The organism is Chryseobacterium nakagawai (genome assembly GCF_900637665.1).
GTDB lineage: Bacteria > Bacteroidota > Bacteroidia > Flavobacteriales > Weeksellaceae > Chryseobacterium > Chryseobacterium nakagawai.
In genome coordinates this window covers 2191273-2421958 of record NZ_LR134386.1, presented here as the reverse complement: position 1 = coordinate 2421958, position 230686 = coordinate 2191273, and the positions used below count along the sequence as shown (strand labels likewise).

203 protein-coding genes, 5 tRNA genes and 6 pseudogenes (2 of these 214 running past the window's edge) are annotated in these 230686 nt (G+C 35.4%); 70 read left to right on the top strand and 144 right to left on the bottom strand.

The genetic code is table 11. The annotated features are described in order from the left end of the window. On the bottom strand, nucleotides 1-530 hold the beginning of the coding sequence (locus tag EL260_RS11035; protein WP_123860322.1) for an efflux RND transporter permease subunit. The gene continues 2635 nt to the left of window position 1, outside the view; only the first 530 of its 3165 coding nucleotides appear in the window; it begins with the start codon at nucleotides 528-530; its stop codon lies off the left edge, out of view. Nucleotides 531-535: 5 nt separating this feature from the next. Beyond that, a complete protein-coding gene (locus EL260_RS11030) occupies nucleotides 536-1684 on the bottom strand; it encodes an efflux RND transporter periplasmic adaptor subunit (protein ID WP_123860321.1) in 1149 nt (382 codons plus the stop codon). Between the two features lie 284 nt (nucleotides 1685-1968). Between EL260_RS11030 and EL260_RS11025 the strand changes: the two genes are divergently transcribed. After that, a complete protein-coding gene (locus EL260_RS11025; protein WP_123860320.1) occupies nucleotides 1969-2724 on the top strand; it encodes a helix-turn-helix domain-containing protein in 756 nt (251 codons plus the stop codon). 25 nt (nucleotides 2725-2749) lie between these two features. Beyond that, the gene (locus tag EL260_RS11020) at nucleotides 2750-3916 is read left to right on the top strand and encodes an FAD-dependent oxidoreductase (protein ID WP_123860319.1); all 1167 of its coding nucleotides are present in this window, start codon (nucleotides 2750-2752) and stop codon (nucleotides 3914-3916) included. Between the two features lie 988 nt (nucleotides 3917-4904). On the opposite strand, the gene EL260_RS11015 is transcribed toward EL260_RS11020, so the two are convergent. Further along, the gene (locus tag EL260_RS11015; RefSeq protein ID WP_123860318.1) at nucleotides 4905-6326 is read right to left on the bottom strand and encodes a tetratricopeptide repeat protein; all 1422 of its coding nucleotides are present in this window, start codon (nucleotides 6324-6326) and stop codon (nucleotides 4905-4907) included. Between the two features lie 116 nt (nucleotides 6327-6442). After that, complete coding sequence (locus EL260_RS11010; RefSeq protein ID WP_123860317.1) at nucleotides 6443-7873, bottom strand: tetratricopeptide repeat protein; 1431 nt, start codon at nucleotides 7871-7873, stop codon at nucleotides 6443-6445. 403 nt (nucleotides 7874-8276) lie between these two features. Between EL260_RS11010 and EL260_RS11005 the strand changes: the two genes are divergently transcribed. Continuing rightward, a complete protein-coding gene (locus EL260_RS11005) occupies nucleotides 8277-8759 on the top strand; it encodes a GNAT family N-acetyltransferase (RefSeq protein ID WP_123860316.1) in 483 nt (160 codons plus the stop codon). A 39-nt stretch (nucleotides 8760-8798) separates the two neighbouring features. Here the strand turns inward: EL260_RS11005 and EL260_RS11000 are convergent. The 9 genes from EL260_RS11000 to EL260_RS10960 all read right to left on the bottom strand — a co-directional run bounded on the left by EL260_RS11000 (nucleotide 8799) and on the right by EL260_RS10960 (nucleotide 14720). Then, nucleotides 8799-8874 (bottom strand) — tRNA-Lys (locus tag EL260_RS11000). Between the two features lie 268 nt (nucleotides 8875-9142). Then, the gene (locus EL260_RS10995) at nucleotides 9143-9844 is read right to left on the bottom strand and encodes a DAPG hydrolase family protein (protein ID WP_185145905.1); all 702 of its coding nucleotides are present in this window, start codon (nucleotides 9842-9844) and stop codon (nucleotides 9143-9145) included. Between the two features lie 250 nt (nucleotides 9845-10094). Further along, nucleotides 10095-10898 carry a helix-turn-helix domain-containing protein gene (locus EL260_RS10990; RefSeq protein ID WP_123860315.1) on the bottom strand — a complete coding sequence of 268 codons (804 nt, stop codon included), beginning with the start codon at nucleotides 10896-10898 and terminating at the stop codon, nucleotides 10095-10097. A gap of 149 nt (nucleotides 10899-11047) precedes the next feature. Then, nucleotides 11048-12379, bottom strand: coding sequence for a collagen-like domain-containing protein (locus EL260_RS26145; RefSeq protein WP_123860314.1), 1332 nt, complete (start codon nucleotides 12377-12379; stop codon nucleotides 11048-11050). A gap of 19 nt (nucleotides 12380-12398) precedes the next feature. Beyond that, nucleotides 12399-12881, bottom strand: coding sequence for a T9SS type A sorting domain-containing protein (locus EL260_RS10980; protein WP_123860313.1), 483 nt, complete (start codon nucleotides 12879-12881; stop codon nucleotides 12399-12401). Nucleotides 12882-13047: 166 nt separating this feature from the next. Further along, nucleotides 13048-14115: a glycosyltransferase family 2 protein gene (locus EL260_RS10975; RefSeq protein ID WP_123860312.1), complete on the bottom strand. Its 1068-nt coding sequence runs from the start codon at nucleotides 14113-14115 to the stop codon at nucleotides 13048-13050. A 245-nt stretch (nucleotides 14116-14360) separates the two neighbouring features. Beyond that, a tRNA-Lys gene (locus tag EL260_RS10970) sits at nucleotides 14361-14436 on the bottom strand. 69 nt (nucleotides 14437-14505) lie between these two features. Beyond that, nucleotides 14506-14578 (bottom strand) — tRNA-Lys (locus EL260_RS10965). A 69-nt stretch (nucleotides 14579-14647) separates the two neighbouring features. Continuing rightward, nucleotides 14648-14720 (bottom strand) — tRNA-Lys (locus EL260_RS10960). A 396-nt stretch (nucleotides 14721-15116) separates the two neighbouring features. Between EL260_RS10960 and EL260_RS10955 the strand changes: the two genes are divergently transcribed. Further along, nucleotides 15117-16151, top strand: a complete 1035-nt coding sequence (locus EL260_RS10955; protein ID WP_123860311.1) for a S66 family peptidase — start codon at nucleotides 15117-15119, stop codon at nucleotides 16149-16151. A 141-nt stretch (nucleotides 16152-16292) separates the two neighbouring features. Here the strand turns inward: EL260_RS10955 and EL260_RS10950 are convergent, their stop codons facing one another. The 5 genes from EL260_RS10950 to EL260_RS10930 form a co-directional block, all read right to left on the bottom strand. Next, nucleotides 16293-16898: a DJ-1/PfpI family protein gene (locus EL260_RS10950; RefSeq protein WP_228445408.1), complete on the bottom strand. Its 606-nt coding sequence runs from the start codon at nucleotides 16896-16898 to the stop codon at nucleotides 16293-16295. Nucleotides 16899-17015: 117 nt separating this feature from the next. Further along, nucleotides 17016-18017: a GlxA family transcriptional regulator gene (locus tag EL260_RS10945; protein WP_123860309.1), complete on the bottom strand. Its 1002-nt coding sequence runs from the start codon at nucleotides 18015-18017 to the stop codon at nucleotides 17016-17018. Nucleotides 18018-18200: 183 nt separating this feature from the next. After that, entirely contained in the window at nucleotides 18201-19793 is a 1593-nt protein-coding gene (locus EL260_RS10940) for an efflux MFS transporter permease (protein ID WP_123860308.1), read from the bottom strand. Further along, on the bottom strand, nucleotides 19793-20851 hold the full coding sequence (locus EL260_RS10935; protein WP_123860307.1) for an HlyD family secretion protein: 1059 nt from the start codon (nucleotides 20849-20851) through the stop codon (nucleotides 19793-19795). The genes EL260_RS10940 and EL260_RS10935 overlap by 1 nt, the downstream gene beginning before the upstream one ends. Nucleotides 20852-20855: 4 nt before the next feature. Beyond that, entirely contained in the window at nucleotides 20856-22178 is a 1323-nt protein-coding gene (locus EL260_RS10930) for a TolC family protein (protein WP_123860306.1), read from the bottom strand. A 132-nt stretch (nucleotides 22179-22310) separates the two neighbouring features. On the opposite strand from EL260_RS10930, the gene EL260_RS10925 reads away from it, so the two are divergent. Then, complete coding sequence (locus EL260_RS10925; protein ID WP_123860697.1) at nucleotides 22311-23108, top strand: helix-turn-helix domain-containing protein; 798 nt, start codon at nucleotides 22311-22313, stop codon at nucleotides 23106-23108. 81 nt (nucleotides 23109-23189) lie between these two features. Here the strand turns inward: EL260_RS10925 and EL260_RS10920 are convergent, their stop codons facing one another. Beyond that, nucleotides 23190-23795 (bottom strand): hypothetical protein, encoded by a 606-nt coding sequence (locus EL260_RS10920; protein ID WP_123860305.1) that lies wholly within the window; start codon nucleotides 23793-23795, stop codon nucleotides 23190-23192. Beyond that, the gene (locus EL260_RS10915; RefSeq protein ID WP_123860304.1) at nucleotides 23776-24147 is read right to left on the bottom strand and encodes a zinc metalloprotease; all 372 of its coding nucleotides are present in this window, start codon (nucleotides 24145-24147) and stop codon (nucleotides 23776-23778) included. Before EL260_RS10915 ends, EL260_RS10920 begins: the two co-directional genes overlap by 20 nt. Before the next feature lie 420 nt (nucleotides 24148-24567). On the opposite strand from EL260_RS10915, the gene EL260_RS10910 reads away from it, so the two are divergent. The 7 genes from EL260_RS10910 (at nucleotide 24568) to EL260_RS10880 (ending at nucleotide 30177) form a co-directional block, all read left to right on the top strand. Further along, nucleotides 24568-24999 (top strand): RrF2 family transcriptional regulator, encoded by a 432-nt coding sequence (locus EL260_RS10910; protein ID WP_123860303.1) that lies wholly within the window; start codon nucleotides 24568-24570, stop codon nucleotides 24997-24999. Nucleotides 25000-25056: 57 nt separating this feature from the next. Next, the gene (locus EL260_RS10905; RefSeq protein WP_123860302.1) at nucleotides 25057-25518 is read left to right on the top strand and encodes a hypothetical protein; all 462 of its coding nucleotides are present in this window, start codon (nucleotides 25057-25059) and stop codon (nucleotides 25516-25518) included. Beyond that, nucleotides 25499-26275 carry a class I SAM-dependent methyltransferase gene (locus tag EL260_RS10900; protein ID WP_123860301.1) on the top strand — a complete coding sequence of 259 codons (777 nt, stop codon included), beginning with the start codon at nucleotides 25499-25501 and terminating at the stop codon, nucleotides 26273-26275. The genes EL260_RS10905 and EL260_RS10900 overlap by 20 nt, the downstream gene beginning before the upstream one ends. An 18-nt stretch (nucleotides 26276-26293) precedes the next feature. Further along, nucleotides 26294-26716 (top strand): c-type cytochrome, encoded by a 423-nt coding sequence (locus tag EL260_RS10895; protein ID WP_123860300.1) that lies wholly within the window; start codon nucleotides 26294-26296, stop codon nucleotides 26714-26716. A 39-nt stretch (nucleotides 26717-26755) separates the two neighbouring features. Beyond that, the gene (ric, locus tag EL260_RS10890; RefSeq protein ID WP_123860299.1) at nucleotides 26756-27481 is read left to right on the top strand and encodes an iron-sulfur cluster repair di-iron protein; all 726 of its coding nucleotides are present in this window, start codon (nucleotides 26756-26758) and stop codon (nucleotides 27479-27481) included. Nucleotides 27482-27494: 13 nt separating this feature from the next. Then, the gene (locus tag EL260_RS10885) at nucleotides 27495-29738 is read left to right on the top strand and encodes a nitric-oxide reductase large subunit (RefSeq protein WP_123860298.1); all 2244 of its coding nucleotides are present in this window, start codon (nucleotides 27495-27497) and stop codon (nucleotides 29736-29738) included. 76 nt (nucleotides 29739-29814) lie between these two features. Then, nucleotides 29815-30177: a hemerythrin domain-containing protein gene (locus tag EL260_RS10880; RefSeq protein ID WP_228445404.1), complete on the top strand. Its 363-nt coding sequence runs from the start codon at nucleotides 29815-29817 to the stop codon at nucleotides 30175-30177. Between the two features lie 289 nt (nucleotides 30178-30466). Here the strand turns inward: EL260_RS10880 and EL260_RS10875 are convergent, their stop codons facing one another. The 8 genes from EL260_RS10875 to EL260_RS10840 form a co-directional block, all read right to left on the bottom strand. After that, a complete protein-coding gene (locus EL260_RS10875; protein ID WP_123860297.1) occupies nucleotides 30467-33952 on the bottom strand; it encodes a glycosyltransferase family 117 protein in 3486 nt (1161 codons plus the stop codon). Nucleotides 33953-34058: 106 nt separating this feature from the next. Next, nucleotides 34059-34847 (bottom strand): SDR family oxidoreductase, encoded by a 789-nt coding sequence (locus tag EL260_RS10870; protein WP_123860296.1) that lies wholly within the window; start codon nucleotides 34845-34847, stop codon nucleotides 34059-34061. 91 nt (nucleotides 34848-34938) lie between these two features. Beyond that, a complete protein-coding gene (locus EL260_RS10865; RefSeq protein WP_123860295.1) occupies nucleotides 34939-35328 on the bottom strand; it encodes a RidA family protein in 390 nt (129 codons plus the stop codon). 98 nt (nucleotides 35329-35426) lie between these two features. After that, nucleotides 35427-35990 (bottom strand): Crp/Fnr family transcriptional regulator, encoded by a 564-nt coding sequence (locus EL260_RS10860; RefSeq protein ID WP_123860294.1) that lies wholly within the window; start codon nucleotides 35988-35990, stop codon nucleotides 35427-35429. Nucleotides 35991-36183: 193 nt separating this feature from the next. Beyond that, nucleotides 36184-36846 (bottom strand): hypothetical protein, encoded by a 663-nt coding sequence (locus EL260_RS10855; protein ID WP_228445402.1) that lies wholly within the window; start codon nucleotides 36844-36846, stop codon nucleotides 36184-36186. A 130-nt stretch (nucleotides 36847-36976) separates the two neighbouring features. After that, nucleotides 36977-37462: an SMI1/KNR4 family protein gene (locus EL260_RS10850; RefSeq protein ID WP_123860293.1), complete on the bottom strand. Its 486-nt coding sequence runs from the start codon at nucleotides 37460-37462 to the stop codon at nucleotides 36977-36979. Between the two features lie 12 nt (nucleotides 37463-37474). Then, on the bottom strand, nucleotides 37475-38008 hold the full coding sequence (locus EL260_RS10845) for a hypothetical protein (RefSeq protein ID WP_123860292.1): 534 nt from the start codon (nucleotides 38006-38008) through the stop codon (nucleotides 37475-37477). Between the two features lie 34 nt (nucleotides 38009-38042). Continuing rightward, on the bottom strand, nucleotides 38043-38606 hold the full coding sequence (locus EL260_RS10840) for a TlpA family protein disulfide reductase (RefSeq protein WP_228445400.1): 564 nt from the start codon (nucleotides 38604-38606) through the stop codon (nucleotides 38043-38045). 456 nt (nucleotides 38607-39062) lie between these two features. Here EL260_RS10840 and EL260_RS10835 point away from each other — a divergent pair, with 456 nt between their 5' ends. The 4 genes from EL260_RS10835 to EL260_RS10820 all read left to right on the top strand — a co-directional run bounded on the left by EL260_RS10835 (nucleotide 39063) and on the right by EL260_RS10820 (nucleotide 44458). After that, a complete protein-coding gene (locus EL260_RS10835; protein ID WP_123860290.1) occupies nucleotides 39063-41396 on the top strand; it encodes a TonB-dependent receptor in 2334 nt (777 codons plus the stop codon). 3 nt (nucleotides 41397-41399) lie between these two features. Next, nucleotides 41400-42203, top strand: coding sequence for a DUF4249 domain-containing protein (locus EL260_RS10830; RefSeq protein WP_123860289.1), 804 nt, complete (start codon nucleotides 41400-41402; stop codon nucleotides 42201-42203). A 222-nt stretch (nucleotides 42204-42425) separates the two neighbouring features. Continuing rightward, nucleotides 42426-42824 carry a VOC family protein gene (locus tag EL260_RS10825; RefSeq protein ID WP_123860288.1) on the top strand — a complete coding sequence of 133 codons (399 nt, stop codon included), beginning with the start codon at nucleotides 42426-42428 and terminating at the stop codon, nucleotides 42822-42824. Between the two features lie 128 nt (nucleotides 42825-42952). Next, a complete protein-coding gene (locus tag EL260_RS10820; RefSeq protein WP_123860287.1) occupies nucleotides 42953-44458 on the top strand; it encodes a hypothetical protein in 1506 nt (501 codons plus the stop codon). A gap of 441 nt (nucleotides 44459-44899) precedes the next feature. Here the strand turns inward: EL260_RS10820 and EL260_RS10815 are convergent, their stop codons facing one another. The 6 genes from EL260_RS10815 to EL260_RS10790 form a co-directional block, all read right to left on the bottom strand. Beyond that, nucleotides 44900-45547 carry a response regulator transcription factor gene (locus EL260_RS10815; protein ID WP_232534827.1) on the bottom strand — a complete coding sequence of 216 codons (648 nt, stop codon included), beginning with the start codon at nucleotides 45545-45547 and terminating at the stop codon, nucleotides 44900-44902. Nucleotides 45548-45552: 5 nt separating this feature from the next. Further along, on the bottom strand, nucleotides 45553-47157 hold the full coding sequence (locus EL260_RS10810) for a sensor histidine kinase (RefSeq protein ID WP_228445398.1): 1605 nt from the start codon (nucleotides 47155-47157) through the stop codon (nucleotides 45553-45555). 530 nt (nucleotides 47158-47687) lie between these two features. Beyond that, nucleotides 47688-48455 carry a LytR/AlgR family response regulator transcription factor gene (locus EL260_RS10805; protein ID WP_123860284.1) on the bottom strand — a complete coding sequence of 256 codons (768 nt, stop codon included), beginning with the start codon at nucleotides 48453-48455 and terminating at the stop codon, nucleotides 47688-47690. Further along, entirely contained in the window at nucleotides 48452-49480 is a 1029-nt protein-coding gene (locus EL260_RS10800) for a sensor histidine kinase (protein ID WP_123860283.1), read from the bottom strand. The genes EL260_RS10805 and EL260_RS10800 overlap by 4 nt, the downstream gene beginning before the upstream one ends. Before the next feature lie 58 nt (nucleotides 49481-49538). Continuing rightward, on the bottom strand, nucleotides 49539-50288 hold the full coding sequence (locus EL260_RS10795) for a hypothetical protein (protein WP_123860282.1): 750 nt from the start codon (nucleotides 50286-50288) through the stop codon (nucleotides 49539-49541). A 180-nt stretch (nucleotides 50289-50468) separates the two neighbouring features. After that, entirely contained in the window at nucleotides 50469-51050 is a 582-nt protein-coding gene (locus EL260_RS10790; RefSeq protein ID WP_123860281.1) for a hypothetical protein, read from the bottom strand. Nucleotides 51051-51354: 304 nt separating this feature from the next. Between EL260_RS10790 and EL260_RS10785 the strand changes: the two genes are divergently transcribed. Beyond that, a tRNA-Ser gene (locus EL260_RS10785) sits at nucleotides 51355-51439 on the top strand. A gap of 304 nt (nucleotides 51440-51743) precedes the next feature. Here EL260_RS10785 and EL260_RS10780 read toward each other — a convergent pair. From EL260_RS10780 to EL260_RS10730, 11 genes and pseudogenes are all read right to left on the bottom strand, one after another. Next, nucleotides 51744-52980: pseudogene (locus tag EL260_RS10780) on the bottom strand (IS3 family transposase). A 145-nt stretch (nucleotides 52981-53125) separates the two neighbouring features. Beyond that, entirely contained in the window at nucleotides 53126-53617 is a 492-nt protein-coding gene (locus EL260_RS10775; RefSeq protein WP_123860280.1) for a DMP19 family protein, read from the bottom strand. An 85-nt stretch (nucleotides 53618-53702) separates the two neighbouring features. Beyond that, nucleotides 53703-54026: a hypothetical protein gene (locus tag EL260_RS10770; RefSeq protein WP_123860279.1), complete on the bottom strand. Its 324-nt coding sequence runs from the start codon at nucleotides 54024-54026 to the stop codon at nucleotides 53703-53705. 18 nt (nucleotides 54027-54044) lie between these two features. After that, nucleotides 54045-54500, bottom strand: coding sequence for an HNH endonuclease (locus tag EL260_RS10765; protein ID WP_123860278.1), 456 nt, complete (start codon nucleotides 54498-54500; stop codon nucleotides 54045-54047). Between the two features lie 426 nt (nucleotides 54501-54926). Then, nucleotides 54927-55193, bottom strand: a complete 267-nt coding sequence (locus EL260_RS10760) for a hypothetical protein (protein ID WP_123860277.1) — start codon at nucleotides 55191-55193, stop codon at nucleotides 54927-54929. Between the two features lie 179 nt (nucleotides 55194-55372). Next, complete coding sequence (locus EL260_RS10755) at nucleotides 55373-55804, bottom strand: DUF5958 family protein (protein WP_123860276.1); 432 nt, start codon at nucleotides 55802-55804, stop codon at nucleotides 55373-55375. 10 nt (nucleotides 55805-55814) lie between these two features. Further along, entirely contained in the window at nucleotides 55815-56801 is a 987-nt protein-coding gene (locus EL260_RS10750) for an RHS repeat-associated core domain-containing protein (RefSeq protein WP_228445630.1), read from the bottom strand. Between the two features lie 870 nt (nucleotides 56802-57671). Beyond that, complete coding sequence (locus EL260_RS10745) at nucleotides 57672-58193, bottom strand: hypothetical protein (protein WP_123860274.1); 522 nt, start codon at nucleotides 58191-58193, stop codon at nucleotides 57672-57674. An 8-nt stretch (nucleotides 58194-58201) separates the two neighbouring features. Next, nucleotides 58202-61882, bottom strand: coding sequence for a DUF6443 domain-containing protein (locus EL260_RS10740; RefSeq protein WP_123860273.1), 3681 nt, complete (start codon nucleotides 61880-61882; stop codon nucleotides 58202-58204). Nucleotides 61883-61900: 18 nt separating this feature from the next. Then, the gene (locus EL260_RS10735; protein ID WP_123860272.1) at nucleotides 61901-64864 is read right to left on the bottom strand and encodes an RHS repeat domain-containing protein; all 2964 of its coding nucleotides are present in this window, start codon (nucleotides 64862-64864) and stop codon (nucleotides 61901-61903) included. A 4-nt stretch (nucleotides 64865-64868) separates the two neighbouring features. Further along, nucleotides 64869-66500: a T9SS type A sorting domain-containing protein gene (locus EL260_RS10730; RefSeq protein WP_123860271.1), complete on the bottom strand. Its 1632-nt coding sequence runs from the start codon at nucleotides 66498-66500 to the stop codon at nucleotides 64869-64871. 575 nt (nucleotides 66501-67075) lie between these two features. Between EL260_RS10730 and EL260_RS10725 the strand changes: the two genes are divergently transcribed. Continuing rightward, nucleotides 67076-67330: a helix-turn-helix domain-containing protein gene (locus EL260_RS10725; protein WP_228445396.1), complete on the top strand. Its 255-nt coding sequence runs from the start codon at nucleotides 67076-67078 to the stop codon at nucleotides 67328-67330. 313 nt (nucleotides 67331-67643) lie between these two features. Here the strand turns inward: EL260_RS10725 and EL260_RS10720 are convergent, their stop codons facing one another. The 5 genes from EL260_RS10720 to EL260_RS10710 all read right to left on the bottom strand — a co-directional run bounded on the left by EL260_RS10720 (nucleotide 67644) and on the right by EL260_RS10710 (nucleotide 70515). Next, nucleotides 67644-68771, bottom strand: a complete 1128-nt coding sequence (locus tag EL260_RS10720) for an agmatine deiminase family protein (RefSeq protein ID WP_123860270.1) — start codon at nucleotides 68769-68771, stop codon at nucleotides 67644-67646. Between the two features lie 70 nt (nucleotides 68772-68841). Further along, entirely contained in the window at nucleotides 68842-69666 is an 825-nt protein-coding gene (locus EL260_RS10715) for an AraC family transcriptional regulator (RefSeq protein WP_123860269.1), read from the bottom strand. A gap of 167 nt (nucleotides 69667-69833) precedes the next feature. Further along, entirely contained in the window at nucleotides 69834-69980 is a 147-nt protein-coding gene (locus EL260_RS25580; RefSeq protein WP_164466632.1) for a bacteriocin-like protein, read from the bottom strand. A gap of 36 nt (nucleotides 69981-70016) precedes the next feature. After that, nucleotides 70017-70160: a bacteriocin-like protein gene (locus EL260_RS25575; protein ID WP_164466631.1), complete on the bottom strand. Its 144-nt coding sequence runs from the start codon at nucleotides 70158-70160 to the stop codon at nucleotides 70017-70019. Nucleotides 70161-70296: 136 nt separating this feature from the next. Continuing rightward, nucleotides 70297-70515: a DUF4287 domain-containing protein gene (locus EL260_RS10710; protein WP_123860268.1), complete on the bottom strand. Its 219-nt coding sequence runs from the start codon at nucleotides 70513-70515 to the stop codon at nucleotides 70297-70299. A 268-nt stretch (nucleotides 70516-70783) separates the two neighbouring features. On the opposite strand from EL260_RS10710, the gene EL260_RS10705 reads away from it, so the two are divergent. The 3 genes from EL260_RS10705 (at nucleotide 70784) to EL260_RS10695 (ending at nucleotide 72426) form a co-directional block, all read left to right on the top strand. Continuing rightward, on the top strand, nucleotides 70784-71074 hold the full coding sequence (locus tag EL260_RS10705) for a DUF1272 domain-containing protein (RefSeq protein WP_123860267.1): 291 nt from the start codon (nucleotides 70784-70786) through the stop codon (nucleotides 71072-71074). Nucleotides 71075-71238: 164 nt separating this feature from the next. After that, a complete protein-coding gene (locus EL260_RS10700) occupies nucleotides 71239-71727 on the top strand; it encodes a hypothetical protein (RefSeq protein ID WP_123860266.1) in 489 nt (162 codons plus the stop codon). A gap of 126 nt (nucleotides 71728-71853) precedes the next feature. Beyond that, the gene (locus tag EL260_RS10695; RefSeq protein ID WP_123860265.1) at nucleotides 71854-72426 is read left to right on the top strand and encodes a YciE/YciF ferroxidase family protein; all 573 of its coding nucleotides are present in this window, start codon (nucleotides 71854-71856) and stop codon (nucleotides 72424-72426) included. 116 nt (nucleotides 72427-72542) lie between these two features. Here EL260_RS10695 and EL260_RS10690 read toward each other — a convergent pair whose 3' ends face one another. From EL260_RS10690 to EL260_RS10675, 4 genes and pseudogenes are all read right to left on the bottom strand, one after another. Further along, nucleotides 72543-73004 (bottom strand): MaoC family dehydratase, encoded by a 462-nt coding sequence (locus tag EL260_RS10690; protein WP_123860264.1) that lies wholly within the window; start codon nucleotides 73002-73004, stop codon nucleotides 72543-72545. Nucleotides 73005-73315: 311 nt separating this feature from the next. Then, nucleotides 73316-73510: a cold-shock protein gene (locus EL260_RS10685; protein WP_123860263.1), complete on the bottom strand. Its 195-nt coding sequence runs from the start codon at nucleotides 73508-73510 to the stop codon at nucleotides 73316-73318. A gap of 53 nt (nucleotides 73511-73563) precedes the next feature. Then, nucleotides 73564-74295, bottom strand: a pseudogene (locus EL260_RS10680) (DEAD/DEAH box helicase); the annotation flags it as partial. A gap of 550 nt (nucleotides 74296-74845) precedes the next feature. Next, the gene (locus EL260_RS10675; protein ID WP_123860262.1) at nucleotides 74846-75214 is read right to left on the bottom strand and encodes a VOC family protein; all 369 of its coding nucleotides are present in this window, start codon (nucleotides 75212-75214) and stop codon (nucleotides 74846-74848) included. 171 nt (nucleotides 75215-75385) lie between these two features. Between EL260_RS10675 and EL260_RS10670 the strand changes: the two genes are divergently transcribed. Further along, nucleotides 75386-76234, top strand: a complete 849-nt coding sequence (locus EL260_RS10670; RefSeq protein ID WP_123860261.1) for a pepsin/retropepsin-like aspartic protease family protein — start codon at nucleotides 75386-75388, stop codon at nucleotides 76232-76234. 78 nt (nucleotides 76235-76312) lie between these two features. On the opposite strand, the gene EL260_RS10665 is transcribed toward EL260_RS10670, so the two are convergent. The 5 genes from EL260_RS10665 to holA form a co-directional block, all read right to left on the bottom strand. Next, entirely contained in the window at nucleotides 76313-77989 is a 1677-nt protein-coding gene (locus tag EL260_RS10665) for an alpha/beta hydrolase (RefSeq protein ID WP_123860260.1), read from the bottom strand. A gap of 69 nt (nucleotides 77990-78058) precedes the next feature. Then, nucleotides 78059-78874: a helix-turn-helix domain-containing protein gene (locus EL260_RS10660; protein WP_123860259.1), complete on the bottom strand. Its 816-nt coding sequence runs from the start codon at nucleotides 78872-78874 to the stop codon at nucleotides 78059-78061. Nucleotides 78875-79021: 147 nt separating this feature from the next. Continuing rightward, a complete protein-coding gene (locus tag EL260_RS10655) occupies nucleotides 79022-79399 on the bottom strand; it encodes a VOC family protein (RefSeq protein WP_123860258.1) in 378 nt (125 codons plus the stop codon). Between the two features lie 368 nt (nucleotides 79400-79767). Beyond that, a complete protein-coding gene (gene trxB, locus EL260_RS10650) occupies nucleotides 79768-80709 on the bottom strand; it encodes a thioredoxin-disulfide reductase (RefSeq protein WP_123860257.1) in 942 nt (313 codons plus the stop codon). A 284-nt stretch (nucleotides 80710-80993) separates the two neighbouring features. Next, on the bottom strand, nucleotides 80994-82031 hold the full coding sequence (holA, locus tag EL260_RS10645; protein ID WP_123860256.1) for a DNA polymerase III subunit delta: 1038 nt from the start codon (nucleotides 82029-82031) through the stop codon (nucleotides 80994-80996). 7 nt (nucleotides 82032-82038) lie between these two features. On the opposite strand from holA, the gene EL260_RS10640 reads away from it, so the two are divergent. The 8 genes and pseudogenes from EL260_RS10640 to EL260_RS10605 all read left to right on the top strand — a co-directional run bounded on the left by EL260_RS10640 (nucleotide 82039) and on the right by EL260_RS10605 (nucleotide 87458). After that, nucleotides 82039-82470, top strand: coding sequence for a type I restriction enzyme HsdR N-terminal domain-containing protein (locus EL260_RS10640; protein WP_123860255.1), 432 nt, complete (start codon nucleotides 82039-82041; stop codon nucleotides 82468-82470). Between the two features lie 93 nt (nucleotides 82471-82563). After that, complete coding sequence (locus EL260_RS10635; RefSeq protein ID WP_123860254.1) at nucleotides 82564-82983, top strand: hypothetical protein; 420 nt, start codon at nucleotides 82564-82566, stop codon at nucleotides 82981-82983. Nucleotides 82984-83101: 118 nt separating this feature from the next. Further along, nucleotides 83102-83716 carry an HAD family hydrolase gene (locus EL260_RS10630; protein WP_123860253.1) on the top strand — a complete coding sequence of 205 codons (615 nt, stop codon included), beginning with the start codon at nucleotides 83102-83104 and terminating at the stop codon, nucleotides 83714-83716. A gap of 196 nt (nucleotides 83717-83912) precedes the next feature. Next, nucleotides 83913-84167: pseudogene (locus EL260_RS25960) on the top strand (thrombospondin type 3 repeat-containing protein); the annotation flags it as partial. 189 nt (nucleotides 84168-84356) lie between these two features. Beyond that, nucleotides 84357-84611 (top strand): annotated as a pseudogene (locus EL260_RS25955) (thrombospondin type 3 repeat-containing protein); the annotation flags it as partial. Nucleotides 84612-85346: 735 nt separating this feature from the next. Next, nucleotides 85347-85598 (top strand): annotated as a pseudogene (locus EL260_RS25950) (thrombospondin type 3 repeat-containing protein); the annotation flags it as partial. 743 nt (nucleotides 85599-86341) lie between these two features. Continuing rightward, nucleotides 86342-86596 (top strand): annotated as a pseudogene (locus tag EL260_RS25945) (thrombospondin type 3 repeat-containing protein); the annotation flags it as partial. Continuing rightward, entirely contained in the window at nucleotides 86586-87458 is an 873-nt protein-coding gene (locus EL260_RS10605) for a dienelactone hydrolase family protein (RefSeq protein WP_317126501.1), read from the top strand. The pseudogene EL260_RS25945 and the gene EL260_RS10605, both read left to right, overlap by 11 nt. Nucleotides 87459-87543: 85 nt before the next feature. Here EL260_RS10605 and EL260_RS10600 read toward each other — a convergent pair whose 3' ends face one another. The 9 genes from EL260_RS10600 to EL260_RS10560 form a co-directional block, all read right to left on the bottom strand. Next, nucleotides 87544-87936 carry a PEGA domain-containing protein gene (locus tag EL260_RS10600; RefSeq protein ID WP_123860247.1) on the bottom strand — a complete coding sequence of 131 codons (393 nt, stop codon included), beginning with the start codon at nucleotides 87934-87936 and terminating at the stop codon, nucleotides 87544-87546. Between the two features lie 429 nt (nucleotides 87937-88365). Then, nucleotides 88366-88725: a cupin domain-containing protein gene (locus EL260_RS10595; RefSeq protein ID WP_123860246.1), complete on the bottom strand. Its 360-nt coding sequence runs from the start codon at nucleotides 88723-88725 to the stop codon at nucleotides 88366-88368. Further along, complete coding sequence (locus tag EL260_RS10590; protein ID WP_123860245.1) at nucleotides 88722-89249, bottom strand: GNAT family N-acetyltransferase; 528 nt, start codon at nucleotides 89247-89249, stop codon at nucleotides 88722-88724. The genes EL260_RS10595 and EL260_RS10590 overlap by 4 nt, the downstream gene beginning before the upstream one ends. Nucleotides 89250-89251: 2 nt before the next feature. Beyond that, nucleotides 89252-89854: a DUF2911 domain-containing protein gene (locus EL260_RS10585; protein WP_123860244.1), complete on the bottom strand. Its 603-nt coding sequence runs from the start codon at nucleotides 89852-89854 to the stop codon at nucleotides 89252-89254. A gap of 29 nt (nucleotides 89855-89883) precedes the next feature. Further along, nucleotides 89884-90927 carry a bifunctional transcriptional activator/DNA repair enzyme AdaA gene (locus EL260_RS26140; RefSeq protein ID WP_123860243.1) on the bottom strand — a complete coding sequence of 348 codons (1044 nt, stop codon included), beginning with the start codon at nucleotides 90925-90927 and terminating at the stop codon, nucleotides 89884-89886. Between the two features lie 2 nt (nucleotides 90928-90929). Continuing rightward, on the bottom strand, nucleotides 90930-91694 hold the full coding sequence (locus EL260_RS10575) for an isocitrate lyase/PEP mutase family protein (RefSeq protein WP_123860242.1): 765 nt from the start codon (nucleotides 91692-91694) through the stop codon (nucleotides 90930-90932). A gap of 148 nt (nucleotides 91695-91842) precedes the next feature. After that, nucleotides 91843-92355: a methylated-DNA--[protein]-cysteine S-methyltransferase gene (locus EL260_RS10570; protein ID WP_123860241.1), complete on the bottom strand. Its 513-nt coding sequence runs from the start codon at nucleotides 92353-92355 to the stop codon at nucleotides 91843-91845. 42 nt (nucleotides 92356-92397) lie between these two features. Beyond that, nucleotides 92398-92946: a DinB family protein gene (locus tag EL260_RS10565; protein WP_123860240.1), complete on the bottom strand. Its 549-nt coding sequence runs from the start codon at nucleotides 92944-92946 to the stop codon at nucleotides 92398-92400. Between the two features lie 53 nt (nucleotides 92947-92999). Beyond that, entirely contained in the window at nucleotides 93000-93518 is a 519-nt protein-coding gene (locus tag EL260_RS10560) for a Crp/Fnr family transcriptional regulator (RefSeq protein WP_123860239.1), read from the bottom strand. Nucleotides 93519-93733: 215 nt separating this feature from the next. On the opposite strand from EL260_RS10560, the gene EL260_RS10555 reads away from it, so the two are divergent. Then, nucleotides 93734-94738 (top strand): hypothetical protein, encoded by a 1005-nt coding sequence (locus EL260_RS10555; protein ID WP_123860238.1) that lies wholly within the window; start codon nucleotides 93734-93736, stop codon nucleotides 94736-94738. Between the two features lie 100 nt (nucleotides 94739-94838). On the opposite strand, the gene EL260_RS10550 is transcribed toward EL260_RS10555, so the two are convergent. From EL260_RS10550 to EL260_RS10495, 12 genes are all read right to left on the bottom strand, one after another. Then, the gene (locus tag EL260_RS10550; RefSeq protein WP_123860237.1) at nucleotides 94839-95894 is read right to left on the bottom strand and encodes an alpha/beta hydrolase; all 1056 of its coding nucleotides are present in this window, start codon (nucleotides 95892-95894) and stop codon (nucleotides 94839-94841) included. After that, nucleotides 95878-97152 (bottom strand): PepSY-associated TM helix domain-containing protein, encoded by a 1275-nt coding sequence (locus tag EL260_RS10545; RefSeq protein ID WP_123860236.1) that lies wholly within the window; start codon nucleotides 97150-97152, stop codon nucleotides 95878-95880. The genes EL260_RS10550 and EL260_RS10545 overlap by 17 nt, the downstream gene beginning before the upstream one ends. Nucleotides 97153-97395: 243 nt before the next feature. Then, nucleotides 97396-99567, bottom strand: coding sequence for a TonB-dependent siderophore receptor (locus EL260_RS10540; RefSeq protein WP_123860235.1), 2172 nt, complete (start codon nucleotides 99565-99567; stop codon nucleotides 97396-97398). A gap of 213 nt (nucleotides 99568-99780) precedes the next feature. Next, nucleotides 99781-100275, bottom strand: a complete 495-nt coding sequence (locus EL260_RS10535) for a hypothetical protein (RefSeq protein ID WP_123860234.1) — start codon at nucleotides 100273-100275, stop codon at nucleotides 99781-99783. 128 nt (nucleotides 100276-100403) lie between these two features. Next, nucleotides 100404-101240, bottom strand: a complete 837-nt coding sequence (locus EL260_RS10530; RefSeq protein ID WP_123860233.1) for a hypothetical protein — start codon at nucleotides 101238-101240, stop codon at nucleotides 100404-100406. Between the two features lie 68 nt (nucleotides 101241-101308). Further along, nucleotides 101309-102103: a hypothetical protein gene (locus EL260_RS10525; protein ID WP_123860232.1), complete on the bottom strand. Its 795-nt coding sequence runs from the start codon at nucleotides 102101-102103 to the stop codon at nucleotides 101309-101311. A 148-nt stretch (nucleotides 102104-102251) separates the two neighbouring features. Further along, entirely contained in the window at nucleotides 102252-102791 is a 540-nt protein-coding gene (locus EL260_RS10520) for a hypothetical protein (protein ID WP_123860231.1), read from the bottom strand. A 564-nt stretch (nucleotides 102792-103355) separates the two neighbouring features. Then, on the bottom strand, nucleotides 103356-104195 hold the full coding sequence (locus EL260_RS10515) for a carboxylesterase family protein (protein ID WP_123860230.1): 840 nt from the start codon (nucleotides 104193-104195) through the stop codon (nucleotides 103356-103358). 177 nt (nucleotides 104196-104372) lie between these two features. Next, entirely contained in the window at nucleotides 104373-107555 is a 3183-nt protein-coding gene (carB, locus tag EL260_RS10510; RefSeq protein WP_123860229.1) for a carbamoyl-phosphate synthase large subunit, read from the bottom strand. Between the two features lie 59 nt (nucleotides 107556-107614). Beyond that, nucleotides 107615-107968: a four helix bundle protein gene (locus EL260_RS10505; RefSeq protein ID WP_123860228.1), complete on the bottom strand. Its 354-nt coding sequence runs from the start codon at nucleotides 107966-107968 to the stop codon at nucleotides 107615-107617. 37 nt (nucleotides 107969-108005) lie between these two features. Then, on the bottom strand, nucleotides 108006-109082 hold the full coding sequence (locus EL260_RS10500) for a carbamoyl phosphate synthase small subunit (protein ID WP_123860227.1): 1077 nt from the start codon (nucleotides 109080-109082) through the stop codon (nucleotides 108006-108008). Nucleotides 109083-109174: 92 nt separating this feature from the next. Beyond that, nucleotides 109175-110065, bottom strand: a complete 891-nt coding sequence (locus EL260_RS10495; protein WP_123860226.1) for an aspartate carbamoyltransferase catalytic subunit — start codon at nucleotides 110063-110065, stop codon at nucleotides 109175-109177. Nucleotides 110066-110304: 239 nt separating this feature from the next. Between EL260_RS10495 and EL260_RS10490 the strand changes: the two genes are divergently transcribed. After that, nucleotides 110305-110766, top strand: coding sequence for an Lrp/AsnC family transcriptional regulator (locus tag EL260_RS10490; RefSeq protein WP_123860225.1), 462 nt, complete (start codon nucleotides 110305-110307; stop codon nucleotides 110764-110766). A 205-nt stretch (nucleotides 110767-110971) separates the two neighbouring features. Here EL260_RS10490 and argH read toward each other — a convergent pair whose 3' ends face one another. From argH to EL260_RS10450, 8 genes are all read right to left on the bottom strand, one after another. Continuing rightward, a complete protein-coding gene (gene argH, locus EL260_RS10485; protein WP_123860224.1) occupies nucleotides 110972-112276 on the bottom strand; it encodes an argininosuccinate lyase in 1305 nt (434 codons plus the stop codon). Nucleotides 112277-112572: 296 nt separating this feature from the next. Next, on the bottom strand, nucleotides 112573-113655 hold the full coding sequence (locus tag EL260_RS10480) for a M20 family metallo-hydrolase (RefSeq protein ID WP_123860223.1): 1083 nt from the start codon (nucleotides 113653-113655) through the stop codon (nucleotides 112573-112575). Next, nucleotides 113630-114424, bottom strand: coding sequence for an acetylglutamate kinase (gene argB, locus EL260_RS10475; RefSeq protein WP_123860222.1), 795 nt, complete (start codon nucleotides 114422-114424; stop codon nucleotides 113630-113632). Before argB ends, EL260_RS10480 begins: the two co-directional genes overlap by 26 nt. Nucleotides 114425-114500: 76 nt before the next feature. After that, on the bottom strand, nucleotides 114501-115454 hold the full coding sequence (locus tag EL260_RS10470; protein ID WP_123860221.1) for an N-acetylornithine carbamoyltransferase: 954 nt from the start codon (nucleotides 115452-115454) through the stop codon (nucleotides 114501-114503). Between the two features lie 155 nt (nucleotides 115455-115609). Next, a complete protein-coding gene (locus EL260_RS10465; RefSeq protein WP_123860220.1) occupies nucleotides 115610-116749 on the bottom strand; it encodes an aspartate aminotransferase family protein in 1140 nt (379 codons plus the stop codon). 274 nt (nucleotides 116750-117023) lie between these two features. Next, on the bottom strand, nucleotides 117024-117989 hold the full coding sequence (gene argC / locus EL260_RS10460; RefSeq protein WP_123860219.1) for an N-acetyl-gamma-glutamyl-phosphate reductase: 966 nt from the start codon (nucleotides 117987-117989) through the stop codon (nucleotides 117024-117026). Between the two features lie 54 nt (nucleotides 117990-118043). Beyond that, nucleotides 118044-119240: an argininosuccinate synthase gene (locus EL260_RS10455; RefSeq protein ID WP_123860694.1), complete on the bottom strand. Its 1197-nt coding sequence runs from the start codon at nucleotides 119238-119240 to the stop codon at nucleotides 118044-118046. Next, nucleotides 119212-119850, bottom strand: a complete 639-nt coding sequence (locus EL260_RS10450; RefSeq protein ID WP_167469958.1) for a GNAT family N-acetyltransferase — start codon at nucleotides 119848-119850, stop codon at nucleotides 119212-119214. The genes EL260_RS10455 and EL260_RS10450 overlap by 29 nt, the downstream gene beginning before the upstream one ends. Before the next feature lie 160 nt (nucleotides 119851-120010). On the opposite strand from EL260_RS10450, the gene EL260_RS10445 reads away from it, so the two are divergent. The 12 genes from EL260_RS10445 (at nucleotide 120011) to nhaA (ending at nucleotide 135438) form a co-directional block, all read left to right on the top strand. Further along, nucleotides 120011-120427: an IS1/IS1595 family N-terminal zinc-binding domain-containing protein gene (locus tag EL260_RS10445; protein ID WP_123860218.1), complete on the top strand. Its 417-nt coding sequence runs from the start codon at nucleotides 120011-120013 to the stop codon at nucleotides 120425-120427. A 160-nt stretch (nucleotides 120428-120587) separates the two neighbouring features. Beyond that, on the top strand, nucleotides 120588-121967 hold the full coding sequence (locus tag EL260_RS10440) for a porin (protein WP_123860217.1): 1380 nt from the start codon (nucleotides 120588-120590) through the stop codon (nucleotides 121965-121967). A 102-nt stretch (nucleotides 121968-122069) separates the two neighbouring features. Further along, nucleotides 122070-123650 (top strand): MFS transporter, encoded by a 1581-nt coding sequence (locus EL260_RS10435; protein ID WP_123860216.1) that lies wholly within the window; start codon nucleotides 122070-122072, stop codon nucleotides 123648-123650. A gap of 43 nt (nucleotides 123651-123693) precedes the next feature. After that, nucleotides 123694-123921, top strand: coding sequence for a DUF6814 family protein (locus EL260_RS10430; protein ID WP_123860215.1), 228 nt, complete (start codon nucleotides 123694-123696; stop codon nucleotides 123919-123921). A gap of 66 nt (nucleotides 123922-123987) precedes the next feature. After that, nucleotides 123988-124182, top strand: a complete 195-nt coding sequence (locus EL260_RS10425; protein ID WP_123860214.1) for a hypothetical protein — start codon at nucleotides 123988-123990, stop codon at nucleotides 124180-124182. Further along, nucleotides 124175-126877 (top strand): ATP-binding protein, encoded by a 2703-nt coding sequence (locus EL260_RS10420; RefSeq protein WP_123860213.1) that lies wholly within the window; start codon nucleotides 124175-124177, stop codon nucleotides 126875-126877. Before EL260_RS10425 ends, EL260_RS10420 begins: the two co-directional genes overlap by 8 nt. Nucleotides 126878-126886: 9 nt before the next feature. Further along, complete coding sequence (locus tag EL260_RS10415) at nucleotides 126887-127246, top strand: response regulator transcription factor (protein WP_123860212.1); 360 nt, start codon at nucleotides 126887-126889, stop codon at nucleotides 127244-127246. A 67-nt stretch (nucleotides 127247-127313) separates the two neighbouring features. Continuing rightward, nucleotides 127314-129200 (top strand): AMP-binding protein, encoded by a 1887-nt coding sequence (locus tag EL260_RS10410; protein ID WP_123860211.1) that lies wholly within the window; start codon nucleotides 127314-127316, stop codon nucleotides 129198-129200. A 57-nt stretch (nucleotides 129201-129257) separates the two neighbouring features. Beyond that, nucleotides 129258-131165 carry an acetate--CoA ligase gene (gene acs / locus EL260_RS10405; protein WP_123860210.1) on the top strand — a complete coding sequence of 636 codons (1908 nt, stop codon included), beginning with the start codon at nucleotides 129258-129260 and terminating at the stop codon, nucleotides 131163-131165. Between the two features lie 406 nt (nucleotides 131166-131571). After that, nucleotides 131572-131937, top strand: a complete 366-nt coding sequence (locus EL260_RS10400; protein WP_123860209.1) for a hypothetical protein — start codon at nucleotides 131572-131574, stop codon at nucleotides 131935-131937. A gap of 109 nt (nucleotides 131938-132046) precedes the next feature. Then, entirely contained in the window at nucleotides 132047-134257 is a 2211-nt protein-coding gene (locus EL260_RS10395; RefSeq protein WP_123860208.1) for a RelA/SpoT family protein, read from the top strand. Between the two features lie 2 nt (nucleotides 134258-134259). After that, entirely contained in the window at nucleotides 134260-135438 is a 1179-nt protein-coding gene (nhaA, locus tag EL260_RS10390) for a Na+/H+ antiporter NhaA (RefSeq protein ID WP_123860207.1), read from the top strand. Here the strand turns inward: nhaA and EL260_RS10385 are convergent. Beyond that, a complete protein-coding gene (locus tag EL260_RS10385; protein ID WP_123860206.1) occupies nucleotides 135435-136448 on the bottom strand; it encodes a YihY/virulence factor BrkB family protein in 1014 nt (337 codons plus the stop codon). The genes nhaA and EL260_RS10385 overlap by 4 nt on opposite strands. A 511-nt stretch (nucleotides 136449-136959) precedes the next feature. Between EL260_RS10385 and EL260_RS10380 the strand changes: the two genes are divergently transcribed. Further along, nucleotides 136960-137433 carry a 23S rRNA (pseudouridine(1915)-N(3))-methyltransferase RlmH gene (locus EL260_RS10380; protein ID WP_123860205.1) on the top strand — a complete coding sequence of 158 codons (474 nt, stop codon included), beginning with the start codon at nucleotides 136960-136962 and terminating at the stop codon, nucleotides 137431-137433. Between the two features lie 37 nt (nucleotides 137434-137470). On the opposite strand, the gene EL260_RS10375 is transcribed toward EL260_RS10380, so the two are convergent. The 4 genes from EL260_RS10375 to EL260_RS10360 form a co-directional block, all read right to left on the bottom strand. Beyond that, nucleotides 137471-137926 (bottom strand): tRNA (cytidine(34)-2'-O)-methyltransferase, encoded by a 456-nt coding sequence (locus tag EL260_RS10375; RefSeq protein ID WP_123860204.1) that lies wholly within the window; start codon nucleotides 137924-137926, stop codon nucleotides 137471-137473. A gap of 94 nt (nucleotides 137927-138020) precedes the next feature. Then, nucleotides 138021-138833 (bottom strand): tetratricopeptide repeat protein, encoded by an 813-nt coding sequence (locus EL260_RS10370; protein WP_123860203.1) that lies wholly within the window; start codon nucleotides 138831-138833, stop codon nucleotides 138021-138023. Next, nucleotides 138830-139396, bottom strand: coding sequence for a phosphatase PAP2 family protein (locus tag EL260_RS10365; protein WP_123860202.1), 567 nt, complete (start codon nucleotides 139394-139396; stop codon nucleotides 138830-138832). The genes EL260_RS10370 and EL260_RS10365 overlap by 4 nt, the downstream gene beginning before the upstream one ends. 3 nt (nucleotides 139397-139399) lie before the next feature. Next, nucleotides 139400-139738 (bottom strand): Sec-independent protein translocase subunit TatA/TatB, encoded by a 339-nt coding sequence (locus tag EL260_RS10360; RefSeq protein ID WP_123860201.1) that lies wholly within the window; start codon nucleotides 139736-139738, stop codon nucleotides 139400-139402. A 351-nt stretch (nucleotides 139739-140089) separates the two neighbouring features. On the opposite strand from EL260_RS10360, the gene EL260_RS10355 reads away from it, so the two are divergent. Next, entirely contained in the window at nucleotides 140090-141034 is a 945-nt protein-coding gene (locus EL260_RS10355; RefSeq protein WP_123860200.1) for a hypothetical protein, read from the top strand. 91 nt (nucleotides 141035-141125) lie between these two features. Here EL260_RS10355 and EL260_RS10350 read toward each other — a convergent pair whose 3' ends face one another. The 3 genes from EL260_RS10350 to secD all read right to left on the bottom strand — a co-directional run bounded on the left by EL260_RS10350 (nucleotide 141126) and on the right by secD (nucleotide 146285). Beyond that, entirely contained in the window at nucleotides 141126-141920 is a 795-nt protein-coding gene (locus EL260_RS10350; protein ID WP_123860199.1) for an arylamine N-acetyltransferase family protein, read from the bottom strand. Nucleotides 141921-141967: 47 nt separating this feature from the next. Further along, nucleotides 141968-143188: a TCR/Tet family MFS transporter gene (locus EL260_RS10345; RefSeq protein ID WP_123860198.1), complete on the bottom strand. Its 1221-nt coding sequence runs from the start codon at nucleotides 143186-143188 to the stop codon at nucleotides 141968-141970. Between the two features lie 202 nt (nucleotides 143189-143390). Further along, entirely contained in the window at nucleotides 143391-146285 is a 2895-nt protein-coding gene (gene secD, locus EL260_RS10340) for a protein translocase subunit SecD (RefSeq protein ID WP_123860197.1), read from the bottom strand. 216 nt (nucleotides 146286-146501) lie between these two features. Between secD and EL260_RS10335 the strand changes: the two genes are divergently transcribed. Beyond that, nucleotides 146502-147878, top strand: coding sequence for a PQQ-dependent sugar dehydrogenase (locus EL260_RS10335; protein ID WP_123860196.1), 1377 nt, complete (start codon nucleotides 146502-146504; stop codon nucleotides 147876-147878). 263 nt (nucleotides 147879-148141) lie between these two features. Here EL260_RS10335 and hemN read toward each other — a convergent pair whose 3' ends face one another. The 3 genes from hemN to EL260_RS10320 all read right to left on the bottom strand — a co-directional run bounded on the left by hemN (nucleotide 148142) and on the right by EL260_RS10320 (nucleotide 152280). Further along, entirely contained in the window at nucleotides 148142-149500 is a 1359-nt protein-coding gene (gene hemN, locus EL260_RS10330) for an oxygen-independent coproporphyrinogen III oxidase (RefSeq protein ID WP_123860195.1), read from the bottom strand. Between the two features lie 179 nt (nucleotides 149501-149679). Further along, entirely contained in the window at nucleotides 149680-150708 is a 1029-nt protein-coding gene (locus tag EL260_RS10325; RefSeq protein WP_123860194.1) for a WD40/YVTN/BNR-like repeat-containing protein, read from the bottom strand. 57 nt (nucleotides 150709-150765) lie between these two features. After that, the gene (locus EL260_RS10320) at nucleotides 150766-152280 is read right to left on the bottom strand and encodes an amino acid permease (RefSeq protein ID WP_123860193.1); all 1515 of its coding nucleotides are present in this window, start codon (nucleotides 152278-152280) and stop codon (nucleotides 150766-150768) included. Between the two features lie 165 nt (nucleotides 152281-152445). Here EL260_RS10320 and pnuC point away from each other — a divergent pair, with 165 nt between their 5' ends. The 5 genes from pnuC to EL260_RS10295 all read left to right on the top strand — a co-directional run bounded on the left by pnuC (nucleotide 152446) and on the right by EL260_RS10295 (nucleotide 158458). Further along, nucleotides 152446-153117: a nicotinamide riboside transporter PnuC gene (pnuC, locus tag EL260_RS10315; RefSeq protein ID WP_123860192.1), complete on the top strand. Its 672-nt coding sequence runs from the start codon at nucleotides 152446-152448 to the stop codon at nucleotides 153115-153117. A gap of 4 nt (nucleotides 153118-153121) precedes the next feature. Continuing rightward, on the top strand, nucleotides 153122-153790 hold the full coding sequence (locus tag EL260_RS10310) for a hypothetical protein (RefSeq protein WP_123860191.1): 669 nt from the start codon (nucleotides 153122-153124) through the stop codon (nucleotides 153788-153790). A gap of 105 nt (nucleotides 153791-153895) precedes the next feature. Continuing rightward, on the top strand, nucleotides 153896-154663 hold the full coding sequence (gene dapF / locus EL260_RS10305) for a diaminopimelate epimerase (protein WP_123860190.1): 768 nt from the start codon (nucleotides 153896-153898) through the stop codon (nucleotides 154661-154663). Nucleotides 154664-154693: 30 nt separating this feature from the next. Continuing rightward, nucleotides 154694-155719: an endolytic transglycosylase MltG gene (mltG, locus tag EL260_RS10300; protein WP_123860189.1), complete on the top strand. Its 1026-nt coding sequence runs from the start codon at nucleotides 154694-154696 to the stop codon at nucleotides 155717-155719. 132 nt (nucleotides 155720-155851) lie between these two features. After that, nucleotides 155852-158458, top strand: coding sequence for a TonB-dependent receptor domain-containing protein (locus tag EL260_RS10295; protein WP_123860188.1), 2607 nt, complete (start codon nucleotides 155852-155854; stop codon nucleotides 158456-158458). Between the two features lie 40 nt (nucleotides 158459-158498). Here EL260_RS10295 and EL260_RS10290 read toward each other — a convergent pair whose 3' ends face one another. The 4 genes from EL260_RS10290 to EL260_RS10275 all read right to left on the bottom strand — a co-directional run bounded on the left by EL260_RS10290 (nucleotide 158499) and on the right by EL260_RS10275 (nucleotide 162362). Beyond that, nucleotides 158499-158951, bottom strand: coding sequence for an adenylyltransferase/cytidyltransferase family protein (locus tag EL260_RS10290; RefSeq protein WP_123860187.1), 453 nt, complete (start codon nucleotides 158949-158951; stop codon nucleotides 158499-158501). A 13-nt stretch (nucleotides 158952-158964) separates the two neighbouring features. Further along, on the bottom strand, nucleotides 158965-159729 hold the full coding sequence (locus tag EL260_RS10285) for a methyltransferase domain-containing protein (protein WP_123860186.1): 765 nt from the start codon (nucleotides 159727-159729) through the stop codon (nucleotides 158965-158967). Nucleotides 159730-159749: 20 nt separating this feature from the next. Next, the gene (galE, locus tag EL260_RS10280; RefSeq protein WP_123860185.1) at nucleotides 159750-160769 is read right to left on the bottom strand and encodes a UDP-glucose 4-epimerase GalE; all 1020 of its coding nucleotides are present in this window, start codon (nucleotides 160767-160769) and stop codon (nucleotides 159750-159752) included. Between the two features lie 468 nt (nucleotides 160770-161237). Continuing rightward, nucleotides 161238-162362, bottom strand: a complete 1125-nt coding sequence (locus tag EL260_RS10275; RefSeq protein WP_123860184.1) for a DegT/DnrJ/EryC1/StrS family aminotransferase — start codon at nucleotides 162360-162362, stop codon at nucleotides 161238-161240. An 87-nt stretch (nucleotides 162363-162449) separates the two neighbouring features. Here EL260_RS10275 and EL260_RS10270 point away from each other — a divergent pair, with 87 nt between their 5' ends. Next, nucleotides 162450-164054, top strand: coding sequence for a S8 family peptidase (locus tag EL260_RS10270; protein WP_123860183.1), 1605 nt, complete (start codon nucleotides 162450-162452; stop codon nucleotides 164052-164054). Nucleotides 164055-164152: 98 nt separating this feature from the next. On the opposite strand, the gene EL260_RS10265 is transcribed toward EL260_RS10270, so the two are convergent. Beyond that, a complete protein-coding gene (locus EL260_RS10265) occupies nucleotides 164153-166687 on the bottom strand; it encodes a phosphoenolpyruvate carboxylase (RefSeq protein WP_123860182.1) in 2535 nt (844 codons plus the stop codon). Nucleotides 166688-166921: 234 nt separating this feature from the next. On the opposite strand from EL260_RS10265, the gene EL260_RS10260 reads away from it, so the two are divergent. The 3 genes from EL260_RS10260 (at nucleotide 166922) to EL260_RS10250 (ending at nucleotide 168796) form a co-directional block, all read left to right on the top strand. Further along, nucleotides 166922-167488, top strand: a complete 567-nt coding sequence (locus tag EL260_RS10260) for a Crp/Fnr family transcriptional regulator (RefSeq protein WP_123860181.1) — start codon at nucleotides 166922-166924, stop codon at nucleotides 167486-167488. 56 nt (nucleotides 167489-167544) lie between these two features. Further along, nucleotides 167545-168126 (top strand): peptide deformylase, encoded by a 582-nt coding sequence (def, locus tag EL260_RS10255; RefSeq protein ID WP_123860180.1) that lies wholly within the window; start codon nucleotides 167545-167547, stop codon nucleotides 168124-168126. Nucleotides 168127-168190: 64 nt separating this feature from the next. Then, on the top strand, nucleotides 168191-168796 hold the full coding sequence (locus tag EL260_RS10250) for a hypothetical protein (RefSeq protein WP_123860179.1): 606 nt from the start codon (nucleotides 168191-168193) through the stop codon (nucleotides 168794-168796). 105 nt (nucleotides 168797-168901) lie between these two features. Here EL260_RS10250 and lpdA read toward each other — a convergent pair whose 3' ends face one another. Further along, a complete protein-coding gene (gene lpdA / locus EL260_RS10245; protein ID WP_123860178.1) occupies nucleotides 168902-170302 on the bottom strand; it encodes a dihydrolipoyl dehydrogenase in 1401 nt (466 codons plus the stop codon). Between the two features lie 100 nt (nucleotides 170303-170402). Between lpdA and EL260_RS10240 the strand changes: the two genes are divergently transcribed. The 4 genes from EL260_RS10240 to EL260_RS10225 all read left to right on the top strand — a co-directional run bounded on the left by EL260_RS10240 (nucleotide 170403) and on the right by EL260_RS10225 (nucleotide 173609). Beyond that, nucleotides 170403-170813: a winged helix-turn-helix transcriptional regulator gene (locus tag EL260_RS10240; protein ID WP_123860177.1), complete on the top strand. Its 411-nt coding sequence runs from the start codon at nucleotides 170403-170405 to the stop codon at nucleotides 170811-170813. A 146-nt stretch (nucleotides 170814-170959) separates the two neighbouring features. Further along, complete coding sequence (locus EL260_RS10235) at nucleotides 170960-172123, top strand: iron-containing alcohol dehydrogenase (RefSeq protein ID WP_123860176.1); 1164 nt, start codon at nucleotides 170960-170962, stop codon at nucleotides 172121-172123. Nucleotides 172124-172408: 285 nt separating this feature from the next. Beyond that, complete coding sequence (locus EL260_RS10230; protein WP_123860175.1) at nucleotides 172409-172885, top strand: lipocalin family protein; 477 nt, start codon at nucleotides 172409-172411, stop codon at nucleotides 172883-172885. 67 nt (nucleotides 172886-172952) lie between these two features. Beyond that, nucleotides 172953-173609: a GDSL-type esterase/lipase family protein gene (locus EL260_RS10225; protein WP_123860174.1), complete on the top strand. Its 657-nt coding sequence runs from the start codon at nucleotides 172953-172955 to the stop codon at nucleotides 173607-173609. Between the two features lie 31 nt (nucleotides 173610-173640). On the opposite strand, the gene EL260_RS10220 is transcribed toward EL260_RS10225, so the two are convergent. The 3 genes from EL260_RS10220 to EL260_RS10210 all read right to left on the bottom strand — a co-directional run bounded on the left by EL260_RS10220 (nucleotide 173641) and on the right by EL260_RS10210 (nucleotide 177359). Continuing rightward, on the bottom strand, nucleotides 173641-174993 hold the full coding sequence (locus EL260_RS10220; protein WP_123860173.1) for a DEAD/DEAH box helicase: 1353 nt from the start codon (nucleotides 174991-174993) through the stop codon (nucleotides 173641-173643). A gap of 127 nt (nucleotides 174994-175120) precedes the next feature. Next, entirely contained in the window at nucleotides 175121-175630 is a 510-nt protein-coding gene (locus EL260_RS10215) for a hypothetical protein (protein ID WP_164466630.1), read from the bottom strand. 79 nt (nucleotides 175631-175709) lie between these two features. Continuing rightward, nucleotides 175710-177359: an ABC1 kinase family protein gene (locus EL260_RS10210; RefSeq protein WP_123860172.1), complete on the bottom strand. Its 1650-nt coding sequence runs from the start codon at nucleotides 177357-177359 to the stop codon at nucleotides 175710-175712. A 223-nt stretch (nucleotides 177360-177582) separates the two neighbouring features. Between EL260_RS10210 and EL260_RS25570 the strand changes: the two genes are divergently transcribed. Continuing rightward, nucleotides 177583-177753, top strand: coding sequence for a hypothetical protein (locus EL260_RS25570; protein ID WP_164466629.1), 171 nt, complete (start codon nucleotides 177583-177585; stop codon nucleotides 177751-177753). Between the two features lie 55 nt (nucleotides 177754-177808). Here EL260_RS25570 and EL260_RS10205 read toward each other — a convergent pair whose 3' ends face one another. The 14 genes from EL260_RS10205 to EL260_RS10140 all read right to left on the bottom strand — a co-directional run bounded on the left by EL260_RS10205 (nucleotide 177809) and on the right by EL260_RS10140 (nucleotide 195219). Further along, nucleotides 177809-179317 (bottom strand): bifunctional GNAT family N-acetyltransferase/carbon-nitrogen hydrolase family protein, encoded by a 1509-nt coding sequence (locus EL260_RS10205; RefSeq protein WP_123860171.1) that lies wholly within the window; start codon nucleotides 179315-179317, stop codon nucleotides 177809-177811. A 389-nt stretch (nucleotides 179318-179706) separates the two neighbouring features. Further along, nucleotides 179707-181236, bottom strand: a complete 1530-nt coding sequence (gene guaA / locus EL260_RS10200; RefSeq protein WP_123860170.1) for a glutamine-hydrolyzing GMP synthase — start codon at nucleotides 181234-181236, stop codon at nucleotides 179707-179709. 161 nt (nucleotides 181237-181397) lie between these two features. Further along, nucleotides 181398-182636 (bottom strand): phosphoribosylamine--glycine ligase, encoded by a 1239-nt coding sequence (gene purD, locus EL260_RS10195; RefSeq protein ID WP_123860169.1) that lies wholly within the window; start codon nucleotides 182634-182636, stop codon nucleotides 181398-181400. Nucleotides 182637-182724: 88 nt separating this feature from the next. After that, nucleotides 182725-184242, bottom strand: coding sequence for a bifunctional phosphoribosylaminoimidazolecarboxamide formyltransferase/IMP cyclohydrolase (gene purH, locus EL260_RS10190; RefSeq protein ID WP_123860168.1), 1518 nt, complete (start codon nucleotides 184240-184242; stop codon nucleotides 182725-182727). Between the two features lie 185 nt (nucleotides 184243-184427). After that, entirely contained in the window at nucleotides 184428-184991 is a 564-nt protein-coding gene (purN, locus tag EL260_RS10185; protein WP_123860167.1) for a phosphoribosylglycinamide formyltransferase, read from the bottom strand. Nucleotides 184992-185067: 76 nt separating this feature from the next. Then, the gene (locus EL260_RS10180; RefSeq protein WP_123860166.1) at nucleotides 185068-185484 is read right to left on the bottom strand and encodes a hypothetical protein; all 417 of its coding nucleotides are present in this window, start codon (nucleotides 185482-185484) and stop codon (nucleotides 185068-185070) included. A 75-nt stretch (nucleotides 185485-185559) separates the two neighbouring features. Beyond that, nucleotides 185560-186552: a phosphoribosylformylglycinamidine cyclo-ligase gene (gene purM / locus EL260_RS10175; RefSeq protein ID WP_123860165.1), complete on the bottom strand. Its 993-nt coding sequence runs from the start codon at nucleotides 186550-186552 to the stop codon at nucleotides 185560-185562. Nucleotides 186553-186831: 279 nt separating this feature from the next. Beyond that, entirely contained in the window at nucleotides 186832-187383 is a 552-nt protein-coding gene (locus EL260_RS10170) for an NADPH-dependent FMN reductase (protein WP_123860164.1), read from the bottom strand. A 103-nt stretch (nucleotides 187384-187486) separates the two neighbouring features. Then, complete coding sequence (locus EL260_RS10165) at nucleotides 187487-188215, bottom strand: pirin family protein (RefSeq protein WP_123860163.1); 729 nt, start codon at nucleotides 188213-188215, stop codon at nucleotides 187487-187489. A 202-nt stretch (nucleotides 188216-188417) separates the two neighbouring features. Then, complete coding sequence (locus EL260_RS10160; protein WP_123860162.1) at nucleotides 188418-189584, bottom strand: MFS transporter; 1167 nt, start codon at nucleotides 189582-189584, stop codon at nucleotides 188418-188420. Nucleotides 189585-189588: 4 nt separating this feature from the next. Beyond that, nucleotides 189589-191118, bottom strand: coding sequence for a GMC oxidoreductase (locus EL260_RS10155; protein ID WP_123860161.1), 1530 nt, complete (start codon nucleotides 191116-191118; stop codon nucleotides 189589-189591). Between the two features lie 310 nt (nucleotides 191119-191428). Beyond that, a complete protein-coding gene (locus EL260_RS10150) occupies nucleotides 191429-192811 on the bottom strand; it encodes an MFS transporter (RefSeq protein WP_123860160.1) in 1383 nt (460 codons plus the stop codon). A gap of 14 nt (nucleotides 192812-192825) precedes the next feature. Further along, nucleotides 192826-193347, bottom strand: coding sequence for a nuclear transport factor 2 family protein (locus EL260_RS10145; RefSeq protein WP_123860159.1), 522 nt, complete (start codon nucleotides 193345-193347; stop codon nucleotides 192826-192828). Nucleotides 193348-193356: 9 nt separating this feature from the next. Continuing rightward, entirely contained in the window at nucleotides 193357-195219 is a 1863-nt protein-coding gene (locus EL260_RS10140; protein WP_123860158.1) for a glycoside hydrolase family 13 protein, read from the bottom strand. A gap of 396 nt (nucleotides 195220-195615) precedes the next feature. Here EL260_RS10140 and EL260_RS10135 point away from each other — a divergent pair, with 396 nt between their 5' ends. Beyond that, the gene (locus EL260_RS10135; protein WP_123860157.1) at nucleotides 195616-196608 is read left to right on the top strand and encodes a sterol desaturase family protein; all 993 of its coding nucleotides are present in this window, start codon (nucleotides 195616-195618) and stop codon (nucleotides 196606-196608) included. Between the two features lie 93 nt (nucleotides 196609-196701). Here EL260_RS10135 and EL260_RS10130 read toward each other — a convergent pair whose 3' ends face one another. From EL260_RS10130 to EL260_RS10090, 9 genes are all read right to left on the bottom strand, one after another. Beyond that, nucleotides 196702-197847: a hypothetical protein gene (locus EL260_RS10130; protein ID WP_228445394.1), complete on the bottom strand. Its 1146-nt coding sequence runs from the start codon at nucleotides 197845-197847 to the stop codon at nucleotides 196702-196704. A 19-nt stretch (nucleotides 197848-197866) separates the two neighbouring features. Then, a complete protein-coding gene (locus tag EL260_RS10125; protein ID WP_123860156.1) occupies nucleotides 197867-198739 on the bottom strand; it encodes a hypothetical protein in 873 nt (290 codons plus the stop codon). Between the two features lie 5 nt (nucleotides 198740-198744). After that, nucleotides 198745-199578: a hypothetical protein gene (locus tag EL260_RS10120; protein ID WP_123860155.1), complete on the bottom strand. Its 834-nt coding sequence runs from the start codon at nucleotides 199576-199578 to the stop codon at nucleotides 198745-198747. Then, nucleotides 199575-200819 carry a radical SAM protein gene (locus EL260_RS10115; RefSeq protein ID WP_123860154.1) on the bottom strand — a complete coding sequence of 415 codons (1245 nt, stop codon included), beginning with the start codon at nucleotides 200817-200819 and terminating at the stop codon, nucleotides 199575-199577. The genes EL260_RS10120 and EL260_RS10115 overlap by 4 nt, the downstream gene beginning before the upstream one ends. Nucleotides 200820-200887: 68 nt before the next feature. Beyond that, nucleotides 200888-201106, bottom strand: coding sequence for a hypothetical protein (locus tag EL260_RS10110; RefSeq protein ID WP_123860153.1), 219 nt, complete (start codon nucleotides 201104-201106; stop codon nucleotides 200888-200890). Nucleotides 201107-201196: 90 nt separating this feature from the next. Continuing rightward, nucleotides 201197-203350 carry a glycoside hydrolase family 97 protein gene (locus EL260_RS10105; RefSeq protein ID WP_123860152.1) on the bottom strand — a complete coding sequence of 718 codons (2154 nt, stop codon included), beginning with the start codon at nucleotides 203348-203350 and terminating at the stop codon, nucleotides 201197-201199. An 80-nt stretch (nucleotides 203351-203430) separates the two neighbouring features. Further along, complete coding sequence (locus tag EL260_RS10100; protein WP_123860151.1) at nucleotides 203431-204507, bottom strand: SusF/SusE family outer membrane protein; 1077 nt, start codon at nucleotides 204505-204507, stop codon at nucleotides 203431-203433. A 14-nt stretch (nucleotides 204508-204521) separates the two neighbouring features. After that, nucleotides 204522-206135 (bottom strand): RagB/SusD family nutrient uptake outer membrane protein, encoded by a 1614-nt coding sequence (locus EL260_RS10095; protein WP_123860150.1) that lies wholly within the window; start codon nucleotides 206133-206135, stop codon nucleotides 204522-204524. A 12-nt stretch (nucleotides 206136-206147) separates the two neighbouring features. Then, nucleotides 206148-208880 (bottom strand): SusC/RagA family TonB-linked outer membrane protein, encoded by a 2733-nt coding sequence (locus EL260_RS10090; protein ID WP_123860149.1) that lies wholly within the window; start codon nucleotides 208878-208880, stop codon nucleotides 206148-206150. 334 nt (nucleotides 208881-209214) lie between these two features. Between EL260_RS10090 and metG the strand changes: the two genes are divergently transcribed. Further along, a complete protein-coding gene (metG, locus tag EL260_RS10085; protein WP_123860148.1) occupies nucleotides 209215-211251 on the top strand; it encodes a methionine--tRNA ligase in 2037 nt (678 codons plus the stop codon). 149 nt (nucleotides 211252-211400) lie between these two features. Further along, the gene (locus tag EL260_RS10080) at nucleotides 211401-212066 is read left to right on the top strand and encodes a hypothetical protein (RefSeq protein ID WP_123860147.1); all 666 of its coding nucleotides are present in this window, start codon (nucleotides 211401-211403) and stop codon (nucleotides 212064-212066) included. Here EL260_RS10080 and EL260_RS10075 read toward each other — a convergent pair. The 7 genes from EL260_RS10075 to EL260_RS10045 form a co-directional block, all read right to left on the bottom strand. After that, nucleotides 212039-212743 (bottom strand): class I SAM-dependent methyltransferase, encoded by a 705-nt coding sequence (locus EL260_RS10075; RefSeq protein WP_123860146.1) that lies wholly within the window; start codon nucleotides 212741-212743, stop codon nucleotides 212039-212041. The two genes, EL260_RS10080 and EL260_RS10075, sit on opposite strands and share 28 nt — an antisense overlap. A 167-nt stretch (nucleotides 212744-212910) precedes the next feature. Beyond that, entirely contained in the window at nucleotides 212911-213720 is an 810-nt protein-coding gene (locus EL260_RS10070) for a siderophore-interacting protein (RefSeq protein ID WP_123860145.1), read from the bottom strand. Nucleotides 213721-213828: 108 nt separating this feature from the next. Further along, a complete protein-coding gene (locus EL260_RS10065) occupies nucleotides 213829-216042 on the bottom strand; it encodes a TonB-dependent receptor (RefSeq protein WP_123860144.1) in 2214 nt (737 codons plus the stop codon). 322 nt (nucleotides 216043-216364) lie between these two features. Continuing rightward, on the bottom strand, nucleotides 216365-217957 hold the full coding sequence (locus EL260_RS10060; protein ID WP_123860143.1) for an MFS transporter: 1593 nt from the start codon (nucleotides 217955-217957) through the stop codon (nucleotides 216365-216367). 103 nt (nucleotides 217958-218060) lie between these two features. Beyond that, on the bottom strand, nucleotides 218061-219179 hold the full coding sequence (locus tag EL260_RS10055) for an HlyD family secretion protein (RefSeq protein ID WP_123860142.1): 1119 nt from the start codon (nucleotides 219177-219179) through the stop codon (nucleotides 218061-218063). A 25-nt stretch (nucleotides 219180-219204) separates the two neighbouring features. After that, the gene (locus tag EL260_RS10050) at nucleotides 219205-220515 is read right to left on the bottom strand and encodes a TolC family protein (protein ID WP_123860141.1); all 1311 of its coding nucleotides are present in this window, start codon (nucleotides 220513-220515) and stop codon (nucleotides 219205-219207) included. Nucleotides 220516-220604: 89 nt separating this feature from the next. Next, a complete protein-coding gene (locus EL260_RS10045) occupies nucleotides 220605-221450 on the bottom strand; it encodes a helix-turn-helix domain-containing protein (protein ID WP_123860140.1) in 846 nt (281 codons plus the stop codon). Nucleotides 221451-221523: 73 nt separating this feature from the next. On the opposite strand from EL260_RS10045, the gene EL260_RS10040 reads away from it, so the two are divergent. Beyond that, a complete protein-coding gene (locus EL260_RS10040) occupies nucleotides 221524-221997 on the top strand; it encodes an Mpo1 family 2-hydroxy fatty acid dioxygenase (protein WP_123860139.1) in 474 nt (157 codons plus the stop codon). A gap of 89 nt (nucleotides 221998-222086) precedes the next feature. Continuing rightward, nucleotides 222087-222950 (top strand): DUF4349 domain-containing protein, encoded by an 864-nt coding sequence (locus EL260_RS10035; RefSeq protein ID WP_123860138.1) that lies wholly within the window; start codon nucleotides 222087-222089, stop codon nucleotides 222948-222950. 59 nt (nucleotides 222951-223009) lie between these two features. Here the strand turns inward: EL260_RS10035 and EL260_RS10030 are convergent, their stop codons facing one another. The 6 genes from EL260_RS10030 to dnaA form a co-directional block, all read right to left on the bottom strand. Further along, nucleotides 223010-224020, bottom strand: a complete 1011-nt coding sequence (locus EL260_RS10030; RefSeq protein ID WP_123860137.1) for a hypothetical protein — start codon at nucleotides 224018-224020, stop codon at nucleotides 223010-223012. Nucleotides 224021-224024: 4 nt separating this feature from the next. Then, the gene (locus tag EL260_RS10025; protein ID WP_123860136.1) at nucleotides 224025-224312 is read right to left on the bottom strand and encodes a hypothetical protein; all 288 of its coding nucleotides are present in this window, start codon (nucleotides 224310-224312) and stop codon (nucleotides 224025-224027) included. A gap of 10 nt (nucleotides 224313-224322) precedes the next feature. Continuing rightward, nucleotides 224323-225021: an SAM-dependent methyltransferase gene (locus EL260_RS10020; RefSeq protein WP_123860135.1), complete on the bottom strand. Its 699-nt coding sequence runs from the start codon at nucleotides 225019-225021 to the stop codon at nucleotides 224323-224325. A gap of 4 nt (nucleotides 225022-225025) precedes the next feature. Beyond that, entirely contained in the window at nucleotides 225026-225526 is a 501-nt protein-coding gene (locus EL260_RS10015) for a nuclear transport factor 2 family protein (protein ID WP_123860134.1), read from the bottom strand. Nucleotides 225527-225528: 2 nt separating this feature from the next. Beyond that, complete coding sequence (locus EL260_RS10010; RefSeq protein WP_123860133.1) at nucleotides 225529-225981, bottom strand: low molecular weight protein-tyrosine-phosphatase; 453 nt, start codon at nucleotides 225979-225981, stop codon at nucleotides 225529-225531. A 115-nt stretch (nucleotides 225982-226096) separates the two neighbouring features. Next, the gene (gene dnaA / locus EL260_RS10005) at nucleotides 226097-227551 is read right to left on the bottom strand and encodes a chromosomal replication initiator protein DnaA (protein WP_045495212.1); all 1455 of its coding nucleotides are present in this window, start codon (nucleotides 227549-227551) and stop codon (nucleotides 226097-226099) included. Nucleotides 227552-227687: 136 nt separating this feature from the next. On the opposite strand from dnaA, the gene EL260_RS10000 reads away from it, so the two are divergent. The 4 genes from EL260_RS10000 to EL260_RS09985 all read left to right on the top strand — a co-directional run. Beyond that, a complete protein-coding gene (locus EL260_RS10000) occupies nucleotides 227688-228116 on the top strand; it encodes an acyl-CoA thioesterase (RefSeq protein WP_123860691.1) in 429 nt (142 codons plus the stop codon). Nucleotides 228117-228244: 128 nt separating this feature from the next. After that, nucleotides 228245-229093 (top strand): prephenate dehydratase, encoded by an 849-nt coding sequence (gene pheA / locus EL260_RS09995; protein ID WP_123860132.1) that lies wholly within the window; start codon nucleotides 228245-228247, stop codon nucleotides 229091-229093. 359 nt (nucleotides 229094-229452) lie between these two features. Beyond that, nucleotides 229453-230160, top strand: a complete 708-nt coding sequence (locus EL260_RS09990) for a hypothetical protein (RefSeq protein WP_123860131.1) — start codon at nucleotides 229453-229455, stop codon at nucleotides 230158-230160. Nucleotides 230161-230266: 106 nt separating this feature from the next. Next, nucleotides 230267-230686 carry the 5' end (the start) of a DUF2339 domain-containing protein gene (locus tag EL260_RS09985; RefSeq protein ID WP_123860130.1) on the top strand. It continues 1812 nt past the right edge of the window, so the window shows 420 of its 2232 coding nt (coding positions 1-420); it begins with the start codon at nucleotides 230267-230269; its stop codon lies beyond the right edge, outside the window.

Genomic DNA, 230686 nt, shown 5'->3' with positions numbered 1-230686 from the left:
ACATTGGCTCCTGCTACACCATTGGCTCTCTGTAATTGGGGAACGAGGTTAATTGCCGCATAATTCTGCAGAAATTTCTGATCGTACTGTGCCCTTTCACTGAACAGCCCTAATATCAACACATTACTACTCTGTTGTTTTCTAACCGTAACTCCAGCCTGTGTTACCGCCTGAGGCAATTTGGAAAGAATGGTACTGATCCTGTTCTGCACATCCACCGCAGCCTGGTTAGGATCCACCCCTACCGCAAAATAAACGCTGATGCTGGCAGAACCTGTGTTACTGGCAGAAGAAGTCATATAGGTCATTCCCTCTACCCCATTAATCTGCTGTTCAAGTGGAAAAACCACACTATTAATAAGTGTAGTAGTATTGGCTCCGGGGTAAGATGCCGAAACCTGGATAGTAGGAGGTGCAATATTGGGATATTGAGCTACCGGTAAACCACTGATCCCTAAAATCCCTAATACAACGATGATTACAGAAATCACCGTACTGAGTACCGGTCTTCGTATAAATAATTTCAGCATGGCAATCAGTTTGATTTGAGTTTCATAGTACGGTAGATTTCAGCGGCATTGGCAGGTGTAGGTTTAATTACTGTACTATCACTGATATTAAGCCCGTTAAGAGCAAGCTTATCTCCTGCTTTTACCCCACTGTTAATCACAACAAAATTACCATCATCTGTAGGTGAAGTAGTTACAGCTTCACTCATGACCCTATTACCACTCATTACTTTATAAACAAAAGATTTATCCTGCATCTGATACACTGCGGTCTGTGGAATCAATAAAGCATTATCCAAATTAACAGGTATCCTGATCGTAGCACTCGCTCCATTCTGAATAATTCCCAGTTTATTATTAAATATCACTTTAAAAGTAGCGGTTCCGGTACTGCTATCAATTCCGCCACTGGCTGTTTCCATTTTTCCTTTTTCCGGATATATCGTTCCGTCTGCCAACACTAAGGTAATAAGCGGCATATTATTGAGCTTTTCCGCTGTTGTATTCCCTTTCATGCTATTCATAAAACTCAGCAGTTGCTTTTCACTTAATGAAAAATAAGCAAATATGTTTGAGGTGTTGGAAAGTGTGGTCAGTGGATCTGCTGTAGTACTGCTTACCAAAGCTCCAATTTTATAAGGAATCAAACCAATTGTTCCACTTTGGGGGCTTCTGATGTAGGTATATCCCTGATTGGTTTGAGCATTGGCAAGAGTAGCCTTTGCCTGCGAAAGCGCAGCTTCTTGGGATTGCAGGGTATACTGTGCTGAACTCAGTTCATATTTACTTACAATTTCCTGCTGTACCAGAGGTTTGGCCTTTTCTACGTTCATCCTTGCAGCATTCACATTGGCTTCAGCAATTTTTATAGCAGCCTTTGCAGTAATAATATCCTGCTCATACTGAGGGTTTTTAATTCGAAACAATAATTGTCCCTTGGTGACGGAAGCTCCCTCAGGAACATAAATATCCTGAAGATATCCGGACACCATAGGTTTGATCTCCACGACATTCTGTCCCTGTATAGATGTTGGAAAATCATTATAAACAGTGACTTCTCCAGGCACTAAAGTCAATACCTGATAACTTTGTATCTCCGGGGTTTTCTGGGGTTTCTTTTTACTACAAGACAACAGTATAACCAGAATAAAAAGGATATAGCAGCTTTTTTTCATATTGATGTAATTGGCTAAAACGGGGGAACAAGACGGACATGCCTGTTTTATTTCATATATATAAAAATAAGATTTTAGCAGGTTATTTCTTAAAGAAAATTTTAAATTTTAATTAAAAAACACATATATCTCATAAAACAATATTGATAAAACAACTACCAACTCTTATCAATACAATATACTTTTATAATAACTCTTCTTTTCAACATTAAAAAAACTATTCTTCCAATAGTTTATCAGAGATTAGACCTATTTTTGTAATTTAATTCATTAAAAATCAAGATATGGATAATGATTTCCAGTTTCATTTCATTGAGCCAGATCTAAGCATCGTAGATTTCGTAGAAAATCTGGGAACATTCCAGAACCAGTCGGATGAAGCAAAAGAAGTCGTTATCATTCCGGATGGAAGGGTTGATTTATTTTTTATGCAATCGCCTTCAGAGCCCTTTCACGTTGCCCTCATCGGATTGGAAACTTATCCTGAACAAAGACAGATCCAGCCACATACCCAGGCTTTTGTAGTAAGTTTTAAACCTATCGCTGTGGAATATATTTTACACACAACGATTGCTGATGTATTAAATACAGCAAAAGAACTTCCTAATGATTTCTGGGGCTTTACAGCTGATAACTTACAGGATTTTGAACTTTGCTGCACCAAAGCCATACAAAAAATACGGGAGCTGATTCCCCAGAAAACAGATGAAAGGAAACATCACCTTTTTGAGCTCATCTATGCATCAAAAGGTGAAATGAGTGTGAATGAACTTTCTGAAAAAGTGGGTTGGAGCAGCAGACAGATCAATCGTTATTTCACGAAACAACTTGGTTTATCATTAAAGGCCTACTCTACTATTCTACGTTTTAGAGCATCTTTGGAACATATTGCACAAGGGCAATTATTTCCGGAACTTAATTACACGGATCAGAATCACTTCATTAAGGAAATCAAAAAGTTCTCAGGAGTGGCTCCGAAAGAGTTATCAAAAAACAAAAACGACCGATTTATACTATTATCCGTGCTGAAAGGACTGTAATTTTGTCCTATCAAATTTAAATACAATGCTGATAGACAATATATCAATAGCCATCGTTGGTGGTGGTCCTGCAGGACTTACACTAGCCAGACTTTTACAGTTGAAAAATGCCAATGTAAAAGTGTATGAAAGGGATTTTAATAAAGAAGCCCGTGTACAGGGGTCGCCACTTGATATGCACGAAGATTCAGGGTTGGCGGCCTTACGTAAAGCTAAGCTGTTAGAAGAATTTAAAAACACATACCGTCCGGGTGCCGATAAAATGCTTATTGTGAATGAACAGGCAGAAATCCTTTTCAGTGATCATGATACCAAGCCGGAGGAGGATTTCGGAGCTGAGCATTTCCGTCCTGAAATAGACCGCGGTCCGTTGAGAAATATGTTGCTGGAATCTCTTCAGCCAAACACCGTAGTATGGGACAGCCACTTTATATCAATGGAACCTAAAAATGAAGGGTGGCTGCTTCATTTTAAAAACGGAACCTCTGCCTATGCTGATCTGGTGATTGCAGCAGACGGGGCTCATTCCAAAATCCGGCCTTATCTCACCCATAACAAACCTGTTTATTCAGGAGTGATTATGTTGGAAGGAATTATTTCGAAAGAGCATGCCCCTCGTATCAATGCATTGATTAACGGTGGAAAAATAATGGCTTTTGGGAATTCCAAAAATATATTGATGGGTCAGAAAGGGAACGGTGATCTCGGTTTTTATGCAAGCTTTAAAGCTGATGAAAACTGGGCAGCTATTACCGGACTGAATCTCTCTGATAATACTGCGGTTCTTCAATGGTTTAAGACAGAATATCCGGAATGGAATGCAATATGGTATGAACTATTTGAAAAAGCTACTGTTCCTTTCATTCCCCGTCCTATTTACTTCATGCCTTTGGATCAGTCTTGGAAAACAAAATCCAATTTAACTTTAATAGGTGATGCAGCACATGTTATGCCTCCCTTTGCCGGAGAAGGTGCCAACATGGCAATGCTTGATGCCATGGAGCTTAGTGAACATTTAACAGATAGACGATATACTACTTTGCTGGAAGCTATTTCCCAGTATGAAATCAATATGCGAAAAAAAGCTGTAATTGCTACAAAAGAGTCTCTTGAAAACGGAGAGCGAATGCATTCCGAAACATCTTTAGCAACAATGCTGGAGTTCTTTAACGGGCACACAACTGCTTCCTAAATTTATAAGCTTTACTTCTATTAAAGAAAAAAGGCTGCTTCATTTGAAACAGCCATTTTTTCCCTCTGAAAATAAATATTCTTTCTCTCCTTAAGATCCTGATTTCGGAGATTCATCTGTGTTTTTTGGATTCATGTATTTTGTGTTTCTTTTTAGCTTTCAACATGATTGTAACATTCACCAAACAAAATAATAAATTCGGAGTTTTGTAAAAGATCTCAGTATTTATACTCTAAATCACATCACTCCCTTTTCTGTATAAGCAATATAAAATCATATCTTATCCAAGCTTTTATACAAATCTATATTTTAAATCTAAAAGGGTAAAAAATTAACCTACTACACAAATACATCATCAAAACAAAATATTAGAAACCAATAGGTTAAATACATACATAAAAAACAACTCATAGAGCTTAGAATCAGAATATGCAGAAAAAAAGCGTAAAAAATACGTAGAGAAAATACCTTACCTGCGCATCAATATATGATACATGTGTGACTACATATTGTCTATGTTATCCCATTTTACAAATATTTGCACCAAAAACCATTATAAACACAAGGCACTAACTGTCAATCTATTAAAATCTAATTAACCAACTGTAGTATTCATGTAGTAGACTTATTTTTTATTATTTAATGAAAAATTTTCAAATTTGAACCCAGAGACCACAAAGAAATCTGAGTGGCGAAAAAAAAATATATTTCGAATGCTGTCTGATATGATGAATCAGGCAGTTTTTTTTACATATATCTAGAGTACCAAAAAATAAAAAGTATTAGTTTCTGTTTGTACTAATTGAGCCATTTCATGACTTTATATTCTTTCAGCTAAATTACCTTGTATAGAATAGGAATCTTGTTAAAAATACAATGTAAGTTCCACAGAGCATAGAACTCTGGCTCAAAAACATTCAAGGTTAGGATAGATTGTTTCTTAGTACAGAAATACCTTTTAAAATTTAAAGATAAGGGAGTTGACTCATCATTTAATATTATCAAAGAAAACATAAATGTCTGTTTCCGTAGGAATATTCATTTTTTTTCGAATTCTGTATTTCTTCTGCTGAATAGTTCTATGTTGAACAAGGGTATAATTGGCTATCTCCTTAGAACTGAAATGGAGCTTCAACATCGCACAGAAAATTAATTCTGAATTTTCCAGATTAGGATTAATAGCTAAAAGCTGATCTATATATCCTGGATAAACTTCTTTAAAATAGGAAAGAAACTCAGGATCATTTCTTTTGGCCATTTCCATAATTTCCTCCTGCCTCTTATCATTAATCTTGATTTTCAGATCTTCAGCCTCTGATTTCAGATCTGCTTTTCTTTTTCTTAATGTATTGATGATTCTCCAAGCATATATAGCCAACAATGAGAGTCCGGCAAAAGACAGAAAAGCAACCCATTGCATCTTCCTTGTATGTTCTTCAGTATCAGTTCTGCCTAATGAAATAAAAGATTCCATATCTTGGTTAATGGTCGCTAGCATGGCTGTATTGGCCTTGTTTTTAGCATCAGTATAAGCTTTAAGGTAGAAATAAGCTTTTTCTTTGTCTCCTGTAGATGCATATAAAGACCTCAGATCATTATAAATATATTTAGTGTATTGTGCAAAAATACGTCTGGTCTTCTTATCGATTTCCAAAGCCATCAAAAATTCTTTTTCTGCCTTATCATATTCTCCGTAAGCAACATAATATTCTCCCATAACCGTGTGGATATTAAGTGCTATAGCATCATCTTTTTTGTTCATACTCATGGTATGATAAGCTCTTGTTATGTACTTATAAGCCGAGTCTTTATTCTTATGATTATAAACATAATCACTTATTACACAATCTGCAATTCCGGTGTTATCCAACATTCTTGCTTTATGAAAATATTCCAAAGCTTCTTTAGGCTTCTTTTTTTGTGTATAATAGTCTCCTTGCTGCAGATAAATATAATAAAGAACCGTCTTTTTTAATTCGGATTTTTTGCTTCTTTCAATATTACTTAATGCTTCATTATTGTATTCAAATGCCTTATCCACTCTTCTCAGTTCAGCATTGAATCTGCTATAAATGTTATAAAATATAGCCTTGTGTAAAGGATTGTCTGAGTCTTTCAGAATTTCTTTAGCACTATTAAAAAGAATATTAGATTTCCGATAATTCTCCAGCGACATATTCACTCTGGCTAAGTTGATATAACATAGTGCCTTACCGTCTTCATATCCTATTTCCTGTGCTTTTTTGTAGTATTTTTTATTGAGATTAACCAGAGAGTCATATTCACCAGCAAGCCGGAATTCTTCATTCTGCTTCATCAAAGGAATATCAAAACTCTTTTCATATTTACTGGAATCAGGGCTACAGGAAATGAAAAGAAGAAATAATATAAAAAGAAGAACCCGTACCATAATGCTTTTTCCCTTTAACTGAATTTTTTTATAAATTAAGATTTAAAATTGATTTTTACGAATTTGTAATATTACATTTTCTTTAAATCAATTTACAATACTATATTTATGATTCTTTAAGTACTTATTTTATCAAAAAAATCATAAATATCTTCTTCACCAGGAATATTAAGCCTTTTTCTGATCCTGTATTTTTTTTGTTGAACAGATCTGTGCTGAACAAAACTATAATCAGCGATCTCTTTGGATGAAAAATGAAGTTTCAGCATGGCACAAAATGCCAATTCAGAGTTTTCGAGATCCGGATTGATCTTTAAGAGGGTATTTATAAAATCCGGGTACAATTCTTTAAACTTCATTAGAAATGAGGAATCATTTTTTCTGGCAAGTTCATTAATTTCCTCCAACATTTTTATTTTAACATGGCTTTTCAATTCCTCTGTTTCTTCTTTTAAAACTTTCTTTTTTAACCTCTGAGATTGAATAGTTTTCTGCACGTATATACCTGATATCGTAAGTACCGTGATGGATAAGGCAATAGCTAAAGGCAAATCACTTCTATGCCAGTCTGTTTCCGGCTTCATTTCAGAGATAAAATTCTCTGTAGCTTTATTCATGGTGTTTAATCGTGCTACATCCAAACGTCCCTCCTCTTCCATATATTTTTGGAGGTAATAATAGGCTTTACCACCATCATTTTTCTTTTTATAAAGTTCTGCGAGAGACTTGTATACATTATTGATGTGCGAAGAATAGGTACGTCGTGTTTTTATATTAATTTCCAGGGCTTTTTTAAGCGCTTTTTCTGCCTGTTCATTATTATTAATTTCGTTATAATAGTATCCCATGGTATAATATACCCAAAGCGATTCTGCATCGCTTGTTTTTTGGCTGAACATCTTTTCTTCCGATTTTGCAATATAAATCCCCGCAGAATCCGGCTGATGCCTGAAGAGATAATACTGAGCTACCATACAGTTGCTATATGCTGAGTTTTCTAACTCATTTCCTTTCAGAAAAGATTTCAGTGATGTTCCATACCAGCCTTTCCATGCATATTGAATCCCTTTATTGATGAATAATCTGGAAAAAAGCTCTTTTTTAAGCTCAGAATCCTTTGCTTCTTTCAGGTATAAGAATGCTTTCTTATTACATGCTATAGCTTTATCATATAATTTAAGATGAGAATAATACTGGCTATAATCATCATAAAATGCAGCTTTATGGAAACTGTTTGGGGAATTTTCCAGGTCTTTTCCTGCTTTATTAAAAAAAAGCAGTGCATTTTCGTAGTTTCCTGCAGATACATTTACCTCTGCCATATTCAGGTAGCAAAGGCCTATTCCTTCTTGATACCCCATTTTGGCTGCTTTATTCAAATATTTAATATTGAGCTCAATAAGCGCCTCATATTCTCCGGAAAGCTGCAGATCTGAACTCTTAGTGATCAAAGCAACATCAAAGGCTTCCTTCTCTTTATCCCGGGGATCTGTACTGCAGGAAACCAGATACAATAATAAACTTATGCTTATAGCACAAATCATCATCTTTCGTAAGATTATTGTATATGTTTTATTATTTTTAATAATGATCGATTTTTAGTTTCTCTCTTTCTATCCACTGCATTTCCCCATGCCTACCCCATCACGTAATGGATTTATAAAACGATCTTCAAATTGATATTTTTACCAATCCATTTTATAAATATACATAATTTATATATTCAATCTTCATATAAAATCATAATCTCCCGCAGATCTACAGTGAAAAATAAATGGTCCCTTTTCTTATAATAAAACAATCTGAAATTAAATTTGTTACATTTTTCCGATGTGACTACATGATGGATTTTATTTCATTTTTCTTTAAAACCAAAACAACCTCACCCTATTCAATTTATGAGATTAAAGAAAAATTAACTCTACCTTTATCATTCCAAAAAGATTAATCATGAATATAATATATCGAAAACTTTTATCCAATGAAAGCACCATGTACAGGAACATCCGTCTGGAAAGCCTAGAACAGTTTCCCGACTCCTTTGAAGCCGACTATCAGCAAGCTTTGAACACGGAGAAACTCAGAATGGAAATTGATATTGAAAATCAAACTCCTGAAAAGTTTGTCTTTGGTGCCTTTGCAGATCATGCCCTTATTGGTCTTTGCACTTTTGTTAAAAATGAAAACAATTCCGGGAATATCTACCAGATGTATGTACAAAAGAGATTCCAAGGGAAAAATATAGGCTCCCATCTGGTACAGGCGGTTATTCAGGAAGCCAAAAAGAAATTTACGATCACTGAAATAGCTTTAGAAGTAGCCTCTAAAAATTACTCTGCTTATCAGCTATACAAAAAGAATGGGTTTAAAGAAGTTAACGATGAAAATGATACAAACATTTCCGATATTGTTGTCATGAAATACACTATATAAAAACCAAAAAGAACTACAAAAATGTAGTTCTTTTTTTATTGGTGACCCGGCTGGGATTCGAACCCAGGACCCATACATTAAAAGTGTATTGCTCTACCAGCTGAGCTACCGAGTCGGCCACTTACTTCTTCAAGTAAATCCCTTTGTTTAAGGGACTGCAAAGATAGGAAAATATACTATAAATCCAAGTCTGTTGAAGCTTTTTTCATCTGGAAATTCACTATTCTTCCTTAAAAGAATTAATCCTGTTTATGGATTAAAATAAACATTCTCACACAATAGACTGATAAATAATTATTTGTCCTTAAAATGCGATATGGAAAATTTCCATATCGCATTTTAATAATTTCACTGTTTTTATTAGAGTTATATTGTAGCCATAGTTACCAAAGAAGTGGAGCTTTGTCTCCCTCTTTATTTTCAGCATAATAAAGAGAAGGAAGAACCTGAGCGAGATAGGTAAATTCACTATAGCAATGTTCCATCAGTCCAAATCCCACTTCATCTGATAACGGATTTTCACTATCTGCCAGTAACGCTCCGAGATAAAAATGACTTCTTAATGTACACCCCTGTACTGTATCCCTAACTACATGGAACATATAACCATCAATAGGATCACCATTAGCATCTATAGGAGTATCTTCACCAAACCCTATTCTAGCATAAACCACCGCACTCACTGCTTTATCAGCATAGGCTTGCTTTAAAATATCAGCATCAAACATCTCTGCCGGATCGTGGAATTTTATAGTCGCAGATACGGGTGGAATATCCCCCAAAGATTCTGTAGCATGTATGGTAGCCCCAATATAATTTTCATTTTTGATCCATTTGTTATCCCAACCGCCATGTTCCACGTGGTCATGAGGATGCCATAGTCTAAGATCTGCTGTTGTTTCAAAATACTTGAACCACCAATCCATCATTTTTCCTTTGCAGTTATGCAGAACATTTCTCATTGCAATATGGAGCATTCCGTTCTCGAGTCTCCTGATCCCAGCTTCAAGGGCTATGGGTTTAGGAGATAAAAGTGCATTAATATCCCTGAACATTAGTTCTTCAATTTCCTTTGTTGGTTTCATACTTGATCTTTTAATTACATTATCTGAACTTTCAATCGAACAGCCTGGAAGCAGGTTGAAATTATTTTGATTCTTTCACCATGCACTTCTTAAACCTTTGATTGTTGTACAAATTTAACGCACAATGATTCTCAGGTTATTGTACTATTTTCTAATCGATCTGTACAATTTGGAAATGTTTTGTCATAAGATTACCTATCTCATATACAAAGCATAAAATGAATTTAAAAAGATGAAAATCTAACTGCGTTTACAGACAAACATTACGTTTCTTGAATTCCTCAGGAGTGTGTCCTGTTTGCTTTTTATAAAACCGGGAAAAATAAGCCGGATCATCAAAATGAAGATCAAATGCAATTTCTTTTATTGTGAGCTCTCCGGAAATCAACATCCTATCTGCTTCTACAACTACTCGGTCATGCAGCAGTTGAGTAAGGGTCTTATTCATTTTATCCTTTAGAATCTGGTTGATCCGTTTTTCACTCACTCCTATTTTTGAAGCGTAAAATTTTGCCTTCCGTTCAATTTTGTAATGTTCATCCATCAGCATAATGAACTGATAGACTCTTTTCTGATGGATATCCTGGTTTAAAAAATAGTGTTGACTGGCACGGATTAAATTCAGGAGAAAAACTTTCAGTAAGGATTTTAGAACCAAATAACTTCCCATTGAATGCTGGTATTCTTTCTCAATCAATATACTGAGGTACTGAAGTATTTCTACAACATCCTCACTCAAATGAAGGTTGGTATACTGCCCATGTATATTAAAAAGATTGAAAACATCCAGTGCAAATTCTTTATTATCTTCTTCCAGATAATCTCTTTTGAAAGCGATCACACATCCCTTCTTTCCTTCAAAATTTATTTTTTCACAACGATATAGAGGAATAAGATATATACAGTGACTATTATTTATCGAATTGCTATCATCTCTAAACCAAATCATTTCAAAAAGATGGATTCGTTCGGAACTCTCCATATAGGTATCCGGACAGTTTTGGAATTTAAAAAAGGTAAATTTCGATGGATCGATCTGATGAATGAATTTCATATCCGCGTTCAATTAACAATGTTATACAAATATACGGGACTTCAAGATTGGAATACAATAATAAAGAACCACTGAAACAGTAGTTCTTTATTATTGATAACTGCACAGAGATGCAATCTTCATATGTTTATAAAAGACTTAATATTATATTACTTAATCACTGTAGCTTTGAAAGAAAAAGATGAACCCCCAGCAGAGCCGGCATCATATACATAAACAGTTATGGTATTTGCAGAAGTTACTTTAGGGGTAAAGATTGGCGGATAATCTCCTGCTGGAATATTACCTGTTGGATTTACAATAACGGCGTCTCCTACCGCAGCTCCATTGACTGTAATTGTAAATGACCCAGCATTACCCGCAGCCGGCATTGTAGCAGTTGCAGTTCCTGTTAACAGTTGTGCCCCGCCACTACTTGGTGCAGCCCAGGTTCCATCACCTCTAAGATAAGTTGAAGAACTTGCAGTACCTGAAGTTGTAGATATCTTGGCGACTGTAACAGAGGCATCTGCAATCTTAGTTGTAGATATTTTATTAGCTCCAATAGTTAATACTCCGGAAGTATTTATTGTGGCATCCCCACTCATATTTACAGGAGCTCCAGGCGCAAAAGGTGCAGTTGAATTAGTCAAAATAATTTGTCCACCAGCTGTTCCATTAGAAAAACCTGCTCCAGTAACTCCTATTAATCCTTGGGCTCCTACAGCTCCTGTTGGGCCCGTAACTCCCTGAATACCTTGTATACCCTGAGCACCTGTGACTCCGGTAGCTCCTATTAATCCCTGAGCACCTACAGCTCCTGTTGGACCCGTAACTCCCTGAATACCTTGCATACCCTGTGCTCCTGTGACACCGGTAGCTCCTATTAATCCCTGAGCACCTACAGGACCCGTTGGACCCGTAACTCCCTGAATACCTTGTATACCCTGAGCACCTGTGACACCGGTAGCTCCTATTAATCCCTGAGCACCTACAGCTCCTGTTGGACCCGTAACTCCCTGAATACCTTGCATACCCTGAGCACCTACAGGACCCGTTGGACCGGTAACTCCCTGAATACCTTGAGGGCCAGGAATAGAGCTTCCTGAAGTTTTTGCATATAAAGCATAAGGAACACTTAGTAACTGGGATATTCCTGTTATGGTGTAATTATTTGCTCCGTTAGGATCTGTTTCTATTTTTATAAAGTAAATATCGGATCCCCAATTAATTGTGGAATACGAGCCACTAACCAAGGTACCTGCACCAATTTTTACAGTTACTAAACCATTAATATTGGTAGATTGAGTTTGAGTTTCTGAGTATACTACCGTTCCTGTTGTTGAGCCTTTCAATATAGAAAACCTCATTCCTACATTCTGGTTACTTACCAATTGATTACTTGAATTTCTAATAATAGCCTGATAGCTCATTGCATCCTGCACTTGCGAAAACATTACAGCAGAAACTAAAGAGGCTGCTAGAATGGAAAGCTTTTTCATAGGTAATTAGTTTTATAGTTTATTTGTTTTTTAGAACCTTAAAAATTTTGATATTTTCACCCTCTTTCGATACTTTTAATAAATACATCGAAGCAGGATAAGACGTCATTGTAATTTGAGTTTGTGGTTGAGTGATAGGCTGACCTGTTAGTAATTTACCACTACTATCAAAAAGTTCATAGCGATATTTATTGTAATCTTTAAATCCCACCTTCAAATTAAGAATATCTGTTGTAGGGTTTGGAAAAACAGCAAGGCTCAAATTGATTTCAATAATACTGACTCCTAATGTAGGTACAATTTCATAAGATTGCTGAACACCAGGTGTAACACTTCCTACAGAAGAAGGTATTGTTTCATAAAAACTTTGACCAACAGAAGCTGTGATATTGCCTGTACTACCAGACATATTATTACCACTGGTATTTAAAGTTTCTTGTGCAGAAATCTGAATAGAGAAACTCACAAGAAATAATGAAAGTGTAAAAAATGTAGTTTTCATATCACATTGATGTGTATATTTATTAGTTTTTCAAATATATAACTATATTATGATAACTATATTAATATATGATTAAAAATATAAATAACCCAATAGTGATATAACCTATTCTTTACTCATTCTATCATTTATAACTCCCATATTTTATTTTTAATTCTTGAAACACCTATATAAGTTCTTTTAAATAATCTCTATTTTGCCTTACAGAAGGACAGTCTGGTCTTGAAAGAGCTGCTTTTTCATTATATTCATTAGCTTTTTTATATTCTCCTAAAAAAGATAAACAGACACAAGCTTCAACATTAGGAATATATCCAAAGTAATCAGAAAATACAAAACCTACTGAATGAGATATTGGCAATCTTGTCGCCATATCAAACCATTTAAAAGCCTGATGATAATCTTGCTTATCTTTATAATAATATCCTAATTCACAACAGATTTCCGGTCTAGGAATATCATATTCAAAACTTTTTAGTAAAGTGGGTAGAACTTTTTCTTTGATGTTATTATTTTTATATTCAATGGCTAATTGATGGCAACAGCTAATCACATCTTCTATCCAGCCTGCACCGGATGCTAAAAATTTCTCAAAAAAAGTTATTGCTTTAGCTGTTTCATTGTGGTCTTTCAATTCTCTTGCATAGTAATATAGCTGTCTTGCAGAAAACTCTTTTCCACTCTGCTCTAAAGCTCTATATATATCAATATTTCTTGTTGATATGACTCCGGATTCTGCTTTTTTATGCCAAATTTCAATATCAGTATAGTGTATATTGCCCACTAAAGGGATACATTCGTGAACAGGGTCAATCCATTGATAATTTTTGTTTTTTTTGAATAATCTTTCACGGGTGGAATAAAAAGCTGGATGACCATTTTGATCAAATGACAAAACGTATTTCATAGTAACAATCTCAACATCACCATTCAGTCTTTTCTTCAATTCATTAATTTCCTTAACTGATTTTTCAGGTATAACATCATCTGCGTCTAGCCACATTTGATAGTCCATAACCGCTTTAGAGAATGCAAAATTACGTGCAGCCGAAAAATCATTAATCCACTCAAAATCAAAAATTTTATCTGTAAATTTTCCAGCAATTTCTTTAGTTTTATCGGTAGATCCTGTATCTACAACAATAATTTCATCTGCAAATCTTACTGCATTTTCCAAACATCTGCTTAAAACTTTTTCCTCATTTTTAACAATTAAGCACAAACTTATTTTCATGGATTTCTAGTAATTTTTAAGGATATAAATATACTAGTATTAATTGTAGATATTAATGAATAGGAATTCTTATTGAAAATAGCACTCTAAACTCTTGAAATATGCTCCAAAGCATCTGTCTGTATTCAGGATGGTACATATCAAAGAGATAAAAACAAATAATAAGAGGGAGTAAGAATGTATATGTTCACCAAAAATAATTGACCAAACAAAAAAAGAACTACTGAAACAGTAGTTCTTTGTATTGGTGACCCGGCTGGGATTCGAACCCAGGACCCATACATTAAAAGTGTATTGCTCTACCAGCTGAGCTACCGAGTCGGCCATTTACTTTTTCAGGTAAATATTTTTCTTAAATAAAAACTACTAAAACAGGAGTTCTTTTGTTTGTGACCCGGCTGGGATTCGAACCCAGGACCCATACATTAAAAGTGTATTGCTCTACCAGCTGAGCTACCGAGTCGGCCACTTACTTTTTCAAGTAAATATTTTTCTTAAATAAAAACCACTAAAACAGTAGTTTTTTTGTTTGTGACCCGGCTGGGATTCGAACCCAGGACCCATACATTAAAAGTGTATTGCTCTACCAGCTGAGCTACCGAGTCGGCCACTTACTTTTTTAAGTAAATCCCTTTGTTTAAGGGACTGCAAAGATAGAAAAATCTCTTTTAAATCCAAGATTTATAACGCTTTTTTATCATAAAATTTCGCTGCTAATCGGCAAATATCTGTTTATAAATTAATTATGAAAATTATTTTTTTTTCAAAAAAATACAATATGGTACTGCTTATTGAAATCGCAGGCAATTTCTATTAGGATCTGTATCGATTAAGCCCCTAATAAAATCCACTTTATTCTCTTTTCTATTACTGTTCATTGGATTTCTTATAAAGATGTTCTATTTTTGAACAAAATGGTCATAGAGATTCATGATGGGTTTAGTTTTCCAACAAAATAAACCTTTACCAATCATAGCTTTCTGCTTTATAAGTCAATATTTATGAAATTAATTACTCCTAAAAGATTAGTTGATGGTGATAAAGTGGCAAGCATTTCCATGTCATGGGGTGCTGCCGGCGAACTGCCACACCGATATTCAAAAGGTAAAAAACGACTGAATCAGGTTTTTAATCTGGAAGTTACCGAAACTAAACATGCACTACAATCTGCACAATGGATCTATAAAAATCCGGAAGCGAGAGCTAATGACCTTATGGAAGCATTTTCAGATCCTGCCATAAAAGCCATTATCTCAAATATTGGTGGAGATGACAGTATCCGGATGCTGAAATACATTGATCTTGATATCATTAAAAATAATCCTAAAATATTTCTTGGGTTTTCCGACAGTACGATTACCCATTTCATATGCCTCAAAGCAGGTCTAAGCTCATTTTACGGCACTTCCCTATTGGTTGGTTTTGCAGAAAATGTAGTAATGCATGATTACCAAATCAATGATATCAGACAAACACTGTTCTCTCCTTCTATTATTGGACAAATTCATCCGAACCCAGAAGGCTGGACTACTGAATTCCTCGATTGGTTTGATGTTTCCTTACAGGATATAAAAAGAAAACTGACCCTACCATCAGGATGGCGTTTTATCAGAGGAAATTCTATCGTTCAGGGACCATTGATTGGTGGATGTATGGAAGTATTGGAAATGCTTAAAGGAACCGAATATTGGCCAGATGCCGAAGTCTGGAAAAACTGCATCCTGTTTTTTGAAACATCAGAAGGGAAACCACACCCTGATTATTTCAGATATTGGCTTCGGAATTATGCCGCAACCGGAATTCTGAAAAATGCCAAAGGAATTATTTTCGGAAGACCTTATGACAATCTGTATGCTGAAGAATATGAAATAGAATTATTAAAAGTATTAGATGAAGAGGGCTTATATGATTTACCTGTCATTACACAAATGGATTTTGGCCATACCTGCCCTACTTTTACCGTTCCTTATGGAAGATTGGCAGAAATTAATTGTGTAGATAAGACTTTTTCTATATTGGAAAGCGGAGTTCTGTAAAGGCTTATTTTTTATAAAACAGTTTCGGCGGGCCTTTGGCCCGCCGAAACTTCTTAATCTAAAATCTCACGCAGATTTCACAGATTACACTGATTTTTAATCTTCATTTTTAAATAATAAAATACCTAATAATTTGTAACATTAGTGTCTAAACTCTTTCTGCTGATATTCAAAAAGCGACACAATAGTATCTGTCAATTTTTTTCCATGATGTTTTTCCACCAAATATAACGCAGCGTCTATTCCTGCTGTTATTCCCGCTGTAGTAATCAACTGGCCCTGATCTACAAAACGTACATTTCTTTTCACCGTACTCTTCGGATTATGTTGCTCTAAAGTATCCAGCAACATAGAATGGGTCGTAATTTCATGATGATCTAAAATGCCTGTTTTAGATAAATGCATACTTCCTGTACAGACAGTGAAAACAGTAATTCCATGATGATACAAATCTTTCACCCATTGCATCACCGTTTTCTGAAAGCCATCATCCTGCAGATATTCCATCACACGGTCCGGATTGGCACCCGGTATGACAATCATATCCGGTTGAGGAGCTGTTTGTATAGTATATGTTGGAATGATCGCCATCGTATTTGCTTCCATAAATACAGCGTCTTTAGTTTTTCCAACAGTATAACAGTTATAGCTTCCTTCAGCGATTACATTCGCCTTAATAAATACATCCAATGGACCATTCAGATCAAGGGCTTCTACCTGATCATAAATCAGAAATGCTACATTCATTGTCTTGTTCTTTTGTTGATTCATATAATATTCTAAAAAATTAATAGTTTAAATAAGGGCACAGTTTTCCTCGCTGACCATTGATTATCAGCTTTAAAAATTAAAAAAGTAAAAGAATTATATTGTTCCTTTAGATGTTTTCCGGTATTGTGACGGAGAAATAAAGAGGTATTTCAAAAATAACCGCCGAAGAGAAGCTACAGTACCAAAACCACATTTTTCAGCAATCATATCGATACTCATTTCTGTATATTCCAACATATTTTTAGCCTGATCCAGTCTCATTTTTTCAAGAAACTTACCGGGAGTCATTCCTGATTCTTTCAAAAATACTCTGGAGAAATTACGGACACTCATATGTACAGATTCTGCCATAAATTCTATACTGATGACCTGCCCGAGCTTATCTTTAAGCAAATCCCTGATTTCCTTGGTGAACGGAGACAATGTTCCATAATCGGAAATAGCATTTCCAAACTGAGACTGCACTCCAGGTCTTTTCAAATGCAAAACGAGATGTTTCGCCACCTCAGAAGCTATTGGTTTTCCAAAATCTTCTTCCAATAGAGCTAGTGCCAGATCTATTCCGGAAGAAACGCCTCCTGAAGTGTATATTCCCTGATTATAGATAAAAAAAGGATTGATATTGACGTTCAGATCAGGATAAGTCCGCTGTAGAATATCAGCATATTTCCAGTGAGTTGTCACTTGTTTTCCCGTCAGCAACCCAGCTTTCGCTAAAATAAATGCACCTACACATACTGATCCTAACCGTCTTACTTCTCCCATTATATTTTGTAGATAACCATAAATTTCAGGATTAACGTCATCTAATATGCTCAAATCAGTACCCGCAACCAATAAAGTATCTATCGGAAAATCTATATCATAAATGGTATAACTGCAGATTAAAGGAATTCCTGAACCAGAATAAATTATTTTATCTGAAGTGCCGGATATCAGATGGACCTGATATTTTAAACCATATTGAGTATCCGTCAAAAAGAAATTGGCAGCTATGAATACATCGCAGGGACCAGCAACATCCAATAACTGGACCTGGGGCAAGACCAAAATTGCTATATTTTTTATTCCTGAATATTTTCCTGCATTTTCCATGTATCAATCTGTATACTACAAATGTACTGAGAATGATACATGGCTGCAATGACAAATAACAGACAGTTTCGGCCATTTTATGTTTTTACCTTCCTGAACAAAACAAAAGAGACTGCCTTAAAAGACAGTCTCAGCACTCTCACTATAAAATTAGCTAATAAGCTATACTTTTAAACTAAATATTTATGCAGGAGATAACCTGCGGGATTTCAAATAAAGTGCGGTGCGGTTCAGATAGGGAAAAAGAATAATCAGCAGTAAAACACCTGCTAATAGCCAGACCATCATTTCGTAATAATCCATAGCAAAACGTACATGATTCTGAACATTTAATCTTCCTACCAATAATTTATTGGAAGCTTTTACCGCATGGTCCTCAAGCATACCTTTCGCAGTAAGTTTAGAGGTTTGCTTATGAAGGAAGTCTTTTACAAAAGGGTCAACCGCCGTTACATGATCTTGAAAAGCATTGTAGTGACGACTTTTTTCGAAAAGCTCAAAAAAATTGATCAATGCGATACTGGCACAGAAGCCAAAATAACGGATCGCTAAAGCTGTTGCAGCAGCAGATGGACCAATAGAAGCAGGAACTGATGATATAATGAAAATAATCGTTGGAACCATAATTAATCCCACGCCTAATCCTTGAAGAAATAATGGTATATAATAATTGAATTCATCAGCCTGTACATCAAAGGAATAATACATCAATGCATGAAACAGCAGCAACATCAAAAAACCCGGTCCCCAGATATATTGTATTCTTTTTTTCTGTAAAACCATACAACAGGCAATGATGACTCCAACGATTAATCCAGAAAGATTAAAAACATTGATATAAGAGATATAAAACGGATCCAAATGCAGTTCTGATGCAAAAAAGCTGTTTGTAATTCCTGATGCGAAACGGCAAATGTACATCACAAAGAGAATCAACAGTCCTACTTTAAAATTTCTGTATTTGAAAATCCGGAGGTCTATATAAGGTCTTTTAATCGAACGCTGACGGAAAATCGATATTCCTACCAATACAATGATGCCTATTATACTTCCTAAAATCCGGCTATCTTCCAGCCAATAATATTCCTGTCCGAAAATGGTTATATATCCTACCAACACCAAAATAATACTGAAAACCACAAAGCTCTGCCAATCCAGTTTATACAAATGGAATCTCACATTAGGTCTGTAATTCGTCATGGCCAATGTTAGAAAAATAAGACCTGGTAGATATGAAAAGATGGCAGTTTTATAAACGATATTAAAATTATAAGAGTCTATAAGGTCTGTTGTAATCAGATTATTAAAGGGTAAAGCACAGATCAGAATTCCAAAAAATACGGAAAAACTGATTTCCCGCCCTCTTTCACTGCTCAATCGGGTAAAAATGAGAGTTAATGAAAGATTGACATTCCCCGCAAACAACATTCCCTGGATAAAACGTGTAGGAAAAAGAACGTAAACTTCGCGGGTAAAGTAACATATAAGACAAGCTATAATCTGTAAAGTGGTAAATAAAAGAAAATACTCTTTCGCCGCCAGAAAACTAAAAAATCTTCTTTCCAGACAGTAAAACCCAACATATCCGGCATAGAATAATGCCACTGAAAACTGAATATCAGCAGGTTCGCTTCCGTAATATCCTGCTGCGGCATTAATATTGGTCAACGGCAGGAAGAAGATGATAATTCCCGGTAAAGTCATGGAGAAAAGAATAATTTTCACCAGCCATTCCGGCACCCATCTTTTAAAAAAAGGCATTTGTCTTTTAGCCATTAGGAATGCTTTTTATGGGCATATACGTTTACATTCATTCCCATCTTGAGAATATCTATATCTCTTCTTTTCCCATCTACTTTGATCCTAACAGGAATACGCTGTACAATTTTCACATAGTTCCCCGTGGAGTTATCAGGCGGCAATAATGAAAAACTGGAGCCTGTAGCCGGTGATAATGAAATAATAGTTCCTTGAAATTCTTTGTCAGGATAAGAGTCTGCAACAATTTTCACCTGATCTCCAATTTTCATATCCTTGATTTGGGTTTCCTTGTAATTCGCAACCACCCATTTATCGGTTTCATTATTAACAATGAATGCCAGCGTTTCTCCCGCATCAATCATCTGCCCTACTTCAACGGTTCGTCTTCCCATTCTTCCATCATAAGAAGCAACTACTGCGGTATAACTTACGTCTAATTTATGACGGTCTAATAAAGCTTCCAGTCTTGCAATTTCAGCCTGTACCACTGTTTTTTCAGTCTGAATATCATTAATTTTAGATACAGAAGCCGCATAATTATCCTTAGACGATTGATAATCACTTTCATTCACATCCAGGGTTGCTTTCACATCTTCAAGTCTCTGTTTTGTGGCCGATTCTTCATCGTAAAGCTTTTTATAACGGTTGTAATCAAGCTGTTGTTTCCAGACTTTTGCCTTACTGGCATCTACCTGTGCCTGTGCAGCTGCAGCTTCTTTCTTTGTAGTCCCCGTATTACTCTGTAAAACTTTTAGCTGTGCACGGGCTTTCTGAAGGGCTGCCTGAGTTTGTTTTTGCTGAAGAACATACTCACGGTTATCAATCAATAAAAGAGTATCTCCTTTTTTAACTTCCTGATTTTCCTCAAATTTTACAGCCACGATGAAACCGCCAGCTCTTGAAATAACCGGATTCACATATTCCTGAATCTGAGCGTCATTGGTCTGCTCATATCTGTAATAATTTTTTAGGGTAAAACCGCCCCAAACAGCAAGTGCGGCAACGATTAAAACTGAAATCCATCCTGTGATCTTTGTGATCAACCTATCGGTAGGGGTATATTTTTTTTTCATTGTATTATAAAATGCCTGTAATATTTTGTAGTAAATAATAATTATTCTGTGCCATGATTTTTGCCGCTTCCAATTCAAATTTTGTCTGAAGAAGCTGGATATCCGCATCTAAAAGTTCTGTAATAAGGGAAGTCTGATTGAAGTAAGTATTTTTAATAATACGTGCATTCTCCTTAGCCTGCGCAACATTGGTTTCAGCAACCTTGATCTGTTCAAGCGCTTCCTGATATCTCAAATAAGCTTCTTTTACCTGTTGTCTTACCTTGTCTTCAGTATCTTTATGAACTTCCTCTTCTTTTTCAAATTCAAGCTTAGCCGCCTTTACTTTATTAGTATTGTGATACAGTGATGAGATCGAAAATGAAGCCTTTACCCCAACAATTCCCAATGAATACCAATATGGATTGTATGGGTAAAGGAAGATCTGCGGATTGGCGTAATAAAACTCACCATACATCCCGACTTTAGGCCTTACATTGGCTTTAACCTGTTTCAGTCTGAGCTTGCTTAATTCAGTCTGCTGTTCAGAAACATGATAATCGAATGAATGAGCCAGCGCCAATTTCAGATAATCTGCATAGGTAGTATTGGCATCCCATTGATTAGAAGGACTTTCCGGGATAACGACCTCCTCATCAGGAACTCCTAAAATAATATTCAGTTTCTGCATGGCAATCAGAATATCATTTTCAATAGTCACCAAGGTCATTTTACGTTTCGAAAGTTCAAGTTCTATTCTTAAAACATCACTTTTTAGAACTACTCCGTTTTTATATAAAGACTTAATTTCTTTAAGCTGTACCTCCTGATCTTTTATATCCTGTTTGATAAGATCCCTGAAGATTAATGTTTTCTGAAGTTCAAGATAAAGGGTTGCTGTTTTGTAATGGATATCGGAAATCGCCTGTTCTTTCTTAATTTCTTTGACTTTCTGCAAAGTTTGGTTTTCCTTGATTTTAAGATTGAGCTTATTTCCGTTGTAAATATTCAGATAAAAATCGGCTCCGACTCTGTAAAGGGTGTGGATCACCTCGTGTTGGGTAGGTTTAGAAAAAATTCCGTTTTCATAGATAGGGATGTTGGAAGCTTTTTCAGCAGATCCTTTGACTTGTATTTCCGGGAGCCGTTCTCGTTTGGCATCTTTTACTTCTGTTTCGGCAATGTCTACACTGATGGTGTTGATTTTAATATGACGGCTGTTTTCTTCAGCTATTTGCCATGCGTCTTTTAGGGAGATTCGGATGGTATCATTTCGTGGACTGCCTGTCTGAGCTGATAAAGTGTAGGAAGCTCCCAACATCAGCAATCCGGTGACATAAATTTTCATTTGAATTTTTCGAATTATTGCACTGCAAATTTATTGGCAATCCTGAAATTATTTTTATCTAAAATAGTCAACTTTTACATGATTCCGGCCAAATGATTATATTTGCATTTTCATCAGTATTTTAGTTTTGATATGGGATTAATTGCAGCACTTCCGGACATCGACAAACATGAGAAAAGTGTATTCGTCATGCATGAAAAATCAGAGAAACTGATTCCGTTTCATAAACATACAAAAGGGCAATTAAGCTATGTAGAAGGCGGTATTGCTTATATCACCATCAATAACAGGACATATGTGGTACCTGCAAGACATTTCTTTTGGATTCCACAGGGTATGGAACATATTCTGGAAATTGGGCATACTGCCACTGTTCTGCGTTCTCTTTATTTTTATGCTCATGATGATGTTTCAGATGCTTTTTATAGCAGACTGGGAATATATCCCGCTTCGGAACTTTTGATCCAGATGATTAAATATACGGAGATGTGGGATGAAAAACATGTCACTGATAAAGATGAAAATTTTGAGTTCTTGGTCGCATTGAAAAAGATCCTGCCTAAAACCCATAAACAGCCTCTACCTATAATTCTTCCAGCGACCCACAATAAACAAATGATGAAAATAGTCTCTTATCTTGAATGGAATATGGGAGAAAAATTGACTCTTGCTAATGTAAGCGCCCGATTTGGATTGAGTGAGCGTTCTATGTCCCGATTGTTTAAAGCAGATATGGATATTTCTTTTCTTCAATACCTGAAAACATTAAGGATCATTAAGGCTATCGAGTTGCTTCTCAATACAGATAAACCTATTAACGAAATTGCTGATGATGTTGGTTATAGCTCAATTAGTGCATTTAGTGATACCTTTCATGAGTTTACACAATCCAGGCCTTCGGATCTTAGGAAAAGCAGTAAGACTTTTTAATCTTTTGAATATTAGGATAGAACCACCATATCAAAAATTCAAAAAATTTTTGATATCCTTCCATATGAATTTCCACCTTTTTTAGTTTTTAACGAACTCTGTTCTGCTGTGAATTAATTCTCCATTTTTATAGATAAAATAATCAATTCTGCTTCCTGACTTCTGCCACCATTCCCCATGAGGTAGACCATTCTCATATATTTCTATTTTAATGGGATTAATAGTTTGTTTATAATTTTTATCTCCTGACAACGATTTTATAGCGTCCATGTTTTCTGTAGAATAGAAATCTTCATTCCTATAATATTTCCAAACTCCATCTTTCATTCCATTTTTAAATACTGCAACTATGCTATATGGACTATACTCGCTCCATGATTCATTAATATTTACGATCTTATAAGTTCCATTTATGGGCGTCTGGTTACTCCTTAGCAGTAATTTATCATTACAATTAGGTTTAATATAAATTGGACCTTCAAAATTGAATGATTTTTTATCCTTTACTGCTTTAATTACAGTCACTCCATCAGAAAATGATTCATTATAACGCATACAATTTCCCCAATATATTTCAGAGGAACTCAATTGAGGGATTGAATCTACTTTAACATTAATGTTTGAGTTTGCTTTACACGAAACAAATAATGCTAATAAAAGAATATAATTAAGAAATCTCTGTACCATTAGTTGCGTTTATTTTAATTAAATCTCCTCTTTGAGAAGATGTTCTTACATCTCCAAGCATAATATCCCACTGATATTTATACAAATATATTCCAAAATCTACAGGAATAGTTACAATACTAGAATCTTTTGGGTAATCCATTACATTAAGAGTTTCACTTTTAATAAAATGATGTCTATTACTATTTTCAGTAAAGTCTACAAATGGATGATGCAAAACTAATGAATGTCCTACCTCATGAGCAGGAACTTCTTTTGCATTTTCTTCCAGTAATGACCTTGCTAAAATTAAATATTTACTATCATAAGAAACTTGATCTACTCTTCCTTTAAAATTATTGTAAATTTCCATTCATGAACTATCTAAACCATTATATTCAACTATAGTAAAAGGAATTAAAAAAATCAAAATTCTTCTTTCATCTTGCCCGTTTGATCTAATATATTCTCTTATTAAACCATTGATAAGCTCATCAGAATTCACTCTTAAAGTAAAATCATTATATTCACTATATTGAAGTAGTGATCTCTTAATTAAATCTACCCCATTTGTTATTGAAGAAGGTGGAGAATTGAAATATGTAGCACTTCGTCAGTAATACATATGAAAATTATGTGCTTCAGAAATTTATGAAGTAAAAAATCTTTTGTGTCTTTTGCTGTTAAGGAAAACCTCAATTTATGATCTTTATCAAACCCATTTAAAATAAAAGACTATTTTATCTTTTATTAAAAATAAATTTATACCTTTGTCCTATAAAATTCAGCTAAAATGTTTTCAAAAACCTGCGAATATGCCTTAAGAGCACTAATTTACATTGCCCAGCAATCTAAAAATGACAGCAGGGTCGGTATTAAGGATATTGCCAAAAGCATCAATTCCCCCGAACATTTTATTGCAAAAATTCTACAGGATCTGAGCAGAAAAGGATTTGTACAATCTGCAAAAGGCCCAAACGGAGGATTTTATATGGATTCTAGAAATCTGAATACCAGCATTGCAGATATTGTAAGGGAAATAGATGGTGATAAATTATTTTCAGGCTGTGGGCTTGGGCTTAAGCAATGCTCAGAAACTCATCCCTGTCCGCTTCATGAACAATTCAAAAGCATCAGACAGGACCTTCGCATTATGCTTGAAACCTCTAAAATACAGATGTTTGTAGATAACCTTGATTTAGAATTGACTTATCTTAAAACGTAAAAAAAATTTTAAAATAATAAAAGATAAAAAGATCTTAATATATTTAAATTAAAAAAAATGAAGATTCATCTCAAAAACCCTTTCGTACTGATGTTATTCAGCCTTATGGCAGGAATGTTTATAACGGTCAGTTTTCTAGAAACTCCATTGAAGTTTCAGGTACAGGGAATGACCTTAACAACAGCTTTAGGGTTGGGAAAAATTATGTTTGGAATCTCTACTAACATACAATGGATATTTCTGATCTTAATTCTGATACTTATGATAGTTAGCTATAAGAACTACACCAAAACCGACTTTATGATTCTCATAGCCTTAGTCACTATACTTGCTGCAGAACATCTTTGGATGTTACCGGTTCTGAATTCAAGAGTTGATTTACTTTCATCCGGCAAGCCTTTACCACCTACTCCACTGCATGATTATTTTATTTATGCTGAAGCAGGAAAAGCTGCCCTTCTGATGCTTACCATTATATTACAATTTAAAATTCAGTCTCATGAAAACAGATCTTATTGAAAAAATGTCCGCCCATTGGCTATTAGCTAAAATTGGCAAAAAAGTACTTCGTCCAGGGGGTATTGCTCTTACTCATAAAATGTTATCAATGTTAAATATAACAATCAATGATGATGTAGTGGAATTTGCTCCCGGCCTTGGGCTGACAGCAGAAATAACCTTAAAAAAAAGACCAAAATCTTACACAGGGATTGATGCAGACGAAAATGCCATAAGTTATTTGAACAGTAAGTTTGAACAAAGTCCTGCAGTATTCCGATTGGGTAACGCAGCACTAAGCGCTCTACCTGAACAGTTTGCAGATAAAGTATACGGGGAAGCCATGCTGAGCATGCATGCGGATCACAGAAAATCTGAAATTATTCAGGAAGCTTCCAGGATTTTAGTACCCCAGGGATTTTATGCGATTCATGAACTTGCCTTAGCTCCTGACAACCTCGATGAAAATGTAAAATTACAGATACAGAAAGAACTTGCCTTACCCCTAAAAGTAAATACAAGACCATTAACTGTCTCGGAATGGACCTGTTTACTAGAAAAGGAAGGTTTTCATGTGATAAAAATAGAAACTGCTCCCATGCATCTTTTAAAGCCTCAAAGAATCATCAGTGATGAAGGATTTTCCGGATTCCTGAAAATTGCCGGGAATATCATAACGCAGCCTAAAATCCGATCCCGGATCAAACAGATCAGGAAGGCTTTTAAAAAATATGATGACTACCTCTTTGCCGTAGCTATTCTTGCTCAGAAAAAATAATTTTAAATGATATGCATTATGAAAATACAACTTTTTAATACCGGAATCATTCTAACCTTAGCCTCTATTCTCTTATCCTGCTCAAAGCCTGAAACCACACCGATTCCACAAGCAGATCCATATTCTACAAAGCAATCATCCCAACCTGTAGAGCCAGCCCCGGCTCCACCCATTGCAAGTACAGTTTCTGTAGAGGAAGGCCTGAAACTAATTGAAGGAATGGATTGTCTTACCTGCCATAAAACAGATTCAAAATTAATAGGTCCATCCTATCAGGAAGTCGCTGCAAAATATACTGAAGCAGATATTGATAGGCTGGCTCAGAAAATCATTGAAGGCGGAAAAGGAAATTGGGGTGATATTCCAATGGCTCCTCATAATGGTTTGAGTAAAGACAATGCAAAACTTATGGTGAAGTATATTCTTTCATTAAAGAAGTAAAAAAATTTAAAATAATAAAAGACAAAAAAGTATTATATTATGAATACAAAAACAGATTTTATAGGAAATATGGTAGCTGAAGACTTCAGAACTGCTGCTATTTTTAAAAGACACGGAATCGATTTCTGCTGTAAAGGCGGAAGAACAATAGAAGAAGCATGTAGCAATAAAAAACTTGATCCGGAAAAAATTTATGAAGAGCTGGAAGCTCTCCCAAAAAATGAAGGCACTTCTATCGACTTCAATAGCTGGCCACTGGATCTTCTGGCAGATTATATCGAGAAAACACACCATCGGTATGTGGAGGAAAAAACTCCCGTTTTACAGGCTTTTCTTGATAAATTATGCAAAGTTCACGGAGGCAGACATCCGGAATTATTTGAGATCAACGCCATATTTAATGAATCTGCTCACGATCTGGCAGCTCACATGAAAAAAGAAGAACTGATCCTGTTTCCTTTTGTAAGAAATATGATAAAATCCAAAACATCCGGAAACAACCTGGTACAACCGCCATTCGGAACAGTAGAAAATCCGGTGCATATGATGCAGCATGAACATACAGTAGAAGGAGACCGTTTCAGAAAAATAGCAGAGATTACACATGAATACACTCCTCCTGCTGATGCGTGCAATACGTACAAAGTGGCTTTTGCTATGCTCCAGGATTTTGAAAATGACCTTCACAAACATATTCATCTTGAAAATAATATTCTTTTCCCGAAAGCTATCCAATTGGAAAAAGAATTTAGTATTGAACCTTAAAAACTGATATCAAATGACACCTAAAAAACTTTGGAGATGGCTTGCTGTAGTAATGGTTGCTTCGTTTGCTGTCCTTATATTTTACGGAACTGAAATTTACAGGAAAATCCCTCCTATTCCTAATCAGGTCGTAAGTACCGATGATACCGTGCTTGCTACCGGACAGGACATTAAAGACGGTCAGAATGTTTGGCAGTCTATTGGAGGTCAAACCGTGGGAAGTATATGGGGACATGGTGCCTATATTGCCCCTGACTGGACTGCTGATTACCTCCACAGAGAATCTCTTCTTCTGCTTGATGAGTTGGCTAAAAAAGATAATAAAATCTATAAAGAATTATCTGATGACGAACAGGCAAAATATCAGGTATTGCTGAAAAAGGAACTTCGCACCAATACTTTTGATGAAGGAAAAAATGCAATCATATTCTCCCCGGAAAGAGCAAAAGTACAGAAGCAGCTTTCTCAATATTACTCAAAATTATTCATGAATGATCCTTCCATGGCGCAGCTTCGTGATCAGTATGCAATTCCCAAAAATACAGTCAAAGATAGTGGAAGAATGTCTCAAATGAGTGCTTTTTTCGCCTGGAGTACATGGGTATGCATTACAGAGCGTCCCGGGGATACTGTTACCTATACCAATAACTGGCCGCACGATGAGTCTGTAGGCAATGTTCCACCACCTTCTTTACACTTATGGTCAGGATTCAGTGTATTATTACTACTGGCTTCCGTGGGGTTGTTGGTATTCTATCATGCCAGAAATAAAGAAGAAGAAATCAGTGAGGCTCTTCCTCTTGAAGACCCATTACGAAATATGAAACCCACTCCCTCTATGAAAGCTACGCTGAAATATATCTGGGTAGTCGCATTACTGATACTGGTGCAGATGCTTGCCGGAGTCATTACCGCTCATTATGGAGTTGAAGGAAGCGGATTCTATGGAATTCCTCTGGATGAGTTTCTTCCCCAGTCGGTTTCCAGAAGCTGGCATGTACAATTAGCCATATTCTGGATTGCTACCTCCTGGTTGGCTACTGGACTTTACATAGCTCCAGCGGTATCCGGACATGAACCGAAATATCAAAAATTAGGGGTCAATGTCTTGTTTGGAGCATTATTAATTGTTGTATTAGGATCTTTAACCGGGCAATGGCTTGGGGTCATGCAAAAATTGGGACTGGTAGATAACTTCCTATGGGGCCATCAGGGATATGAATATGTAGAACTGGGAAGAATCTGGCAGATTTTATTGCTTATCGGATTGATCCTTTGGTTGGTTTTAATGGTAAGAGCCCTCCTTCCTGCCTTAAAACGTAAAGATGGTGATCGTCATTTATTGCTTTTATTTACGCTTTCTTCTGTTGCTATTGCTATGTTTTATGGTGCCGGACTTATGTATGGAAGACAAACCCACATGGCGATTGCAGAATATTGGAGATGGTGGGTAGTTCACCTTTGGGTAGAAGGGTTCTTTGAAGTTTTTGCCACAGTAGTTGCTGCTTTCCTGTTTACCAGATTAGGTTTATTACGATTAAAATCGGCAACTAATGCAGTGTTATTTTCCACTATTATTTTCCTGGCAGGAGGTATTCTGGGAACATTCCATCACTTGTATTTCAGTGCAACGCCTACCGCTGTACTTGCATTAGGAGCTACTTTCAGTGCGTTGGAAATTGTACCTCTTGTATTGATTGGGTATGAAGCTTATCAGAACTACCAGCTGAGTAAATCTACCCAATGGATCAAAGCTTACAAATGGCCCATCTACTGTTTTATTGCCATGTGTTTCTGGAATTTTCTGGGAGCCGGAATCTTTGGATTCGCCATCAACCCTCCTATTGCCTTATATTATATTCAGGGATTAAACACTACTGCTGTGCACGGTCATGCCGCTCTATTTGGAGTATATGGAATTTTAGGAATCGGATTGATGATGTTTGTACTCCGGGGGCTTTATCCTGATCGTGAATGGAATGACAAATTAATAGGCTGGGCTTTCTGGTTAACCAATATCGGATTGCTGGTGATGGTTACCATTAGTCTTCTTCCTATAGGAATTATGCAATCTGTAGCTTCTATTAAAGAAGGATATTGGTATGCGCGTTCCGCAGAGTTTATGCAAACAGATATTATGCATTTCTTACGATGGATGAGAGTTCCGGGCGATATTTTATTAGCTGCCGGAGAGCTGTTACTTGTTATTTTCATCATCGGGTTAAAATTTGGATGGTCATTGAAAGAAAAACGTTAACCCATCTTCATTAAACCTTATGGACCTGAAAATCTATAGGGTTTAATAATTTTATTTCTTCTCAAATTAAAAAGTCATGAAACGCAATGAAAATATAGTACTCCTTTCAAGAGATCATCATTCCGGACTGCTTTGCAGCTGGAAGATCAGGCAAGGAATAAAGAAAGAAATTGAATCTGAGCGAATTAAAAAGTACATTTTTTATTTTTTTGAACATCATCTGGAAGATCATTTCAGAGAGGAAGAAGAAATTCTTTGTCCTTCTTTTGAGGATGAATATACAGAGCGTATCCGATCAGAACACCAACAGATAAAGATATTGATTTCTCAAATTAAAGATTCAGGAGCGCCTTATTTATTTTCTGATTTTGCAGACCTTCTTGAGCAGCATATCCGCTTTGAAGAACGGAATTGGTTTCCTCATTTAGAAAAAAGCTAGAGAGTTCCGACCTGAATAAGATTGGAAAAGATCTGGATCATATTCATGTTGAGAAAAAAGAAATGTACAATGATGAATTCTGGAAATAGTTTCTATACATATCAAAACAAAAATACTGTTTCAACATTCTAAGAAACAGTACTTTTGAAACAGTATTTTTTAATAAAACCCATTAAGGAGATAAGTTTTCAGAATGTACAAGGTAAAATCAAAGATTTTAAAAACGAAACTATAAAAACAAAATCCTTTATTCTGAAAGCCTTACCTCATCTTAATGGTTATATTTTTACTATTGTGTTGCTTTAATGATTGCTGCAGTAATCTGTTCCTCTTTCTTTTTTGCATAAGTAGAATCAAAAGGCTCCATGACATTGAATAAATACTGATAAAAAGGAGTGATCTGCTGAACATTTTCAGATTCTTTCATCGCTCTTTCTTTATCCATCTGTTGCAAATTTTTCACAAAAGCATTAAACTTTTTATCCACCGGTTCCACCGATTTCAACAGATAGCTTTGAGCTTTTCCATTTTGCCCTAATGTTCTGTAGGCTTCTGTTACTCCGGAAACAACAAAAGCATATTCCATAGGTTTGGATCTCATTTGTCTTCTGGCGACAGCCCTAAACTTAGGAGAAAGGTTCAGATAATAATCATATTCACTAAAAATTTCTTTTTTCAGATTTTCTGCCAATTGAACTCCTTTCTGTTCCTGCCCTGCCACGATATAAGCTGTAACAAGAGCGCTTAATGAACGCGGATCGTTGTATTTCTCCGCAGGTATTTCTTTGGCTGCCAGATCCAGTAATTCCAATGCTTTTTCTTTCTGTCCATTTGCTGCTAAAGCTAAAACAGCTCTGCTTACAGACGTTCTGTAATTTATAATATTGGAAGTAGCCGTTTCATCATAATAAACATTCAGGTCCTTAAAGTTACCCCATTTATAATTTTTCACCACTTGATAAAGAGAATCAGCATCCACTCTGCCTTTATCCCCATCCGGGCTTTGAGGAGTATGGATAGGAATCAGCCTGTAACTAAATCCATCGAACTGCAGGTAATCATCAAGGTAAAAAATATTTTCGCTATCATATATTCCTCCTGAAGAGAAGTTGATCGGACGCTTCCAATCAAAATTAGCCAGAATATCCAGCATAATAAGATGGCTTTTATAAAGAGTATTGGCTTCATATTTAATCATAATCTGATCTACTGTATTTGGGAGATCAGCCTGATTAATAATTCCAGACTTCACTGCATTTTCCTTATTGACAGGAAGAATGAATTGATGTACTGGAATGATATTGTATTTTTCATATTCTTTTTCCCCGAAATACATTTTCAGTAACTCATCTTTTGCCGGAGATTTATATTTCAGAAATTTAATCGCATCTTTTAAGGTCATTGAATCCTGAGTCAGAAATTTTCTGAATTCCTGAAATTCAGTTTCAGGAGCTCCCTGATCTTTTAACATAGCAAACAATCCTTCCCAGTCTTCTTTTTTCATCAGATAAACCTGATCGTTGACGCCGTCTCTGTAATCCTCATGGGTTAATTCACCAGGAACTCCCATGGCATTATAAGTTTTTCTTTTTACCTGATCGATATTCCACGGAGTGGCAAGCATAGTGAAATTCACGGTTTTCACATCATCCCTTACCCTTTCTGTTTCCTGAATTCCCCAAACCGGATATGTATCATTATCAGCATAGGTAAAAATAATCCCGTTTTTAGGCAATGACACCAGGAAAGAATAGGCCGAATCATAAGCCGCTGACTTCTGGCTCCGATCATGTGGAACATAATTTTGGAACCCCATCATAAAAGGAATTCCTAACAAAACTATCCCGAATACCATATTTACTGCATTAGATTTTACTTTGGACTGAATAAACCATAGAACAGATCCGGCTCCCAACCCAATCCAGATGGCAAAGGCATAGAATGACCCTACCATTGCATAATCTCTTTCTCTGGGTTCAAATGGTTTAACGCCTGTATAGAAAACAATTCCGATACTGGTGACAATAAACAGGGAAAGAAGAGCGTAGAATCTTCCAAAATCTCTGTTTAACTGAAAGAAAAAACCAATCAATCCCAAGATCAGCGGCAGGAAAAAGAATTTTACAGTGCTATCATTTTTAAATTTTGCCGGAATATTATCCTGGTTTCCCAATAAAGCATTGTCAATAAAAGAAAAACCTGAAATCCAGTTTCCATGAGTATTTTCCAGGTGACCCTGAAAATCATTCTGTCTTCCTACGAAGTTCCACATCAGATATCTTACAAAATAATATCCGTTCTGAAAAGAAAAGAAATAATTCATATTCTGGCCCAATGAAGGTCTTTGCACATTAATAAGATCATAGGGTTTTACCTTCATATAATCTTCAACCGTAATGGAATCATCTTCATATTTGGCTCTTAGTTCATCAAAAATCTGTTTAGCCTGCGGATTATCTGCCACATCCTCATTATCATAGTTGAATGTAAAATCAGGAGCTCCGTACATCGAAATGTAATTGGCCATCACCTCCTTGTCCTCACTAAACATTCTGGGCATAAAGCTTATATGAGATTTATTGTATGCATAATTAAACCTTTCCCCTGTTTTTCTATAAGTCTTAGTTTTTTCATCTTTTTCGTAGATATCTCCGGTTATTTTCCTTTTATAGCTTCCGTCTTCATTCTTTTCTAGCCCTTTTTTATCAAGAGCTGCTGTGTAATTTTGTCCGTAAACGGTAGGCCAATCACCATACTGCTCCCTGTTGTAATAATCCTTCATCCCGATAGCTGTATCAGGATCATTAAGATTCATAGGCGGATTGGCATTTGCCCTGATGGGAATTACTAGCCAGCATGAAAACCCTATTACCATATACACTACAGATAAAACGATAGTCTGATAGATATTTTTTTTTGTCTTTCTCGCATACGTAATCATCAGATAACAAAGTACTGCCATCAAAATAAAAGCGACGATCGTCCCGGAATGAAAAGGAAGCCCTAACCCATTGACAAAGAAGATTTCCAGCTGTCCGAACATCGTCATAATCAGCGGAAAAATAATTTTAAAGACAAATGCTAACACTCCAAGCGTTATCAGATTGGCCAAAATAAAACTCTTCCAGGTAAACGTATAAGTTCTGGCATAATACACCAGACATATTGCAGGAATGGCCAGCATACACATCATATGAACTCCCACTGAAAGCCCTATAATAAAGAAAATAAGAACAATCCATCTTTCATTATCTGTTGCTTTATATTCGTTTTCCCATTTGGTAATCAGCCATACTAAAATTGCGATAAATAAAGAAGCCATTGAATAGACTTCTCCTTCTACCGCTGAAAACCAAAACGTATCTGAAAACATAAAACATAAAGCACCTATAGTTCCGGCAAACAGAATGGAAATTTCCTGATGCTTCGTAATATCTTCAAAATCCTTATGTAAAAGTCTTCTTAAAAAATGGGTAATAGTCCAAAACAAAAATAAAATCGTCAATGCACTGAAAAGCGCTGACATCGCATTAATCACAATAGAATAATTGCTGCTGTTCCCCAATGCAAAAATACTCGCCACAGCTCCCACAATTTGGAATAAGGCTGCTCCAGGAGCATGTGTTACTTCAAGTTTAGCCGCTGAAGAGATATATTCCCCGCAATCCCAAAAGCTCAGAAAATGCTCCATGGTGGAGAAATAAGTAATTAATGCAATAGCAAAAAGGAACCATCCCAGTACGGTGTTCCATTTTTTAAAAGACCAGTTTTTCATATTAATATTTTCCAATATTAATATGACAACTGACGGAAAAGGAATATTACATCAACCTGTGACTTTTTCCATAAAATGATGAATCAGGATGAAAACTTAAAATAGTTTAATATGTATTATTCAATCCCCCATCCAAAGGAATATTAGCTCCGGTAAGGTAAGATGCATATTCTGAAGCCAGAAAAGCCACCAGATGACCATATTCTTCCGGTTTTCCGAATCGTTTCATTGGGATTTTACTTTCCCTGGTCTTTTTAATTTCTTCTACAGATGAATTCATTTTTTGAGCATCATGACTGATTAAATTCTGAATGCGTGCTGTATCAAAATATCCTGTTAAGATATTGTTCACTGTAATATGATGCTGGGCAACTTCGATGGATAAGGTTTTGGCCCAAGCCATCACTGCAGAGCGGATAGAATTGGAAAGCGCCAGATTTCCGATGGGTTCTTTTACAGAGAGTGAAGAAACATTGATAATACGGCCGTTTTTCTGCTCAATCATATGAGGTAAAGCCAATAAAGTTGTTTCACAAACCGTTTTAAACAGAAGGTCAAAAGCTTTCTGATAATCTTCAACATTTTTTTCAAGGGCAAGCCCCGGTTCCGGACCATTGGTATTATTCACCAAAATATCTATGGAATGGGTTTTAAAATATCCTGCGATGATTTGTTTATAGCTTTCAAAATCAGAAAAATCAGCAACCAGGTATTCATGTTTCTGATCCGGATGAACAGTGGGTAATGAAGCCATGAAATCTTTAAGTTTTGCTTCATTTCTAGCCATTATGGTCACATTAGCTCCACATTTTGCCAGTTCAATAGCAATTCCTGCCCCTATTCCCTGCGTAGCCCCTCCTACCAGAGCATTTTTTGAAAAAAGTTGAATATTCATACACTCTATCTGATTACAAATTATCTTATATAAAGGTAAGAAAAAACCTCCAAAATACATTGGAGGCTACATTTTTAACCTGCTGTGAAAATTACTTTACAACCGTGGCTTCTAATTCTACTTTTAAGGTTTCAAATAAGCCATTCACCTCAAGCATAGTGACCGCCTGCTCAATATCGTGTTTTGCAATCCAGTCCTGAAGAATAGGAAAATGAGGCCATAACTCCTGAGTTGAGGTGGTATAGATATTTAATCTTACAACTCCTTTACATTCATATCCTGCAGTTGTAATCACTTCTTCAAGATTGGCAATTGCCTGCTCAAGTTGGCTTTTCATATCCTCATTACTCGAGGTACCATCCGGATCAATGGCTGCCTGTCCTGAACAGTATAAAGTTGCTTCTATGTTTTTTACTTCCACAGCTTGCGAATAACTGCGTGTTTCCTGCCATTTCCATGGGTTTACCATTCTTTTTTCCATTGTTGAATTTTGTTATACATTACTCTACAAAATTGCAGAATAGGGATCTCAAAACTCTGTGATCGAAATCACGATTATCCAGTGACCGAAATCACCACTTATAAAGATAAACGGCTGAGTGTTTCGCGGGAAACGCCCAGATAAGCAGCAAGCAATGATTTGGGAACACGCTGTACAAGAGACGGATATTTTTCCAGAAGGTGTTCATATCGGTCCTTTATTCCGGTTGTCATGGTAGAAATAATACGCTGTTGTGCTGAAATAAATCCCATATAGGCTTTTTCCAGAAAGAAATGCTCCATTTTAGGATGGATACTACAGATCTTCCTATAATTTTCAAGGCTAAGGCACAATACTTCCGTATTTTCCACACACTCCAATGACATGGTGGCTTTCTGACTGAGATAATAGGCAGGGAAATCAGTTTCCCACCAATCTTCCATGGCAAACCCTACGATATGCTCCTTTCCGGCTTCATCCGTATAGACTAATTTCAAAAGTCCTTTCAACACAAAATAATTATAGGAAACCCACTCTCCTTCTTGTATTAAAAACTGATGCTTCTTGTATTTTTTATAGATAAAACAGGAAGATATATATTCAAACTCTTCTTCACTGAGAGGAAGTATTTTTTCGATATGGGTTCTTAAACGATCCTGCATATTCTGTTTCTTAGGGTATAAAAGTACTATTTTTTCATGAAGGAAATTATAGTCGATATTTATACAGTAGCAATAACAATCTAACTAAAAAGAAAACCCGCAGATCAAAACTACGGGCTTTTTTAATATCAATAACTCGCTTATGACTTCGGAGATTTTATATAATTAAACCTTGTATTTTCCTCCACCTCGTTTATGTATTACGTTCCACACAGATATAAGAAGATTCCTTTTTGTCATAAAATACTTCTACAAACGGCTCATCCTGTAATCCGATCTGAAAAAGAAACTCCAGATCTTCGTTCCACTGCATAGGAACATCATCTTCAGGCCAGATCATTGCCCAACCGCCCTTGTAGGCAAAAATATCATCATTGGAGTAGATAGGATGTGAATCTATCCAGATATCAGTATAGTCATCCGGAGCAAAAGCCGCTAAGCTTGTCAGCTCATTTTTATCGCCATCATTTTCAAGAATCCATTGTTGGATTTCTTCATCTCCGTAATGCATCAATGTTTCAAATGGCGGGTAAATCTCTGTTTCTCTTTCTGTTAAAGCTATATAGGAGCTTAAGTCAACTGCTTCTATATGAACTGGTACAAAGCTGAACTCATCCTGTTCTTCCATCAGTCCCATCCATTGATCTGAGTACTTTACAATAAAACGAAGTGGTTCATTTTCATTAGTATAAGCTGTTTTTTCATCCGCATCATTCGCTGAAGTAAACAATTTGGCTTTACGGATCATAGGCTGCGCCTTCTCCTTCAGTTGGTCTATATTCATAAGTAGTGAAATGGTGTTCGATAATTTTCTTTCTATCCAAAAATAAGTCTTTTTATCGGTCTTTACAATCATTACTTAGATTTAAGATAGAAGTTACTAACAGCTATTTGAATGATTTATAAAATAGACTCATATAAAAGCAATAAAGATAGAAAAACACCTCTACGAACGCTTCAAGAACTTCCAGCTTCCGTTCAAACTCCTAAACAATAAAAGGGTAATTCTCTCCCAATTGGGGATGAATGGCATTCAGCGTATCATAAAAGTTTTGTCTGACAGGTTCTGAAACTTCATCATACTCATCTAAGTAAAAATCCAATTGTTGAACAATGAATGCCATCTGCAACCATTCTTCAAAACTGATATTCATGGGTTCTAATTTTTCGTCATCATCATGATTATAAAAGAAAACAGCTCCGCTTCTATCCAGGAACCAGCGATCTCCTTGCCCATTCCCAGCAAAACACCAAGAATCCGGCAAGACAAATTCTTTATTTTCATTGACCGCCTCAATAGCACTGTATACAATCGCTTCTGATGCTATCTCTGTTGTTTTTATAACAGTAACCATGTTTTTATAACATTTGGGAAAAGGAAAATCAATGGTTTTGGGGAAATTCTGTACGTTTCCTTTTTCCTTTAAAATCTCAGTTTCTATTTCTTCAATGGATCGTATTTTAAATAGCATTATCATTAAGCTTTATTGTGGCGTTTGCTGTTGACACTCAATTTTCAAATTATGTTGTTTCACCAGCTCTACAAAAGCTTGTGTAAAAAATTTAACTCCTTTATTTTCATCCTGAACAGCATATTTTACATCTAATAACGGAATATCTTCAAATGTGAAACCCATTCCTTCAAAATCTTTAATAATAAGCGCTGTTTTCAGAAACAATGCAGCATAAACAGGAACTTGCAAGCCTTTCAGCATGCAGGGTATAAATTCAATTTCATCCTGAAGATCTTTCCTTAAAGCTGACACGGCTTTCTCTGAAAATAAATCACCTATACCGCCAGTATAGCAGGTATATATGTCATATTCCTTTAAAAAATCATCCAGATTCAGGTTATACTGTTCTGTAAATTCTTCTTTAATGGGAATCCTATTATTTCTGATTGGGATTTCCCGGCATTCTGGGATTTGAAATTTATCAAAAATATTTCCCTGTTTATCAATTACTGAGAAGTAATAATCTTCCTGTGGGTGAAATGAAAGCAAGGTATACAAATTCATATCTCTAATTACTCAAAGTGTTTATTGTCCTTTTTTATTTCAGTAAAGAATCAATTTGCTGGTAAAAAGAATCCTTGCTGTAATCTGCCACTCCGGTGTGATGAAGGCGGATTTCTCCTTTTTTATCCAGTACAACAGTAGTTGGCAACGAACCGTTATAAATTTCTCCCGGAATACTGCCTGCAGGAGTTATAAAAGGAACTGTAAATCCTTTTTCTTTTAAATAAGCTTTTCCCAAATCGGGGTTATCGTCAAGATTTATCGTGAGGAATATGATATTCGGATGGGTTTTGTATCGGTTATACAACTTTTCAATTGATGGAAACTCAGCCCGGCAGGGAGGACACCATGAGGCCCAGAAATTAATAAAGACCACTTTATTTTTCAGATCAGAGGGATCAATAATGGTCCCATCTTCATTTTTTAGCATCAAACCTGTATAAGCTACAGTATTTCCCGGTTTCTCCACGGATTCAGAAATACTGGAATTGAGTATTCCTGTGGATGCGACCTGTCTCATCAGCCATGCCTTCGCATCCGGATTAACCAATATGATAATGAACAAAACCGTTAATAGTAGAGTGGAAAGATTGCTCATGACCCACTTTTTAAGATTATCCATACTCTTCATCGTTCTTTCCAGGCAAGATAAGTTTAATATTTGGATTAAGGAAGAGTAAAAATCTTTTACTATAACACCTCATTTGAATCTAAAACAATTAAAATATTAAACAATTTTATTCATTTCTTCATTAAAAAATCAAATAAATGAATAAAAAACCATCATTTTATTCACTTGCATTATTCATTATCATAATTAGTTTTTCATTCAGTAAAAACACAACAACTTAACATCTTATCAATTTCCACTATCAAATTCTTACAATCTTTAGTATTAAAATCTCCAAAAACACCCATTAACAACACAAAAACCACAATTTTTTCACCAAAATGGGGATTTTGCCTGTAACTAATTCCTGATTCTTTCAACTAATCAACTGGAAACAATAACTCCGTTCAATATAGAAGAGATCTACTACTTTAAAAAAAACTAATGCAAACATCTTTTTTCAAGATTACCGCAGCCACTGCTGCGCTCTGTTTCAGCACTCTGGTGATGGCCCAACAGCAATCCCGCTCTATAAGCGGAACAGTGAAAGATAAAAAAAACGGCGAATTGCTGATTGGTGTAACGGTAAAAGTAAGCGATGATCCTTCGATTAACGTTGTAGCCAATGAATATGGATTTTACTCGCTATCAGTGCCGGAAGGGAGCCATACCATCATTATTTCTTATCCCGGTTACAAGGATTTTGAGCAGCAAATCAACGTTGACCAGAATATGAAACTGGATATTCTTCTTAACCAGGAAGAGCAGAAATCTAACACGATAGATGAAGTAATTGTTTCCGGGATTAAAAAGGATAAAAACCTTACCAGTGCCCAAATGGGAACTGAAACTTTAAATATCAAAAGCATAGAGAAACTTCCTGTCTTATTTGGTGAGAAGGACGTTATGAAAACCATACAGCTTCTGCCGGGGATTAAAAGTAACGGTGAAGGAAGCAGCGGCTTCAGTGTAAGAGGTGGGGCAACAGACCAAAACCTGATCCTCTTAGATGAAGCTCCGGTGTATAATGCGTCGCATTTACTTGGGTTTTTCAGTACATTCAATAGTGATGCCTTGAAGGATGCCAGTATTATCAAAGGAAACAGCCCTGCTCAGTATGGAGGACGCCTTTCTTCAGTAATGGACGTGAAAATGAAGGATGGAAATAACAAAAATTATAATGTAAATGGTGGAATCGGACTGATTAGCAGCAGGCTGAGTGTGGAAGGGCCGATTCAGAAAGAAAAATCTTCTTTTATTGTATCCGGAAGAAGAACGTATGCCGATTTATTCCTTAAATCTTCTAAAGATTATAAAGACAATAAATTATATTTTTATGATCTTAACCTGAAAGCCAATTATCAGATCAATGAAAATAACCGTATTTATATTTCGGGATATTTCGGAAGAGATGTATTAGGATTGGGAGATACGTTCAATACCGATTGGGGGAATACTACTGCAACATTACGATGGAACAGTATTATCAACAGTAAGCTTTTCTCCAATACATCTATTATCTACAGTAATTATGATTACAAGATTGGCCTGAAAAACAACGAGAGCGAATTTAATTTAAATTCAAAGATTCAGGACTGGAACCTTAAACAGGACTTTACCTGGTTTGCAGGAAATAAACATTCTGTACGGTTTGGTCTGCAGTCTATTTACCATACTTTGACACCAAGCAGTGCCTCCGGAACAATTGTGAATTCTTATTCAAGAAACCCAAGATATTCATGGGAAAATGCCCTGTATATCAATGATGATTTCAAAGCAACAGAAAAGCTTACCATTAATTACGGAATGCGACTTTCCTTCTTTAGTGTATTGGGTGGCGACACTTTCAATACTTACGAAAACGGAGAACTTATGGGAAGTCAATATTTAGAAAAAGGGAAATTCGGAAAAACATATACCAACCTTGAGCCGCGTATTACAGCTAATTACCGCATTAATGAAGTAAGCAGCGTGAAAGGAGGATACTCCAGAAACACCCAGAACCTTCACCTTTTGAGCAACAGCAGCAGTGGAAACCCTACCGATCAATGGATTGGAAGCAGCTATTCGGTGAAGCCTGAAATTGCAGATCAGATTAGTGCAGGCTACAGCAGAAACTTCAATAACAACAATTATGAATTGAATGCTGAAGTTTATTATAAATCCATGCAAAACCAGATCGATTTCAAAAACGGAGCCCAGATTGGCTTCAGTACTGCAGCAGATGTAGAAGGTGAATTATTATTTGGAAAAGGAAGAGCATATGGTCTTGAACTTATTGCCAAAAAGAAAAGTGGAAAACTGACTGGTTGGATCTCTTATACCCTATCTAAAACTGAAAGAAAGATCGACGGAATTAATGACAATCAATGGTACAATGCCAGAATGGATAAAACCCATGATATTTCTATCGTTGCCACTTATCAGCTTAACCCAAAATGGACCCTTTCCGGACTGTTTCTTTACAGTACAGGAAATGCAGTAACCTTCCCTGTTGGAAAATATGAACTGAACGGGCAGACGGTATTCCAGTATAACAGCAGAAATGCTGACAGAATGCCTGCTTATCACAGAATGGATCTTAGTGCCACCTACGAACCGGAATCGAATAAGCGTTTCCGCGGATCATGGACATTCGGAATTTATAACTTGTACGGCCGTGAAAATGCCTACACCATTACTTTCGAAGACAATCCAAACAATCCGGGAACAACCCGCGCTATGCAGACTTCCCTATTCCGTTGGGTCCCTAACATCACTTACAATTTCAAATTTTAAATCATGAAAAAAGCATTCTTTATCATATTATCTGCCATCGCATTAACTTCTTGTGAAAAAGAGATTGATCTGGATCTGGCTGATCAAAGTGGAAACATTGTCATTGAAGGAAATATCACCGATAAAAATGGTTCATATACCGTAAAAATTACCAAATCTGTTGGTTTTGCCCAACCTAACCAATATCCGGCTGTTACGGGAGCCCAGGTTATTCTAAGTGATAATACAGGGCAAACAGAAACACTGGAATATGCAGGAGGAGGAGAATACAAAACAAGTACTTTTCTTGGAGTACCCGGCAGAACGTATACTCTTAAAGTTGTAGCAGAAGGAAAGCAATATACTGCTCAAAGTACTATGCCTAAGGCCGTAGAACTGGAAGGTCTTGTACAGGATACTTTTATGTTCGGAAGTAAGAAGACCTATACTCTTCTACCTGTTTTTACAGATCCTGCGGAATTAGGTAACCGATATCTTTTCAGTTTTTCCATCAATAATTTACCTAAAAAGTACATCAGTGTACTTTCTGACAATTTAAACAACGGATTACCCAATCAATGGACTTTAGGACTTCCTAATGATGATAATAAAGGTAGGGATCACGAAGTGGTCGTTGGTGATGTTATTGATGTTGAAATGCAGTCTATTGACACCAATATATTCACATATTACAGTGCTCTTCTTAAGATCTCAGAAGGATATGGAGGCAGTGTTACCCCTGCTAATCCGCCAAGTAATATCAGTAATGGAGCTTTAGGATATTTCTCCGCACATACTGTAAGATCTATGGTTACACAGATTCAATAGATTTTCTATTATTACAATAATAACGGTTATTCCATCGTATTGGAATAACCGTTTATTTTTTACGAACTGGTATAAAATTATTCTATCCCAGACGTTAAGGATTACAGTTCTAAAATGAAATCCAATTTTCTAATCATTAGTGACATTTCAAAATACTCCTGACATCCTGTTGTCATACCTCATACTTAATTTTGTACCCAATTAATGTAAATACAAGATTATATGAAATTAACATCATTAAGAATCATTACAAAAGACATCCAGCAATCAGTTATGTTTTATGAGAAAGCAATAGGATGTACGGCTCAATGGTATACGGAAGATTTTGCTGAACTTAATACCCACTCTATTACGATAGCCATCGGAAGCACCCGTACCATGAAAATGTTTGGAGGAGAACATCTTACAACATCTAAAGGTTTTACCAATACCATTATAGAATTTTTAGTGGATGATGTTGATCGTGAATACGAAAGGATTAAAGATCTGACAGATCATATTATACAGGAACCTACAACAATGCCTTGGGGTAACCGTTCCCTCCTCTTCCGTGATCCCGATGGAAATCTGATTAACTTTTTTACTCCTGTAAGCCCTGAAGCCATTCAAAAATTCAGATAAAACAGGGAGCCAGAGGATAGAAAACCGCTAATAGTAACCATTATCCAACATCTTTCGCGCCCCTATCTTCTGGCTATTTATTTCACCATTTACACTATTTTTTGTAAGTTAGAGGTTCAAACCAATCCATGAAATATATTCTTCAGGCCTTTATTGGCCTTTTACTACTGCAATCCTGTCAGTCAGATGAGTTAAAAGTAAGTTTTAAAACGATAGAAATAAGTATTCCGGGAACTTTAGGGCCTTCTTTAAAGCACCATTCAAAATATTATTGTTATTTTGAAAAAGACAATCCACTTGGCTCCAATACCCTTGTAGATTTTTATATCCTGGATGAAAACGGAAAAACAGAAGCCCATATTCCCCCACCACCTATCTTATTTTCAGATTATACCTTATCTGTAAAGAATGATACTGTTTTCACCACCCATTACCACAACTATTCTTCATTTTATCTTGATGAAAAACAAAAGAAATGGATAAGGACCTCCAAGACAACAGATATTGTTTTTAAAGACAAAAACTACACAATAGACAGCAATACTTCAGGTATTGGGTGTTATGAAACAAAATTCATAGATCATAAAACACGGCAGCAATATGAAATCTATTTGGAAAATCCGATGGTTAATAAAGTGAACAATTCTTATTATATAACCTCTACAGATTATATTCTAAAAATCTCAGATCCAAAGAAAATGGAAATAGCAGGGCAATCAAATTCCAAGGATCATTATTGCTCCTCTCAGAATATTGATTCGTTTAAGGGAGCTGAAATTCAATACAAAAATGAACTTCCTAACATGTTCAAGTTTTCCATAGCCACTTCATTTGCAGTAAAAAATCAGCTTTATCATTTATACTCGGAAGATGGCTCCACCAAAATTGCAGTTTTAAAAAACAAAGAATTTGTTACTATTTTTGAATTTAAAGACGATATTCATCCCTATCGAAAACATTATGACAGCATGAGCTTTATTCCGGGAAATGAATATCAAACTCTTCGGTTTTCTACAAAGAACCCTCATACTTACGGAATTATTGAAATTGATAAGAATAAGTTTAATGTAATTACTTTCAAAAATACGTATCGGGAGCCTATATTGGGTGAGCCCTACACAAAGGCATGGGTTGAGAAAAATTTCATGGACTTTTATACTCATTTTAATACATTATCCATCAATCAAATCAATCGCATTGAACAAAAAGAAAATGCGTTGAACCTAACTCAACTTGGATTATATAATGGTTTCCCTACCGTCTCATCTGATGATTTCCCAACAGTGTATCAAAAAATTGAACGGAAGTATATTCATTTAATAACCTCCTACTACTACTCTCATCAAAACAAATTATTAAAACTTATTGAATTCGAATGGATCCCACAATCTTATTCAGCACTCTCCAATGAAGATGATATCAAGGTCCGGGAATCTCTTGATACCCAAAAGATATTTAAGAGCAAATATACCTGGCTTCATGCTTTTCTGAAACAGAAATTAGGAGAGCCTGTTTCTGAAACGGCTAATGGTCCTTCCTATATGAGTGCTAAGTGGGAAACCGGAACAGAAGTGATTGAATTGTCTTATTATAGCAGCACAACCCTTACTTTGTATAAAAAACAAAATAATTAGTTATAATTCTTGCCCATACATCATAAAAAAAGGAGGCTTTTATTGCCTCCCTTTTCTTTTGTACTAATAACCAGACCTTGAATTTCTTTATATTTATTTGTGTTTCTTTCTTATCATTTGGTTTTTTCTTCAAGAAATCCACGTTTAAGGTCATTCATACATTTATATTAATTTCATCACTTGCTAATTCCTCTTCATCATTTGTGTTTTATATAACTATAGTTTATTATTTTTACAGTTATCTTATTTACCTGTTATTATTGAAGTGAAAAAACTAAAAAAAGCAATTGCATTTCATTTGGTAAATTTTATACTACAAAGTAACGACATTGCAGGATAATATCATCTATAAAACCCATAGATACACTTCTGATGTGATATAGATATTTATCGATGAAACAAGTTGAACACTAAGGAAGCGCAGAATTGACCGTAGAAAATCTATATTTTATGATGCGTTTTGATAAGATCAATAAGCTCTACAATATTTTCTATTTTCAGCTTTTCAAAGATATTTTTTTTGATTGTACTTACAGTATTTTGCTTTATATTTAAATTATTCGCAATTTCCAAATTTCCCAATCCATCAGCGTATAGTTCCGCAATCTGTAGTTCTCTTTTGGTTAAGCTAGTTAATGGACTTATCACATTCGGATTGTAGATAAATTGCACCAATAAATTTCTTGTCAGATCCGAAAAATATTCTCCTTTCTGGATAAACTGCGAGATTGCTTCTCTTACTTCGTCCTCTTCACTCAGTTTGCTCAGATATCCATTAGCCCCGGCTTTTATAAATTTAAGCGCATACAGGTCTTCTTCAAGTCCTGTAAATATAAGAATCTTAATATCCGGGTTTGTGGTCTTGATTTGTGGTAAAACGTGCAGACTATTTCCTTCGGGAAAATGGGCGTCAATAATGGCTATTTCAATTCCCTTTGTTTCTATCAACTCCAAAGCCTGTTGTAAGGAGGAGGTATGATACACTTTAGCATTGGGAGCAATATCACTAATAACGATTTCCATTCCCTGCCTTACAATGCTGTGATCGTCTGCTAAAAGGAATATAATTTCCCTGTTTTCAATTGGCATTTCCATTATTTATTATTGATATTTAAATTGATTCTGAATGTCACCTGTGTTCCTTTGTGCAGCTTACTGGAAACCGAAATTTCCCCATCAAACAACTCTACAATTTCCTTAACAAGATTCAGTCCTAATCCTACTCCAAGATTATCTACTTCATCAGAAACAGTTCCCTGATAATAAGGATCAAAAATCTTTTTCAGATCAGATTCCGAGATTCCCACTCCAGTATCTCCTACTGTTGTAATTAAGGTAATTTTATCATTTCCTAACGATTCCGTTGTCATTACAAGATCAACCTTCCCATTTTCTGTATACTTGTTGGCATTCCCAAGAATATTCATAAAAATCTGGTTAATTCTTATATTGTCTGAAAATACAACAACTCCTTCAGGGATTCTGTCTGTTACGACAAACTTATTATTTCGGGTCTCCAGATAAGGGGAAATCACTTTTACAATAGAACCGATCTCCTCTTTAAGATTAAACACAGATTTTATCAATTTCTTCTCAGCATCCTGATTCTTTGTGTACTCAAGGATCTGGTTAGATTGCAGAAGCAGAGTACTGTTGGTAAATTTAATTGACTTCAGATAATCTTTGATTGTCTCATCCCCCGTTGATCTATAAATCTTATCAATAAAAATATTAATAATCTTCAACGGAGATCTTAAATCGTGGCTCAGCATACCCAATATCCTGTTCTTGAAATTCAGATTATTTTTAATTTCTTTATTAGCTGCATCAAGTTTTCTTTCATAAATGAAGGCAACTCTTGTGAAATACATAATTAGAATAGATACGATAAACATTAAAATCATCAGTCCAAGTACAAGGTATCTTCTGATTTTATTATTGTCAGAACTTTGTTTGGTATATTCTTTTTCAAGTTCGGATTTGAAATCTTTAATAGCATTTTCATATACATCAATCAAACTGTTACTATATACCAATAGTTTACTAAAATTACTGTAAAACTGTATATTTTCATGCTGATTTTTGATCGCATATTGCTGTGCTTTCTTTACTTCCGCTGCATAATGCTTATCCATCGACTTTAAAGCCTTATCCATTTCTGTTTTTACATTAGAAATGTCTATGGTTTTATTATTTGTTAACGTAATTACTGTACTTTCTTTCTGAACATTTACTTTTCCTGTGATAGCATCCTTCAAACGCCCCATGAATCCTTTCTTCTTAATGGTATCAGCATAGGTATGGGTCTGAACATTGAGATTTTCAAAGTCATTCTTATATTTTGCTGGCTCATACTGTTTATCCTCAATTTTTGTAGGGGGCTTCAAGGAAGTCTCGTATACGGAATCGATAAGGGATTTCAGCTTAGTTACCTTCAAGGTATCCATTTTCTTCTGGGCCAGGGTCTTTCTCAGTCTTGGGCTTGTATTTTCATACTCTCCAATTTTATCAAAATTCTTTTTAAGTTTCCTCAATGATTCAAAATAAAGCTGCAGATCTTTATTATCCTGGCTTACCATATATCTTTGAAGATGTTCCTGCGCATCCATGAAATCTTTTCTCGAGTTATCAGTCAGTCCACCCAAAGCCCTACTTTCCTCCAGCTGCGTCTTAATAAACTGTAATTTTTTCTCATTCACAAACTCATTGTAAAAAAATACACCTATAATCACCTGTATCAATAAGATACACACAATCAAAGAGTAATGAACAACCTTCCTCAATTTAAAATTTAAGAATTTATATTTCATATCTACAGCCAGGTAAATTAATCTTCTGTTTTTCTTAAGTCCCTTTTATTAGTCTTAAACAATATAATGTTATTAATAAACATTCAATAATCACTATATCCTTCTCAATTAGCAAAGTTAAATTAATTTTTGTCTACTTAATAATATAAAGTTTCTGACAAAAACAGTCAAATCCAAATCTAATTTACACCAAAAAGCCTATAAAACCTAAGCTTTTCATTAATGTAAATCTCTTTTTTTAGAATAGATGTAAAAAAAAGACCTTCATCAAAATATTTTGAGATCTGTTTTTATAGGGATTGGGACCTACAAATAAAGCACTGAATTTTTAATAATTTAGGATTTATATAGAATTTTCAAGTTCGGAACCCATTTTTCTTCATGAAACTCAACAGCTAAAATCGTTTCTACCAGCATCTTCACTCTTCAACCCATTTACGAAATGTAGCAGTATTTCCCTGGCTTGTAATCAGATGACATTTGTACCCTTTCATCTGAATAGCCAATGTATTCTTATTATACCGTTCTATCTTTTCAACATGTTGTTTCTGCACAAGCTCACTGCGGTTGATCCTAAAGAATTCTAAAGGATTGAGAAGTGTTTCTATATCTTTTAATGTAGATTCATTGAGTAAATGTTTCTTACCGGATGTGTCAGCTGCAAAAACAATCCCCTCATCTGCTTCAAAGAAGGCAATGTCTTCTGTATTCACAAAATAAATCCTCTGATGAGAGTTGACTGTAAAACGTTTTTTATAATTTTTCTCCAGTTGATTACTATTCAATAACTGCTGAAGTTTCATCAACACCGCATTTTCTTTAGAATCCAACTTTTTTAATAATAAAAATTTATCCCATGCTTTTTTAAAACGATCCAGAGTAAAGGGCTTTAAGAGGTATTCAATCCCATTACTTTCAAAGGCATTCATCCAAAATTGATCATATGCTGTAGTAAAAATAATCGGGCAGGTAATACCAACCTGGTCATAGATCTCAAAAGCATTCCCATCCAATAGTTCTATATCCGAAAAAATAAGGTCTACCGTTGAATTTTTCAAAATATCAATAGCAGCTTCTACAGTATCAATTTCAGCAACCACTTCCACAGGTGGTTCTAATTCACTGATAAAGCGCTTTAATTTATTTCTGGCAGGGATTTCATCCTCAATAATAACAACTTTTATCATATTTTATCTGGAATTATTGGGATTATAACAGTGAATTTTGTTTCTGTTTTTAACATCTCCAGTTTTTGATCAGTCAGTACCCAATATTGTTCTTTAAGGTTATTCAAAGCTCTTCCCGATGTCTTTTTGATGCTTCGTTTAGGAATTATAGTATTCGTTACCATGATAACTTCTCTTATATGAATAGTAATAAGAACAGGATTAGATTGACTTCCAAGATTATGTTGAACTGCATTTTCTAACAATAGCTGCAAAGAAAGCGGAACTATATTTCCCGTTGTATTTTCATAATCAATCTGCAATATATAAGCACTTCCATATTTATGCCGTATCAGGTTAAAATATTTCTCAGCAAAAGCAAGTTCCTCCTTTACTGCAATCAGCTTTTTGTCTGAGACATCCAGAACATAGCGATAGATTTCTGCAAATTCATTCAGAAAATCGGAAGCCTTATGCTTGTCTTCTTCTATCAATTGATCCAAAACATTCAGGTTATTGAACAAAAAATGAGGATTAAGCTGTGTTTTCAGTTGATTGATTTTACTGTCTGACAAGGCCTGATCATACAACAATAACTGTTTCTGATAGATCACGTTCTTTTTATAATACCGATAAGCTAAAAAAAAGCTCCCATAGATAAACCCATCTATCAGCTCAGAGAAAGTGGTAAAAATAAGTGCTTCTTCGTTAAAGTTTCTCTCAATAGTTCCAAATGCCAATGCAATCAGGAAGCTTATCGTTTTCATCACCAAAAGATAAACAAATAGTGAAGAACTGAATATCTTAAAAATTTCTTTTAGACTGAAAGTAGATGACCTCTGCCAGCTTTTAATAAAGAAATCAATTACGAAAAACAAGATGCACGCACTTACAAAAGTAGCTACAGCCGCTTCAGGGGTAAAAATATATTGATCCAGCGTTCCTCTAACAACAATACGAATATGAATAGACTGTACATAGGCAAACAAAAAAACAAACAGGAGAAAGTATCTGTTTTGATGGATTTGGTTTGAAATGTTATTCATACAGCTATCAGTTATCTATTTCACAAAAATAGCCCTATATTTCTTATAGGGCTGCTTCTTACTTATTATTTTTCTTTCCCGGAAATGAAGCGGTAATATTTCCTTGATCATCTAAGAAATCCAGCTTGGCTTCGTTGTTTTTATCTACACAGAACCGGGCACGTGGCAATCCTTTACTATCGAATAAAAACAGTCCGTTATTTTCATCTTTCGTCTTGCCCAACATCATCCGAGGAGCACCTCCAATAAGTCCCTGGCTCTCATATTCTTTATATTTTTTCTGAAAAGCTTCAGGATTATTTTCCAGCTTATCCAGCTCTTTCATAATTTCACTTGTTTTAATTTGAGATTCCTTTGAAGGTCTATCATTGAAATAAAGCCCACTAGATACTACTCTTTTATCGCCTTTCTTATAATCTTGCGTCAACAATTGCATCACCTGATCTCCATCATATTGATCATAAGTGAGAGATAATCCGGAGCTGTGCCCGTTTTTATTTTTCTGTCCATCATAAATAAAACCACCACATTCAATCCCTTCTTCATTGAAGAAAAGCATCCCTGAGCGCTTCTTCCTTGTCGTATTGGGTGCACTTCCATTTACTTTTTCTTCTCCTGTTGGAAATCGGTCTACATTGGTAATAATCATTTTTACAGTTCCGTCTTTTTCCATCACGTTGATTCTTTCCACATCAATTTCTGTAAATTTCTGACGCCCGTCTGTTTTGAAAGCTGAAGCGGTTAAGAAAATGATTCCAATGGCTACTGTAAAAGCAAATGTTCTTAAAAAAATTAATTCTCGGTTCATGATAGTATATTGCTAATTGTTTTTGTTTTGATAAATCAAAGCTATTGCAACCACACAGCTTATTCAATGAAAAAACAATGAACCAAGGAAATAAAGAAATAAATAAAGGAATTTAGGGAATGAATAAAAAACTCCGATTTATTTTCATAAACCGAAGCTTTGCTCTATTATTAGAATATTTTACAGATTAACGTTATCTAAAAGACTTTTCAGTTCTTCAAGGGAGATATTATTCCCGGAAGCCACTACTCCATACCTGTTCCCTTCCAGATATTGAATACTTGTCATTTTATCATTTTCATACATACTATGGTCAAAGTAAACGAACCAGCCTTTATAATTTTTAATATTGGTTTTATCACCTGGTTCTTCAATTGATTTGAGTTCCAGATAACTTAAAAGACTTCCTTTAACCTGCTCTGCTCCTACACCGGCACCATCTGTTACCATTAGATAAACATTCTGAGATCCTTTTGCATAGTTTGCTGTAGCGTATGATCCTGTTTCTTTATCTTCAAATGCTGTAACTTCTGTAAGTTTAAACCCGTTAATCTCTTTTTTGAATTTACTTTTAAAATCATTTGTGTTGATAGGCTTCAGTTTCTTTAGCTCTTTAGCCAGATTCTCAACTTTTACAGAATCAGAATCATTCTGCACATTTTCTGTTGTTAACAAAGGTTGTTTAGCAAAAACAAGATTAGATCCTAAAGTGAATAGTAAGGCAATCCCTAAAACCCCTGCTCCCAGATAAGATAATTTCATAAATAATTAATTTTTTTTAGTCTGACAGGCATTGCAAAAAATACACCAAATGAAAATTCTTAGATCAAATTCTATTTCTTAAGTTTTTTTCTATCAAAATACAGGACCTTTTCCTCTCAAAACCGGATAAACAGGAGCAAATAAAGAATTAGCTGAATCATTTTATAGCAATTAACAAAAATAATCAATCTGATTTTTAGCTGATTATTAAGTTTTGTTAAAATTTGTAGGGGAAAAGTTTTGCAGAAACTAAAAATCATTCTATATTTGCACCACTGAAAACAACGATATAATCGGAGTTAAGGGAGAGTTGGCAGAGTGGTCGATTGCGGCAGTCTTGAAAACTGTTGACTGTAACAGGTCCGGGGGTTCGAATCCCTCACTCTCCGCAAGATGCGAAAACGAAAGTTTTCAAAAAGCATCAAAAAATAGATAAATCCTGCAAAATCAATGATATGCAGGATTTTTTTGTTTATTGTAACTGCCGTAATTTTAAAAAAATACTCAAAATATTAAGATTGACCTAATCGCTCTCATTTCACTACAGGCAATACAATTGAAGAAGCAAATTTTGTAGAATGGAATACTTTATGAATGGCGCTCTGAAAATCACTTTCTTTCGCTTCGAATATGTTCGGAATATATTTTTGCGGATCACGGTCGATGAGTCGTCCTAAAATAGGTTGACATATATTAAACAATATTTAATCCGGAGAGCATTTTTGTTTCTTCGGATTTTTTATGGATCTTATCTGGAGTTTCCATATTAAGACTTAAGTGTGGTCTTTTTATATTATAAAGATATATACTTTCTTTTACTAATGAGTTCAGATCTTCTATATTTTTCGTTTTATAAAAGAGGAATTCTTGTTTTAAAATTCCATTAATTCTTTCTGCTAGTGCATTTTGATAGCAATCATAACCATCTGTCATAGAAGGTTGAATTTTATTTTTATGAAGAATTTTTTGATAAAGATCTGAACAATATTGTAAACCTCTATCTGAATGATGAATTAGAAGGTTATTGGTAACTCTATTTTTAATAGCCATTTTTAATGCTTTTGCAACACTTTCAGCATTCATATTTAAGCTTAAAGAATATCCCGTTATCTTTCTACTGTAAGCATCTGTTACTAAAGATAGGTAGCACGTAGATTTTGTTGTTTTAAGGTAAGTAATATCACTTACAAAAACCTGTTCCGCCGTCTCAATTTTTACGTTCTTTAATAGATTGGGATGCTTCCTAAGCCAATGTTTTGAGAAAGTTGTCTTAACATATTTCTTTTGAATCCGAATCTGCATGTTTTTTCTTTTCAACAATGCAAATAGAGCATCTCGTCCCAACTTTATTTTTTCTTCTTTGAAGCGTTCTTTCAGAAGGAAATAAAGTTTTCTTGTTCCAAGTTTAGGTAACTCTATCCGTACTTTTTGAACCAATTTTTTCACTCTCAAAAATTCATCTTCTCGGACCAGAATCCTTTCTTTCCCTGGTAAATAGCCTGACCGCTTATCCCAAACAATCTACACAGTCTGGAGATACTTATTCCTTGTCTGTGGAGTTTGAAGATTGTTGGGAGAAATACTTTTTTCTGATTTGAGTACCATATTGCTTGTCAGAGATGTCAATCATCGTATTAAAAGCTTTATTCTTTAACTTTTCATCGGAGAGCTCTTTCTCTAAACGCTTGATTTTTTGAGCTGGTGTTTCTTTTGAATTGTCCATAATATGAATCTTGGGCTTATTCCAATCTAAGTTACCATATCTTCTGAGCCAAACCAAAACAGTACTCTTTCCTTGGATACCATAGTGCTTTTGTGCCTGTTTATAAGTGAAATCACCCGTTTCTACTTGAGATACAATACTTAATTTAAAAGCTAATGTGTAATCTTTTTGAGTGCGTTTTTCTCTTATTAATTCTAATTTTTTCATAAATAAGTCGATTTGTTGTCAACTTATTTTAGGACAGGACAATATTATTAAAAAGGGCCGTATTAACTTACAGCCCTTAAATGTCTCAATTATCTTCGAGCAGATACATTATAAAGCAGTTTCATTAATGTATTGAGTTATTTATTTACCTTCTACAACTTCTCTTTCTAAAATCTTTTCTTAAATATTCGCCCAGTAAATCAGAAATATATTCATCTTCAATATCATAGTATATATCATCCAATTCCTCTAAAGGAGCAAATAAATCATCGTCTATGTAAAGCTTTTTAAGCGTTTTGTTAATCAATTCTTTCCTAAACTCAATGTCACTCATGCCTTCGCCTTGTACAATCTTCAAAGCTTTATCTAATAAATTTGATTTTTTTAAAGCGCCTATTTCTATTAAAGCATCTATTGTCTCCTTTGCAAACTGTCCGTATGCATTCACAAAATACTGGTGAAATCCGCCATTTAGGACTTGATTTTCCAAAATAACTGTCAAATACGTAGCTTGTAAGTCCTTTGGAAGATTAACAACATAGCTATACCAATGTGGAACATCGCTATAAAACCATTCTTCTTTAATTCCTTTAGTAGATTCTAAGTAAGTTTTTTCTATTAATTCTTGATTATCCATGAATATTATTTTGTAAAGGGCCACTTTGATAAGCAGCCCTTAAATTCAAGCAAATTTTATTAGCTTAAGCATTCCTACAAATAAATTAAGCATCATTTATTCTATAATCCAGAAGTCTTTCCGCTATTTCGGTATTTGAAATACCCTTATAAGTATTAACATATTCTCCGACCATTTCCTGAACAGAGTCCAACGGAAACAGCTCGACATATTTGTTACCATCTTTTTCAAAAATAAGGTCGCCTTCTGTTTCCTCTATTCCGAAAATAGCTATCTCTGAATTCATATCAAGAGAGTTTTTCAAACAAACAATCAGAGCTTCAGAATCTGCATCTGCGTTGAATTCGATGTAAAGGTCATCAAGGTTTTCAAGATTGGCTAAATAACCAATAAAATTTGTGTAATTCATTATTTATCTTTTTTAAGCTTATTTCTTTTTATATCCGCTACCCCAGATTGACATTCCACCTTTACCGTCAGGGTGCATTGTTTTCCAAAATATACCCCCCGGTATACTTGGATGTTGTGATTTAGGAACCAATTGCATAACACCTTGCCCTACATCATGGTGCCAAACCCAGTTTTTAGGGGATGTACCCCCAATATTTCCTGTTACAGATTTTGGAATTGTAATCCCTAAATCTGTAATTCCTTCGGCAAATCTGGCATCTGATTTCATAGCATCTGAAAGAGCCGTATTAACTGCCTTAAAATGTATGTATCCGCTTTTTCCCGGATAAAGGTATTTAGCTAGCTTCATTTCATACGCTACAGAATAATATGCACCGATAGCCTCTGCCTGTATTATACTTTTAATACCAGTAATACCTGGTCCACTTAAAGGAACATCGCCTAGGTGCGATACTGGTTGCGATTCCTTCATAATTTACAGTATATGATAACCCACTACCATCTTTCCCGGTGCGAGGACTTATAAATGACCAAAATTTCCAAAATGCTGTTTTTTGGCAGGCAGTACCTGATCACCAAATCTATCATGAATAAAGTTAAAGGTATATTGACCATTCCATTCCTTCAAATTTCGTCCAGAAGCTATCTATTTACGTATCCTCAATCTTACCTATTAATCAATATCTAAATCTTCGTTTTAAAATATAAAGCTAATTCATAATACAATATAATCTTATAAAAAATATAGAATTGCTCATTATTTACTGTATGATACTTAAGTCATTCAGTAACAACAAAGCTATTGCAGATTACATCATTAGCTTTGCTGTTATTATTCAGTGCATGAGTGAGACGCTAGTACCGGTGAGAGATACATTGTCTAACTGGAACACTATGACTAACCTGTTTGAAATATTATTTCATCGTGTTCTAAATTTAAATTATAGTCAAAAATCCTATCTTGATTTATCCATGAATTTTTTCCTATTAAAAGCCCCCCAGCAATAATGTAATATTTCTTACCTGCAGATTCTATCTCGAAAATTTTCATATCATGTTTCAATAATTCTTTATCAAGATCTATGAATAATTCTTTTTCTGTTACTTCATTAATTGTAATTTCATGAATATAAGCCGGTATATTAATATATAATTTACTGCCCAAAATTCGAGATCAATATTATGAGAAGTGTTTTCGGAATAATCATCTTGGTCAAGGTATTTCATTTCACTGCGTAATAATAAAGAGGAGTGGCTTACAGTATAGCCCCACGTTTTAAATTTTCTATTTGAATAAAATATCATAAAGTGTAATTTTTAATAAAATGGTGAGTAACTAAGCTTTTATCCATAATTTTTCAGAATTTTATCTTCTGTATTAATCTCAGATAGATCCCAGTACCACCATTTATCAGGATTATTTTTTTCCTCTATAAACCTTCTTTTATATCCAATTTTAAACAAGTTCATCAATAAAACCAGTGTCTTTTCTAATTCAGTCTCTGGTAAATTAATTAACTTTATCAAATTATGATTTGCAACACCTTTTTTTAATAGAACACAAGGTGTAAAAGTCGGCTTTAAACCACTAGTTTTTATAGCTGATTCTACATCTTCATTCTGTAGTTTAGACTGCATGATAAGAGATATTATTCCTTCTAAATAATCTCTTTTGTTTTCTATATTAAAATTTGAAAACAGTATTTTAAAAGGATCAATATTTACAAGATCTTGCCCATACTTGTTAATAAAAACTTGATCAATAATTCCTAACATATTTATAAATTTAACGTGGATGAATAGTAAGATATGGCCTTGATAGATCAAGTTTCTTAAAAATATCAATATTTCGTGGAGTGTTATCTATTGTAGATCTAGCTCCTGGGATTGAGTTTTTTATTTTTGACCATTCCTTGTTATTAAGATTTTCAATAACATAATCCCAATCAGAATATGCCTTAGCTTTTCCAGTTGCTCTGCTACCAACTACTGTAATTGGTTTATTAATTCTCGTTGCAGCATTTTCAATTCTTAAAAAATCTCCTGAGGATATTATTTCCTTTTCAGTAGCAAATAATGCTTTCGTAATTGATCCTTCAGTCGTTATTATACCTTTTAATCCTGGCCCACTTAAAGGAACATCGCCTATTATAGGTGCAATACCCGTAGCTATTCCTTCATAGTTTACCATATATGACATTCCGCCTTCCTTCCAGATCCGAGGACTTATAAATGACCAAAACTTCCCTAATGCCGTTTTTTTGGGAGGAAGTACCTGATCTCCAACTCTATCCTCAAAAAACCTAGCGCTATATTGACCATTCCACTGCTCCATGTAAGCATTTACATGATTGCGAAGCTGTAGCGCCCAAACTGCACCAATTTTCCCGGTAAGTGTCACTGGTGGCAATGAAAGATTTAATCCTTCAAATTTCGTCCAGAAGTTATCATTATTACCCTCAAAACTTCCTCTTCCTGCATTCCAGGATTCAAGTGCATTGTCTAATGCTTTGAGACTACCTCCATTCTGGAAATAGCTCATTGCCCAGCCAATATCTTCCCCTGAAAAAGACCATCCCCTTTCTTCTCTGTTTATTTGCCTGCCATCAGGATCTGTGAAGGACAAAGGATTGTTCATCACATACGCATATGGGCTTTTAGAATGATAGTTTTCCGTTAGTTGATCTATCCCGTTCCATCTTCCTAAATCGGGTATCAGCATTCGGGCTCCGTAATCATACATTCCGGTTTCCTGAAGTTCTTTACCTCTAATTTATCACCATCATATTAGGAACGTTACCAATAGTGGTCTCATTTTATTTATGGACACTAGCAAGATGATCGGACTAGTGGACGAGATTTGAGGTATTATCAAATATTCTTGAAATATATTATAAATCAGATAAATTAGGCAGCTTTTTTATAAACTCTTTTATCTTAATATCCTTTAGCCCATCATGCTGCATATAATGTTCAATTTTTAATGCTTACTATAATCTTTAATAAGATATTTTATATCTCAGTATGCCTAAAGAAAATTTTGATAGTCTAATCTTAATTTTTCCATTTCCAAGGTATGCATTTCAGTATCTTTTTAAAGCATTTCTGCAAAATTTATCAATTTTTGGTATATATAATAAATTTCATCCTTAAGGAAAACAGGAGGAAAGCCAAGTAAAAAAATATCCGGGAAAGAATATTTTTTTTTTTAGAGAATATTCTTTTATTCCGTAATAATACCCTACTTTATTTGCATCTAAATTAGCATTTAATATTAAAAGTTTTACTACTTCTCTTGGATTTACCTGATTGGAGTAAAAAGTGTTCAATTCTCTGATGCTTGTCCACCCCGCTCTGTGTAATGATAAGCCTGCTTAATTTAAATAAGCAAATAAAAATACACACAGGTTATATTCTAATTTTATTTTTTTCATATTTTTATTAAAAAGACCACCACGAACGTTTAACATATTTTGGATTCAAAGTCCTTATATCCAAATACATACACCCTTCAACAATAATTCTTCTAGAATTTCCAGTTCCACCAATATGAGGAGTAAAGGTTACACCCTATATTGGGGGTGTAAATTCACAAGGTATTAATATATTCTAGAATCACAGATATAGTCTTAACAGCAATATTCTATTCAAAATCAGCTGGGATAAAATTTTTCAATTCAATAGTTTCAATTTTATCGTTTTGCCAAAAATGTTCAACTTTCATAAGTTTATCAAGGTCTTCCCATAATATCATTCTTCCTAAAAAATCCGAATAATATGTAGCAATATCAATTCTTAATTTTTCAATCTCCACATTATAAATTTTATTATCGGAATTAAGTACCTGATCAAAATCAAATAAAAGCTTGCAGCAATATAAAATCTCATTTTGCTTTAATGGTATTTTTTTTAATAAAATAGGTCTTAATCTATTTATTAGTGATTTTTCCTCTAGATAAAAAGTAAAATTCTTTAAATCTGTTTTGGGCAAATTAAAGCGATTAATTACATATTGAACAACAAGAGAGGGAGCAAGGATTGTTTTAAAATAATCTTGTAACTCACCCCATGAAGTCCATCTACTCCTGTCGAGCGAAAGATCAATTAACCTTAAATAAGCATATAAAAACAATAATTGATCATAATTTATTTTCATTTTTTTCATTTTTTTATTTAAAAACCTAACCAATTCCATCTTATAAATTTTGGAGCTGTACCTGTTAGTTCAAAAGGAGCTCCATTAGTTACAATACGCCCTGCAGTTCCTGTGCCTCCCATATACCCTGGTGCAGGTGGACCTACTAGATTTTTTGGAACAGAAAACTCTATATATGATCCTGTACCTGCTTGTCCAAATTTAGCTTTAGTTGCTTTTACGAAAGGGGCAATTTCCACATCAACTCCATATGGAATTCCTCTAGATGCATTAATAGAACCACTATTTTTAATTCCTTTAAGACCTGAAAGTGATGTATGGTGCCGTACCGTTATAAGGTCTTCTACCAAACCTGATGCAAGATTTTTTTCTGCCTGTATAAGACCTTTTAATCCTGGCCCATTTAAAGGAACATCGCCTGTTATAGGAGCAATACCGGTTGCTACTCCTTCATAGTTTACGTTATATGATAGTCCGCCTTCCGTCCAGATCCGAGGACTTATAAATGACCAAAACTTCCCTAATGCCGTTTTTTTGGGAGGAAGTACCTGATCTCCAACTCTATCCTCAAAAAACCTAGCGCTATATTGACCATTCCACTGCTCCATGTAAGCATTTACATGATTGCGAAGCTGTAGCGCCCAAACTGCACCAATTTTCCCGGTAAGTGTCACTGGTGGCAATGAAAGATTTAATCCTTCAAATTTCGTCCAGAAGTTATCATTATTACCCTCAAAACTTCCTCCTCCTGCATTCCAGGATTCAAGTGCATTGTCTAATGCTTTGAGACTACCTCCATTCTGGAAATAGCTCATTGCCCAGCCAATATCTTCCCCTGAAAAAGACCATCCCCTTTCTTCTCTGTTTATTTGCCTGCCATCAGGATCTGTGAAGGACAAAGGATTGTTCATCACATATGCATAGGGGCTCGTAGCATGATAGTTTTCTGCCAGTTGGTCTATCCCATTCCATCTCCCAAGATCCGGCATATACTGTCTCCAACCGTAATCCAGATTCCCGGTGCCCTGCAACTCTTTACCATTGTAAAGATATTTAAATTTATTATTACTTGTATCTCCTGTATTGTATCCTGTATGTTTTAATCCAAAAGGATAATAATTGTTTTCTTCCAGAATAACAGGCTGTCCACTAGCAACTCTGGTATAAGAGAGCCTTATATTTCCCAAATGATCAGAATATTGGTAGACATATCTACTGTTAACAAAGTCATAATAACCTTCTTCATTTGCCAAAACAAAGGATGTCTGAGTACCTGTAGAGCTGTTAGTGGTGTATTGGAAAGCTCCCAAATAATCGGTAACCGCTACATCCCTAGTCATTTGAACTTTGCTACCATCAGAAGAATATATATATTTCTCTGCATTCGTCGGGTAGGAGGTCAGAATCTGAGAAGGTAGGTTCAAGAAATTATATATAATCTTTTCCTGCCCTTTATCCAAATGTTGTGTGATATTTCCATTCCCATCATATTGTATTGAAGATCCTTTTCCCATAGCCAGCGGATAGCCGCTCCAAAGGTTTCCTTTTCCGGTCTCCTGCACGTTATTGAGAAGATTTCCGCCTGTAAGGTAAATATATTTCAAATCATCCATGACCTCAGCTATTCCGTTGACAGCACTTCCTGTCCGGGTAAGATTGGTAATATTTCCATTAAGATCATAATTCAAAATCTCACTGTATTCTTTGGAGTACGGGTTGGTACCTGCCTGAAAGAAGCCTGCCAATAATCTGTCTGTGCCATCATACACATATCCGTATCTTCTGAGTGGTTCATTAGACCCATATGCAGTTTTCCAGTCTACTTCAGCAATACTTCCATTATATTTTGGTTTTACTTTCAGGTCACTATAAGAATTGTTAGGTATTTCAGCCCCCTCCACAGTATTGTACTTGATCTTATAGGCAAAAAACTTACTACCCAAACTGTTGATATCAGCAGCATTAATCCCTGTAAGCCACCCCCTGATATTATAGGAATAATCTATACTTTGAAGCGCCCCTCCTGTCTTTTTATTGGTAACCCGCCCCAGGTCATTATAGGTATACTCAGACAGAAGCTCTTCCGGTTTGGAATCAATCTGCTGGTAATGCCTCAATAAGAAATTCTGAGGGTTGTATATAAACCTGTCTTTTACTGTAACCTGCATAATATCGGTATTTTTCGAATGAAAAGTATAGGATTCTTTAGCCTTTCCAGAGAAATCAAGCAGAGATTCTGTGCGGGTAAATCCTCCCAGGTGATTGCCTTCATAAGTACCTATAACTCTTCCTAAAGTATCATACCAAAGTGCCGATGAAGTCCATCTATCATTTTCGATGTTTCTTATAAAAGAAGCCGTAGGAAATGCTTTTGTAGTTCTTATGGATGACAGTCCATTGATGGTTATATTAGAAGGCACAGCTGAAAGGGTATTATTGCCCTGTATCTGTTGTGGTTTTTCGGGAATTCCGGCTGGATATTCATCATAATAATTAATGCCCAGGACAGTCATGCTTCCAGTGGGAAAAGCTTCTTTGGTATAATATATATTAATATTATTCAGTACAAAAGGAGTAATGCTGGGCCTTTCATTATTAAGGGCATTCGCTGACATATTATTCAAGGCAGTCTGCATTGCAGTTCTGGACGCTGCACTGGAAAAAAAACCATTGTATAAAGGGCGGTCAAAAGCATCATATTTCGTAAATAACCATCCTTTTTTTCCGAAAGTATTAGAAGTACCTGCCAAAAGAGCATCCTGACTAAGTACAACTCTGTCCTGCTTATCATATACCATATACTCCCACCCTTTCCCGGGGATCTTCTTTTCCACAAGTCTATTATACTGATCGTATTTGTACTGATAGCATAAATTATCTAAAACAGCTTGAGAAATAGTTAATATGGCAGCTTTAGGTGGAATGATAAAAACTATGTTTCCAGATTCACTATACACATAGTAAGTATCCAGATTCTCAGAAGAACCGCCTATTTTAGTATTGATCTTACGTAGCAGGAGGGTTTGGCCCCGGGAGCTTATAAACGTTTGTATTTCGTTTCCGTCACCATCTTTTGAAATGCTCTTAAACAATGTACCTGCTTTATAATAGCCACCTGAGGTATAAGCATCATCTGCTCCCAATGCTAAAGAAACATCATAAATTCCTGTGGATGGATTCCAGACTGTTTCTGCCCGAAATCTTCTTACCTGCCCATCGGTATTGATTGCATATTCCATTTTTTGGGTATGCGTGCCACTTATCTGCCATTCCGTTCCCGGCATTGCCTGTTTCTCCGGTCTTCCCCATGGAGATTTTTCATAAGCTACTTCCGAATAAGCATTAGAAACACCATAATAGGTATTTATTGTATTCCCGTTTATCCCTGACAAATATGCCCCATTCTGCGAATCTGCTGGTAATGGCAGATAAGATTTATCCGGCCTTCCGGAGCTATCATAGGTAATAGGGACTACAATATCTTTGGCTGACGGGGATGCTTTTATTGCAATATTCTGAACCGGCCTTCCCAAACCGTCCACGTACTGCACCGTCTGGATCTGGGCCGCACCAGCTTGTTCCGAAGTAACGGCTTCCATATACGTTCTGCTGTAAATATAATTCTCACTCTGTGTTAAATTCTGTGCCTTGCTCAGAACAGGAAGCAACAGGATGAGAAACAATATCCTATTTTTCATACTATTAGATTTAAAGTGTTAAGGTTGAGGTTTATTATTGTATTTATATTCCTTTACAATATTTCCATTTACATCTACCACGGTTTTCAGTCTTCCATTTCTGTCATATTGATAGATCTCGCGAATACCATTCGGAGGAGTTGTGGTGGTAACCCCTGTTAAAGGGTCATAGGTATAAGTCGTAATCTGAAACTTTTTTAAAGCGCCGTTGGTTCTAAACAAATCAAGGGATTTAATAAGCTCTGTTTCAGATTGTCCGTCTTTGTCGGCATTGGATTTTAAAACAATATCGTCTGCCAGCGTTCCTATATCTGAAAGTTCAGCGCCTTCTATTTTTGCAATAGGCATCGTCTGATTATATCCCCAGATCAATACAACAGGAAACCCTATCCCTGAACTCTCGTCATAATTTACCCTGTATTGACGTGCATTTCCATAGGCATCGTACATATCATATTTTATAGCTGTTTTACTGCTTCCATTATCTGTATTACTACTCTTTAGTGATAATGGATCAAATCTTCCGGAATCTGCATAGAGGCTTTCTGTTTTAGCTATAATTTTTCCATTTATCTTGGTTTCTGTTTCCAGTGGTATAGAAAACATATTGGCAGCCATCATCTGTGTTTTGTTTTTATCCGTAGCATACCTGACCCAACTTTCAGTGGTAACGCCGTCAGAAGATGTTTCTTTTATAAATCCTGTTTTAAAGTTATCAGGATTAAAGTTTGTTTCGCTTACCGTCGTTGCAAAGACAGTTCCTACAAAGTTTTTTGTAGTGGTTTTAGTACGCTTGATATAGGCAGGCTTAGTATATGTTGCCAAATTATCATAATACAATTCTATTTTCAGATCAGGAAGATTTTGAAGCGTTTCAAATTCTGACTCATATTCTAAAGAAGATAATAATTGATTTTGGGTATTAAATATCTCTTTCTTCTCTAATACACCGGATTTTGTGATCGGATAGTAAGACCAAAAGTTGGCAGGATTTCCATCGACAGTATAGGAAGCTTTTGCATATTCATTCGGCGTTTTGAAATAATAGCGTACAAAACCGTTTTCCCCGTCACTAACCGATACATTTTTATACAATACATAGCCGGGGGAAGAATTTGCATTCTCCGCTTCACTCCTGAAAACATAACCACTGGAGCTGATAGGGTCACTGAAAGAACTATAACTGTACTGCTCTGTTTTCGACGGAACCGTCTCTGAACTACTGCTGTAATATTTAATATTCTTGAGCCTCGGGCCGTACTGATAAGTACTGTTTTTATTAGGATAAGGGCCATTTTTCAGTCTTATCTCAGCTATCCGAACCTGCGCTTTACCACCTGTTCCGGAAACACTTATCGTATAAGTACCTGGTGATAATCGATAAACAAATGCCTCGTTAGAAGTACAAAATGTCCCTATCACTTCATTATTTTTTTTCAGCGTATAGTTTAATTCAAAATGATAATGTCCTCCCGGCTGAGGATCACCTCCCGGGTACGGCTGATCATCAGGATCGGGGGTATCGGGCACCCAAATTCCCGGTGGGTAATATTCAGTATCAAGAAACTGAATGGCTACCGACTTTTGTACTCCGGGTGTTCCGGTAACGGTTAGCGTATAATCTAAGCTTTGATTGGTATCCACATTGATTATTGGAACATATGGCCCCCATTCGTGCACAAATGGATCATTTATTTTGGATGCACTCAGTGCATTTTCCAAATACTGGGGAGTACTTCTATTGTAAAAGTAATCATGAGCTTCATAGGTATATTCCACTATTCCACCCATAGGGTAAATAACCCTCTTTAACAATCCCGGCAGCTGGTAATCATCAAAATTACCGGGCGTGGAAAAGGACTGAGGATAACAAGGATATTGACGATCTTCTTGAAGTGGTGTCTGATAAGGATTATATACAAAACTTGTTTTTTCAACCTCCGCTTGATCTTTGTTAATCTTTATCAATTTGTCAAGCAATCTTCTCCCTTTCAACTCCGTATCATCTGAAGGGATACCTTGAAAAAGCCTAATCCAGCTATAGACAAATTTATATCCCGAAATCACACTTCCCCAAGTGTCTTTCAAAATAATTTGTGATACGCTGTAGGGATCATTCATTGTATTTTCCTTTGTTGCGTCATACAGATAATCTATACTCACTGAGCCCAAACCATCTGCATTTATTTTTGAGAGTTTACAACTCGTGTATACAATAGGAGAAGTCCACTCTTCTGTAGCATGCTTGCTGTCTTTTCTATATTCAAAGCTTGCGACAACCGTATTATCCGGCAGCATGATCTGACTTAAAAAAAAGGCAGACCTATAGACCTGAACAGTCTCAAAATTACTGCCCTCGCTATAATCTTTAAAAATATACTGATAGCCCCTTTCATCAGTAACGGTAAAACTTAATACTGTAAAATAAAGTACCTGTGCAGTATCTCTGATATAGGTTACTTTTACTTTATTTCCTGAAAGGCTTTCAATATCAATGGCGCCGGTAGTCGCATTTTTGCTAAATTTGAATTTTCCTGACACTCCCGGTAAATTATAATAAAAAATATCATTAAAGATCTCCGAAGAATTACTCAAAGGCTGCTCGGAATATTCGACTTCATTTAACGAGCCTATAATTTCTCTCGAAATGACTCCTCCTGACAAGAGAGACCATCCTGTACCGACTTCTCCGGCAGGTTCCCGCTGTTTTACATTCATAGAATTATAAACCAGCGCCAGCGGTAGAGAAATATCCTTGAAACGGGTAGGAAGCTCAAGCAAAGGAATAGATACATTTGAAGTTCCAGTGACTATTGAAACCGGGACATTGTTATAAGTTGCTAAAGAGGATACGGATGCTACAGGGCGGCTAGAGTTCCCAAAATTAATTTCAGGGGTCTGGGCCTTTAATATATCAGAGATCATAACCACTATTAATATTCCTGTCAAGTACATCAGTCTTTGTATTGTATTTTTTTTCATAGCATTATTTTTTAATGAGTTTAGCACTTGCAGTTTTATTTGTGTCCGTTTTTATCGTTACTAAGTAAGCGCCTTGTATCAAAGCCTGGGTATTGATCTTAGTCACTCTGTTCTTGGTTTTGAAATTCTGAAGCTGTCTTCCGCTCATATCATACAGCATAATATCAGCTTCTTTAAAATCAAAGCCGATTTCTACATACGCATAGTCTGATACCGGGTTAGGGTAGATCTTCATTTCATATTTGGCAATCAGATCACTTACCTGCTTGTCGCCAAGCTTTACAATCTTCCAGTTTTCTTTCCCTAATTCTTTTGCACTGGTTCCCGCTAACACAATAGAACCATCTCTATTCAGCTTTAAATCTGAAAGTCTTTCCTCTTTTTGTCGGGATTCTCCTGTTATATGTTTTCTCCACTGTTCATTTCCATTGTCATCCAGGTACAGCATCCAGAAGGTCTCATCATCTTTTTCTATTCTTCCCTCGGCCTGGGTATAGCCGCCTAATAAGATTCCTTTAGTGATGTCTTGATTCTTGGCTCTCGGCTCTTGACTCTGGATCACACTCATTCCCATCAGAATATCACGATTTTTGAAATTGTAGGACTTTTGCCACTGCTCATCGCCTCTTTCATTAAGGGCAATCAGCCAAAGGTCTGTTCCTTCTTGGGTGCCTACTGTTTTGTTTCCTGATCGTTCTGATCGGGATTCTCCACCGATGATAAATCCGTTTGCAGTTAAAGCCAGGGTTCTGATATGGTCGTCTCCCTTACCTCCAAAGTTCTTTTCCCATTCTACTTTTCCATTTTTATCCAGTTTGACAATCCAGTAATCCCCTTCACCGAAGTTGCTGCTGGCTTTTGGCATCTGGCTTATGGCTGTTGAACTCACTAATCTTTCATCTGAAGATTTTACTTCAGTATTTCTTATCCCAGAATCCTTAACCTCGGAACTTCTTGAATAAATACCCAATAAAGCTCCGCCGTCTTTGGTGGGAATCATTTTTTCGACTTCGTCTAAGCCTTTTCCACCCAATATCAATTGAGAGAGTTCTTTACCGTCTTTGTCGAGTCTGGTTATCCAGATATCTTTGGAACCATAGCCTTTGGAAGAGTTCTGGACATTTCCGGCGACAAAAAAGCCTAAGTCTGTCGTTTGAATAACAGATTTAGCTTCCTCATCAGAAGAAGTGCCCAATGTTTTCTGCCATAATTCATCCCCGAATTCATTGATCCGGATGAGCCAGATATCGGAACCGCCTTTGGAATCATCTTTCTTATCAAGTCCTTTTCCTGAATAAGAAGTTCCGGCTAAGAGAAATCCACCATCCTGAGTGCTTACTGTTGTAGATAAATAATCGTGATTTTGTCCTGAGAAATACTTTTCCCAGACCTGTTCTCCCTGTTGGTTCAGCTTCACCAGATGGAAATCATAGCCGTTGTTTTGTTTATTGCCCTGTTGGAGTTTGTCGCTCTGTATAGAGCTGCCTGTAATAAGATACTGTTGATCGATGGTCGTAGTCACCTGACTTAGAAAATCCTGGGTAGTGGATTGAATGTCTTTTTGCCAGAGTACCTCCTGAGCAAAAAGACCTGTCGCCACGCATATACAATATGCACTTGTAATTTTCTTTTTCATAAAATTTAATGTTTTTTTATTGGTTAGTTTTTTAAGATCTTAAGGGAAGATCTTTTGTTTCGAATGATTAGAGTATTTTAACCTGATAGTTCTAATGATTTCATATAGTATAATTTAAATGTTTTATTGGGTTACAACAAAGTAACTAACGTATAGCGCCAAAACATGTCGTAAAATCAGAATGGTTTACTTTTATCTTTCAAATAATGAAGGAAAAAAATTAAGATTGAAGAGATGATTTAGAAATCAGCTTGGTAAGAATATTACCTTCTTTCAGAGTTGTCTATAGATTATTTTGTAAGTGGCATATTATCATAAAATAAAATTGTTATTTCATCATTATTTGTATTTTGTTTTGCCAAAAATAAAAGCATTTCTAATATCACACAATAGGGAAAACCCCATATTTCCATTCTTTTACTATCGCTTTCACATGAAACATCTATAAACAGGGAGTTTAATATATTATTTCAATTAAAAATTTGACATTTTAATAAAATCTGTTTTGGCAAATATACAAAATGCAGTATTATAAGGTTACAAAAATGTAGTATTTTATAATTCACTTTGCATAAGTGAAAAATGTTGACGAAAATAAAATCAAGGAATTAAAAACAAAGATCCCTGCGGCACTTGGCAAGCAGGTTGAATTATTCCGTAAGAAAAATAAACTTTCACAGACAGAATTTGGTAATCTGATTGGAAAAGACAGACAATATATAAGCAAGATCGAAAATGGTAAAGTTTCTTCCAGCCTAACTACTATTTCTGTTATTGCTTATGCTCTTGATATTTCTCTTTCAGAACTGGTAGACAGAATTTCATTATAATTAATTTCACAAATAGCTAGCAGAGCTTGTACTTTTCTTATCTTTAATCCAAAATTTACTGTGAATAGGAATGATTTTTAAAAACATTGAAATTCTCCCATTCTGTACTGATGCAAGAAAACACCTGTTTCCCTGAAAATCAATATTGTCTTAATATTTTTCACACAACTCTATTGATTATAAAACAATTATTTTATCTCACTCAAAAATGTTAAAAGAGGAATAATAAGTTCGACAGAAAACCCTCACTCTCCGCAAAAAAACAAAAAACCTACTGATATTCAGTAGGTTTTTTGTTTTCTTATAAAATAATCTATTTAGGCTGCTGCTGTGTAACACAATGTACCATTCCACCATTAGCAAACAGGTTACGGCAATCAATTCCAATCACTTTTTTATCAGGATATAATTGTTGTATAATTCGGTTCGCAATGGTATCATTAGGATCATTATAATTAGGTACCAATACACGGTTATTAGCTATATAATAGTTAATATAAGAGGCCCTGCCTACATTTTTCCCATAAGTAGTTGTCACATCATACTTCGTTAAAGGAACTTTCACAAACTGATAAGCTGTACCATTTTTTTGTGTAGCATTGTAAAGCTTACTCATATCACTGTTCGGAACCTGCCAGTACTCCAGATCATCTGCATTCATGGTGATAATTGTGGTAGGATTCGCAAATCTGGCAAATCCATCAATATGCATGTCTGTAATATCAAGATTGGCTTTTCCATCCAGCCAGATAAATTTTGTAATCCCTAAATTCTTAGTAAAAATCGCTTCTGCCTGCTGCTGGGTCATTCCAGGATTTCTGTTTTCATTAAGAATAGAGCTTTTGCAAGCCATTAATACTCCGTTTCCATCTATTTCCACACTTCCTCCTTCATTGATCATTATTGAATTAAGATCTATTTTTGGAATTCCACTATCGTTAGCAATTTTAGCAGGAATTGTATTACAGTTGCTATATTGGGCTTTGTTACCCCAACCGTTAAATCCCCAATCCTGAATAAACAACTTGCCGTTTTTATCTTTTACATAGATAGGGCCATTATCTCTCACCCAAAAATCATCAGTTGGATACAGTTTAAAATCGATATTGCTTAGTGATACCCCTGCATTGGTTAATAATCCCACAATACGATCTTTTTCTGTACCATCATAAGCAATGATATGCACTTTTTCACTTTGTGCAAGCTCTTTGGTCATTGCCACCCAAGTAGGATCCAGTCGGTTCCGGTAGGTAATACCGTATTGATACTTGTGGGGCCACTGAAGCCAAGTTCCTTCGTGAGGAGCCGATTCTTCAGGCATTTTGTAAACAATAGAAGTGGGATCAGACGTCCCTGAAGTAGGAGGATTTGTTACCTCATCCTGAGAACAGGAAAACATAATAACAGGCAACAACAAGAGCATGATTTTCTTTTTTTGCATAGGTGATCTATTTTTTGATAAGGCAAAATTAGATCGATAAATAGTGTCAAACTTGTCCAAAATTGACAATCTATTTCAAAGGCAGTAAAATATAAGTCAATTGTTTCTCCTGCTCCTCCGTATCATCCGCATACCTTTCATACTTCTCAATGATAGGACTGTGTGAAAACTCAAGTCCGGAATTAAAAATCCATCGGGAATAAATTTTTGTATAAGTATCATCTATTGTGTCATAGGTTCCGGAATGGATAAAACGCGCATATTTACCACCCAATATTAGCTTTGATGGCAATTTCTTATTTTGGGCCTGTATGGTTGAGCAGGCATCATATCGGCAGTTTATTTCAGTTGTAATTAAAGGTTCATCTGCTATAATTCCAAAATATTCTGCATCGGGACTTAGAAATTCATTGTGCAAGAAGTTGTCCCAAAGCAATTCAATTTCCTCATTATTATAATAAGTCTGAATACTCTGATAATAGACCTGTATTGGTTTAAGGTATACAATTTCCGGTTCCAGCAAGATGTCAGATGTTATCGGAATCAGCTCCGGCTCATACAGTAGCTGTTGTCTACTTAGTTTCGCCTCTTTAGGAGAGATCCCAAAATGTTGTTTAAAAGCTTTTGAGAAAGAAGCTATCGTAGAAAATCCTACCTCAACACCTATAGACGTAAGACTTTCCTGAGTATAAAGGATCCGTTTATAAGCATTTTCCACTTTCAGCCTTTGCTGAAAAGCGCCTATTGTTTCCCCACAACTATATTTAAAAATACGCTGAACATTTCTGTAAGAGTAATTTGACACTTCTTCTAAATCTTTTACAGAAATCTGCTGATCATAATTTTTTTCAATAAAATTGATGACTTTATAAATACAATTCAGGTTGTCTTCCATAAACAATAGCATTTTGGGAGGTAAATTATCTGAAATAAATTGCAAATAAAAGAAATTAAAATAGAGTTAGAAGGGTATAAATAAAAAGAGAAAAAAATTTATCTTTCACTATAGAAGCCTTAAATCAATTGAATTTAAGGCTTCTTTTTGCTGATGTTACTATTGTATTAGCTTAGTATTTCACATGGAGCTACACAATAGACCCAAGGGCATCTTTTTATTCCCGGAGGTGGGCAGCATGCTTCTGAACAGCTTACTGCACCACCCCCGATGCTCTTCAGCTGATCTCTTGAAATTTTTTTACAATTTTTCATAGTCAAGTCAGATTATTATTAGGTTACACTTACAATTTAGGGCTGATTTCCACCGCCACATCCATCGTATGGCATACATTGCCATTTTCCGTTAATCAAACATATTTGACCACCAGGGCAGTTAATTCCTCCTTTAATTGTTTTCATTTCCGGTCTGTGGATTTTTTTTAAATTTTTCATATTAATTAGATTTAATGAAAATCTAAATTAATCAATTTTATTCAAGCTAAATGAAATTATTTTATCAACATTTACTAAAATTTCATTTTATGTCATGATTTCACCATTGAAAAAGCACTAAAACCAAGAAATATTTTCATTCTCGTTTTCCATTAATATAGGCGTACATAGCAGTAGCATGACCATGTCCTAATTCAAAATCATCCTTTAACCAATTGATGATTTCTGTTGCTTTGATCCCCTTTCTGATTTTCCCATCTTCTGTAAACCCTTTCTCAGCAGCTAAATTTTCAAAATCGACCCTGGATTTTCCGGTTTTCTCTTCAATGTTTTTAATATAAGTTTGAAATGACATAATATTTTATTTTTTGGTTATTGTTTATTTATAAATGTACATCTTTTTAATATGTACTTAAGCATTTTTGGAAATCTAAGATTGCAAACTCTAATTTGAACTCATTTCATACTGTAAGGGATTTTTGTCTATTCTTATAAAAGGCTTCAATATTAAAATTAAGTGCATTTGTTTTTAACATCTATAGGAGATCGTAAATAATTATAAGATATCCTTACATATCCTAAATTTAAATTAACTTCGTAACAATAATCATAACAACAAATACATGTTAGAGATCAGAACCAATTGCGAAAATTGCAAGAAACCTTTACCCTATGATTCGCCTGAAGCTATGATATGTACTTTTGAATGTACCTTTTGCAAAGATTGTGTTAACCATATTTTTAAAAATGTCTGCCCAAACTGTGGTGGTGGATTAGAAAAGCGCCCCATCAGACCTAAAAGTCTTCTTGCCAAATATCCTGTAAGTTCAGAAGTGGTATATCAACCGATTAACGAAGCCGAGTTTAAAATAAAACAGGAAAAATTAATAGACATTCCTTTAGGTGAACGATAAAAACCGGACAATTGTAGATTCCGATCATGTTGTATATTCTATCAATACAACTGAAGTATAATTATGTACAATCCTTGACCTATGAAAAAATCAACATTATATATAATTTTATTTTTTCTTTTATCAACCATCAATGCATACGCACAAAAAGTGAAGAGGGAGACTTGAATAAGAATAAGCTTAATGACAAAGTTGTTGTAGAAATGGATCTGAAGGATGAAACCAGATCCTTAAGATTACAGATATTTCTCTCACAACCTAATAAGAAACTTCAGTTGGTGGTATCTTCTACTAAAATCATTGAAAGCCAATACCCCATCAATAAAAAAGGAGAACATAACGGAAATAATATTCCGGATTTTATTATTGAAGACGGCAACTTGAAAATGCTTACCGATATTAATAACCGCAAAAGCAGCTATGAATTCAGATGGAATCAAAATAATTTTGAACTGATTAAAATATCAAGGGTAGCCTGGGATGGGAAAAATACTACGCCTGAAACAGAAATTGACTTATTAACAAAAACTAAATTACAATTTCAGCAAGAATTAGGTTCAGATAAAATGTTAAATAAAAAGACACAAAAAGTCAAAATCAATGCATTACCGAAAATTCACGATCTTAGTTTTTCTGATTTGGAAAAGTATTAAAAGTTTGTTGAAAAATAGCATTCTATGGTTCTGGTTAAATAGTCAATTGGCATATAAAAATTTAATCATATCAATAAGTGGTACCGGAATTGCAACTATAGTAATAATCACATTAAATTTAATATTATGGCAACGAAAACAGTAACAAAAAAAGCAACTCCGGCTAAATCTACCGCGACAAAAAAAACAGCGAAAACTCCTGCAAAGAAAAATGCAGCAAAAGAGCTGAGAGATCTATTTGAAGATGGTATGAAAGATATTTATTGGGCTGAAAAGGCTTTGGTAAAAGCTTTACCCAAAATGTATAAAAATGCAACGGACAAAAAACTTAAAACCGCCATTGAGAATCACCTGATGGAAACACAAGTACACGTAAAAAGGCTTGAAGAATGTTTTAAATCTATCAAAAAAAAGGCACAGGCAAAAAAATGTGATGCCATGCAGGGTTTATTAGATGAAGGCAAAGGTATCATGGAAGAAACAAAACCCGGATCTGTAAGGGATGCCGGAATTATTGCAGCAGCACAAAAAGTAGAACATTATGAAATTGCAACTTATGGAACTCTTGCAGCCTATGCAAAAATCTTAAAAGAAAACGTATGTCTTAAGAATTTCCTGGCTACTCTTAACGAAGAAAAAAAATGTGATAAGCTATTATCAAAAGTTGCGGATGTAGGATTAAACACGAAAGCATTATAGCAATCATTCACTACTACTCATTCAAAAATATCTTCCTTCATCGGAGGATATTTTTTTTATAATCTGCTCACAAGTTTTCATAGGTTATTACCATTATAAAATATATCCATAACGAACTACTCCATAAAATGATACAGGAAAACTACATCACCTGTATAAGCTGGTTTTATCTGATCTTTAATTAATAATTTAGCTTCAACAACTGCCTTTACAGTACCTTTAAGATTCGTAACCGTTTTTACAGTAGCCTGTAATTTTACCTCACTATTTACGGGAACAATCTGTCCGAATCTGAGATTTTCTATCCCGTAATTGATTTCCATTTTTAAATTTCTTACATCAGCGATCTGCTTCCAGAGATAAGGAATCAGGGCTAACGTTAAATATCCATGAGCTATAGTTGATTTAAATGGGCCTTCTTTTTCTGCTCTGTCTTCGTCAACATGGATCCATTGATAATCTAAAGTTGCATCAGCAAATCTGTTGATCTGATCCTGATCTATTTTGTGCCAGGAAGATTCACCAATCATTCTATTTTCCAGAGATTTATACTCATCAAAAGAGTTTATAACAATCATAGTCTATTTTTTGTTCCCACAGGAATTATTTCATCTAATAAAAAAATTGATCTGGCAGCAATAGTATTATGAATTATACTTGGCACCATCATAGGAATACAAGAGATACATTAAACAAAGAAACAACTCTTTTTTAGCCCACAAAAACCTCTCACGATAGGTGAGAGGCTAAATGAACATTATAGAAAATAAAAAGTAATCTAACTTGCATCTATGTTCTTTTAAACATATATCCGAATACTGATAGTATAGGGATTTTGAGTTTGTAAAAAATAAGACTGAGACTACAAGTCTGCAATCAGAGGTTTTAATTATGCTAACTTAACGTTAACCGCATTTAAACCTTTTTCGCTTTTTTGTACCTCAAAAACCACTTTATCATTCTCACGAATAACTCTTGTACTTAATCCCGAAGAATGTACAAATATATCCTTACTCCCATCTGCAGGAGAAATAAATCCGAAGCCTTTTGCTTCATTAAAAAATTTTACTGTGCCTTCTTGCATTGTAATTATTATTAAAAATTGTATATATTCTTATTTGTAACTTACAGATTGATCCTTATGACATCCTTATTTTTCAGAATATCGATCAATAAGTCGGTTTTATCTTCTTTTTCCATAAAATACATTGATTGCTTTACCGTTTGTGCCGTTGAAGACACTGGAGCAACCGTAACTTCTATGGGATTATTGAGTATTGTTTCGGCAAACTTTCTTATGCTCATTGGCATTGTTGCAGAAAAAAATAGCGTTTGCCTTTTCCTAGGTATTAGTTGTAAAATTTTTTTTACCTCATTCACAAACCCCATATCAAGCATTCTATCTGCTTCATCCAAAACCAATATTTCAATTTTGGACAAGTCGATATGCCTTTGGCTGACTAAATCTAAAAGCCTTCCAGGCGTTGCCACCAGTATATCTACTCTTTTTCTTAAAGCAGCAAGCTGCCCTCCAATTGAAACTCCACCAAAAATAGAAAGTTGTGATAATGGTAAATACTTACTATAAATACCAAAGTCCTCTTCAATCTCTATCGCCAGCTCCCGGGTTGGGGTAAGTATTAATGTTCTTATTTCCTTGTGTTCGGGCGTATATTTTTTAAGTAACTGTAAAATAGGCATGACAAACGCAGCCGTTTTTCCAGTTCCCGTTTGTGCGCATCCCATAATATCTTTTCCTTCTAAAATATAGGGAATAGCGGTATGCTGTATTTCAGTAGGCTTAGAATATCCAGCTTCTGTAACTGCACGTATAATTGGATTGATTAGGTTTAAATTTTTGAAGTTCATTATAAAATCCTCCGGTCTTCCGGTAGTTTGTAAGCAAATCTGTTTATCAGTATTTGAGTGGGTATAAAGTGATAAACAAAAGAGAAATATTCTTGTCAGCTTATCATGGTTGCTCTAGCTGTAACAATAAGACTAAAGTTTTATTGGTTAACCTGCAATAACATATCTCTCCTATTTACTATAGGACTTTTATAATCTTTACTCCTTTCTTTCGAAATCAGGACTATAAATTTGGCAGCTGAAAAAGCAAAACTGAAAGAAAAAATTGTGATTTTAAACTGTTACAGAATAGCAAAGGCAGTGGCCTATTTTTATAAATACACCACAAACCTACGATAAATAAAACAAACAACACTACATTTAATTAACTGATTATCAAAAATATATTCGTAGCTTCCGCACGATAAAAGAATTCTCCCCTTTATTCAGCTTGTTACGCTTTGATTTTAGTAATTCTTATGTATTCCTTTTTGTAATTATAACATAAAAAAGCAAAGCCTGTAACCATTATATTGGCGTTTATTTGGAGTTTTCATATCTTTTTATTCTATTATGGAGTCTGCTGTAGGTTAAAAACCGTACCTGCCGGATCTGTAATCCAATGCATATTTTCCGGGAGTTCTTCAATTTCATCACAGGTTTCAACTCCGTTCGATTGCAGATATTGGGTTGCTTCTTCTACATTAGGAACCGTTAGTTGTAACCACGTTTCTGAATGCGTATAATTATCCACACAATCTAACCAAATGATATTGTTACCAAACTTCACTTCGTGGGTTCGGGAAACCGTTGGATTATCGATATTCTTCTCCTCTACCGGCAGCTTCAAGATATCTCTGTAAAAAGCAACGGTTTTCTCATATTTACTTTTGGGAATCTTAATGGCAATATTAATTCCTGCCTCAAATTGGATACTCATATCTGATATTTTTTTAATTGATGTATAAAGCTATTAAATTGATTGGTGAGAAAGCTTGTCTTATGGCAAGAATCGATGATTACAAAAGTCCAGATTCAATGACTTTATTTTATATTTGTAACGTTCAACTATTCATAAAGAATAGTATTAAAAGCAATAACTGTATTACCAATGTTCTATCAATCATTAAAAAAATCAATCCTTACCACGTCTGTATTTCTATACTCGGTTACGGCATTCGCACAAAAATCGCCGCTCAATATTCTTCCATCCGGACATCTGGTTGTTCAGGCTGAAGTGGAAGGTAAAAAAGGAAATTTTATATTTGATACCGGCGGTGGTGTCAATCTTTTTCTTAACAACTTCTCCAAAGACCTGAACCAAAAGGAATCCTATAACTTCCTGACTGCTTTCCGCGCTACAGGAGAACAGCTTACAGTTCCTATGTTCAAATCAAAAGAGATCATTTTTAATGGTAAAAAATTTAAAGATACCTGGTATGCTACCCACAACATGGAAATAAAAGGAATTGACGGTCTTATTTCGCTTCCCATGCTTTATGATACGGAATTCATTATAGATTATACCACTAAAGAAATTGTGTTTCCAAAAGAGAAGCTAACCGGAAAAAAAGTAGTAGATATTCAACTGTCTACCAATGCAGACCAATCTCTGGATATCACCACCTATATTAACGTCAACAATATTAAGATCAATGTTCTTCTGGATTCCGGTGCCGGTAATGATTCTTTCTGGCTGAGTGAGCGTCTTATCAATACGTTAGGAATTAATAAAGAAGGTCTTCAGCTCATTGAAAAGAAAAGCGAGTTCAATCCTTCGATTATCAATAAGTTCTACAAAGGAAATGTACATTCCGTTTCCAACTCTTTTGCCAAAGTCGAAAAACCCAATGTACTTTTTGTTGAAGGCTTAATCTATGAGGGAAAAACAAGCATCAACTGGCTGGGCAAAAAGCTTGGTTTTAATTTGAAAGAAAAGAAAATCTATATTTTGGATTAATTATTTTCAATGGATATACAAAACAAAACCTGCCTCTGGAAGAGACAGGTTTTTACTTTACGGAAAATCAATAGGATCTTATATTTTTACATCAATATAATTGATCCAGACTTGCTCCCGGTCCTGAGTATTAAAAAAATTCTCAAGTAAGTATTCATGGTTATAGTTTATTTTTTCGTCGAAATATAGTTTTCCATTCACATATACTTTTACCTTTTTTTTCAAATCCACTGTTTCCGGTGAGATATTGATTGAAAATGACTTAACATTGGATGTTTCAGCCCGGAAAACATTATTTCTATATTCTGCTTTTATTTTTCCGGATTTCCTTGGGAAATCAAATGCATTTTTATCAACATTCTTCACGATTAAACTATCTTTTTCATCATAAGCCAGCCATTTATTGATTTTAAAGTTCAATTCTTTGTGCCAGTTGGCTTTCTTACTTAGCGTATCCAGTTTGATATTAGAAATCCAGTCTATATTTCCATTTCTTTCATCATCCAATTCCCACGAAATATCTTTGGGAAACGGATTTCTTTTCCGGTTTTTCAGGTCTTTAAAAAGAATCTGATATGCTGGTTCCGATTCGTCAAACTGTGGAAACCAATGTGGAAACCCATGGTAGCGATATTCTTTATAATCAGCCTGTATTCCGTTCATCAGCTTTTTAAAATCATCATTTGCGTTTTGGGGATAGTAATAATCCTTATCTGTTGAAAAGCTCATCAATGAGCGGTTTTTAATATTCTCTACAAACGTTCCTCCTGTGAAAACTTTAGGATAAGCATTAAATCCATAAAACCCTGCAAACGGCGTGGGCTGCTTCATCAGATAGGAAAATGAACCCGTTGCTCCATTCGAATGTCCTGCTATAAAAACTTTGTTATCATCAATATTAATCGTTCTTTTAATCTGTTTAAGCATTTCAGGAATCATAAAAAATCCATCATCAGACAACATCCAGTTATATTTTTTACTGGCTCTCGGAAAAACCATAATAACATTATTCTGATCCGCATATTTCTTATAATATCGGTTCCAGCCATCTAAATTCCAGCCAGCCATCTGATAATCTATCAGCTCATTATTTCTTACAGCCCCATGAAGAAAAAACAGTAAAGTATATTTCTTTTGAGGATTATAATTTTGAGGAAAATGAATAAAAAATGAAGTGGTAGCAGAATCATTTATTTTAAATGCAATAGAATAATCATGCTCTTTTTTTGGTAGATAAGGAGTAAGATTTCTGATCTCTTTATACAAAGCCTCAGAATCTTTAATTTCCTTTAATCTGTTTTTATTAACATTGTAAAATTCATTTTCTTTTTCTTTCAACTCATTATAAAATTGAGTTTTGTATTTCACCGCCTGCTCTTTCAATGAAGTCCATCTTGGATCTGACAACAAATTTTTGTACTCTTTTTCAGCATCCTTTTCCAGAATATAATTCCAGCCGGGAAAACTGTAGCCAACGCCTTTTATTGAGGAAAGTGGTATAAGATATTGAAATGCCTTATCATTACTTTTTAGTTTTGAAGCCAGAATTGATGCGCTATACAATCCATCGCTATCTATATTTTCAGGATAAATTCTGAACGCCTCTTCATATAAATCAAGTGCTTTTATGTACCCAACTTCATCTTTGGCCTCCTCCATTACTTCCGAGGCCTTTTCAGTTAATGCAGAATAATTTTCCTGCGCTCCTACCAAAAGACCCAACACCATCAGAAGCATCGTTATACCATATTTCATCAATAAAATTTATGAAACAAAACTAATAACAACAAATCAGAAAAACTTGTAAAAATGGAACATTATCATTTAAGGCAACAGATGCCAGAAAAGTGTATCTTCCTGTCCTAATACAGTTCCTTTAGAAAAAAAAGATTTCGGAGAATTTTCAGTGAGGTTTTTATAAGTTTTATTGAAATGAGACTGGTCGTTAAAATTAAATTCGTGCGCAAGCTCTGTAAAGTTACGATCAGGATCTTCAAAAAGTTTCTTATTAATAGTCTGCCTGAAAAGGACAATTTCGTTGAATTTTTTAACAGAAACGCCCAAGTAGGTCTGAAAAAGGCGGTTTATATGTTGCCGGCTGACGCCAATTTTCCTCGAAAATACCTCAACTGAAAAATCTTCGTAATGATTGAAAATATAATCAATGGATTTTTCCAGGATGGTGTGTTCGAATCTCTTGAATCTTTTCTCAAGAAATCCATCCAATAGACTTTCTTGAATCTCAGTATCTGTTGTTGAGAAAATTTGACTTAATTCATGCTGGGTAAAAAATTCATAATCTGTAATATAACCGGAAAAATCTAAGTGTCTATAAAACTGATGAATTCCCAAAGGATGGAATACAACAACAATTCTATGCACTTTGCCAGACTGTTTTACATGCAGGACCCTTTCCCGGATGGGCGTGAAAATCTGACATGGAAGAGCCGTTTCTTTATAAACCACTTCTCCGTTTTCTAACCGGATATGGGATTTGTAAAGAGAAATCGAGTTATTAAAGTGCGGAAAACATTGAAACTCATTGATGATATTATTATTCTTAATGTCCAGATAATAATATTCAACGTATTTACTAACAACAGAGTTTTTGGGCTTGAATGTTTTAAAAATTTCCTGCATTTTCTTTTACAATAGCTTTTTCATGCAATATCACTTAACACTCAAATATACACAATGCCTTATTACTTCACAAGTATATGAAGAATCTAAAAACAAAAAAACTGCTTCATTCAGAAACAGTTTTTTTGTTATTAGGCAACAGGCTTTCTACTCTCCTGCTGGTTCAAATAATTCTATTTTATTTCCTTCAGGATCCATGATATGAACAAACTTTCCATATTCATAGGTTGCAATTTCATCCAGGATTGTAACCCCCTCCTTCTTTAATTCTTCTACTAATGCTTCAATATTCTCCACATGGTAATTGATCATAAAATCTTTTTCTGAAGGTTCGAAATATTGTGTAGATTCTTTAAATGGACTCCATAGCGTGTATCCTTTTTTATCAGATTCAGATTCTCTCCAATCAAATTTAGCTCCGTATGGACTTGTTTCTACCCCAAGATGAGTCTTATACCAATCATTTACCTGTTCCGGATCTTTACATTTAAAGAATATTCCTCCAATTGCGGTTACTTTTTTCATGCCTGTTATTTTAAGTTTATATTATTATTTCAAAGCATCACAAATATATCAATGTTTTCATTATACATTTACGAATTTAATTAAAGTTCTAATGTTTAATGGATTCATTTGCAAAAAAATATACAATGTATATTTTATCGCTATTGAAACACAAATTATTTTATTCTATGTGCCCTTTAGTTTTTATAGATATTAATTATTCATTTGCAGCAAAATCAGCCGTTGCATCTTTCTGAAACTTTAATCTTTTTTGCGCTCTAAGAACAGCATGAAAATAAAGTTTACTCCTTTTAGATTTCCAATAAATTTTTAGCACAAAAAAAAAGCGCACCTAATAGGTGCGCTTTGTATCATTAAAAGCTGAATGATTAGTGTAATTCAGCTAAGTATTTCTCTGCATCCATTGCAGCCATACATCCGCTTCCTGCTGCTGTAATAGCCTGTCTGTAGATATGATCCTGAACATCACCCGCAGCAAAAACTCCCGGAAGGTTTGTTCTTGTAGATCCTTTTTCTGTTACAATATATCCGTTTTCATCAAGATCTACCTGACCTACGAAGATATCCGTATTCGGTTTGTGACCAATAGCGATGAAAATTCCTTCAACATCTACCGTAGCTTTCTCCTGAGTTTGATTGTTGATGATTACAGCTCTTTCTACCAAGCTGTTTTCTCCTTCAATTCCAATTAATTCATGGTGAAATTTCACTTCAATATTCGGAGTGTTTTCTACTCTGTGAACCATGGCTTTTGAAGCTCTGAAAACATCTTTTCTCACTAATAAAGTTACCTTTCTGCATAATTTGGCAAGATAAGTAGCTTCTTCAGCTGCTGTATCTCCTGCCCCTACTACCACTACATCTTTTCCTCTGTAGAAGAATCCGTCACAAGTAGCACAAGCAGAAACTCCGCCTCCTGCATATTTCTTTTCATCTTCAAGACCTAAATATTTTGCGGTAGCTCCTGTAGAAATAATTACCGTTTTTGCTAAAATCTCTTTGTTTCCAGCATATAATTTGTGAACACCGCCTACTTCTTTTGAAAACTCAGCTTTAGTGATCATTTCGTAATGCACTTTGGTTTCAAATCTTTCTGCCTGCTTTTGCAGATCCATCATCATTTCAGGACCTGTAATCCCTGCTGGATACCCTGGAAAGTTATCAACCTCAGTAGTTGTAGTTAATTGTCCACCCGGCTCCAAACCTGTATACAATTCAGGTTTTAAGTCTGCTCTTGCTGCATAAATAGCAGCTGTGAAACCAGAAGGTCCAGATCCAACGATCACACAATCTAAAATGTTTTGCTCCATAATTTACTTGTTCGAAAAAGATATAATTAAATTAAGACCGCTAATTTCGTAATTTTTGCCGTCTTTTTAAAGTTATTTTAATGATAGTTGTCAATAAGAGATATGCGGATTGTCAATGAGGAATAAATTACGGTTTTGGAGATACGTAATACTAGTATAGTACAATTCTAATAAAGCTGAGAAATTATTTTTAAGACATTTATTTCCTGTCTATTATCCCTCCGTCTATGTATTCGTCCTTTAAAAACTCCTTCTCTCAAACTTTCAAGCCCTCAGACTCAAAATTAAACCTTCATTTTAATCTTGTCCACATTAATAATCTTATACACGAGCTCCTTAATAAGTTCTGCTTCTCCCATATTCACCGCTCCAAGGCCTTTTCCTTTCATATCAAACTCTCTCAAAATAGAAATAACTCTTGTAGCATGTTTTAAAGGATACAATCTTGCACTTTCTGCATAATCTTTCACAAAATAAGGATTCACACCCATTTGAGAGGCTATAGTTTGTGGCGATTGTCCTGCCATCGTTTGATAAATAATCACATTGGAAAAATAATTGTAAAGGCTTGCCAGCATCATCACAAAAGGATTATTCTTAGGATTCTTACCCATAAAATGGGCAATTTTAAAAGCTGTATTGGCATTTTTTGTTCCCAATGCCTTCTGAAGTTCAAAAATATTGTATTCTTTGCTGATCCCAATATGGTTTTCAACAATAGTTCCATCTAGTACTTCACCTTCTTTAAGGATAATTTTCAGTTTGTTCAGTTCATTAGCAATTCTTGAAAGATCATTACCAAGATATTCCGCTAAAAGATGGGAAATATTAGGAGCTGTCTTAATCTTAAGCTTTACACATTCATCGGAAATCCATTTGGGAAGGTTACTTTCTTTTACTGACTCACTTAGGAAAAGTGCATTCGCTTTGTCTAAGGCTTTAGCCGCTTTTTTTCTACTGTCCAGCTTCTTATGTTTGTGGGCAAAAACCAATACTGTGGAAGGAACAGGATTTTCAACATAGGCATCCAGAATTCTGTTTTCCTCTTCATTAAGCTTAAGATCCTGAGCTTCTTTTACGATAATGACCTGCTTATCTCCCATCATAGGAAACTGTCTTGCCAGAGAAAGAACTTCCTGATAAGAAGTATCTTTACCATAAGTAACCGTTTGATTAAAGGCTTTTTCATCCTCTTCCAAAAAGTTGTGCTCAAGGGCTTTTACAGCAACATCAATAAAGTAGGCTTCTTCTCCGTGGAAAAAATAAATAGGTAAAACTTCTTTATTTTTAATATTTTTGAGGATTAAATCTAATTCTTTCATCTTATTAATGGAACTTCCAAAACTGAATTTTCAGGAAACTTTTGATTTTAAATTCAAGAAAGACAAAGATAAGTTTTTTATTTATGATTTGGTTCGTAAAACTTATCTACTGCTCACTCCTGAGGAATGGGTAAGGCAGCACTGGATCCACTACTATCTTACCGTAAAATCCTACTCTGCATCGGCATTAATCACCGAAAAAAAGATTGTTCTCAATGGCTTGACCAAAAGAATTGATCTTTTAGTTACTGAAAAAACAGAGCCTGTCATCCTTATAGAATGCAAAGCCCCGCAAATAAAGCTAACAGAAAAAACATTTGAACAGACCGCTAGATACAACTCTATTATCGGAGCCAAGGAAATTATTTTAACCAATGGACTTCAGCATATTAATGCTTATTACGAAGATGGACAGTATCAATTTTACCGACCTCAATAAAGCATATTATATAATGATAAATGTATGTTAAAACGATAGATAATGGTATACTTTTGGGTATTCTCTAATTAGTTTTAAAATACAATTTTAGTCATGAAAAAGTTATTAATTGTGGCAGCCTTAGGAGTATTCACATTAGGCTTTTCACAAAATTATTACAATGATTACAGAGGAAGTGTTTCTTCTATTAATTGGGGTCAGGTAGCTATTTTTCTGGGCTTAAACAGAAGCCAGATCAATCAAATGACTGTATTGAATAACCGTTATCCGGATTACAACTCATGGAATCATGTCTATGCTAAAGAACCTAATAGATGGTACAATGACCGATACTATGAAATTGAGAGAATAATGACCCCTGAACAATACAAAAAATTTTATTCAAGGTATTATAACGGACAAAATCCAAGATTGAAATATGATAACGATTACAGAAGATATCAAAACAGACCCCAAATGTATGACAGAAGGTTTGATGATCATCACGACAGACATCGAGAACATCATGGATAAAGAATAATACAGCCGGAAGATTCCTTCCGGTTTTTTTTATGCTCTTCATAAAAAGAAAGTATGCCAATCATTCTCTATCACGAGAAAAATTATTTAATTTTAAGGCATAATAATGAATATGAAAATTAAAAATATAATATTCGATTTCGGAGGTGTTTTGATGGATTGGAATCCGAGATATTTCTTTAAAGATTATTTCAACGATGATGAAAAAATGGAATATTTCCTAGAAAATATCGCTCAAGATGAATGGAATATTGAACAGGACCGAGGAAGAAGCCTTTCAGAAGGTACAGAGATCCAGGTAAAAAAATTCCCGGAATGGGAAAAGGAAATCAGGGCTTTTTATGACAATTGGACAGTGATGCTGAAAAGCGATATTCCTCAAAATGTTGATGTTTTAAGGAAATTAAAAAATACAGATTACAAGTTATTTGGATTAACGAACTGGTCAGCAGAAACCTTCCCGTATGCTTTGGAAAATTATGATTTCTTCCAGCTTTTCGATGGAAAGATTGTAGTTTCCGGAACAGAAAAACTGATTAAGCCTGACCCTAAAATCTGGCATGTTCTGTTGGAAAGATATAACATCCAGGCATCAGAGTCTGTATTCATTGATGATAACCCTAAGAATATTGAGATGGCCGCATTAATGGGATTCAATACCATTCATGTTCTGCCTGATACTAATTTGAAACAAGAACTGGCACATCTAGGTATCGAAATTCAGTAATTTTAGTATAAATAGTAAAAAAATCCTCAGTTAAGTTATTTTTATTAATTTGGCTGAGGATTTCTTTATGAATATGAGAAAAATTTTACTCTTCTTATTATTATTTGCTGTTACAAGCTTTCACGCACAAAGTATTGAAAACCCAGAAGCATTCAAAAAATGCCGAAAGGAATTCAACAAAAAGATATGTCTCTCGGATGAAGACCAGGATGATATTCTATTTTATCTGGACAAATGCCCTAAACAAGGAGGACCTATTGAAAATAACGGGTGTCCATGGCCTGATGCTGACAAAGACGAGGTTCCTGATAAAGATGATCAATGCCCTGCTATAGCTGGTCCAAGAGAAAACCAGGGATGCCCATGGCCAGATACTGATGGTGATGGCGTTTTGGATAAAGATGATGCCTGCCCCACCGTAAAAGGCGTTCAGGACAATAACGGATGTCCTCCTAAAGTTATGAAAGGCTGTATCATGTAGAAAAATAATTTCATTCACCTTGATAACTATTCAATGGATATAAGAAAAATTGTGTTTTTCCTGGCATTTACAGGCACTTATTTCCAGGCTCAACATTCTGAAGTTCAGGAAGCACTCAAAAAATGCCGTAAGGAATTCAACAAAAAAACTTGTCTTGCAGATGAAGATAAAGACAGCATATTGTTTTACCTTGACAACTGCCCTACCGAATCCGGCCCAATAGAAAATAGAGGCTGCCCATGGCCTGATACTGACAAGGACGGCATATTGGATAAAGATGATCAATGCCCAGAAATAGCTGGCCCAATAGAAAATAATGGTTGTATTTGGTCAGATACAGATGGCGATGGTGTTTTGGATAAAGATGATGCCTGCCCCATTATTCCCGGACTTCCTGAACTGCATGGTTGTCCTCCTAAAAAAAACGACTGTAAAGAGTATCGGGAAAAAGCTAACATAAAATTCCAAAAGTTCAAAACAGATTATGCTGATATTGAATCTATATATGATAAGATCAACACAATAATTTTAGACTACATGATGAAGGGCTATACCAAAACTTCAGCAAGCAAAAGTGCCTATATTTACATCAAATATATAAGCAACAACGCTTATTTTGATGAACATTCCTGCTATGATGGAATTGATAATGAATACAATTTTTTAATCACAAAATTCTGGAATAAAAAGGCTCTTGAACATGCCCATACAAAATATGGTAAGGATATCTATCTTTCCACAAAACTCTCATATGAAGATTTAAATGCATTGCGTGCCCACAATGAAACATTGGATTATATCATAAAATATTATGACCAGGAAACCATGAAAATAAAAATTCCAGGCAAAAATAAAAGTACAATCGGTGCTAATTTCTCAATGCCTATTATTGTCACATTCATTAATCCCTACCTAATTAAAGTAGAAGACGCTAAAAAAGAGATGATTATAAGCTATGAATATAAAGATGGTCAATGGAAATCTTATAAAAAATAACCTCATCATTTATTTTAAACAGTTTATCATATTATGAACAAATTCACTTTTTTGCTGATACTTACCGGAGCCTGCACTTATGCTCAAAATAATGAAGATCAGGAAGCACTCAAAAAATGCCGTAAGGAATTCAACAAAAAAATTTGTCTTGCAGATGAAGATAAAGACAATGTTCCTTTTTACCTTGACAAATGCCCTACCGAATCTGGCCCAATAGAAAATCTTGGCTGCCCATGGCCTGATACCGATAAAGATGGTCTGGTAGATAAAGATGATGCCTGCCCTAGCGTTGCTGGGCCCGTTGAAAATAAAGGCTGCCCGTGGGAAGATACAGACGGCGATGGAGTTCTGGATAAAGATGATAACTGCCCTACTGTGCCAGGCCCCGCTTCTAACAATGGATGCTATGTTATTTCCTGTACACTTGGTAATGAACCTCAAATCTTGATGGAAAAATTTGATATGAATATCCAAAATATTGACAAAATCTACGATCTGATTAACAAAAAGATACTGGATGACATTGTAGAAAAAATCCCTAAAAAAGATTTAATGGGACCTAAGGGCTTTTTCTACCTCCAATATATAGATCATAAATCTTATATTGATGAAAATACTCCTGATAATGGCCTGTCTCCAGGATATAACTTTCTGATTACTAGATTTTGGAATCAAAATGTTCTTGAATACGCCAGAAAGAAATATGGAAAAGACATTTATCTTTCAACACCAATGAGCCATGAATATCTTAGCACTTATCATAAAATCATAGGTGATTCATCATTCAATTACATGATGAAATACTATAGTAAGCAATCGCTCAAAATAAAAATAGCAGGAAAACAACCAACTAATTTTGATAGCTCTATTGATATCAGGGTAAGTTTCATTACTCCTTATCAGATTAGAGTAAGTTATTACCAAAGTTATACTCTATATGAATATAAAAATAACAGTTGGAACCTAGTCAAAGAGTAAAAATCATAGCAATTTATTTTTTATTAATTTAGATAATTATTTAAACAGACATGAGGAAAATTATTTTTTTCCTGTTATTTGCAGGTATTTATTTTCAGGCTCAACATATTGAAGACAAAGAAGCATTAAAAAAATGCCGTAGGGAGTTCAATAAAAAGCTATGTCTTTCAGATGAAGATCAAGACAACATATTATTTTATCTTGATAAATGTCCGAAAGAAATGGGATCTGTAGAAAACTATGGCTGTCCATGGCCAGATACAGATAAAGATGGTGTATTGGATAAGGATGATGCTTGCCCCCAAATAGCAGGACCTCCTGAAAATAAAGGATGTAAATGGCCGGATACTGATGGTGATGGAATTTTAGATAAAGATGATGCATGCCCTACTGTTCCCGGAATTCCCAATCTGAATGGATGCCCAACCTGGAAATAATTTTTCAGGAATTGTGTATATTCTGAAGAACATTTCCAAAGGAAAATCCAGAATATGCTGGACCATCAATATTATTAAAATGTTTAACCCACCTCAAAATAAAAATATGATACGTTCAATCTTATTAACCGCATCCATTATCGCCTCTGGAAACATTTTAAGCCAAAACCTTAAAACAGTTTCCTATCAGGACGGTTCGCAAAAGCTGAATGGCTTAATCACATCCAATGCAGGAAAAAAACTTCCGGGAGTTTTGATTCTCCCTGCCTGGAAAGGAATTGATGAAGAAGCTGAAACAGCAGCCCTTGAACTTGAAAAGCAAGGTTATATTGCTTTCATCGCTGATATTTATGGTGAAGGGAAAATTCCGACCAATAACGAGGAGGCTGCCAGAAACTCTGGATATTACAAAAAGAATTATGCAGAATATCAGAAAAGAATTTCATTAGCATTGGAACAACTGAAAAAGAACGGAGCCATTGCTAATAAAACAGCCGTTACCGGATATTGCTTTGGAGGAACAGGCGCATTGGAATCCGCAAGAGGAAATTTACCTGTTGTGGGAGTAGTTTCCATCCATGGAAGTCTGGGAAGAGATCAGAGCAGAAAAAATGAAAAGTTAAATGCTAAAATTTTAGTTGAAAATCCGGCAGATGATAAGAGTGTAACGCCTGATGATTACAGTAACCTTATCAAAGAAATGAATGAAGGAAATGCAGACTGGCAGATCATTACTTACGCTCATTCCAAACATACTTTTACCGATCCTAAATCACCGGATTATAATGAAATAATGGCTAAAAGAGCCTGGAATCATACATTAATGTTTCTGAAAGAAATACTGAAATAATTTCAATATAACAATGTATCAGTATAGCAATGTACCAATGTTTTAATGTAAGATCACTCATTGGTACATTGCTATTTTTAAATCTTTATTTATTTTCCTGTTGTTTTGCTTCTAGTTCAACATCATATTTCTTAGTAGAATATTTTGTTAGTGAACCCGTTGCAGCGTCAATTCCTACCCCTATGGCACCCCCAAAAAGAATATTGAGAAGCGTTACGGCATTAAAATTCTTATCCAACTTTACTTCCTGATTATTAAACCCTTCTTTTTCAAACGTTACCATTTGCTTACTCAATGACCTTGGGATTTTTGTAGTACAAGGAGTGGTACATTTTTCAATTCCTTTATGAAACACTGTTGCTCCTTCGGGAGTAGAATTAAATGTAATTTTGTCATTGGTTCCTGTAAAAATAGTGGCGCAAGATGTAGTGGAAAGCGCGATCCCTAACAATAATACAATTGATAGATTGTTCTTCATATATTTTATTAAAAAGTTAAGTCTGCCGACTCATTTTTTCGGCGCGTGAACTTACAAAATAATTGGTAACAATCGGCATCAATAAACGATAATATCTTTATTAAAAAGATAACTCATTGATTATCTAAAATATTTTTTGAGAGTTTCTAATCAAAAAATATGGTATTTGTCCTTAAAACAAAAGCTATCTCATTTTTGAGATAGCTTTTGTTTATCATTTATCCTATTACAATTGAAGCACCATTAGTATTTCTTTAAAGAATCTTCCAGCTTGGTTATGGCTTTATTACCACTATCATTACAGATTTTCATTTCTAGTTATAGGAAAGACATATCCAATGAGTAATATGGGGATTCATCACCTATATACCATATAAAAGTATCTTCCTTACATTCAGGGCAAATCTGCGTAGCTATACATAGAGTAATCTACTCTTCCCTGTTTACCAGTTCCATAGAAAATGCAGGCAGACAGATGGCAAGATATTCACAAGGTTCTGAAAATGGATTACTGTAACGAATTCTGGCTCCTTTTTCAATAAGGATACTGCTTCCTTTTTCAAGAACTACAATTTCGCCATCAATTTCAAACTGCTTCTTCCCTGAGATGATGTACGTAAATTCATCAAATTCCGGAGTCTGATGCGGCTCACTCCAATCCGGAGGTGCTACCATATGGGCAATGGAAACATTAGCATTTCCTGTAGAGTTCCCCCAATGTTCTTCAATCAGTTTTCCGTCTGTAGTAGGTACTACAAATGGGGATTGCTGAATTTTATATTTTTTCATATCCAATCTTCTTTTTTGATCTCGTATACAAAATTGGTTCTTGTAGGTTCTGCAAAATAAGCGACTTCTTCTTCCGCTATTTTTATCCCGCCAAGTTTTTCCAATGCTTTCTGTGAACGGAAATTTTCTTTTCCGATATGGAAATGAACTTTATCTACATATTGAAAGATATAGTCCAGCATCAGCTTCTTCACTTTAGGATTAATTCCTTTTCCCCAGGATTTTGTTCCATAGAAAGTATAGCCGATGAAAATATGGTTATCATCTTTATCAAAATTATAATAACGGCTGCTTCCCAAAATATCTCCGGTTGCTTTTTCAACAATTTTAAAGGCTCCATTACTTTCTATGGCTCCTCTAAAGAAATTTTCAAAAACTTCTCTTTGATAACGGTCTTTGTTAGGGTGTTGTTCCCATACCTTAGGATCAGAAGCCACTTCATATAAAGATTCAAAATCCCCTTGCTGTAAGGGGATTAATTGAAATTCTTCATTCTCTAAAACAGACTGAACAGAAAAATTCATGCTTATCCTTTTTTGTTAGAGTCTGATTCTATTCTCTGGATTTCTTTCAACTTATCAGAAATCTTGATTACAGTGTCTAATTTTGCTGGTTTCAATGGAATTTCAGCCTGATTTGTATCCCATTTGATCACAAGATTTCCTGAGTTTTCATCTGTTGGGTTCAGGGTAATTTCAAACCATTCCTGTTTGTCGGCCAATTTGTTCACCGGTACAGTAACATCTACTACATCCTGTTTAGGGTCATAAGTATAGGCACCCCACTGCTGGAAATCTTTATTCAAAATTACTTTCCATTCTTTTTCAGTAGGAACTATGAATAATCCGTAAGTTCCTGCCGGAACATTTTTACCACCAAAATTAACGGTCTGTCCGAATGTAATTTTTGTAGATGAGTTAGCTCCTGCTCTCCAAATCTGGCCATAAGGAACCAATTCGCCAAAGATCTTACGACCTTTCACTCCAGGTCTTCCGTAATCAACTGATATTTTGGACATTGAAAACTGCTGTTCTACCTTCTGACGTGGGCTTGCTGCCGGTACGGAGTAATCCTGTGCTAAAGCAAATCCTGAAACTGAAATACAAACTGCTATTAATAACTTTTTCACGTGTAAATTTTTGTTTAAAATTACAAAAATCAAAATAAAATAGCTTTCTCTAACTCCAATAATTTTTGTTTTCTCCAGATTCCGCCCCCATACCCTGTTAGCTGCCCATTGCTGCCAATCACTCTGTGACAGGGAATCAGAATAGATATTTTATTTAAGCCATTGGCATTGGCTACAGCACGAACCGCTTTAGGATTTCCGAGAATATCAGCCTGCTCCTGATAACTTCGGGTTACTCCATAAGGAATTTGCTGTAAAATTTCCCAAACCTGTTTCTGAAAAGCAGTTCCTACAGGGGAAAGCGGAACGGTAAATTCAGTCCTTTTACCTCCAAAATATTCGGAGAGTTCTTTCTCGAGCGTTATAAAATGAGGATTTTCACCCTGTACAATATTGGCTTTAAAATGTTTTGAAATATTCTTCAGTTCCGTGGGCAGTGCTTTTCTGTCAGAAAATTCCAAAAGGCAAATTCCCTGCTCATCGGCACAGGCTACCATAGTTCCTAGCATCGTTTCAATTCTTTTCAGATCAATGATCTTTTCGTTTTTGTTATGGCTGGGTGATACTCCAAAAATATTTTTAAAACTTTCATTAAAACCACTCAGACTTTCATACCCTGAGTCGAAAGCAACTTCAGTAACCAACTCTCCCTGTTGGAGTTTTTTAAATGCAGTATTCAGCTTAGACATTCTTTGGAAGGCATGAAATGTCACACCATGATGTTTCAAAAACCATCGGCGGACTGTTGCAGGCTCCAGCCCTCTTTTTATCAGATCAAAATCTTTTAGTTTTAAAGAGGGATCATCAGAAATCTCATGCAATAGCTCTTTAATATATGATGGAGTTACATTCAGTGTTTCCAATGGTTTACAAACTTTACACGGACGATACCCTTTCAGCATCGCCTCTTTAGCATTGGAAAAAAATTCTACATTTTCAAATTTCGGTTTGCGGGCAGTACAGGTAGGGCGGCAAAAGATTCCGGTGGTCTTTACTCCCATCCAGAATATTCCTTCAAACGTAGAGTCTTTACGAAAGGAAGCTTCATACATTATTTTCTCTGTGAGTTCCATAATCAGATGAAAAGTGCTTTAAAGCTGTTATTATTGATGATTGTATGGCTAATTTTTTCCAGCTCACGATAAATATGTCTGTTTAAAAAGGCTCCTGAAGTCATTCTTTTTACTCCTAATGCTTTTAAAGTTTCAAAATCTGGAAGATCGGGTAAACTCATCACATTAATCGGCAATGAGGTGACCTCAACAACTGTTTTGATATCTTCTTCATTGGTCATACCAGGAATAAATATTCCATCTACATTAAGCTTTTCAAACAATGCTATCCTTTGTAAAGTTTCTTTTAATGCATTTTCTATTCCTAATAAAAAAGGGTCAGTTCTTATATTGATAAAGACTTCCCTCCTTCTCTCTTTCAGAATGGAAAGAATAATGCTTAACCTTTCGAAAAAAACGTCTCTGTTTAAAAGCAGCCTCACTCCGTCAGTTATACAAGAATCTTCCAGGTTTATCCCAACTATACCTATATCCAGCAATTTTATAATATTGGATGCAATCATTTCAGGAGAACTTCCATATCCTCCTTCCAGATCTACAGATAAAGGAATGGAAACGGATTTTTTTATTCTTTTAATCATATAAAAATACTCTTCAAAACTCATGTTTTCTCCATCTTCATATCCTAAACTCACCGCTACTGCTGAGCTTGAAGTAGCCAGTGCTTTATACCCTGAATTTTCATATACTTTTGCGCTCTGCACATTCCACACGTTACCTAATAATAAAAGTTCTTCTTCGTGATGTAAATTTTTGAAACCGATCATGATATTTTTTACTCAAAAATAGGAAGATAGCTAGGCGGCTGCAACCGAAAAATGAACAGGTATTTTTTAGTACTGAAGTTGAAAAATAGTACAAAGAGATAAATAATTAAAGTTTGGGTTACACTAAATTTCTAACCTTGACCAAATTTTAAAACAAAATGGCCTTTTCCAGCTCCAGAAGCTTTTGTTTTCTCCAAATACCACCTGCATAACCCACCAGCTCCCCATTGGAACCGATCACCCGATGGCATGGAATTAAAATAGCAATCTTATTGATTCCATTGGCTGTTCCTACAGCACGGATAGCTTTTGGATTTCCCAAAAATTCAGACTGCTGCTTGTAGGTTCTGGTTTCTCCCATTGGGATTTCACGAAGTAACTGCCATACTTTTTCTTGAAATTCAGTACCTGTGGTGAATAAAGGAATGTCAAACTTCGCTCTGTTTCCATCAAAATATTCCTTTAGCTCTTCTTCCAATTGCTTAAAATGGATGTGATCTCTTTCTACAATTTCGGCCTTGAGTATTTTTGATAATGACTTCAGCTGCTTTTCAAAATTTTTCCTGTCTGTAAATTCCAGCAGGCAGACTCCCTGATCTGTTGCGCAGGCAATCATTTCTCCCAATGGAGTCTGTATTGTTTTTTGGTGTATGAATTCCATTAGTTTAAAATTAGTGTTTTTCAGGAATCCACACGCTATCTTTTATATATTCTTTAAAACGTTTTCAGCCTGATCGATATGTCTTGCATTATGATAGATCACAAAGCGGAAAGTATCGCCCAGTTTCAAAGTGATCAATTTTGAAATACTGATCGCTGTTTTTGTTTTTTCCAGATTGATAGTGCTTGCTTTTTCTAATAGATGAAGTAATTGTTCTTGTTGTTTTATGAATTCATTCACCACCTCTTTATTCAATTGGCTGTGAATAGGGTTCATCGCCTTAAGGGTTTTCATCTTATTGAGTTTATCTTTGGGAAGCATACTTTTAGCAAAATAGTTCCCAAGAATTCCTGGTTTAAAATCAGATGTTGAACTTGTTCTCGAAGAAGAAATTCTATGGGAGATTTCAGGGATATAAAAGGTTCCGTAGCGATTGAGATGTTCAAGACATTCCAATACACTCCAACTATCAGTATCCATTCTGAAATTCAGATCATTGTCAGGCTTCAACAAAAGAGTTTCAGCATATTGTAAATGTTGTCCGGTCCTGTTTTTTAGCTCCTCTAATAAGGTTATGGTTGAAATTTTCATTATTATTTTTTTACAAATTTCCGGATCAATTTATTCTTAAATCTTGATTGAACTCAAGATTTTTTAAGCCTGGATAAAGTTTCAGGTGACATTCTGAGATAATTGGCAATATATTTATTGGGTACTTCCTGAAATAGATTTGGGCTTCGTTTTAATACCCGTTCAAAACGTTCCTTCGGAGCATTAATCAATAAGTCTTTTTCTCTTTCAAGCTGTTGCAATACAAGATCCTCCAAAATATTCATCCAAAACTTCATATGTTGTTCATCAGCTTGAATAAATTCGTAAAAGTCTTTTTTTGAAGCTACTTTTACCATCGTCTTTTTAATTGCCTGAATATAGAGTTCCGATGGTTTCCCGGAAAGAAAAGAATCCAGAGAAACAATAATATTTCCCGTATATCCGAAACGAATAATTCTTTCTTCATTTTCATCGGTCATAAAGATCCTCACACTCCCCTTTTCTATATAATAAATCTGGGTATCTGTACTTCCCGAGATCTTCAGGAACTCATTCCGTTTACATTCCTTATGCTCCCAATGAATTCCGCTTTGAAGTAATTTTTCAACCATTTCATTTTAGTATTTGGTGTTCCAAAGATAATGGGTAATTTTAAAGGTTTAAACACCCATCACGAATAATGCCAAAAAAACAAATTTCTTATCACTTTTTCCGGCAGTTTTTTTAATAAAAGCTCAGCAAATTATTCCTTCCAGGACAAAGTATAATAACATTTGAACAACTATTATTCTGAGACTTACTTTATACATTCTAAATATTCTTAATAATGAAGATTAATACAGCCTTAGTGCTTTTATGCTCACAACTGATGATCATCAGCTGTAAAAAGGACGACAAAAAAACCGTTCAGAATCAGCCAGCCATTGTAAAAGATTCTGTAAAAACGGCTACAAAAGAAGAGGAAATAGATTTTAAGAATTTCAATATTTTCAACGTTTCCATTATGCAACGAAAGGAGCTTATGGATACCTTCATCTCCGTCTCTGACATTTATAATGAGAAGAATGCTGTTCCGGCGGATTTTCTAAAAAAACAAAAAGAACTTCCTTTTGAAAAGATGTCTTATATTGAATTGGACGCCTCTTATAGAAAAAAAATGCTGGATGGTATTCATATTACTGAAAATGATTCACTGTATCTCTATAACTACCAAACCAATAAGTTACAAAAAACTCCTGTCAATAAATTAAAAGCAGTCGCTTATCTCTCTCCTTATATGGGTGAAGGAGATGAAATTGATTCTGAATCCTATATGCTTGGATTCCAGATTGATACTCAGAAAGGCACAAATATTTTTGATAAATATATGAATGTAATTGCCTATTTTGGAAGCAAAAGTCCATTTGTAGAAAACCAAATGAAAATGATTAAATGGGAGAAAGCAGGCCCTGATATTCAGAAAAAATATTTTCCCGGGTCAACCCATAAATACGGTGGCACTTATCAATATAAATATGGAAACCTTACCTATTATGTGCAGGATCTTCTTGAAGAATATGGTACTGAGGAACGTAAATTAGTGGTCATCAATGACCATAATGAAAAAATATTTGAGAAAACATTTACCATTGAGGATGGTGCAGAGTTTAATCCTCTGGAAAAAACAGGAAGTGAGGAAACCAATTATTATGCCCAGTGGACGGGTATTCTCTTTAAAGGAAAAGCACCTGTGGTTTTTAATTTTACAGCACCTTCTTTCGGATGCCCTGCCATTACATTTCTAGATAAAGAAAAAACCGAGCTTACCATTCATTGTGATAACAGACATTAATTCCAGGGAAATCTATTAACGATCTATCAAAATAAAAATGGGGTACATTGAATTTAAATCAATCTACCCCATATTTCATCCTATATACAGTATATTTCAATTATTTAACCTTAGGATAAAGTTTGTTTTTAAGGTTCATAAAATAAGTTTCAGATTCTTTGAAATCATTACTTTTCATAAATTTAAGAACTACATTCAGATAAGATTCTGAAGGTTTGAAGTCTGCCCCCATTTTTTCAGAGAACGTTTTATATTCGGTTTCCAATAAAGATGGATTCTTAGCAAGCTGCTTAATATCTGTTCTGAAACCTTTGAATATAAATTTTAAAGCTTCATAGTTTCCAGGATAGGAAACGGTTCCGTGTGTTTCACCTTCAAAAAAACGGTGTTTATAGTTCAGAGTCCCATTTTTCTCTACGATCTCTTTAAACTTCTCAATGGCTTGTGTCATATCAGAATTCCAGTTTTTCTGCTGTTCTTCATTATCAGCCTGAGAAACGTATAAAGATTTGTGGGCAGGGAACTTTTTATTTTTTTCCAGATAATTTTGTGTTCTTGAAATCGTTACTTCATTATCCCACCATAAACTCGGATCATTGGCCACAAACGCATTAAAATATTCCGGATGAATAAGAAAAGTATTGATAGCAAACAAGCCGCCAAATGAATGTCCCACCAAAACAGAATACTCCTGTGCCCTGTAGTTTTTACTGATAAAAGGCTTCAGTTCTTCTTGTATAAATTTTACAAAATTTTCGCTTCCTCCACTGTCCGCAAAAAGAGTTACTGTAGGATTTACCGGACTTTTCTTTTGTGATTTTGTAGGGGTAAGATCTCTTGTGCGTTCTGTATTTTTAATTCCCACGACAATACATTCCGGAATATCAGCATAAGGAGTTCTCGCTATAAAATCCGTTAACCCCGTATAGTATTCAAAGTTAATTTCACCGTCTAAAAGATAGATAACCGGATATTTTGCCGGGTTGATGCTTGTATCATTGTATGTTTTAGGCAAATGAACCCAAATTTCTCTGCTTTCATTTAAAACCTTCGAAAATAAAGTCTGCTTCTCTCCTATTGTAAGCTTTTCCTGAGCTTTTCCCAATGTGAAAAATGAAAATACAAATAGATATAAAATTTTAAACCAATTGTTCATGATGTGATTCTTTTCTGTGTTGATGAATATTTTTAACTTCTTTTCCTTTTTTCCCTGATTTATTTCTTCTTCCCCACCAGATCAGAAATCCGGTAACCGGAAGGCTGGTACAGATAATCCCGATAACGAATGTGAAGATTTTCCCGAACATTCCCCCCCAATATCCAACATGCAGATCAAAATTCATATGCTCAATCACTTCATGCATCAGAACTTCTTTTGGGTAATTAATTTCGTCTCCAGTATATTTATTGACTTCTTTACTTTTCCCATCTACAATACTTTTTAACCCTATAAATTTAGCGGCTACCACATTGTAAACGGTGGAAGAATCCTTACGTGGCACACTCATTCTGACTTGTTGAGCCTTCGGAATTTCTTTAAAGCTTCGGTCTATAAAATCTGTAAAAGACAATACTTTTTTATCAGGATCAAATTTCGGCTCATACTTTTCTGCAATCTTGTGAGCATCAGCAACTCCTCCAAAGGCAGCCTGGGTAAGATCTGTCAAAATTTTATAAGCCATAATCAACCCTGTAATTGTAATAAAAACTGCTGGTAACAGAGAATAAAATCCGAAAACATTATGGAAATCGTAATTCTTTCTGCGCCATTTTGTACCTGATTTGATCTTAAATGCGGTTGTTCTTGTTGTTTTGTTCCATTTTTTTGGCCACCAAAGAATCAATCCACCGATTAATTGAATAAAAAATATAATAGAAGCTACTCCTACTACTGTTTTTCCGAATTTACCTGCTAATAATTGGGCATGAATATGAGCTACCACATAGAAAAACTCATAACTTTTTGTAGAGCCCATCACTTTTCCGGTGTAAGGATCAAGATAATGATAAGCAAAAACTCCTCTCGGCCCCCGTCCTTTCCCTTTGGGTTTCTCCGCTTTTTCAGCATTTTTATCTTTAGGAGGTTTGGTAGCAGAGGCTACGCGGAATGTTCGGTCTGCTTCCCTGTAAGTATCAAAGTAAAAAGCTTTTCTGTCCGGAACCTGTTCATGAAATTTAACCAGTAATTCTTCCGGTGTCATTTTTTTTGTATTCACTGGAGCCTGAACATATTTGGCACTTCCTGCACAAAGGTCAACAATCTCATCACAAAAGACGAAAACCGTTCCGGAAAGCGTAACGGTAAGTACAATAATCCCGGAAACAAGTCCGAGCCAGAGATGGAGCCATCCTGTAATTCTTTTGGTCAGGGATTTTCCCTGTTTTTTCTTGGGGTTAGTTTTTTTATTTTCCATATCTAAAAGGGTTGCCTTTTGAGTATCATTGTTGGAAAACGCAAGGGCGCAAAGATTTTATCTCTCGCAGATTTCACAGATCACGCTAATGATTGAAAACCAACACTATAACCTGTTTAAATTTGTAAAAATCAATATACCGATGGACTATTTTGCTGCTGAAAATCTTTGTTCTTTTAGCGCCGTTGCGCTATTCCAATCAACTTTAAGTTTGAGACAACTTGTTTTTGTTTTTAAAAGGGATTAGAATTTAAATGCAAAATTGGCCAGGAATTCTCTTGGTTTTTGTGGTTGTCCGTAGAAGTTCCAGTACATTTGGTTCAAAACATTGTTCATCTTCAGACCGATTCTGTATTTTTTCTTATCATAGAAAACTGTGGCTCCTACTGTGGTATAGGACGGTGCAAGGAAATGGTTTGTGATGTTGATATACGTTTTATCCACAAAATTGAATCCTGCCCCGAAGCCAAGTCCTTCATAGGTTCCATCCATTATTTTATAACTTGTCCATAAGTTTGCCACATGTTTAGGCGCCCATGCCACTCTCTTTCCTGCATCTTTACTTCTGTCATCATAGCGGTTATCATTAAATCCATATCCTCCTACGATGTTCCATCCTTTTACCGGATTGATTACGATATCTACTTCAAGCCCCTGGTTTTTAATATTACCATCCTGTCTGCTTCCCAAACCTCCCGGATCTGCAATGACTCTATTTTTAACTCTCATGTTATAATAAGAGATAGTTGATAATAATTTTTTACCAAACAGATCTAATTTGAATCCGGCCTCAAACTGATTTCCCTGTTCCGGATCCCATTTGGTAAGAACACCATCCTGATTAAGCCCCGGAGCAATATTTTTAAATCCGTTCACATAGTTAGCAAAGAATGAAATTTCATCTTTTTTAATTTCATACACTAGACCAAATTTTGGAGAGAATTGGGTCTGACTGTATCCCTCGGTTCCGGCTACTCCATTTCTTTTAATATCTTCATTTTTGTAGTGATCCATTCTTAAACTTGCCATTACAAGGAAATTATCTGTAACATTTAATACATTGGAAACATAGGCGCTGTATGTACTGTATTGAGAAATTTCATATTTGGTAGCGGTTCTTGGTAGTTTTTTTACCACATCACGGGAAATAGGAGTCCAATCGGAAGTAGCATTCAATATAACAATATCATTTCCTTTTTCAGTACCGTAATTTTCTCCAATTACTCCATTCAGAGGATAAGGAGCAAAAGCTGAGTTTGTATTTTTACCTACTGTAAATACCGGATATTGGTTTTTACTAGTCTGCTGGAAATAATCTAATCCTACTACCAAACGGTTTCTTAAGCCTCCGATTTTAAAATCACCAATAAAATTCTGCTGAATATTATCTGTGGTAATCTTATAATTGTCAAACGGTCGGATACTTCTGCTCACCCTGTTATTATCCATATAGTTTAATACCAAAAAGATAGATTCTTTCTCATTAGCTTCTCCTCTTTGGTAAGACGTTCTGGAAGTCCATTGGTCATTAAATTTATGGGTAACTTCAGCCATCGTCACAAAATTGGTTCTTTTTGATCCCACATCATTACTGGTAAATGATCTGCCATGAATGGCTTCAAGATCTTTCATAGAATGATAAGTCAATTTTTCAGACTGTCTCACATAAGCATTCAAGGTTTTTTCAGGGGCATGGAACTCTGTATCTAAGGTTACTGTAGTCTTATCACTTACCTTATATAAGATACTTCCTGAAAAGAATACTCCTTTATTATATCCTGCATCCTGAAAAGAATCCTGAGAATAAGCGGCTACATTGAATCTCGCCAATGCTGTTTTTTCTTTATTCAAAGGAGTATTCACATCTGCTGTGATTCTGTTCATTCCCCAACTTCCAGTGGTATAGTTGATAATTCCACCAAAGTTTTCCTGTGGTTTTTTGGTCACTATATTTACAACTCCGCCATAATTGGCCAAAGTTCCTCCAAATAAGGTTCCTGATGGCCCTTTGATTACTTCTATTCTTTCAACATTCGCAATCTCCGATTGTACTCTCGGATTCTGGATTAATCCATTTCTAAAACTGGCATTAGAGCTGAATCCTCTCAGAAAAATATCATTACCACTGTCGTTAACACTATTGCTGACTACCACTCCAGGAGCTGAAGCCATTGCTGTATTAAAGTCTGTAGCATTCATTTCACTGATAATCTCTTTAGGAACAAGGTTGTAAACCGTTGGATTTTCTAGGTTCTCCAATGGAAGTCTTGCTACTGATTCGGATTTTTTGGTTCTGTAATTGTGGGTTCCTTTAAGAGAAACGGACTGGATTTCGGCTACTTTAAGGGTATCACTTTCCTGTGCACTGAGCATGGTGACTGCTAATAATGATGCAGAAATAATAGTTTTTTTCATTTTTATAATTAAGCTTAGTGCTGCAAAATTACTTTATTTTTATTAATTCTAAATAAAAATATGACACAAATCATAAAATTGAATCTGGGAAAAAGGCCATAAATAAAGGGTTTATGAAAAATCACAAACCCTTTATTTCAATAACACATGAAATTTCAGCGCTACATTTTATATTAATATTTTACATTTTTTAATACATATGGTTTCAATTCTTTAGACAACAACCATCATAGACATATAATAATTGGCACAGTGTAATGAAGTAAGTAACAGAATGTTATTATTAGGATAATTTTCAAACTCGTCAGAAGTATTTATCTGATACTCATAGTTCAGCAAATTCCATTTAAAATGAGGTTTCATTACTAACAGTTCTGTTCCTATTTTATCGGTAAGCACAAATGAATCTTTAAAAATCCCTCGATGTTTAAATACAAAACTTTCTTTTACTCCATCAAAATAGGTCTGTACTATGATTTCACCATTCCAGTTCATTCTGAACTTTAAAAGAACCTTTTCATTATCTTTCAATTCAATCGTTGTTCCCCAAAATCCTCTAGGCTCAATCTGATAACTTTGATGATCCTCCAACTCAATTACAGCATTAAAATTAAACCAACTTCTATAGGTAATTTTCCCTGTCAATTTATCATTATTTATGAGTTCAAAAGATAAAGAATCGTTAGATTTTGCGTAATATTCTGCCATGGCTGTTTTATAGTTTGGTGAAATTTGTTCAATTTATAATAAAGATTGAATAATTTATTTATGATCCCCTAATTTACAACCTCTTACATAAATCAGCAAAAAAAAATTCAATAGGTTTACCTGTACAATTAATTCTTCCCAAACCAGTATTCCCATTTTTCAGTATCCATTCCAAATTTACCTTGCCACCAACGGGTAAGATACCCCACATCATCATTCCTAATCGGTCTATGCACTCTTACCGGATAAGTAATATATTGGTCTGCATACCCCAAATGTTCATCATCGTGCAAAACACCAATAACTCCCAAAATTTCCAACACAGCTACTCTTTCCCCGTCATTTGATTTGAATGTTTTGGAAATTCGTTTTTTAAGTTGAGAAACTCTATCGCCAGGTTCTGAAGTTTCAATAATCGTTTTCAATTCTTTTAGTATCTTGTCATCATTCTCACAAGGCTTCACTAGAGGGAGTTTTGGAAATTGTTCCAGATCAAATAAGATTTGGATTAAATTATCAAAACAAGAACCATCTTTATATTTAAAATAATTAATCGTATTAAATTCAATCGGTTCCTCAAATTCATATGCATGAATTCCACAGACCGCACAGGTTCTTTCATTAGGAGTTGGACTGGGGACAAAACTATGCTCTGCTAATGATTTTGCAATACAATAGCTTGATAAAAAGGAACGATATTCTAATTTTCTTGTACTTAAACTGTAAAGAAAAGCGTTTATTATATCCTGTTTTTCAATCTTAGCAACAGCTATTTTAATTCTTCTGCAAATTTCATCATGACTGATATTTTCTTGTTCATACATTGCAGAATGCTTCTTTGCATATTCAAAATCTTCTTGGGTAATATACTGCATATAATTGTCCCAGTAAAACCAATCGCTTAAGCTTTCATCCTGCGAGGTTTTTATGGTTTTAAGTAAAATCTTTACAGCTTTTTCATCCATTTATTATCAATAATAGTTTATATTTTTTTGTTCTTCTTAGAAGCAGAACATCATTAGGATACTATTGATCATTTTGTCTTCAGATATATTCCTTCAATCGTGGCATTTAATCCGAATTGTCCGCTGCATACTCCCTGAGTATACTGAACGACCGCGAATCCTTTGTAAAACCTGACTCTAAATTCACAATCATCGGCATCTGCCAGTTTGTAGGTAAAATTGGTTGTTTTCAGACTGATGGTGTCATCGTTTATTTGTGCAAGATTTCTTGCCGGTTCTCCGGTAACGGATGTTATTCCAAAAACAGCTTTTGAATCTGGTAATCTCTTAATTTCCAAATCTCCCTGATATCCTGCTTCACTGTATTGATAATGATAACGCCCGAACAGATCTTCAACGTTTGTTTCTATTCTTTTTGAAACAAGAGCAGTATCCTTCTTCATAAGGCTAAGGGTAAGCTCCTTTCTTGTTTTTGGTGAAAACCAACTTCCTTTGAAACCACTTTCCGTTGGCTTTCCGGTAATGACACCAGTTATATTTCCCGATTTTTCAAATTCTAAAATCCTATAATTATGATCGTTGTCAATGGTTCCTACAAGTGTTATTGGTAATTTGCTTTTAGTATTCAGATAGGTAATTTCACCAACAATTACATTTCCATCAATCTGGTAATGCATAAACACAGGAGTTTTCCCATCCAAAAATCCTTTCCAGGATATTTCTTTCTCTCCCTGACTTTTTTCTGATGCCATAGTGACTGATTCTTTAGGAATCACAGGATTGGAAGTCTTCTCTTTTTGCTCAGACTTATTACAGGAAACAATTGTCAATAACGGAATATAAACTAAATATTTGTATTTCATTTTGGGCGTATTTAAATTGACTTTCAAAACTATGATTCAATTTCTGAAGTTTTCGATAATAAAACAATTCCAATTTATAAACCTAACAGGTTTTTTGAAACCTGTTAGGTTTAGCTCTATTATCTATTTATAACTAGAATATTAATTACTAATCATAGTGTCCAACATTCTTTTGAACAGATTTGATTTGATTATTTTCAAATATAATTAAATAATGTCCTCCCGTTGTCATAGAATATTCAGCAAAAGGATTTGCTAAAACATCTGCCCTAAGTGAATCGTTTCTGATTTCCGAAAAATAAATATATTGTAATGGTCCGTGAAAGTCTTTTAACTCCTCAAGCTTTACTACTCTATATTTCTTATCTTTTCTCCAATTCGGTTGGGTATATTTTTCAGATAACTTCTTAATTATTTCGTTTGAAAATGAATTTTCATTCTTAAAATTCTCACTTCCATATATTGAATAATTTTTAATCTTATAGAATTTCGGAATTATTTTCACTCCGGAAGCATCTGAATTATATTCTTTGAGAAAAGGTTTATCTAAATTAAACTTATTAGCAATCGAATTATAGGCTAATTTATACTTTTTGAATTCAGTATTACTCTCATAATTAGCTTTGGCTATGCAAGAATATAAAAGAATCCAATTAAATAATAAAAAAACATATTTTACATTTCTCATTCAATCCATTTTTTTATTATTTAATTTTATAAACATAATCTTTACTAATAAACTTCGTTTTATTTTTCAATTCTGAGGGATTGAATATTTTTCCGGCAATCTGATAATGCATAAACACAGGAGTTTTTCTATTCAAAAATCCTTTCCAGGATATTTCTTCCCTCCTTTATTTTTACTAATGCCAAAGTAACGGATGCTTTTATTGTTACAGAATTAGAAACCTCAACTTTTTGGCTAGACTTATTACAAGAAATAACCGTCAATAATAGAATATACACTAAAATTTGTATTTCATTTTGGATGTATTTAAATTGACTTTCAAAACTATGCATTATTTCAATTCAATTTCTGAAGTTTTCGATAATAAAACAATTCCAATTTATAAACCTAACAGGTTTTTGATACCTGTAAGGTTTATTTTCAACATTCATAACACTCTAATTTATAAATAATTAGATAAAAATAACTCTGTTTATATCCCCAGTAAAAAAATCTATAAGAAAACCTACAGGTCTTGTATTTTTTGAAATTACCCTGTTCTTATTTTAAGTTGATTAACACATTTTATCTGCTTTTTTCAAACAACCATTTGGGTATTTCTTCAGTTAATAAGAAAGGAATAGTAATATTATTGTGATTGAGGTTAGTAAAAGTAGTGAAAATTAAATTTGGGTTTGAAGGCAAATTATTAAATAACTCAGCACTTCCTGAATATGGATTTTCCTTATCCATTTCTCCATGAATCAGCCACATATTCTTTTTATTTATTTTTTTAAGATTTGAAAAATCAGGAACAGCTGCCACAGATACTAAAGCCGCAAATTGCCTGGGTTCCAAACTCATTAAGTTTTGTGCGGTTGAAGCTCCCATAGAATAGCCTATAAGATAAATCCTGTTTTTATCAATATCCGGATATTCTTTCTCAACATTTTTAATCAGCTCCAGAACTTCAATAGCTTCATCTGATGGTTTTGCAATCTGAATATTGCCCAAAGTATTTCCATAATTGGAGGAACGTCTGCTAAATTGAGGAGCTATTACATAACAAGGATATTTACTGGAGATCTCATCCCTTAACCAGATTTTAGCCAATGGTTCCAGTTGATTTTCATTATCATTCCCTATCCGGGTTGAATTATGAAAAGTAATCACTAACGGATATTTTTTCCCGATAGTATTATTTTTTGGTTGTAGAAGTCTGTAAGGAATTGTTATCTTATCTTTCAAGAATATCTTTTTCTGAAAAGATTCAGTATTCAAACTATTTACAACCTTTCGATTGTTAAGGAAAGTTAGGCTATCAACTTTATCATCTCTAAATTCTTTTTTTTGCCCGAAACTTAAGGTTGTTGTTGCAATCAGGGAGAGAGTAATTAAGAGAAGCTGCGAAATTTGTTTTTGCATGATGTATTTTAAATGATTTAAACTGGCTTTTAATTTAGGTCAAATTTCTTAAAAAATTTAAGCTTATAATTCCAATTGATTTAAGAGTGTTTTACTAAAATTTGAAACCTTGTAGATCTGATAATAAAAAGCCCTGCAAAATAACTTACAGGGCTAATAGTATTTATTTTTTCGAAATTACATCGTCTCCATTTTGAAGCTCATGCTTTCGATTACTTTTAGAATGGCTTCTACTGTATCCATTGAAGTTAAACAAGGAACTCCGTTTTCCACACTCATTCTTCTGATCTGGAATCCGTCTCTTTCTGCTTGTTTTCCTTTTGTAGTTGTGTTGACTACATACTGAACTTTTCCTTTCTGGATCAGATCGATCAGATTTACGCTTTCTTCTCCTATTTTGTATCCTATTTTGCAAGGAATTCCTTTTTCTTCGAAGAATTTAGCCGTTCCTTCCGTAGCCCAGATTCTGAAACCTACTTCATGGAATCTTGCCGCTAAATCTGCCGCTTCTTCTTTGTGCTTATCAGCTACTGTAAATAAGATAGAACCGTGCATAGGAACTTTTCTTCCTGCTGCCACTAATCCTTTGTAAAGGGCTTTCTCTAAAGTAGTATCTTTCCCCATAACTTCTCCTGTAGACTTCATTTCAGGGCCCAAAGAGATATCAACCTTTGTGAGTTTCGAGAAAGAGAATACCGGTACTTTTACAAAGACTCCTTCTTTATTCGGAACCAACCCGTTTTTGTAACCAAGATCTGCTAATTTCTGTCCTAAGATCGCTTTCGTTGCAAGGTTAGCCATTGGAACCTCAGTGATTTTAGATAAGAAAGGCACTGTTCTTGAAGAACGTGGATTTACCTCGATTACATATACATTTCCTTCGAAAAGAACGTACTGGATATTCATTAATCCAATCACTTTCAATCCTTTTGCCAGTCTTTGGGTATAATCTACTAAAGTATCGATTTCACTCTGAGAAATATTCTGTGGCGGATATACTGCGATAGAGTCTCCGGAGTGAACTCCTGCTCTTTCGATGTGCTCCATGATCCCTGGAATTACCACTGTTTCACCGTCGCAAATTGCATCTACTTCAATCTCTTTTCCTACCATGTATTTGTCTACCAAAACAGGGTGTTCAGGACTTGCATCTACAGCAAACTCCATATAATGAGCCAATTCTGCTTCTGCGTATACAATTTCCATTGCTCTTCCTCCAAGAACATAACTTGGACGCACCAATACCGGGTAACCGATTTCGTTAGCAATTTTGATCGCTTCTTCTTTTGAAGTGGAAGTTCTTCCTTTTGGCTGAGGAATTCCCATCTCCTGAAGTGCTTTTTCAAATTTATCTCTGTTTTCAGCTCTGTCAAGATCTTCTAATGAAGTCCCTAAGATCTGTACTCCGTGAGAAGCTAATTTATCTGCAAGGTTAATCGCTGTCTGTCCTCCAAACTGAACCACTACTCCTTTAGGTTTTTCAAGCTCGATGATGTTCATTACATCTTCTTCGGTAAGAGGCTCAAAGTATAATTTATCTGAGATCGAGAAGTCTGTAGAAACTGTTTCAGGGTTATTGTTGATGATAATTGCTTCGTAACCCATTTCTTTAATTGCCCAAACTGAGTGTACCGTTGCGTAATCGAATTCAACTCCCTGTCCGATTCTGATAGGTCCTGAGCCTAGAACGATGATCTTTTCTTTATCAGAAACTACACTTTCATTTTCTTCTTCGTAAGTTCCGTAGAAATATGGTGTTTCACTTTCAAACTCAGCAGCGCAAGTGTCTACCATTTTGTACACCGGCATTACTCCATTTTCCTTTCTGAAGTTGAAAATCTCACGCTCTTTTACATCCCAAAGAACTGCAATATTGATATCTGCAAAACCTAATCTCTTAGCTTCAATTAATGTTTCTTTATCAAATTTATTTTCAGCGATTACTTTTTCAAAATCAACCAGTTTTTTAAGCTTCCAGATGAAGAATTTATCGATTTTACTCCATTCTACAATTTGTTCCCAGTCGTATCCTCTTCTTAAAGCATCTCCAATGATGAATAATCTCTCATCATCACACACTCTGATTCTTCTTTCGATCTCTTCAGCAGTAAGTGCCTGAGCTTGCTTAGTTTTTAATCCTAAATGTTTGATTCCTGTTTCTAGTGAACGGATCGCTTTCTGTAAAGACTCCTCAAGGGTCCTTCCGATCGCCATTACTTCTCCCGTTGCTTTCATCTGAGTAGAAAGTCTTCTGTCTGCTGTTTCGAATTTATCGAATGGGAATCTTGGGAATTTTGTTACTACATAGTCAAGAGCAGGCTCGAAACATGCGTATGTTTTTCCTGTTACCGGGTTCATGATTTTATCCAGTGTTAATCCTACTGCAATTTTCGCAGCGATTTTTGCAATCGGATATCCTGTAGCTTTACTTGCTAAAGCTGATGAACGGGATACTCTAGGGTTTACCTCGATGATATAGTATTCGAATGAATGTGGATCTAATGCTAACTGTACGTTACATCCGCCTTCAATTCCTAAAGCTCTGATGATTTTTAGTGAAGCATTTCTCAGTAACTGATATTCTCTGTCTGAAAGGGTCTGAGAAGGTGCTACTACAATAGAGTCTCCTGTGTGAACTCCTACCGGATCAATATTTTCCATGTTACAAACCACAATCGCATTGTCATTTGCATCACGCATTACTTCGTACTCAATTTCTTTGAAACCTGCAATTGATTTCTCAATAAGACACTGTGTAACCGGGCTGTGTTTTAGTCCTAGTTCAGCAATTTCTTTTAATTCTGCTTCAGTGGAAGCGATACCTCCACCTGTTCCACCCATTGTAAAGGCAGGACGAACAATTACAGGATATCCGATTGCATCTGCGAAAGCTAATGCTCCTTCTACCGTGTTTACGATATCAGATTCCGGAACAGGCTCATTCAATTCTCTCATCAACTCACGGAAAAGGTCTCTGTCTTCTGCTCTGTTGATCGCAGAAAGCTTAGTTCCCAATACTTCGACTTTGCATTCTTCAAGAATTCCCGATTTTTCAAGCTCTACCGCCATGTTAAGACCCGTTTGACCTCCAAGCGTTGGTAGTAATGCATCAGGACGTTCTTTTCTGATGATATGACTTACAAACTGTAATGAAATCGGCTCGATATATACTTTATCAGCGATTTCTACATCTGTCATGATCGTTGCAGGGTTTGAGTTAATCAAAATTACCTTGTAGCCTTCTTCTTTCAAAGACAGACAAGCCTGCGTTCCTGCGTAATCAAATTCAGCTGCCTGTCCGATGATGATAGGTCCTGAACCGATTACTAAAATTGTTTTTATATCTGTACGTTTTGCCATTTTTCTTTTTTTAGATACAAGATGTTAGATGTCAGATTTCAGACTTCCAACAGGATGTTTTACTTTTTTAAATTAGATTTGAATGTATAAATCATTCTTTGAATTTCATTCAGATTCGATATTAAACTATCAACTTTTTCTGCATCAAGTAATTTTAATTCTCTAGTCAAAATTAATTGGGTCTGCAACTCAAAAGAGGAAGCATTTGCAATTCCAAGAAAGTGATAAAATTCTTTATCATTATTTCTTCCTGCCCCTTCTGCTATATTTGAAGGAATAGAGATTACAGATCTTTTAATTTGAGAAATCAAACCAAACTTTTCATCTTTAGGTAATTCTACACAAATGATATAAACCTGTTTTGCAAGTTCAATTGATTTCTGCCAAAAAACTAGTTTTTCAAAATTATGCATGATAAAGTCTGTTATCTGATGTCTAATATCTGAAGTCTTATTTATTTTTAAAGTCTTCCATTAATTGGATAAACTCATCAAACAGGTAGTTTGCATCCTCCGGACCAGGGCTTGCTTCAGGGTGATACTGAACGGAGAAACAAGGGTGGATTTTGTGTTTTAATCCTTCGTTGGTTCTATCGTTTAGTGCGATGTGCGTTTCGATAAGGTCTGTACCTTTTAAACTTTCCTGATCTACTGCATATCCATGATTCTGAGAAGTGATTGCTACAGTATTTTTCGCTAAATCCAACACAGGGTGATTTCCTCCTCTGTGTCCGAACTTCAGTTTGAATGTTTTAGCTCCACAAGCAAGACCAATTAACTGGTGTCCTAAACAGATTCCGAAGATTGGAACTTTTCCTAATAATCCGCGGATCATGTCTAATGCGTGTGGTACATCTTCCGGGTCACCAGGACCGTTGGAAAGCATAATTCCATCTGGATTCATCAATAAAATATCTTCTGCTGTTGTATCCTGAGAAACCACAATGATATCACAGTTTCTTTGAGATAGTTCTCTGATAATTCCCAGTTTAGCACCAAAATCCACTAATACTACTTTAAAACCTCTGTTAGGATTAGCATAAGGTGTTTTGGTAGAAACTTCTTCTACCTGATTGATTGGGAAAGTCGTGGTTTTCAGTTCTGCTGCTGTTGCTGCTTCATCTGCATCGGCATTCACAATTTTTCCTTTCACTACTCCAGAGTTACGAAGAATTCTTGTCAGTCTTCTTGTATCAATTCCTGAAATTCCTGAAAGGTTTTTCTTCTTAAATAATTCATCTAAAGTAATCTGAGTACGGAAGTTGGAAGGCAGATCGCAAAGTTCTTTTACGATAAGTCCTTTAATTGCCGGCTCAATACTCTCATAATCATCACGGTTAATACCATAATTCCCGATAAGCGGATAGGTCATACAAACTATCTGACCGCAGTATGATGGGTCAGAGATCAATTCCTGATACCCTGTCATTCCGGTATTGAAAACTACTTCTCCTGCAGTTTCCAATTCTGCTCCGAAACCTTCTCCATGAAACACTTCACCGGACTCCAGTATTAATTTTTTCTTCATTTTTTCTATTTAGATTTTCTTTTATTTTTTTTGTACAATGTATTCACGTATTAATGTATTTATGAATACTTTTTACTTTTATCTTAGTTCTTTTATTTAAAGGTAAATCCTTTTTCTTCCAGTGCATCTTTTAAGATGGCCATTCTGGCGAAAACTCCGTTTTCCATTTGTCGGAAGACTCTTGAACGTTCACATTCTACAAGGTCTGAATCTATTTCTACACCTCTGTTGATAGGTGCCGGGTGCATAATGATTGCTTCTTTTTTCATGGCTTGCTCTCTTTCTTTAGTCAGACCATATTTTCTATGATAATCTGAAGCTGTAAAGCTCATGGCATCATCATGTCTCTCATGCTGGATTCTTAATAACATCAGAACATCTACTTCAGCGATAAGCTCATCTACTGAAAGGTAGGTTCCGTTGATTAAAGCTCCTTCGTCAAACCATTGTTCAGGGCCTGAGAAATATACTTTAGCGCCTAATCTTCTTAATGCTTCAGCATTTGAATTGGCAACGCGACTGTGTTTTACATCACCTACAATCCCTACTTTTAATCCTTCAAATTTTCCGAATTCCTGATAGATAGTCATCAGATCCAGCATACATTGTGAAGGGTGGTTTCCTGTTCCGTCTCCACCATTGATTACAGGGATCTTAATATTTTTCAGTTCTTCAAAGTATCTGTCTTTCTTATCTCGGATCACTACAAGATTTACTCCAAGGCTTTCAATGGTCTTTACTGTATCATAAAGACTCTCACCTTTATTTACAGAACTGTGTGAAGCATCAAAAGGAACAACCTGTAATCCTAATTTTCTTTCTGCAATATCAAAGCTTGTCTTTGTTCTTGTGCTGTCTTCGAAGAAAAGATTGGAACAAAAAACTTCGCCTTCAATTTTAGCAGTTTTTCCATTTCTGAAAGCCATCGCTTCTATCAGTATACTGTTGATTTTCTCGGTACTTAGTTCTGTAATCGTAAACATAATCTTAATTTTTAAGCATAAAAAAAGCGAAGACAACAATCTTCGCTAATAACAATAAATATCGTAAAGGGCGCTTTCGCCCGGTAAATCTAATGATATAAATGCTTTTTTATTCATTAGGTGCAAAGATACAACAATTTTATGAACCTACAAAAATTAAGTTTAAAATAAATTAAAAACTTCAGTACTTCTTATTCTCATTTAAAATTAATATTTTTGTTACAACACAACATTATTCTATGGATTTAAAAGACAAAATGATTCTCAGCATTATACAGGAAGACTCTACTTTATCAGTGAAAGAAATTTCAGAAAAGATAGGTCTTACCTTTACTCCGACGTATGAAAGAATCAAACAATTGGAGAAGCAGGGCATCATTCAAAAGTATGTAGGGCTTTTAAACCGTGAAAAGCTGGGCTTGAATATTGTAGTCTACTGTAATGTACGTCTTAAAGAGCAATCCAAGAAGGTATTGGAAACCTTTGAGAAGCACATCGGAAAATATGATGAAGTACAAGAAATCATCAGTCTTTCCGGAGAGTATGACTATATGCTAAAAATTATTGCCAAAGACATCAACTCGTATAATGAGTTTGCAGTCAATGTGATTTCTAACATTCCTAATATCGGACAGTACCACAGCTCCATCGTACTTCATGAGGTGAAAAAATCTACTAAATTCAAAATTGAACTTGAATAGTTCTTTTACTTTTAAGCCTTAAGAAGCTTTATGTGATTTCATCACAATCATCAATTTCAAAGATCAAAATAAAATCCAACCATTAAGACAGCTTAAGCAATTAAGATTTAAGGATTTCACAACGATAAAACATAAGGCGATTCTAAAGTAATTTTTAGATTTTTTATGTCAACTCAAGCCTTTATATATCTTAATGGTTCAGATTTTAACCTAATAATTTATTCTTCAGTTTATTAAACTGGTATTCTATTTTATCCAGGCATAGATTTCCTATACTTCCCTGGTGAGTATGATCTAAACTTCCCGGTTCAAATTCAAACTCATTGTTTTCAATCTCCTGCCCTACTTTTACATAAGCATCACGGAAAGAACTTCCTTTTTTCACTTCTTCATTGATCTTCTCTACACTGAACAGATATTTATATTTTTCGTCCTCGAGAATTCCGTCTTTTACCTGGATATTGGGTAAGGTATAACTTAAGATCTCAAGGCATTCCTTTAATGAATCAATAGCCGGGAATAAAATTTCCTTAGTCAACTGTACATCTCTGTGGTATCCTGATGGCAGATTATTTGTCAACAGGATCAATTCATTAGGCAACGCCTGAATTCTGTTGCATCGTGCACGAACCAATTCGAAAATATCCGGATTCTTTTTATGTGGCATAATGCTGCTTCCTGTTGTAAATTCTTTTGGAAAGCTTATAAAATCAAAGTTTTGATTCAGATACAGACATACATCATATGCAAATTTTCCTAAAGTCCCTGCTAAAGTTGCCATTGCCATTGCCAGCATCTTCTCCGATTTTCCACGAGTCATCTGTGCATACACTGAATTATAGTTCATGGACTGGAATCCCAGATTATAAGTGGTACTTTCACGATTGATCGGGAAAGATGAACCATAACCCGCTGCTGACCCCAGCGGATTCTTATTGATGATGTTTTTTGTTGAAAACAGCATTTCCACATCATCCAAAAGGGCTTCTGCATACGCTCCAAACCACAATCCGAAGGATGAAGGCATCGCAATCTGCAAATGCGTATACCCCGGAAGCAGCACATTTCTATGCTGATCTGCCAATTGAATCAAAATCTGAAAAAACTCATCGGTCAATGCGGTAATTTCACGGATTTCATCTAGTAAGTATAGTTTTATATCTAATAAAACCTGATCATTTCTTGATCTTGCCGTGTGAATTTTCTTTCCTACATCTCCTAATTTTGTGATCAAGATTGCTTCTACCTGAGAATGGATATCCTCAGCTTCTTTATCAATTTCAAAATTGCCATTTTCAATTTGCTGTAAAATATCATTTAATACTACCAGCATCTGCTCGGATTCTTCATGAGAAATAATTCCGGTTTCTGCAAGCATTGTACAATGTGCCATAGAACCTTTAACATCATATTTTGCTAAACGTTCGTCGAAGTCAAGATCTTTTCCTACGGTAAAGTTATTGACTAATATATTGGTGGCCAGGTCATCCTTTTGCCATATTTTTTTCATAAGTATGATTGATTTTTCTAAGACTGCCATCATATAATGATTTCGTAACAGCCCGATTTAAAATATTTGATTGATTTTGACAAGCCCAGCAAGACTATCCTTATTATTAACTATAAAAAAACATTTCCTTACTATATAAAGTCACTTTTTAATGGTATCGTTTGCATAAATCCTTATTAAAACGTAAACTTTATTGCCTGCTGAGCGTAGTCAAAATATATTGTAGATATTCAGGTGTCTGATATCAGACTGTTTATTTTTATCTGATATCTGAGGTTTAGTATCTGATATCTTTTTTATAACACCTTTTCCAAAACCTGAATGTAGATCTCTATCCCTTCCTCTATTTCATTGATATAGATAAATTCATCCGCTGTATGGGAGCGCCTACTATCTCCAGGCCCCATTTTCACAGATGTACACGGAATAATGGCCTGATCTGAAGATGTTGGTGAACCATAGGTTGTTCTTCCTACTTCCAGTCCGGCTTTTACAAACGGGTGATCCATCTCTATTTTTGAAGAATTCAACCTGAAAGACCTTGCCGTAAGTGATGATTTCATTTGAGACTGGATTATTTCAAAGGCTTCCTTGTTGGAATATTCATCCGTTACTCTTACATCCAGTGTGAAATGACAAGACTCCGGTACTACATTATGCTGTACTCCGGCATGAATTCCGGACAGGGTTACTTTCACTTCTCCCAGATAGTCTGAAACCTTCGGAAATTTAAAGTTTAATATTCCCTGAAGATCCGCCATACATTTGATAATGGAATTATCATCATTAGGATGAGCAGCATGAGAAGGAGTTCCCTTCATTTCTCCGTCAATCACCAACAGTCCTTTTTCAGCAATTGCCAGGTTCATCTGCGTGGGTTCTCCTACAATGGCAAGTTCTATGTTAGGTAGCTGTGAAAACAGAGCCTCGATTCCGTCAAAACCTGAAATCTCCTCCTCTGCTGTCAACGCAATCACTAAATTATATTCTAAATCTTCTTTCTCATAAAAATGTAAAAAAACCTGCGCCATAGAAACCAGAGAAGCTCCGGCATCATTACTTCCCAATCCGAACAGCTTACCGTCTTTTTCAATCGGTACAAATGGATCAAGTGTATAAGCTTTATTAGGCTTTACCGTATCATGATGTGTATTTAATAAAACTGAAGGTTTAAAAACATCAAAGTTTTTATTCACCGCCCAGATATTGTTTTTAAAACGCTTCGTCGGGATCTGATGCTTTTTGAAAAAGTTTTCAATCTCTACCGACGTATTGAATTCATCTTTACTGAACGAAGGAATTTCAATCAAATTCTTAAGCAATTCAATAGCATTTTTCAGCAATTCTTCTTTATTATAAACAGATTTCAGTTCCTGCATGATGATTCTCTATATGATTTTTCAGTTCTGTTTCTTTAATCAGAAACACTTTATTTACATTATTCTTTATCGCTCCAAGAGCATTTTCAAGTTTGGGTAAAATCCCCTTGTGAAGTTTTCCTTCTTCTTTTAACGTTGTAAAATCGTCTTCAGAAATACTTTTGATCAAAGATTCCGGGTCATCCACATTTTCCAATACTCCTTGTTTGTCAAAACAGTACAACAGTTCTACTTCATATTTTTCAGACAGAGCCTGAGCAATCACAGAAGCAATAGTGTCTGCATTGGTATTAAAAAGATTCCCTTTTCTATCGTGGGTAATAGCAGAAAAAACAGGAATAAGGTCCAGCTTAATCAATTTTGAAACAAGCTTTCTGTTCACACTTTTCTTATTGACATCCCCTACAAATCCAAAATCTATTTCCGAGTGTTCTCGCTTTTTTGCTTTAATGAGATTTCCATCTGCTCCAGAAAACCCAATAGCATTACATTTCTTCTGCTGTAGTTTTTCAACAATATTTTTATTGATTCCCCCTGCATACACCATTGTTACAATATCCAATGTATCTTTATCCGTAATCCGCCTTCCATTGATCATCTTCTGCTCTATGCCTAGCTTATCAGCCAATGTTGTGGCTAACTTACCTCCGCCATGCACAAGGATTTTCTTTTCTTTAATTTCGGAAAACTGATCTAAAAACTGATCCAGTAATCGTTCATCATCAATGAGCGCTCCGCCTATTTTTATGATGTATATTTTCTGTTTCATTTTTATTTTACATTTAGAATTGATAGGAATCTATTCCTATCTTGGGTTAAATCGTCCCTTTGGGACTCATTGGATGTTATTTTATAGTATCTAATATTTCGCTGAAGACTGCCTGTGCTGAGAAAATACGGTTCTTTGCCTGTTGGTAGATGATGGAATTTTCACCATCCATGACTTCATCGCTTAGTTCTACATTACGACGAACCGGAAGACAATGCATTACTTTTGCCTGATTGGTATTGGCCAGTTTTTCATTGGTAAGCATCCAGCTTTCTTTTACTTCAGGCATTGCAGCATAATCATCAAACGAAGACCAGTTTTTCACATAGATAAAATCCGCATCTTTTAACGCTTCCTCCTGATCGTGAACTACTTTTGTATCTTTTGTAAAAGCCGGATCCAAATCATATCCTTCAGGATTAGTAATTACTAGTTCAACATCCATTTCCTGCATCCATTCTGCAAAGGAATTTCCTACAGCATGAGCAATCGGTTTAATATGCGGTGCCCAGGTTAAAACTACTTTTGGCTTATGGTCTTTTTTCCAGTTTTCTGTAATCGTAATACAATCTGCCAGACTCTGTAAAGGATGACGTGTTGCTGATTCTAAAGAAATAACAGGAACTTTTGCATGTTTTTCGAACTGGCTCAGAATGCTTTCATTTACATCATCTTCTTTGCTCTTCATTCCTGCAAAACAACGTACAGCAATAATGTCACAGTATTGGTTTAAAACCTCAATAGCGTCTTTGATATGTTCTACTGTATCTCCGTTCATCACCGCTCCATCAGCAAATTCAAGATTCCATGCTTCCTGTGCTGCATTTAAGGTTAATACATTTAAACCTAGGTTTTGTGCTGCAATCTGGCTGCTTAAACGGGTTCTTAAGCTTGAATTTAAGAATACAAGACCTATTGTTTTTCCTTTCCCTTTTTCTGTTTCTGAAAGTGGGTTTGCTTTAATTTCTAAAGCTTTTTTTATAATTTCCTGTAAGTTTTCTACATCACTTACAGCTGTGAATTTTTTCATTTTGAATTGATTTTTAAAGATTTTTGCATACACGCTTTTGTCATTCTGAATGAAACGTAATGGAATGAAGAATCTATCATAAACAAGAAAGAGATTCTTCCTTCGTCAGAATGACAAACAATCCACTGATCCCTCTTCACTAATGCTTCAACGTCTTAAATACTTTTCAACACTGTTTTCAAAGCATTAATAAAAAGATCCGTTTCCTCTTTTTTGATATTCAGTGCCGGAAGAATCCTCAACACTGTTTTATCATTAGAGTTTCCGGTGAAAATATGATGATCGAATAATAAGCTTTTCCTTACTTCTGAACAGTCTCTATCGAGTTCTATTCCAATCATCAATCCTTTCCTTCGGATGGATCTAATATGGGGTAAATCTTTAATTTCATTTTCAATATACTCGCCCATTTGCTGAGTATTTTCGATAAGATTTTCATCTTTCATTACATCCAGCACCGCAATTGAAGCTACACAAGCTAAATGATTTCCTCCAAAAGTAGTTCCCAGTAAGCCATTACTAGCCTGGAATTTAGGACTAATCAAAACTCCACCAACCGGAAATCCATTTCCCATTCCTTTAGCTGTGGTAACAATATCTGCTTGAATCCCGAATTCCTGATGAGCAAAGAAGTATCCGCTTCTTCCATATCCTGATTGTACTTCATCTAAAATCAAAACCACATCATATTGATCACATAATTCTTTAATTTTAGATAAAAATTCTGTTGTTGGAATCATAATTCCTCCTACACCCTGAATTCCTTCAATAATGACGGAAGAAATTTCATTTCCGTGTATTGCAAAGGTATCTTCAAGCTGCTCAATGTCATTCCAATCAGATTTAATGAATCGTTCTGAAAAATTCACCGGAGCAACAATCTTTGGGTTATCCGTTACAGAAACTGCCGCGGAAGTTCTCCCGTGAAATGACCCTGAGAAATAAAGCACTTTACTTTTTCCATTGTGAAAAGAAGCCAATTTCAATGCATTCTCATTAGCCTCTGCTCCTGAATTACACAGGAAAAGATTGTAGTCTTCATATCCTGAAAGTTTCCCCAGTTTTTCAGCCAGCTCTACCTGCAATTCATTCTGAACCGAGTTAGAGTAGAAAGAAATCTTTTCCAATTGTTCTTTCAATTTATTTTGGTAGTGCGGATGATTATGACCAATAGAGATTACAGCGTGTCCTCCGTAGAAATCAAGATATTTTTCACCTTTATCGTCCCAAAGGAAAGATCCCTGAGCTTTAACCGGGTTTATGTTGAATAATGGATATACGTTGAATAAATTCATTTTTTTGTTTTTAATTAATTTCTTTTGTCTTGAAACAAAAGAAACAAAAGTTCAAGACCTGGAAACTTCCGCTAAAAATTAGTTCTATTCTCTAAAAATTCTAAAACTTGTGCGAATTCTAAACGAGTTCTTCGATTTTATATACACCTCGCACTTCGAACAGTAGAATTTTCTTAACGTTCACAGAATTAATTTTCTTAACGCTCCATTTTCCTAAGTCGGATTTGATTTTAGTTTTTAAAACTTACGATTGACTTATTTTAATCAATTGAATTTAAAATGCTATCGGTTTCAGATTCAAGCCTGTATTTTCTTCCCAGCCCATCGCAATATTCATATTTTGTACAGCCTGTCCTGAAGCTCCTTTCAACAAATTGTCAATCGCTGAGTGAATAACGGCTACATTTCCACTCTTTTCAATCTGGATCACACAGCGATTGGTATTGACAACCTGCTTTAAATCAATTGCTTTCTCACTTACCGTAACAAACGGTGCCTCTGCATAAAAATCCTGATACAATTGATAAATGTCAGAAAGTCCCAAATCTGTTTTCACTGTAGAACTTGTAAAAATCCCTCTTGCAAAATCCCCTCTCCATGGTACAAAATTCAGGCTGACATTTTTATGATTAAACAAAACTATTTGTTGTAAAATTTCATCTACATGTTGATGAGTCAACGTTTTATAAGCTGAAACATTATCATTTCTCCAGGTAAAATGGGTGGTTGCCTGTAAAGACTGTCCCGCTCCTGTAGATCCGGTAATCCCTGTTGTAAAAACCTCATCCAACACCTCTTTTCCTGCCAATGGTAATAATGCTAACTGAATGGCTGTAGCAAAGCATCCCGGATTGGCTATACTTTTTGAACCCGACAGTTGTTTTTTATTGATTTCCGGTAATCCGTAGATAAAATTTCTGTTTTCAAAATTTCCATCCAAACGGAAGTCATTTCCTAAATCAATGACCAACGTTTCTTCTTTAACCGGATTTTGAGTTAACCAATTCTGACTTTCTTTATGAGGAAGACATAGAAAAAGAATATCCACCTCTTCAGGTTTATCCGTCAGAACCTGTTCACAAACGGTCGTTAAATCCGGGTACAGATCAGAAATTCTTGTTCCCGAATTCGAACGACTATATAAAAAACTCAATGTCACATGGGGATGAAAAGCCAGCAAACGTATTAGCTCGCTTCCTGTATAACCGTTGGCACCAACTATTCCTACTGTTTTCTTCATTTTCAAACTGATAGGACCGCTTCCTATCTTGGGTTAAATCGTTCCTTCGGAACTCTAGTTGATATTTTGGTTAATCTGGTGATATATATTTAAAGAATTACTCACAATCTTTGTATATCCTTTTACATCTTCTCCTGTCCAAGCTCTGTTAGCTTCTCCATAGCTTCCGAATTTATCAGACATTAAATCATGATCGGATTCTATTCCGTTTAAAATAAATCGATATGGATGAAGGGTTACAAATACTTTCCCACTCACTGTTTTCTGGGAATCCGTTAAGAAAGATTCAATATTTCTCATTACCGGATCTAAGAATAGCGCTTCGTGAAGCCAGTTTCCATACCAATCTGATAACTGTGATTTCATCATCTGCTGGTATTTTGAAAGCGTATGTTTTTCTAATAAATGATGTGCTTTGATAATCACTGATGCTGCCGCCGCTTCAAATCCTACTCTTCCTTTAATTCCTACAATGGTATCACCTACATGAATATCACGTCCAATTCCATAAGCAGAAGCCAGTGCTTCTACTTTTTGAATAGCATATACAGAATGATCAAAGCTTTCTCCATTCACAGCTACTACTTCACCATTTTTAAATTCAATCACCAATTCTGAAGGTTGAGTTTCCTCTACCTGAGATGGAAAAGCTTCTTCCGGAAGGTAATTTCTTGATGTCAAAGTTTCTTTCCCTCCTACAGAAGTTCCCCAAAGTCCTTTATTCACTGAATATTGTGCTTTATGGAATTCCATTTCATATCCGTAGCTTTTCAAAAACTCAATTTCTTCTTCACGGGATAAAGCCATATCACGGATAGGCGTAATGATCTCAATATTTGGGCACATCACCTGAAAAATCAGATCAAAACGAACCTGATCGTTCCCAGCTCCTGTACTTCCATGGGCAATAGCATCTGCTTCTACTTCAATGGCATATTTTGCAATTTCCTGCGCCTGAATCGTACGTTCGGCACTTACAGAAAGCGGATATGTGTTATTTTTCAGCACATTTCCGAAAATTAAATACTTCACACAAGAATTGTAATAATCTTCCTGAGCATCTACGCACCTGTACTCTTTTACCCCAAGGTTTAAAGCTTTTCTTTCCAGTTCTTTTTCTTCTTCTTTGGAAAAACCTCCGGTATTTACAGTAACCGCATATACATCATACCCTAGAGTCTCACTAAGATATTTTGCACAGTAGGAAGTATCTAAACCTCCACTAAACGCTAAGATGACTTTCTTGTTCATTGCAATATTTAATTTCTGGTTGCTCATTCACAACACTGTTTACTTTATTATTATCAGGCTGATTGTTTACAGCCTTATCTTTTTTCACATTTTCAGGAACGAAAAGCATTGCTGTACAAAGACAGTTTTTACGTTCCTTTTTCATTAAAATTTCATAATTCACACAGTTCTTACAACCGCTCCAGAACTCCTCATCCTGAGTCAGTTCAGAATAAATAACCGGCTTGTATCCTAAATCACTGTTGATTTTCATTACCGCAAGACCTGTTGTTAATCCGAATACTTTTGCTTCCGGATATTTTTCTCTAGATAACTGGAAAACTTTATGTTTAATCTGAGTAGCTACTCCACCATGCCTGAATTTGGGAGATACAATCAATCCCGAATTAGCCACAAACTTCCCATGTGACCAGGTCTCTATATAACAGAAGCCTACCCACTCACCGTTTTCAGTGGCTACCACAGCATTGCCCTCTGAAATCTTCTTACTCAAATATTCTATGGAACGTTTTGCGATTCCCGTTCCTCTGCGCTGTGCAGAATCATACATTTCCTGCTGTATTTCACTCACATACATTAGATGTTCGCATGAGGAAATTTCTATTTCCATTTATTTATCTAATTTTTTTGGCAAATTTAAAATATATTTTCTTTAGAATGCAAATAAAAAAGATATTTTTTTTGTTTTAAAAAATTATACAGGTAAAATTATCTTTATTCAAAAATGTATATTTGCTAATTTATTATATATTTGCTAAAATAATATAGCTATGGAAAATATATGTCCTAAATGCAAGAGTAACAAAGTAGTTAAAAGCGGAATCGTTAATGAGAAACAAAGGTTTCACTGTAAGAGCTGCAATTATTATTTTACCGTTAAAAAACTGGGAAAACAAATTGATGATTATTATGTCACCAAGGCATTACAGCTATATCTTGAAGGTTTAAGTTATCGTGAAATAGAAAGAATTATAGGGGTTTCCCATGTCACTATCAGCTCATGGATCAAAAAATATAATATTACAAGACCTCCTCATTCTGAATTCCATCCTGTATACAAAATACTGAAACAAAATGAATTAATTGAATATATTGCACAAGAGGAAAATATCAAAAACTCAGGGATTATCATTACTCAGTTTGCTGATAAGTATATGCTGATTAAATGGGAAAGGTTTAAGAAATAGAGAGTGGAATAAAGAAAATAGACTGATAGATAATAGACATTATATTTTGTAATATCCTATATAACTATAGTATTACCACTAATATATATTAAATTTTCGTAAATAAATTATTAATTCCAATTTGGCTTTCACAAAAAACAACGCCAAAAATTGATAATTTATGAAGAAATTACTTACATTCATTGGAGTAGCCTTAATTAGCGGATCTATGTATTCGCAGGGTTCTCCTGATTACGGCAGTGGATTAAAAATAAACCTCAACCCTGAGGGAGACAAATTCATCAGATTTATTTTATGGGATCAGCTGTGGCTAAGAAACAGCGCAATGAATCCCGGAAGCATGGTTGGAAATGAACCCACAGACAACACATGGAACCTGGGAAACAGACGATTACGCGCTTTAACATATGCTCAAATCTCCAAACGATACATGATCCTTCTTCATTTTGGAATCAATAATCAAACTTTCATTAACGGAGGAGCCCCAGGCACCTCAGGAACAGGAGGGTATGGAAACGGAAAGAAAACCCAGATGTTTTTTCATGACGCCTGGAATGAATATGCAGTTATTTTACCTGGAGAAGCAGGAAAATTCAGTTTATCTTTAGGAGCCGGACTTCATTACTACATGGGACTTTCCCGCATGACCATGGCCTCCACTCTTAATTTTCTTACGGTAGATTCTCCGGTATTCTCCTGGCCATTAATTGATAATTCGGATCAGTTTGGAAGACAAATCGGAATGTTCGCCAAGGGGAAATACGGAAAACTAGAGTATCGTTTTAGTTTAAATAAACCTTTTGCTACAGATCTAGCTCCCGCCAATGCAACCGATCCATCAAAAGCTGTAGCTGTAGACAATAATGGAAATCCAAGTTTCTCAAAAGCAGGATATGTGGAATATCAATTTCTTGATGAGGAATCCAACACATTACCTTTCAAAGTAGGGTCTTATTTGGGAACAAAGAAGGTTTTCAATGTAGGAGCCGGGTTTTATCATCAGGCAGACGGCACCAGAACTTCCGTAAATTCAAATGTTGAAAAACACGACATTACTCTTTTCGCAGTAGATGCTTTCGCAGATATTCCTTTAGGAGAAGCAAAAAACAAAATGGCCGTTTCAGCTTACGCAGGATATTATAATTACAATTTCGGCCCAAACTATGTAAGAAATCTGGGAACAATGAATATTGCAGCAACAGATCCTAATTTCATTGGCAACAAAGCCATCGCAGGGCCAGGAAATCTACAACCCACCATCGGAACAGGCAATATTATCTACGCACAGGCTGGTTTACTGTTACCAAGTCAGGCAGAAAAGCCAAAGATCAGAATACAACCTTTTGCGGCTTATACTCATAAAAACTTTGAAGCTTTTGATAAATCATCTTCTCAGTTTGATGTTGGAGCCAATTGGTTTATTGATGGACATCATGCAAAAATCACTACCCAATACTCCACAAGACCGGTTTACACAAGTCCTTCTGAAAGCCCATCTTCAAAAGGAGAATTCATTGTACAATTCCAGATCTATTTATAATCTAAACATATTAAGGTAATAAAAACCGTAAGATGAGTTAAGTTAAGTTTTATTAAGAATAAAACATCTTACGCATTCCATTAACATCAAAAACTAATCAATATGAGTGACAATCATCACGAAAGCTACGAAAATATGACCGACAGGCAGAAAAACCGCACTATTTGGAGTGTGATCACTGCCTCATCTCTCGGAACATTGATAGAATGGTATGACTTCTATATCTTTGGAAGTTTAGCCATCGTTTTAGCGACCAAGTTTTTCCCGGCTGACAATCCGACAGCAGCATTTTTGTCTACTTTAGCTACTTTTGCCGCAGGATTTGTAGTAAGACCTTTTGGGGCTTTATTCTTCGGAAGATTGGGTGACATTATCGGAAGAAAATATACATTCCTGGTGACGCTACTCATTATGGGATTTTCCACTTTCCTGATCGGATGTATCCCAAGTTATGAAACCATCGGGTTCCTTGCTCCGGTTTTGGTTTTAATCCTAAGGTTATTACAAGGACTTGCTCTTGGGGGTGAATATGGAGGAGCCGCAACCTATGTAGCAGAATACGCACAACCCCATCGAAGAGGTTACTGGACTTCATGGATCCAAACTACAGCCACCGCAGGACTATTCATTTCACTAATTGTTATTTTAATTACAAAGACTACTCTTTCTCCTGAAGAATTCGATGGCTGGGGCTGGAGAATTCCTTTCTGGATTTCCATTTTAATGGTAGGTGTTTCATATATCATCAGAAAAAATATGAAAGAGTCTCCGCTTTTTGCCAAAGCAAAAAGTGAAGGTAAAACGTCTAAAAACCCTTTAAAAGAGAGTTTTGGTAATAAATTCAACTTCAAATTCGTTTTGCTTGCCCTTTTTGGAGCAGCCATGGGACAAGGGGTAATCTGGTATACCGGACAATTTTACGCCATGAGCTTCATGCAAAAAGTAATGAATATTGATTCTACGCAGGTAGATTATTTAATGGCAACTGCTTTGTTTTTAGGAACTCCTTTCTTTGTGTTTTTCGGTTGGTTATCGGATAAAATCGGAAGAAAAGCGGTGATGATGACCGGAATGCTGATTGCTATTTTAGCTTACAGACCTATTTACGACAGTATGTTCAAAAGTGTCAGCCTTGAAAATAAAACAGTTGCCACCAACGGAATTACAGAAAAGAGAACGGCTAAAATTCACAAGGATATTGCAACAGACAGTCTTGTTACCTTCCATAAAGAAACTCTTTTCACCGATGGAACTTTAATAAAAAAAGACAGCATCGTTCACTGGTCACCAAGCGGTCCGGTTATGAAAGAGGGAAAAGCCGAAGAACCAAAGGTTTCACAATCGGTAAAAGTAAGTGACAGCACAAAATGGTATCTGGTATTCATGGTATTCATTCAGGTCATCTTTGTAACTATGGTTTACGGCCCCATTGCTGCGTTCCTTGTTGAAATGTTCCCGGTAAGAATCCGTTACACCTCGATGTCTTTGCCTTATCACATTGGAAATGGGGTATTTGGAGGACTCCTTCCTGCCGTAGCTACTTATCTTGTAACCACCGGAAAAGAAGCCGGACATGCCACATGGTATCTGGAAGGATTATGGTATCCGATTGGAGTAGCTGCAGTCTGTTTGATCATCGGATTAATTTATCTTAAAAATAAGAACAATAATCTTCACGATTAATCACTGAATCACTCAAATTTTTATTAATTTTAAAACTACTAAAATGAACGGACTAAAAAAAATATTAGGTATACTTTGGATCGCAATAGCAGTGGTCGTAGGGTATTTTGGAATTACGGTAATGGGAATCCCCAAGATCACCTCAGGAAAACAGGAAGATTTGGTTTTCGGAATCATCATTATGTTTGTCCTGATGCCAATTATCTCAGGAGGGATGGCTGTTTTTGGTTACTATTCCTTAACCGGAGAATATTCTGACGAAAAAATATAATTATAAAAGATAAAGGTAATTGGTGAATAATACTGTTCATCAATTATCTTTTATGCATCATCATTTATGAAAAAGAGACACGAACAAAAACTGGTTATCCTGAGTATTGGACTGATGATTGCCTTCAGCATCCCTATTTCGCTGCTTTTCAACAGTGAAAAAGAAGTGTTTGGATATCCCATGTTCCTTATCTACCTGTTCGCTGTCTGGATGATCTCTATCCTAATTTCCTTTGTAATTGTTAAAAAATACAATGAGTAGTATTGCATTATTTTTTGTGGTTCTGTTTTATTTGGCTCTTCTGTTCTTAGTTGCTCACCTGGCAGAGAAGAAAAGAAGTAAGTTCTGGATCAACAATCCTTACATTTATGCATTGTCTCTTGCTGTGTATTGTACAGCATGGACTTACTACGGAAGCATTGGTGTAGCTGCTACAAGCGGATTAAATTATTTACCTATTTATATTGGCCCTGCCATGATTATCCCTGCCTGGATCTATATCAATACAAGAATTGTAAGGATCGCCAGGGTTAATAAAATAAGCAGTCTTGCAGATTTCATCTCGTTACGATATGGAAACAGCAGAAGTCTGGGTGCCATCATTACGATTGTCTGCCTGTTAGCAATTGTTCCTTACATCGGATTACAGATCAAAGCCATATCTGAAACCTTCCATCTGGTAACGGAAACTCCTATGTCAAAGGATATCCTGACCGATAATGCCACATTTGTTGTTGTTCTAATCGCTTTGTTTTCTTCCTATTATGGAACGAGATATGTGGATGCTTCGGAAAAACGACTAGGAATCATCTCTGCCATTGCCCTGGAGAGCTTTTTAAAGCTATTCTTTATTATCATTCTTGGGCTTTTTGTGATCTATTATGTTTTTGACGGGTTTACAGATATTTATCAGAAAGCCAGTCATTTTGAGGATTTTAAAGAAAAAAATACATTTAATGGGATTGAAGGAGCCATGAACTGGATGGTTCTGTGCATGATCTCAGCAACAGCAATCTGCATATTACCCAGACAGTTTCACACAGCGATTGTTGAGAACAGACAGGAAAAGCATATCAGAACAGCCATCTGGTTTTTTCCGCTTTATTTATTGACCTTCACTATATTCATTTTTCCGATTGCATGGGGCGGAAGACTGATCTTTGATGGAGAAAAGATAAACCCTGAATTCTACTCTATTTTAATTCCGCAGCATTTTGACAATACTTTAATCACCGTTTTGGTTTTCCTTGGCGGATTGAGTTCATGTATTTCCATGATTATTATTTCGGCCATCACCTTATCCATTATGCTTTCCAACAACCTTATCATTCCTTATAGTTTGCTTGGAAAACTAAAATCTGAAAATGAAACACAAAATACAAGAAGTATCACCAACATTAGGAAATTCAGCATTTTCGCACTGATTATCATGGCTTTTGTGTTCTATAAATATTTCATTTTAAAAACATCACTGGATTCTGTTGGATTAATCTCGTTTGTAGTCATTGCACAGCTTGCACCTGCCTTTTTCGGCGCTATATTCTGGAGAAGAGGAAGCTACAAAGGCGCAGTGATTGGTCTTGCTGCAGGATTAGCCATCTGCTATTTCGGATTAATCATCCCGCAATATTATTTCTCATACAACCAGGAACTCAAAGGGGTTTTAAGAGATATGTACAATTCTTTCAATTTCTTCACCATTCCTTATCTGGCAAGGATTCCGCAAATATTTTTTTGGTCAATGCTGGTCAATACAGGTTTATTTACCATTATTTCAGTGAGTACCAAAGGAAATTACCGTGAAAGAAACTTTGCCGAACTGTATGTAGATATCGACAAATACATTCAGAATCATGAAAATGCTTTTATCTGGAGAGGAACGGCCTACATCTCTGACATTCAAAATATACTGGAGAGATTTTTAGGTAAAAACAAGACCGAACAGGCCTTGAGAATTTTCAATTTAAAATATAATATTGATTCTAAAACAGAGACTGCCGATTCAAGATTCATCAAATTCTCGGAAAACCTTCTGGCAGGACGAATCGGGACGGCTTCAGCTAAAATTCTGATTGAAGGGGTCACCAAAGAAGATAAAATATCTCTGAAGGAAGTTTTGAATATCCTTGAAGAATCCAAAGAGAACATCAGCTTAAACAAAAAACTTACAGAACAGTCTGAAGAATTACAAAAGCTCTCTAATGACCTTAGAACAGCCAATGAAAACTTAATCGTTAAAGACCGTCAAAAAGATGATTTTCTGGATTCTGTTGCCCATGAACTGAGAACTCCCATCACAGCGATCCGCTCAGCCGGGGAAATACTAGCTGATGATGATGACATTCCTTTTGAAATTAAACAGGAGTTTTTAAACAATATCATCACCGAATCTGACAGATTAAGTGAAATCATCAACGATATTCTTTATCTTGATAAGCTTCAACATGGTGAAATCTTATTAAGTATCCAACAAAATAACATTCTTGAAACCTATAAAAAAGCATTAAGCCCCCTCCTCCACCTGATACAACAGAAAAACATTCATTTAAGTGAGGTCAATCTTCTGAATCGGGTTATATTTGAGTATGATGAAGCCAGAATGATTCAATTGCTTCAGAATATATGGGGAAATGCCTTAAAATTTACGGATGAACAGGGAACGATACAAACTAAATTATTTGAAAAGGAAAATCAATTGGTAATTACCATTTTCAATACCGGAAAACACATCCCGGAAGAGGATCTGGAAATGATTTTTGACAAGTTTTATCAATCCAAAAATCAAAATATTTTAAAACCTACAGGAAGCGGACTTGGCCTTGCCATTTCCAAGAAAATAATACAAGCCCACAACGGAAGTATAAAAGCCGAAAACAGCGGTCTTGGAGTAACTTTTACCATCAGCCTTCCTGACAGTATAACAAAAGAGATTAAAAATGAAGTTGAACACCTTTAAAAAACCTTTATGAAAAAGATAATCATTGCGGATGATGAACACAAAATATTAATGTCACTGGAATATAGTTTTAAAAAGAACGGTTATGACGTTTATATTGCCCGTGATGGAACGGAGGTTCTGGAGTTTTTAAAAACCATGGTTCCGGATGTGATCCTTCTCGATATCATGATGCCGAATCTTGACGGTTACAGCACGTTAGACCTCATCAAACAGGATGAAAAAATGAAAAATACAAAGGTGATCTTCCTGAGCGCGAAAAACAATCCAAGAGATATTGAAAAAGGGCTTGAAATGGGCGCCGATGCTTATGTAACAAAACCCTATTCTATTAAAAAACTGATGCAGCAGATTGAGGAGATGTTTTAGGGAGACAAGAAGCATCTCACTTTGACAAGAAGAAGCAAAAAAAAACACCAAACACACGATTATTACTATGGATTCAGATACTCTATTTAAACAAAGCATAGAAGACAAAGAAAAATTTTGGAAAAAGCAGGCCGAAGCTATACAATGGTTTCAATTCCCTCAACAAATCCTATCAAAAGACCCCAACGACTATCCACAGTGGTTTGCTGATGGAAAGCTTAATATGTGTTATTTATGTATTGACAAACATATTGAAGATGGTTTTGGCGGTCAGAATGCTATTGTTTATGATTCTCCGGTTACGGGTCAAAAGAGAATATATACATTCAATCAGGCCAAGGAAGAAATATCAAAATTAGCTGGCGGATTAGCTTCTTTAGGACTAAAAAAGGGTGACACAGCGGTTATTTATATGCCGATGATCCCACAAACCCTTTTTGCTATGCTTGCCTGCGCAAGAATTGGCGTTATTCATAATGTGGTTTTTGGCGGATTCGCTCCTCATGAGCTGGTGGTAAGAATTGATGACTGTAAGCCTAAAGTTTTAATCACGGCAACCGCAGGAATAGAGATCGCCAAAAGAATCCCTTATCTTCCATTGGTAGAAAAGGCCATTGAATTGGCACAGGATAAAGTAGACAACATTATCGTTTACGACAGAAAATTAGTAGATAATCGGGATGAAATGTTTGATGGACTGATTGATTATGAAGAATTGGTTCAAAAATCAGCTCCTATTGACTGTGTTTCTATAGAATCCACTCACCCACTCTATCTGCTTTATACTTCCGGAACTACAGGAAAACCTAAAGGGATTGTTCGTGACACGGGCGGCTATGCCACAGCATTAAAGTTCTCCATGAAATACATGTATGGTGTTGAACCCGGCGAAACCTATTGGGCTGCCTCTGATTTCGGTTGGGCTGTTGGACACAGTTATTCTGTTTATGGGCCGCTCCTCAATAGAAATACAACGATTATTTTTGAAGGAAAACCTATTATGACACCTGATGCAGGCACTTTTTGGAGAATTATCTCTGAATATAAAGTTTCTGTTATGTTTACAGCTCCCACCGCTATCAGAGCAATAAAAAAAGAAGACCCTAATGGTGAACTGGTAAAAAAATATGATCTGTCTCATTTCAAAAAGCAGTTCCTTGCCGGGGAACGATGTGATGTAGCTACTTTGGACTGGTTTGGTGAGCATATCGGGGCTCCAGCTATCGATCACTGGTGGCAGACAGAGTCCGGATGGCCAATGCTCGGCTTATTAACATTTGACGACAATTACAACATCAAAAGAGCTTCTGCAGGAAAACCCATTCCAGGATATGACATCAAAATTTTTGATGAAAACGGATTAGAGCTGGATCCGCACCACGAAGGCTATTTAGTCATAAAGTTGCCTCTTCCACCAGGAGCTATGCTAGGAATCTGGAAGGATTATGATCGATTTGAAAACAGTTATTTATCTCAATACAAAGGATATTATTTTTCTGGTGACGGAGCTATACAGGATGAAGATGGCTATATTTTCATCACGGGAAGAGTGGATGACGTCATCAATGTAGCCGGCCATCGACTTTCCACCTCAGAAATGGAAGAAATTGTTTCTTCACATCCTGATGTTGCAGAATGTGCCGTGGTGGGAATTGATGATGATTTAAAAGGACAGGTTCCGTTTGCAACGGTGGTTCTAAAAAATGGTTCCTCCATTACCGAAGAGGACATCGAAAAAAATATCATTCAGATGGTTCGTGAAAAGATTGGCGCTGTAGCTTTTTTAAAAAACACAATGGTTGTCAAAAGATTACCCAAAACCCGATCCGGAAAGATTTTAAGAAAGCTTATCAGAACATTGCTGGACGGGAAAGATTTTCAGATTCCGTCTACCATTGATGATGAAAAAATCATTGAAGAAATCCAGGAAAAGATCAGGGAATATAGGGGGTAAGCGAAAAATTAAACATATATTTAAAATACAATTCAAATTTCAAAAAACGAAAGGGATATGAGAAATTACTTAATAGAAGATTTACCACAATACTTTGAAGATTACAAAAAATCTATCAAAAATCCGAAGAAATTCTGGGATAAGGTAGCTGATCAAAATTTTGTGTGGTATCAGAGATGGAGCAAGGTTGTTAAGTACGATATGAATGAAGCTAAAATCGAATGGTTTAAAAATGCCAAACTTAATATCACCAAAAACTGTCTGGACAGACATCTCGCCATAAGAGGAGATAAAACAGCCATTATCTGGGAACCGAATGATCCTAAAGAAGAGGCTCAGCATATTTCATACAACGAATTGTACACCCGTGTTAATAAAACAGCTAATGTTTTAAAGGATATGGGTATTGAAAAAGGAGACAGAGTTTGCATCTACCTTCCAATGATTCCGGAGTTGGCTGTTACCATGCTGGCTTGTGCCAAACTAGGAGCTGTTCATTCTGTTATTTTTGCCGGATTTTCTGCCTCTGCCGTATCGTCAAGGGTGAATGATTGTGAAGCTAAAATGATAATCACTTCAGATGGAAGTTATAGAGGAAGTAAAGTTCTGGATCTGAAAAGTATTGTGGATGAAGCATTGGAAAAAACACCAACTATTGAAAAAGTTTTGGTGGTGAAGAGAACTCACAATGAAATCAAGATGAAGGAAGGAAGAGATCATTGGCTGGCAGATCTGTATGAAAAAGCCTCCCCTGATTTCGTAACCGTTATTATGGATTCTGAAGATCCGCTTTTCATTCTTTACACTTCCGGTTCTACTGGAAAACCAAAGGGAATGCTTCATACCTGTGCCGGATACATGGTCTATACCGCTTATACCTTCAAAAATGTATTTAATTATAAAGAAAACGATATCTATTGGTGTACCGCAGATATTGGTTGGATCACAGGCCACTCTTACATTCTTTACGGACCATTATTGAATGGAGCTACTACTGTTATTTTCGAGGGAGTCCCAACCTATCCTGAACCGGATCGTTTCTGGGAAGTGATTGAAAAACATAAGATCACCCAATTCTATACCGCTCCTACTGCTATTCGTTCTTTAGCTAAAGAAAGCACTGAATGGGTAGACAAACATGATCTGAGCTCTTTGAAAGTAATCGGATCTGTAGGAGAACCTATCAATGATGAAGCATGGCATTGGTTTAACGATCACGTAGGAAAGAAGAAATGTCCGATCGTTGATACCTGGTGGCAAACCGAAACGGGAGGAATCATGATTTCCCCACTTCCTTTTGTAACTCCTACCAAACCTACTTATGCTACTCTTCCTCTACCGGGAATCCAACCCGTTTTGATGGATGATAAGCGTAATGAAATTACTGGAAATCAAGTAACCGGAAACTTATGCATCCGGTTTCCATGGCCGGGAATCGCAAGAACAATCTGGGGTGACCATCAAAGATATAAAGAAACCTACTTTACCGCTTTCCCTGGAAAATATTTTACGGGAGATGGCGCTTTGAGAGACGAAGTAGGCTACTACAGAATTACCGGCCGTGTTGATGATGTCATCATTGTTTCCGGACACAATTTAGGTACTGCTCCTATTGAAGACAGCATCAACCAACACCCTGCCGTTGCGGAATCTGCCATCGTAGGTTATCCACATGACATCAAAGGAAATGCTTTATATGGCTATGTGACGCTTAAAGAAACCGGCGAAGGTCGTGATAAGGAAAATCTTAAGAAAGAAATCAATCAGTTGATTTCCGATCAGATTGGGCCAATTGCCAAGCTGGACAAGATACAGTTTGTTTCCGGGCTACCAAAAACACGTTCCGGTAAGATTATGCGTAGAATTCTTAGGAAAATTGCAGAGGGAGACTTTAGCAACTTTGGAGATATCAGCACATTACTAAATCCGGAAATTGTAGATGAAATTAAAAACGAAAGAATTTAATCGAATCTCAAATAGTAAAACAAAAAGATCATTTCTATACGAAATGGTCTTTTTTTATCTATAGAAAGAACGATAGAGTATAAAATATAATCTGTAGATTTTAAACCCGAACTGTCTGCTAAATCTGCCTGAGGAATAAGTAATTCATATTAGAAAGTTAGAGTTAAATAATAAAACATGTTCGCAGCCTATTTCATCAGGGCACTTCATAAATCATTACAGACTCCTGAAGTGATTTAAAAAAATTATCAGTTTTATAAATTTAAACATATGTTCAATAGATATCTTCAAATAATTTAGCATTATACTATAGATAAAATATTAATAGATATTTTTTTTTGGCTATACATCAAAAAAATAAGAAAATTTTTATTAACTTTAATCAGAACTTTAAAACCCATTAATTATGTCGAATATATTAGCTGGGCTATTTGAGCACCATAGCGATTACAAAAAGCTTGAAAGTGATCTGGAAAATTCAGGAATTCCTAGTTCAGATTACATTGTATACCTTAACAGTGAAGCGAGTAACCCCCAATACCTGGCAAGTGTGGCGGTAAAGGATAGCAGCCAGGCAGATAGTGCCCGGAGCATTTTCACGCAAAATGCAGTTATAAAGACTTATTTCTTCGAAAATATGAGCATTGATCAGGCTAATTACGATACCATAAAAAAGTATATCGATGCCAGAAACAGGGCCGAAATTCATAACAGTCCTGATATCCGAATCAAAACATCAACTGATGGTATCAATTCAGAAGTGAAATCTTAATCGATATAAAACTAGATAACCGGAAATCCGTAGTACACACTACGGATTTTTTATGTTTGAAAAAAGTAAAAATTTTCGTATTTTCGTCTAATTATAGGCATCTGCACAAATGAGTTACGATTTAGAACAAGAGAATAAAGAGATCCTTGCTAGATATAAGGATCTGATTTCTAACACCTACAGAACGCTGGATGAGGAAAATAACAAACTTATCCGGAAGGCATTCGATATCGCATTGGATGCTCACAAAGACCAAAGGAGAAAATCTGGGGAGCCATACATCTACCATCCTATCGCTGTAGCCAAAATTGTAGCGACAGAAATTGGTCTGGGGGCTACTTCCATTGCCTGTGCATTGCTGCATGATGTAATTGAGGATTCTGATTACACTTATGAGGATCTGAAAAAAATATTTGGGGAAAAAATCGCCAATATTGTGAATGGATTAACTAAAATATCCATCATGAATCATCAGAATATCTCTGTGCAGTCAGAAAACTACAGAAAACTGTTGCTAACATTGTCTGAGGATTTCAGGGTTATTCTAATTAAAATTGCAGACCGTCTTCATAATATGCGGACCCTGGAAAGTATGGCACCGGACAAGCAGAAAAAAATTGCTTCAGAAACGGTTTATATCTATGCTCCCATGGCTCACCGCCTTGGTTTATATAATATCAAATCCGAGCTGGAAGACCTTTCTTTAAAATACAATAATCCTGAGGTATATAATGAGATCACGGAGAAATTGGAATTAGCCAAGGAAAGCCGCGAAAGATATATTGAAGAATTCAAAACTGAAGTTTCTGAACGACTGAAAGAAGAAGGCTTAAACTTCACTATCAAAGGACGTGCAAAGGCTATTTCTTCCATTTACAGAAAAATGCTGAAGCAGGGGGTTTCTTTTGAAGAAGTTTTTGACAACTATGCGATCAGAATCATCTATAAATCGGATGCTAAAAACGAAAAATTCCTGGCATGGAAGATCTATTCAATCGTCACGGATGTTTATCACAGTAACCCATCAAGAATGCGTGATTGGATCACCCAACCCCGTTCTACAGGGTATGAAAGTTTGCACCTAACCGTTCTTGGGCCTGATAAAAAATGGATTGAAGCACAGATCCGTTCAGAGCGAATGGATGAAATTGCAGAAAAGGGTGTTGCTGCCCATTACAAATACAAAGAAGGTTATAAGCAGAGTTCTGATGATCGTAATTTTGAAAAATGGGTTACGGAAATTCGTGAAGTGCTTGAACAGCAGCAAAATCTGTCTACTTCCGAACTTTTGGATAATATCAAACTGAATCTTTATTCCAAAGAAGTATTTGTGTTTACTCCAAAAGGAGAAATTAAAATCCTGCCGACCAATGCAACCGCTCTGGATTTTGCCTTCTCCGTTCACTCTGACCTGGGAATGAAGTGTTTGGGAGCCAAAATCAATGGAAAATTGGTTCCTATTTCCTATATTCTACAAAACGGAGATCAGATCGATATCCTTTCTTCTCAGAATCAGAAACCTAAATCTGACTGGCTGGAGTTTGTGGTCACTTCAAAAGCTAAATCTAAGATTAAGAGCTACCTGAATTCCCAGAAAAACCAGTTGGTAGAAGAAGGAAAAGAAATTTTACAAAGAAAACTTCGTCATGCGAAAATCAATTTCAATGATGAAGAAATTAATAAATTACAAAAGTTTTTTAACTTAAAATCATCTCAGGAACTCTTCCTTAAATTCCAAAGCAACGAACTGGATGTAAGCAGCTTAAGAAAATACATTGAAAGTAAGAACGTATTCAACAACTTACTTTCAAGATTCAGGAAGTCTCCATCTAAAAGCGTTAACTTCGAGGAACCGAAAGAGCAAAACCTTGATATGATCGTCTTTGGAAAAGATGAGGAAAAACTGAATTACACCTATGCAAAATGCTGTACTGTAATTCCGGGAGACAAGATCTTCGGATTTATCACTATTTCTGATGGAATCAAGGTACACAGTGATAACTGTCCGAATGCCATTAATCTTAGAGCACAATATGACTACCGTGTCATTCCTGCCAAATGGGTGAACGAAGAAAGTTTCAAAAACCGAGTGAAAATTGAAATCGAAGGTCTTGACAGAATGGGAATGATTAATGATATTACCACGGTCATTAGTGGTAGTATGGGAATGGACATGAAAAGTATGTCTATTGAATCCAACAACGGTGTTTTCACCGGAAACATCAATCTTGAAGTCAAAAATAAGGGGCAATTGGAGGAAACCTTCAAGAAGCTCAAGAATATTAATGGAGTCTCCAGGGTGAGACGACTACAATCATAAACATGAATTTATCACTTTATTTTAAAAAATTTTTCAACAACAGTCAAGCCTCAGGAATTATCCTTATTTTCTGCGTGCTTATTTCATTACTTATCGCCAACTCTTCTCTTGCAGGAAGCTTTCAGAGCTTTTTGGACAAGGAAGTGGGAACTCATTTATTTCAGCTGGAATATCCTGTCAGCATTTGGATCAATGATGGCCTGATGGCTGTATTTTTCCTTTTGGTAGGGCTGGAAATTAAAAGAGAACTTGTAGAAGGTGAGCTTTCTTCTTTTAAGAATGCATCATTGCCTATTTTTGCAGCAGTGGGCGGAATGCTTGTACCTGCAGTTATTTACAGTCTTTTCAATTCCGGAACAGAATATGGCAATGGCTGGGGAATTCCGATGGCAACTGATATTGCTTTTTCTTTGGCTATTATTTCAATGTTAGGAAAGAAGATTCCTAATTCAATCAAAATATTTTTAGCGGCACTAGCAATTGTAGATGACCTGGGAGCTATTCTTGTAATTGCTATTTTCTATACCGAGCAAATTCATTGGAGCTATCTCCTACTCTCTCTCGGCGTAACAGCTCTGTTATTTATCTTAAATTTTTTAAAAGTCACCAAGACAATATTTTATATTATTCCCGGATTATTTTTATGGTATTTCCTGCATCACTCAGGAATCCATGCAACTATAGCAGGAGTTTTACTGGCATTTTCAATTCCAACGAATGCATCCAATGTAGAAATTTCACCATTGGAAAAACTGGAACACCGACTTCACCTTCCTGTAAGTTTTTTAATCATGCCTATTTTTGCTTTAACTAATACTAATATTACTTTTTCAAATGAAATGGTAGCAGGTGTTACGAGCACATTAGGATTAGGAATTATCTGTGGATTAATTCTTGGGAAACTGATTGGGATTAATTTATTTTCTCTGATCACCATTAAATTAAAGCTTAGCTCTTTACCACAAAACAGTAACTGGACTCAGATGATAGGCGTAGGACTTCTGGCCGGAATCGGATTTACAATGTCCATCTTTATTGCTTTATTATCATTTAAAGGTGAGATTGAGATTCAGGATGAAGCTAAATTTGCCATCCTGATTGCCTCTTTTATTGCAGCAATTTTAGGATTTATAATTTTAAATCTAAGTTCTAAAGGAAATATGGAACCGGAGGAAGATTAATTCTTCTTCTGGTCTCCCAACTTTCTTCTGTGCGATTCATCACTTTCAAAATCTGGCTCTGTAATGGGCGTGTGATAGTGAACTGTTTCTTTCTGTGTTTCGTCTGACAATAGCTTCTCAATTCTGAGTTTTCTGATTGCCATGTTCAGTTCATTTCCAAAGAGCAAAAGATATACATTCACATTTACCCATACCATCAGCAGGATCATACTTCCAATAGATCCATACAAAACATTATATCGGGCAATATCTTTTACGTAGATTGCAAAAATATAGGTTGTAAGTAAAAACAATACAGTGGTCAGAATCGCCCCCGGAACAGCCTGTCTGAATCTTGTAATTTTCACGGTTCCCAACCAGTAAAATAAGGTCAAAAGGATAAAATAAAACAATGGGAAGGAAACAAAACCAATGATACTGGAAAGGTTATCCACCAGCCATGTTACGTCATAGGCGGGAGCAAAAAGCTTCATAACAACCTCTACATAATAAACTCCGAAAAGCGTCAAAAACACAATCGTAATAAAGCCTATAGTGATAAAGAACGAAAGGATGAATTCTTTTACATCACTGAGCTTTTCTTCTGTATTTTCATTAAATCCATTAATCAAGGAAAAAGTACCGTTTGTAGCAAAAATGAGTGCTAATACAATGGTAAGGTTACTGATCCCTTTCATATTGGGGATAATATTAGTTTCGATATAGCCTCTCACATCACCTTCCATATTGGATGGGAAAACGTTATGCATCAGCACCTCAAAAATATAAAACTGAAGTTTATCATAATGTGGCATATAAGGCAGTACCGAAAGCAGGAACAGAATAAAAGGGAATAAACTTATGGTAAAGCTCCAGGAAATAGCAGCTGCTTTTCGCCCAATTTTCCCTTTGAAAATCCCGGAGATATAAATCTGAAACATCTGCCAAAGCGATATTCCCAAAACAGGAATATGAATGTTATCAAAAAACTCCTGAACCTTCAGGATAAATCTGGGAACTTTTACACTCATTTATTGCAATTTCGTAATTAGCTAAAAGATCAAATACCGGATGACTCAAATTATGAGTATTTTTTAAGGTATTCTCACCATCTCTCTTACAAATATAAACATTTTCCTTCTCCTGTTTCTCAATCTGAATTATATAGAATGAAGACTTATAGACATTCGTAATAAAAATTCTGACTATTTCTCTTTTATAGGTATCATCCTTTTCAAATTAAATACAAACCATTAAAATTCCCAAAATAGCATTCATACAACGATGCACTAAATGGCATTACATGAATAAAAAGCATTAAAAACGGAGAATTCAATATTGATGCTATTACTAAGGCATTCCTGAAAACATTCGAAACTTTTTCAAACAAATTACTCAAGTATCCAATTGACTACAAAAAAGCAAGCAAAAGGGCAATTTAACTGACTGAAAAATCCAGGAAAGAGTCTATTTTTTTGAAACATTTATTACCCAACTCTAACCGGTAAAAATCACTATCTTTGCCGCCTGAAACTTCTTATAATGCGAATCAGCTTACTTTGTATCGGCAAAACGGATGATAAAGAGATTACCTCTTTAATTAATTATTATCTTAACCGCCTTCCTAAGCATTGGAATTTTGAAATCACTGAGATTCCTGATGTCAAAAATGCTAAAAACCTGTCTTCGGATCTTCTTAAAAAAGAAGAAGCCAAACTTTTTTTGAACCATATTGATAAAAATGATCTTGTTGTTATCCTTGATGAAAAGGGAAAACAATTTACAAGCCGTGAATTTTCTCAGAAAATTGATACATGGATGAATGCTTCCATAAAAAAAGTACATATCCTGATTGGAGGTGCTTATGGCTTTTCGGAAGATATGTATAGCAGAGCCAACGAAAAGATGTCTTTATCAAAAATGACTTTTACCCATCAAATGATCCGGTTGTTTATAGTGGAACAGCTTTACCGTGCAGATCAGATTCTTCAGGGTAAACCTTATCATAATGATTAAAAGTCACTTATTTTATAAAAACGCTGTAAATAGCAGACTATATTTTTAAACCGATCTGCCTTTTCGCTTCTCCTACCACAAAAGCAACAGAATTGGCAATATTAAAGCTTCGGATTAGCTTTGACATCGGAATTGTTAAATGTTGGTCAAATTGATTCAAAACCTCTTCACTCAGGCCAACACTTTCTTTTCCGAAAACAAGCCAGTCTCCATCCTGAAAATCATTTTCCAAATACGATTTCTCTGCATGCGAACTCATCAAGAAAACACGTGACGGATCTGGAATTTTTTTAACCCACTCTTCTACATTAGTATATTCGGTAACATCAAGGTGTACCCAATAATCCAATCCGGATCGCTTCAGGTTTTTATTATTAATTATAAATCCAAAAGGATGAACTAAGTGTAATTTACATTCTGTACCTACACACAAACGTCCAATATTTCCTGTATTATTAGGGATTTCAGGCTCTACAAGAACAACATTTAACATGTATATTTTTTATATGAATAAGGAAACAGCTAAAGATATAAGCGTATAGCCCTATTTAGCTATCTTTTTATTGATGATTAATAATGTTGAGATATTATTTTTTAACACATTTATCGTAATACTCGGCTAACACTGCCTTTTCGTAACCTAAGCTTACCGCTCTATCAAGGTTTTCACAGGCTTCTTTTGGTTTTGCTGTATTAAATAAAACCATTGCTTTAGTTACATACGACTGGGGAAATTTCGGATCAATAGAAATAGCCTTACTGATATCTGCAAGTGCATCTTTATTTCTTTTCATCTTCAAATAAACATCTGCCCTTCCACTATACAGTAAGGATTCGGGCTTTTCAGCAATGAGTTTATTATAATCTTTCAATGCCTCCTCCAGTTCACCATGATTTTTTTTCAGGTTGGCTAATCCCGTTTTGGCAAAAATATTATCTGGGGCAAAAGTCAGGATGTGGTTGAGATCTGCTTTAGCCAAATCTTTTTTGTCCTGGACTTCATAAATTTTAGACCGCGTCAGATATAAATCAGGGCTTTTATCATCTACCTTAAGTCCACTTTCAATGTATTCCAATGCTTTTTTCTTATCTCCTTTCTGGCTGTATAGCGAAGAAAGATTTTCATACACTGAAACAGACATCGGATTGGTCTTTAAAGCCATATCATAAGATTTAAAAGCAAGATTGGTTTTTCCTAATCTTCTTTGAGCGGTGCCGAGATAGTTATAATATTCAGATTGAATTTTTCGGATCTGTTCCTTCTCTATCAGTTTAGAATATTGTTCTTCAGCACATTTATAATCTGCTTTTTTAAAACATTCTTCAGCCAATTTTTTATCCTGGGCAAAGATATTTAAAGAGAAACTAACAGAAGCTAGCAGTAATAAAGATTTTTTCATGAAGTTATATTTTGTTTGTTGATTACTTTTTTAGCGAGTGCACCAAATATCACTCCCAATAAAGATCCAACAAACGCCCCCACCAAAATATCAATTGGAAAATGCACTCCTAAATATATTCGGCTGTAGGAAACCACTATAGCCCATACAAATATAGCATAAGGAAACCATTTAAGTTTATTTTTAAGTAAAATACTTAAAAAGGCGGCTAAAAAGAATGTATTGGACGCATGTGCAGAATAAAACCCAAACTGTCCGCCACATTTTACAATTCTCATATAATGCTCCAAACTAGGATCATGACATGGCCTTAACCTTGCCACTCCATATTTAAATACACTTGCAAGCTGGTCAGAAACCGTTGCTCCTAGGGCTAAAAATATAAGAATAAAAACTAAAGATTTTAGTTTATAATTTTTGTATAAAAAATAAAGGAATATAATATAAAGCGGCACCCAGATCCAAGTACTGGATATCAACATCCAAAATTGGTCAAAGGCTGGATCGCCCAAATTATTAAGGTATAGAAATACCTGCTTATCTTCCTGAATAATTTCCTCCATATATTATCTGCTTACAGGCCCTTCGTAGGTTTCGTCATCGGCAGGCTTGGGTTTTGGAGGTTCCTGAGTGGTAGAAGCAGGTTCTGTAAGAACATCTTTTTCAATATCCTTCATCGGGTTGAAATCTTTGGCAGCATCTTTTACTTTCTCAATTTCGCGCTTAATCTCAGAAACAGGGTTATCTGTTTCTTTCATAATCTCGGTCTTGATATCCTCAACTGCGCCGCGCATTTTTCTAATACCCGCACCTAAGTCACGTGCAATCTGAGGCAGTTTATCCGGTCCGAATAATACAACGATTGCCACTGCAATCAATGCCATTTCTCCAATGCTTAATTCCATGATGTAAAATTACGAAAGATTATACATTTATTTGCGGTAAACTAAAAATTTAAACAAATTTTAAGATTTTGTTTGAAAAACGGGTTTAAAGTTCAATGTTTATTGCATTAAAATTGTCACGTTACACCGTTTGAATTTAAGGTTGCCATGCATTCAACAATCTTAAATTTGGATTCCTGATTTCCCATTAACGTCTATCATCTATTCTTTCCATAGCAAATTTCTAAATATTTTTCAAATTCCTCTTCAAAGTAGAAATTACTTTCAAATTAACAAATAATTAATTCAAAACAATGAGAATTAAATAACATTTAATTATATTTACTACACACAACCTAAATAAAATATACTATGAAAAAATTAGTTACTTTCTTTAAACTTCTTTCCGTATTATCGGTTATCACACTTACTAGCTGTAGTGATGAGAATAATGAAATTACAAAGCAGGAAACTGTTCAGACAAAAATCACCAGCACCGACTTGCAAAAGGAAACCACTTCTCTTTCACAAACCATTCCCGGCACTGTACAAATTCAATTAGACGAATCACAAAAAAGTCTTGAAAAATATCTAAAAAGCGATTTGCAGATTGCAGGCATGAAGATCATTGGGCAAATTTCCACTCAAAAGGGAGTCGAAATTTCAAAAAGTCTTATTGCAGATAAAGATCAGTTTATTGCTGTAGGAAATCTTATGGATCTTTCTACTGTAAAATTGGGAAGAATTGGGGACTTATACATAGGTGACGATCTTAACACCGCCCAAACAGGATTAAGAGAAATGGCGACTGAAGAAATAAAAACAGGAACCAACGTTATGGAAATAATCTGGAGTAATAAAAATGGAAAATTCACAAGCCTTTGCTTCTATAATGATTCAGGAATTATCTGGGATAACGTTCTTGGAGGTTTGATCATGATGGACACTAGAGGTACAGTAGAAAACTCAAATGCTGCAGCAGCAAAAGTAGCCTCTAAATGGTATAAAGAATGGTGGACAGCAAAATGGCTTTGGGGATCTAAAAGAGGCGAAATGGGATATCAGATTACGATATACTATACGGGTTCATCCGTATCCAACACTGATGTGAATGACTGGGCGAACATCAGCTTAGGAAAAGCAAAAAGCGAAAGCAAGGTTACCAAAAAAGCAGGGGCTTATGGACAGTGTCAATACGCATTGGGACTTTGTACACCAACCGGATCTTTAAGTTTTAATGCCAGCAAATTCTCTGTTTCATTCTCCGGATTAGGAAGCAATATGGTAAGCAATGGATACAAATCATTATATCCTTAATTTTCATAGAATATAAAATTTTTAAAATGATAAAGGGAAGTCTGATCAGTACTTCCCTTTATTTATTATAGAATTAGGTTGATCATCTATTTTATCGTTTCTGCTTCAAAAGCTCAATCGCATTTTCTTTCAAGCCAAAAACCTCCTTCAGCATCTGGAAAAGCTGAACATCATTTTCAATAGAAACGGATTCTTTGCCACCCGTTCTTTTTCTGATATTCAAAGTATCATTACTGAATGTATACCTTGCATTTTTATCAACCTTTGAAAAAATCAGATTTTTTTTGAAATTAGATTCCGGGTGAGTGGCCAGATACCAATTGCAGACATCAAGATCAAGAGGCTCTACTTCTTCCAATTTAAAACGATACACTGGGAGCCACTTTTCCCTGTAGGTCCAGAGTGTGTAGGTATCATCTTTCTGCGAAATTTTAAATTGTTCATTGGGGGTCTCCTGAGGTCCTTCTTTACTCAATAACAAAGGAGCAGTTAATGTAGCTGTTCCAAAACCACAGTCAGTAAGATATTTTTGCCCCTCCCATTCTACAATCAGCAACAAATGTGTTTTAGCGGCACTGCTATTTTCATCTTTTCGCCACAATACCCTACCCAACTGCAATTGCACTTTAAAACCAAGATATTTGAGCACTTCACTCAAAAGCAGATTCTGCTCATAACAGTATCCACCTCTGGATTCCACCACTAATTTCTCAAAAATATTTTCGAAATCCAACGACGGAACTGTTCCCGTATAAGAATCTATATTTTCAAAAGGAATATACTGAGGATGCAACTGATGAATTCTTTTTAAAACCTCCATATTGGTCCCAAAATCTCCAGAATAGTGGATTCTTTTCAGGTATTTTTTTAATTGTAGATCATCCATAATTAAAATTTACATTACATCAAATATATCTATCCTTTAGCTTATTCTTAAATTTTACCTTTTTTCTTAAAAGCAGAATAGGTAATTACTACACTGATAGCCATTAAAATAAATGCCAGGAAGAATGGTGCTCCTGAAAACTTAAATGGAGCTTCATCATGGGTAAAGAAGTAAAACAGGTTCGTCATCATGGGAGGGCCAATAATAGAAGTAGCACTCATTAAACTTGTTAATGCCCCCTGAAGTTCACCTTGTTCATTAGAAGGTACACTTTTCGTAATCACAGACTGCAAAGCCGGACCACAGATTCCTCCTAAACAGTATGGGACTAAAAAGGCAAACATCATCCAGCCTTCAGAAGCAAAAGCAAACAATAAAAGTCCTATCGCATACATTGTAAGACCATAATAAATACTTTTCTGCTCTCCAAGCCTTGGTGTAGTCCATCTGATTAAAAGCCCCTGTACCAGCCCTACAAGTAAACCTACAACTCCTAATGATATCCCAACCATTCTTTCCGTCCAATTGAATTTATACATGGTAAAGAAACTCCAATTACTCTGTACGGCATGTCCTGCAATATAAATCAAAATCAATGCGGTAATAAGTCCTGAAATTTCCGGGTGTTTTCCTAAAAACTTGAAAGAACCTACAGGGTTTGCACGCTTCCAGTCAAATTCTCTTCTTTTATCTTTATCTAAACTTTCAGGAAGGATGAAATAACCATAAAGGAAATTAAGAAGACATAAACCAGCTGCTGCATAAAAGGGAACCCTTGCTCCATAATGTCCTAAAACACCTCCCAAAACAGGCCCTATAATGAATCCCAAACCGAAGGCTGCTCCTATCAGTCCAAAGTTTTTCGCTCTGTCTTCATCCGTGGAAATATCTGCAATATAAGCACTTGCTGTAGTTACACTTGCTCCGGTAATTCCTGCAATCACCCTTCCCAGGAACAACCACCAGATGCTGGGAGCCAATGCTAGGAAGATATAATCCACCGCAAATCCGAAAAGTGAAATTAAAATAACAGGTCTACGTCCATATTTATCACTCAGATTTCCTACCAATGGAGAAAAGATAAATTGTGTAAATGCATAGGCAAATCCTAGCCAGCCACCATATTTTGCAGCTTCACTGATATCTGCATGAATTAACTCTTCAATTAATTTAGGGACAACCGGAATAATGATTCCCCAGCCCGTAATATCAATCAGTAAAGTAATAAATATAAAGCCTATAGCTGCTTTTTTCTTTGAATTTTCCATGATGCTGCAAAATTAATCAAATCTTAAAAATAATGGTTCTAAATTTCATAACATTAAACAAGCGTAATATGACTAACAGCATTGTAAAACAAAAATGATCTTATAGGAAAACTTTTGCCCATTAGTGAAAGAACAAAGATTCAGATTAGAAACAAAAAAGCCTTTCTTTCGAAAGGCTTTTATTAATTTATTGTAGTTTGTATTATTTTGAAGCAAGTACTTCTTTATCTGAAGTAGTTTTTCCGTGTACTTCATCTTCTTTTCCTTTCTTAAGGAAGTCATAAGCGATTGCTGATGCAATAAAGATAGATGAGTAAGTACCAAATCCAATACCAATTAACATCGCAAACATGAATCCTCTTAGGTTATCACCACCAAAAATGAAGATCGCAAGGATCACAAGAATCGTAGTGAATGAAGTGTTGAATGTTCTACCCAATGTACTTGAAATAGAGTCATCAAATAATCCAGCTAATGTTAAAGACTTCTTCTCTTTCAGATATTCTCTAATTCTGTCGAAGATAATTACCGTATCGTTAATTGAATACCCTAATACTGTAAGGATCGCAGCGATGAAATCCTGGTTGATCTCCATGTTGAACGGCATATATTTATGAAGTAATGAATACGTTCCTAAAATAATTACCGCATCGTGGAATAATGCTGCAACCGCACCTAAAGAGAACTGCCATTTTCTAAATCTGAATAAGATGTATAAGAAAATACCTCCTAAAGCAGCAACTACCGCAAGAATACCGTGAGTCTGAATATCATCAGCTACCGTAGGACCTACTTTTTCAGATGAAATGATACCTGCGTGATCTTTGTCTGCAGATTTGAAATCATTTAAAGTGATATTAGCAGGAAGATCTCCTTTTAATCCTTCAAATAACTTCTGCTCAATCGTCTGGTCAGCTTTTAAAGATTCATCTTCAATAAGATAATCTGTAGAAATTTTTAATTGATTATTGTTTCCGAAAGTTTTAGCTTCTACAGAAGAATTTTTACCATCTTCAGTTTTGAATATTTTTACTAATTTCTCTTCAACATCATTAGCGTTAACTTCTTTATCAAATCTTACTACATAGTTTCTACCTCCTGTAAAGTCGATACCATATTTAAATCCGTGAGTTACCATAGAAACAATACAGATCACTGTTAATACCGCAGAGACAATGTAAGCATATTTTCTCTTTCCGATAAAATCGATCCAAGTATTTCTGAATAGGTTCTTCGTAGGTGGAGTCCATACAGAAAGGTGCTTACCTTTGTTCAGTCTGCTAAAGATCATTACTCTTGATAATAATACAGAAGTAAACAATGTCATGATAATACCGATCATCAATGTCAATGCGAAACCTTTGATAGGTCCTGTTCCAAAGAAGAACAATACAACTGCAGTTAGTAACGTAGTAGAGTGACCGTCAATAATCGCGCTTAATGCGTGTTTGAAACCGTCTTTATAAGCTTCTAAGATGTTCTTACCAGCAAATAATTCTTCTTTCGTTCTTTCATAAATAATTACGTTCGTATCTACTGCCATAGCCATCGTCAATACGATACCAGCAATACCAGGAAGCGTAAGTGTGAAGTCTCCGGAATCCATAATTCCGAAAATATAGAAAAGGTTAATTACCATTGCAATTACAGCGTATACCCCTGCACCACCATAATAGAATATGATATAAACAATGATAATTAAGAATGCGATGGCAAATGAAATCATCCCTGCGTTGATAGACTCCTGCCCTAATGACGGACCTACCTGAGTAGCCTGAACTACTTTAGCACCTGCAGGCAATTTACCTGCTCCTAATACGTCCACCAATTCTTTAGCCTCTTCCTGAGAGAAGTTACCAGAGATTTGAGTTCTACCGTTAGGAATAGCATTTACAACGTTTGGAGCTGTATATACTCTGTTATCAAGAGTTACTGCTACTGGCTTCCCTACGTTTTTCTCCGTTAATGTCTTCCATTCTTTTGCTCCTTTAGAATCCATCTGCATGTCTACCACTACTCTTCCAAGTTCATCGTAGCTGATGCTTGCAGTTTCTACCGCACCGTCTACCGGAGCTTTTTGGTTGATGTTACTTCTGATTGCATACAATACTAAATCATCAGTACTTGTAGCCTCAGGCTTGTAACCCCACATGAATTGTGTATATTTAATGTTGGCAGGACGTAAAGCCATTCCTACTTTGCTGTTTAAGATTTTGTTTACAGCAGCAGTATCGGATAATTTTACGTTGGCAACACCATTACTTCTTAATTTGTCAAGCTGTAAAAGGTTCATGAAATTTACATTCTTTGCAACTCCCATAGAATCTCCTTTCGCAGCAACCATAGTTGTTAATGTCTGGAAATAAGGGGCAACTTCAGGAACTTGCTGTACTTCCCAGAACTGAAGTTTTGCAGAAGTCTGAAGCATTTTCTTTACCTTATCGATATCCTTCATACCAGGCATTTCTACAGAAATTCTAGCTGTACCAGGTACTCTCTGAACGTTTGGCTGGATTGCTCCAAGCTTATCAATTCTCGTTCTGATTACCTCGAAAGCCGTTCCTACAGAAAGATCAATTCTTCTCTTCACAATACTTTTTACCTGCTCATCAGTAGTATTATACTTGATTTCAGATAAGTTTGTGTTTCCGAAAAGTTCCGGATCAGCAAGCTTTAGGTTGGTTCCTTTTGCTTTGTTCACCGCATCGAACTGTTCAAAGAAATTGTCGATGTAAGATTTTGTTGAGTTTTTCTGAGCTTCATCAGTCTTATTTAAAGCCTCAATCAGAACAGGGTTTGTAGAATAATTGGTTAAATCATTTACCAAATCTCTTTGGTTGATTTCCAATAGAACGTTGATCCCTCCTTTTAAGTCAAGACCAAGCTTCATTTCCTTGTCTTTAGCTTTTGAATAATAAAGCTTTGTATACCCAAGATTAAGAGTATCTTCTTTGATTCGTTTGATCTCTTTCTCGTTTCCTTTCGCAGCCTCGATCTGCGATTCAATTTTGCTGGCGTACCAGGTTGGTAATAGCTCGTTTAAGCAAATCAACCCCAGGACAATAGCAACAATTGTAATAAGCCCTTTTCCTTGCATTTTGTTATAACTACGTTAAATTAAGTCGGCAAATATAATGATTTTCTTGTATTTTATGAATTTTTAACAACAGAAATGGTTTATTTTCAGATATATCAGCATTCTGATTTCTATTTAAGATTTAACAATTATTTCGGGGTATCATAATAAAGTTTTCAAAATTTAATTGGTATAAAATTTTCATTCACACTTCAATACACTAATTATCACAATATTATGAAAAATTTACTTTTTACCCTAAGTATCTTTTCTTCTTTAATTGTTAATGCTCAAAGCATTAATTTAGAAGAATTTGCCACCGGATTAACCAGCCCGGTCGAAATTACGAATGCTAACGACAGCCGGTTGTTCGTTGTTCAGCAGAACGGTATGATAAAGATTGTTCAACCTAATGGAGCTATTAACGCAACTAACTTTCTGGATATTGCTCCAAAAATTGTTTATGGAGGAGAAAGAGGTCTTTTAGGACTCGCCTTCCATCCACAATACTCAACCAATGGGTATTTTTTTGTGTATTATAACAATACCGCAGGAAATATTGTACTGGCAAGATACAGCGTTAACTCAACCAATCCGGATATAGCTGATCCCAATTCTGAAAAAATACTCTTGAACATTCCTAAACCATTTGCCAATCATAACGGAGGCAGTATTCATTTTGCTCCTGACGGAAAACTATGGATTGTAACAGGAGATGGAGGAAGTGGTGGAGATCCCAACAATAATGCTCAGAATAAAAATTCATTACTGGGAAAAATGTTGAGAATAGACGTGAATGCCACCGATCCAAATCCATACAATATTCCTTCGGATAATCCTTTTGCAGGAGCAGGTGTTGATGGTGCAGATGAAATTTGGGCTTATGGACTTCGTAATGCATGGAAATTTTCATTTGATCTTACCACTGGAAATGCCATGATCGCCGATGTTGGCCAAGGAGCAATTGAGGAGATTAACAAAATGCCTATTACACAAGGCGGAATCAATTATGGATGGCGTTGCTATGAAGGAAATAGCGCTTACAACACAGCAGGATGCCCAGCTCAGTCTTCAATGACTTTTCCTATTGCAGTTTATGATCATTCCGGAGGTAAATGTTCCATCACAGGTGGCTATGTATACAGAGGAACTCAATATCCTTCGCTTCAAGGGAAATATTTCTTTGCAGATTATTGTTCCGACCAGATTGGCATTCTGGCTACTGATAATTCGATCACATGGACCTCTTCCTACAGCGGAAACGGTTTTTCCTCTTTCGGACAAAACTCTCAAAAGGATTTGTTTGTAGCAGCAGTTACCGCCGGGAAAATTTTCAAAATCACTTCAGGTACATTAGATACCCGTGAAAATAATCTTTTCCAAGCCATAAAAATTTATCCTAATCCTACCTCCAAAGAAATCTTTATTGACGGAATCAGGGATAAAAAAATTACATTAGAGCTTATCAATGCTGAAGGAAGAAAATTATTGGAAACAGATCATATCACGAGCGGGAAAGGCATTGATATTTCAGGTTTTCCTCCGGGAGTTTACTTTATCAATCTGAAAACAGGAAACTTAAAATCTTATAGTCAAAAATTAATAATCAAATAAACAATCAATAAGAAATCAAATATCTATTTTTTATTTTAAACGCAATCTTTAATAATAATGTTGTAAGACATTTCGCAAAACCTTAATACTAAGCCAAGATGTTTGCTAACTGAAGTGCCATTGCAACGGAAAATAATACACAATATAAAGTAACTGCAGACATTGCGTTAAAAGAAATCTATCAAGCTTGGCTCTTCTACAATGAGTAAATTAAAAATATTAAAGCAAACAAAAGCGGTTCAATCTTGAACCGCTTTTGTTTTTTATATTGTCATTGAGAAAATTCTTGTTTCCGGCTTATTTCTCATCATTCTGAGGTCGAAAACCATCGCTACGTTTCGGGTGAATGCTCTACCCGCTTCTGTAATTTTAATTTCCTTGCCAGAAATTTCTACCAACCCATCATTTTCCATTTCCTTCAGCATATCTAATGCATTATCAAGTTCAGGGAAAGAGTTATCTATAGTAAAAGTGGTTTCAAGCTGACACATCAGATTTAAAATATGTCTCCTTACAATCAAATCTTCTTCATTCAGAACATGTCCTTTCACTACAGGAATTGTTCCTTCTTCTACCATAGTCTGATATTCTTCCACTGTTTTTACATTCTGAGCAAAAGCATACCAGGAATCTGAAATTGCAGACATTCCAAGTCCTACCATCAATTGGGTATTGCTTGAAGTATACCCCATAAAGTTTCTGTGAAGTTTTTTATGGATCAGAGATTGGTACAAATCATCATGCTCTAAAGAGAAGTGATCCATTCCTACTTCAATATATCCTAAATCCTGAAGCAGTTTTTTACCATCTTCATATAAACGACGTTTCTCTTCTCCACTTGGAAGATCATTTTCATCAAAACCTCTCTGCCCTACTCCTTTTACCCATGGAACATGAGCATAAGAGTAAAATGCGAGTCTATCCGGCTTCAGCTCCATCGTTTTTCTAATAGTATGTTCCATTGCTTCCCAGGTTTGATGTGGAAGACCAAATACCAAATCGTGACTGATTCCTCTGTAACCAATTTCCTTAGCCCATTCCGTTACGTTTTTCACATTTTCAAAAGGCTGAATTCTGTTGATCGCTTTCTGTACTTTAGGATCATAATCCTGAACACCGAAGCTCACTCGTCTGAAACCAAGATCATATAAAGTCTGAAGGTGTTCCTTTGTGGTATTATTCGGGTGTCCTTCAAATGAAAATTCCGGATGTTCTGCAATCTCTACAGTAGTAAAGATTCCTTCCAACAATGTTTTTAAATTTTCAGGAGAGAAAAACGTAGGAGTACCACCACCAAGGTGTAATTCTTTTAATTTGGGCTTTTCATTAAAAAGCTCCAGGTAAAGTTTCCATTCCTTTAAAACACTTTCCAGATAAGGAACTTCAACACTATGTTGTTTGGTAATACGCTTATGACATGCACAGAATGTACACAACGCCTCGCAGAAAGGCAAATGAATATAAATAGAAATTCCCTCCTCTGCATTCGTTTCATGAAATGACCTGATTACGCTCTCCTTCCATCCTTCTGGCGAAAATGTAGAATCCTCCCAATAAGGAACGGTAGGATAAGAAGTGTAACGGGGCCCGGGAATATTATACTTATCAATTAAAGAGTTCATTTTGAAAAATAAAATTTTATAAGGTGAGGAAATTTAACATTATTAAAATTCCATTCTACAAAATTAACCATTAGTTATGAATTTTAACCTATGAATTATATTAGGTTATAGTTTAGAATGAGTCTAAATACAGTATTTAAACCTGTTATAGAGATAATGATAAATTCTATCAGTTTCATTTATTTTTTTGATCTGGATTCTGATATCAGCTTCATTACTACAATTCTATCCTTCCCAGCAAAGACAACGCTGTTTCCATCAATCCACTGACAAACATATAACCCTTTTTCATCAGAAATTTTCTTCCACGTCTTTCCAAAATCTGAAGAATAGCTAACATGCTGATCTCCTACGGCAATAATCTCTTTCCCTTTTGAACCGGGTTTAATTTTCACACAAGTCATATATCCTGCATTTTCACCTGAAGACTGAATCTGCCAGGTTTCTCCACCATTATTAGTGGTTGCAATATTGTTGACATTAGCATCCTGTTTAGTATAGTCACCACCTACTGCAATTCCGAATTGATCATCATAAAAATCAATAGAGTACATTCCCTGTGATGATTCTCCCTGAATAAAAGGTGTGGTAAATGCTTCCAGTTTTTCATCCTTAAGATTCAGCCTCAGAATTCTTGAAGCTTTCCCTCCGGTTGCAATCCATACATACTTTTCAGTAGAAGAAATATTGGTATTACTGGCTGCAAAAGCGGCTTCGCCCTGGCTGAGTTTTATACTGTTGTCAAAGAAGCTCCATTCGTCATTCTTGTACATCGTCAGCTTTAATCTATTATCATCAGTATCACTAAAAGCGAAAGCCAGTTTTTCATCAACAAAATGAAGAGCATCATAAAATGCAGCTTTACTGACATCAGTAAACACTATTCTATATCTTAAACTTTTCTTATCAATCTTAAAAAAATAAGCAGGACTACCAATATTCGCAGCATACATCGAGTCTTTATCTTGTGCAAGAGTTCTGAATTCAAGCTTATTTTCAGAAAGCCTGATCTGTTTCTTTTTTGTATAATCTTTAAGGTCTACATACCCGAATTTAGAATCACTCCCACTATACCAGACTTTATGATCATACAGTTCAAGTGCCCGGATGCTTATTTTATCATTAAGAATTGTTTTTACGCTTTCCACCTTTTGGGAAAACACAATCATTCCTACAGACAGGAATGCAATGGAAAGAATCTTTTTCATATATTTTATAATGGGTTATCTGCAACAAAAAAACCGCCGAAGCGGTTTATATTATCATTAATCGTTCTGATATTTTTCAGGGTTGTTCAGTTTACTATTAGATTTTCCATAAAGGAAATATACTAAACCACCTAAAAATAACCATACTGCAGAAAGTTCCAATGCATGAGCACTTAGGTTAAAGATCAAATAGATATTAATCACCACTCCCAATGCAACTACAACTTTATAGGCTGGTACTTTAAAAGGTCTAATCAAATTCGGTTCTTTTTTTCTCATTACCCAAACTGCCACACAAACAAGCGTAAATGCAAACAGGGTTCCAAAGCTGGTCATATCAGCTAATGTAGAAATCGGTGTAAATGCAGCAATAAGAGCCACTACAATTCCTAATATAATAATTCCTTTGTAAGGTGTTTTTGTTTTTGGATGAAGTTCACCAAAAAACTTAGGAATTAATCCATCTTTTGCCATTCCGATAAAGATTCTTGACTGCCCCATCATCATTACCATTACTACAGAAATCAACCCTACAGTCGCGGCAATGGTCACCACATTACTTGCCCAATGTTTTCCTGCAATTTCAAACGCATACGCTACAGGAGCTTTAATGGCATCAGGATATTTTCCCTCAGGATTAAAGTCTGTATAATGCATCATTCCTGTCAATACAAGAGATACACAAATATATAAAGCAGTACAAATCAACAATGAAGCGATAATCGCAAATGGTACATCTTTTTTAGGATTGATCGCTTCTCCAGCCTGAGTAGAAACAGCATCAAAACCAATATAAGCAAAAAAGATAGCCGCAGCTCCGGAAATAATCCCTTTGATACCATAGGCGGAAACTAAATCGCCTTCAGAATTTTTAAGCTTTATCTGATCAGGAATAAAAGGTTTCCAATTCTTCACTCCATCAACTGCGTTGTAAAGATCAGTATTGGAAAAAATAATATAGACCCCGGCAATGATTACAAAAATAACGGCTGAAGTTTTCATCAAAACAATCAGGTTATTAGCTCCTGCAGCTTCTTTAGTTCCTTTTACCAATAAGGCGGTAATCAATAGAACAAGAATAAATGCAGGCAGGTTCATGGAAAATCCATCTCCTGTATAACTTGACGGATCTGAAGTAAGATAGGCTGGTAAGTGAATATTAAATATCTTCAAAAATTTATTAAAATATCCGGACCAACTCACGGAAACGGCCATACTGGCCATAGCATACTCCAGAATGAGACACCATCCCATTGCCCATGCAAAAATTTCTCCTACTGTACCATACGCATATGCATAAGCAGATCCTTCAACAGGAATAATGGAGGCGAACTCCGCATAGCATAATGCTGCAAAAACACAGGCAATACCTGCAATAATAAAGGAGATTGCAAGCGCTGGTCCTGCATGATAATAGGCTCCTGTTCCCGTAAGAACAAAGATTCCACCTCCAATGATAGCACCTACTCCTATCGCTGTTAAACTCCATTTTCCAAGGACTTTTTTCAGCTCACTTTTCTTCATATCTGCCTCATAGGCACTTAGTGGTTTTTTAACCCAAATTTTCGACATGTTTTTTTATTTATTAAGGATTTACGAAAATATAAAAAATTTAGGAATCCCCACGTTTATCGTTAAACTTTCATCATTTATTTTACATTAAAGTCTTTAAAAACCTGAGCAACATATTATTTAATTCATTTTAAAAAGTCCATATTTTTGTTTATTTTTGATCGCATGAATTTATATGATCTTTTTGTAAAGCCCTATGAAAGCTATGATTCTTTACAGATTATGCTTGAGGCATCCGGTGCTATTTTCGGAACCATGAGCGTATATTTTTCAATTAAGAAAAATATATGGGTATATCCTACAGGCATTATTTCAACCCTGATCTATGTATATATTCTTTTTAACTTCGGGTTATTAGGTGACTGCCTTATCAATGTTTATTACACTGTGATGAGCGTCTATGGCTGGATATTATGGGCCAAAAATTCAAAAGATCACATCCATGTGGAAGTTTCATGGGCAACCCAAAAAGAGTGGCTCTATGCAGCAATCCTTTTTATCTTGAGTTTAGGATTTGTCACATTTATTTATTATTATAAACCTTATATTGATAATCATTTTTCGATGGAAGGAACCAATCTTGGATTATACCATCTGGATTGGGCAAACTGGCTGGATATTTTTACCACTTCAATATTTTTAGTAGGAATGTGGTTTATGGCCAAACAGCGCATTGAGAACTGGATTTTCTGGATTGTCGGAGATTTTATTTGCATGCCTATGATGATTTTTAAGGGTCTTGGCATCACTTCGGTTCAATATTTGGTATTTACTATAATGGCTATCTTAGGATACCTTAGTTGGAAAAAAAGTTTTAAAGAAAAAAAAGTACAATAAAGTTATGAAAAATTTATTAAAAATAGCAGTTAGTATCTTTGCAATAAGCACATTAACATCTTGTATGGCATATACAGATGGGTATGGCAGCAATGGCTACGGTGACCCATATTATAACAATGGATATTACTATGCTCCTTCAGGATATTATGGTAGTGGCGGATATTATGGTAATGACGGCTATTATTATAGAAACAATATTAATTACTACTATGATAATGGTGCTCCTTACTATTATGACAATTATAATAACTCCAGAAGAAAAGTATATGTAGAGAGAAGAACTACGGTTACTTCACAAAGACCTAATAATGGTTTCCGTAATAGCGGTTCCAATAACGGAAGATACAATAACGGAAACTCCAATAATAATAATGGATATCGTGGCGGATTCAGAAATTCAAGCAGTGGTTATCAGAACAACCAAGGAAATCAAAATAACCAAGGAAATCAGAATAATCAAAGCAGTGGTGGATTCAGAACTCAAAACGGTTTTGAAAACAGAAGTTCAAGTTCCAATTCAAATTCGGGTGGTTTCAGAAATTCAGAAAGCACAAGCAGCACAAGATCAGAATCCTCAAGTGGAGGTTTCAGAAACAGCTCAAGCAGTAGCCAAAACACAAATTCAAACTCTAGTTCAAACAGACAACAGAACAGTGGCGGCTTTAGATAGATTAATTATAAATAACGATTATAAATAAGGAAACGAACAGTTAACACTGTTCGTTTTTCATTTTAAATATATTAATTTTGTTTCTTCATTTAGACAAAAAACAATATGGAATTTTATAAATATCAGGGAACGGGAAATGACTTTGTAATGGTAGATAACCGTGATCTTCAGTTTCCTAAAGATAAAAAAATTATTGAAAAATTATGTGACAGACGTTTCGGAATAGGTGCCGACGGACTTATCCTTTTGGAAAACGATCCTGATTATGATTTTAAAATGGTATACTATAATTCTGATGGTGGAGAAAGCACAATGTGTGGAAATGGCGGAAGATGTCTTGTCGCTTTTGCTTTTTTCCTTGACGTTTTTGAAGACAAGTGTAAGTTCATGGCGATAGACGGTGAACATGACGCAGAAATTCATAACGGGATCATTAAATTAAAAATGATTGATGTAGACACCATTTCACATGATGGAAATGATGCTGTTCTAAATACCGGATCTCCTCATTATGTAAAATATGTAGAAAATATTGCCGATTATGACGTTTATACTCAGGGATACGCAATCAGAAATTCAGAAAATTATAAAGAAAAAGGAATCAATGTCAACTTTGTAGAAAAAATTTCAGATAATGAAATTTTTGTAAGAACCTATGAACGAGGCGTTGAGGACGAAACTTATAGTTGTGGAACAGGAGTTACAGCTTCTGCTTTAACTTTTCTTCAAAAAGATAATCTAACTTCCGTAAAAGTTAAAACGTTGGGCGGAAACCTTAAGGTATATGCTGAAAAAAGTGGTGATTCTTTCCGCAATATATGGCTGGAGGGTCCTGCAAAGCAAGTTTTTAAAGGTAAGGTAGAACTTCTTTAAAATCAAAAACTTTTAATCAATAATATAGGAATGAAAAAAGCTATTCTCATTATCATTCTGCTCGTTTTTGTAGTGGCAGGATTTTTTGGTTTGAGATTTTATAATAAATATTTTGGAAACAATGTAGAAAAGGACGGTTATGTTTTGATCCCTCATAAGGCAAACTTTAATCAAATCCTGGATTCTATCGCTCCATTTATCAAAGACCGTGAATCTTTTGAAACAGTAGCTAAAGATAAAGGTCTTCCTGCTAATTTTAAAGCGGGACGTTACCATATCCAAAGCGGGAAAGGAAATACAGACCTTGTTAATATGATTAAAGCGGGTAACCAGACAGCAAATTCATTCAGAATCGGAGATTTTGGAGATATGTACCAAATGATTGGTAAGGTTACCAAAAAAACAGAACTGGACTCCCTTCATTTTGTTAATGATCTTGATGTACTGGCACAGGAAAAGGGATATAAAAATGTTGAAGATCTAAAGAAATATTTCTTCATTGATACTTATAACTTTTTCTGGACAGTAAGCCCAAGAGAGTTTTTTTCAAAATTCGAAGACCAATACAATGAATTTTGGACGAGTGAAAGAAAAAGTAAAGAACAGCAATCTGGACTTTCAAGAGAACAAATCTACGCTCTTGCATCTATTGTATATAAAGAATCGGGAGGAAAGAAAGACGAGATGAAAACTATCGCAGGTTTATATTTAAACCGTTACAGAAAAGGGATGAAACTTCAGTCTGACCCTACTGTAATCTATGCGATCAATAAGCAGACGAATTTTAAAGAATCAATTAAAAGAGTATTATATAAACATTTGTCTACTCCATCTCCATATAACACTTACGCCAATGCAGGAATTCCTCCGGGGCCAATCTGTGTAGTGGATAAGAATTCAGTGGATGCTGTTTTAAATGCAGAAAGCAACAATTATATATTTATGTGTGCAGATCCTGCAAGATTTGGATATCATAAGTTTACAGCAAGTGCAGAAGAACATGCTGTAAATGCAAAAGCTTATCAGGATTGGCTGAATTCAAAAAATATAAAATAAGCTTTTAGCAGACACCATAATTTTATAGATTAAAAACAACAATTAAATCATAATAGTTTGAAAATCAATTGAATATTAATTTTTAAAATATTAAGGGTTATCCTTTCACGATTTTATACAAAAAAATAACCTATGAAGAATAAGACAGAAATTGTCAATATTTTCACCAGAAAAACACTAGGACTTACTTTAGTACTCTCGGCAGCGGCTATGGCTTTTGCCCAGGAGAAATCAGACGTTTCAGGAACCATTGTCAATAAGAAGAACCAACCGGTACCTTATGCCTCTGTAACCTTTAGCAACAAAGCCAACAAATCATTAAGCGATGCTGTATTGACAGATGAAAAGGGGCAGTATAAATTACAGCTTACTCCCGGAAGTTATGATATTGCTGTAGAGGCAATTGATTACAAAAAAAGCATCATCAATAAAAACATTACCGGAGCCGGAAATATTGGCGCACTATCTATTGAACCTGAAGCTACTACTACATTGGATGGTAAAACACAGGAGCTGCAAGGTGTTGTCATTACAGCTTCCGCAGCGAAACCTTACAAGGTAGAACTGGATAAAAAAACTTATGATCCATCCCAAGATATCGTAAGTAAAGGAGGAAGTCTTCAGGATGTGTTAACCAATGTACCATCCGTTACAGTAGATACAGACGGAACCGTATCCATGAGGGGAAGTTCAAACGTAAAATTCTTAATCAATGGTAAACCTTCTTCCCTATTAGGTATTGATGATGGAGCAAATGCTTTGCAGAGTATTCCGGCTGACCAGATCGAGAGAATTGAAGTCATTACTAATCCTTCGTCAAAATTTGAAGCAAGTGGAACTTCAGGTATTTTAAATATTATTCTTAAAAAGAGCAAAAAAGTAGGATTTAATGGTAGCGTGGTCGGAAGTCTTGGATACTTTCCGAGAACCTCCCTTAACACCAATTTAAGCTGGAGAAAAAATAACTGGACCTGGTTTGTAAACGGTGGCGGCGGTTATACAGAAAATAAAACCAAAAGTAATTCTGAAACGACTTACCATAATATTACTTTCCCTAAAATAGATCCTATTCCTACTACCCAGGCAGGAATAGATAAAATTCCTACAATCCCTGCTCACCAGCTTCAAAACTCCACCAATAAAACTTATAATAAAAACTATAATGTAAGTGCCGGCTTTGTATATGACGTTTCTGAAAAAACATCCATTAACTTAACAGGATTGGTAAGAACTTTTGAAGGCGACGGAAATGAACTTGTAAATACTTACGACAGCTTTTATAAATATACAGGAGATACATCAAATCTCTGGAAATTGATGAATCCTTACACCTTGAGAGATTCTAAAAGTATCTATAATAACCTTGCTTTTCAGGGAGATGTAGGTTTGGATCATAAGTTTGATGATAAAGGTCAGAACTTATCCGTATCTCTAAGTTTACAGAGAAACAGAAGCAATAATAATGGTGACATCCAAGAAAGTGTAGACCAAGTTCTTTCTGTACAAGATATTACCAGAAGACATTCTGTAAGTAAAACCGTGATAGGAAAAGCAGATTATGAATTACCAATAGGTGAAAATTCTAAATTTGAAGCTGGTTATAGATTAGATATCAATAACAACACCTACGATAACTTTGTAAGCAGTACTTCTAATAATCCTTTTATTTTAGATTATAATAATAATACAGACTATAAGGAAATGTTCAATGCGTTCTATTTACAATTTAAAAGTAAAATTGGAAGCTTTGCCTATCAGGTAGGATTAAGAGACGAGATCTCTAATGTTAAGATCAATTATATCAGCCAAAATCCAAATGCAGCTCCGATTGATAAGACCAAGAATTACAATAATTTATTTCCAAGTGTATTCTTAAGTTATGATATTGCTAAAAACAACCAGATCTTAGTAAACTATTCCCGCAGAATAGACAGACCAAGATCATTCTTTATGGTACCTTTCTCAAATTATGTCAATAACCAGAATATTTTCGCAGGAAATATTGATTTAAATCCATCCTATGTAGATTCTTATGAAGTAGGTTATAACCTTACTAAGAAGAAGTTTACCCTGAACCCTACTTTGTATTACAGACATGCCACAGAAGACACGAAAATGCTAGTCTACAGACCGGATGAAAGACAGACAGTGTTCTATACCAAACCGGAAAATCTAGGTAATGACGATCGTATTGGTTTGGATCTGAACTTTACCTATGATCCTTTTGTATGGTTTAAAATCATGGGTAGTGCAGATATATTCAGATACAAAACAACGGGAATCACTTCTTATGCAACAATAGATAAAGAAGGATTAGCTCAGACAAGAATTTTAGACTTTACAGGAAGTGGTTTCTCTACAAGATTACGTCTTAATACCACCTTCAGACTAGATAAAACGTTAAGTGTACAATTGCAAGGGTTCTACAGAGGAGGACAGAAAACCGTGAACCAAGATAGAAAAGATATGTATGCTCTAAACTTTGGAGCTTCCAAAACGATATGGAAAGGAGACGGAACTATTACTTTCAATATTCAGGATATCTTTAATACAAGAGGAATGGAAGTATTTAATTACAGTAGTGACTATACCAGAAGCAGCTTTATGCAATGGCAGCCAAGACAGTTTTCTATCTCTTTAACCTATAGATTTAAACAAGGTGAGAAAATAGAACAACCTAAAAGGAAAAAGGACATTAACTCCAATACAACAGGTGATGACCAACAAGGTCCAATGTAATACAAAAGGCGTCGAAATTTAAATTTCGGCGCCTTTAATTTTATTTTACTGATTCTATTCTTTCTGCTTTTTCTTTTTCAGCTTCGTAGATTCTTTTTCTTAAGTCGCTGGTGGAAAACCTGTGATCTCTTTTGTTATAAAAAATTTCAATTCCTTTTTCTTCACAGTATTGCTTACCTGTAAAATCTCTATCCATATAATCATCGCCAATGATTCTTATATCGATTACAAAAGATTTTAAGATATCCAGCAAGTCTTCTTCTGTATAGTAAGGAATAATTTCATCTACAGCATTTACAGCTTTTAGTTGAATATAACGTTCAACGATTGTTTGGCTTGGTCTGTTCTTATTGGGTCTGTCGTGGGATGGATCAATCTGCAGGCCAACAATCAGATAATCACATACTGTTTTTGCTTCTTCAAGCATTTTGATATGCCCAGCATGTAATAAATCAAATGAGGAAAATGTAATACCTATTCTTTGTGTCTTCATATTAATGTTAAAATTAAAATTTCGCTGAAATAAAGGTTCTCTTAAATGGATAAAAGACCGGTGATTCAGGGAAGGTGTTTTGTAATTGTTGTTTATAATCGTTTTTAAATTCTTCTTTCAATTCGTTAGGAAGCCTTTCTATATAAGGAAGCATTGCTGTTGCGGAAGCCCAGGTAAATACGGCTTCTGCATCTTTAAGAACATGAGGAAATACTTTCTCATATACAGTAATCTCTCTTCCTTTATTTTCAAATAATATCCGAGAATAGTCTTCAATTGTTAAAACTGTATATTCTCTTACCCATCCATTATAGGCACTTTTATAGGGTTCAGTTCCTGCAACTTTTCTGAGAAGCTGATGTACTACATACTCGTGATTAGAAGGAATCTGCACTGCCAATTGCCCACCTTCCTTGATCTTGCCTATTATTCTTGGAAAAAGTTCTTTATGATTGCTGCACCATTGGATGGCAGCATTGGAGATAATCAAATCATAAGTATCTCCCAAATCAAGTTGCTCTTCAATACTTCTTCTTTCAAAGGTTAATCTGCTGGTCTTGAACTGCGCTGCTTTTTCAAGCATTTCTTCAGAGGAATCTATGCCTAAAACCCTTGAATCTTCCAAATAATCTAAAAGTTTTGAGGTAAGTTCTCCTGTTCCACATCCCAGATCTATAACAGATACTCCTGTTCTTGATTCTACAAGCTTTAACAAATCAAAAAAAGGTGCTGAACGCTCTTCTTTAAATTGGTCATATACTTCAGGATTCCAAGCCATAATGATGCTATTTTATGAGTTTAATTTCTCGAATTAAGATATTTCTGCCATTCCCAGACTGTCCTTAAAGACTCTTCCAGAGATGTTTCAGATTTCCAGTTAAGCTCTTTTTCAGCTTTAGAAGGATTGGCATAAGCAATCGTAATATCACCTGCTCTTCTTTCACAGATCTGATAAGGAACACCCACTCCGTTTGCATTTTCAAAAGCCTTTACGACTTCTAAAACAGAAGATCCTTTCCCTGTCCCCAGATTATAGGTATCAATCACTGTTTCAACAGATTGGTCATTCATCAGCCTTTTCAAGGCTGCTACGTGAGCTTTGGCTAAGTCTACAACATAGATATAATCACGAACGGCTGTTCCGTCTTCTGTTGAATAATCATCCCCCCAAACACTTAATTTCTCACGAACTCCTGAAGCAGTCTGCATTACATAGGGAACAAGATTATTAGGGATTCCTATTGGCAACTCTCCAAGTTTTGCAGATGGATGTGCCCCAATTGGATTAAAGTACCTTAACAAAGATATTTTACGGCCATATGCTTTAGCAAAATCGATAAGGATTTCCTCACCCATTTGCTTGGTCTTCCCATAAACACTTTCAGGCATTTTCAAAGGAGTATTTTCATCAATGGGCATCACTTCTGCCTGTCCGTATACAGTACATGATGAGCTGAAAATAAAGTTGGAGATTTCTCTTTCTTTAAATTCTTGTAAAATATTAATAAGAGAGAACAGATTATTTTCGTAATAATCTACAGGTTTTACCTGGCTCTCTCCTACAGCTTTAAAAGCTGCAAAATTAATACAGCCCTCAATATTATGAGCGTCAAAAACCTGATTAAGAAGTTCTTTACGCTTCAAATCAAAAGGATAAAAAACCGGTTTCTTACCTGTAATTTCCTCAATATTATTTAAAATAAATCTCTCCGAATTAGACAGATCGTCTACAATAACAACTTCAAAGTCATTATTAAGCAGTTCTACAACGGTATGAGAACCAATATATCCAAGTCCTCCGGTAACAAGTATTGCCATTTTTAATATTCTTTTTTACTCATTATGTGTTCCTATTTCTTCTATTTCGCTTTTTGCGGGATAATGTTTAAAATAATTTATCAGGACTACTGGGCCTACAACAAATAAAACATTTGAAACTATATACAAAAATAAATATGTTTCATGATTTGTCGTTCTTTGATATTTAACATAAAAAATAATTGCATGAAAAATAATCATTAAGAATAAAGAAATATTTAAGTAAGTAAACATTTTTCTTGATTCTTTAAAAATACTCACAAATGTAATAATCAATAAGGGAAAGATTAAAAAGTACAATACATAAATTGGTATTTTAAATGTATTATACTCTTCTCTCAATCCAGCGCCTATTACAAAGATTTTAAACATATTATATGCAAAAAAGATCATCCAGCAAAGGACAAAAATAATTGCAAAAAAATAAGCAAACTTATGCTTTAATATTCTCTCATCATGAAGCATCTCTTATCCCATAAACTCAAGTACAGCATCCGTGATATACTTCAACTGCTCTTCGTCTAATTCTGTATGCATTGGTAGAGAAATTACCTGATCCAAAAGCTTATCTGTATTCACAAAATCAGCAGCATTGCTTTCCTGGAAATATGCTTTTTGCTTTCTTAATGCTACCGGATAATAGATCATTGCAGGGATTTCCTTTTCAGTAAGGAATTTCTGAAGTTCATTGCGTTTTCCGTTTAGAATTCTCAATGTATACTGATGGAATACATGGGTAGAGCTCTCAGATCTCTGCGGCGTTAAAATATGTTCATGACCAGCGAATGCCTCATCATAATAATCAGCCGCTTTTCTTCTCGCTTCGTTGTATGAATCCAGGTGTGGTAATTTTTTTCTTAAAACAGCAGCCTGAATACTATCCAGACGAGAGTTTACACCTACCTCATCATGGTAATATCTTTCATACATTCCATGGTTTACGATTCCTCTTAAACGGTGTGCCAGTTCATCATTATTGGTGAAGATAGCCCCTCCATCTCCATAGCATCCAAGGTTCTTGGAAGGAAAGAAAGAAGTTGTTCCTACTGTTGCCATTGTACCGGCATATTTTGATGTTCCGTCAGAGAATGTATATTCTGCACCAATGGCTTGTGCATTGTCTTCAATCACATATAAATTGTGCTCTTCAGCAATTTTCAGGATTTCTTCCATATTCGCACACTGTCCGAATATATGTACAGGAATAATGGCTTTTGTTCTTGGCGTAATTGCCTTTCTCAGAGCCTCTGTTGAAATAGTAAATGTATCATAATCAACATCTACTAAAACAGATTTTAATTTAAGCAGATGAATCACCTCAACAGTTGCAGCAAAGGTAAAATCAGCAGTAATTATTTCGTCTCCCTCCTTCAGATCCAGTGCCATAAGAGCAATCTGTAATGCATCAGTTCCATTAGCACATGGAATAACATGTTTTACGTCTAAATAAGACTCCAATTCATTCTGGAAAGACTTCACTTCAGGACCGTTGATAAAAGCTGCGGAATCCATTACATTTAAAACTGCATTGTCTACATCATTCTTTATTTTGTAATACTGACTTTGCAAGTCAACCATCTGAATTTTTTTCATAAATAAATTATTTGTGTAAAAATAAGGATTTTAAAATCCTATCAAAAATTTTATTGATTTTGTTTTTATCTTTATACAAAAATTTATATGAAAAAAATTTTACTCTTTTGTTTCCTAGCAGGTTACTCCTATACTTTTGCCCAAACTCAGCTTGTTTTTGTTTATTTTAAAGATAAGCCTAATAAAGCGGGATTTTACGCCAATCCGCTTTCTGAACTTAGCCAAAAATCCCTTAACAGGCGTACAACCTTAGGTCTATCTCTTAATGACCAAGATGCCCCTATAGAACAATCTTACATACAAAATCTTCAAAATCTGGGATTTACCGTTACAGATTATTCGAAATGGCTTAATGGAGCCGCTGTAAATGCTACCACGGCACAAATCACCCTTTTACAAGCACAGCCTTTTGTACTTTCTGTAGAAAGTTTTATCCGAAATGGAGGACCTGTGTTAAAATCAATGGCTATAAATAAATGGCAAAATACTACAGATACTCAAAAAACACTTACCAATTTTGAATATGGCTCAGGAGAATTGCAGGTCGACCAAGTCAACATAAGACCGCTACATCTTGCCGGCTATACCGGAACCGGAGTCTCTATCGCTGTTATTGATAGCGGATTTCCTACTGTAAATACAGGAAATGCTTTTCTGAGATTACGAAACAATAACAAAATAAAAGGAGGATATGACTTTGTTACTAAATCCAATGACATTTATAATCCATCTCTGAATGCACATGGTACTGTGGTACTGGGAGCTATAGGTGGTTATCTGGAAAATATATTTGTAGGTTCTGCCCCCGATGCTGATTTTTACCTGTACCGCAGTGAAAACTCTGCTGCTGAAATTCCCGAAGAAGAGCTCTATTGGATTGAAGCCGCTGAAGAAGCAGATAGAAAAGGAGTGGAAATTATCACGACTTCGCTTGGATATAATGTTTATGACAATCCTCAATACAGCTACACGTATGCTGATATGAACGGGAGCACCTCATTTATTGCAAGAGGAGCAGGAATTGCCGCTGAAAAAGGAATCTTTGTATTGGCTGCAGCAGGAAATTCCGGAGATAAACCCTGGCACTATCTTCTGACCCCGGCAGACAATGCTAAGGTATTTACAATCGGAGCTGTGGATTCTTCAGGAAACACATCTGTATTTTCATCTTTCGGTCCTAATTCTGCTGGAGTTATTAAGCCGGACGGAAGCGCAAGAGGAACAGCTACAGCCACTGTTTTAGGTGATACAACTTATACCAGTACCGGAACTTCCCTTGCCACCCCTATTGCTGCAGGAGGTGTGGCCTGCCTTCTTCAGGCATTTCCCATCATGAACAGAGATCAACTTAAAACAAAATTAAGACAAACCGCCTCTATTTATCCTAATCACACGGATCAGATGGGATACGGCATTCTAAATTTCGGAAGTCTGTATAACAGTGTTCTCAATACCTCTGAAATTGTTAAAAAAGAGAAATTTGCTGTATTCCCTAACCCTGTTAAAAGCATCCTGAATATAGCATCAGAGAATGAAATCAATTCGCTGGAAATTTATGATAACCTGGGAAGATTAATAAGAAAAGCAGACCATCAAAAATCTGTAAAGGTTGATGATTTTGCAAAAGGGGTTTATTATCTGAAAATACAGACCAATGATAAAGTATATTATGAGAAATTTATAAAGGAATAACTTCTCTTTGAACTGATTATAAATTAAAAACGGGCATTGAAGCCCGTTTTTTACTTTATATAGTATATTTTTAAGAATATCCCTTTATTAAGGATAATTTAAGCTGAGTTCCTGCTTGCATTAATGTTTCCAAATAAGGATCTTGTTACTAATTTTTCATAAGCTTCTTTATTTCCCTCTCCTTTCTGAATTTTAATCAGGGCATATTGTTGAATGCTTAGTAACGGAAGAACGATCTTTTCACGGATTTTTACAGACTTTCTGGATAATGGATCTTCTTCCTGAAGCATTTTAAAACCCGTCAACTCTAACATAATTTCTTTTGAAAGCTCATATTCATTGAAAAGGATGTTCCAGAAAGCTCCAAATTTAGGATTGTTTTTGATGTAGTAAGTTAACGGGAAGTAAGACTTATTCATACTCATCATTGAGTTCAACACCAAGGTCTTAAAGAAGTCTGAACCTCTATACAATTCTCTTACTTCTTCAAACCTTCCTTGCTCCTTCATCTTCTGCATGGCATAACCAAAACCAAAAAATCCGGGAACATTCTGCTTCAATTGTGACCATGAACCCACAAATGGGATAGCTCTTAAGTCTTCAAACTTCAGTTCACTTCCGTTTCCTCTCTTTGATGGACGGCTTCCGATATTGGTTTTCCCATAATACTCCAAGGTACTCATCTCCTGAAGATAAGGAACAAACATTGGATGAGCCTTCAGGTCTGAGTATTTCTGATAACTGATATTGGCCAGTTCAATAATCAATGCTCTTTCTTTTTCTGTAAGGTCTTTTTTAGCATTCTTGAATACATCATTTTCAACTCCTGCTGTCAATAACTGTTCAAAATTGTATTGTGCCTGCTCTTTATTTCCAAAAATACTCGTAATGGTCTGTCCTTGAATCGTAAGTTCAATTTTATTATTGGCAATTGTTTTCCCTTGGGAAGCGTAGAAATCGTGAGTTTTTCCACCACCTCTTGCAGGAGGTCCGCCTCTGCCATCAAAAAATACAACTTTAATATTATTCTGCTCTGAAAGTTTTGTCAGAACTTCTTTAGCTTTATAAATTTCCCAGTTGGCTTTTAAATACCCCCCATCTTTGGTTCCATCAGAGAAGCCCAGCATAATAGTCTGTTGATTGCCTCTTCTTTCAAGGTGCTTTTTATAGATAGGATTCTGATACAATTCATTCATTACATGTTCAGCATTATCAAGTCCTTCCATAGTTTCAAAAAGTGGCACAATATCCATATTGATATCTTCATCCTGATATCCGCAAATTTTAAAGAAGGCATAAACATTCATCACATCTTTTACTGCATCAGAATTAGATATAATATAGCGGTTCATTCCTCTTAATCCGTTCAGATTCTGAATTTCAGAAACCTGAGACACTGTTAATAAAGTATCTTTTACGATATCTTCAAAATCATCTGCATTTACAGGCCTTGAAACCTGAATCAGTTTATTGAATTTTTGTTCGTTATCTGCTTTTTCATTGCCATATACTCTTGCAAAAACCTCATCAATTACTTTCTGGTGAATTCTACTGTCCTGACGGATATCCAACGTCGCGAAATGAGTTCCGAAAATATTCACACGATCTCTAAAGTTCACCAAAAGATCCAGGAATAATGAATTGTGTTCATTAATCAGTATTTTTTCAGCTTCATTGGTTTTCTTTAAAATTGTTTCTGCAGTAATTGTTTTTCCCTCAAAAATAGCGGTATATAATTCTTCACTCAACGTTGCCAATACTTCAGAAACTCCTCTGAAACTAAGCCTTCTTCTTATAAATTTCAAATGACTGTAATAAGATTTCAGAATAGCGGAACGAAGTTCTTCTGCTACTCTTTTGGTAACATCTGCTGTCACAAAAGGATTTCCGTCACGGTCTCCTCCCGGCCAGAAACCAAGCTGGATAATATCTTCATGCAGATGAAAATGTTCGTTTCCAAAAGTCTTTTTAATTTTGGTAAATAGCTCCCCAATGGTATCATAATATACATATCTCAGATAGGAAATAATACTCAAAGCCTCATCAATAGGAGTTGGTTTTTCTTTGTTCACAAAAGGGGTTTTTCCTAATTGCTGTAAAAGCATATCGATCTGCGTAACCGAATCACTGGTAATAGCTCCTCTCAGATCCTGAATGATTCTCTGTACTGAACTTGGATAAAACTGGGTCGGGTGTGCAGTAAAGACTACTTTCACACTGAAATCTTTTAGTTTCTCACGTACTTTTTCAATTTTATGATCCTGGAAAGAACGTTCAAAAAGATTGGTAATGGTTCCGCTATCACTTTCTGAGTGCAGATTTGGAAATGCAGCATCTTCGATACTATCGAATAATACTACTTGCCTTTCTATATACTGAATGATCTTAAAAAGCAGTTCAAGCTTCTGCTCCTCGTTCTGTAGATCCGTATGGTTTCTAAAAAATTCTTCAACAATTTCTTCGGGGGTCTTCCCTGCATCATAGCCGGTTTTGCTTTCCTCATAAAGAAAAGGAAGCAGCATCCCGATATTTGTCATTTTATCATAGGGCAGGCTCATAAATAATGAATTGTAGATCTGGAATTTGTTCTCCACGATCTGCCTGAATTTTTCTGCGCGTTGGTCGTGTCTCATAATAACAAATGTAAGCGATTTTGGAATTAGTTGAGTTGACAAATGACAAAAAATAAAAACTTTATTATAAGCTTAAAATTAAAAATAGTGATGGTAATTACAGTTTATTTTTAACATAGAAAGTAAGCTGTATATAAATCATTCCTATTTATATTCTCAATTAAACATTTCGTAACTTTGATTCTTAATTAGTTTTTGCATATAACATTTACCAATTGTATCATTTTTTTGAGAATGGGCTATATTAGAGAATATTACGAGCAAATCGTCAAACTACAGGAATCTGAATGGGAATTCATCGCAGGGTATTTCCGTAGAAAAGTATATACTAAAAACGAGATCATTACCCAACAAGGTGATACGGAAAAATTTCTTTCTTTTATTGAATCCGGATTGGTAAGATTTTATATTCCTGATGATGAATATGGTTATACTTTCAGTTTCAGTTTTGAAAAGGAGTTTACCTGTGCGTATGATTCTTTCCTTACCCAAACTCCTTCTGAATACGAGATGCAGGCACTTACCGAAACAGTGGTATGGCAAATTTCTTTTGATGATTTACAGAAAATCTACAGTCAAACCAATGTGGGCAATCATTTAGGGCGTTTTGCTTCCGAGAAACTTTTCCTGGCTAAAAGCAAAAGAGAGCTTTCTTTATTGAAACTTACCGCGAAGGAACGTTATTTAAAGCTATTTACTGAACAGCCTGAACTGCTACAGCGTGTCCCTCTGAAATATATTGCTTCTTACATCGGAATTACTCCGCAGGCTTTAAGCAGAATCCGCAAAAACATTAATTAACATAGGTTCATTGTATATCTTTCGTCTTCTGCTGAACTTTGCAGAAAAGTATTTCAATGAATTTACCAATTGTAGCCTATGGCAACCGCATTTTAAAGCAAAAATGTATACAGATTAACAAAAACAGCCCGGAAACCCAGGACCTGATTACCAACATGTGGGAAACCATGGAAAACTCCAACGGGTGCGGCCTCTCCTCTTCTCAGATCAATAAACCTTTACAGCTTTTTATCGTTGACAGCCAGATTACTTTTGAAAACCTTGACACTGAGGGTCAACTTGTCTATTTCGAAAAGAATGACAAAGGAATCAAAGAAACTTTCATCAATGCCAGGATCATTGATACTTCTGAAGAAACCTGGAAAGATTATGAAGGATGCCTAAGTATTCCCGGTTTGTCTCAAAAGGTAGAAAGACCCTGGAAAATCACTGTCGAATATTTTAATCAGGATTTTATCAAACAAACCAAAACCTTCACCGGATTAACGGCTAGAATTATTCAGCATGAGTACGATCATACACAGGGTGTTTTATATATTGATCACCTACAATCACTGACAAGAAAAATGATAGAGTCGAAACTCAAAAAGATCATCAATGGAAATATTAAAACAGGGTATCCAATGAAATTTTTATAATCTTTCTGCGGCATTAAGATGCATCAGTAATTTTCGTAAATTTGTCCTGAAAACACCTTTCTTTATGAAAATTATCATCACGCTTTCCCTGATCCTTACTAATCTGCTTTCTGCACAGATCACGGTTCCTGATGATTATAAAAAGATCCCGGATATTCTGGATACCACAGAATACCTTTACCCTTTTGTTATTCCCAATAAAGATTACGAATATTGGAGAGTACTTACCAATGATGATGATCCGGACAAAGCTATTATCTATGAAAGCCAGGCTCCTCTTTTTATGACGATTAATGATCCGGCTCCTGAAAAAGGGTTCTTTCAGAAATGTATTGGCAATCATTGCTTTTCCTATATTCTTGCCTGCAAAAAAGACAGGACCGTTTATTTTTCCAATGAACAGCAATTAAGGGATTTCATCGGAACAGTTGATAACCTTCCCGAGGCCATTTTAATGGCTAAGACGTATGGTTACTCTATTGATACGCAAAACCGTTTTACAGGGTCTTATAAAATTGAAGACCAATTTATTTCACTGTACGCTTTACAGACTAAAGGCTGTCCTGTGACTAAGGAATCATTTTTAATTAAGATCAATAGAAAGACAGGAAAACTGGAAGCCAAAAGCAAGGGTATTTATTCAAAAAGTGAAGATTGTACCATTTTATAGCTTTTATAATATACCCCCATTTTTTCACAAAAATATATGTTATTTTTTGCCACGAATGCCTTTACATTTGCAAAAGGCATTCATGGCAATTTAAAGTATTTAGCATTAGATATTAATGGCTCCTTGTCCTGATGCCATCAGATACGCTTCTTTCAATGTTTCTGAATACGTTGGATGCGCATAAGAAATACGGAACATATCTTCTGCTGTCACCTCATATTCCTGGGCAATTACCCCCTGAGCAACCAGATCTGCTGCTCGTGCTCCGATGATATGTACCCCAAATACCTCTCCATATTTTGGATCCACTAATACTTTTGCAAACCCATCCGTATCCATGGAAGCTCTTGCTCTTGCACTCGCTGAAAACGGAAATTTACCAACATGATAAGCTATATTATTCTTTTTTAGATATTCTTCAGTGTATCCAACGGATGCTACTTCCGGCCAGGTATATACCACAGATGGAATTCTGTCATAATGGATATGATGTCTTTGTCCGTTAATTGTTTCTGCTACCAAAACACCTTCTTCTTCCGCTTTATGGGCAAGCATTGCTCCGCCTATTACATCCCCTATCGCATAGATATTGGAAACGGAAGTACGATTGCTTTCATCCACTTTAATGAATCCACGATCATCCAGCTGTACATCTGTATTTTCTAACCCCAATCCTTTTACGTATGGACTTCTTCCAACTGCTACCAGAATATAATCAGCCTCTAATTTATTTTCTGTCCCATTTTTATCTTTAAAGAATACTTTAGCTTCCGCATCTGAACTTTCAGTTTTATAAACAGCCTGTCCTAAGCGGATATCAACTCCTTCTTTTTTAAGGATTTTCTGAAGGGCTTTTCCTAATTCATGATCCATCCCCGCAATCAAATGATCTGCATATTCAAGAATGATAACCTGAGTCCCAATTCGATTAAAGATGGAAGCCATTTCTACTCCTATGACTCCTCCGCCAATGATAACCATAGATTTCGGCTTTTCTTTCAGAGATAAAGCTTCTGTAGAAGTAATAATCCTCTTTTTATCAATTTTCACTCCTGGAATGGTTGAAGGTTTTGAACCTGTTGCAATAATATAATTTTTGGCAGTGATCTCTTTGGATTCTGTTTCATTAACAACTTTAATATTTGTATTACTGATAAAGCCAGCGGTGCCTTTCAGACGGGTAATTTTATTTTTACTCATTAAAAAATCAAGTCCGCTGGTGTTTTTAGCTACTACTTCAGATTTTCTTTTGTACATCTGGGCAAAATCTAGCTCAATCTTATCAAGTTGAATTCCATGTTCTTTAAATGTATGATGCGCTTCTGCATAATGATGAGTGCTGTCCAGCAAAGCCTTTGTTGGGATACAGCCTACATTGGTACAGGTTCCGCCCAATGTTTCATATTTTTCAATAATTACTGTTTTATAACCTAATTGTGCACTTCTTATCGCTGCAACATATCCTCCGGGTCCTGAGCCAATCACGGCAATGTCATAATATTCCATTTGATTTATTAATTATTTATGATTAAATTTACTTGCAAAATAAAAGTAAATTTAATTAAATACTTTCATTTTGCAAGTAATATTTTTAAAATAAAAAATAATGAATAAAAAAAGGTCAGACTGTCCTATCAGCTGTTCACTGGAAATATGGGGTGATAAATGGTCTTTGCTAATCATTCGTGATCTGATGCTGAATAAAGAATGCACCTACGGAGACCTTCAGAAAGCTGATGAAAAAATAGCATCCAATATTCTGGCGACAAGACTTCAGAATCTATTGGAAAATGGAATTATTGATAAAAAAGATCATCCTGAAAATAAGTTGAAGATATTATACCATCTTACAGAAAAAGGCATTGATCTGATTCCTATTATTGTTGAGATCAATCTATGGGGAGACAAATATCTGATAATTCCCGAGGAAAGAAAAAAATTATTGGAAGATATTAAAAGAGATAAAGAGGCTTTCATCAAAAGGGCAAAAACTTATCTTTCCAATGAGATTAAATAAAGACACTCAAACCATTATCATTAAAACCGGATTGGGAAATAAGTATTTGATAGCTTTCATGAAATTAAGTCATAGCAATTTTAAAATTTCATTAACTCAATTTTCTCTTTTCATTCCGTAAATTTGGGTTAAATAAATTTAGAACAATGCTTAATTTCGAGTTTAAAAATCCGACCAAAATACTTTTCGGAAAGGGCGAAATCGCTAAAATTTCCAATGAAATCCCTAAAGAGTCCAAAATATTAATGATCTACGGTGGTGGAAGCATCAAAAATAATGGTGTGTATGACCAGGTAAAAGAAGCTTTAAAAGACCATGATCTTTATGAATTCGGTGGAGTTCCTGCCAATCCTGAATATGAAGTTTTAATTAATGCCATCAGCTTCATCAAGGAAAATAACATCGACTATCTTATTGCCGTGGGTGGCGGATCTGTAATTGACGGAACGAAATTCATCTCTGCAGCAGCCCATTATGATGGTGAGCCTTGGGATATTCTGAGAAATCAAGTAAGAACTTTTGAAGGGGAAGGAATGCCGTTTGGCAGTATTCTAACCCTTCCTGCAACCGGTTCGGAAATGAACTCAGGATATGTAATTTCCAGAAGAGAAACCAATGAAAAGTTATCTTCAGGAGGTCCGGGACTTTTCCCACAATTCTCTGTTTTAGATCCTGAAGTGATCAGATCTATTCCTAAAAACCAGATTGTAAACGGAATTACAGACGCCTACACTCATGTGTTGGAGCAATATATGACCGCCCCATCTTCGGCTGATCTTCAGGAAAGAATTGCAGAAAGCATCCTGATTAGCCTCCAGGAAACGGCTCCAAAAGTACTGGCTGATGATTTCAACTATGACGCTGCCGGAAACTTTATGTGGTGCTGTACTATGGCATTAAACGGATTGATTCAGAAAGGAGTTATTACAGACTGGGCTGTACATGCTATGGGCCACGAATTAACAGCTTACTTCGGTATAGACCATGCCAGAACCCTAGCGATCATTGCACCTTCTCACTATCGTTACAACTTTGAGGATAAAAAGGGAAAACTGGCTCAATATGCTGAAAGAGTATGGGGAATTAAAGAAGGAAGCACTGAAGAAAAAGCAGAATTAGGAATTAAAAAACTTGAAGAATTTTTTCACAGCCTGCATATCAAAACCAAACTTTCAGAATATACAGAAGACTATAAAGGAACTGCTGAAAGGGTAGAAAAAGCTTTTACAGATAGAAAGTGGTTGGGACTTGGGGAATATAAAAAACTAACTCCTCAGGATGCTTCCAAGATTGTGGAAATGAGCTATTAATAAGTTTAAAGTTGAAAATTTAGAGTTATTCTTTAAGTTCTGGCTAAAGCATATGAATAAAAATTAAAATGAAGAGCGGGCTTTAGCCCGCTCTTCTTAATATTGGATCTTAGATAGTAATGAATGAAAAATGTCTAATAACCCACCCTCTTTTCAATTTCTAAATCTTATAACTCCACAATCACTTAAGCCATATTATTTACAAACATTCGTTTAAAAAAAGATCATTTCATTACATATATTTCAAATTTATTTATATTTTAGCATATTCTTAAATTTGTGAAAATGAAAAAACAGCTACTTTTATTTGCCTTTTCAGCTCTGGCGCTTACTTCATGTAATGATGATAACCTTACAGCTTATGAAATGGATATTATGAAAGGGGATTGGAAAGAAGTAAAGACAGAAATTATTTCAGGAAAAGATAATAAAACTGTGCTTGAAACAACAACTCCAGAAGGATGTAGTGCTAAAAATACACTTTTCTTCAGAACGGATTATTATGTAAGTTATACTGCTTATGATGGAAATCCAGATGGAACCAATTGCCAATTTGCCGCTAAAAATGAAGGAAAATACACTTATAATACAGACTCTAAGGTCCTGAATATCCAACTTTCAGGAGATGAAGAGCTTGAAAATATGAGCTTCAGAGTTGATATGCTTACGCAAACTGAGCTTAGGCTAGCACAATTAGTAGGGAATTATGATAAAGATAAAGACAAGATTATAGATATCACGTATATTACTTATAAAAGATAAAAAACTTAAACTCCCGCTGATCGGGAGTTTTTTATTACTTTTATATCAAATTTTAAAACTGAATACAATGAAGAAGATCCTATCAGCATTTCTGTTGCTGTGTTTCACTATTGCCTTTTCTCAGGAAAAAAAGCCAATGTTCTGGCATGACATCCAGGAATTCAAAAAACAAGATCAACAAAATCCGCCACCACAAAACGCTATTTTATTAATAGGAAGTTCATCTTTTACCAAATGGACTGATGTAGCGGATTATTTCCCAACTAAAACCATCATCAACAGAGGTTTCGGGGGTTCAAGGCTTACAGATCTTAATTATTTTGCGGATGATCTTTTATCACCCTATCAGCCTAAGCAAATTATTATCTATTGCGGAGAAAATGATTTTGCAGATAATCATCAATTGAAGGCCCAAAAAGTAGTAAAGAGATACAAAAGTTTTTACAAAAAAATCCGTGAAAGATTTCCTAATATTGAAGTAGATTACATTTCAATGAAATACTCTCCGAGCAGAGAGCAGCTTTGGCCTCAAATCAAAGAAGCCAATGCCAAGATTGAAGCTTTTATGAAAAAACAGCCTCATGCTGAGTTCATAGATGTAACTAAAGCGATGGAAGATGCTAATGGAAAGGTAAGAAAAGACATTTTTGTAGAGGATATGCTTCACTTTAAACCTGAAGGATATCAAATCTGGACTAAAGTAATGACTCCTTATATGAAATAAAAAAACGGCTGAATATTCAGCCGTTTTTTTATTATTTTTTTCTCTTCGATTTAGAGATTGCTTTCTGCTGTGCTCTATTGGTTCCAAACTTCTTAGGTGCTTTTCTTTTTGAAGGACCACCCCAGTTTTCTTTGGTATTTTTCGCTTTTTTCTCATGGAAAGCTCCTCCACCCTCGTTCAGTTTTACCTGTGCAGGATTTTTCATTACTACTTCATCTTTCTCAGAAGCAATTTTGATCGGATTAATTTTAACATCTTCCGGGAAGTCGTTAAACTTTAGATCTTTATCCATTAAAAGCTCTATATCCAAAAGTAAAGGCTCTTCTTTTTTAGTAACAAAAGTCATTGCCTTACCTTCTTTATCTGCTCTACCTGTTCTACCGATTCTGTGGATATACTGTTCCGGGATATCAGGGGTTTCAAAGTTGATAACATGCGTAATATTTGAAATATCAAGACCTCTAGCCATTACATCTGTTGTAATCAAACCTCTTACCTCTTCATTTTCAAAGCTCTTCATGGCCTTAAGCCTATAGTTTTGAGACTTATTGGAGTGAATCACATCAAACTGCTCAGGAAAAAGCTCATCAATCTTAGTGAAAAGCAGGTCTGCATGTTTTTTATTATTATTAAAAATCAACACCTTAGACATGTCCGCATTATTTTTTAATAAATGCTCAAGAAGGTCGATCTTGGTATTGAAATTTTCAACTTTATAGGCAGTCTGCTCAATTTTTTCAAGCGGAGTTCCTGATTTTGCCAATGAAATTTCTATAGGACTTGCAAAATATTCATCTAGCATATCATCTACAGCTTCAGTCATTGTTGCTGAGAAAAGAATATTCTGTCTCTTCTCTTTCATCATTTCAAAAATGTGAGTCAATTGCGGTCTGAATCCAAGGTTAAGCATTTCATCAAATTCATCAATGATAAGCTTCTGAACTTCTTTAAGGGAAATAGCATTGTCTATGGAAAGGTCCATCACTCTACCTGGTGTTCCTACTAAAATATCACACCCGTCATTGAATAAAAGTTTCTGTGTGTTGATGTTTTTACCACCATATATTCCAATAACTCTTGCTGTAATATTTTCAGTCAGTTTCTCAAGAATTTCTGTTACCTGTACCACCAATTCTCTTGTAGGAACAAGTACTAGAACCGTTGGATTTCCTGTTTTACTGTATTTCCAAGTCTTCAGAACAGGCAAAAGATAAGCCAGGGTTTTCCCGGTTCCGGTTTGTGCAATTCCCATTACATCTCTCCCTGAAAGGATAGGCTTTAAACTCTTCTCCTGAATCGGGGTAGGCTCAAATAATTCTAAATCTGCTAAAACATCAAGAATTTTAACCGGCAGGTCAAAATCTGCAAAAGTGAGTTTTTCCATTTTGCAAAGATAGGTATTAATATTATAATCTAAAATCAGGTTTTAGTGAACAGAGAATGATTGTAAAAAAACAGATAAGATTTGGAGACATGAAGAAACTTTTGTATGCTTCAAAACTCTAATATTCTCAATTGACCTTTACACTTTTACTGCTTATTTTAATATCATCATCTTTCCATTCACTGGTGGTGATAATCACATTTCCTTTCTTTTCAGGATCTTTTTTAATCGGAAATTTATCTTCTTCCCACTGGTTGCAATGTGTTGAAATAGGATCTACAAGTGGTTTCCATCCTGTTTTTCCTAATGTATAGGCATAAAAAGAATGCCAACAGCTTGTACACCAATTGGGATAAAAACCAATCTCATCCTTTCCGTCATTGTTAAGGTCTCCCAGATTGTATAAAGCTCCTCCTTTAGCCATCGAAATCGTGAACGGCTTTATATTTTTATCACTGAAATAGATGGTAGTGTCACATTTACCGTCACATTCATCGGTACAGTCACTGATCTTAGCATAAACGTATTCTTTTGTTCCGTTTCCGTCAAAATCTCCTTGAGTTTTCTCTTGATTTCCTTCCTGAGCCATAGCAAATACGCCACAGAAAAGCATAATAGGTATCATTAGTTTTTTCATTGTTATATTTTTCGCGGTAGGGATATAAAAATTTGTAATCTTAACCGTACAATTTGAATCATTATAGCTTATGTCGCGATTATTTTCTAGTTACTCTTAGTAAAAGTATTAATATTAAAATAATTGAAAATATAAAACCCAAAACACCTACTAAAGATAATTCTCCTATTCTTGGTCCTGATTCTGAAACAAAGACAATGGCTGTAGCAATGATATTAGCTCCTAAAATCATGGCTAGAATCAGATTGATAACACTTGACTTTATCAGCTGATTGGTCTTTTCAATATTTTTGATCTCACTGGAAACCGTAAATTTATTTTCATCCAGCTTTTGAAGCACAGAGCGAAGTTCCTTAGGGATTTCATCTACATTATCCGTGAAATTCATCATCCGGTCCATGCTGGTTTTTAAAATATTTTTCGGACTGATCTTTTTAGTGAATATTTTTCGAGTGTAAGGATGAAGGCTTTTCACAATATCCAGATCAGGATTGATATTTCTTCCTACTCCTTCTATCAGGCTGATTCCTTTAAATAAAAGATAGAAATAATCAGGCATATACAACCTGTTATCCTTTAAAATATCTTTCATCTTATTGATAATGACCTGAACATTGATTTCCTTTAATGAGGAGCTGTGAACGAAGTTCAAAATGTCTTCCACATCGTTTTCAAATCTTCTTTCGTCAGGAATTTCATAGCTCACCGCCATTTTTTTGAGATAACGAACTATTTTATGTGAGTTTTTAGAAACAAAACTTACAATCAGATTTTCAAGAATCTCTTTATCATTAGGCTGAATCTTTCCAACCGCTCCAAAATCAATAAAGACAATCTTCCCATCTCTTTTTACTAAAATATTTCCCGCATGCGGATCTGCATGAAAGAACCCGTAATCTAAAATTTGGGAAACAAAAAGCCTTAATCCTGTCTCAGAAACTTTTACAGGATCAATATCATGGGCCAGGAGATCAGTCTTATCCGTCACCTTGATTCCATCAATAAATTCCATACAAAGAATATTGTTGTTGGAAAATTCTTCGTACACTTTAGGAACATAGGTTTCTTTATTATTTTTAAAATTGAGGCGAAACTGTTGGATATTATTCTTTTCATTAATCAAAGAAACTTCTTCTAATAAAGATCTTTCAAATGTAGAAATAGCCTGTTTCAGATTTAGCTTCTCTCCTATTTCCGAATACGCTGAAATTAATTTTTCAATATCTTTAATAAGCAATAGATCATCTTCAATTACTGATTGCACATCAGGCTTTCTAAGCTTCAAAATAACTTGACTTCCATCCAGCAAAATGGCTTTATAAACCTGTGCAATGGAAGCTGTCGCCAATGGTTCTTTCTCAATTTCCAGGAAATGATCCTTTACAGAGATATTAAACTCGCTTTCCAAAGCATCTTTCACATCCATATCTACTGTTTCTACTTTGTCTTGTAGCTTTTGCAATTCCTGAATCAGTTCCGGTGGCAACAAATCTTCTCTGTTACTGAATGTTTGTCCCAGTTTTACAAAAGTAGGCCCCAACTCTTCCAAAGCCAGTCTTATTCTTTCATAAACGGTACCTTTTGAAATTATTTCGTCAGAATTTCCTGAAAGATCTTCCTGTTTATTTCCGCCGTTCATTCTTGCAAGAATATCTTTAAAACCATATTTACTTAATACAGAAATCAGTCTTGCAGATCTTTTCAGTTTTCTTTGTTGCTTATCAAACATAGTGTATCAATAGTAAGTGCAATTTACTCCAAAAACTATTCCTAATAATTTTTAATTAAAAGATAAACATAACATTACGATTATGAAATTAAAAATATCATCACATAATCAATATTTTACATCATTATTTCTAAGCATAGTGAAAAAACAATGTTATGTATAGTAATATTTTATATATTTACAGAGTACAAACATTAAAACAAACCAATAAAAGTATTACAACATGAAAAATCTACGTAACAGCAAACTTTCAAGAGAGCAATTAAAAAATGTTTCAGGAAGCGGAATCATTATCGGTGGTGGAAAGTGCTCATATCAGTGCTGTCCTACTGATGGACTTCCACAATGCCCAGGATTAATTTGCCCTGCGGTAGTCTGCCCTCAGTATAAATAATATACTCAATAAATTTTAGGTAAAACAAAACAGAATGCTTTCGCATTCTGTTTTGTTATTTAAGATAGGTTTCATAAAGATCTTTTCTTCGGTCTTTCATCACCTGAACGGAGCCGTTATGATGAAGATCTTTCAATAAATTCAGATCTACATCTACAATTAAGGTCATTTCCGTATTAGGGGTAGCTTCTCCTTTCACGGCATTGGAAGGAAACGCAAAATCTGATGGGGTAAATACAGCTGCCTGTCCAAACTGAATATCCATATTGTTCACTTTAGGGAGATTACCTACACAACCTGCAATAGCGACATAGCATTCGTTTTCTATCGCTCTGGCTGCTGCACAGTGACGTACTCTCATATAAGCATTTTGAGTATCGGTAAGATAAGGAACAAATAATATTTTCATTCCTTGATCTGCCAGAATTCTCGGTAGTTCCGGAAACTCTACATCGTAGCATATCACGAGACCTATTTTACCACAATCTGTATCAAAAACTTTGATTTCATTCCCTCCTTTCATTCCATAATACCTCTTTTCATTGGGGGTAATATGAATTTTCCTGTATTCATCTATACGACCGTCACGGTGAAGAAGATAGCTGACATTATACAAATCATTCGTATCATTATCAAAAACAGGCATGCTTCCGGAAATGATATTGACGTTATAACTGATGGCCAGTTCGGAAATTTTCTTTTTAATCTCTTCAGTAAGCTTGGCAAGCTCTATCATACTGTCTCTTTCCGAAAGACTATTGAAAGGAGCCAGCAAAGGGGTATTAAACAGTTCCGGAAACAACACAAAATCTGATTTGTAGTCTCCCATTACATTCACAAAGAACTCAACCTGCTCATAAAATGCTTCTATATCTTTGAAATGCCTCATCTGCCATTGCACCAATCCAAGACGGATAATACTATCCTGCATGGTATTCGGGTTTTTGCTGTAGTAAATATTATTCCACTGCAGAAGGACCGCATTCTCTCTGGATGCTTCATCTTCGGGAAGGTATTTTTTCAACACCCTGATTGGCAGGAAATTATTGGAAAGCTGAAAAGACAACACAGGATCATAAATTTCCTTATCCCTAACTCTTCGTATATATTCTCTTGGAGAAAGTTCGTGGCTGTATTTATGATAACTCGGGATTCTACCTCCCAGAATAATGGATTTCAGATTCAAAAGCTCACAAAGTTCTTTTCTTGCGTCATATAGTCTTCTCCCAAGACGTAATTCGCGATATTCAGGATCTACAAAAACTTCTATTCCATATAAAACATTTCCTTTTGAGGTGTGGGTATTGAAGGTATAATTCCCTGTAATATCACTATAAGTATGATCGTCCCCGAATTCGTCATAATTTACAATAATAGAAAGCGCCACCGCTGCCAATTTTCCATCTACTGTGATACAGATTTGCCCATCAGGAAACATTCTTGTGAGTTTTTCTATACTTTTCTTAGACCATATGGATTCCGACATCTGTGGATACGCTCTTTTCATTGTTGCTGCCAACTCTTCATAATCCTGAACAGTCAGGGGTCTTGTTTCTATTTGCATTTGATGTAATTTTACTTAAATTTAGTGAAAATTTGTTTTTAACAGGTAATTACTAAGCAAAACATTAACCAAAGCACCAATTAAAAATGGTAATAGTTTTTCGAATCAAAGCGAATGCACTATTTGTAAAAAACTTTAGACAAAGGGCAAGATATTTTCAGCATCTGAAATAAATATTCAAGAGGTCAAAAGTATTCTTTACTTTTATTTAATAGGAGCATTGTTATTAAACTATCTTATCTACCATAAGCATATACTGTTCAAATTAATATATTGTTTATTAATCACTTTAAATGTTTTACTTATCATTTTTTCTTTAAAACAATTCTAATAAAAAAATCCTACCCGAATAAACGGATAGGATTTATATTTAAAATTCAAGTCAAAAATTATTCCCACTCAATGGTTGCCGGTGGTTTGCTTGAAATATCGTAAGCTACTCTGTTGATCCCTCTTACTTCATTGATGATTCTGCTGGAAACAGTATCTAAGAACTCATAAGGAAGTCTGCTCCAAGTTGCCGTCATAAAGTCGATCGTGTTAGCCGAACGAACTACTGCTGTATATTCGTAAGTTCTTTCGTCACCCATTACTCCTACAGATTTTACCGGAAGCAATACTACGAATGCCTGAGATACTTTTTCGTAAAGGTCATTTTTGTATAATTCCTCAATGAAAATATCATCAGCCTCCTGAAGGATTCTTACTTTTTCAGCATCTACAGCACCTAATACTCTGATTCCTAATCCAGGTCCAGGGAACGGGTGTCTGTATACCAAGTGATGAGGAATTCCTAATTCTTCTCCCACTCTTCTTACTTCATCCTTGAAAAGTTCTCTTAATGGCTCTAATAGCTCGAATTCCATATCTTCAGGAAGTCCTCCAACATTGTGGTGAGACTTAATTACTGCAGAAGGTCCGTTTACAGACTGACTTTCAATAACATCAGGATAAATAGTACCCTGAGCCAGGAATTTAGCACCTTCAATTTTGTGAGATTCTTCATCAAATACATGGATAAATTCGTTTCCAATAATTTTTCTCTTCGCTTCAGGATCATCTACTCCTGCTAATTTTGAAAGGAATCTTTCTTGAGCATCTACCATTTTAATGTTCATATGGAAGTGTTCACCATACTGATCCATTACTTTTTTCCCTTCATCTTTTCTCAATAATCCTGTATCAACAAAAATACAAGTTAGCTGATCTCCGATTGCTTTATGAATTAAAACAGCCGCTACAGATGAATCAACACCTCCTGAAAGACCAAGGATAACCTTGTTGTCTCCTACTTTTTCACGGATTTCTTCAACTGTTTTCTCGATATAGTTGGTCAGTTTCCAGTTTTTCTCTGCATTACAAATTCCGAATACGAAGTTTTCAAGCATCTTCCCTCCTTCTTCCGTATGAGAAACTTCTGGGTGGAACTGAACGCAGAAGATTTTTTTATCTTCATTGGAAATAGAAGCAATAACTCCTGATTTTGCATTTAGTTCAAAACCTGCGGGCAGTTCTCCAACTTCATCAAAGTGGCTCATCCAAACTACAGAGTTCTGAGTTACTCCTTTTAATAAAGAGCTCTCTTTAACGATCTCAAGATTGGCCTTTCCATACTCCCCTTTCTCTCCTTTGTTTACTTTTCCTCCTAAAAGGTGAGCCGTCATCTGCATTCCATAGCAAATACCCAAAACAGGTACTCCCTGCTCATATAATTCTTTTTCAACCAGGTGAGCATTTTCTGCGTTCACAGAACTTGGTCCCCCGGAAAGGATAATTCCTTTTGGCTGCTTTGCTAAAATATCTTGTAAAGGTGTATTGAAAGGTAAGATTTCAGAGTACACCCCCATCTCACGGATTCTTCTTCCGATAAGCTGGTTGTACTGGGATCCGAAATCTAAAATAATAATACCGTTGTTCATTTTTGATGATTGATTTGTTTGAAAGATTTCAGATTTCAGACCTCAGATTTCAGATTATTAATCTGAAGCCCGGGTTCTGTCATCTGAGTTCTTATTTCTAATTATTAACTGCTTTACAAAAAAAGACTTGGAATGGCTCCAAATCTTTTTTCATGATTTTATTAAAACTTTCCGATGTCTTCTCTGTAGAAGCCGTAATCGAAATGTACATGACCTGCGTCTTCATAAACTTTTTTGCGGGCATCTTCGAAAGTAGCACCTGTAGCTACAATGTTCAATACTCTACCACCATTGGAAACTACTTTATCTCCTTTTGTGATCGCTCCTGCATATAACAGTTTACTGTGTTTTACTTTGTCTTCTCCTGTAATTTCGAAGCCTGTTTCAATGTTTCTTGGGTAACCTCCTGAACACATTACCAAACAAACTGCTTTTTCGTCTTTAAACTTAAGCTGGATGTCTTTTCCATCCATACAGTCCTGGATCACATCTAAAAGATTGTTTTCCATAAGTGCCATCAACACCTGAGTTTCAGGATCTCCGAATCTCATGTTATATTCAAGAAGATAAGTTCCGTTCTTAGTTACCATTAATCCGAAGAAAATGATTCCCTTGAAACTGAATCCTTCTGCTTTAAGACCTTTAATAGTAGGTTCTAAAATATTTTGCTCAAAATCAGCATAGTGTCCCTGAGTGAATTCCGGGCTTGGAGCCACTGAACCCATACCTCCTGTATTTGGTCCTGTATCTCCGTTTCCAGCTTTCTTATAATCTTTTGCTGCAATACAAGGGAATAATTTCTCGCCGTTTGAGAAAGCGATGATGGATGCTTCAAAACCTTGTAAATATTCTTCGATTACTAAACGGATACCAGCGTCTCCATAGATTCTTCTAATCATGAAGTCGTGGATCGTAGCTTCAGCTTCTTCAAGGTTGTCACAGATAACTACCCCTTTTCCACCTGCTAAACCACTCGCTTTAATCACTAAAGGATACTGTTGTGTCTGGATGTATTCTTTTGCTTCATTATATGAATCAAATACTACCGCTTTAGCTGTCTTGATATCATAGGTCTGCATAAATTTCTTAGAGAAAGCCTTACTTCCTTCCAGGCTTGCTACTTTCTGAGTAGGTCCGAAAACCTTAAGGTCATGCTTTTTGAACTCATCCTTGATTCCTGCTACCAATGGAGCTTCCGGGCCAACAATGGTTAAATCAACCTTCTCTTTAATAGCGAAATCTCTAAGTTCTTTGATTTCTGATAAATGAACATTTTTCCCTATTGCATCGGTAGTAGCATTCCCGTTGGCAAAAAACATTTTAGAAATTCTTGGGTCATTCTGAAGTTTTACTGCTAAAGCAGATTCTCTACCGCCTTCACCTATGATTAATATTCTCATACTTTATTTATTATCTAGTCTTATTCTACAAATATATAATTTTGGATGCTAAAATTACAATCCCTAATTATTTTTAATTCTATTTTAATTAGTGGAAAAAGTGTCTAACCCCAGTAAACATCATTGGAATACCGTGCTCATTAGCAGCTTCTATACTGTCCTGATCTTTTACACTTCCTCCAGGCTGGATGATTGCTTTAATACCTTCCTGAGCGCAAAAATCTACGACATCACGGAAAGGGAAAAAAGCATCAGAAGCTAATACTAAATCTCCTGTGAATTTTTCTTTTGCTCTTTCAATGGCCTGTTGCGTAGCCCAGATTCTGTTTACCTGTCCACCTCCGATTCCAAAAGCCTGGATCCCGTTGGAAACCACAATAGCGTTAGATTTCACGTATTTCACAACTCTCTGAGAGAAAAGCAATGCTTTTTTCTGTTCTTCTGTAGGCTGAGTTTCAGTAACTACTTTGATGTCATCAGAGAAGTGTAAATCATTATCCTGAACCAAGATACCACCGTCTACTTTTACCCATGTTTTCTTGTCAGAAACAGGGTTTATGATTTTGATGATTCTCAGGTTTTTCTTTTTTCTTAAAATTTCAAGAGCTTCTTCGTCGAAATCCGGAGCCATTACAATCTCAAGGAATGTTTTATTCAGCTCTTCAGCCGTTGCAGCATCGATCTTATAGTTCATAGCAACAATTCCGCCAAAGATAGAAACCGGATCACATTCGAAAGTTTTTTGATAAGTTTCTAATGCTGATGTACCAATCGCTACTCCACAAGGGGTAGAGTGCTTTACTGCACAACAAGCCATCTCTTCTTTGAACTCAGTAACTACTTTCCAGCAAAGGTCCATATCACGAAGGTTATTGAAAGAAAGCTCTTTACCTCCAAGCTGTTCGAAGTCTTTCATAGCTCCGTTCTCGAAAGTAGAAACATAGTAAGCTGCTGACTGGTGAGGGTTTTCACCGTATCTAAGATCAGAAACTTTTTTGTAAGATGCACTTAAATACGTTGGATATTCCTCATCTAAAAGCATTCTTGAAATAGCAGCATCATAAGCTGATGTAAGATTGAATACCTTTCCTGCAAGCTTCTTACGGGTTTCAATATAAGTATCCCCGTTTTGCTCCATTTCTATTTTTACTGTTGTATAATCTTCTACATCAGTAATTACCGTAACAGAATCAAAGTTTTTCGCTGCAGAACGAAGCATTGATGGACCTCCGATATCGATAAACTCTACTTTCTCGTGTAAAGAAATGTTTTTGTTCACATTTTCAAAGAAAGGATAAAGGTTTACGATCACCATGTCAATCAGACCAATTCCGTACTCCTGAACGGTTTTCATGTGCTCTTCGTTGTTACGAACCGCTAACAGTCCACCGTGAACTTTTGGATGTAAGGTTTTCACTCTTCCGTCCAACATTTCAGGGAAATTGGTTACCTCATCAATCTGAATTGGATTTAAACCAGCGTCTTTCAAATGTTTGAACGTTCCTCCTGTGGAGATCAACTCATAATTCTGAGCTTCCAAAAACTGTGCGAATTCAATTAATCCACTTTTGTCAGAAACACTGATTAAAACTCTCTTTTTACTCATTTTACTTTCGATTTTTACTTTTCACAGTTATTTCAAACTGTATCCGGGTCTTTCACCTCCGGATTACTTTTTATTTTACTTAGATTTTTTTTTCAATATAACTATAACAATGAGATTCTTCGCTATGCTCAGAATGACAATTACAATTATTGGTAAACTGGTACATTGTTATATTGGTATATTATTTATTTCCCCAGGACTTTATTGATCGCTAACGGAAATATCTCATATTCAATCTGGTGAACTTTCTGGGCTAAGGTTTCGGGAGTATCCTCTGCCGTTACTTCAAAAGATTTCTGAAGAATAGCCTCTCCTTCATCAATACCCGGTGTTACAAAATGAACTGTTGCCCCACTTTCTACCTCTTTAGCTTCAATAACAGCATTATGAACGTTCATTCCCCACATTCCTTTTCCACCGAATTTCGGAAGCAAAGCCGGATGAATATTGATTATTTTCCCATTCCAGTTTTCACAGAATTCAGGTTTTAAAATGGATAGGAACCCTGCCAATACAATAAGATCTGTATTTTGTGGAATTACTTTAGCCAATTCGCTGCTGAAATTCTTTCCTCTTGGAATCAGTATGTTTTCTATATTATGATTCTTCGCTCTTTCCAATCCGAAACATTCTCTGTCAGCAACCACCAGACTTACTCTTGCATTCTGAATTTCTCCAGCTTCAATAGTATCAATGATTCTCTGCAGATTGGTTCCTGAACCAGATACAAGCACTACAATGTTCTTCATATTTATTTGATAGCCTTCTGTCAAGATTTAAAACCTTGACAAGGTTCTTTTTACATCTTACAGTTTCCTGTTTGATTTATTTAATTATTACCCGATGTGTTCCATCCAGTCTTTCTATTTCCTCAACATAAAACCTTGGAGCGGAATCACTGCATCCTGATCTTGAATCCTGTTCCAAACGACCTTTCAATTTATATGTCATGTAATATTGATCGGTCCGATTATCATAAAAATAATCTTTAAAATCGATGGGATCAAGACTATTTTCTGTTTCAGGATTTATATCTTTTCCCAATAAAAAGTTATATCGTGAGTCGTTTACTTTTTTAACTTTGGCGTCATCATTTTCGTCTCCGCAGGCATATTGCATAAATGTAGCTTCGATGGTAATGAGTTCTCCTAAAGATGTTTTATGTTTCCAGCTATTAAATCCCCAATATCCGACTCCGAGGAAGAGGAGGAGTATGAGACAATAACGGATGGATTTTTTCATTTTATAATGTAACAATGTATCAGTCTAGCAATGTAACAATGATTTTAATTGGTACATTGCTATATTGTTAAATTATTATAGTGATAATTTGATTTTTTCTTCTCCTTCAGTGATTTCACCAATTTCGTAAGCATCATCTAAAAGGTGTAATACTTTTTCGGCATGTTCAGCATCTACAACAATCACCATCCCTACACCCATATTGAAAGTACCGTGCATTTCTTCACGAGCAATTCCACCTCTCTTCTCCAGCTCAAGCATTACACTTGGAATTCTGATTTTAGAACCGTCGATAGAAGCACAAAGCCCTTCAGGAATAATTCTTGGTACGTTTTCGTAAAGACCACCACCTGTAATGTGAGCAATTCCGCCTACTTTTACTTCTTCCAATACTTTATGAATATCTTTGAAGTATAATCTTGTCGGAACTAAAAGGGTTTCATATAATGGTTTTCCTTCAAACTCCTCTTCGAAGTTAGGGAATACTTTTCTTACTAAAGAGAATCCGTTGGAGTGAAATCCTGAGCTTGGCAATGCAATAATTTTGTTACCTGCTTTGATGTTTGAACCATCAATGATCTGGTCTTTTTCTACAATTCCTACGCAGAATCCGGCAACATCATAATCTCCAGGCTGGTACATTCCCGGCATTTCAGCAGTTTCACCACCGATTAATGCACAGTTATTATCTTTACAAGCATTCACCATTCCTAAAACGATTTCAGCTGCAATTTCAGAATCAAGCTTTCCACAAGCTAAATAATCTAAGAAGAATAAAGGTTTAGCACCGTGGCAAAGAATATCGTTAGCACACATTGCAAAACAATCTACTCCAATAGAGTCATATTTTTTGGTATCTAAAGCTACTTTCAGCTTAGTTCCTACTCCATCTGTTCCTGAAACAAGAACCGGATTTTTGTATCCACCAATTTCATAGAAAGCACCAAAGCTTCCCAAATGGTTTAATACATTGGAATTATGGGTCTCACCCACTGCTTTTTTGATCTTGTCAACCGTTTTGTATCCTTCTTCTTTGTCTACTCCTGCTGATTTGTAAGTGTTGCTCATGTCTGCTTAGATTTTTTAGATCATCGGATTCCAGTTCTCAGATTATGTATGATCTGATGCCTGTAGTCTTACTATCTTTATATATTTCAATTTACTTTTTATTTCAAATTTAGAAAACAAAAAAGCCGACAATCTTTTCAGATTATCGGCCGTTATTTTATCTCAGAATTTCAGAGCCCACAATTTTCCCTTTATGAGAAAAACATTGTTTATAGGAGGTCTGAATTTTCATCTCTTTTCTTTTTGCAAAAATAGTAATTTTAAATGAATATTCAAATTCTATTTTTCAAGGATGGTTTCAATCGCCGCAATCTTCTTTATTTTTTCTTTTAATTCACTGTTTTTCTCAGCATTAGAGATTTTTTGCTCAGCTTTATCAAAGTTATCATTGAAGAAAGGAAGTGAGAAAGTTTCTACCACATTTCCACCATGAAAAGGAAAACGCTTAGAGGCAGCTTCCAAAACTCCTGCTCCACCTCTACCTCCTGGTGATGTAGACATCAATAGCATTGGCACTTCATTCCATACGGTTCTGTCTTTGATTCTGGATACCCAATCAAATACATTTTTGAATGCTGTAGAATACGTACCGTTATGCTCTCCCAAAGAAACTAATAGTAAATCTGCGCCATCAATTTTTGCAGCAAAATCGTGTGCTTCCTGAGGAACTCCTCCTGCTAATTCTCTTTCATGCTTATAGATTGGCATTTCGAAAGGATTTAAATCGATCACTTCTACTTCTCCTTTATCAAATAATGTTGACGCATAGGCTACCAACTGCTTGTTCATTGAAACTTCTGAGTTACTTCCTGCTATTGCTAAGATTTTCATATGTAGTATTTATTTTTAAGTTATATAAAATCAACACGCGTAATGATTTCACTCATGTTGATTTTATATTATTTTTAATTTTTAAGGATACAAATTTAGTTTTTTATTTAAGATAAGAAGGCAACTCCATCGGTACTTCCATTAATAATATTTCAGTGTCTTCTATAGCTTCAATATTAAAGCTTTGGGTATCCCAGATTCCCAATCCGTCTCTTTCATTCAACACACGGTCTCCTACTTTTGCACTTCCTTTTAAAACGAATGCGTATACTCCATTGTCTTTTTTGTTCAACATATAGTTTTTACCGTTTCCTTTTTTGAAGTTGGCGATATTAAACCACGCATCCTGATGAATCCATACTCCGTCATCATTTTTATTAGGTGATAAAATCTGTTGGAATCCATTGATCTTTTCACCTTCTTTAATGCTTTTCTGGTCATATCTTGGCGCAACATTCAATTCTTTAGGGAACACCCAGATCTGTAAGAACTTTACTTCTTCGTCTTTATTTTTGTTGTATTCACTATGTTGTACTCCGGTTCCGGCACTCATCACCTGAATCTCCCCTTTTTTAATTACCGCCGTAGTACCCATTGAGTCTTTATGTTCCAGATCTCCTTCTAAAGGAATGGAAATAATTTCCATATCCCTGTGCGGGTGTGTTCCGAATCCCATTCCCTGAGAAACGGTATCGTCGTTCAATACTCTTAATACTCCAAAGTTCATTCTGTCTTTGTTCTGATAGTTTGCAAAACTGAATGTGTGGTAAGAGTTTAACCAACCATGATTTGCATGGCCTCTTGAATCTGCTTTATGATATACTGTTTTCATTTCTTGATTATTTATGGTACAAATGTACGGGATGGAATGGTCATAAAAAGTTGATGTAAGATAAGAAAGAAAACTTAAGGACAAAGAAGGCTGTGAAAGATAAAGGTTAGGATAGCTTTCTCGCAGATCACACATATTCTACAGATGTTTATGTTTTATTCTTCCTGTTTTTCAGATTCCAGCCAACTCTTATCTCCTTTTCCTAAAATGCTTCTTTAATTTTAGACCCTTTCTTCAAATAAAAGAATAAGACACAGATAATCAACATCAGCACTATCAGTATTCCAAGAATGACAGAGATATAATTAGAAAAATGCCCAAGAACATTCGTTACAATCCCGGTTCCGATTTGATTGGCAGCCATAAGAAATCCTGAAACTAACACTGAATAGGTTGGAAATTCAACCGTGCCCCAACCCATAGAACCAGGAAATATACTTCCCATACAAAATCCTATTAAAAACATCATCAGTAATAAAATATGGATATTGGGATAGATCAGCAGCAGTAAAAGTAAAAGACCTACCCAAAGTGGAGCGGTTATAAAGAATAAAGACAAGTCAAATTTTTTAGAAAATACTCCGAATAAAAGCCTGTTTAAAGCAATTCCACCCCAGAATAAAGATAAGCCAAGGCTTGCATTACCATTATCCAACCCTTTATTTTTAAGAATTACCCCTCCAAAACTCCCAAAAGTTCCTTCTACACAACCGTATAAAATGATAGCAGCAAAAAATATCCATAGCTTTTGAGGAATTTTAAAATGATCAGGAAGCTCGAAAAATGTTCCTTTATCAATTTTAAGCAATAAAAAGACGATGAAAACAAAGCTCACCACAATGAATATTAATCCGGGAACATACATCCAATATTTAACATCTCCTATCACATTCATCATCAATGGAGAGGTTGACGTCCCCAATCCTACCAGAAACTGAAGGATTAAAATAGCTGAAGAGTTTTTTTTCTCAAATAAACTCGCGGCCAAAGGGTTGAGGGTTGTAATGGAAAATCCAAATCCCATTCCTGTACAGGCAACTAAAATCAAGAGTATAGGAAACAATAATGATTTTTCAGTGATAAAATAATGCAGAAACCATAGAGTACCTGTTGAGGCAAGCATTAACAATACACCAATAGCTAACATTATCTTAGGTCCCCATTTATTAACCAAAAACGGGGCACTTAAACATGAAACAATAATACAGATTACCTGAGGTACAAACAAATTACCAAACTGAGAGGAAGAAAGTGCAAACAAAGAAGAATCCATAAAAGCATTTCCCAATGCCGGAAAAATCACAAAATTTACTCCGGTAAGAAAGGCCAATAAGAAAACAACAATGATAATAAGTTTCTTAGAATCCATCAATTTACTTTAAAACATCATTTTTGAGATACTCTCCTACTCTTAAGGCCATTGCAATAATCGTAAGCGCCGGATTTACCGCTCCGCTGGAAACAAAGAATCCGCCGTCCACAATGTATAGATTTTCCAGATCATGGGCTTTGCAGTAAGTATCAACTACCGAAGTTTCAGGATCAAGCCCCATCTTTGTTGTTCCATTTTGATGGGCGGGTGATGCAATATCCATTCCTTTACTGAAGTAATATCCTTTGAAGAGGAAGCTTTCAAATTTCCCTGATGCTTTTAAAGCTTTGATCAATTCTGCTTTTAAGAACTCATGTCCTTTCTGGTTATTGTCTGTGTAACTAATTTTAATTTGTCCGTCTTCGACCGTTACCCGGTTTTCAGAATCCGGTAAATCTTCTGAGGTCAGCCAGAAATCAACCGCATGTTTTGCCATTAAATCAAAGGTAAAGCCTGGAGCAGGAATCGGACTGTCTGCTTTAATCTGGTTTTCATCTGATTTGCCTAACATCTGAATATGTCCTAAAGGAAATTCATATCCTCTGGCAGCATGATAGAAATCGTTGATTCCAAATGTCTTTCCAAATTTTGTAGGATTAGGCTCCGTATACAAAGCGATCAAAGCTGTATTCTGATGAAACATATAGTTTCTTCCCACCTGGTCTGAAGTATTGGCAAGCCCATTGGGAAACTGATTGTTTTTACTTTGCAACAATATTGCTGCCGAGTTAATTGCTCCTGCTGAAAGAACGACAAGATCTGCGGTCAATGCTTTGGTGCCATCTCCCTGTTCTATAATAACTTCAGTAATTCTTTTTCCTGAGCTATCGGTATTGAGCTTTACAACTTTTGCATTCGTCATCAATTCTACATCTGGATATTCCAATGCTTTTGACAAGGCACAAAGATGAGCATCTGCTTTTCTTTCAGAAGCATCGGGGAAGCCATCAAAACGATCTAATGTATAAGGAGCATTAGCAGTACTGTGAGGCTTAAAGTTGACTCCGATGGGCAATTCAAAAGGATGCAGTCCATAATCTGTTAATTCATCAACAATTTCCTGAATTCTTGGTTCGTGAGGTAATGGCAAATGAGGATAAGGTTCCGATTCAAAAGGCTCAGTAGGATCAGATCCTCTTTTTCCATGCACATAAAAAAGTTTTTCGGCTTCCAAATAATAAGCTTTTAAATCATCATATTGGATAGGCCAGGCAGGAGAAACACCATCATAATGCTGAATTTCCTTAAAATCCTCTTCTCTTAGACGAAATAAAGCTGCTCCATAGAATTTGGTATTTCCACCCACATTATAGTGCATTCCCGGTCGAAAAGTCTTTCCGTGTTTATCCAGCCAAACCTCGGTTGTTGTATATCTGTTTTTCTGAAAAACCTCTACAGAATTCCAGTTTTCTTTTTCCACCGGAACATAATCTCCTCTTTCCAGAATCAGTATCTTCTTTCCACTATCAGCCAGTTTATAAGCGATAGTAGAACCACCAGCTCCGGTTCCTATGATGATGATATCGTACATTTTTTAGAATTTGGTGTATCTAATTTAGAGATAAAAAAGTCAGAACCAGCTTAACAAAATGTTAATTTTCAACCTATTGAACATATTTTTATTTCACACAGATTCCGCAGATTTTTATCTACGTAATAAGGTATTACTCAATTTAATTTTTAATCCAATCTGTGAGATTATTATAAATTATAATGAAAAGTGATATAGGTTTTGGAAGGGATTTAAAATATGAAAGCGGGCTAAAGCCCGCTTCTAGTGAATTTTGATACTATTATTTTATAGATGTTATGCTTGTCGATTGTCGTCTTTATATATTTAACTAAAAATGTACCTGCTTGATCTCTTCTTCAATCTCTTTAGGTGTTTCATCCTCAGATTTAACAAAGATCATCGTTACTACAGCCCCAATCAGCATGCAGACCCCACCTACCACCACATAATCCATGGCTTGTTTGCCAAAAATACTGCTTACAATAGGTCCCCCAAATAAACCATTGATGATCTGCGGAATGACAATAAAGAAATTGAATATTCCCATATAAACGCCCATTTTTCTCTGTGGAATCACTTCAATCAACATTGCATAAGGCATTGCCAGGATACTGGCCCAGGCAAATCCTAATCCAATCATTGAAATCCATAGATGATCTACATCTTTAATAAAATACATAGAAATTAATCCTAAACCTCCACATAATAAAGCTAAAGCGTGGGTCTGCTTTTTACCTATCCATTTAGCAATCGGTGTCAGTAAAAATGCAAAAGGAATAGCCCACAGGTTGTACATTCCAAACAACTTACCTGTTAAATCTCCGGCGTCATTGAATGCTTTTGAATGGGTATCTTCAGGAGAGAGTCCCAAATGATGGGTGGCCAAAGCACTAGTGGTAAATACCCACATCGTAAATAATGCAAACCATGAGAAGAACTGAACAATTCCCAGTTTTTTCATTTGAGCAGGAATACCTGCAAAATCTTTAAAGATATCGGAGAATTTAGATTTTTCATGCTCTATCTCTTTTCCATCTTCAAATGCAGCAAATTCTTCAGGAGAGTATTCTTTAGTTGTAATAATGGTATACAGAATAGAAATAATCAGTAATACTGCTCCTACATAAAAGGAATAAATTACATTGTCAGCAACAAAACCTTTAGGTGCTACGTTAGACACTCCTAATTTAGTCAGCCAATCCGGTAAATAAGACCCCAGTACAGCTCCAAAACCGATCAGAATCGTTTGTACCGAAAACCCAATTGTTCCCTGATGTTTGGGAAGCATATCACCCACCAAAGCTCTGAAGGGTTCCATGGCAACATTTACGGAAGCATCCATCATCGCCAGGAAAATTACAGCTAATAAAAGGGCGTTAGCAGCAAACATTTGAGTTACAGAAGCAGCATTCGGAAGCAATACCAATCCTATAGCACACAAAACAGCACCAATCAGGAAATAAGGTTTCCTTCTCCCCAACGGACTCCAGGTATTATCTCCCATATGTCCGATAATAGGCTGCACAATGAGTCCCGTAATGGGAGCTACCAGCCAGAACCAGGATAATTCGTGAACATCTGCTCCTAAATTAGCAAGAATACGGCTTGCATTTCCATTCTGTAATCCGAATGCCATTTGGATTCCCAGGAACCCCATACTCATGTTGATAATCTGAGTAAGTGAAAGTTCCGGTTTCATTTTTCCAGCCATCGTTATCTTTATGCTTATTTTGTTTTTAATTCTTTAATCAAAACGTCTTCAAGGGCTGTTTTATCAGCCACTACTTTATCTACAACATCATTAGGGACTGTCATAGAAAGGACGTATTGTTTGACTTTCCATTGGCCGTTGATTTTTTCTACAACACCTGAACCACGGCAGATTTTCATTTGAGTATCCAGTAATTCATCAAACCACGCCAATTTTCCATCTTTATTGAAATGAATATTTCTTTTTAATGCTGTAAAATTCCAGGTTTTCTTTTTATCGAAATGAGGCTTTGCCCAAACCATGAATTCTTTTTTATTCCAGATTTCAGTAGCATCTGTACCGATAAAGGTGGATTCATCAGCAAAAAAATTAAAGTACTCCGTATAATCAGCTTTTGCAGCAGCTACATTGAAAGCATCAAGCATGGTGCTGATCTCTGATTTTTCTTTTTCAAATGTTTTGTTTGATTGTGCTGATACTACTGTAAATCCAAATAAAAACAGGATGAGTGTATGAACAGCTATTAATTTTTTCATAGGTATTTTTTATTTTTCAAGTTCAATGATTAGTGGTGTTTTAGCAGGAATTGTCAAAGTATTCTGTAATGTAAATTCCTTTCCTGAAATAACGTCTTTTCCTCTGGAAAATCCTTTTAATGATTCTTCAAAATATTTTAAGTCTAACGTCTGATCTTTTTTATTATTGTTGATGACTACCATTACACTTTCCTTCTCATTGTATCTGAAATAACTGAAAACATTATCTTTAGGAACAAAGTTTTTTGTTTTTCCGGTATGAATGACTTCTTTTCCTTTTCTCCAGTTCAGTAGTTTTTGTGTAAACTGATAAAATTCTTTTTGGTCAGAAGTCTGTGTTGCAGGATTGAAAGCATTCTGTTTATCAGATTTCCAGCCGCCCGGAAAATCTCTGCGGATATCAGCATCACCTCCTTTTTCTTTATTTCCACGCATTCCTACTTCGGAACCATAATAGATCTGTGGAATTCCTCGGACCGTTGAGATCAAAGTCAATCCCATTTTGTAGGCATTAGGACTTGCATTGAAGATCTCATTCCATCTTTCGGTATCATGATTTTCAAAGAAGACCATGACATTATTGATATCCGGATAAAGGAAATCACTGCTAAATGAATCATAAAGCTTTATCAAGCCTTTGTCCCACCCTTCTTCTTCTTTAAAAGCTTTCGGCATATCTCCAAACAAAGTAAAATCCATTACAGAGGGCAGATTTGAATTGTATCCGGCAGCTTCTCCTGTTTTTGAATTTCTTTGCCAGGCTGAAATTTGTCCTGCTGTTCCCAGCCAGGTTTCTCCTACGATATTAAATTTCGGATATTCATCCGTAATTGCTTTAGCCCACTTTGCCATAGCTTCCTTGTCATTGTAAGGATAGGTATCTACCCGGAAACCTCCTAATTCAGCGTATTCAATCCACCAAATGGCATTTTGGGTTAAATATTTTAAAACCAATGGATTTTTCTGGTTGATATCAGGCATTGTTTTATCAAACCATCCATCCAATGCATATTTCTTATCCATTTCCGAAGCGTTAGGATCAAATTGCGTGGATATTTTATAATTAGATCTCTTGAAGCCATTCTCCCCTTCTTTGAACCAATGAATCCAGTCTTTTGTGGGAAGATCTTTTATCATCCAGTGTGAAATACCCCAGTGATTGGTAACATAATCCATCACCAGCTTCATATTTCTTTTGTTTAATTCCTGGGAAAGTTTTTTATAATCTTCATTGGTTCCGTAGCGGGCATCAATTTTATAAAGATCGGTTTGAGCATATCCATGGTAAGAGTATACTTTTTCATTATCTTCATTGACAGGTGTTAACCAAACAGCCGTTGCACCAAGGTTTTGAATATAGTCAAGATTGTTGATAATTCCCCGAAGATCTCCTCCATGTCTTCCGTTAGGCAAACTGCGATCTGCTTTTTCAGTTAATTCCGGAACGGAGTCGTTATTTTCATTCCCATTCGCAAAGCGATCTGGCATAATCAGGTACATCACATCTTTTGAAGTATATGATTCCCTGTCTGCAGATCCAGAATTTCTCTGCTTCAGCTCATAGGTATAAGATCCAATATTCTTTTTATTTTTTTCAATATTAATGGTAAACTTCGGAACGTTGATGTCATTAGTATTGACTGTAATAAAAACATAATTCGGATTTTCTACTTTTTGAATGTCTTTAATTTTCACTCCATCTGAAAGTGAGATTTCATTATTGCCAATTCCTTTTCCATAAACAAGGATCTGAAGTTCGGGATTTTTCATTCCCTTCCACCAGAAAGCAGGTTCTACTTTTTCCAACACTCTTGACTGGGAAAATGCTATTGAAGCAGCAGAAAGGGCAAAAATTATATATATTCTTCTCATAACTTAGTCTTAGTCTTCCATTTAATCATTAGCTGTGTACTCTGAAATGCTATTAAGAACACTGCTCATCATTTTGGAAAACAGCAAGTTACATTAAAACACACAACATTTTAAGTATGAACAACTTAGCAGCAAATTACGAAAAAAACTTTAGAGTTATTACAAAATAGTGAGTAGAATTCTCTTTTATTCATCAATCCTCCAGAGATTCCTTGGTTTAATAAAATTCAGCACAGAATAGAGCAGTATTCACAACCTATTTTACAAGAAAACAAGAATATTTCACAATCAGCATCTTATTTTTTTATTAAATTTTTATTAAAACACTTGCAAAACCTCATATTAACTCTAAAAAATTCCCATTTTATCTATTTAATGCTTAATTTTACAGAAAAAATGTTTGATTTTAGTAAAATGTTTGAAAGTGATGGACCGGATATTGTTTATCCCTGGGCCATTCCTATGTTTGCAGGTATCATTTTTATAGAAATGGCATATAGCCACTTCAATAAAGAAAAGCTTTATGAAACAAAAGATGTGGCTACCAATGTGCTTTTAGCGCTTTTAAATTACAGCCTGGATATCATTATGAAAGGGTTTTCGATGCTTGTTATGATGTTCTTTTACTATCATCGCATTTTTGATTGGGAAGTTGGAATATGGTACTGGATTGCAGTATTTCTTGCCCAGGATCTCGCCTACTATGTCCATCATTATGTAGATCATCATTCCCGTGTCTTCTGGGCAGTACATATTACCCATCATAATTCTGATTATTTCAATATCACTACAGGATTCAGAAGTCCTGTATTTCAACCTTTATACAGGTATTTGTTCTTCTCCCCTCTGGCATTAGTAGGATTTCATCCGCTACACGTTATGGTAGCTTATTCTGCTATTCAGATTTACGGAACTTTTGTGCATACGCAATCTATAAAAAGCATGGGCTTCCTGGAATATATTCTAGTAACACCTTCCCACCATCGTGTGCACCATGCGTGTAACATCAAATATCTGGACCGTAATATGGGAATGGGATTAATTATCTGGGACAAAATCTTCGGAACATTTGAAAAGGAAGACCCGGAAGTACCCGTAAAATATGGGATCTATCCTAAAATGAAGTCTAAAGATCCGGCTACCGTTCTTTTTTACGAATGGAGAAGAATTGGAAAGGACCTTAGACAGCCAGGACTTTCTTTCAAAGATCGTCTGAAATATCTCTTCTATTCTCCGGGGTGGAGACATGATGGCACTGGCAAAACCGTAAAACAATTCCAGAAGGAATACAAAGAAAAAATTAGAAACAAACCACAATCTGCTCAGGCAGAACAGATAGAACAGGTAGAACAAACAGAAATTACTGAACCTGAATACACTCCAAATTAAACAATAAAAATTCCCCAAGCAATTGACCTGCCTGGGGAATTTTTATTAGCTATGTTATTTTGAATATAATTGATACTATTGAAATCAAAATACTCATTTACTTTCAATGTAAGTAGCATTAATCAATTGATTAGGTTTTAGATAAACGATATTTTTTTGAAAGTCTAAAAATAGGTTGAACCTTTTTAGAATTTCATTACCCAGAATATTCATTCTGGAGCCTGTTACGGGTCTGCTTTGAGATAAGAGCTGTACAGGAATATCTTTTAGTTTTGTTTTTCCTAATGATAAAGATTGAAGGTTGGAGGTCATAACAGGAATTTCATTTCCCTGGGCCCCTTTCATGATTACTTTTTTAATGACCGTCATTTTATCCGTAGGGAATCCCTGCTCATTTAATAAAGGGCCATCCAACATTGCTGTTCTCTGATATCCTGTGTCAAACAAATACCAATCATTATTTTTAATCTTATCTTGAGCAATGCCCACTTGTACCAAGAAAACGTTATTAAAATACTTGATTGGAACCGGGGAATATTGAGATTTTACATGAGATGGAAGCTTAGAATGTACAACCATTAATCCCTTATCATGATTTAATTCTACAATCATTCCATCAAATAAATCCCAGCCAAATCTACCATCTGTACCATGACCGGTAAGTTGTGCCGGGTAGATATTAAAATCTTTGTATTCTTTTTTTCCGATTTGTAGAATATTGGTTCCTGATTTTAATGAACTTTTGATTTTATTCTTTAATGTTTCCTGTGTAAGGACAAGATCGCTTGTTCCTGTATCAAAGTTAAGCAGAAGCGTATCTACTTTATTAAGTACTGTTTTTACGAATATTGTATTCTGCTCATTCATATGAAGTTGCAGCGTATCTTTAAAAGACATTTTACTAAAATCTTTTGGAGGCAAGGATTCAATTCTCGTAAGCGCTGAATCTTTACCCTTCAAAAGAATGATAAAATCTTTTTTTTCTCCTTTTTTGAGGTCTACAACAAGAGAGTCGATATCTGTTTTTATAGTAACCCGTTTATTAGAAGTCGCTATTTTGGATACCGTATATACATCCGTTTTAATTTTAGGATCTATATTCCAATCTGTTTTTAAGCCATTATCTTTTTCATAAATGACAGCTTTAGGCCCGTTTGCTTTTAGAATAGGTAATGTATTCTGGGCCAATGAAAAAGAATTTAAAAACGAGACAATACATAATGATAAAAAAGATTTCATTTCTCGATATTATTTAAAATTAAATACAAAATTTACCCAAATAGGTCATTACAACATCTATTTTGGTATTTCCTATTGTAGTGCCATCATGAAAACAATTGTCTGTAGGAGCAATATAAAACTGATAGGGCTCTTGTTTCACTTTAATCACAGGATAGGTTGGGTAGTGCTCTAGAAAATAATCTGTAATATTTTCATTTGTTATCACCACATCCTTAAGTTCTTCTTTTTCTTTAAGCATATTATGTGCCTGTTTCATCGTAAGATTAACAAATAAAAAGTAGCGAGGCTGTTCCCCTAAATTTATGGTAAATCTATTCCCGTACTGATAACAGGTATGCAAAGTCATATCTTTAGAACTGTCTTTATGAACTCCAATAAAATGAATATCTTTGAATGTATAATTTTCAGGCAGTTTTCTTTTATTTAAAGATACCACTTCACTATTAGGATAATTGGTTGCCACACTCATAAATCTATAAGGTGCTAATGAAATTTCGTCTAATACCCCATTAAGATGAGTATTTAATTCCTGAACCCACTCTTTATTTTCGATAAATTTTTGAAATGCATCCCCATCTGAAGTCGCTGAATGCAGGTTTAATTTATGGAAAACATCTTTCAGTTCTTCAGGAATTTCTCCTAGGAAAACAGAATTATAATCCTTTTTATTAATGTGATCTCCTTTTATGGTGCCCAGTTCCTGTTCAGACAACTTTCTCCAGTCCCTTTTTGCTAAATGGGCATTGGGTTCATACTGTGCTTTGAACTTAATATCTTTGAATACAATTTCTACAGGCTCTTGTTTTGAATGATGAACAAGGCCGGAATTGATTTCTAAAACATCTTCTAAATTCTCACCGTATATTTTGATTCCTGATTTTAATTTCATAGTCATTAGTAATTATTAAATTCTCCCACAAACACCATTGTTATATCAAACTTTTTATTCCCCAGTGTACTTCCATCATGAATGAAATTATCTGTAGGAGCAATATAATATTGATAAGGTTTTACTTCTATTCTTATCACCGGATAATTAGGATACAATGAAAAGAATAATTCTACAATATTATCTGAAGTAACAGAACCCTCATGGTAATGCTTCTTAACATCGTTATAAATTTGTTTCAGTGTTAAATTGACAAAATACAGATATCTGGATTCTTCACTAATATTGATAGAGATCCTATTATCTGATTTATACGCTGTATTAGGCGTAAACTTTGTACTCTGATCGATATGCAGACCGGTATACTTTATATGCTCTTTATTATGGAGATGAAAAGTAGTGGTATGCATATTCGGTAGACATCTTGTAATGCGATGAAATCGGTATCTTTGAGTATCAGATTTTTGATTAAGAAATTGATTCAAAACTTCATTAAGCTTTAGTGTAAGTTTTTCATCTTCCTGAAATTTGGGTTGAACATCGAAAAGAGTCTTACAGTCTTCCAGCTTAATTGCTTTAAACAATATTTTCAATTCATTCGGAATCTCTCCCAACCCTAAAGTATTGAACATTTTATTATGCTGGCCGGAATTAGAGAGTATTTTATATTCAGTTTCGGTAAGATCCCGCCATTGATCATCAGGTAAATAGGCATTATCAAAATACTCAATACCCGTATTAACAACTTTTTCAGTAACGACTCCTTTATTAATTTTAAGCTGACTTCTCCAGTTGGAACCGAAATCTCCAGCTAAATACATTCCTTTCTTCAGATTCATGCTAATCGATAATGCATTAATTTTTCTTTAACCTCAGATTCAATCATAATTTCTTCATTGTCAAATTCCAACTCATGTACTATATCTTCATACGAAACTTTTGACAATTCCATTTCTTTTTGCGCTTCTGCTGGAATTCCATCTATAATATCATTCTGAATATAGGTAATAAGTTTAATCATATCATGGCAATAAATGGTAGGATTATCAAAACCTTTTTCATTAGAATAACGATTTCCTAAAAATCCACCGCCACAGAAATCATAAATAGAACAGTTAAGACATTTCTGTGATACCATGGCATGAGCATTCATATACACATCAAAAAGTCTATCTTTGAAAACATCGCCAATAGCATGGGTGTGAATATTAATATCATTTCTGGTTATTCCTTCATAACAAGCTCGTATAAAGTCTGCAACCTCTAAATTACCATTGGTTTCCAATACGGCAACACCATTGATATTTTTACCTAAAATCTGATCTCCTTCATCCTCGCCTACAATCAGGTCAATAAGTGTTTTAAAAAACCTTACACTCATCCTATCATTATCGTTCTTCCAAATCTTAAATAGCTCTATAAGCCAATCTGCATAGGGAGTATAATTTTTGGTATTAACGAACTCCTTTTCCATTCCTTCAGGAAGCTGATCAAAATGACCATCTGGTAGAAGAATATTAAGGCCTTTTACTTGAAGGTTTTTCACTTCATCATAAAGTTCCTGAGGGGGTATTTTAAGATTAATTACAGACAATATTCCGTTGAGTCCATAATTTTGGCCCAGCATAATGGCTTCTTTTACTTCTTCGTAAGAACCTTTTCCATTATGAAAAACACGGTATTTATCATGGTATTCTTTCGGCCCGTCTATACTTATTCCTACTCTGATATCTAATTCATTAAAGAGTTGATACCACTCATCACCTAACCCAACACCGTTGGTTTGGATCACAAAGTCAAAGTAATGATCGGGAAGTATTTCTTTAAAAATTTTGATAGATTCACGGTAAAACTCTTTGGATATTAATAAAGGCTCTCCTCCATGAAAGACAATTTGTATATTATTCAAATTATTTTCCAGGCAATATTCATTAAGTTTAGTTGCGAAAGCTTTTATGGTATCAATTGACATGAATTTAGGTTGCTTCAGATAAGTTTTATCACCCAAATTATACATGTAACAATACGAACAGTTGAGATTGCATCTACTTGCAACCTTTAATACAAAAGATGTAATCATATCTTATCTTATTGGAAAAAAAAATAGTTCTCCGCCATAGCGAAGAACTATACATTTTAAGTCAGCAATTACAGTTTAGTAGTAGCTAATAGGAATTGATCAGCTCTATTATAAGCAGCAGAAGCCCCTGATCTAGCCGTTACGCTACAATTGTCTGGTGATATAATAACTGTATTTCCACCACCAAAAATAGATTTATACAAATCTACATTTTCAGAAGACTGCATCGCTTTTTTAAGGATGTTCTTTTGCTCTAAATTGCTGGTAATTTTTAGTTTCTTTTTCATGATAAAATAGTTTTGGTTAGTAAATAATAATATTTATTTCCCCAAATATAGATATTTTATCGAATGAAAAAAGAAACTTTTACAAAATAATTACTTTTTTTTAATAGTTATTGCAAAACCACCACTTCTAGCCATTTTAAAATTAATTTTTGACTTGCTCGTGATTGTTTTGTTATAAATATGATAACTCTGAGGATTGTCTATATAATCAGCATCTTTACCATCTTCATAAATGGTAGCCTCATAAGTTTTTCCTTTATCCAGGAATGAGAAATCTACCGTGTATTCACGTTTGTTTTCATCAGTAATTCCTCCCACAAACCAGTTTTCTGTACCTTTTGCTTTTCTTGCAGTGATTACATAGTCTCCCGGTTCTGCAGATAAAATCTTCGTATCATCCCAATCAGCAGCCACATCTTTGATGAACTGGAATGCATCCATATGCTTCTTATAGTTCTCAGGAAGATCGGCAGCCATCTGAAGTGGCATATACATCGTTACATATAGAGCAAGCTGTTTTGCTAATGTAGTTTTCACAAAACGTGTATCTCCAGGGAAATAATAATCTAATTTAGTTTGGAAAATTCCCGGCGTGTAATCCATAGAACCACCCATCCATCTTGTAAATGGAAGTACAGTCTGATGATCCGGTTTATTTCCTCCAAATGCTTCATATTCTGTTCCACGTGCTGCTTCTGCAGAAATGTAGTTCGGATACGTACGGCTTTCTCCTGTAGGACGAACAGACTCGTGAGAGTTTATCATAATTTTATAATCATTTGCTTTTTCAGCAATTCTATAATAGTGGTTGATCGTCCATTGAGAATAATGATGCTCTCCTCTTGGAATAATATCACCCACATATCCTGTTTTCACAGCATCATAGCCATATTTATTCATCGTCTGGAAAGCTTTATCTGCCCATCTTTCATAGTTCGTAGCAGAACCTGAAGTTTCGTGGTGCATGATCAGTTTAATTCCTTTTGAATGGGCGTAATCGTTCAGCATTTTGATATCAAAATCCGGATAAGGGGTAATAAAATCAAAAACAAACTCTTTAGAATGCCCGAACCAGTCTTCCCAGCCAATGTTCCAGCCTTCGATCAATAATCCCTGGAATCCGTTTTCAGCAGCAAAGTCGATGTATTCTTTAACTTTTGTATTATTAGCCGCATGTTTCCCATTGGGAGTTAACTTCGTAAAATCGGTTTTACCTAAATGAACATTTTCAGCTGTAGAATATGCCCATTGAGATTTTCCGATAATCATTTCCCACCAAACTCCCATATATTTTGTAGGGTGAATATAAGACGTATCCGTATATTTTGTAGGCTCGTTAAGGTTGAAGATCATTTTAGAATCCATTACCTCTTCAGCTTTTGGTGCTACGATAATGGTTCTCCAAGGCGTTACTGATGGCGTCTGGATATATCCCTTCGCTCCTTGTCTGTCAGCTGTTAAATGCGTTTTGAACTTAAAGTTCTGAGCATCTACTTCAAGGTGTGAAGCCGGATAATCTAATACTGCTGCTTCTGCAACGTTGATGTATAAAGGTGATTTTCCTTCTTTTTTAAGCATTAATGGAGACTGAACTGCATTTTTCACCAAACTCTGTGAAGCATTGGCATCATATGCTTTATCCCATTTTGCAGGAATTTCAGAAACTTTTGTTTCCTGATATTGGTATTCCTGAGAATCATAATCTGCTACGATCCACCAAGCCTTCATATCAGTTGGGAAATCGATTTCAGAATCTTCCTCTCTGATAACGAAATAATTAAGATTTTTCTGTTGAGGGAACTCATATCTGAATCCAAGACCATCATTGAACAATCTAAACTTTACTACAATACTTCTATCTGTAGAAGACTGATTCAGCGTAACGGCTAATTCATTGTAGTGGTTGATATAATTTTTCTTTTCTCCCAAAACCGGCTGCCAAGTCTCGTTTTTGGAATCTCTTTTTTCATCTACCTTGGCAAAACCGTTGTTAAGATCGTATTTTGCATCTTCTGGTTTGGCAATTTCAGAAGCAAACTTTATGGCTGTGTCTTTAAATAATCTCAATCCCAATTTTGAATCTTCTACAACCACCGCACCATTGTATTTCAGATTGTAGAAAGGAACTCCGTCTTTTAACTGGAAGTTCATTTCAAATTTACCATCCGGCGATTTTAAAGATTGTGCTTTCACACCTGTAAACATCATTGAGAGCAAGAGCGCTCCAACTGTAATTTTCTTCATAATGACTATTTATTAACTTAAAAAAATAGATAAAGTGCTGCGGTAAAGCAGCACTTTGCTTTATTTTAACTTGATTTTTTTTAATATACTGGGATTACAGAGAATTCTGCTGTAATATCATTGAAATATACATCGTATTTGAAGGTTTCACTTACGGGTATATTTCCTCCCCCAAGGTCTGCCACTCCAAAAAATTCTTTGGCTACCCCCCAACTAACTCCCCAATCATGATTGGCTCTGAATTTAAACTCACCTGAATTTAAAGTGATTTTTTTCTTCACCCAGATATGAGAATCAAAAGTTGATTTTTGTAAATCAACATCCGTATTCCAGTCTCCAGAGGCTGTTCCTATCATCGATATGGCATTATAAGATACTGTTGGGTCAGCTATTGAAACAAATGTATATACTAATGCATTTGTATTGACTGTCACTTTATAGTATCCCGCAACATCCACTTTAATATCTCCGGATGATCCGCTTGAACTCAAAATACCAGTTGCTCCTCCCATTCCGTACTGAGTGTCCCAAGATCCTGGCGTTTTAATCATTTTAAAACCTCCTTTTGCAAAATATCCTGTATAAGAATAAACACCAGCAGTAGTTTCTTTTTGTAAAGGCAGAAACTTTGTATTTGTTGCTTCATTAGTCCATCCTGCTGCTGTAGCATCTCCTATAAGATAAAGATCGGTATAGTTATAAACAGGCCCCAGAACATAAGGAGTTACCGCCAAAGTAATTACGTTGGAATAAAAAGAAGCTTTACCTACAGTTGTTTTCAGTCTCACTTCTATCTCATTCACTGTATTAGCAACCGCTCCTAAACTCATTGCTAAGGTATTCAATTGTCTATTTGTTAGAGATGAAGGTGAGCTTACAGCATCTACTAATTTACTTTCTTTAAAATTAGTTCCTTTAATTCCTAGCTCTATTTGTGGTTTAGATACTACAGTAATATTAAAAGTTGACTTTAGCCATGTAAAGCTTACAGCTTCCGAGTCTAATTGAGTTTTATCTAAAACAATTGTTGTTTTGTCAGTTGATATCTTACTTTGAGTTGCTTCATTTAGTACCGCCTGGTCTTCATCTTTTTCACATGAAACTACCAAGGAAAAACCAGCAACTGCTATTATAAATATTTTAAAAAAATTCTTCATGTTCTTCGTTTTAATTAATAACCAGGGTTTTGAGATAAGTTAGAATTTAAATTAAGATACTTATTAGGGATAGGGAAAAGTAGCTTATTACTTGAAAGGTCAGTACCACTCATGTTTCCTCCTTTCCATTGCCATGTATAACCTGAAGTATATTTTCCAAAACGGATTAAGTCTTGACGTCTATATCCTTCCCAATATAATTCGCGTCCTCTTTCATTTAAAATAAAATCTGGAGTTAATGCTGACTGCAATACAGAAGGTGCTCCAGCTCTGGTTCTAAGAGCGTTCACATAATTCAAAGCTGTAGCAATGTTTCCTTTTCCATTTACTACCGCAAGTTCTGCATACATCAGATAAGCATCAGCCATTCTGAACAATGGAAAATCCGTATCTACGAAATTGGAATCACTTCCATTACCACCTGTTGATGATCTATTAGAGAATTTAATAAGTTTTGTGCCTTGATCAAATTTTAAATAATCTGAAATAGAGGCTGGATCTGTATTTCCTGCCACCTTCATTACTCTTGGATCTGTATTTCCAACAGACTGCATAAATTCCTGTCTGATTCTATATCCCTGCCATCCAAAATCAATTCCTAAAGTTGCACCTACCTCATTGGTACAATTCGCATGGATTAAAAATGTAGTTCCTCCATAGGTTCTTGTTTTGATACCATCAAAATTAATAGGGAAAATTATTTCTTCCTGTGCCCCATTACTGTTATTATCTGCTTTAAATAAATTAGCATAAGGAATTTGTGCTATTTTATAATTTGAACCAATTACTTTTTCAACTTCTGTTAGAGCTTCTGTACTTTTATCTGTTCCTGTATAGACTTTTGCATTTAGATACAGTTTAGCTTTTAACATCCAAATTGCTGCTTTATCTGCTCTTCCATATTCGTTCATCCTTGGAGCAGGCAGTTCTCCTTCAATAGCATTCAATTCGTCAATTACATAATTAAACATAAATTCTCTTGATTGCATTACCGGCTTTGTTCCTAAAGGATCATTTTCCGTTGCAAAAGGCATTTTTCCGTAAATGTCAATAGCATGGTAAAAAGATAAAGCTCTTAAGAAACGAGCTTCAGCCCTGAACATTTTAATCTGAGTTTTTAAGTCCGCTGAAACCCCTCTGGAATTCAACTTTTCATCTGTTGTTTCTCTTAAATATTCATTTACTAGGCCTATTTGAAAAAATATTCTCGCAAAAAACGCCTCATTAAATACGTTATCAGCATTCCATGTATTAAAATTAAGATCTTTGATGGTAGGGTTATCACTTTCTCCCCAAGCAATAATAGCTTCATCTGTCGTCAATTCCTGTAATTGCCAGTACCCTCGTAAATATTGGGAAAAACCTTCGTTGGGACCACCATCACTTTCATTTCCTAAATCGGAGTCTCCATTCCCTGATTTCTGTCCTGTTACAGCTAGACCCGCATAGATCTTAGCTAAAAACTGCTTATAAGAAGCTGGATTTGCATAAAATTGTTCCGATGTAAATAACTCATCATCATCTACTTTCACATCAAGGTCATTCAGACAAGAAGATGTTGTAAAAAGAAAAATACCTGCAATGGCCAAATTTCTTAATTTAAATATTTTTATTCTGTTAAATTTCATTGTAAAAGAAGATTAGAAGTTAGCATTAATACCTAAAGTAAACATTCGTGCTCTTGGATAAATTGAGTTATCTACTCCATCATTAAATATTTCAGGGTCAATGTTTTTATATTTCGTTATCGTAAGAACATTCTGAGCAGCAACATATACTCTTAAGGAAGCATTATTTCCTATAAATTTATTAAAGGTATATCCTAAGGTCACATTATCCAGTTTCAAAAAGCTTCCGTTTTTCACATAATAATCAGACATTTTCTGAGGCTCAATGAAATGCGTTGTATTAAAATCCAATGGACTGTTAGCAATTGTATTATCAACCGTATTATTAATATTTCCTAAGTGAGCTCTGTCAGAAGAGATCTGATCATATACATAATTACCTAAGCTCATTCTCCAGCCCATTGAGAAATCCCAGTTCTTACCAAAAGTTGCATTGGTCATCAATCCCATTGTAACATCTGCTTGCGGCTTTTTGTAATTATATTTATCTGCGCTAGTGATTTGACCATCACCATTCCTGTCTACATACGCACCTTCAACTGGTTTCCCATTGGTATCATAAACCTGCTGGTATACCCAGAATGCATAAGGAGAATATCCTTCTCTGAAAGTCTGAACAAATCCACCTAAACCAACACCTCCTTTATCAATACCATTCACCTCAAGTTCTTTGATATTGATTTTATTATAAGATAGGTTATAATTAAAGTTCAGTGTGAAGTTTTCATTTCTCACAGCTTTTACATCCAATCCAAGATCAATTCCTTTCGATTGGAGCTTCCCAATATTTTTAGGCCCTATGATTCTTAAGTTTTCCAAAGGTCCTTCAGGAACAATTGACAAGAGGTCTTTTGTATCTGCCAGATAAAAATCTAGTGTTCCTTTTATCCTGTTATTTAAAAACCCAAAATCTAATCCTAGGTTGTATTTTAAACTTTCCTCCCATTTAAGATTCTGATTATATCCGTTTGCTTTCGCAATTTCATAGAATTGATTTCCAAACTGGTAATATAAAGTAGTTGAAGTATTATAGGTTTTGAAATAATCATATCTGTATACCCCGATATCTTGTTGACCAGTTTTCCCGACACTCGCTCTTAATTTTAAATCAGAAATACTACTGTTGCCTTTTAAGAAATCTTCTTCTGATATCTTCCAAGCAGCAGCGACCCCTCCGAAATCACCCCATCTGTTGTTTTTACTAAAACGGGAAGAACCATCTCTTCTATAATTAATGGTAAGTAAATACTTATTTGCATATCCTAAGTTTAATCGCCCAAAGAATGCCTGCAAATTCACATCCGGCTTAGAATCAGGATTATAAAAATTATTGACTGGATCTAATGTATATAATAATGTATTTCCTGATGCAGAACTCACTATGTGATAGTTCTGATATTCATATCCTCCCATAGCTTCGAGATTGAATTTCCCGAAAGTTTTGGTATAATTTAGCTGAACATTGGCATTTTTATTAAGAATACTTTCGTCTGAATAAGAATCTTCTCCATAAAAATTAAACACATTATTTACTGAAAAATAACCCGCTCTGGAATATTTATTAGTTACCACATGCCCATCCAATTCTTTACTATCTAATCCAGCATTCACAATTAACCTCAGATCAGGAAGAAAGTGAAATTTGTAATCCATACTTATGTTTCCGAAAAACCTTCTGAAATTCTGGACATCATGCTTATTTCTAAGCATACTCACCGGGTTTGAAGTTCCGTATGCTTTAGGTACCTGAACCCCATCTATCAAATCATATCTTGTCCATTCCGTATATCCTCCAAATGGAGAAGCTGAATCAAAGACAGGTTTTGTAGGGTCATAGGAAATTGCATTTTTTATAGCATCTTCATTAGCTTTATTCTGGAAGGTATATGAATAGGTACCTGTAATGTTAAATTTCAGGTGGTCATCAAAGAAACTTGGACTTAATGCAATATTAGCAGTTGTTCTTCTGAACTGGGAAGTAATCAGTAATCCTGAGTTATCCATATTATCAATGGAAAAACGAGTAGGAACCCTTCCAAATAAACTACCGGAAACCGAAGCGTTGATATCGGTAGTCACGGATGTTTTGAATATTTCTTTCTGCCAATCTGTATTGGCTGTGCCTAATAAGTTAGCTTTCCCCGGCACATACTGATTAATGATATTCCTAAATTCTTCACCGGAATATACATCAATTTTTTTAGCAAGGGTGTTAACTGTTGTAAATGCATTTAAGGAAACTCTAAGCTTCTTCCCTCCTTTTTTTGTGGTAATCAATATCACCCCGTTAGAACCTCTGGAACCATAAATAGCAGTAGAAGCCGCATCCTTCAGGATTGAAAATGATTCAATATCATTAGGGTTGATAGTAGACAAAGAAACTCCATCTAATGGTAATCCGTCTACAACCAACAAAGGGTCATTACTGGCATTCAATGATGATCCCCCTCTGATCCTTATTGTTGCTTCATTCCCCGGTGTTCCTGACTGGGTAATCACTAACCCCGAAGATCTACCATTAATTAATCCTTCAGCAGTAGTCACTGCTCCTTTATTAAAGTCCGCGGTAGATAGAGCTGTAATAGATCCGGTTAAATCAGTTTTTTTCTGTTTACCATATCCAATCAAGACAACCTCCTCGATTTTCTTCTCTTTGGTGGCAGTGTCTTTAGTCTGCGCATGCATTACTGTACTAGCCAGTAAAAAAGCGGGCGCTATTTTTAATACCGTTGTAAAATTCTTCACAATTTTATTTTTATAGTTTCGTTTTTCAGTCTTAAACCCGGCTTGTAGCCAGTGTTGCAATTTAAAAAAAAATTAGAATTATCATAATTTTAATATAAATTATGAAAAAATTATGTATATTACGAAACCCTTTTTAGTTAAAATTATACACCTCAATATTTTACACGATAGTATGCTATGCATAATATTTATTTTACATTAACAAAAAGTTAAACATACGTTTAACTTAATTTCATATTGAACTTCGGAAAAGTGGAACTTTCACCATAATAACTCCACAAAGAGCGGTATTCAAGAGATAATCCTTATCTTTGTAATCAAAACTTTACTATAAATGTCAAACAGAAAGATGATTACGGCAGCTTTGCCTTATGCAAACGGTCCGGTTCATATAGGGCATTTGGCAGGTGTTTATATTCCTGCGGATGTTTACGCAAGATTTCAGAGAAGATTAGGAAAAGATGTAGCGTTTATCTGTGGTTCAGATGAGCACGGTATTCCTATTACCATAAGAGCTAAAAAAGAAGGAGTTACTCCTCAGGATATCGTGGACAAATACCACGGGATTATTAAAAAATCTTTTGCTGATCTGGGAATTTCATTTGATGAATATTCAAGAACTACTTCTCCAAAGCATTATGAAACCAGTCAGGATTTCTTCAAAGTTCTTTATGAAAAAGGAAAGTTCACTGAAGAGGTTTCAGAACAATATTTTGATGAACAAGCAGGAGAATTCCTTGCAGATCGTTATATTGTAGGAACTTGTCCTAACTGTGGTAATGAAAATGCTTACGGTGACCAGTGTGAGAAATGTGGTTCTACCCTTTCTCCTTCTGAATTGATCAACCCGAAATCAATGCTTAGCGGAAATGTTCCTATTCTTAAAGATACAAAAAACTGGTATCTGCCACTTAACGAATATGAAGACTTCTTAAACGAATGGATTATTGAAGGTCATAAAGATGACTGGAAGCCTAACGTATACGGCCAGGTTAAATCATGGCTAAATGATGGGTTAAAGCCACGTGCCATGACCAGAGACCTGAACTGGGGTGTTCCGGTTCCGCTTCCCAACGCAGAAGGAAAAGTTCTTTACGTTTGGTTTGATGCTCCAATCGGGTATATTTCATTTACTAAAGAATGGGCGGAGAAAAACGGAAAAGACTGGAAAGATTACTGGCAAAGTGAAAACAGTGACCTGGTACACTTTATCGGAAAGGATAATATCGTATTCCATTGTATTATCTTCCCAGCCATGATGAAAGCTCATGGAGACTATATCATGCCTAAAAACGTACCTGCTTTTGAATTCCTGAACCTTGAGAATGATAAAATCTCAACGTCAAGAAACTGGGCAGTTTGGGCACATGAATATGTAGAAGACTTCCCAGGACAACAGGATGTTTTAAGATATGCTCTTCTTTCTTCAGCTCCTGAAACAAAGGACAATAACTTTACATGGAAAGACTTTCAGACGAAGAACAATTCTGAATTGGTTAACAAATTTGGAAACTTCATTAATCGTGTTATCTCTTTTACCAATAAAAACTTTGAAGGAAAAGTACCGAGTGGTGTTTTAGATAATACAAGTAAAGCTGCAATAATGACAGCAATTGAAGAAGTTGATAATTACTTAGAAAAATACGAATTCAGAAATGCACTCAACGCATTCATGGGCTTAGTAGATTATGGTAATTTATATCTTCAAAATGCAGAACCTTGGAAGACAATTAAGAATGATCCAAATGAAGCAGGACAAGCAATGTTCGTTGGAGCACAAATTGCGGCAGTTGTTGCTCAATTATGTGAACCATTTATGCCATTTTCAGCTGAAAAGTTATTTGGATACTTCAATATCGAGAAGAAGAACTGGAATGATTTAAAAAATACTGAAATACATATTGAAGTTGGTCACAAGATTGAAGAAGCTCCTTTACTATTCAACAAAATTGAAGATAGTGTCATTGAAGCTCAGATTCAAAAGCTGGAAGACACGAAACAAAATAATAAGAAAACAAACCCTAACGCTAACCCAATGAAAGAAGAAATCACTTTTGATGATTTTACTAAAATAGATCTTAGAACAGCAACTATTGTAGAAGCTGAAAAGGTAGAAAAAGCTGATAAATTACTAAAACTTACTGTAGATACAGGAGTAGATGTAAGAACTGTAGTTTCAGGAATTGCAGAAAGCTTTACCCCGGAAGAGGTAATTGGTAAGCAGGTCATGATCCTATTAAACCTTGCTCCAAGAAAGATCAGAGGTATTGAATCTCAGGGAATGTTATTATTAACGACTAAACCGGATGGTAAATTGTCTTTCGTAACACCGGATGACAGCAATGTTGAAAACGGTATTGAGATCGGATAATTACTCCTTACTATAAAGATTAAGGCTGTTTCTATAGGAAGCAGCCTTTCTTTTTGATGATAAACAATAGGTTCTCGCAGATTCTGCAGATCATCCCGAAAATATTTTTAGAAAACATTTGGTATTTTTTTATATTTGCTGCCATCATTATGGTTAATAAAAGCGTTTTAAGGAAACTCCCCGACTCAGAATTAGAAAAATATTTAAAGGAAGGCAATCGTTTTGTCCCGGAAGCGGTACAAATGGCTTATGAAATCCTTAAAGAAAGAGGGCGAATTTTTACTGGGCAAGAAGAAACTGCCGTTCAGCAACTCATTCAAAGAAAAAAAGAAGCAGAGGAAGCAAAATCTTTAGAAGAGAAAGAACTCTGGAGAGATCATATAACAGAGGATCCTAATGCCATAAAGCTTTTTCCCAGAGAAATGATATTCGTAATCAGCCTCATTTTAGGAACCGTACCAGGAGCTATTTTATTGGGAATAAATTTTATTAAACTTAAAAAATATTTCCCTGCTGTTATCACCATTATTTTCGGATTTATATTTGTTCCTATTCAGAGTTTTCTTGTCCCTATGATGCATACTCTTAGTTCTAAAGACTTTTTTACTATTAAAAGAAGTCCTGAGTTTATGGTTGCAGGATCAGGAGCACTCATATTATTTGTATTTTGGGTAATCTTTACACCAAAAAAGCTGCCTTACCGAGCAGCTTCCTATATTTTACCATTTATTATCTGTGCAATAATGGCTGTTTTAATCACCATCAATTATCAGGGAATATTTTCTAGTTATATCTTGGTCAGCTTCGCCAAATAAGAGTCTTCATCCTTCAATACCTTCTCCATTTTAAACCCATTATGCTCAGCAGCATTTTTCAATGTATTGAAATCAAGGTAAAGCCATGTAATCGGCTTTTCAGATTCACCTTTATAATGAACAATATATTCAAGCTCTCCGTAATATCCTCCGGCAGGAATGTATACTCCACCATCTTTATCACGATCAAACATATAGAGAATATCAGTACTGTCAATCAGAATCTGTCCTCCTTCATTCAACAAGCTTCCTAATTTCTGAAGATAAGTATCAATTTTAGATAATCCTTCAAAAATTCCGGTTCCGTTCATCAATAGTAAAACAGTATCGAATGTTTCTCCTGAAAAATCAAGGATATTTGCACAAACAGCCTTCTTGATTCCTCTTAATTGACAAACCTCAATAGATTTCGGAGAAATATCCAAAGCGATAACATCAAGGTTAGCATCAATCTGAAGATACAAAGCATGTGAACCGGCACCGGCACCAATATCCAGAACCTTTCCTCTGGATAACTGCAAAGCTTTTTGCTCAATTTCATTCATATCTTCAAAATCCCTGAATAAATAATCTACAGGAAGTTCATCCAATTCAGAAATTGATGTTTCTGTCTGCAGGTCTTCAGGATTTGCATCATGGTAATAATCCCAGATGGCTTGGCCCATTAAATCTTTCATAATGGCAAAGATACGGCTTCAGAGGGTAAAGTTCAAAGTAGAAGATTTAAAGTTCCTGATTTAAAGTTTAAGGTTGGACTTTATGCCATAAACTCTAAATTTTCTATTCCTTGTCTATCATCTTTCCGTCTATTATCTATCATCTCCTTTCCCCCATCTTCAATCTCTTATGCTATTGATTCCTTTTCCTCGTGTCTGTCTGCTTGTGACTCGTTTTCGGCTTTTCCTGATTTCCAGTAAGAAAATGCGTAAAGTTCTTTTGAAGTCCAGTTTTTTTCTTTTCGGAGATACGTTCTTACTTCTTTAACGCTGGAGAATTCACAAGCTACATATCCGAATTTTGAAGTTTCAGGAATATCAATACTCTTTACGGCATCAGCAATCTCACTACTGAACTGAGGCTGGGCATTATGAAGCCATTTAAATTCAATATCTGCTTTGGTGTTCAATATCTGTTCATCTTCTTTTCCATGAACTTCGATAATACAAACTCCTTTTGCCGTTTCAGGAAGGGTTTCTAAAATAGCACTCAAAACAGGAATTGCCGTAGCATCACCTGCCAATAAATACCATTCTGCTTCAGGATACAGCTCTTTTCCATCCAGGCGCATCATTACCCCAAGTTTCCCCCCTGCTTCTGCTTCTCTTGCCCATTTTGAGGCTGGTCCTCCGTCTCCATGATCTGCAAAATCAATGAAAATTTCATTTTTTTCCAAATCAATTCCTCTATGGGTATATGTTCTGATGGCCGGCGCCACTTCTTTTGGCGGATACACCCATTCATCATTTTCTATAGTCGGAAAATGCACTTCATTTAATCCAACCGGAGGAATGGCAATTTTATTATTGTCTCCTATCGTGGTATTTTTGAACAAATGAACTTTAGGAGAATACAGATACACTCTGATGAAATGATCCGTGATGTATTCTTTTCTGGTGACTTCGGCAATGAACTGCCCTGTTGAAATTTGAGCCATAACTGAAATGTTTTTTTAATTAAAATCCGGCTTCCGATCAATATCAGAAACCGGATTTGTAGAAAGTATTTAATTCAGATTAAAGCAGTATTACCTTAATCTTATTTTTTAAAATTCAAAAGTGTAAGACAGGTTAAATGTTCTGCCTCTTCCTTTATAATTAAACAGGTCCGGAATTCCATAGCTTGAATATAAAACCTGGGAACGTTTGCTCCAGATGGTTTGATAATCTGTATTGAAAAGATTCTGAATTCCAAGGTTGAACTTCCCAAACTGGAATCGGTACCCTATCATTAGATCTGAGGTATTGTATCCTTCAATTACATTCTTAAGTTCATCCTTCTGCTTGAAATTCTGTAAAGACTGGAATCTAAATGACCAGTTTTTCACATTATACCCAATGTATGTAACCAACTTGGATGGCGAAGCATTATAAATTTCCTGTTTCTGCCATTCTCCTTTATTGTCTACTTCAGATTTGATTAATAATCCGCTTGCTCCGAAATAAACTCCATTGTTCATGGAATAAGAAATCTCTGCTTCGATTCCCATATTTCTTAATTTCAGATCGTTAACAAGAATCTGGAATGTATTTTTATCTACAGCTACAGTTTTGTCAGAATTACTTAAAAATCCGGCAACCTGTGCTCTCAGCCCACCTTTATTAATACGGTATCCTACTTCAAACTGATTGGTTTTGATGGCCTGTAAAGGCTGCTCTTTGACATTGATACTGGAAACTACATCCCAATGCGTTCCGTTCAGTTTATAGGTTCCTATTCCATAATATTTAGCAGGATCTGCTAAGCTTGCACCTTGGGAGAATGTTCCCCATACCTGGTGCTGCTCGCTGATTTTATACAGTAATCCCGCATTGGCTAATGTGACGTTATACGAGCTTTCTCCTCCTGGAATGGCTGAAGCAGAGGCTCCATATCCCATAGCAATCTGTGTTTGTTGTACAGAGCCTACAAAATCATCCATTTTTACGTTGATGTGCTGGTAACGTACTCCTGCATTAAGCTGTAACTTAGGAATAATATTATATTTTGCCTGAACATACCCTGCATAACTTTGGGAATGGTTAGTAGGATATCTTCCTAACCTGTATTGAGTCTCGTTAATTAACCCGCCACTGGACATTGTTTTAGTAATATCATATACAGATTGTGTCCCTTCAAATTTTTCAAAATCTATATCAGCTCCATAAGTTACATTCAATCCTTTCCATGATTTTGACAATAACGCTTTTATTCCCGAATAATAGGTATCCTGCTGAGATGAAGACATATAAGCAGCGCTTTTTTTATCTGCCAAAGCTACATTGCCAGGAAAAGGATAAAAGCCTAGCTTCTCTCCTCTCGTCGCAAGCTGAATATACAGATCCTGACCTCCTAAAATATTATTTCCGTTATAGGCAACGGTTGCCATGTAACGTTCTGTTCCTATGTTTTTATCAGAGGAAAAACCATCTTTCATTTCCAGCAAACTTCCGTCTTTCTTGGTAAAAGCACTTAAGTTTTGTCCTAAATACAAACTTCTGTCTCCATTGAATTTTGAGTTATAATATTGAACAGAAGCTGTTATTTTATGTTTATTGTTAAACTGATACCCTCCAGTCGCAAGAACGTCAATAGATTGATTGTACTGAAGATCGGTTTGGGTAATATCTGTAAAAAGCTGTTTTTGATCTGCGCCGTATACTCCACCATTTTGCTGGTAAGCAACTCCAAGTCTCCCGAAGAACTTCTCTCCTTTCCCTGAAATAGCTTGAGCCGCACGGAAATCATGGTCATCTTTTCCCATAAAACCTGTACGGACTCCCAATTCAGTTTCCCCGCTGATTCCTTTTTTAGAAGGTACTTTCGTAATAATATTAATAATACCACCGGTTGCATTTCCACCATAGATAGAACTGGCTCCGGAAAGTACCTCAATTCTTTCAATATTAAATGGATCAATAGCATCCAGCTGACGACTGATGGCACGGATACTATTCAGAGAAACCCCATCAATCATTACCAATGCAGAACGTCCTCTCATATTCTGTCCGTAATTGGTTCTTCCCTGTGGACCAATATCCATACTTGGAATTAAAATGGATAACATTTCCTTAATCGGAACTCCACTTTTGGCCTGTTCCTGAATTTTTTCTTTCTGTACAACCCAAACGGTACCGGGAATTTCAGAAATTTTAGTAGGTTTTCTTGATGCTACGATAACCACATCTTCTATACCTTTAGAGGCTACAGAATCTTTAACAGTTTGGGAAAACATCAATCCCGATGCTAATAGACCTATGAATGCATAATGCTTTTTCATTCCTTCAAATCAAAGTTTTATAATCTCGCAAAGATAATTTTTATTTAGAAACAATAAAAATAAGAAAAGATGAATTTTTTCACTTTTTTTGAATTAAAAAGGTTGGAAGCTGGAAGAAAGTAGGCTGGAGGTTTCTATTCACCTTACAGTTTATAGAAATTACCTAATGTTTTGAACTTTAAATTAATAAATGGAATAATAACAGCCCATCGCCTTTCATAAATTCCCTCTTCCAACCTCCATTTTCTCTCTTTCTTTCTCATAAAAGTAAAATCCCAGCCCAACAAAGGACCAGGATTTTACAGTGAAAAACAAGGTATCTTTACATCGCAGGCCCAGCTGCGTCTTTTATTTCTTCTAATAATTTTTTTCGTTCACGAAGTCTTCTTCTTGCAATAACAGATTTACCACTAAGTACTCTGATAAATCTGAAATATTGGAATCGTTTGGCTCCAAAATGGTGGGTTATTACATACAATAAGACTCCAAAGCCAATCAGAACAATAAATCCGAAGATCTTTTTAGTTGCTATCAAAATAGCATTAAGCTGAATAGCCTTCATATTGGTCATCATATGCTGCGGGGTTACCGTCATTCCATCCATATAAACAGCAAGATCTCCAACTGCTGTAACCTGAAAACGGTATTGTAACCATGAGTATAAGGTTGAAAAAATACCTACGGCTAAAAAGGTTCTCCAAACCAATACTAATCCGATAGCTGCAAGCATTTCATCCATTTCAAGCTTATCTAAAGTATAAAACCATACGGAGATAAACAACGAACACATTCCATAGCCCTTTAAAAACATGGGTAAATACCAGTTATCATAATTGAATTCCAGTACCATAGAAAAATACATAATGATAGCATAGCCTACCATTCCTGCAAACCCTGAAAAAATATACATTTTCAATGGTTTTTCATTCTTAAACCAAAATATAGCAATCACTCCAGCCAAAATGATTCCCGGTATCATCAGCATGTTCAGCCTGGCATTAGTCAATTGATCATATCCTAAAACTCCTACGGCAAAAGTAGTCTGGATAGAAGCTGTTCCGAGGAACATTCCCAACCAAAACAGCATAAATAAGCCATTTTGTACGTTACTTTTTGTAAAAATTTTAAATGAAAGATAAGGTCTTTTTAATGTTAACTGACGAATGGAAAGTAATGCAAAGCTCACAAATGCAGCAATACTTGCATTCATGATATTCTTCGAGTTCCACCAATCCTGCTGTCTTCCAAAAGCATATACATAGGCTGAAAACATAAAGGTGGACACAAAAAGTAAGATACTCAGCCAATCAATATAATGCAATGGAACTTTCAGGGCAAAATATTTATCATGCATAAAAATCCAGTGGATTAATGCTAAAACAAAGCAGAGAACCGCAGCAAAAATGTAAAACTGCTGCCAGTTGTAAAGGAATGCAAATTCTGCTGAATAATAAGCTGCTACCTGATTCATCACCAGAACAAATGTATAAAACACGCCATAAAACATTCCCCGGTTTCCAATCATGACCATCAATGGCAGGAAAAGTTCAATGGTTACCATCATCTTCATAAATCCGATCAGTAAGGCAGAAAACACGAAGATCATTGGCTGCAAAGTGGTCGCGTTGATATAACTCAGTAGTCCTAAAAGCACTAAAAGCAATACCATTTTATCTCTTACTTTGAATCTCATTTTAATTCTGAGGACAACAGGCATGCAGGCTCCCATTCCAATAGTGGTTGCATAATTCGCCCACATAAAATATTCTGTCATAGCCCCGGTACCACTTACCAAATAGCTGATATTCCCAGTATACACTCCACCAATCGGCATTACTACGGCGAGCAGCAATACAATCAGCAGAAGCTGTACCGGTTTAGGTACCCAGTCGCTATATAATCCTTTGTTGTACATATTTTTTTAGATAATAGATTTCAGATATCAGATAATAGACTTTTACTTTTCAACCTTCCCTTTTCATCCGGCATACAGTCTGGAACCTGATATCTTCCATCTTTTAGTTTTTATTAATGTTCACATTCATATTCATTCCTGCCCCCAGCTTATCCAGGTCTTCTTTTGTATTGGAAGTAGTGAATTCAATTCTTACAGGGATTCTTTGCTGTACTTTAATAAAGTTTCCGGTAGAGTTATCGGTTGGCACACTTGAATATCTTGATCCGGTAGCTGCAGAAACAGCAGTTACTACTCCTTCAAATGTCTTTCCACCTAAGGCATCTGCCGTCATGGTCATCTTCTCTCCTACTTTAATATTAGGCATCTGGCTTTCAAGGAAGTTGGCTGTTACCCATTTCTGACCGTTCAATACGATAGTTGCCACTTGTTGGCCGGGTTGAATCAATTGTCCTTCAGAAATCGTTCTTCTTCCCATCACCCCATCATAAGGGGCTGTGATTACAATATAAGAAAGGTTAATTCTCGCCATATCCAAAGCAGATTTTGTTCTTTTGATCTCAGCATCATTGATTCCCAATCTGCTTTTCACTTCTGTAGTGGAAAGATTTGCGGATTGTTTTTGATTTACTAATGTCTCATAAGCCGCCTTTTGAGCATCGTACTCTGTTTTTACCTGATCATATTGTTGTCTTGTAACTGCTTCAGCAGATAAAAGATTTTTGTATCTGTTCAGGTTCTGTTCAGCATTCCAAAGTCTTGCTTTTGCTCCGGCAATATTAGATTGCATTACATTTACATTGTTGGAAACAGTATTGATAGAAGAACTTGTTGCTGTTTTTTGTGCCATTGCATTTTGATAAGCCGCTTCCGCCTGTCCTAACTGGGTAAGGATTTCACGTTCGTCCAAAATCACCAGCGTATCTCCTTTTTTTACTCTTTGGTGTTCAATAAATTTAATCTCTTTGATGTAAGCAGAAACCCTTGTATTGATAGGGTTGATGAATTCTTCTACTTGAGCAGCTTCCGTATAGGTTTTGTTTCCGATATGGAAATATTCACGGATGAGCCAGAATAACCCAAATCCAATCACCAGAAAAACGATGATATTGGAAATGATGGCTCTGATTTTATTTTTTTTGTTTTGCTTTTTTTTGTTTTCTCCACTTGGTGTTGCCGGAGTGGATGTGGTATTTTGAGTGGTTTGTTCCTTGTTTTCCATTGTGTTGATTTTCAGTTTTAAAAAATTAAAGTGTCCCGGTAGATTTCAAAAGGTTATAATATTGATACAAAACGTTGATCTCTGCATTGGCAAAATCCAGCTCTGATTGCAGTTTCTGGTTCTGTGCATCTATCATTTCCGCCTGCACAGCCAATTGGTTCAGATATTTGGCTTCAGTAATTTTGTAATTTTCTTCTGCCAGCCTTTTGGAATCATTAAGAATGTCTGCCTGTTGAATCGCTTCCTGATATTTGGTATACGCTGCATTCACTCCCATATCTACATTCTGCTGTACTAAAGTCATAGCATCATTAGCCTGATTCTTCTGCAATTCACCTAATTTTACTCTTTCTTTAGTTTTATACAGGGTATCAATATTGTAACTAAGAGAAACACCTGTCTGCCAACCTCCTGAATACATATCCAAGACAGGATTTCTCGTAGTAATGGGTCTCTGTAAGGTATATCCACCGAATCCTGCCACAGTAGGTGAATTATCAGTTTTAATAATTTCAATATTCTTATCAGCGACCGCAATATTTTTCTGTGCAGACTTTAACACTGGATTGCTGTCATGAGCAAGACTCATATAATAATCCATTCCGATTCCTGATTCTTTGTTCGTCAAATTTTCAGTGGGAACAATTTCAGTATCAGAAGATAGCCCTAATGCAATATTCAGATTATAATTAAGAATTTTTCTATTGTTGGAAAGGGTAAGAATTCCCTGATCCAGATTTTTAAGGGCAAGTTCTCCACGAATTACTTCATTTCTGGTTACCATTCCCTGTTGATAGAATTTCTGAATATTCTTAAGACGTTCCTGAGCTAACTTCTTATTATTCTGAAACACTTCTTCCTGATTGATAATCTTGTAGACATCCAGATAGTTTGAAATCACTAAAAATTTTACATCCTGTTTATTTTTCTCCAAATCCAGTTCAGAAAGCTGTTCACGAAGCCCTGCCATTTCAATGGATTTATTTACCAATCCTCCTTTGAAGATCAGCTGTGTTGCCTGAACAGCGTAAGAACTTCCGTAGTGAGGCATCGGAACTTTTGTAGAATTAGAAAAGTCTTTATCGATAGCTACAGCATCTCCCAAATAGAATTGGCTTGTAGAAGCGGTGATGGTTGGAAGTTTCTGAAGCTTTACAACGTTGATATTCTGTTTGGCAATATCAATATTCTGAGCTGAAACCTTCAACTGCTGATGATTCTGGACTGCCAGTTCGGCAATCTCACCTGCGGTCATCTGTTTTACCTGTTGTGAAAAAAACAGCGCAGGAAAAGCTGCTATCAGAACTGATAGTGCTGTTTTTATATTCTTTGTCATTTTACCTTGTTTTACAGATGCAAAGTTAGAACAACAACAAATTCAATCAAATGTTTGATTTTTGGAAAAAGATGTTCAAATGTAATATTTTAACTTTCGAACTGATGTCTGTATTGTCTTGGGCTTACCTCCAGATGTTTTTTAAAAAAGTGAGAAAATGCATACTGATCGCTAAAGCCGAGGATCGAAGAAATCTCAGAAACAGGTTTACTAGAAGAGTTTAAAAGCACTTTCGCTTCATTGATAACGATTAAAGCTATGATGTGACTTGCGGTCTTTCCGGTAACGTCTTTCACCACCGATGATAGATGTCTGGTTGTAATGGATTGTCGTTCGGCATAGAACTCAACGGTTCTTTCTGTAAGGTGATATTCAGAAAGGTCTGTAAGAAAAACAAAGACAATTTCTTCCTGTCTGGACATCTGGTTCATGGAATTATTATCTTCTTTGGAAATAATTCCCGCCATCTGATAGCAGAATACAGAAAAAAGATGTTCCACCATTTCTTTTTTGTACAGCATCTCTGTTTCAGAATCAAGGATGTATTTCAGGAAGTTGACGCTTTTCCAAACGACCTCCATTTCATCTTCAGGAAAAGGAACTCCTTTATTCATCTGCTGCCTGAAGTATCGATACGTAATCAATCTATTGAATTTCAAAGATAAAGCAGAAATAAAATCCCTTTTATAAGAAACCATTCTCGACTGAAAGTCATCGCTTACTGCTACTACTTCATAAATAGTCTGCGGATCGGTTACCATAAACATATTGGCAGAAACCTCCAGATCGCTAAAGTGCTGACGAAGTTTTATGGTTCCTGATTTAATAAAAATAAATGCCGGATTTTCAGGCCTGAATGGTTTATCAACGGCAATTCTCTCAAAAATATTACGTTCCGTAGAGATTTCAACTCCGAACTTTTCTAAGGCAGACATAACACAAATGTAAGCAATCTTATCACCGATTACAAAATTTTATTATTTTAGCATTAATCCAATTCCTGTCAGTATGAGAAAGGTTGATTTATTATTTGCAGAATATAGCAAGAGCCATAGAAATGCGACTAACAAGTTCATTCACTGGTTTTGCGTACCCCTAATTTTTTGTTCTATCCTGGGATTTATTTCATTGATTCCTTCCCCCCATTTCTGTATTTCTTATTTTGGATGCATTAGTATCATCAGTTTAATTGCTATTGTCATCATCAGTTTGTATTATATCAGACTGTCCCTGCTCATTGGTTTCATAATGATTTTTATAATGCTGTTGGCAGAACACTTTATTTATTTTACCAATATCAGTTTGGGTAAACAGTCCTGGATCATATATCTGAGTGTCTTTTTAATTACCTGGATTTTTCAGTTTATCGGACATAAAATTGAAGGTAAAAAACCTTCTTTTCTTAAAGATATTCAGTTTTTACTGATCGGACCGATATGGCTTTTAAGTTTTATTCTTAAAAAAACAGGAATCAGATATTAACTTATTGGGCTTATTCTTAAAATAATTTCGAGGACCCTTGTTTTTTCTAAGCATGGTTTTTGATAGTATTCATGAAAAATTAACTATTCATGAGAACGATACTTTTACTTTTACCTTTACTTTTTATTGTCTTTATCAATTGTAGTAAATCTAATGCTGATAAGCAGCATTCCGTGAATGCTGCTCTTACAGAAATAATCATGGAAGATGAAGCTCCACGTCCGCCTTCTTCTCTTTCTGAAAAACTTCTTCCCGATAATAAATCGTCCACTTCTGCTGAAATTAAAACAGATACGATATCCCGTAAAATCATCAAAAACGGGAATATGAGAATTCAGGTTGGTGAGATAAAAAAAGCGCAAACCCTCGTCAATGACATTCTGAAAAAGAACAATGCTTATATCCAGAAAGAAGAATTCCAGAATACCGATATGAATGAAACCATGGATCTAACCATCCGGGTTCCTCATAAGAATTTTGATGCACTTATCAACTCATTTTCTGATGGTGTAGGTTCTGTGTTATCTAAAAATATTTCATCAGATGATGTTACAGAGGAATATACTGATGTATCCATAAAACTGGCCAACAAAAAAATTTATCTTGAAAAGTATAGGGATATGCTTAAAAGTGCGAAAACTACTAAAGATATGCTGGAAATTCAGGAAAAGATCCGTGTCCTGGAAGATGAAATTGATGTGGCTGAAGGCAGACTCCGCTTTATAGACGACAGGGTGAATTACAGCACTTTAAACTTAAGCTTATATAAAGAAAAAGTAAGAAGCTCTGCAACGTCTAAAATTGGATTCGGAAGCCGGTTCATAGATTCTCTGACAGAAGGATGGAACAGTTTTGTAGCCTTTTTATTAGGGATTATTTCCTTTTGGCCATTCTTTTTGCTAATTCCTCTGGTTATTTTCCTATGGAAAAAATGGAAAAAGAGAAAGCCGTAATTTTTTCAATATAAACGTACATAAGAAAGCCGAATCACTATTGAGATTCGGCTTTTATTTTATTGAGCATATTTTGTTGGCAGATCTGGGTAACCATCTTTTAATGGGATCGTTTTCCCGGCTTTAGAGAGTTCAGCTTTTGGAAAAGCGTCTTTAGACAATTTAAAAGTGATAACTATAGGTTCACTAACCTTTATCTGATTCAGAGCTTTAAAAGCATCTAAAATTTCCTGGCTATCGAAAGAAAAGCTGCTTCCATATTTCTGTGTATTGCCCCAATCAATTAAAAATCTATCCGGGAGGTTTCTTAGTTTTGCATCTTCAAAAGTTACCCCCTCAGTGCTCATTGATTTATCATCAAAAGTACTGGCTGAAATTCCAGAAATTTTCTCAGAATTTTCAGTTTCAATTTTTGCTACCCATGAATATCTTTGAATAAGAAGATCCGAATAATCTGAAACTCCCTTCAGAGAAGGAAATTCATTATATTCATCTCCTGAATACTTTCTATAGACTAACATTTTTAATGTTCCCGGGAATTCTTTTGCTTGAAAATTCCCTATTAATACTGATCCTACATTATGACTTCCCGACAGCTCAATCTTCAAGGATATCTTTCCTTTCGATTGAATTTCCAGCCTTAAATAAGCTCCCAGCGATTTATTTTTTAAAGAACTTTGCATTTTTTCCAAAGGAAGTCTTGTATTCAGCTGATAGAACTTTTTCTCTTCCATAGAAAAGTATTTAATGGATAAAGAATCAGGCAGTAAATCATCCTGCCTCCAAAAATAAGCGGAATCAGATCCTTTTTTTGAAACAATTAATTTGGGAGAATCGAATTCTAATCTATTTTCAGACTGATTAAAAGTATTGATAAAAACAGCATCAAGAATCTTCAACATTCCTGATTTCTCATCTGATGAATTCGGTTCTAGACTTATGATCTTTGCTGACCAGCTTAATTTATCAAATTCCTTTTTTTTCACCAATGTAATTCCATACAGAATAACCAGCAATATAAAAATGCCTGCCAAACAAAAATTCAAGTAATCGATGACCGTTTTCTTCATATTTTTAGTGGTTAAAGGATCTTCCTAAAGCAGCTAAAAAACTCAATACTATAAAGCCTAAAATTGAAATAATTACTATAAAAATAGTAAAATATTTAAATGATTTTTTATATCTGGATTCTCCAATAAACATAGTAAGAAAAATAGAAACTACCGGTATTAAAAAACAAACAAAAGCAAAACTTAAACCTTCCCCTATCTTAACCTCAAGATCTACATAATCCAAGTATTTAATAAGTAATACCTGGATACAAAACAATAGAAAAACGGTAAGAAATGGGTTATTTTTCATCTTCTTTTTTTTATTTTCCTAATACGAATACAGCAGGAACTTTATGAAGCTCAGGCTTTTGTTTCTGCCAGTCTTTTATTGTTTTCGTCTTGATAAATTCATGCTCAGGATCATTGATATTAGCAGCGATGCAAAGTTTTGTATTGGGTGACAAAAACTTCGTCAGGTCTTCAATAAGCTGATTGTTTCTGTAAGGAGTTTCCATAAAAATTTGTGAATATCCCGTTTTCTGAACTACACTTTCCAGCTGTTGAATCTGCTTCTTCTTTTCACTTTTATCAATCGGAAGATATCCATTAAATGTAAATTCCTGCCCGTTGAATCCACTGGATATTAACGCCAGAATAATAGATGATGGTCCTGAAATAGGGATTACCCTGATATTTTTTTCATGGCACCATTTTACCATCAGATTTCCCGGATCTGCAATACAAGGCAATCCTGCTTCCGAAAGCAATCCAAAGTCCTGCCCTTTCAACATAAGTTGTTGAGCTTCTTTAATATCAGCATTTTCCGTATACTTATCCAACAAAAATAGTTTCAGATCTGATTGTTTCTTTTCAGGAGCAAAGAATTTAACGACCTTTCTGGCGGTTTTCTCATTTTCCACAAAGAAGTAATCCGTTTGCATGATATATTCCTTAATAACTGGCGCAAAATGAGTGATAGAAGTGTTTTCTGATAAGTAAGCAGGGAGTAAAAAAAGCATTGTTTTATTTTTTAGTTCTTTCGTTTAATGATGGTTGTGGGAAGTATTTTGCAAGGTCCATGGAGAAGGTTACAGAAGTTATTTTCCAGATTCCGTTAATCTTCATCAGCATCCAGATCTCTTTTCCCCAGTTTTCCATTTTTCCGTCATACCAAAAACTGTAATCGAAATTGGCAGAAGCTACTGCTCCATCTTCAACGATTTTAATATTGTCAAATTTTTCTTCAGACTTGTCGTCTTTAAAGCCTTTGATGAAAGCTTTATAATCATCAGCAAAATAATATTCTGCTTTAGGATTTTTCTCCAGACGTTTCGCCTGTGTCCTATCTTTATAGATTCCAGTCCAAAGTACAGGTTCCTGAAATAACGACAGGTATTGAGCTTCATTTCTTGTTTTAATACTTTCCATAAAGTCATTCATTACTTTAAGTATTTCTTTTTCATCTTTGGTTTGAGCGAAAGAGAAATTAAAGCCAAGTACAAGTAATAATAATAGTTTTTTCATGATTATGTTATTAGGATTTGCTTTCTGATGGCATCACATCCCTTCTCCAAAAGTTGGAAAACATTTTCAAAATCTTTCATATCTCCCCAATACGGATCCGGAACCTCAGCATTTTCGCGATCTCCCAACACCTCCAGAAACAATGATATTTTCTGGCGTTCTTCTTCATTTTTAGCTTTGGAAACAACATCTTCAAACACGTCTATATCCATACAGTAGATCTTATCAAAAGTTTCATAATCTGCCCTTGTGATAGGTCTGGATCTTTGTCTGGAAATATCAACACTATGATTAGCTGCTGTTTTAATGGCTCTTTTATCCGGATGCTCTCCTTCATGCATGGAAATGGTTCCGGCAGAATCTACCATAAAGCTTTCTGGTACTTTTGTTTTCATAATCCCTTCTGCCAAAGGGCTTCTGCATATATTTCCGAGACAAACCATCAGGATTTTCATAGTCTGATTTTTAATACATTAAACTGCAATTCATATTGATTGCTATAACAAAACTAAATAAAAAATGAAGAATATAACTATTCTTCATTTTTTTATATTTTAGATTAAGATCATCTTACTGCTTAATTCTTTCGGTAAGATCCTTAACGTATTTCTTGATTTCTTTATCAATTTTCGATACATCTTTGATAGTATCACAAGCATACATTACTGTAGAGTGGTCCTTTCCTCCCATTTCTTCACCAATTTTAGTGAATGTGGAATTGGTAAATTCTTTTGAGAAATACATAGCCAGCTGTCTTGGTAATGCAATCTCTCTTTTTCTTGTTTTGGACAGTAGCTGCTCTTTTTTGATTCCAAAATAGTCGCACACCACTTCCTGAATATAAGGAATATTGATGACCTTCTTTTGGTTGGCTGCAATTCTGTTGATTGTTTCCTTTAATAATTCAAGACTTAAGTCTCTCTTATATACTGTAGAGTATGCAATTACCGAGTTGATGACACCGATTAATTCTCTAACATTTGTTTTAGTTTCAACCGCAAGGAAATCAAGCATATCTCCAGGAAGTACAATTCCATCTCTGCTTAGTTTGTCTTCAATGATTTGTCTTCTCGTAGATAAATCCGGAGATTTGATTTCTGCAGAAAGTCCCCATTTGAAACGGGAAACAATTCTGTCCTGGATATCCATGATATCTGCAGGTGCTTTATCAGAAGTCAGGATAATCTGCTTTCCATTTTGATGCAAATGATCGAAAATATGGAAGAAACTATCTTGAGTAGCTGATTTTCCCGATAAGAACTGAATATCATCAATAATCAGGACATCTACCATTTGATAGAAATTAGCAAATTCTGTTTGCTTATGTGCTTTTGCAGCTGAAATAAACTGCTGAATGAATTTCTCTGAAGACAAATAAAGAACTACTTTGTCCGGAAACTGATTCTTTACTTCAAGCCCCACGGCCTGTCCTAAGTGTGTTTTTCCAACTCCATACCCTCCATATAAGAATAATGGGTTGAATGCTGTCGCTCCCGGTCTTTTTGCAATAGATCTTGCTACGGTAGCTGCAAATTTGTTACTTTCTCCTTCTACATAGCTATCAAAAGAATAGTCTGGTTTCAGGTTAGAATCAATATTTACTTTTCTAATTCCAGGGACCACAAAAGGGTTTACAATATTAGCTGAGAATCCTTGTGGCATTGTTTCCTGTGTTTTTGGAGTAGGAACACTTTGTCCCTTCATATTCATGGTAACCGGCTTTTCCTCGCCTTTTGGTCTGTTTTCCATTACGGAATACCATAATTTAACTCCTTTTCCTACATTTTTCTTCAGGGCAGCAGAAAGTAAGGACAAGTAATTATCCTCGATATATTCCTTGTAAAAATCGCTCGGTACGATAAGCGTAAGGTTATTAGACACTAATGAAAGTGGCTGCACCTTATCGAATAACATATCGAAAGATTTTTCAAGTTTTTTCAGGTCAGAATTATCTTCAGCTGCGTTCAAGTTATCGCGCATAAACTGAAGGCACTTCTGCCATATCATCATTAAATTGTCATCCATTTTTATGCCCTGATTATTCTTTTGTTTGTACTGTTTTTAGAAGGGAGACAAAGGTCCAATATTTTCTTTTTAAAAAAAAATATTGCAGGTATTGATTATTTAAAAATATATTTGTATGTATAATTTAAGACCTAAAATGATACATACAACACACTCAATAAGAGTACGTTACGCAGAAACAGACCCTATGAAATATGTATACTATGGCAACTACGCCGAGTACTTTGAAGTAGGCCGTGTTGAACTCTTCAGAAGTATAGGAATTTCATACGATGAAATTGAAAACCAAGGAATTTGGCTGCCTGTTTCGGACTACAAAATTAAGTATATTCGCCCAGCTTTGTATGACCAAAAATTAGAAATCCATACTTATGTAAAAAAAATTCCCGGAGTAAGAATTGAATTTGAGTATGAAATTTACAATGAAGAGCATATTAAAATTACCGAAGCCTCCACTACTCTTTTCTTTTTAGATGCTAAAACAAATAAAGTCATTAAATGCCCGGATTTCCTGATGAAGATGATTGAAGCAAATTGGGAGAAGCCAGGAGAAGATGGATTATAAGAGTTCGAGATAAGGAATATGAGACAATAACTCTATCGCCAACGACTTTAAACCTTATTCCATCCTTTAACTTTCGAGTATAATTTGCACCTTTGCACTTTTATTAACCTAAACCTTATATCAATATTATGAAGATTGCATTTTTGGGGCCTCATGCCAGCTTTACCCAGCTTGCCGCTGCACAGCTCTTTCCTGATGATGAGCTTTTACCACAGGCGAGCATTCTGGACTGTTTTGGAGCAGTAGAGAACGGGGATACACTCAAAGCTGTTGTTCCTTTGGAAAACTCTATTGAAGGCACTGTATCCATGACGCTGGATTATTTATATAAGACACCGTCTATTAAAATTGAAGCAGAAGCAGTAATGCCCATTGCCCACCACTTAATGATTCATCCTGAAAATTCTGTTGAGGAAATAGAAAGGATTTATTCACACCCACAGGCACTGGCTCAGAGCTTTCATTTTTTAGATACTCATTATAAAGAAATTCCCAAACAGGATTTTTCTTCTACAGCCGCTGCCGCTAAGTTCGTTTCAGAGAATAAGGACACTAAAATTGCTGCAGTAGCCAATCAGTTTGCTGCTAACTTATATGGTTTGAAGATTATCAATCGTAATATTCAGGATTTTGAACAGAATCATACCCGGTTTATCATCATTTCCAAACAGCAAAACAAATACGATAATAGCCAGCTGGAAACATTAGGAGAGAAATCAGGAATGCTTGTTACCCTCCCTGAAGATCATCCAGGAGGGTTACATCAAGTGCTTTCAGTTTTCGCATGGAGAAAAATGAACCTCAGCAAAATTGAATCCAGAACATTAAAGACCGGATTAGGTAATTATTTCTTTTTTATCAATGTGGAAGGCCCATGGAAGGATATCCTTCACGGGAATGCCCTAAAGGAGCTTGAATCTATTAACGCAGAAGTAGATTTCCTTGGAAATTATAAAGAATTTCTTTTAGAAAGCTAAAAATAGTTACACATATCAACCCAAAACCAGCACTATTATCAAAATAATAGTGCTTTTTTATTGAATTTATTCAGTAAAAAATAAAATATTTCATCATAAAGACCCTAAGAGTAACAGCATATAACTCTAAAAAAATAACCCACACAATAGGGATATTTCTTTTTTTTAACCCTCTCAAATACATCAGTTTAGCAAAATAAAATAAAAATAACTCGTAATTAAAATATGTAATAATATATTCCAAAATACAAACATACGTTTAAATATATTACATCATATTAATGTTAAATGTGAAAATTTCACAATTTAGAGTATAATTTTATTGTATATTTGTTAGCAACTAAATAAAAATCTTGATCATGAAAACTAAACTTTACAGCCTAATGTTGGCATGTGCAGCATTGCCATTATTTTCACAAGTAGGAATTAATACTAATGCACCAACAGCAACATTGGATGTCAATGGGACAATGAGAGTTCGAGTTACCCCTCCTGCAGCTACAGTGACCGGATATCAGATTTTAGCCCAGGACGCCGCCACTACTGAGGTATTTGCAATGGACCCACAGCTTTTAATAGGCGCCTCTAATACAAACACCTCTGTTTATGTTGCCAAAAAAACCTCTGGTATCAGTCTTTTAAGCCTTGGACTCTTCCCTTCCGGTTTTAGAGCAGTTAATTTTCTTGCAGCAGAAAGAACTCTTGGATCAGCAGCATTGTTCAATGATACCGATAATACTTATACAATTCCTTCTACAGGTGTTTATGCAGTAGGATTCAGTTTCCGTTATGGAACAGGGCTACAAGCTTCTATCTTAGCAAATAGCCCGGGAATTGGTATCGTAAGAACCAGAGCTGGAGTTGCCGCAACGATTGATAGCCGTGCTTTTAGTGGAGCCAACCTGGTATTGTTAAGTTTAACAATTTCTGAAAGTTCACTTAATTCGGCATATTCATTCCAGGCAGGTGACAAAGTTTCATTCGGACTTGTAGGATCTACCGCTCTTGACGTAGGATTATTAGGTTCCAGTATCGCTTCATTCTACATTTATAAAATATCCAATTAACAGAGACATATTGTTAGTTATCTATATCGTTAGCCCATCGCAATATAAGCGATGGGTTAATTTTTAATACCATTTAAATTTCTTTATATTTGATAAAAACTAAATAATGAATGAATATCTTGCGGTGATCCTGATTGTAGTTATTGCCATTATTTTCAACAACCTGAATACCAAAATCAGGAAACTTGAAAAAGAGGTATCAGATCTTAATTCTAAAATCAATAAAAAAACACTACAACCTGAACTCCCGCAGGAAGCAATTCATGCTGAAGAAATCTTCACTCCAGCACCTACACAAGTTTATGAGCCCCAAAGGGAAATTATCACTCCTAATGAAAATACCGAACCCACTACAACGATTCAAAAAGACTGGCTCAATCCTGTTTTTGAGTTTTTAAAACAAAATATTCTTACCGTTATTGGTATTTTCACTTTAGTTCTTGGAATAGGTTACTTTGTGAAATATGCCATCGATAAAAACTGGATCGGAGAAACCGCGAGAGCAGGAATTGGACTTTGTACCGGA

Coding starts and splice junctions, on each gene's coding strand:
- EL260_RS11030 (WP_123860321.1), bottom strand. CDS start 1,684: ATGAAAAAAAGCTGCTATATCCTTTTTATTCTGGTTATACTGTTGTCT.
- EL260_RS11025 (WP_123860320.1), top strand. CDS start 1,969: ATGGATAATGATTTCCAGTTTCATTTCATTGAGCCAGATCTAAGCATC.
- EL260_RS11020 (WP_123860319.1), top strand. CDS start 2,750: ATGCTGATAGACAATATATCAATAGCCATCGTTGGTGGTGGTCCTGCA.
- EL260_RS11015 (WP_123860318.1), bottom strand. CDS start 6,326: ATGGTACGGGTTCTTCTTTTTATATTATTTCTTCTTTTCATTTCCTGT.
- EL260_RS11010 (WP_123860317.1), bottom strand. CDS start 7,873: ATGATGATTTGTGCTATAAGCATAAGTTTATTATTGTATCTGGTTTCC.
- EL260_RS11005 (WP_123860316.1), top strand. CDS start 8,277: ATGAATATAATATATCGAAAACTTTTATCCAATGAAAGCACCATGTAC.
- EL260_RS10995 (WP_185145905.1), bottom strand. CDS start 9,844: ATGAAACCAACAAAGGAAATTGAAGAACTAATGTTCAGGGATATTAAT.
- EL260_RS10990 (WP_123860315.1), bottom strand. CDS start 10,898: ATGAAATTCATTCATCAGATCGATCCATCGAAATTTACCTTTTTTAAA.
- EL260_RS26145 (WP_123860314.1), bottom strand. CDS start 12,379: ATGAAAAAGCTTTCCATTCTAGCAGCCTCTTTAGTTTCTGCTGTAATG.
- EL260_RS10980 (WP_123860313.1), bottom strand. CDS start 12,881: ATGAAAACTACATTTTTTACACTTTCATTATTTCTTGTGAGTTTCTCT.
- EL260_RS10975 (WP_123860312.1), bottom strand. CDS start 14,115: ATGAAAATAAGTTTGTGCTTAATTGTTAAAAATGAGGAAAAAGTTTTA.
- EL260_RS10955 (WP_123860311.1), top strand. CDS start 15,117: ATGAAATTAATTACTCCTAAAAGATTAGTTGATGGTGATAAAGTGGCA.
- EL260_RS10950 (WP_228445408.1), bottom strand. CDS start 16,898: ATGAATGTAGCATTTCTGATTTATGATCAGGTAGAAGCCCTTGATCTG.
- EL260_RS10945 (WP_123860309.1), bottom strand. CDS start 18,017: ATGGAAAATGCAGGAAAATATTCAGGAATAAAAAATATAGCAATTTTG.
- EL260_RS10940 (WP_123860308.1), bottom strand. CDS start 19,793: ATGGCTAAAAGACAAATGCCTTTTTTTAAAAGATGGGTGCCGGAATGG.
- EL260_RS10935 (WP_123860307.1), bottom strand. CDS start 20,851: ATGAAAAAAAAATATACCCCTACCGATAGGTTGATCACAAAGATCACA.
- EL260_RS10930 (WP_123860306.1), bottom strand. CDS start 22,178: ATGAAAATTTATGTCACCGGATTGCTGATGTTGGGAGCTTCCTACACT.
- EL260_RS10925 (WP_123860697.1), top strand. CDS start 22,311: ATGGGATTAATTGCAGCACTTCCGGACATCGACAAACATGAGAAAAGT.
- EL260_RS10920 (WP_123860305.1), bottom strand. CDS start 23,795: ATGGTACAGAGATTTCTTAATTATATTCTTTTATTAGCATTATTTGTT.
- EL260_RS10915 (WP_123860304.1), bottom strand. CDS start 24,147: ATGGAAATTTACAATAATTTTAAAGGAAGAGTAGATCAAGTTTCTTAT.
- EL260_RS10910 (WP_123860303.1), top strand. CDS start 24,568: ATGTTTTCAAAAACCTGCGAATATGCCTTAAGAGCACTAATTTACATT.
- EL260_RS10905 (WP_123860302.1), top strand. CDS start 25,057: ATGAAGATTCATCTCAAAAACCCTTTCGTACTGATGTTATTCAGCCTT.
- EL260_RS10900 (WP_123860301.1), top strand. CDS start 25,499: ATGAAAACAGATCTTATTGAAAAAATGTCCGCCCATTGGCTATTAGCT.
- EL260_RS10895 (WP_123860300.1), top strand. CDS start 26,294: ATGAAAATACAACTTTTTAATACCGGAATCATTCTAACCTTAGCCTCT.
- ric (WP_123860299.1), top strand. CDS start 26,756: ATGAATACAAAAACAGATTTTATAGGAAATATGGTAGCTGAAGACTTC.
- EL260_RS10885 (WP_123860298.1), top strand. CDS start 27,495: ATGACACCTAAAAAACTTTGGAGATGGCTTGCTGTAGTAATGGTTGCT.
- EL260_RS10880 (WP_228445404.1), top strand. CDS start 29,815: ATGAAACGCAATGAAAATATAGTACTCCTTTCAAGAGATCATCATTCC.
- EL260_RS10875 (WP_123860297.1), bottom strand. CDS start 33,952: ATGAAAAACTGGTCTTTTAAAAAATGGAACACCGTACTGGGATGGTTC.
- EL260_RS10870 (WP_123860296.1), bottom strand. CDS start 34,847: ATGAATATTCAACTTTTTTCAAAAAATGCTCTGGTAGGAGGGGCTACG.
- EL260_RS10865 (WP_123860295.1), bottom strand. CDS start 35,328: ATGGAAAAAAGAATGGTAAACCCATGGAAATGGCAGGAAACACGCAGT.
- EL260_RS10860 (WP_123860294.1), bottom strand. CDS start 35,990: ATGCAGGATCGTTTAAGAACCCATATCGAAAAAATACTTCCTCTCAGT.
- EL260_RS10855 (WP_228445402.1), bottom strand. CDS start 36,846: ATGATTGTAAAGACCGATAAAAAGACTTATTTTTGGATAGAAAGAAAA.
- EL260_RS10850 (WP_123860293.1), bottom strand. CDS start 37,462: ATGCTATTTAAAATACGATCCATTGAAGAAATAGAAACTGAGATTTTA.
- EL260_RS10845 (WP_123860292.1), bottom strand. CDS start 38,008: ATGAATTTGTATACCTTGCTTTCATTTCACCCACAGGAAGATTATTAC.
- EL260_RS10840 (WP_228445400.1), bottom strand. CDS start 38,606: ATGAGCAATCTTTCCACTCTACTATTAACGGTTTTGTTCATTATCATA.
- EL260_RS10835 (WP_123860290.1), top strand. CDS start 39,063: ATGCAAACATCTTTTTTCAAGATTACCGCAGCCACTGCTGCGCTCTGT.
- EL260_RS10830 (WP_123860289.1), top strand. CDS start 41,400: ATGAAAAAAGCATTCTTTATCATATTATCTGCCATCGCATTAACTTCT.
- EL260_RS10825 (WP_123860288.1), top strand. CDS start 42,426: ATGAAATTAACATCATTAAGAATCATTACAAAAGACATCCAGCAATCA.
- EL260_RS10820 (WP_123860287.1), top strand. CDS start 42,953: ATGAAATATATTCTTCAGGCCTTTATTGGCCTTTTACTACTGCAATCC.
- EL260_RS10815 (WP_232534827.1), bottom strand. CDS start 45,547: ATGCCAATTGAAAACAGGGAAATTATATTCCTTTTAGCAGACGATCAC.
- EL260_RS10805 (WP_123860284.1), bottom strand. CDS start 48,455: ATGATAAAAGTTGTTATTATTGAGGATGAAATCCCTGCCAGAAATAAA.
- EL260_RS10800 (WP_123860283.1), bottom strand. CDS start 49,480: ATGAATAACATTTCAAACCAAATCCATCAAAACAGATACTTTCTCCTG.
- EL260_RS10795 (WP_123860282.1), bottom strand. CDS start 50,288: ATGAACCGAGAATTAATTTTTTTAAGAACATTTGCTTTTACAGTAGCC.
- EL260_RS10790 (WP_123860281.1), bottom strand. CDS start 51,050: ATGAAATTATCTTATCTGGGAGCAGGGGTTTTAGGGATTGCCTTACTA.
- EL260_RS10775 (WP_123860280.1), bottom strand. CDS start 53,617: ATGGATAATCAAGAATTAATAGAAAAAACTTACTTAGAATCTACTAAA.
- EL260_RS10770 (WP_123860279.1), bottom strand. CDS start 54,026: ATGAATTACACAAATTTTATTGGTTATTTAGCCAATCTTGAAAACCTT.
- EL260_RS10765 (WP_123860278.1), bottom strand. CDS start 54,500: ATGAAGGAATCGCAACCAGTATCGCACCTAGGCGATGTTCCTTTAAGT.
- EL260_RS10755 (WP_123860276.1), bottom strand. CDS start 55,804: ATGTTAGGAATTATTGATCAAGTTTTTATTAACAAGTATGGGCAAGAT.
- EL260_RS10745 (WP_123860274.1), bottom strand. CDS start 58,193: ATGAAAAAAATGAAAATAAATTATGATCAATTATTGTTTTTATATGCT.
- EL260_RS10740 (WP_123860273.1), bottom strand. CDS start 61,882: ATGAAAAATAGGATATTGTTTCTCATCCTGTTGCTTCCTGTTCTGAGC.
- EL260_RS10735 (WP_123860272.1), bottom strand. CDS start 64,864: ATGAAAAAAAATACAATACAAAGACTGATGTACTTGACAGGAATATTA.
- EL260_RS10730 (WP_123860271.1), bottom strand. CDS start 66,500: ATGAAAAAGAAAATTACAAGTGCATATTGTATATGCGTGGCGACAGGT.
- EL260_RS10720 (WP_123860270.1), bottom strand. CDS start 68,771: ATGCAAAAAAAGAAAATCATGCTCTTGTTGTTGCCTGTTATTATGTTT.
- EL260_RS10715 (WP_123860269.1), bottom strand. CDS start 69,666: ATGGAAGACAACCTGAATTGTATTTATAAAGTCATCAATTTTATTGAA.
- EL260_RS25580 (WP_164466632.1), bottom strand. CDS start 69,980: ATGAAAAATTGTAAAAAAATTTCAAGAGATCAGCTGAAGAGCATCGGG.
- EL260_RS25575 (WP_164466631.1), bottom strand. CDS start 70,160: ATGAAAAATTTAAAAAAAATCCACAGACCGGAAATGAAAACAATTAAA.
- EL260_RS10710 (WP_123860268.1), bottom strand. CDS start 70,515: ATGTCATTTCAAACTTATATTAAAAACATTGAAGAGAAAACCGGAAAA.
- EL260_RS10705 (WP_123860267.1), top strand. CDS start 70,784: ATGTTAGAGATCAGAACCAATTGCGAAAATTGCAAGAAACCTTTACCC.
- EL260_RS10695 (WP_123860265.1), top strand. CDS start 71,854: ATGGCAACGAAAACAGTAACAAAAAAAGCAACTCCGGCTAAATCTACC.
- EL260_RS10690 (WP_123860264.1), bottom strand. CDS start 73,004: ATGATTGTTATAAACTCTTTTGATGAGTATAAATCTCTGGAAAATAGA.
- EL260_RS10685 (WP_123860263.1), bottom strand. CDS start 73,510: ATGCAAGAAGGCACAGTAAAATTTTTTAATGAAGCAAAAGGCTTCGGA.
- EL260_RS10675 (WP_123860262.1), bottom strand. CDS start 75,214: ATGAGTATCCAATTTGAGGCAGGAATTAATATTGCCATTAAGATTCCC.
- EL260_RS10670 (WP_123860261.1), top strand. CDS start 75,386: ATGTTCTATCAATCATTAAAAAAATCAATCCTTACCACGTCTGTATTT.
- EL260_RS10665 (WP_123860260.1), bottom strand. CDS start 77,989: ATGAAATATGGTATAACGATGCTTCTGATGGTGTTGGGTCTTTTGGTA.
- EL260_RS10660 (WP_123860259.1), bottom strand. CDS start 78,874: ATGCAGGAAATTTTTAAAACATTCAAGCCCAAAAACTCTGTTGTTAGT.
- EL260_RS10655 (WP_123860258.1), bottom strand. CDS start 79,399: ATGAAAAAAGTAACCGCAATTGGAGGAATATTCTTTAAATGTAAAGAT.
- trxB (WP_123860257.1), bottom strand. CDS start 80,709: ATGGAGCAAAACATTTTAGATTGTGTGATCGTTGGATCTGGACCTTCT.
- holA (WP_123860256.1), bottom strand. CDS start 82,031: ATGAAAGAATTAGATTTAATCCTCAAAAATATTAAAAATAAAGAAGTT.
- EL260_RS10640 (WP_123860255.1), top strand. CDS start 82,039: ATGGAACTTCCAAAACTGAATTTTCAGGAAACTTTTGATTTTAAATTC.
- EL260_RS10635 (WP_123860254.1), top strand. CDS start 82,564: ATGAAAAAGTTATTAATTGTGGCAGCCTTAGGAGTATTCACATTAGGC.
- EL260_RS10630 (WP_123860253.1), top strand. CDS start 83,102: ATGAAAATTAAAAATATAATATTCGATTTCGGAGGTGTTTTGATGGAT.
- EL260_RS10605 (WP_317126501.1), top strand. CDS start 86,586: ATGGATGCCCAACCTGGAAATAATTTTTCAGGAATTGTGTATATTCTG.
- EL260_RS10600 (WP_123860247.1), bottom strand. CDS start 87,936: ATGAAGAACAATCTATCAATTGTATTATTGTTAGGGATCGCGCTTTCC.
- EL260_RS10595 (WP_123860246.1), bottom strand. CDS start 88,725: ATGAAAAAATATAAAATTCAGCAATCCCCATTTGTAGTACCTACTACA.
- EL260_RS10590 (WP_123860245.1), bottom strand. CDS start 89,249: ATGAATTTTTCTGTTCAGTCTGTTTTAGAGAATGAAGAATTTCAATTA.
- EL260_RS26140 (WP_123860243.1), bottom strand. CDS start 90,927: ATGGAACTCACAGAGAAAATAATGTATGAAGCTTCCTTTCGTAAAGAC.
- EL260_RS10575 (WP_123860242.1), bottom strand. CDS start 91,694: ATGATCGGTTTCAAAAATTTACATCACGAAGAAGAACTTTTATTATTA.
- EL260_RS10570 (WP_123860241.1), bottom strand. CDS start 92,355: ATGGAATTCATACACCAAAAAACAATACAGACTCCATTGGGAGAAATG.
- EL260_RS10565 (WP_123860240.1), bottom strand. CDS start 92,946: ATGAAAATTTCAACCATAACCTTATTAGAGGAGCTAAAAAACAGGACC.
- EL260_RS10560 (WP_123860239.1), bottom strand. CDS start 93,518: ATGGTTGAAAAATTACTTCAAAGCGGAATTCATTGGGAGCATAAGGAA.
- EL260_RS10555 (WP_123860238.1), top strand. CDS start 93,734: ATGAAGATTAATACAGCCTTAGTGCTTTTATGCTCACAACTGATGATC.
- EL260_RS10550 (WP_123860237.1), bottom strand. CDS start 95,894: ATGAACAATTGGTTTAAAATTTTATATCTATTTGTATTTTCATTTTTC.
- EL260_RS10545 (WP_123860236.1), bottom strand. CDS start 97,152: ATGGAAAATAAAAAAACTAACCCCAAGAAAAAACAGGGAAAATCCCTG.
- EL260_RS10540 (WP_123860235.1), bottom strand. CDS start 99,567: ATGAAAAAAACTATTATTTCTGCATCATTATTAGCAGTCACCATGCTC.
- EL260_RS10535 (WP_123860234.1), bottom strand. CDS start 100,275: ATGGCAGAATATTACGCAAAATCTAACGATTCTTTATCTTTTGAACTC.
- EL260_RS10530 (WP_123860233.1), bottom strand. CDS start 101,240: ATGGATGAAAAAGCTGTAAAGATTTTACTTAAAACCATAAAAACCTCG.
- EL260_RS10525 (WP_123860232.1), bottom strand. CDS start 102,103: ATGAAATACAAATATTTAGTTTATATTCCGTTATTGACAATTGTTTCC.
- EL260_RS10520 (WP_123860231.1), bottom strand. CDS start 102,791: ATGAGAAATGTAAAATATGTTTTTTTATTATTTAATTGGATTCTTTTA.
- EL260_RS10515 (WP_123860230.1), bottom strand. CDS start 104,195: ATGCAAAAACAAATTTCGCAGCTTCTCTTAATTACTCTCTCCCTGATT.
- carB (WP_123860229.1), bottom strand. CDS start 107,555: ATGGCAAAACGTACAGATATAAAAACAATTTTAGTAATCGGTTCAGGA.
- EL260_RS10505 (WP_123860228.1), bottom strand. CDS start 107,968: ATGCATAATTTTGAAAAACTAGTTTTTTGGCAGAAATCAATTGAACTT.
- EL260_RS10500 (WP_123860227.1), bottom strand. CDS start 109,082: ATGAAGAAAAAATTAATACTGGAGTCCGGTGAAGTGTTTCATGGAGAA.
- EL260_RS10495 (WP_123860226.1), bottom strand. CDS start 110,065: ATGTTTACGATTACAGAACTAAGTACCGAGAAAATCAACAGTATACTG.
- EL260_RS10490 (WP_123860225.1), top strand. CDS start 110,305: ATGGATTTAAAAGACAAAATGATTCTCAGCATTATACAGGAAGACTCT.
- argH (WP_123860224.1), bottom strand. CDS start 112,276: ATGAAAAAAATATGGCAAAAGGATGACCTGGCCACCAATATATTAGTC.
- EL260_RS10480 (WP_123860223.1), bottom strand. CDS start 113,655: ATGCAGGAACTGAAATCTGTTTATAATAAAGAAGAATTGCTGAAAAAT.
- argB (WP_123860222.1), bottom strand. CDS start 114,424: ATGAAACAGAAAATATACATCATAAAAATAGGCGGAGCGCTCATTGAT.
- EL260_RS10470 (WP_123860221.1), bottom strand. CDS start 115,454: ATGAAAAAATTCACAGCTGTAAGTGATGTAGAAAACTTACAGGAAATT.
- EL260_RS10465 (WP_123860220.1), bottom strand. CDS start 116,749: ATGAATTTATTCAACGTATATCCATTATTCAACATAAACCCGGTTAAA.
- argC (WP_123860219.1), bottom strand. CDS start 117,989: ATGAAGAAAACAGTAGGAATAGTTGGTGCCAACGGTTATACAGGAAGC.
- EL260_RS10455 (WP_123860694.1), bottom strand. CDS start 119,240: ATGAACAAGAAAGTCATCTTAGCGTTTAGTGGAGGTTTAGATACTTCC.
- EL260_RS10450 (WP_167469958.1), bottom strand. CDS start 119,850: ATGGAAATAGAAATTTCCTCATGCGAACATCTAATGTATGTGAGTGAA.
- EL260_RS10445 (WP_123860218.1), top strand. CDS start 120,011: ATGGAAAATATATGTCCTAAATGCAAGAGTAACAAAGTAGTTAAAAGC.
- EL260_RS10440 (WP_123860217.1), top strand. CDS start 120,588: ATGAAGAAATTACTTACATTCATTGGAGTAGCCTTAATTAGCGGATCT.
- EL260_RS10435 (WP_123860216.1), top strand. CDS start 122,070: ATGAGTGACAATCATCACGAAAGCTACGAAAATATGACCGACAGGCAG.
- EL260_RS10430 (WP_123860215.1), top strand. CDS start 123,694: ATGAACGGACTAAAAAAAATATTAGGTATACTTTGGATCGCAATAGCA.
- EL260_RS10425 (WP_123860214.1), top strand. CDS start 123,988: ATGAAAAAGAGACACGAACAAAAACTGGTTATCCTGAGTATTGGACTG.
- EL260_RS10420 (WP_123860213.1), top strand. CDS start 124,175: ATGAGTAGTATTGCATTATTTTTTGTGGTTCTGTTTTATTTGGCTCTT.
- EL260_RS10415 (WP_123860212.1), top strand. CDS start 126,887: ATGAAAAAGATAATCATTGCGGATGATGAACACAAAATATTAATGTCA.
- EL260_RS10410 (WP_123860211.1), top strand. CDS start 127,314: ATGGATTCAGATACTCTATTTAAACAAAGCATAGAAGACAAAGAAAAA.
- acs (WP_123860210.1), top strand. CDS start 129,258: ATGAGAAATTACTTAATAGAAGATTTACCACAATACTTTGAAGATTAC.
- EL260_RS10400 (WP_123860209.1), top strand. CDS start 131,572: ATGTCGAATATATTAGCTGGGCTATTTGAGCACCATAGCGATTACAAA.
- EL260_RS10395 (WP_123860208.1), top strand. CDS start 132,047: ATGAGTTACGATTTAGAACAAGAGAATAAAGAGATCCTTGCTAGATAT.
- nhaA (WP_123860207.1), top strand. CDS start 134,260: ATGAATTTATCACTTTATTTTAAAAAATTTTTCAACAACAGTCAAGCC.
- EL260_RS10385 (WP_123860206.1), bottom strand. CDS start 136,448: ATGAGTGTAAAAGTTCCCAGATTTATCCTGAAGGTTCAGGAGTTTTTT.
- EL260_RS10380 (WP_123860205.1), top strand. CDS start 136,960: ATGCGAATCAGCTTACTTTGTATCGGCAAAACGGATGATAAAGAGATT.
- EL260_RS10375 (WP_123860204.1), bottom strand. CDS start 137,926: ATGTTAAATGTTGTTCTTGTAGAGCCTGAAATCCCTAATAATACAGGA.
- EL260_RS10370 (WP_123860203.1), bottom strand. CDS start 138,833: ATGAAAAAATCTTTATTACTGCTAGCTTCTGTTAGTTTCTCTTTAAAT.
- EL260_RS10365 (WP_123860202.1), bottom strand. CDS start 139,396: ATGGAGGAAATTATTCAGGAAGATAAGCAGGTATTTCTATACCTTAAT.
- EL260_RS10360 (WP_123860201.1), bottom strand. CDS start 139,738: ATGGAATTAAGCATTGGAGAAATGGCATTGATTGCAGTGGCAATCGTT.
- EL260_RS10355 (WP_123860200.1), top strand. CDS start 140,090: ATGAAAAAATTAGTTACTTTCTTTAAACTTCTTTCCGTATTATCGGTT.
- EL260_RS10350 (WP_123860199.1), bottom strand. CDS start 141,920: ATGGATGATCTACAATTAAAAAAATACCTGAAAAGAATCCACTATTCT.
- EL260_RS10345 (WP_123860198.1), bottom strand. CDS start 143,188: ATGGAAAATTCAAAGAAAAAAGCAGCTATAGGCTTTATATTTATTACT.
- secD (WP_123860197.1), bottom strand. CDS start 146,285: ATGCAAGGAAAAGGGCTTATTACAATTGTTGCTATTGTCCTGGGGTTG.
- EL260_RS10335 (WP_123860196.1), top strand. CDS start 146,502: ATGAAAAATTTACTTTTTACCCTAAGTATCTTTTCTTCTTTAATTGTT.
- hemN (WP_123860195.1), bottom strand. CDS start 149,500: ATGAACTCTTTAATTGATAAGTATAATATTCCCGGGCCCCGTTACACT.
- EL260_RS10325 (WP_123860194.1), bottom strand. CDS start 150,708: ATGAAAAAGATTCTTTCCATTGCATTCCTGTCTGTAGGAATGATTGTG.
- EL260_RS10320 (WP_123860193.1), bottom strand. CDS start 152,280: ATGTCGAAAATTTGGGTTAAAAAACCACTAAGTGCCTATGAGGCAGAT.
- pnuC (WP_123860192.1), top strand. CDS start 152,446: ATGAATTTATATGATCTTTTTGTAAAGCCCTATGAAAGCTATGATTCT.
- EL260_RS10310 (WP_123860191.1), top strand. CDS start 153,122: ATGAAAAATTTATTAAAAATAGCAGTTAGTATCTTTGCAATAAGCACA.
- dapF (WP_123860190.1), top strand. CDS start 153,896: ATGGAATTTTATAAATATCAGGGAACGGGAAATGACTTTGTAATGGTA.
- mltG (WP_123860189.1), top strand. CDS start 154,694: ATGAAAAAAGCTATTCTCATTATCATTCTGCTCGTTTTTGTAGTGGCA.
- EL260_RS10295 (WP_123860188.1), top strand. CDS start 155,852: ATGAAGAATAAGACAGAAATTGTCAATATTTTCACCAGAAAAACACTA.
- EL260_RS10290 (WP_123860187.1), bottom strand. CDS start 158,951: ATGAAGACACAAAGAATAGGTATTACATTTTCCTCATTTGATTTATTA.
- EL260_RS10285 (WP_123860186.1), bottom strand. CDS start 159,729: ATGGCTTGGAATCCTGAAGTATATGACCAATTTAAAGAAGAGCGTTCA.
- galE (WP_123860185.1), bottom strand. CDS start 160,769: ATGGCAATACTTGTTACCGGAGGACTTGGATATATTGGTTCTCATACC.
- EL260_RS10275 (WP_123860184.1), bottom strand. CDS start 162,362: ATGAAAAAAATTCAGATGGTTGACTTGCAAAGTCAGTATTACAAAATA.
- EL260_RS10270 (WP_123860183.1), top strand. CDS start 162,450: ATGAAAAAAATTTTACTCTTTTGTTTCCTAGCAGGTTACTCCTATACT.
- EL260_RS10265 (WP_123860182.1), bottom strand. CDS start 166,687: ATGAGACACGACCAACGCGCAGAAAAATTCAGGCAGATCGTGGAGAAC.
- EL260_RS10260 (WP_123860181.1), top strand. CDS start 166,922: ATGGGCTATATTAGAGAATATTACGAGCAAATCGTCAAACTACAGGAA.
- def (WP_123860180.1), top strand. CDS start 167,545: ATGAATTTACCAATTGTAGCCTATGGCAACCGCATTTTAAAGCAAAAA.
- EL260_RS10250 (WP_123860179.1), top strand. CDS start 168,191: ATGAAAATTATCATCACGCTTTCCCTGATCCTTACTAATCTGCTTTCT.
- lpdA (WP_123860178.1), bottom strand. CDS start 170,302: ATGGAATATTATGACATTGCCGTGATTGGCTCAGGACCCGGAGGATAT.
- EL260_RS10240 (WP_123860177.1), top strand. CDS start 170,403: ATGAATAAAAAAAGGTCAGACTGTCCTATCAGCTGTTCACTGGAAATA.
- EL260_RS10235 (WP_123860176.1), top strand. CDS start 170,960: ATGCTTAATTTCGAGTTTAAAAATCCGACCAAAATACTTTTCGGAAAG.
- EL260_RS10230 (WP_123860175.1), top strand. CDS start 172,409: ATGAAAAAACAGCTACTTTTATTTGCCTTTTCAGCTCTGGCGCTTACT.
- EL260_RS10225 (WP_123860174.1), top strand. CDS start 172,953: ATGAAGAAGATCCTATCAGCATTTCTGTTGCTGTGTTTCACTATTGCC.
- EL260_RS10220 (WP_123860173.1), bottom strand. CDS start 174,993: ATGGAAAAACTCACTTTTGCAGATTTTGACCTGCCGGTTAAAATTCTT.
- EL260_RS10215 (WP_164466630.1), bottom strand. CDS start 175,630: ATGAAAAAACTAATGATACCTATTATGCTTTTCTGTGGCGTATTTGCT.
- EL260_RS10210 (WP_123860172.1), bottom strand. CDS start 177,359: ATGTTTGATAAGCAACAAAGAAAACTGAAAAGATCTGCAAGACTGATT.
- EL260_RS25570 (WP_164466629.1), top strand. CDS start 177,583: ATGAAAAATCTACGTAACAGCAAACTTTCAAGAGAGCAATTAAAAAAT.
- EL260_RS10205 (WP_123860171.1), bottom strand. CDS start 179,317: ATGCAAATAGAAACAAGACCCCTGACTGTTCAGGATTATGAAGAGTTG.
- guaA (WP_123860170.1), bottom strand. CDS start 181,236: ATGAACAACGGTATTATTATTTTAGATTTCGGATCCCAGTACAACCAG.
- purD (WP_123860169.1), bottom strand. CDS start 182,636: ATGAGAATATTAATCATAGGTGAAGGCGGTAGAGAATCTGCTTTAGCA.
- purH (WP_123860168.1), bottom strand. CDS start 184,242: ATGAGTAAAAAGAGAGTTTTAATCAGTGTTTCTGACAAAAGTGGATTA.
- purN (WP_123860167.1), bottom strand. CDS start 184,991: ATGAAGAACATTGTAGTGCTTGTATCTGGTTCAGGAACCAATCTGCAG.
- EL260_RS10180 (WP_123860166.1), bottom strand. CDS start 185,484: ATGAAAAAATCCATCCGTTATTGTCTCATACTCCTCCTCTTCCTCGGA.
- purM (WP_123860165.1), bottom strand. CDS start 186,552: ATGAGCAACACTTACAAATCAGCAGGAGTAGACAAAGAAGAAGGATAC.
- EL260_RS10170 (WP_123860164.1), bottom strand. CDS start 187,383: ATGAAAATCTTAGCAATAGCAGGAAGTAACTCAGAAGTTTCAATGAAC.
- EL260_RS10165 (WP_123860163.1), bottom strand. CDS start 188,215: ATGAAAACAGTATATCATAAAGCAGATTCAAGAGGCCATGCAAATCAT.
- EL260_RS10160 (WP_123860162.1), bottom strand. CDS start 189,584: ATGGATTCTAAGAAACTTATTATCATTGTTGTTTTCTTATTGGCCTTT.
- EL260_RS10155 (WP_123860161.1), bottom strand. CDS start 191,118: ATGTACGATATCATCATCATAGGAACCGGAGCTGGTGGTTCTACTATC.
- EL260_RS10150 (WP_123860160.1), bottom strand. CDS start 192,811: ATGGCTGGAAAAATGAAACCGGAACTTTCACTTACTCAGATTATCAAC.
- EL260_RS10145 (WP_123860159.1), bottom strand. CDS start 193,347: ATGAAAAAATTAATAGCTGTTCATACACTCATCCTGTTTTTATTTGGA.
- EL260_RS10140 (WP_123860158.1), bottom strand. CDS start 195,219: ATGAGAAGAATATATATAATTTTTGCCCTTTCTGCTGCTTCAATAGCA.
- EL260_RS10135 (WP_123860157.1), top strand. CDS start 195,616: ATGTTTGATTTTAGTAAAATGTTTGAAAGTGATGGACCGGATATTGTT.
- EL260_RS10130 (WP_228445394.1), bottom strand. CDS start 197,847: ATGAAATCTTTTTTATCATTATGTATTGTCTCGTTTTTAAATTCTTTT.
- EL260_RS10125 (WP_123860156.1), bottom strand. CDS start 198,739: ATGAAATTAAAATCAGGAATCAAAATATACGGTGAGAATTTAGAAGAT.
- EL260_RS10120 (WP_123860155.1), bottom strand. CDS start 199,578: ATGAATCTGAAGAAAGGAATGTATTTAGCTGGAGATTTCGGTTCCAAC.
- EL260_RS10115 (WP_123860154.1), bottom strand. CDS start 200,819: ATGATTACATCTTTTGTATTAAAGGTTGCAAGTAGATGCAATCTCAAC.
- EL260_RS10110 (WP_123860153.1), bottom strand. CDS start 201,106: ATGAAAAAGAAACTAAAAATTACCAGCAATTTAGAGCAAAAGAACATC.
- EL260_RS10105 (WP_123860152.1), bottom strand. CDS start 203,350: ATGAAGAAAATTACAGTTGGAGCGCTCTTGCTCTCAATGATGTTTACA.
- EL260_RS10100 (WP_123860151.1), bottom strand. CDS start 204,507: ATGAAGAATTTTTTTAAAATATTTATAATAGCAGTTGCTGGTTTTTCC.
- EL260_RS10095 (WP_123860150.1), bottom strand. CDS start 206,135: ATGAAATTTAACAGAATAAAAATATTTAAATTAAGAAATTTGGCCATT.
- metG (WP_123860148.1), top strand. CDS start 209,215: ATGTCAAACAGAAAGATGATTACGGCAGCTTTGCCTTATGCAAACGGT.
- EL260_RS10080 (WP_123860147.1), top strand. CDS start 211,401: ATGGTTAATAAAAGCGTTTTAAGGAAACTCCCCGACTCAGAATTAGAA.
- EL260_RS10075 (WP_123860146.1), bottom strand. CDS start 212,743: ATGAAAGATTTAATGGGCCAAGCCATCTGGGATTATTACCATGATGCA.
- EL260_RS10070 (WP_123860145.1), bottom strand. CDS start 213,720: ATGGCTCAAATTTCAACAGGGCAGTTCATTGCCGAAGTCACCAGAAAA.
- EL260_RS10065 (WP_123860144.1), bottom strand. CDS start 216,042: ATGAAAAAGCATTATGCATTCATAGGTCTATTAGCATCGGGATTGATG.
- EL260_RS10060 (WP_123860143.1), bottom strand. CDS start 217,957: ATGTACAACAAAGGATTATATAGCGACTGGGTACCTAAACCGGTACAG.
- EL260_RS10055 (WP_123860142.1), bottom strand. CDS start 219,179: ATGGAAAACAAGGAACAAACCACTCAAAATACCACATCCACTCCGGCA.
- EL260_RS10050 (WP_123860141.1), bottom strand. CDS start 220,515: ATGACAAAGAATATAAAAACAGCACTATCAGTTCTGATAGCAGCTTTT.
- EL260_RS10045 (WP_123860140.1), bottom strand. CDS start 221,450: ATGTCTGCCTTAGAAAAGTTCGGAGTTGAAATCTCTACGGAACGTAAT.
- EL260_RS10040 (WP_123860139.1), top strand. CDS start 221,524: ATGAGAAAGGTTGATTTATTATTTGCAGAATATAGCAAGAGCCATAGA.
- EL260_RS10035 (WP_123860138.1), top strand. CDS start 222,087: ATGAGAACGATACTTTTACTTTTACCTTTACTTTTTATTGTCTTTATC.
- EL260_RS10030 (WP_123860137.1), bottom strand. CDS start 224,020: ATGAAGAAAACGGTCATCGATTACTTGAATTTTTGTTTGGCAGGCATT.
- EL260_RS10025 (WP_123860136.1), bottom strand. CDS start 224,312: ATGAAAAATAACCCATTTCTTACCGTTTTTCTATTGTTTTGTATCCAG.
- EL260_RS10020 (WP_123860135.1), bottom strand. CDS start 225,021: ATGCTTTTTTTACTCCCTGCTTACTTATCAGAAAACACTTCTATCACT.
- EL260_RS10015 (WP_123860134.1), bottom strand. CDS start 225,526: ATGAAAAAACTATTATTATTACTTGTACTTGGCTTTAATTTCTCTTTC.
- EL260_RS10010 (WP_123860133.1), bottom strand. CDS start 225,981: ATGAAAATCCTGATGGTTTGTCTCGGAAATATATGCAGAAGCCCTTTG.
- dnaA (WP_045495212.1), bottom strand. CDS start 227,551: ATGGATGACAATTTAATGATGATATGGCAGAAGTGCCTTCAGTTTATG.
- EL260_RS10000 (WP_123860691.1), top strand. CDS start 227,688: ATGATACATACAACACACTCAATAAGAGTACGTTACGCAGAAACAGAC.
- pheA (WP_123860132.1), top strand. CDS start 228,245: ATGAAGATTGCATTTTTGGGGCCTCATGCCAGCTTTACCCAGCTTGCC.
- EL260_RS09990 (WP_123860131.1), top strand. CDS start 229,453: ATGAAAACTAAACTTTACAGCCTAATGTTGGCATGTGCAGCATTGCCA.